Origin of the sequence: Mesorhizobium calcicola (assembly GCF_042682105.1) — a bacterium.
Lineage (GTDB): Bacteria > Pseudomonadota > Alphaproteobacteria > Rhizobiales > Rhizobiaceae > Mesorhizobium > Mesorhizobium calcicola.
In genome coordinates this window covers 1-226,975 of the sequence record NZ_JBHUGY010000020.1, presented here as the reverse complement: position 1 = coordinate 226,975, position 226,975 = coordinate 1, and the positions used below count along the sequence as shown (strand labels likewise).

Below are 226,975 nucleotides of genomic sequence, written 5' to 3'. Positions count from 1 at the left end.
AGCACGATCGCGACCAGCGGCGTGGCATAGCGCGCCGCCAGCTCCGCCGGATCGCGGGCGGCCAGCAGGAACAGCGACTGCGCCTCGTCGATATGATCGAGCCACAGTGTCTTCAGGCGCGGATCGAGCCCCGCATAGGGCGAGGCCAGGCATTGCGGAAACAGCACAAGGAGGACCGTGCCGAGCACCAGCGCCAGCACGCCAAGCGACAGCAGACGCCGCCGGCGTGTGCGCCCGGCTGCTTCGATCGAGGCGATCGCCGCAAGGCCGGCTCCGGCAAGGGCCGCCACGACGAACTGCGCCGTCGAGAAGGCATCGCATTGCGCCTGGCCCCAGGCCGATAGCGGGATGGTGGCGACGAAGACGAGTGCCGAGACGCCGGCAAAGCCAAGGCCGAAATCCCTGGCGATCCGCCTTTCGCCTGATACGTCGAAGGCGAACAGCGTCGCCACGCAGACGCCGATCGTGGCGACGTAGGGAGCGGTTTCCATGCCGACGGCGAGCGTCAGCGCGGCGCTCAGGCCGGCAAGGAACGCCGCCAGCCTGAGCACGGGCGCTTCGAGCAGAAAACTCAGGCTGGCGACGGCCAGCATCAGCTGGACATTGTGATGATCGAGCGCGCCCGGCGCGAAGATGCCGATGAAATACAGCGCCGCCGCGCCGACGATGACGGCGGGCAGCACCGCGCCATCGCCGGCAAAGCTGCGCGCGGGGCGGATGATGAAGACCATGGTCAGGCCGAAGAGCAGGGCCGGCCACGCCACTTGCGCCACGTTCTCGGCGAGGGTCATGTTGCCGGTCAGGCTCGATACGGCGAGCACAATGGCGGCGATCGGCGCATCGACCAGCCGCGACCAATGCATGACGAAGCCGCCTTCCAGGCCCATCCGGTATTGATGCAGGTCGAACCAGCCCTGGCCGGCCAACAGGTCGCGCACCTCGACCAGCCGCAGCAGATCGTCATTGTCGCCGCCGGCGTTAAGCAGCGCCGGGAAACCGGCGCAGGCGTCGACGGCAAGGACGCCGAGCGTGGCAAGCAGCGCCAAGATGAGGTCCGCTCGCCAGGAGGCGCGTGCCCTATCCTTGGAAAGCATCGCGGTATGGGCGGTGGTCATGGAGCGGGGCTTTCAGCCGGTTTTTGTCGGCGCAGGCTAGCGCCGGCCGCTTCACAAAGCGTAAAGCGGCGCGATTTCGCGCCGCTTTTCAGCGCCATGCATCAATCGCGCGCCGGAAACACCCACAGCGACGACAGAATGTAGCTCACGGTGCTCGCGGCGACCGTCATCAGTGCCGACATGGCAAGCGCCGACATGCCGAAACGGGTGACCGCCAGATGCGACACCAGGCCCGAAAACAGCGCGCATCCGAGCTGCAGCGCAAGATAGCGCGGCATGGCGCTGGCATGATCGTGCTGGCCGCCGAATGTCCAGCCGCGCTGCGCGCTATAGGCAGCGACGAAGGTGATCGCATAGGCGACGACACTGCCGGTGAAGGGCGAAAGACCCAGCGACACCAGAAGCCACGACAGAGCAAACAACAGCAATGCGGCGCCGACGCCGACCGTCAGGAACCGGAACAGGCGCGTCTGGACAAAGGCCGGCAATGCTTCGCTCAAGCGTCGCGTGTCGGCAGTTCATTGGCCGGCAAGTTATTGGACTGCCCGGATTTCAGGCGCTTGACCGGTATTTCCAGGACACCGAGCAGAAAGGCCGAGAAGAAAGCCTGGAGTGAAATGACCATCAGGCTCAGGCCCAGCACGACGATGCGCGGGATTTCGGAATCGTTCAGCGGGCCGAAGCCAAGATGCGCCCAGCGCGCCACGGCATAGCCGAAGAACAGCACGCCGCCGGCAAAGCAGATGCCGGCATTGGCGGCGAGGCGGTCGGTGCTGATGGTTCTGGTCAGCCAGTCGGAACGGCGGCTTGGCGGCAGGATGCCGGTTATCTCGGCATAGTAGCGCGAAATGGCGCCGAAGGTGATGAGCTGGACGCCGGTGACGACCATGAAACAGGCGGCGACGAAGGTGTTGAGGTCGAGCGACAGATTGTCGATGACGCGCAGCGGCCCGAACACCAGCAGCGCCGCAAACACGATGCCAAGGCCGCCGATCACCGTGCCCGGGATGAAGAACATCCAGCGCGGATTGTAGACCAGCAGGAACTTCAGGTGCCGCCAGCCATCGCGCCAGGTCCTGAGATGCGGCGGCCGGCTGCGGCCGTCGGGCTTGAGCGTTGTCGGCACTTCCTCGATGCGCAGGCCGGCAAGGGCGCCGCGCACCACCATCTCGCTGGCGAATTCCATGCCGGTCGTCTGCAGGTCGAGTTTTCTGATGCTGTCGGCGTTGAAACCGCGCAGGCCACAGTGGAAATCGCCGGTCTTGATGCGGAAGAACAGGCGGCCGACAAAGCTGAGCACCGGGTTGCCGAGATAGCGGTGCAGCGGCGGCATGGCGCCCGCTTCGATGCCGCCCTGGAACCGATTGCCCATGACCAGGTCGGCGCCGTCGCGCAGCCGCGCGACGAAGGCTTCCAGCGCGCCGAAATCATAGCTGTCGTCGGCATCGCCCATGATGATGAAGCGGCCCTTGGCGGCGGCGATGCCACCCAAAAGGGCCGCGCCATAGCCCTTCTGCGCCACCGGCACGACACGGGCGCCGCCTTGCGCGGCAATCGCCTGCGATCCGTCGGTGCTGCCATTGTCTGCTATCAGCACCTCGCCCGAGATGCCCGCTTTGTCGAGAAAGGCTTTCGCCTTGCCGATGCAGACGGCCAGCGTCTCGGCCTCGTTGAGGCACGGCATCAGGATGGTCAGTTCGAGCTCTTTGGTTGCAGCGGCGCGGATGGCGGTGACGGCGTTCATGGTCGTTGTTCCATCGAGCGCCCGGCGCAGCTTTGGTCGGCAGGGCGCATTCGGGGCTTACCGTTGCACGGCAAGGCTTAAGAAAGCGATGACGCGCAGCCTCGCCTTGTCTCCAAATGACCGGCAGGGTCTGGCCGAGGTTCGCGACTTGCTGATGCCAATCTTCAAAACGTCGCGATTGGCAGACGCCCAGTGAGCCTGTACAGGCAAGACAGTCGCCCATCCGAGCCGCCGGAGACCGCCATGAAGCTGAAAATCGCCGTCCAGATGGACCATATCTCCACCGTGTCGATCGCCGGCGACACCTCTTTCGCGCTATCGCTGGAGGCGCAGCGGCGCGGCCATCAGCTGTTCCACTACACGCCCGACCGGCTGTCGCTGCGCGACGGCAAGGTGTTTGCCCGCATCGAGGAGATGCAGGTGCGCGACGAGAAGGGAGCGCATTATTCGCTGGGCGAGCAGGTGCGCACCGATCTGGCGGAAATGGATGTCGTCCTGCTGCGCCAGGATCCGCCCTTCGACATGAACTACATCACCGCCACGCACATCCTCGAGCGCATCCACCCGAAGACGCTGGTGGTCAACGATCCGGCCTGGGTACGCAACAGCCCGGAAAAGATCTTCGTCACCGAGTTTCCCGACCTGATGCCGGACACGCTGATCACCAAGGACCCGCTCGAAGTCGCCGCCTTCCGCAAGGAGTTCGGCGACATCATCATCAAGCCGCTTTACGGCAATGGCGGTGCCGGCATCTTCCACATGCAGGAGGCCGACCGCAACCTTGCCTCGCTCCTGGAAATGTTCGGGCAGATGTTCCGCGAGCCCTACATCGTGCAGCGCTACCTGAAGGATGTGCGCAAGGGCGACAAGCGCATCATCCTGATCGACGGCGAACCGGTCGGCGCCATCAACCGGGTACCGGCCGAGCACGATTCGCGCTCCAACATGCATGTCGGCGGCCGCGCCGAAAAGACCGAGCTGACGGAACGCGAGCGCGAGATCTGCGCCCGCATCGGGCCGGCGCTGAAGGCGCGCGGCTTCATCCTCGTCGGCATCGACGTCATCGGCGACTACATGACCGAGATCAACGTGACCTCGCCGACCGGCGTGCGCGAAGTGCGCCGCTTCGGCGGCGCCGACATCGCCAGCCTGTTCTGGGACGCGGTCGAGGACAAGCGGCGGACGTAGTCCGTTTTCATTTTGTGTTAACCATGTTCCGGTTTTTCAACCGGGCACAACCCGGCCGCGACCGGTGCGGCTGCATGTTCCTGTAATGTTCTTGATTTGACCGGGGAATTGTGATTGTCTTCCCGCGGGGCCATTCCTGGCCCTCGCACGGGCTGGGGCCAGCCCATATCCGGGGGCTGAGAAAAATGGTGGCGCGGGTTCGCACGGTCGCTTTCCAGGGCATCGAGGCCGTGCCGGTCGACGTGCAGGTGATGATCGCGCCCGGCAAGGTCAACATGCACATCGTCGGCCTGGCCGACAAGGCGGTGGCCGAAAGCCGCGAACGGGTGCAGGCGGCCCTGCATGCCTCCGGCCTGTCGATGCCTTCGAAGAAGGTCACGGTCAATCTGGCGCCCGCCGACCTGCCGAAAGAAGGCAGCCACTATGATCTGCCGATCGCGCTTGGCCTGATGGCGGCACTGGGCGCCATTCCGGGCGACATGCTGGCCGGCTATGTCGTGCTGGGCGAATTGTCGCTCGACGGCACGATTGCCGCGGTCGCCGGTGCCCTGCCGGCGGCGATCGGCGCCAATTCCGAAGGCAAGGGCCTGATCTGCCCGTTCGCCTGCGGGCCGGAAGCGGCCTGGGCCGGCAAGGATTTCGACATTCTGGCGCCGCGCAGCCTGATTGCGATCGCCAATCATTTTCGCGGCACGCAGGTGCTGTCGCGGCCGGAGGCCGGCATCCACGCCGCGGCGCGCGACCTGCCAGACCTTGCCGACATCAAGGGCCAGGAGACCGCCAAGCGGGCGCTGGAAGTGGCGGCCGCCGGCGGACACAACCTCTTGATGATCGGCCCGCCGGGATCGGGCAAGTCGATGCTGGCGCAGCGGCTGCCGTCGATCCTGCCGCCGCTGGCGCCGAAGGAGCTTCTCGAAGTCTCGATGATCGCCTCGGTGGCGGGGGAGCTCGGCGAAGGCAAGCTGACCGACCGGCGGCCGTTCCGCGCGCCGCACCATTCGGCCTCGATGGCGGCGATGGTCGGCGGCGGCATACGCGCCCGGCCGGGCGAAGTGTCGCTCGCCCATCACGGCGTGCTGTTCCTCGACGAGTTTCCCGAATTCACGCCGCAGACACTCGACGCCCTGCGCCAGCCGCTGGAGACCGGCGACTGCATGATCGCACGGGCCAACCATCGCGTCACCTATCCGGCGCGCATCCAGCTGGTCGCGGCGATGAACCCGTGCCGCTGCGGCATGGCCGGCGAGCCGGGCTATCGCTGCCTGCGCGGCGAACGCTGCCGCACCGACTACCAGGCACGCATCTCGGGCCCGCTGCTCGACCGCATCGACCTACGGATCGAAGTGCCGGCGGTCTCGGCCAGCGACATGATCCGGCCCGACCGGGCGGAGAAAAGTGCTTCCGTGGCGCTGCGCGTGGCGCGCGCCCGCGCCATCCAGCGCGAGCGTTTCGAGCGGCTCGGCGTCACTCAAGCCACCACCAACGCGCATTGCGCGCCGGCGGTCATCGAGGAGATCGCCATGCCCGACGCCGCCGGCCTGTCGCTGCTCAAGGACGCCAGCGAAAAGCTCGCCTTTTCGGCGCGGGCCTATCACCGCGTGCTGAAAGTGGCGCGAACACTGGCCGATCTCGACGCCAGCGAAACGGTCGGCCGCATCCATCTGGCGGAAGCGATTTCCTACCGCATGAGTTCGGAGCGCGTGGCGCAGGCGGCGTGAGCTTTCCCCCCTCAAGGGAGCGGGGGACGCGGCGTTCCAGACGATCCTTCAGGCCGAGGCGCGCGCCTTCAGCTCCAGCCGCCGCGCGTGCAGCACCGGCTCGGTGTAGCCGTTGGGCTGGATGCGGCCCTTGAACACCAGGTCGCAGGCAGCCTGGAAGGCGATGGAATTGTCGAAGTCGGGCGCCATCGGTCGATAGTGCGGATCGCCGACATTCTGCCGGTCGACGATGGCCGCCATGCGCTGCAGGGAATCCGTTACCTGGATACGCGAGCAGACATCGTGGCGCAGCCAGTTGGCGATGTGCTGCGAGGAGATGCGCAGCGTGGCGCGGTCCTCCATCAGGCCGACATCGTTGATGTCAGGCACTTTCGAACAGCCGACACCTTCCTCGATCCAGCGCACGACATAGCCGAGGATCCCTTGCGCGTTGTTGTCGAGTTCGCGCTGGATCTCGTCCGGGGTCCAGTTCGGACGCACCGCGACCGGCACCGACAATATGTCGTCGAGCCTAGCCTTCGGCCGGCTCTTCAGCGCTGCCTGCACGGCGTGGACATCGACCTTGTGATAGTGCGTCGCATGCAGCGTCGCTGCCGTCGGCGACGGCACCCAGGCGGTGTTGGCGCCGGCCTTGGGATGGGCGATCTTCTGTTCCAGCATCGCCGCCATCAGGTCGGGCATCGCCCACATGCCCTTGCCGATCTGGGCATGGCCGGCCAGCCCGCATTCGAGCCCGGTGTCGACGTTCCAGGCCTCGTAGGCGGAAATCCAGGCGGCCTGCTTCATGTCGCCCTTGCGGATCATCGGCCCGGCTTCCATCGAGGTGTGGATCTCGTCGCCGGTGCGGTCGAGGAAGCCGGTGTTGATGAACACCACGCGCTCTCGCGCCGCGCGGATTGCCTCCTTGAGGTTGACGGTGGTGCGCCGCTCCTCGTCCATGATGCCCATCTTGATGGTGTTTTTCGCCATGCCGAGCAAGGCTTCGACACGGTCGAAGATCTCGACCGCGAAGGCGACCTCCTCCGGCCCGTGCATCTTGGGCTTCACGAAATACATCGAGCCGGCGCGGGAGTTGGCGCGGCGGCCGTTCTGCCCGACATCGTGCAGCGCGATCAGCGCCGTCATCGCCGCGTCCATGATGCCTTCCGGAACCTCGCTGCCGTCGCGGTCAAGGATCGCCGGATTGGTCATCAGGTGGCCGACGTTGCGCACCAGCATCAGCGAGCGACCGGGCACGGTCAGCGTGCCGCCGGCGGGTGCGCTGTAGGCGCGGTCGGGGTTGAGCTTGCGGACAAAGCTCTTGCCGCCCTTGGTGATCTCTTCCGCCAGGTCGCCCTTCATCAGGCCGAGCCAGTTGCGGTAGACCACGACCTTGTCCTGCGCATCCACCGCCGCGACCGAATCCTCGCAGTCCTGGATGGTGGTCAATGCCGATTCCAGGATGACATCGGCGATGCCTGCCGGATCGGTGCGGCCGATCTGGTTGTCGCGGTCGATCGATATCTCGATGTGCAGCCCATTCCTGACCAGCAGCACGGCATCGGGATTGGCGGCATCGCCGCGGTAGCCGACGAACTGCCTGGGGTCGGCCAGCGTGGTCGAGCCGGCGCCGGCACTCAGCCGCAAGGCGCCGTTGGCCACCGACAGGCCGTTGACGCCGGCCCATTTGCCCAGGGTGAGCGGGGCAGCCTCGTCGAGAAAGGTCTTCGTCCAGGCAACGACCCTGGCGCCGCGCGCCGGGTTGAATCTCGTGCCCTTCTCGGCGCCGTCCGTCTCGGGGATGGCGTCGGTGCCGTAGAGCGCATCATAGAGCGAACCCCAGCGCGCATTGGCGGCGTTGAGCGCGTAGCGGGCATTCATCACCGGCACGACCAGCTGCGGGCCGGCAACGACCGCGATCTCGGGATCGACATTTTCGGTCGACACGCTGAAGGCCGGCCCCTCGGCAACGAGATAGCCGATCTCCTTGAGGAAGGCCTTGTAGGCCTCCATGTCGACGGGCGCGCCATGGTCGCGATACCAGCCGTCGAGCTTCTGCTGCAGGGCGTCGCGTTTTGCCAGCAGCGCCCGGTTCCTGGTGCCGAGGTCATGGACGATGGCCGAGAAGCCGTTCCAGAAGTCCGCCGCTTCGATGCCGGTGCCAGGCAGTGCTTCCTTGGCCACGAACTCATGAAGCTCGCGGGCAATCCGCAATCCGGCGATCTCGATGCGATCGGTCATCAGGCTTCTCCAGATGAAAGGCTTTGCGGGCTTTGGCATGTCGGGGTGCAAGGGTCAATTCAGCTTACGGTGAAGGTGGGGGCATTTCGCGGCCCAATGAAGCTGCCGATCTCCCCTCTCGTGGCGGAGATCGGCTTTCACCCCCGCCGCGGTCAGACTGCGATGCGCGGCCTTCCCGAGGCCACCGCCACCACATGCGCCTCGATGAACATGCGCTGGGCTTCGACGGTGGAGACGCGGAATTCGGTCGCGACCTCGATCTCGGCGCTGTCGGTGCCGGCATCCCTGGCGCGCTCGGCGACGATGGCGCGCACATCGGCCTCGGCGGCCGCGATCGCCGCCGCCTCGTCGAGGAAATCGCGCACGGTTTCACCCGAAGCAAGCCGAAACAGCCCTTCCTGCGGCTGGCTGACCCGCGCTTCGGCCGACACCCTGACCTGGCCGACAACGGCGCCGAGCGCGTTGGCGACATCGGTGTCCTCCGGCACCACGCAGTCATTGCCGATCAACGGCGGCAGGCCGGCATAGTGCAGTGGCGCCGAGGCGCCGAGGCCGATGACCGGGCGGTCGAGCGCAACGCTGAGCCGGGCAATGCCGGGATGCGAATCGACGGCGCGCTGCACCAGCGCATGCGCCACCGTCGACGCGCCGTCGAGCCCGTCCTCGGCAAAGGCGGTTTCGAGAATATATTCAGCCGACCAGCGCGTCAGCGTCACCAGCACCCGTTCCGAGATCGCTTCAGGCGACGTTGATATGGGCTGGCCACGGCCGTCACGCCTGCGGGCGAAGAGTTCGGCGCCGAGGCGTGCGGCGACCGGATCCCAGTTCGCCTGCTTGCCCAGCACATGGGCGGCGTCCGACGGCGTGAAGCCGGCGACATGCACCAGCCCGCGCGACACCAGCCGGTTGAGCGTCGCGTTCTGCGCATTCGAGGTCAAAAGCCTGTCGACGGCGAGCGGCACGGCGCCAATCGCCTCGTATAGCCGGGCTTCGGCGCCGGTCAGCCCGGCGGCGAGCCGGTCCGGCACGCCGGTGCGTACCGCGAAGCGGCCGTCCATGCGGCCGGGATTGGGCGCGCGCAACTGCCGTTCGAGCTCCGCTGTAACCGCTCCGCCATGCGCCATGCCGGCCAGCGCCAGCGGCACCAGACGGCGCGGTCCGAGCAGGATCTTCGGGTTGAGCGCGCCATCCTCCAGCGCCACTTCGGAATCGCCGCCGAGACCGAAGGTGCGCATGGCCACCGCCTCGACCATGGTGCGGAAACCGCCAACGGTGGCGCCTTCTGGATCGAGGCGCGGCCGGCCCTGGTCGAGCACGGCGACGTCGGTGGTGGTGCCGCCGATGTCGGACACCATGGCGTTGTCGAGCCCGGTCATGTGGCGGGCGCCGACCAGGCTGGCGGCCGGGCCGGACAGGATGGTCTCGATCGGCCGCTGGCGGGCAAACGCCGCCGAGACCAGCGCACCGTCGCCGCGCACCACCATCAGGGGTGCGGCGATGCCGCGCTGTTCGAGAAAGCCTTCGGTCGCCGCCACCAGCCGGTCGATCATCGAGATCAGCCTGGCGTTGAGCAGCGTGGTCAGCGCCCGGCGCGGGCCGCCGAGCTTGGCCGACAGCTCGTGGCTCGATGTGACCGGCAGACTGGTCTTTTCGCGGATCAGCTCGCGGGCGGCGACCTCGTGTGCCGGGTTGCGGGTGGCGAAATAGGCGCAGACGGCAAAGCCGGAGACCGAAGCGCCGAGTTCCGGCAGCGCTGCCTCCAGCCCCGACAGATCGAGCCTGGCGGCATTGCCATGCACGTCGTGGCCGCCGGGGCAGAACACCACCGGGTCGGTGCCGAGCGCGGCTTTCAGCCCGTCGCGGTGGAGGTCGGCTTCGGAGAAGCCGATCATGGCCAGCGCCACGCGGCCGCCCTGGCCTTCGACCAGCGCGTTGGTGGCAAGCGTCGTCGACATCGAGACCAGCTTGATGGCGGCCGGATCGGTGCCGGCCTTCTGCAGCACCGCGTCGACCGCGCCGGAAATGCCGACGGCCAGGTCATGCCGCGTGGTCAGCGCCTTGGCCTTGGCCAGCACCTTGCCCTTGTTCGGCCCCTGCTGGGGACCTTCGGTTTCAGACCACAGCACGGCATCGGTATAGGTGCCGCCGGTGTCGATCCCGAGGAACAGCGGCTTTGGCTTGGTCTTGGCGGTCATGTCTGATGGTGGTCCGGCTGGCGAATTTGTCTGACCCTGCCCTTAGCCGATAGCGGCCTGCCGATAAAGCCGCGAGCGCTGGGCCACGGGGAGAGACGATCTCCCCCTCGTCGGGGAGATGGCCGGCAGGCCAGAGGGGGGCGCTGTCCCGCCGACCTTGCCGCTCCTACAGCTCCCCCGGCGGATTCCTCGAAGACGCGCCTCCAAGCCCGACCGCAATCACAATATGCTGGCAGACATTGTCGATGTCGCCGATGATGTCATCGGTCCAGGAGCGCAGGACGGTCCAGCCGTCTTGCTCCAGGCGCAACGTCCTTGCTTCGTCGCGGGCGACCGCGTCGGCTTGCACATGCTGTGAGCCGTCGACTTCGACGGCAAGTTTCTTCTCCGGGCAAGCGAAGTCGACAATGTAACCGGCGACCGGAAATTGTCGGCGGAAGCCAAGCCCCATCAGCCGATGCGCGCGAAGCTCGTTCCAGAGCTTCAACTCGGCTGATGTCATGACCTTGCGCATCGATCTGGCGTTTGCGCGATGTCTTGGAGGCAATGGCGTGTGAGGCATTGAGGATGCTCGGTGGTTATTGAGGTTGGCGCTCTACGGGGCCCCCCTCTGCCCTGCCGGGCATCTCCCCCGCGAGGGGGAGATTGGCAGCTTCAGCCCACAAACCCCACCTTCTTATGCGTGCCATCGCAAAACGGCTTGTTGGCCGAATGACCGCAGCGGCAGAGGAAGGTGCGTTGCGTGCGGTCGATCGTGTGGCCGGTGCCGGTGACGATCTCGACATTGCCCTCGAGCTTGAGTGGGCCGTTGGTGGTCGGCGTCACTTTCAGCGGGCCATTCCTCGCCTCCAGCGCCGGCGTGTCCTTCAGCGGCGGCTCGCCGGTGGCGGTGAAACCTGATTTGTTGTGGCTGCCGTCGCAGAACGGCTTGTTTTCCGACGCGCCGCAGCGGCAGAGAGTGGCGCGATAAAAGGTCTCGCCGTCGAGCACGATCTCGGCATGCACGGCCAGCGGGCCGTTTTCGCGCAGGCGCACGGTGTTGACGACCGGCGGCTGTTCCTGCGGCCCGCCGTCCTTCCTGACGTAGGTGATGGCGCCCGAGGGGCAGCTTTCGGCGATGGCGACGATCTTCTCGACGCTGGCGGCCTCGGGATGGATCCATTGGCCCGGCGCGTTGGGCACGAAGACATGCGGATCGCCCAGCACGCAGTTGCGCGAATGGATGCAGCGCTTGCCGGAGAACCCGACGTCGATCTTGTCGCTTTCGACCATGCCGGCCATGGCTGTGCTCCTGTTGCCTGAAGCACGCCGCGTACAACGTGGCGCACTTTTGGGTGTTTTGCGCAGGCTATATTTTAGCGCTTTTCCCGGGAAAACCGTTTCACACTTTTCCTGGAATTGCTCTATGGCGCCAGCAGGAAAACCGTCAAGCTGGCAAACCGGTCAGGGGACGAGATTGATCTCCTCGGTCTCGCCGCCGCTGCAGGTATAGCAGCAATCCTCGCATTTTTCCTTGTTGCCGGGACCGACACCCCAATAGGTGCCCTCGTCGCCATCGACCCAGGCGCCGTAACAGATCGATTCGCCTTCGTCGCAGGATATCGGCAACGACTTGGTCTCGCCGTCATCGAGATAGAAATCCTGGCCATTGCCCGGCCAGACATAGTCGCGGTCCTGGCTGTAGAGCTCGAGGCGCATGGCGTTGGGATGGCTGTTCTTGATGGCAAAGGTAACGTCGCCGGCATGCGCCGACGGCGCGACCAGCATGACGAGAGACAGCGCGGCCAGCGTGCGGCGCGCATAGGCGTAAAACATGGTAACCCCCTGAATAAGCGGCCCACTTGGCCGCGGGGCGACCATCGCACGCTGGCGGCTGCCGCTAAAGGGATGATTGCAACAATTCCCGGACTGATTTTGGGGATATCGAAACGCCTCTTCTGCCTTCTCCCCCGTGGGAGAAGGGATAACGCGTCCCGCTACGGTACCAGATCGATCGTCTCGGTCGTGTGTTCCATGCAGATGAAGCAGCAGGTGTCGCAGGGCTGCTCATTGTCCGGCCCGACGCCGGCGGAGACGCTGTCGTCGCCATCGACCCAGGCGCCATAGCAGATATGTTCGCCCTGATTGCAGGAGAGCGGCACCGATTTCTGCGAGCCGGGATCGATCAGGAACACCTTGTCGTTGCCCGGCCAGACCGTCTCGCGGTCGCGGCTGAACAGCTCGACCGCAATCGCTTGCTTGCGCAGGTTCTTGACGAAGAAAGCCATCTCGGCGGCCTCGGCCGAACTGGTGAAGACCAGGGCGGCAAGTGCAGCCATGCGGAGCAGCGTCACGGTCTCGATCTCCCGAATCATGGCGGCAGAATCGCATGCCGGCCGGGAACTAGGAAGACGCGGGTCACTGGGAAGATGCGGGTCACCAGGAAGATGCTGGGCGCTGCGCCGCGATCTGCCGTCCCAGCCGCACGGTTTCACGCACCAGAAGGTCGAGATCCTCGCGCCGGGTGCGGTGGTTGGTGATCGCCACCCGCAGCCAATGCTGGCCATGTACCGTGGTGTCGGAGAGTGCTGCGATGCCCTGTTCCTGCAGCCGCAGCATGATTTCGGTGTTGAGCGCCTTCAGCGCCTCACCGGCCAGACCCGGCTGATAGCGGAAACAGACGATGTTGATGGTCGGAGGCGCGGCCAGCTCCAGTTCCGGCGCGGCCTCGATCAGCCCGGCGAGGGTGCCCGCCTGGGCGATGTTCTGGTCGATCAGCCGGCCGAATTTCTCGCTGCCATGCTCCTTCAGCGCCATCCACACCTTCAGTGCGCGAAAGCCGCGCGTCGTCTGCAGGCCGTAGTCGTTCAGCCACTCGCCGGAGGCGAGACCGCGCGGTGTCGATTCCAGATATTCCGGTGTCACGGCGAAGGTCCTGCGATGCGCGGCGGCATCCCTGACCAGGGCACAGCCGACCTCGAATGGCGCGTGCAGCCATTTGTGCGGATCGAGCGCGACCGAATCGGCCCATTCGATGCCGGCGACACGATGCGCATTGTCGGGCGCGATGGCGATCAGCGCGCCGATGCAGCCGTCGACATGGAACCAGAGGTCTTCCTCATGCGCCAGCCTGGCAAGCGCCCGCAGGTCGTCGATCGCCCCGGTGTTGACCGTGCCGGCCGTGCCGATGACGCAGGCCGGCTTGAATCCGGCCGCGCGATCCTCGACGATCGCGGCGCGCAAGGCAGCGATGTCGATGCGCAGTCCGGCGTCGGTCGGGACGCGGCGCAGCGCCCGGTTGCCGAGGCCAAGCGCTTCCATCGCCTTGCGGTGGCAGGAATGGATCTGGTCCGAGCCATAGAAGCGCAGCGGCTTGTCGATGGCGGCAACGCCGTGCTCGCGCACGTCGATGCCGGCCTTGACGTTGCGCGCCACGGTCAGCCCGATGATGTTGGCCATCGAGCCGCCGCTAACCAGCGTGCCGCCAGCGGACGCGGGAAAACCCAGCATCTGCTTGCACCAATTGACCACCTGGCTGTCCATCAGCCCGGCGGCGTGATTGCCGCCGCCGAGATTGGAGCCCTGGATTGCCGCCAGGAAGTCGCCGAGCGCGCCGGTGAAGTTGCTCGATCCCATGTACCAGGACCAGAAGCGTGGATGGATGTTGCCCATGGGATAGGACATCACGGTCCGCGAGACCTCGCCATAGACGGTGGCAAGTGGCGATGGCGATGGCGGCAGGGGTGCGGCGAAGACATCCCGCACATCCGCCGGCATCTCCCGCCAGACCGGGCGGTCGCGCACGTCACGCAGATAATCGACGGCATCATCGATGACCCGATGCGACAGGGCCTGCACATCGGCCCAGTCCTGAGGGTCAAGCGTTTCCTCGGCCACCATGCCGGGGGTTTCTTGCACCGCGTCCATGTCGGGTCTCCGTCAAGCCGCCGGGAACTGGCAGCCGGGCGTCGAGCGCGACAGGGCGATCTCGTCGGCATCCATCTCGGTCTCGATGCCGTCGAACAGCGGCGTCGACATGTAGCGCTCGCCGGTGTCGGGCAGCATGCACAGGATCACCGCGCCGGCCGGCGCCCGTTCGGCGACCTGCCGCGCCACGGCGAAGGTGGCGCCGCCGGAAATGCCGGTGAAGACGCCTTCCTGCCGCGCCAGCGCCTTGGCCCATTTGATGCCTTCGGGTCCGGCAACCGGCATCACCTCGTCATACAGGCTGGTGTCGATCGCCTCCTGCAGCACGTTGGGGATGAAGTCCGGCGTCCAGCCCTGGATCGGGTGCGGCTCGAAGGCCGGATGGCTGGCGGTCGGAGCGCCATCGGCACCGCGCTGCTGTGCCTTGCCGCTGCCGATGAGCTGCGCGTTGGCCGGCTCCGAGAGCACGATGCGGACGTCCGGCCGTTCGCGGCGCAGCACGCGCGCCACGCCGACGACCGTGCCGCCGGTGCCATAGCCGGTGACGAAGCAATCGAGCCGCGAGCCGGCGAAGTCATTGATGATCTCGCGCGCCGTCGTCGCCTCGTGGATGGCGGCATTGGCCGCCGTCTCGAACTGGCGCGCAAGGAACCAGCCATTGGCCTCAGCCAGTTCGACCGCCTTCTTGTACATGCCAAAACCCTTTTCGGCGCGTGGCGTCAGCACCACCTTGGCGCCCAGCATGCGCATCAGCTTGCGGCGCTCGACGGAAAAGCTGTCGGCCATGGTGACGACCAGCGGATAGCCCTTCTGCGCGCAGACCATGGCCAGCCCGATGCCGGTGTTGCCGCTGGTCGCTTCGACCACCGTCTGGCCCGGCTTCAGCGCGCCGCCGCGCTCGCCCGCCTCGATGATGTTGAGCGCCAGCCGGTCCTTCACCGAAGCGCCGGGATTGAAGAACTCGGCCTTGACGTAGATCGTCGCGTGGGCCGGTCCCAGATTGTTGACACGCACCACCGGTGTGTCGCCGACGGTGTCGAGAATGCTGTCGAACAGGCGGCCGCGCCCCGCGGTGGTCCTTATTTTCCGTTGCTGCAACATTTTTGATCTCCTCGATCGTTTACCATCACAGGCCGGTTACAAACCGGCGGGTTGGGCGGCGAGGTTTCGAGACCTTGCCGCGCTAGGACTGACATGCCGGCATTGCGGCAATGGCGGCATCCGGCGCGGAAATTCGCCGCCGGATGCGCTTTGTCGGTTTCGATGATACAGCAGAGGCCGACAGGCCAGCGTGGGAGCAGGCGTGGAAACGCACGTGGAATCCGCCCGATCGAGGCTGGACGACGAAGCGTCCGGCCTGTCCGTGCGCCTGCTTGGATCGCTGACGATCTACCGCAACGGCATTCCGGTGGCGCTGCCGGCGTCGCGCAAGCTGCGTGCGCTGCTTGCCTATCTGGCGCTGGCGCCGCACGCCGTCGGCCGCGGTCGCCTGTGCGAGCTGTTGTGGGACGTGCCCAACGATCCCCGTGGCGAGCTGCGCTGGTGTCTCAGCAAATTGCGCGGCGCGCTCGACGCGCCGGACCGGCGCCGGGTCTCCACGCAAGGCGACACGGTCGCACTGGATCTGAGCGATTGCCTTGTCGACGCGCTGGAGGTCAGCCGCGCCGCCGCGCAAGGGATCGGCACGCTCGACGTGGAGCGGCTACGAGCGCTGGCCAAATTGTTCGCCGGCGATTTCCTCGACGGGCTGGAACTCGAGCGCAGCCCGCATTTCAACAGCTGGCTGGTCGCACAGCGCCGCCGTTTCCACTCATGCCACACCGCCGTGCTGGAGCATCTTGTCGCAAACCAACCGGCTGACACACCGGATGTGTCCGCGCATCTCGACAAATGGGTCGAGCTGGCGCCGTTCGACACGCGCGCGCATCTGGCCCTGCTGTCCAATCTGGTGGAGCGCGGCGCCATCGGCGCCGCCGAGGAGCATTTGGCATCGGCGGCGCGGCTGTTCCAGTCGGAGGCGCTTGATTTCGAATCGGTCGACGCCGCCTGGCGGGCGATGCGTGACCGACGGCCAGATGCCTCGCTCCGGGCGCAGCCGGCCTGCCTGTCCGCGGTATCACGCTTGGTCGCCGCACCCGACGATGCCGGCCCGGTCGAGCCGAGCCACGCTTCGCTGGCGGTGATGCCGTTTGTCGAGGAAAGCGGCGGCGCGCGTGGCGGGCTCGCCGACGGTTTTACCCACGACATCATCACCCGTCTGGCGAAACTCAGGGATTTCTTCGTCATCGCGCGCGGATCGGTGTTTGCGCTGGCCGAGAAGAACATCGCGCCCGAGGATGCCGGCCGCCGGCTGAATGTCGACTATGTCGCCAACGGCACGGTGCGCAGCCCGGCCGGCCGCCTCATTGTCGGCGTCGAACTCATCGAGGTGCGCACCGCCAGGATCGTCTGGGCCGAAACCTTCGAGCGCCGGCCCGACGACATTTTCGCCGTGCTCGACGATATCTGCAACAGCATCGTGTCGTCGATCTCGGCCGAGATCGAAACCGTCGAGCGCAACCGCGCCATGCTGAAGGCGCCCAATTCGCTCAACGCCTGGGAGGCCTATCATCGCGGCCTCTGGCACATGTACCGCTTCACCCAGGCCGAGAACGAGCAGGCGCGGCATTTCTTCGACATGGCCTTGCGGCTCGATCCAACCTTTGCCCGTGCCTATGCCGGCCTCTCCTTCACCCATTGGCAGAACGCCTTCCAGCGCTGGGGCGACCGCGACCGGGAAAGCGCGCTGGCCTTCGAGAGCGCCGGCCACGGCCTGCTGGTCGACGATCACAATCCGGCCGCGCACTGGGCAATGGGCCGGGCGCTGTGGCTGCGCGGCGAGCAGGACGGCTCGCTGCTCGAACTGGAACGGGCGGTGGATCTCAGCCCCAACTTCGCGCTTGGCCATTACGCGCTGTCTTTCGTGCATTCGCAGTCGGGCGACCCGCATGCGGCGATCGGCTCTTCCGACCATTCGCGCCATCTCAGCCCGTTCGACCCGCTGCTGTTCGGCATGCTGGGGGCAAGGGCGATGGCGCATGTCCGGCTCGGCCAGTTCGAGGAAGCGGCCGAATGGGCACTGAAAGCGGCGGCGCGGCCCAACGCCCACGCCATCATCCTGGCGATCGCCGCACACTGCCTGGCGCTGGCGGGACGCGTCGACGAGGCGCGCGGCTTTGCCGCCGCCATCCGCAAGACATTGCCGAACTACGGCGTCGACGATTTCATCGGCACCTTCCGCTTCGAGCCGGACGCGGTGGCGCTGTTCCGGCAAGGCGCCAGGCGGATCGGGCTGGGCTGAGGGGATCGCCACCCTCGCCTCAATTCCGCCGGGTTAACAAAGTCGGAAGGGGTTGCTTAACCGTTCCCGGCTATCTCACGCCCGGGGGGTCTGACAGAGTGAGCATGATGAGCAACAGCCCCGAAAAGCGCAACGAATGGCGCGCCATCTTTTACGTGCAAGCCCGCGTTGCCATCCTGTTCGTGCCGGTTGTCGCCAGCCTGCTGCTCATCGCCGCACTTGCCGGCAACGAACGCAAATCCGTCCCCAGCACGGTTGACCCGACCGTCACCGGCTCCGTGCGATAACGGGGCGTATGCGCGCCCACCATTGGTGATTGCCGGGCTTCTTATTTGGGGCTCTGGATCATCCGCGCTGGGTGCGACCTCAATAAAATTTTGGGATCGGCCCGTTCTGCGGCGTAACGCGGTCGCCGAGGTCGAGAAAGACCTCGTCGATGTAGCACCATCCCCAGCCTTCCGGTGGATCGTAGCCCTCGATGATCGGATGGCGGGTGGCGTGAAAATGCTTGGTGGCATGGCGGTTGGGCGAGTCGTCGCAGCAGCCGACATGGCCGCAGGTACGGCACAGCCGCAGATGCACCCATTGCGAGCCGCTCTTCAGACACTCCTCGCAGCCGAGCGCACTCGGTGTCACGTCCTTGATCCCAGCCGCATGCCTGCATTCATCCGCCATCACACTCTCCCGATCAATTGAGGCGCGACGGCTTGGTTGCCGTCCTGCGCGAGATAGGCATGCAACGCCGCCACCACCTGGGCGCCTTCGCCGACAGCGGCCGCGACGCGTTTGACCGAGCCGGCGCGGACGTCGCCGATGGCAAACACGCCACTGCGGCTGGTCTCCATCACGCCATGCCCCGATCCCAGGTCGGATCCGGTGCGCACGAAACCCTTGGCGTCCAGCGCCACGTTGCAGTTCGTCAACCAGTCCGTATTCGGGTCGGCGCCGATGAACAGGAAGAGATGGCGGATCGGGCGTGTCGTTTGCACGCCGCTGGCGCGGTTGCGCCAGCGCATGGTCGCAAGGTTGCCCCCGTCGCCTTCCAGCGCCTCGACCTCGGCCCCGGTCAGCACCTCGATGTTCGGCTGCGCCCTGATGCGTTCGACGAGGTAGCGCGACATGCTGGCGTCCAGACTGCCGCCGCGCGCCAGCAGCGCCACCTTGCGCACATGGCTGGCCAGGTAGACGGCCGCCTGTCCGGCCGAATTGCCGGCGCCGACCAGTGCCACTTCCTGGCCCGCGCAAAGCTGTGCTTCGATCGGCGAGGCCCAATAGTGCACGCATGTTCCCTCGAACTGGGCCAGATTGGCGACATCGAGGCGGCGATAGCGCGCGCCGCTGGCGATCACCACGGTGCGCGTCCGCACGGTCTCGCCGTCGCCGACATCAAGCGCGTAACGGGCGCCGTCGGTCGCGGCGCTCAGCAGCTTCGCCTCGTCCGGGATCACCATTTCGACGCCGAATTTCTGCGCCTGGTTGTAGGCGCGCGCCATCAGCGCCATGCCCGAAATGCCGGTCGGGAAGCCGAGATAGTTCTCGATGCGCGAGGAGGCGCCGGCCTGTCCGCCGAAGGCCCGGCAATCGAGCACGATGGTCGACAGCCCTTCGGAGGCCGCATAGACCGCGGCCGCCAGCCCCGCCGGTCCGGCGCCGACTATGGCGACGTCGTATAATTTGTCGGCATCGATCGGCCGCAGCAGGCCGATGCAGCGGGCGAGGTCCTTCTCGCCGGGATTGAGCAGCAGCCGGCCGTTCGGACACAGCACGATCGGCAGATGATGAGGGTCGACGTGGAAGCGCTCGACCAGGGTTTTGGCGCAAGGATCGCTGTCGGAATCAAGCACGCGGTGCGGCTGACCGCTGCGGGCGAGGAACCCCTGCAGCCGCAAGACGTCGCGGTTGTCGACGGGGCCGATGATGATCGGCCCGCTGGCGGCGCTTTCCAGCAGCCCGACACGGCGCAGGATCAGCGCCCGCATGATGCGCTCGCCGAGATTGGCCTCCTGCACCATCAGGTCGCGCAGCCGCTGCGAGGCGATGACGAACGCCTCCACCGGCTCGGCGGCTTGCGCATTCACCAGCGAAGGCCGGGCAGAAAGCTGGGCCAGTTCACCGACGAAGCTGCCCGGACCATGCGTGACGATCGTTTCGCGCCGACCGAGCCCGCCATCCTGGATGATGTCGACCTTGCCCGACAGGACGACGATCAGGCCGGGCGCCACATCGCCGGCCGTGATGATGTGCTCGCCGGCGGCATAGACGCTGGCCTCGCCGAACCGGCGCATGCGATCGATGTCGGCCTGAGCCAGCGTCGGGAACGCCTGATCGCGACGGGTGCTGAAGATCGGATTGGTGGTGGTTTGAGACATGGTTTCGACCGTACCGAAGCGGCCGCGCAGTTTGAAGCGGTTTGTTCGGCGCCTAGCCGGGAGGAGAGGTTGGCGGGCAAAGTAAAAGCCCGGACGAACCGGGCTTTTACTTTGGGTTTCTGAACCGTCGAATGGCTCGAAACGGGAATTTGGTGCCCAGAAGAGGACTCGAACCTCCACTCCTTGCGGAACACGGACCTGAACCGTGCGCGTCTACCAATTCCGCCATCTGGGCTGGTGCGGGCTCATGTAAGCGGGCAAGCGATGTGTGTCAACGCGCTTTTTTCAAAGCGTTTGCCGCTTGCCGGCTCAGCTCTCCAGGACTTCCTTGGAAGCCACCGTCGAATCGGCGTTGAGCGTGTAGATGACCGGCACGCCGGTGCCGAGTTCCAGCTTGACGATCTCCTCGCCCGACTTGCCGTCCAGCGCCATGATCAGCGCGCGCAGCGAGTTGCCGTGGGCGGCGACCAGCACGGTACCGCCGCGCAGCACATGCGGCTGCAGGTCGTGCAGGTAGTAGGGCCAGACGCGGGCGCCGGTGTCCTTCAGGCTTTCGCCGCCGGGCGGCGACACGTCGTAGGAGCGGCGCCAGACATGCACCTGCTCCTCGCCCCATTTCTTGCGGGCGTCGTCCTTGTTGAGGCCGGAGAGATCGCCATAGTCGCGCTCGTTCAGCGCCTGGTCGCGGATGGTTTTGAGATCGCTCTGGCCGACCGCGTCGAGAATGTGCTGGCAGGTTTTTTGCGCCCGGACCAGCGCCGAGGTGAAGGCGATGTCGAATTTCAGGCCGCGCGCCTTGAGCTTCTGGCCGGCGGACTTGCCCTCGGCGTGGCCCTGCTCGGTCAGGTCGACGTCGCGCCAGCCGGTGAACAGGTTCTTCAGGTTCCATTCGCTCTGGCCGTGGCGCACGAGCACGAGGGTTCTCGACATGTTTGCTCCCTTCAAGAGCAATTCCGGGAACAGCGTGAAGCGGTTTTCCGTCCGGAATTGCGTTAAAACAGTGGATGTCCGCTCAGCTGAGGCCGAGCACGTCCCGCATCGAATACAGTCCCGGCTTGCGGCGGCGTGCCCACAGGGCCGCCTTGACGGCGCCGCGGGCGAAGATGGCGCGGTCCTCGGCATGGTGGGACAGCGTGATGCGCTCGCCGGTGCCGGCCAGCATCACGCTGTGGTCGCCGACCACCGAGCCGCCGCGCAGCGTGGCAAAGCCGATCGAGCCGGGCTTGCGGACGCCGGTGTGGCCGTCGCGGACGCGCACATCGTTGCCGGCGAGCGCGATGCCGCGCCCGGTGGCGGCGGCCTCGCCGAGCAGCAGCGCTGTGCCCGACGGCGCGTCGACCTTGTGCTTGTGGTGCATTTCGAGGATCTCGATGTCGAAATCGTCGGCGTCGAGCGCGCGCGCCGCCTGTTCGACCAGCACCGCCAGAAGATTGACGCCGAGGCTCATATTGCCCGACTTGACGATCATGGCGTGGCGCGCCGCCGCCGCGATTGCCGCATTGTCGTCGGCCGAGCATCCCGTGGTGCCGATGACATGGACGATGCGCGCCTGCGCCGCGTAACCGGCGAATTCGACGCTCGAGGCCGGCGTGGTGAAGTCGAGCACGCCGTCTGCCCTGGCGAAGACCGGCAGCGGATCGTCGCCGATCGGCACGTCGATGCGGCCGACGCCGGCAAGTTCGCCGGCATCCCTGCCCAGATAGGGCGAACCCGCACGCTCGACGGCGCCGATGACCCGGACGCCTGGAATGGTGCGGATGGCGCGGATCAGCGTCTGGCCCATGCGGCCGGCCGCGCCGACCACCACCAGGCCCATATCCGTTGCGGGCGTATCGCTCATGTCGTGCTCCCGGCGATGCTCTGCGTCTCAATGCCCTGGATTGGGCCCTGAACCGGACCCTGAACTGGACCGCGTGCCGAAGTCTGGATCGGCGCGCTGTCGTCGACAAGTCCCAGGCCCTTGACGCCCTGGATGCGGTGGAAGCGCGCATAGACGCTGTGCGGATCGGCCATCAGCGAGGCATGCGTGCCCTCTTCGACCAGCCGGCCCTGTTCCATGACGATGATGTGATCGGCGTTGACCACCGTCGACAGCCGGTGAGCGATGACGATGGTGGTGCGCCCTTCCATGACCTGGGTGAGCGCCTGCTGGACACGGGCCTCCGCCTCGTTGTCGAGCGCCGATGTTGCCTCGTCGAGCAAAAGGATCGGCGCCTGCCGCACGATGGCACGGGCAATCGATACGCGCTGGCGCTGGCCGCCCGACAGCGTGACGCCGTTCTCGCCGACTTGCGTGTCATAGCCCTGCGGCTGCTGGCGGATGAAATCGTCGGCCGCAGCCTGTTGCGCGGCGCGCTCGATCTCGGCATCGGTGGCGCTCAGCCGGCCGTAGCGGATGTTGTCGCGGATGGTGCCTTCGAACAGATAGGGCTGCTGGGAGACATAGGCGATGGAGCCGCGCAGCGACTGTTTGGTGATCTTTGAAATGTCCTGGCCGTCGATCTCGATCGTGCCCGCCTCGACGTCATAAAAGCGCTGCAGCAGCGCCACCAGTGTCGTCTTGCCGGCGCCCGAGGCGCCGACGATGGCGGTCACCTTGCCGGCGGCGGCGACGAAGCTCAGATCCTGCAGGACCGGCGCTTCCTCGACATAGCGGAAGGACACGTTGTTGAAGCGCACTTCGCCGGAGGTGAATTTCGCTTCGGCGGCTCCCGACACGTCACTCTGCTGCGGCTCGATGTCGAGAAGTTCGTAGATCATGCGCGCGTTGACCAGCGCGCGTTCCATGCCGACCTGCATGCGCGCCAGCCGGCGGGCCGGATCATAGGCCAGCGTCAGCGCCGTGATGAAGGAAAAGACCGCGCCGGGCGGCTGGCCCAAAACGGTGGCCCGGTAGCCGGAATAGGCGATGACGCTGGCGAACGCGATCCCGGCCAGCAGTTCGGAAATCGGCGTCAGCCGCTCCGAGACGCGGGCGATCTTGTTCGACCGCTGTTCCGCATCGTCGGCGAGCTTGTTGATCCGGCGCGACAGCTCGTCCTCCATGGTGAAGGCCTTGACGATGGCGATGCCTTGGGTGGCCTCCTGCATGGCGCCGATCAGCCGCGAGTTGATCTGCACCGATTCACGCGTGATGCGCCGCACCCGGCGCATCAAATAGGTGACGGTCCAGATCAGCGGCGGCCCGATCAGCAGCGAACTCAAGGAGAGCAGCGGATCCTGATAGATCATGACACCGACCAGGCCGACCAGCGAGACGGCGTCGCGCGCGATCGAGGTCACCGTCATCGACAGCAGGTCGCGAATGCCATTGACGTTCTCGTTGACCTGCGCCGCCAGCCGCCCGGAGCGGGTGTCGTTGAAGAAGCTGACGCCGAGCTTCATCAGGTGGTTGAAGATGCGCTGCTGGTAGCGCGCCACCAGATTGTTGCCGATCCTGGCCATCGTCACCGCCTGGCCGTAGCCGGCAAGCCCGCGCAGAATGAAAGCCCCCAGCAGCGCCGCGCAGATCCAGGGAATCAGATCGCCGCGCCGCTCATAGAAGATCTGGTTGACGACCGGGCTCATGATCCAGGCGGCAAGCGCCGTCGTCGCCGACACGGTCAGCAGGCAGAGGATCGTGAAAACATACGCGCCGCGATAGTCGCGGCCGTTTTCCCTGAGGATGCGGCGGATTACCGCCACGATCTCGCCGGCACGGGGTCTCGACAGATTGGGAGGTTGAAGTGTCAAATCGGAGCGCTTCACAGGTTTCCGCTTCCCGCGGCCGGGCAATTTGGCACCCCTCTTAGCGCCAAGGAGCCAGCTTGCCTATGCCTAGAGCCGGATGATTTCAGGTCGAATCGACCTGAAATCTGAATCCGCCTCTAAATTAAAGACATAGAGCATGATGTCTTCCGAAAACCGCTTCACACTTTTCGGCATCATGCTCTAGGGATGACTAACTTCGTCGCGCCAGCGGCGGCCCGCGGTCTGGACCCCGAACAGCGAGGGGTTCCGGGCATATGCTGCAAGGCCCAAAAGCGCTGCCAGCGGGTGGGTGATCACATAGACCGGCATGGTGCGCATGAGCGCGCTGTGCGGCGCCTTGTCCTCGAAGGCGGAACGGAAATTGCCGGCCTTCAGCGCCGGGACTATCTTCTGCGCGATGCCGCCGGTGAGGAACACGCCGCCGCGGCTCATGAACACCAAGGCAAGATCGCCGGCGGTGCGGCCGAGGCAGGTGACGAAGGTCTCCAGCGCTTCCTCCGCAACCGGATCGGTCTTGGCCAGCGCCGCGGCGGTGACCTCCGCCGGCGTGGTGAAGGGGGCTGGCTTGCCATCCGCCTTGGCCACCGCCCGGTAGACGTTGACGAGGCCGCGTCCGCACAGGATCTGCTCGCCCGAAATGCGGCCCTCGAGCTTCTCGATATGCGGGAAAACCTCGAAATCGCGCGGCGTGCGTGGACCGATGTCCATATGGCCGCCTTCGCCCGGCACCGGTATCCAGTGGGAAAGCGCATAGACCAGTCCGGCAACGCCGAGCCCGGTGCCGGGACCGAGCACAACGCGCCCGGCATTGGGCTCCGGCGTGCCGCCGCCGATCTTTTCCATGTGCTCCTCGCCGAGCGCGACGACGGCCAGCGCCTGCGCCTCGAAATCGTTGAGCACGACGATGTCGCTCAAGCCGAGGTTGGCGAACATCTGCCTGGGCTTGACGATCCAGGGACAGTTGGTGAGTTCGATCTCGTCGCCGTCGACCGGGCCGGCCACCGCCAGCACCGCCGAATTGGGGCGGACCGACGAGCGGTCGAGCACGGCCGCCTGGATCGCCTCGTCGATGGTGTTGTAATTGGCGGTCTGCACGATGATCGGATCGCCGGCCTCGGAATTGGCGTCGAGCACGATCGAGAAGCGCGCATTGGTGCCGCCAATGTCGCCGATCAGGATCGGAAACCGCAACAAAGTATCGTCATCGCCCATGCTTGGCATGCTCTCGTCCGTCCCCGGCGCCCCCGACGGCGTATCGCCGTTCTCCTGTTGACTAGCGCATGAGTTTGAAAAGGGAAACGGTTTTCGAGACCAGCGGCGCGCAGAGACAGGTTCTGCGGCCAAACGGCCACTATTCGCAAAACCGACACGCTAAACCGGTTCAATCCTGGATAAATTCCACGGCGCTCAGTTTCCCGGCCGTGGCCGCGGCAGCGGGATGCCGATCTCGGGGGTCGCGGTGAAAGCGTTGACCGAGGTTGGCAGACCGGCCGCGCCACTGGCCGTGGTGGCGGGCAGCGAAGGCGCTTCGGGTTCAGGCGCCGCGGCCGCAACCGGCACGCTGCCACCATGATAGGTCGCGGCCTCGGCGGACGCCGGCCCCGGCGCGTCGAGCACGGCGCGGCATTCCTTGGGCAGGTTCGCCATCGTCATCAGGTCGCGCGCCTTCGGCGCATCCGGGTTCTTGTTGGGCCGCCAGGGCTCCTGGGTGAACCACCACGCCAGCGGCTTGCCGCAACCGTCATCGGCCGGCGTCGCTTCCTGTGCCTTGCAGTTGGGGGAGCCAGGCTGGCAGCCGATGCGCATGTGGAAATGATAGTCATGGCCCCAGAACGGCCTGATCTTGCGAAGCCAGTCGCGGTCGCCCTTGACGGTGTCGCAGAGCTTTTTCTTGATGCCCGGATTGACCAGGATGCGCTCGACCTCGGGATAGCCCGCCGCCCGCTGCAAAAGCCGCGTATGCGCCGGCGTCCACAGCGCGTCCTTCACCAGATGGGTCTTCTCGTCGACCATCAAGGTGGCGCTCATGCCCTCGCGCTGCGCCATCGACAACGGGCGGCTGGGCATCGGCGTCAGCCAGATGTCGGCGTCAAGGCCGATCTGGTGCGAGGCATGGCCTGTCATCATCGGGCCGCCGCGCGGCTGCGAAATGTCGCCGATCAGCAGGCCCGGCCAACCATCGGCGGCGGCGTCGCGCGACAGTTTCTCGATCACCGCGATCATCGCCGGATGGCCCCAGCGGCGGTTGCGCGACGGCCGCATCACCTCCCAGGTCGGACCGTCCATGGGAATGGCGACACCACCGGCAAAACAGCCCTTAGAATAGAAGCCGATCGATTGCGATGCGATCGCCGCCGGCAGTTTCTTGGCGCCGAACAGATCTTTTGCTCGTTCCTCGGCCGCTGCCGGCTGCGCGGCGAAGGCAAGCAGACCGAGCATGACGGCAAGCAGTGATTTCCTGCCGAGAGATGACCGCATCACTGTCTTCATGAAACCGGTTCCCCCACCTCAATCTCGAGACCGAATCATAGCACGCAAAGCGCAACGCTTCGATCGCTAGAGCGGTTCACCGCTCTATCTCTTTGTTTTGACGCAATTCCGGACGGAAAACCGTGTCACACTTTTCCTGGAATTGCTTTAGCGCTTCATCGGGCTGCGCGCTTCGCCGGCGCGCCAGTCGCCGCTTGCCCACATATGGTCGAAGGCGGCGCGGTAATCCGGAAAGCGCAGGCAATAGCCCGCCGCCTTGATCGCCGCGTTGGCGACGCGCTTGTTCTCGCCATAGAAGGATCGCGCCATGGGCGAAAGTTGGGCGGCGTCGAAGGGAATTTCGGGCGGCGGCTCGACCCCCATCAGCTCGGCGGCATAAGCGACGACATCCTGCGGCGGCGCCGGCAGGTCGTCGGTGACGTTGAAGATGCCGCCTGTATTGCCTTCGATAAGCTGCCAGAGCGCACCAGCAATATCGTCGCAATGAATGCGGTTGAACACCTGGTCCGGCTTGACCAGCCGCCTTGCGGTGCCGTTTTCAAGATTGACCAAGGCGTTGCGGCCGGGCCCGTAAATGCCCGACAGGCGCAGGATCGCCACCGGCCGGCCGATCTCCCGGCCCAATTCCAGCCAGTCCTGTTCGGCCGCCACCCGCATCACCGAGCGCTTCGACACCGGCCGGCACTCGGCCGTTTCATCGACCCAGGCGCCGTCATAGTTGCCGTAGACGCCGACGGTCGAGAGATAGCCGATCCATTCAAGCGCCGGCATCCGGGCCATGATCGCCGCGCGGGCGGCATTCAGAACGGGATCGCCGGCCTCCTCCGGGCCGACCGAAATCACCAGATGCGTCGTTTTTCTCAGCGCATCGCCGATTTCGCCGGTCAGTGCGCCGTCAAACAGCAGCGGCGCCATGCCGGCCTGCCGCAGCGCCTCGAATTTCTCCGGCGAACGCGTCGTGCCAAGGATCGTGGCGGCACCCTTGTTCGCGCGGGCAAAAGCCTTGCCGGAATAACCGGCGCCGAAGATGAAGATCTGCTTTTCACTCATGCATGCGCCCTGGTTGGTCGTGCCAGACGCCATTCGTCGCGCACGGCTTCGTCACTCTCGGCTTTCAGGCCGGTCGTGGCCCGTTCGGAGTATTCTGCATCGGGCACGAGCCGCGCCAGCGCCCATATTGCCGCGCCCCGCACCAGCGGCGAGGCATCGTCCAGCAGCACGCGCACGGCGCCGGCAAGTGCTGCATCGCCGGAATTGCCGGCGGCGATCAGCACGTTGCGGACAAAACGGTCGCGGCCGATGCGTTTTATCGGCGAACCGGAGAAGAAGGCGCGGAAAGCTGCATCGTCGAGCCTGAGCAACTGGCCAAGCGGCGGCTCGCGCAATTCGTCGCGCGCGGCGAGTTTGGCCTCGGAAGCCGCCCGGGCGAACTTGTTCCACGGGCAGGCGGCGAGGCAGTCGTCGCAGCCATAGATCCGGTTGCCGATCTTCTCGCGGAATTCACGCGGGATCGGCCCCTTGTTCTCAATGGTGAGATAGGAGATGCAGCGCCGCGCATCGAGCCGGTAGGGCGCCGGGAAAGCACCGGTCGGGCAGGCGTCGAGGCAGGCGCGGCAGGAACCGCAATGGTCGATCTCGGCCCGGTCGGGCACCAGTTCGGCCGTGGTGAAGATGGTGCCGAGGAACAGCCAGGAGCCGTGCTCGCGGCTGACCAGATTGGTGTGCTTGCCTTGCCAACCAAGCCCGGCGGCCTCGGCCAACGGCTTCTCCATCACTGGTGCCGTGTCGACAAACACCTTCACGTCGCCGCCGGCGCGCGCCACGAGCTTGCCGGCGATCTCCTTCAGCCGGCCTTTCATCACCTCGTGATAGTCGCGGTTCTGCGCATAGACGGAGATCGCGCCACGGTCGCGCTTGGCCAGTACCCCGCGCGGATCATGGTCGGGGCCGTAATTCATCGCCAGCACGATGATCGAGCGCACCTGCGGCCAAAGCGCGGTTGGTTCGCCGCGGCGCTCAAGCGTCTCGGCGATCCAGTCCATCGAACCGTGAAAGCCGTCGGCAACGAATTCGGCCAGGCGGGCCGGCGCCAGCGGGATCGCATCGGGGGTGGTGACGGCGACGGCATCAAAGCCGGCGCGACGCGCCTCCGCGTCGATCAGCGCGCGCAGTTTTGCGGCGTCAGAAGTCGAGGTCCGCATAATGCGACACCGGCGACAGGCCGCGCACCCGGTCGGTCAAAAGCGGCCGGAAGGAGGGCCGAGACTTCACCCGCGTGTACCATTCGCGCGCAGCGGCGTGTTCGCGCCAGTCGATCTCGCCGAGATAGTCGAGCACCGACAGCGTCGCCGCCGCCGCGAGGTCGGCATAGGTGACCCTGCTGCCGGCCAGCCAGTGGCGGGTGCCGGCAAGCCAGTTGGTGTATTTCATGTGCTGGCGGATGTTGGCGCGCGCCGCACGGATCGCGCCCGAATCGGGCGAGCCGCCGCCCGCCGTTTCCGGCATCACCGGCTTCAGCACGCGCTCGCGCACCAGATGGCGGGTGACCTCGCTTTCGGCCTTGTTGAGATACCAGTCGATCAGCCGGCGGATTTCGGCGCGCTGCATCGGGTCTTCGGCGAACAGCCGCTTGTCGCGCTTCAGGACGCCGCGCGTCTCATCGAGATATTCCGAGATCACCGTTGCACCGACGATCGGCACGTCGCCTTCAGCCAAAAGGATCGGCAGTGTCCCGGCCGGGTTCAGCGCCAGGAACTCCTTGCGCCGGGTCCATGGCTTTTCCTCGATCAGGGCCAGTTCCTCGCCATACTCGCCGAAAGCGAGGCGGACGAACCGGCAGGTAGCGAACATGGGATGATGGAAAAGCGTCAGCATGGTTCCGCGATGATAAAGCGCACTGGCGAATCGCCGGTCGCACCGGTAAGTCTTGGCCGCCCGGTATGCGGGCCGTCAGGGTGTTGCGACCTATAGGGGCACTTCAACGCCATGACAAGCAAGCCGTTCTGTTAGCCGTCACGCCAATGCCGAGGTAGCCATGGAAAGCCAGACCATCGTCGAAGCCCTGCTGCTCGGCCTGCTGGAGGGGCTGACCGAGTTCATCCCGGTCTCGTCGACCGGCCATATCCTGCTCGCCGGCCATTTCCTCGGCTTCCATTCGACCGGCAAGGCCTTCGAGATCCTGATCCAGCTCGGCGCCATCCTGGCGATTCTGAGCGTCTATTTCCGCCGCCTGTGGCAAATGCTGCTCGATCTGCCGCATGACCGGCTGACCCGGCATTTCGTCATCGGCATTCTCATCGCCTTCCTGCCGGCGGCCGTCATCGGCGCGCTGGCGCATGACTTCATCAAGACGGTGCTGTTCGAATCGCCAAGGCTGATCTGCATTATGCTGATCATCGGCGGCGTCGTGCTGCTGGCGGTGGACCGCATGAACCTCAAGCCGGTCTACCGCGACGTCGAGCGGTTCCCGACCCGGCTTTACCTGCAGATCGGGCTTTTCCAGTGCCTGTCGCTGATTCCCGGCACGTCGCGCTCGGGATCGACCATCGTCGGCGCGCTGCTTCTGGGCGTCGACAAGCGGGCGGCGGCGGAATTCTCGTTCTTCCTCGCCATCCCGACCATGGTCGGCGCCTTCGCCTTCGACCTGTTCAAGAACCGCAATGTGCTCAGCAGCGCCGACCTGCCGATCATCGCCATAGGCTTCGTCGCAGCCTTCGTCGCGGCGCTCATCGTCGTACGCTTCCTGCTCGATTACGTCTCGCGCAACGGCTACTCGCTGTTCGGCTGGTGGCGGCTGGTGGTTGGTGGCGTCGGGCTGGTGGCGTTGATGATCTGGGGGTGAGGAGTGGTCCGCAGCCTGTGCGACTTCGTCATCCACGGGCGGAGCAAGGAGCGTAGCGACGCAGCGCAGACCCAAGGATCCATGCCGTGAGCCAGATCGAAGAGCGCTGCGGTCGAGAATAGCCATTGCCAGGCGCGCCGTCTCTCGCGGGAAGTCTTCCACGTTCTGCACTGCAGCAGCGCTTAAAGGTCGCGGCATGGATCCTCGGGTCTCCGCGACGTCGCTTCGCTCCTGCTCCGCCCGTGGATGACGAAGGATGTTTTCGTCCCCCCTGTTAATTCCGTCCATAAAACGCATTTTCGACATGCACCGGCCAGCGCCACGGCAGCACCGCGATCATGTCGAAGCGCATCGATAGTTTGCCGTAGTCCGACTGGCGCGACAGCCAGATGTCGGCCGCCGCCTCGATGCGGCGCTCCGATTCATGGCCGATCGCCTCCATGGCTTCGATCAGCGTGCGGCGTGCCTTGACCTCGACGAACAGGACGAGATCGCCGCGCCGCGCGATCAGGTCGATCTCGCCGAAGCGGGTGCGATGGCGGCGCGCCAGGATGCGGTAGCCCTTGAGCATCAGCGCTGCCGCAGCCAGCCATTCGCCGCGATGGCCGCGCCGGTAGGCCTTCTGGCGGCTGGCGCTGGGGCGCTCAGCCACCGCCGCTTTCCGCGATGGAGTCCTCGGCGGCATCCCTGAGCTCCAGCAATCGCCGATAGAGCGCCTGTTTCTGGCCGCCGGTCATTTTCGCGGCTTCCGCCGCCGCCTTGGAGGCCGGCATTTCGGCGGCGAGCGACAACAGCAGGCGATCGATGTCTTCAGGCTCGTCGGCCTTGGCCTCGGCCGGACCGACGCAGACGACGATCTCGCCTTTCGGCGTATCGGCCGCCGCATAGTGGTCGGCGAGAACCCGCAGCGTGCCGGTGCGCATCTCCTCGAAGGTCTTGGTCAGCTCGCGGCCGATCGCGGCTTTTCGCTCGCCGCCGAGGGCCTCGACCATGGCGCCGAGGGATTCGGCCAGCCGGCGCGGCGATTCGAAGAAGATCAGCGTCGCCGGCACGGCTTTCAGGGTTTCGAGCCGCGTCAGCCGCTGCCCGGTCTTCACCGGCAAAAATCCGGCAAACAGGAAGGCGTCGGAGGGCAGGCCGGATGCCGTCAGCGCGGCAAGCGGCGCCGATGGGCCGGGGATCGGCACGACGCGAATGCCATGGTCGAGCGCCTCGCCGACCAGCCGGTAGCCGGGATCGGACACCAGCGGCGTACCGGCATCGGAAATCAGCGCCACGCTCTGTCCGGCCTGGAGGGCCGCGATCAGCTTCGGTCCGGCCTCGCCGGCATTGTGCTCGTGATAGGCCGTGGTGCGGCGGCGAATGCCGTAACGGTCGAGCAGCACGCGCGACACCCGCGTGTCCTCGCAGGCGACGATGTCGGCGGCGGCCAGCGTCTCCAGCGCGCGCAGCGTGATGTCGGCGAGATTGCCGATCGGCGTCGCCACCAGATAGAGCGCCGGCTCAAGCGGCCGGGCGGCGATTTCGGTCTGCCCGATCACATAGCTGCGCTTGCCCGTCTCGCCGGTCACCGATGCATCTCCATTCAAACCCTGTTTGGCACGGCTGACGCGGGCTTGCAAAAGCTGACGTCGATGTAAAGTCCCTGCCATTCCTTTGCCACAGTAGGGAACGAAACCAGCGTTGGCGGATTTAGCCCCTGATTCCCGAGGAGGACAGGATGGACAACCTGGAAATACAGGACGCTTTCGAGCCCTACTATGCCGGCCGCAAGCGGGTAGCCGCACCCAGGGACAAGCGCCTGCCTGCCAAGACCGAGAACAGCCCGGTCAAAGAGTTTGCCGCACGCACTTTGCCCGCGGACATGAAACTTTCCGAAACCGACAGCACGACGGAGCACTGACCGGACGATGCCCAATCGCTTCGATATCTTCATCACCCGTCTTGAAACAAAAAACGCCCGCAACGACGTGCCGCTAGCCCCGATAGGCGACCAGGACCGCGCCCGCCGCGATAAGGGCGACGCCAAGCCAGTTCGCTCCGCTCAGTCGCTCGCCGAGAAAGATCGCGCCAAACACCGCCACAAGCACGACGCTTAGCTTGTCGATCGGCGCCACCTGTGCGGCATTGCCGATCTTCAGGGCGCGGAAGTAGCACAGCCACGAGGCTCCGGTGGCGAGGCCGGAAAGGCCGAGGAACAGCCAGGTCTTTCCCGAGATCGTAGCCGGCGATTGCAACTGCCCGCTGGCCAGCAGGATGGCGCCGAGCACGACCAGGATGATGATCGTGCGGATGAAGGTGGCGAAATCCGAATTGATGTTTTCGATGCCGACCTTGGCGAAGATCGCCGTCAGTGCCGCGAAAGCCGCCGACAGCAGCGCCCAGAATTGCCAGGAGGAAACGGTCAGGTTCATGCGGGTGGCCTTGGCGGATGGCGTCTCAACCGAGATACCGTGAAACGCGTGTTTCCAGAAGGCCAATCAACTCCGGATCCATGAATTCGAAATCGTCCGGTATGTCCAGGCAGATGACCCTGGCCTTCTTCAGGCTGGCCTTGAATTTCTTCTGCAGTTTCATGCGATGGGTCTTTTCCATGACGAAGATGATGTCCGCCCAGGCGACGAGGTCGTGCGTCAACGGAGTGTCGGCGTCGTGATTGGTGCCGGCCGAGGCGACTTCGATATCCCTGCGGGCTGAAAACACCTGCTCGGCGGTCGGGCTGCGCAAGCGGTTTTGGCTGCAGATGAAGAGGACGTTCTTCAAGATCGGTCAGCACCGATTCGAGCGCGGCAATTACTCATCCCAGATATCTCGGATCGTCTTGGTCAGCGGTATATACTGGTCGAGGGTGAGCCCGTTGAGGTCGAATTCAACGAGGTTGTCTTTTGCGGCTGCCCTAAGATTTATTCCGATATACGTCATAAATCCACGCACCACGTCGAACTCGGTGAGCCCCGGAACTTTGTGTCTTCTTTCTTGCTTATTTCTACGGAACACGGCCTCTGCCTCGTATAAATCGTCATGTTCCCGAGATTTGGAAATCTCGCCCAATCCAAATTCGAAAACGTCATCCGTATTCAACGTTCGAAGTGTCTCATGGATCAGGAACTTCATGGCGGGTCCTATATCCCAACGGCAATTCTTACCTGGCCAGATCCGCCACGACGGCGTCGAGCACGATCATGCCGGCCGGCGTGGCGCGCAGGCGTGCGTTGCCGATCGGCGCCACCAGCCCCTCGCCCTGCAGCACCGCCAACCGCGCGCTCGACAGGCCGCGCCCGGAGAACGCCTCGTAACGGGAAAGGTCGATGCCTTCGGCCAGCCGCAGGCCCATCAGCAGGAATTCGTCGGCCTCTTCCGAGCGGGTCAGGATCTCGCCGCCGGTGACGCCATGGCCCTTGGCCTCGACCAGATTGGCCCAGGTTTCCGGCATCCGCTCGGCAATTGTCACCACGCGGTGGCCATTCTCGACGAAGCGGCCATGGGCGCCGGGCCCGACACCGACATATTCGCCATAGCGCCAGTAGGTCAGATTGTGCCGGCTCTCGGCGCCCGGCCTGGCGTGGTTGGAAATCTCATAGGCCGGCAGGCCGTGCGCCGATGTGATCTCCTGCGTCAACGCGTAGAGATCGGCGGCGTGGTCATTGTCGGGAATGACGAACTTTTTTGCCGCATGCAGCGCGTGGAAGGGCGTGCCTTCCTCGATGGTCAGCTGGTAGAGCGACAGATGATCGGCGGCATGGCCGATTGCCTGTTCGAGCTCGGCCTGCCAGGCCTCCGGCGTCTGGCCGGGCCGCGCATAAATGAGATCGAACGACAGGCGGGGGAATATTTCCCGCGCGAGCCCGATGGCGTGCAGTGCTTCCCCGACATTGTGCAGCCGGCCGAGGAAACGCAAATCCTTGTCGTTCAGCGCCTGCACGCCGAGCGAGACGCGGTTGACGCCCGCCGCGCGGTAGCCGCGAAACCGTTCGGCCTCGACCGAGGACGGATTGGCCTCCAGCGTCACCTCGATGCCGCCGGGCACCGTCCAGTTCTTCGCCACGGCGTCCAAGACCCTGGCCACGGTTTCCGGCTTCATCAGCGACGGCGTGCCGCCGCCGAGAAAAATGCTGGTCACCTCGCGCGGCCCGGTGCGCTGGCGCATCGTTGCGAGCTCGGCCTCGAAGGCGCTGGCAAAACGCTCCTGGTCGACCGGCTGGTGGCGGACATGGCTGTTGAAGTCGCAATAGGGGCATTTGGCCGCGCAGAACGGCCAATGCACATAGACGCCGAAGCCGGGCGCCCGGTCGAGCAGCATGCTCATGCCGAGCCCGATCTCGCCAGATTCAATCGTGCTTCGGCGAACTTCTGGAAGGCGCGAGCGCGGTGCGACAGCGCCGTCGGCTGGCCGGGCTTCCAGCCATGCTTTTCCTCGGCGCTCATCTCGCCAAAGGTTCTTTCGAAACCGTTCGGCAGGAACACGGGATCGTAGCCGAAGCCGAGGTCGCCGCGCGGCGGCCAGACCAGCGTGCCTTCGGCCTCGCCGCGATAATATTCGGCCGCACCATCGGGGAAGGCGAGACAAATGACGGCGACGAAGCGCCCCTTGCGTTGCTCGGCCAAGGCAGCGCCGACTTCCTGCAGCGCCACTTCGGTGCGCTGCATGGCCATGCCGAAATCGCGCGTGCCGTCCGGGGTTTCGGCCCAGTTGGCGGTGTAGACGCCGGGCGCGCCGTCAAGCGCGTCGACGCACAGGCCGGAATCATCCGACAGCGCCGGCAGGCCGGTCGCCTGGGCTGCGGCCAGCGCCTTGATGTAGGCATTCTGCTCGAAAGTGGTGCCGGTCTCGTCCGGCTCCGGCAGGCCATAGTCCTTGGCCGACTTCGCTTCGAAGCCGAACGGCCCCATCAGATCGGCGAATTCGCGCAGCTTGCCGGCATTGTGGCTGGCGACGACAATTTTCTTCCCATCAAGCGAATGAACGGTTGGCGAATGCATCATATGCCCCAGATTCGTGGCTCGGCGAATTCGATCGAATTGCCCGAGGGGTCGCGTATATAGATCGAACGGCCGCCTTGAGGCCATTCGAATTCGCTTTCGATGGCGATCTTCTTCGCCTCAAGATGGGCTTTCCAATCCGCGATTTCCACGGCGGTCGCCGCAAAGCAGAGATGACCCTCGCCGACCGCGCCATGCGGCGGCACTTTCAGTCGCGCATCGGGTGCGGGCGGCACTTTCGTCGCGTCGGCGTTGAAGATGAGCAGCACGCCGGACCCGCAGCGGAAGAACAGGTGCCTGCCGTCGACCTTGCCGAGCAGGTCGAGGCCGAGGACGCCGGTGTAGAAGCTCTCGGCGGCGGCCAGATCTGTGACGTAGAGAGCTGATTCCAGAATTGCTGAGGGAGTCACGAAGCACCCCCCTCTGCCCTGCCGGGCATCTCCCCCGCAAGGGCGGAGATCGGAAGCGTCAATGCCGGCTTCCAGTTTGAAAAGTCAGCGATTGGCGAAAACGATCGATACAGCCGATCTCCCCCCTTGCGGGGGAGATGGCCGGCAGGCCAGAGGGGGGTGGGAAGGATCGCCAACCTCGTCAACTCAAACCAAAAATCAAGCCACCGCCATCTGCTGCAGGCTGACCAGGCGCTGGATGCCTTTCTTGGCCAGTCCCATCAGGGCGGCGAATTGTTCTTCGGAAAAGGGCTCGCCCTCGGCGGTGCCCTGGATCTCGACGATGCCGCCCTTGCCGGTCATGACGAAATTGGCGTCGGTGCCGGCCGAGGAATCCTCGAGATAATCGAGGTCGATGACCGGCTGGCCGTCATGGATGCCGCAGGAAATCGCCGCGACATGGTCCTTCAGCACCTTGGCGACGCTGGCCATCTGGCGGGCTTCCATCCAGCGCAGGCAGTCATACAGCGCCACCCAGCCGCCGGTGATCGAGGCGGTGCGGGTGCCGCCATCGGCCTGGATGACGTCGCAATCGACGGTGATCTGCTGCTCGCCCAGCGCCTGCAGGTCGACCACGGCGCGCAGCGAGCGGCCGATCAGCCGCTGGATCTCCAGCGTGCGGCCGCCCTGCTTGCCTGCGGAAGCCTCGCGGCGCATGCGCTCGCCGGTCGAGCGCGGAAGCATGCCGTATTCCGCCGTCACCCAGCCCTTGCCGGAATTGCGCATCCAGCCCGGCACCTTCTCCTCGAGGCTGGCGGTGCACAGGACATGCGTGTCGCCGAACTTCACCAGGCACGAGCCTTCGGCATGCTTGGAGACGCCGCGCTCGAAGGAGATGGCGCGCATTTCGTCGAATTGGCGTTTGGAGGGGCGCATTCAGGCTTCTTTCCCGTCATTTTTCGGATTCTTGGCCGGCTTGTAACCACATGGGGCGCGTGGCGCAAAGGAAAATGGCCGGCGATCCGATACAGCGACCGGATGATCTGAGACAGACACCGGGTGATCTGAGACAGACACTGGGGTGATCTGGCTCAGACACCGGGTTGCGCGGGCCATGGTGGAGTCTATATCCTTGGGCCGGAGGTTTTTGGCGCAATGACCAAGACAGTTGCCGAACCCAGTCTGCTGTCGCCCGCGCTGCAGTCGCTCGACATGCGTTCGCGCGACATCTTCCGGCGCATCGTCGATTCCTACCTGAAGGACGGCGAGCCGGTCGGTTCGCGCAGCCTGTCGCGCATCCTGCCGTCCTCGCTGTCGCCGGCGACCATCCGCAACGTGATGAGCGACCTCGAACATCTCGGCCTGATCTACGCGCCGCACATCTCGGCCGGCCGGTTGCCGACGCAGGCTGGCTTGCGCTTCTTCGTCGACGCCTTCATGGAACTCGGCGACCTCTCGGACGAGGAGCGCCGCACCATCGAGGCGCAGGTGCGGGCGTCCGGCTCGGGTGCCACGCTGGAACATATGCTGACCGAGGCCAGCCAGATGCTGTCGGGCATGTCGCGCGGCGCCGGCCTGGTGCTGGCCGCCAAGAACGAAGTGGCGCTGAAGCATATCGAATTCATCCAGCTCGAGCCGACCAAGGCGCTGGCGGTGCTGGTGTCGCAAAATGGCGACGTCGAGAACCGCGTCGTCGAGCTGCCCGCCGGCATCACCGTCTCGCAGCTGCACGAGGCCTCGAACTTCCTCAACGCCCATATCCGCGGCCGCACGCTGGCCGAGGCGCGGGTCGAGATCGCCCGCATCAAGGAAGAGACCAGGGCGGCGCTCGACACGCTGTCGCAGGATCTCGTCGAGAAGGGCCTGGCTGTGTGGGCGGGCGCCGAAAGCGGCCTGCCGGCGCGGCTCATCGTGCGCGGCCGCGCCAACCTGCTCGAAAACGTCACCGCCCAGGCCGACATCGAACTGTTGCGGCATCTGTTCGAGGACATGGAGACGCAGGACGGGCTGATCCAGCTGCTTGACCTCGCCGAACAGGGATCGGGCGTGCGCATCTTCATCGGTTCGGAAAACAAGCTGTTTTCGCTGTCGGGCTCGTCACTGGTGGTCGCGCCCTATCGCGACAAGGATGCCCGCGTCGTCGGCGCGCTCGGCGTCATCGGCCCGACCCGACTCAACTATGCCCGTATCGTGCCGATGGTCGACTATACGGCGCAGCTGATTTCCCGCATGCTGCGCTGAGGTGTCGATATTCAGGTGATGCCGGCCCTGACCCTGGGTCCCAATCGACGATCCTACGGCTGAGGAGAAAAACAATGGCGCTCGAAGAATTCAAGGCCCGGATCAGCCTGTTGCTGGAAGAGATGATCAACCAGCCGGAAGACCAGCACGAAATCCAGGAGCAGTTGCGCGAAAAACTGCGGGAAATGCGCGCCATGGGCCTGCCGCTGCCGGCCGATCTCGTCGAACTGGAAAAGCGCCTCGACGACGATTTCTACGCCGCCGGCAGCTGAGACTGGAAACCGTTTCACCTCAACTCCTCGTGTGAGGCGGAACCGAGGAACAAACAGGCCGTTGATTTCCTTCGCGACCAGGTGGAGGACAAAATGATCCGATTGGCCGGGCCGGCGATTGCCGCAGCACTGTTTCTCACGACCGCGGCATTCGCACAGCAGGCGGAGCCGCCGGTGCTGAGAGGTGCGGCTGCCTTCGGCGACTGGCGTGCCGACAGGCCAGGGGTGCGCCGCCTGATCAAGCCGCAAGACCTGCCGAGGCCCTATGTCACCAAATCCGCATCGAACAGCGCCGGCCTCGCCGACAGGCCGGCAGACGCCAAGCCGAAACTGCCGCCGGGTTTTTCGGCCGAGCTGATCGCGTCGGGCATCGACAATCCGCGCGTCGTGCGCGCCGCGCCGAACGGCGACCTGTTCGTCGCCGACAGCGAAGCCAACCAGATCCGCGTCTATCGCCTCGCCCAGGGCAGCGCGAAACCGGCCGAGGACGGCATCTTTGCCGGCGATCTCAACCAGCCCTATGGCATCGCCTTCTATCCGCCGGGCAATGACCCGCAATGGGTCTATGTCGCCAACAGCGACAGCATCGTGCGCTTTGCCTACCGCAATGGCGACCTGAAAGCCGCCAGCGATCCGGAGACTGTCGTCGACAACATCCCTTCCAATCATCACTGGACCCGCGACATCGTGTTCTCGCCGGACGGCAAGACGCTCTATCTGTCGGTCGGCTCGGGCTCGAATGTCGCGCAGGACATGACAAAGGAGCCGGATGGCGGCCTCGACGCCTGGGCGAAGTCGAAGCCGCTGGGTGCTGCCTGGGGGTCCGAGGATGGCCGCGCCGACGTGCTGGCCTTCGACCCTGACGGCAAGAATGGCCGCATCGTCGCCACCGGCCTGCGCAACTGTTCGGGCATGACGGTCCAGCCGGCGACCGGCGCGCTGTGGTGCGTCGTCAACGAGCGCGATGCGCTTGGCGACAATGTGCCGTCCGAATATGCGACCGTGGTCAAGGACGGCGCCTTCTATGGCTGGCCCTGGTACTATATCGGCAACAACGAGGATCCGCGCCACAAGGGCGAACGCCCCGACCTTGCCGGCAAGGCGACCATTCCCGATGTGCTGTTCCAGGCACATTCGGCGCCGCTCAACATCGCCTTCTACGACGGAAAAGACTTGGCCCTCGGTTCCGGTTTTCCAGCCGAATACAAGGGCGATGCTTTTGTGGCCCTGCATGGTTCATGGAATCGCGGCAACCGAACCGGATACAAGGTAGTCCGATTGCTGTTCAAGGATGGCAAGCCGACCGGCGAGTACGAGGATTTCATCACCGGCTTCGTCGTCTCCAATGGCGAGGTGTGGGGACGACCGGTCGGCATCGCGGTGGCCCAGGACGGCGCGCTGATCGTGACCGAGGACGGCAACGGCACCATCTGGCGGGTCACCTATAGTGGCGGCCGCTCCTGACCGCAAATCCGCAGGCGGCGTGGTGCAATCGAATTCGGCTTCAGGCAATTCACGCCCGGCTGACCTTGTGTCATAAGGCGCCATCGCAACAGCGTCGGGCGCAAGGCCGTAACCATGACCCTCACCGGCTTCCTCGCCTACAGTGCCGCTCTCGGCATCGCCGCCGCCATTCCCGGTCCTGGCGTCACCGCACTCGTTGCCCGGGCGCTGGGTTCCGGCTTCCGCTCGTCGCTGGCCATGTCCTTCGGCCTGATGCTCGGCGACCTCACCTATCTGACCGCCGTGGTGCTCGGCCTCGCCTTCGTCGCGCAGACCTTCGGCATGGTTTTTCTCGCCATCAAATGGCTTGGCGTCGCCTACCTTGCCTTCCTCGGCTGGCGCTTCTGGACCGGCGGCATCACGCCCGAAACGGTCGAGGCCAAGAAGGGCAAGGGCGGGCTGCTGTCGAGCTTCATCGCCGGCCTGACCGTCACGCTCGGCAATCCGAAGACGATGATCTTCTATCTGGCCATCACGCCGACCATCGTCGACCTGAAGACGATCACGCTGGCCGATTACGGCATTCTCGTCGCGCTCACGATCGTCGTGCTCCTGGTGGTGCTGGTGCCCTATCTGGCGCTGGCGGCCAAGGCGCGCTGGTTCCTGAAGTCGCCGCGCGCGCTCAAGGCGCTGAACCGCACCGCCGCCGGCTTCATGGTCGGGGCAGCGGCGGCGATTGCCGCCCGTCAGTAGGCCCCTTTCGGCCAAAAGATTCCAGGGACAGGCTTTCCCGGGAAATGCTTTTCCGGGAGCCCGGTGTTTTAGACACGGGTCCCACTCGATATTTTCGGCCGACAGTCTATCTTGCGCGACCGAAGGCACTATCTTGCCGGCTGCAATGCCACTTGCCTGAAGTCCTCCACTTGCCTGAAATTCTCACTTGCCTGAAGTTCTGGGAGCAAAACCAATGAACAAGCCCGTCACCCCTGCCCGCGTGCCCGGTCGCGGCCGCGTCTACGATTCCATCACCGATACGATCGGCGACACGCCGCTGGTGCGGCTCGACAAGTTCGCCAGGGAAAAGGGCATCGTCGCCAACCTCATCGCCAAGCTCGAATTCTTCAATCCGATCGCCTCGGTCAAGGACCGCATCGGCGTGGCGATGATCGAGGCGCTTGAGGCATCCGGCAAGATTTCTCCCGGCAAGACCACGCTGATCGAACCGACGTCCGGCAACACCGGCATCGCGCTTGCCTTCGCCGCTGCCGCCAAGGGTTACAAGCTGATCCTGACCATGCCGGAAACGATGTCGATCGAGCGCAGGAAGATGCTGGCGCTGCTCGGCGCCGAGCTGGTGCTGACCGAAGGTCCGAAAGGCATGAAAGGCGCGATCGCCAAGGCCGACGAACTGGCGGCGACGATCCCCAATGCGATCATCCCGCAGCAGTTCGAAAACCCGGCCAACCCGGAAATCCACCGCACGACGACGGCCGAGGAAATCTGGAACGATACGCATGGCGAGGTCGATATCTTCGTCGCCGGCATCGGCACCGGCGGCACCATCACCGGCGTCGGCCAGGTGCTGAAGAAGCGCAAGCCCTCGGTGCATGTCGTCGCCGTCGAGCCGGAATCCTCACCGGTGCTGTCGGGCGGCCAGCCCGGCCCGCACAAGATCCAGGGCATCGGCGCGGGCTTTGCGCCCAAAATCCTCGACACCACGATCTATGACGAGATCGTCAAGGTCTCGAACGAGGATTCGGTCGCCAATGCCCGCCTCGTCGCCCGCCTCGAAGGCGTGCCGGTCGGCATCTCGTCGGGCGCGGCGTTGCAGGCGGCAATCGTCGTCGGCTCGCGGCCGGAGAACAAGGGCAAGAACCTTGTCGTGGTCATCCCGTCCTTCGCCGAACGCTATCTGTCGACGATCCTGTTCGAGGGGTTGGGGGCGTAGGCCGCGCTGTCCCCGAGAATGGACCTGCCGCGATCCTTCGCGCGCCCCTCTGCCCTGCCGGGTAGAGGGGGCGCTGTCCCGCCGGCATGACAGACTATAGCGCGCTACCCGGCCGTGGGCGGCTGCACCGGCCCTGTCCCATTCCCTAAATACCGCTGCCGTCCGAATCCAGCTTTGATCGTATGGTGTTGATGGCGTCCACGATGGCATCGGCAGTCTGCCGGTCTAGCGCGATATCCAACAAGCCTTCAGTTGTCTGGATCGACAGAATGCCAAGAGGGCCTTTCTCGTCCTTGACAGTGCAGACATGAATTTCGGTCGGCACGAAAGGCCGCGCCTTTTTTCCCGTAGGCTTCATTGGTTACTCACGGCCTTGGACAGTTGCGACAATCGCGCAACCCCGCAACAAGTTCAAGCGAACCTGACGGCGCCACCCAGCCGTAGGGGAAATGGCCGGTGCGGCTGGGGGGCTCGTTGGGGCGTGGCCACACCGGCCACTGCGGGAAAGGTTTGACGTCCCCGCGCTGCTTAAACTATGGGTATATTAGCAGTTGCGCAATTAATCCTATCGGCTGTAGCAAGGGGTAGGGGAATGGCGAATGTCGATGGCTGGAGCCATCAACACATATCGCCGGACGCTGCAATCTGGCCCGCTCAAAAAATCGCCCGTGGCGCCCACCACCGGTGAGCAGAACCCCGCTTCCGGTGCATATCGCCCCCGGCCTGCGTCGCGCGGGTGTCGGAGGAATTTCATGTACAAGCTCTACACCCGTCCCGGTAGCGGCGGCTTCGTCGTCGAGGCAGCGCTGGCGCTGGCGAACGCGCCGTTCGAGCAGATCGACGTGCCGAAGGCGGATCGGCCCGATCCGGCTTTCCTCGACATCAGTCCGTTGAACCAGGTTCCGGTGCTGACGCTGCCGGACGGCCGCTCGATGACCGAATCGGCGGCGATCTGCATCCTGCTTGCCGAGCGCCATCCCGACGCCGGCCTGGCGCCGGCGGCCGACGCGCCGGCCCGCGTCGACTTCCTGCGCTGGATGGCCTTGATGTCGTCGGCGCTCTATCCGGCGGTGCTGCGTTTCTACTACGCGTACCGATACACCACCGATGCCGACGGCACGACGGCGGTCAAGCAGGCAGCCATCGCCGAGATGGACCGCGGCTTCGCCGTTCTCGATAGCGCGCTCGAGGGCCGTGACTGGCTGGTCGGCGACCTGATGTCGCTGGCCGACATCTATCTCGTCATGCTGGTGGCCTGGCATCCGGACGTCGACCGGGCGCGCGCCGCCTGGCCGAATGTTGAACGTTTGTGGGCCGCGCTGCGCGGACATCCGCTGATGAAGACGCTCAACATTTCGCATGAGATGTGGCCCGCATGAACAGGTCGCCTGCAGCGGAGTGCTGCCCGTTGGCTCAATTTCCGAGCGCTGCCCGTTTTCCTTGCAGGAAGCGGCGCACCGCCGGGTCGCGCTCGAGGCCGATCGCCCGGTCATAGGCCTCGACCGCTTTCCCGGTTATGCCCAGCCTGGCCAGCAGACCCGCACGGGCTGCCCAATAAGGTTGGTAGTCCGTAAGCCGCTTGTCGTCGCCCAGCACGTAAAGGGCCGCCAGTCCCGCCGCAGCGCCCTCGGCCTCGGCGATAGCCACCGCGCGGTTGATCGCCACCACTGGCGAGCCCGCGATCGAAAGCAGCGCGTCATAGAGCTCGCGGATCGCCGCCCAGTCGGTGCGGCCGGTCAGCCGTCGTGCCGCATGCGCGGACTGTACGGCCGCCTCAAGCTGGTAGCGGCCGATCACCGCCTTGGCGGCGGCGTGGGAAAGCAGCGCCTCCGCCTCATCGATGAGGGCGCGGTCCCATAGCCGGCAATCCTGTTCCGCCAGCGGCACGAAATCGCCTTCGGCGCTGCGCCGTGCGGCACGGCGCGCCTCGGCAAGCAACATCAGCGAAAGCAGGCCAAGCGCCTCCGGCTCCTCCGGCAACAGCGAGGACACCAGCCGGCCAAGCCAGATCCCTTCGGTCGCCAGATTGCGACGTCGCGTTTCGGTGCCGGCCGGGTCGGACCAGCCTTCGGCGAAAGTCGCGTAGATGGCCTCCAGCACGGCGTCCAGCCGCTCGCCGAGTTCAGCCCGCTCCGGCACGCGGAACGGAATGCCGGTTTCGCGGATGCGGGCCTTGGCGCGCACCAGCCGCTGTCCCATCGTTGCCGGCGAGACCAGGAAGGCGGAAGCGATCGTCGCCGCGTCGAAGCCAAGGACCGTCTGCAGGATCAACGGCGCCCGCACACTCGATTCGATCGCCGGATGCGCGCAGGCGAACATCAGCCGCAACCGTTCGTCGGGCAGGTCTTCATCGGTCATGCGCGCCTCCGCCTCCTCGGCAATCAGCTTGAGATGCTCGCGGCCGGCCTCGCTGGTCAGCCGCCGTCGCACCGCATCGACGCGCCGCCGCCGCGCCACCGCCAGCAGCCAGGCTTCCGGCTTTTCGGGCACGCCGGTTCGCGGCCAGCGTTCGAGCGCCGCGGCAAAGGCATCGGCCAGCGCATCCTCGGCGGCGGCCACGTCGCGTGTGCGCGCCGCGAGCCAGGCGACCAGCTTGCCATAGCTCTGCCGGGCGGCGGCCTCGGCGGCCGCCCGGGCGATCTCCGGGCGACTGTCCATCACAAGGTCATCTCTCAGACGGATACTCGGTCAGTTCCCAGATCGGCCGCACCTCGACCGTACCGCTGCTGGCGGCAGGACAGCGCGCGGCCCAGGCGATCGCGGCGTCGGCATCCGCGACCTCGATCATGTAGAAGCCGGCGAGCTGTTCCTTGGTGTCGGCATAGGGGCCATCGAGCACATTGGTCTTGCCATCGGCCATCCGCACCAGGGTCGCCGATTGGGTCGGCCGCAGCCGGTCGCCGGCCAGCCACGCGCCCGACTTCTTCAGCGCTTCGGTATAGGCGCCATAGGCGGCGCTGATCTGGTAGGTCGCCTCGTTCGAGGCGTTCGCCATCGCGGCTTCGTTGGCGTAGATCAAAAGCATGTATCGCATGGTCTTCTCCCGTGGTTTTGAAGGCCGCGTCATTGCGAGCCGGACGTATGTCGCGCGGCAGCGCCCGATTTAGACAGGCTGCGGAAAAAACTTTCGGCTTTGATCGGGCACTTCGCAAGCAGACTCGCCGACAGCTAACCGGCAAGTGCAGACACTGTCTCACTGGAACCATGCGAATCCACCGGTTCCAGCCAGCCGCGATAGCGCACGATCAGCCCGGTGAGCGGATGTGAAATCTCGACATGGAAGCGGAAGCGGCCGCCCTCGACGGTCTCAAACGATGTCGAGCGCGGGCAGAGCCACATCGGCAGCGGCAGCCCAAGAACGGCCCAGCGGCGCAGGACAAGCTTAAGCTGCCCGTCCTCGGTCACCAGCGCCATGGCAAAGGTCAGCGGGCCGAAGCGCTCGCACAGCAGGCGATGCGAGCGGCCTCGACCGGCAAACTGGCGGCTGGAAAAGCTGTGCGGGCCGAATGTCCGCGTCCAGGTCTCGCCGTCCTTGTCGATGTCGAAACGAACCTCGACCGCGATATCGGCGCTCGCCTTGGGAAACCCGATTAGCGATGCCATTAGCCGGCCAACAACGTTTCGACCCCGCTCCACACTGGCTCGGCCCTCGGCCATTCTCGCGTGGCCATGCATGGCGCGGATTTCCCGGGGGATGCCCGGCCAGGCATCGCCGAGCAAGTCGGCATAGAGCGGTCGATCCGGGCTGGCCGCTTCGGTGTCGTGGTGAAAGCCGGTGTGGATCGTCCTGGCGGCAAACAAGGCTTCGTAGTCTTCGAGTTCGAGATCGCGGACCGCCGCCCGTGCGCCGGCCGTGGGCGAATGACCATCCAGCGCCTTGCGCACCAATGCCTCGACCGCCATCGACGGGATCAACGGCCCGTCGTCGCCTTCGGCCAGCAGATGCCATGAGCGTTCGACCGGCGTGCCGGTCTGGCTGGCGCCGGTGACTTCGACGAACATGCCGCCGCGATGCTCGCCCCGGCGCAGCCGGTTGGTCGCCCAATGCATCAGCGGAGCCATTGGCGACAGCGAGCGAAGCAGCCGCAGACGCACCAGCCAGGCGAGGCCGATCAGGGCGCGATGAAGCACTTCCGGCACCGGTCCGGCGCCCATCCAGATGGTTTTGGCTTGCGGCCAGAGTTCCGCCAGCGCGCGCAGGTCCGGCACGTCGACGAGCGAAAACAGCGTGTCGTTGAGCGGCATGCGGCCGGGCGGTGCGATCGTGGTGCGCATCTGTTCGGTGAGCGGATGGCCCAGCACCTTGCCGCCGTCACGCACCAGCGCGACCGGCTGCCCGGCGTAACCTGCTATGGCGCGGATGACGTTCTCGCCGACACCGGCAAAGGGCGACGGCGCGATGCCGCCGCGAATGGCGTCGACCCGTGCCATATCGGATGCCAGCCGGCGCACCACCGCCGCCGTCAGCACCGGAAAGCTGGAGACACCCGACAGCACGAAAAGCCCGGCCTGCTTCGCCGCCGCGTCGAAATCCGGCACGCCGGCGACGAAATCCGACCCATCGGCGAGATCGAGATAGTTGACGCGCTTGGCGATGCAGGCCTCGACCAGGCGGTAGCGCCCCTCGCCATAGGCCTGGAACGGGCCGCTGGCATCGACCAGCGTGTCGGGGCGCAGCGACGCCAGTTGAGCGGCGAGGTCGCCATCCCTGTCGAACACCGCCGGCACCAGCCGCGCCGCGACAGCGCGACGGCCGCGGCACCAGGCCTCGGCCCTGGCCAGCGAGCGGCCGGTGACGATCAGGGTGAGGCGCGGCTCGTTTTCCAGCAACTGGACGATGCGGCCGCCAAAGGTGCCGTAGCCGCCGACAATGAGAAGTTTCATCCGCTGCTTCCCCCGGAGCCACGCTTTCTAACCAAGAAACCGCTCCCTCAGCCCGGGAGGCGGGATGTCGCAACTGTCCTTCCTGCCGAACAGGGCATAGCGATTCCTGGCGATGCGATCGTAAAGCCAGTCGCGCAGCGGGCGCGGCAGCAGCAACAGGATTTTTGCCATCCGCCACGGCCAGCCGAGCTCGGCCATGACGGCAACGAAGCTGTCGAGCTGCGTGAAGGCAGCACCGTCGACGAGGACGAGATTGGTTTCGTAGGAATCGGTGCGCAGGCCGTGCTGCCGGAAAAGCGCTTCGCCGAACGGCGATTGCGCGGTGGCGAAGCGGAAACGGTTCTGGCGGTCGAGCCTGACCACCATGCGCACGAAGCCGGAGCACAGCACGCAGACGCCGTCGAAGACGATCAGAGGATATTCAGAGGGACTGCTTGACTTGGGAAGGTCGGTCACGCGGGCCTCGGCTGCTTGTGCCCTAAGACACTAAGCCAGCCGGGCGCGGCATCAAAGCCGTGGCGATGTCGCACGCCGCCTGTCGGCAAGAGCCGGACGCTCGGCGCGATAGGTGGTGGCGCGGGTAGAGGCGGCCGGCCTGCAGATCCGGCTGTCGTGACGGCTCTCGAAGGTCATGGTCAGCGCTCGCTCACGCCGAGCGAGCTGCCACGACGGGCGCTGGCCGGGCCGGGGCCGCGCATGTAGTAGCGCTCCGGCCGATAGGTCGGCGCGACGAATTCGCGGATGGCGGCGGCATAGCCGATGAGATGCGCGAGGAAGTTCATTTTACCTGTCCCTGTCCCGATTTTCGGATGTCCCTTCCGAATTGCGGTCATCATAGCGTCGAGGCGTGAATAGTCGGTGAACACGATGTTAATATCTGGTCGAAAAGGCCTTGGTTCGTGGCTGGAATGCGGCTGATTCGGGGTCTTTCCATGTGGTTTGTCGGCATTCCGCCCAGTGTGACTTTTGCATCACATATGTTTCGTTTGAATGTCGCCTACGCGCTGTTCTGTTTCAATTTTTGCCGCGCCCGTGAAATTTCCGTGCTGACCGACGCAGCGCCTCAGGCGCGCCTTGCCGTCCAGATCGTCGTGCGTGGCGGAACTGGAGCGGGGTCTGTCCGTTCTCACCTTCATCTGGTCCTGGAAGGGAAGATATCATGGCGCCGCGTCCGGCCTGGAAGGGCTATCTGAAGCTGTCGCTGGTCACCTGTGCCGTCGAGCTGACCAATGTCGTCACCCACACCGAGAAGGTCTCGTTCCGGGTGCTGAACCGCAAGACCGGCAACACGGTGAAACGCATCTACGTCGATGCCGAAACCGGCAAGCCGCTCGGCGACGGCGACGAGATCAAGGGCTACGAAGTCAACGATGGCGATTTCGTCCATATCGAGGAAGACGAGATCGAGGCGGTGCAGATCGAGTCGTCGCACACGATGGCGCTCGATGGGTTCGTCGACAAAGCCTCGATCGAGCAGATCTATCTCGACACGCCCTACTATGTCGCGCCGGCCGACAAGGTGTCGGAGGAGGCGTTCGCCGTCATCCGCGATGCCATGGCGGGCAAGAAGATGGCAGGGCTGGCGCGCATCGTGCTCTATCAACGCGAGCGCCCGGTGGTGATCGAGCCGCTCGGCAAGGGCATGGTGCTGACCACGCTGCGTTACGACAACACGGTGCGCCAGCCGGACACCGTCTTCGGCGATATCGAATCGGTGAAGACCGACCAGGAAATGACCGATCTGGCCGAGCTGATCATCGACAAGAAGAAAGCGAAGTTCGATCCCTCGAAATTCGAGGACAAATACGAGAATGCGCTGCTGGAGCTGATCCGTGCCAAGAAGGCCGGCAAGAAGGCGCCGAAGGCCAAGGCCGCTCCCAAACCGTCCAACGTCGTCAACCTGTTCGAGGCGCTGAAGAAGAGCCTTTCGTCGGATGCCGGCTCATCGAAGGCTTCCTCGACGGCGAGGGCCAAATCGGAAGCCAAACGCACCAAGCCGAAAGCCGGCGCACCCAAGCGCAAATCGGCCTGAGGACACGAAGCCATGGCCAGCCTCGAACAATATCACGCCAAGCGCGATTTCAAGAAAACATCCGAACCGGCCGGCAAGGTCGCGCGCGGCAAGAACGCCAAGGCGGGCGGCATCTTCGTCATCCACAAGCACGCAGCGACCCGGCTGCATTACGACCTTCGCCTGGAGCATGACGGTGTGCTGTGGAGCTGGGCGGTGACGCGCGGCCCGAGCCTCGACCCGCATGAGAAACGGCTGGCCGTGCATGTCGAGGACCACCCGATAGACTATGCGCCGTTCGAGGGCACCATTCCCAAAGGTGAATATGGCGGCGGCTCGGTCATCGTCTGGGACGAGGGCACCTGGATCCCCGAGATCGACCCGGCCAAGGCGATGAAAAAGGGCCATATCAGCTTCGAGCTCAAAGGCCACAAATTGCACGGGCTCTGGCATCTGGTCAGGCTGAAGCCGCGCGCGGGCGAAAAGCGCGACAACTGGCTGCTGATCAAGTCGGACGATGCCGCCGCGCGCCCCGGCGAGGACATTCTCAAGGAGGCGCCTGAATCGGTGAAGTCGGGCCTGACGATCGAGGAGGTCGGCGAGGGCAAGGCAGCCAAGGGCGAGAGGCCGAAGGTCTGGCATTCGAACAAGCCGGCCGCCGGCAAGGCGAAAGCCGGCAGGCGCCTCGACTTTGTCGAGCCGCAGCTTGCCACGCTGGAGCGGGACGCCCCGCCGGGCAAGGACTGGCTGCACGAGGTGAAGTTCGACGGCTATCGCATGCAGGCGCAGATTGCCGGCACCGAGGTGCGGCTGCTGACCCGCACCGGCCTCGACTGGACGGAGAAGTTCGGCGGTGCGATCGCCGCCGAACTCGCCGGACTGAAATGCGCCGACGCCATCATCGACGGCGAGATCGTCGTGCTGGCCGACAGCGGCGTGTCGTCCTTCGCGCTGCTGCAGGCCGATCTGTCGGCGAAGCGGAGGGATCGTTTCATCTACTATGTCTTCGATTTGATGCGGCTCGACGGCGAGGATCTGCGCGGCGAGCCGCTGGTCGAGCGCAAGCAGGCCCTGCAGGACCTGCTTGGCAAGCAGCCGGAGAATTCGGCGGTCCGTTTCTCCGACCATTTCGCCGAACCCGGCAAGATCATGCTGGAGCATGCCTGCCGGATGGGGCTGGAAGGCGTCGTCTCCAAGCGCGCCGATGCGCCCTATCGCAGCGGGCGCGGCCCGTCCTGGGTGAAGTCGAAATGCACGGCGCGGCAGGAATTCGTCATCGGCGGCTATCTGCCGTCGGACAAGATCGGGCGCGGATTGCGTTCGCTGCTGGTCGGCTATCATGAAGGCGACGGGCTGCGTTATGCCGGCCGCGTCGGCACCGGTTTCTCCGCAAGGAGCGCCACCGGCCTGAAGGCGAAACTCGACGCGCTGAAGGCAAAGTCGTCGCCCTTCGACACGGCTGCGCCGAAGGGCAAGGGCCTGGTCTGGGTCAAGCCGGAGCTTGTCGGCGAAGTGGAGTTCCGCAGCTGGACATCCGACCATATAATACGCCATGCCTCGTTCCAGGGATTGCGTGAGGACAAGCCGGCGGAGGAAGTCGTGCAGGAAAAGCCCCAGCCTTCGACAGGGAAGTCTTCGACAGGGAAGCCAGCGACAGGCAAGAGCCCGGCCAAGGCGAGGCAGGCATCAAGCGGCGCTTCCAAACCTGCCGGCACAATGACGACCAGCGTAAAACTCTCCCACCCCGACAAGCTGCTGTGGCCCGAGGAGAAAATATCCAAGCAGGGCCTGCTCGACCACTATGCACAGGTCTGGCCGCGCATGGAGCAGTTCATCGTCAACCGGCCGCTCAGCCTGGTGCGCGCGCCGGACGGCGTCGGTGGCCCGCGCTTCTTCCAGAAACATGCCTCGGCCGGCATGAGCGACAAGATCGCCCGGATGAAGGACCCGATCGACGGCGAGGAGATCCTGTTCATCCGCGATTTCGACGGGATTGCCGCGCTGGTCCAATACGGCGTGGTCGAGATCCACATCTGGGGCTGCACCGTCGACGAGTTGGAAAAGCCGGACCAGATCATCTTCGATCTCGACCCCGATGAAGGCGTCGACGTCAAGGCGGTGCGCGAGGCGGCGCTCGATATCAGAGGCAAGCTCGACGAGCTGTCGCTGCCGAACTTCGTCAAGACGTCGGGCGGCAAGGGCTACCATGTCGTGGTGCCGCTGAAACCTTCGGCGGACTGGGAAGCGGTGAAAACCTTCACCCATGATTTCGCCAAGGCGCTGGAGCAGGCCGCTCCCGACCGCTACACGGCGACGCTGTCGAAAAAGGCGCGCACGGGAAAGATCTTCGTCGACTATCTGCGCAATGGCCGGGGCGCGACGACGGTCGCGCCCTATTCGTCGCGCGCCAAGAAGGGCGCCACCGTATCGATGCCGGTGACCTGGGCCGAGATCGAGGCCGGGCTGGCGCCGAACGCTTTCCCGATCGGCGACAAGACGACGCTGAAGCGGCTGGCCGAAGCCGATCCGTGGGTGGATTTTTTCAAGCAGGGGAAGGTGTTGAAGCGCGGCTGATCTAGGTCAAGCGGGAGCTTTGAATGTAACGTCAGCCTGATGGCAGACGTAGCGATCCTTCCCACCCCCTCTGTGCTGCCGGACATCTCCCCCGCAAGGGGGGAGATCGACAGTTTCACTCGCAGAGCTCGTCTTGCGACGTTGACGATTGGCGAAAGCCAAGATGACAGCCAATCTCCCTCCTTGCGGGGGAGATGGTCGGCAGGCCAGAGGGGGATGCTGTCCCGCCAACGATGCCGGGAACCAGCCCAACATCTCAGCCCAGAAACATCTTCTCGAACGCCTGCTTGCCCGGCGGCGAGAAAATGACCGCGCGGCTGTCCTTCTCCCGGCGCGCCCATTTCTCGGCGAGGATCTTGTCGAGGATGGCAGCGCCCAGCGTGCCGGCGAGGTGCGAACGGCGCACGCTCCAGTCGAGGCAGGCGCGGCAGACCGGCCGGCGCGGCCTGGCATCGACATCGATGCCGACGGCAGCGAAATGCGATGCCGCCGATGGCCCGAGCCTGATCTCCTGGTCGTCGCGCAGCAGTATCTCTCTCTCGACCAGACGATCGAGCATCGCCACCGCCTGCTCGCCGGCGAGGTGATCGTAGCAGACGCGCGCCACGCGCATGGCGCCGTCGCGCGGGCCTGGCCGCACGCGCTTCGGGCCAACGGCTTCCGCGACACCGGTGATGGCCTCGATCATGCCCGCCACCTGCGGCCCGGCGAGGCCGAAATAGCGATGCCGGCCCTGGCTGGCCAGCGTCAGCAGGCCGCCCTCCATCAGTTTCGACAAATGCGAGCTGGCCGTCGGCAGCGACACGCCGGCCTCGAGCGCCAGTTCGCTCGCCGTCAAAGCCGTGCCGCCCATCAGCGCGTTGAGCATGTTTGCCCGCGCCGGGTCGCCAACCAGGCTGGCGATGCGGGCGATGTCGGGTCCCTCACGCATAGTTCGTTCCTCATCGAAGCATTCTTGTCAGGTAAGCATTATTCTCCAACCAGATCAAGGAGACAGACGATGACAGCACGAACCGCTTCCAACCCTGCACCGTTCCATGCCCGCCGATCGTTCCCAGTCGTCACCTGGTTCCGTTCGCGGCTTTTGGCCCGCTGGTATGACCGCCATCTGCAGCGTCTCGACCTTGCCGAGATCGACGACCATTTGCTGCGCGATCTCGGCCTGACGCCGCAAGACGTGCGCCGCGAATGCGCGAAATCCTTCTGGCAGGCATGACCGCAGGGACAATTGCCTAGCAGATCGGGCGACACAACGTTTCGACGACGCTCGAACTATCGACGCGAAAACACACTCCAAAGGAGACGACCATGACCATCACCTGCTTCATCCGTTACGAGATCGACCCGTTCGGCAAGGCCGCCTTCGAGGAGTATGCCCGCAACTGGGGCCAGGCCATTCCGCGCTGCGGCGCCGACCTGATCGGCTATTTCGCGCCGCACGAGGGCTCGGCCACGACAGCCTATGCCGCCTACAACATCGACAGCCTGGCGGCCTACGAGGCGTATCGCGCGCGCCTTGCCGCCGATCCCGCCGGCAAGGCAAACTACGAATTCGCTCGCCGCGAAAAGTTCATCCATAGGGAGGACCGCATGTTTCTGAAACTGGCTTCCGGCCCGCACGCCAAACTGGTGCTGCCGTGATCGCCGTCATCTTCGAGGTCGAGCCGGCGGCAGGCAAACGAGATGCCTATCTCGGCATCGCCGCCGACCTTCGGCCGCTGCTCGACGGCATCGACGGATTTGTCTCGATCGAGCGCTTCCAGAGTCTGGCCGATCCAAACCGCATCCTGTCGCTGTCGTTCTGGCGCGACGAGGAAGCGGTCGAGGCCTGGCGCAACACCGAGGAGCACCGGCAGGCGCAGAAAGCCGGCCGTGGCGGTATCTTTGCCGGCTACCGCCTGCGCATTGCCCATGTCGTGCGCGATTACGGGCTGACGGAGAGGGCCGAGGCGCCTGCGGATAGCCGGGCGGTGAATGGGTGAAGGTTAGCGTTTGTTCCTTCTCCCCCTGGGGGAGAAGGTGGCCGCGAAGCGGCCGGATGAGGTGTGTTCCAGAGGACACCAACGCCTCATTCCGTCCAGCACCCCTCAACCGTCTCGGCGCTACGCGCCGATCCACCTTCCCCCACAAGGGGGGAAGGGAAGAAACTAAGCATTCCCGATCAGCACCCCCGCCGCGAAGACCAGCGCGCCGCCCAGCACCACCTGGAAGGCGGCGCGCAGGAAGGGCGTTTGCATGTAGCGGTTCTGGACGAAGGCGATCGCCCACAATTCGAAGAACACCACCACCGCCGCGACCGCCGTCGCCGTCCAGAATTGCGGGATGAGATAGGGCAGCGCGTGGCCCAGCCCACCGAGCGTTGTCATGATGCCGACGGTCAGGCCGCGCTTGACCGGTGAGCCGCGGCCCGACAGCTTGCCGTCGTCGGACGCGACTTCGGTGAAGCCCATCGAAATGCCGGCGCCGATCGAGGCGGCAAGCCCGACCAGGAGCGTTTGCCAGGTGTCATGCGTGGCAAAGGCGGCGGCAAAGATCGGCGCCAGCGTCGACACCGACCCGTCCATCAGTCCGGCCAGCCCCGGCTGCACATAGGTGAGGATGAACTGGCGCTGCTCGGCAACGGCCTCTTCGTCCCTCACTTCGCCCGGCACGTGCTGTTGCTCCAGACGCTGCGCCAGCGTTTCATGGCCCTGCTCGGCCAGCGCCAAATCGTCGAGCAGTTTTCTGGTCGAGGCATCGGTGGTGCGCTTTGCCGCCTCGACGTAGAACAGATAAGCGCGCCGCTCCATCTCCTCGGCCTGGCTGCGCACATGCTCGATGCCGAGCGGCCTCACCAGCCAGTCGGGCTTGCGCTCGAAGTAGCCTTTCACATGCTCGCGCCGGATCAGCGGAATGCGCTCGCCGAACCGCTTGCGGAAAAGCTCGATCAGCGCGTCGCGATGGCCGTCCTCTTCCTCGGCCATCTCCTCGAACACTTTCGCCGATTGCGGAAAGTTTTCGGTCAGCCCGTCGGCGTAGGCCCGGTAGATGCGCCCGTCGTCCTCCTCGGACGAAATGGCCAGCGCCAGGATCTCCTGTTCGGAGAGCGATTCGAAGGGTCGGCGGCCAAAGCCGAAAACACGGGAAAGCATGAGGAATTCACTCTAGTTTAGAATAATTCTAAACTAGAGTTTGAAGTGGCCCAGGTCAATGCGCGCCGGGGTCGCGGTCAAGAATAGTTGAAGCCCGCGCACGAAGCTGACCCTTCATTATCAGTGAATGTTCACCTATATGTGGGACCAACCTAAGAAAGGGATCCCGCAGATGACGGTAAAACAGCCTCCGCACCATTATGACCCCAAGCCCGTTCTCGATCTCATCGCCAGCATCGAGGCCGATCTGCAGCGCCTGAAAGGCCTGGTCGAACAGCAGGTCGAGAAATTCGATCCGGCCAACCCGCACAACAAGGCCCCGGACGGCAAGTTGACCGAAGAAGGCGTGGAGTGCTGCTACCGCATGTTCGACGAAGGCAAGTCGCGCTATTCGGTCGCCCAGCAGATGAAGATCTCCTTCGCCGCCGCCACCCATCGCTTCAACACCTGGCGCAAGCTTGGTGGAACAAAGCGGCAGCGGGCGCTGCTGGGATAGGGGACATGGCTTCGGCAATTTCCAAGGTTGCGGCTGAACGAGAGTAAGTGCCGTTCCCGCGATTGAATTTGTAACGGTCACATTTTTCGTTGGTGTCGCGCGGCCGTTTCCGTGCACCATGGCCGGACCACATCTTCGCAGGGCTCGTCATGACCATCCCTCCCGGCATAGAAGACATCCACCGCGCCGCGGCCCGGCTTTCCGGACTGATCGTCGAAACCCCGCTGATCGAATCGCAGGAGCTGAACAAGCGTTTCGGCGCCCGCATCCTGTTCAAGCCGGAGACACTGCAGCGCACCGGCTCGTTCAAGTTCCGCGGCGCCTACAACAAGCTGTCGTCGCTGAGCGAGGAAGAGCGCGGCCGTGGCGTCGTCGCCTTCTCGTCGGGCAATCATGCGCAGGGCGTCGCGGCGTCGGCGGCGATGTTCGGCGTCAAGGCGGTCATCGCCATGCCGGCCGATGCGCCGGCGATGAAGATCGGCAATGTCCGCAAGATGGGGGCGGAGGTGGTGCCCTTCGACCGCATGAGCGTGGTGCGCCCTTACATCGACAAAGGCATGGTGCTGGTGCCGCCCTTCGACGACCCGGCCATCATCGCCGGACAGGGCACGATCGGCCTCGAATTGATGGCCCAGGCGAAAGCGCTTGGCGTCAGCCTCGACGCGGTGGTGATCCCCTGCGGCGGCGGCGGCCTGTCGAGCGGCATTTCCGTTGCGGTCAAGGACGCCTCGCCGGACACCGCGGTCTGGGCGGTGGAGCCCGAGCATTTCGACGACACCCGCCGCTCGCTGGCCGCAGGCACCAGGGTTTCGAACGAGCCGGGCCACAGCTCGATCTGCGATGCGATCCTGACCGCCGAGCCCGGCGTGATCACCTTCGAGATCAACCGCAGGAACCTCGCCGGCGGCATTGCCGTCTCCGACAAGGCGACGGCCCAGGCGATGCGCGACGCCATGGCCTACCTGAAGCTGGTGGTCGAGCCCGGCGGCTGCGTGGCGCTGGCAGCCCTGTCATCGGGCGAGATCGAGCTGTCCGGCAAAAGCGTTGCCGTGGTGCTGTCCGGCGGCAATGTCGATTTCGGGACTTATGCGGAGATCATGGCGGCGGCGTAGGGTGGCGATCGAACAACGCAGCGGCGCACGAGTAGGGACCGCCCCGATCCCTCCCACCTGTCCCGCCGGCATACGGCCTGACCCTAGTCCAGCGTCCGCCGGAACCGGACCAGCGCGACGCCGGCAAATAGCGCCACGAAGACCACCAGCCAGCCGATCTCCGTCGCCACCGCCAGCAGTTCGGCGCCCTTCAGCATGACCGCGCGGATGATGCGCAGGAAATGCGTCAGCGGCAGGATCTCGCCGAACGTCTGCGCCCAGCCTGGCATGCCGCGATAGGGGAACATGAAGCCCGACAGCATGATCGACGGCAGGAAGAAGAAGAAGGTGAGCTGCAGCGCCTGCATCTGCGTGCGGGCTATGGTCGAGATCGTATAGCCGAGCAGCACCAGCGCCAGCACGAAGATCAGCACGGCGGTCAACAGAAGCGACGTCGATCCGGTGAATGGTATGGCGAACAGAAGCTTCGCCGCCGCCAGCACCACCACCACCTGCACGCCGCCGACCGCCAGATAGGGCAGCACCTTGCCCAGCATGATCTCGAGCGGGCTCGACGGCATCGCCAGAAGGTTTTCCATCGTGCCGCGCTCGGTCTCGCGCGTCAGCGCGATCGAGGTCATCATCACCATCGTCATCTGCAGGATGACGCCGAGCAGGCCGGGCACGATGTTGTATTGCGAGATGCCTTCGGGATTGTAGCGCCGGTGCACCACCACTTCGAGCTGGCCAAGGGCGGCCTCGGCGGCGGCCTCCTGCATGCCGCGCGCCCTAAGCAGCGCCTGGCTGGCGACGGTGCCGAGCGTCGAGATGGCGCCGCTGGCGACGGCCGGGTCGGTGGCGTCGGCCTCGATCAGGATCTGCGGGCTGTCGCCGCGCTCGACCCGCCGGGCGAAATCGGCGGGGATGGTGACGACGAAGGCGACATCGCCGCGCGACATCAGGAATTCCGCGTCGGCCGCGCTTTGCGAGACATGGTCGAAACGGTAGTAGCCGGTGGTCTGCAGGGCCGAGACCATGGCGCGCGTATAGGGGTCGCTGCTCGTCGCCACCAGTGCCGCCGGCAGGCTTTTCGGGTCGTTGTTGATGGCATAGCCGAACAGCACCAGCTGCATCAGCGGCACGCCCAGCATCATGGCGAAGGTGATGCGGTCGCGCCGCATCTGGATGAACTCCTTGATCAGCAGCGCGCCAAGCCGGGCGAAGGAAAAGACGTTGTTCATGCCATGTTGTCCTTCGAGCCGGACATGAACTGGATGAAGACGTCCTCGAGGCTGGTTTCGCCGGGCGATACCGTCACGCCCTTGTGCTTTTTCTCGACATCGGCGAGTGCGGCTTTGAGCTTCCTGCCATCGGAGCCGACGACATGCAGCGTCGCGCCGAACGGCGCCACCTGGTCGACACCAGGGCGGCCCTGAAGTGCTTCGGCCACCTGGTCGAGGCGCGGGCCCTGCAGGACAAAGGTGGTCAGTCCAGCATTCTTCACCACCTCGGCAACGGTGCCGGTGGCCAGCATCTTGCCGTAGGAAATGTAGCTGATGCGGTGGCAGCGCTCGGCCTCGTCCATGTAGTGGGTGGAGACCAGCACGGTCAGCCCGCTGCTGGCGAGGCGATGGATCTCGTCCCAGAACTCGCGCCGCGCCTTCGGATCGACGCCGGCCGTCGGCTCGTCGAGCAACAGCAGCTTCGGCTTGTGCATGATGCAGGCGGCCAGCGCCAACCGCTGCTTCCAGCCGCCCGACAAGGTGCCGGCCAGCTGGTTGCGGCGCGACGTCAGGCCGAGGTCCTCCAATGTGCGCGCCACATGCTCCTCGACCGGCTTCAGCCGGTAGAGCCGCGCCACGAATTCGAGATTCTCGCCGATCGTCAGATCCTCGTAGAACGAGAATTTCTGCGTCATGTAGCCGACTTCGCGCTTGATGCGCAGGCTGTCGGTGCGGATGTCGAAGCCGAGCACCGTGCCTTCGCCCTCGTCGGGCGTCAGCAGGCCGCACATGATGCGGATGGTGGTGGTCTTGCCCGAACCGTTGGGCCCGAGAAAGCCGACGATCTCGCCTTCGGCGACCGTCATCGTCACATGGTCGACGACGGTCCTATCGCCAAAGCGCTTGACCAGGCCATGGACGTCGATGGCGTTCATTTTGCGCCATCCGCGAGAACGACATCAACGATCTGGCCCGGCTGCAGCGGTCCGGCGTCGCCCTCCGGCCGTGCCTCGACTAGGTAGACCAGCTTTTGCCGGTTCTCGAGCGAATAGATCACCGGTGGCGTGAATTCAGGATCCGGCGAGACGTAGCTGACCCGCGCCTTCACCTCCGGGCCGCAACCGTCGCAGTGCACGCCGAGCAAGGTGCCGACCTTGACCGAGGAGAAGGCGGCTTCCGGGATGTAGACGCTGAGCTTAACGGCGCCATCGGGCAGGATCGAAATGACCGGCGCGGTCGGGCCGGCGGTGTCGCCCGGATTGCGGATGACATCGTTGACGCGGCCCGGCGAAGGCGAGGCCAGCACCCGCTTCGACAGCCGCCATTGCGCCTGCTCGAGAGTCGCCTGTGCCTGCTTGACCTGATTGTCGGCGGCCTTGATCGTCTCGGGGCGCGCCGGCAGGCCGCCGACGGCGAGATTGGCATTGGCCTGGCCGAGCTGGGCGTTGGCCGTCTCCAGTTTCGCGGACGCGGTGTCGAAATCGGCCTGCGTGCCGGCGCCGCGCTTGAACAGATCGGCGGCGCGGTCGTATTTGCGCTTGGCGTCGGCGGCCTGGGCGCTGGCCATGTCGACCTCGGCCTTGAGCACCGCGATCTCTTCCGCGCGCTTGCCGATTTGCAGGTCGGCCAATTGCGCCTGGGCCTGGGCAAGGCCGGCCTCTGCCTGCGCAACCGCGATCCTGGCATCGGCGCTTTCCAGCGTCACCACGGTCGTGCCGGGCACCACACGGTCGCCGCGCTTGACCGTGACCGTCTCGACCTGCGCCACCTCGATCGGCGCCAGCAGCACATAGTCGCCCTCGACATAGCCGACGGCCAGCGGGGCCGCCGGTGCGCAGGCACTGAAAAGCTGCGCGGCGAGCGGCAGCGAACACAGAAAACTCAAGGTCTTTGCCCCTTCATCCCAGGCGCCTTCCGGGCAGCCAATATGGCCTTGAGATTGCCCGATGTGGCCGCCACCACCTTGGCAGCCTCGGCGGCGCCGATGTCGGTCCAGCCCATGCGGCGCATCACCGCCTCGCGGCCGATGCGGAAATAGATGACCTGGCCGATCAGCGTGAACACGGTGAGCCTTGTGGCCTCGCTTTCGGCCGGCTCACCCGTCGCCTGTTCCCAGAGCTGGCACAGCCGGCGGTGCGTCGGCTCGAACACGCCATCATAGATGCGGTCGAGGGCTGCCGTCGGATGGGAAAGCTCGCGCAGCACGAACTGGACGATCTCGCCGGCCTGCGGACTTGCCACGACAAAGCCGACCATCCGCTCCAGCGCCGCGAAGAGCAGCGCTTGCGCCGCCTCCGGACTGGCCGGCGCAGGAGCCTGCACATTGCCGAGCGCCTCGCCGGCAACCGCCTGGATGGTCTCGACGATAAAGTCGGCGGCGGCGGCGCGAAGGCCTTCCTTGCCACCGAAATGATAGGCGATCGAGCCGATATTGGCTTGCGCCTCAGCGGCGATCTCGCGCGTCGAGGTGCCGTGAAAACCCTGCCGGCCGAACAGTTTCAGCGCCGCCTGGACGAGGGCAGCGCGCGTCGTCTCGGCGGGAGACGCTTCGCGGCGGCGGTTTTTGCTGTCTGGTGACTTGATCATTGGTGTACTTTAATCAATCGATTGATTAAAGTCAATCTGTGAGTCAAGCTGGGTGCGCGACTTATCTTGCCATCTTCGGCGGCAACCGCTTAAGTGCTCGGCCATGGGCAAGGAAGTCGAACGCAAATTCCTGGTCTCCGGCGCCGCATGGCGGAACCTGGTGGAGGCGGATATCCGCATTCGCCAGTTCTATCTCGCCGCGACACCGGGCCGGACGCTGCGCGTCCGCATCAGCGATGATGCTTCCGCCAAGTTGACGCTCAAATTCGGCAGCAGGGCGCGCGAGCGCGACGAATTCGAATATCCGATCCCGCTGGCGGACGCCGAAGAGATGCTGGCCTTCGCCGTTGGGCATGTCATAGAGAAGACACGCCACCATGTTAGGCATCGCGGCTATCTCTATGAGGTCGATGTCTTTGGTGGGCCGCTGGCGGGGCTGGTGGTCGCCGAACTCGAGACGCCGGAGGATGTGCCGGACGAAATGCTGCCTGACTGGCTCGGCCGCGAGGTCACCGGCGAGTCTCAATTCTACAACGCGTCGCTCGCCCTCGGGGGGATTCCGGAGATCGCCGCATGAGCTTTCGCATCGATCCGCGCCTGCCGCTGACCGGCGAGGTCAGGCGAATCCTTGCCGAGGACATCGGCAAGGCATTGGCCCATCTCGACGCCGCGCGCAGCCGCCCGGAACAGGGGCTGCACAAGTGCCGCAAGCGGCTGAAGAACGCTCGAGCCTTGCTGCGCCTTGTTCGTTCCGGTGACGAAACATTCTGCGAGATGGAGAACCAGTGCTACCGCAACGTGGCGGGCCTGCTTGCCGGGCCGCGCGAGGCGACGGCGCTGATCGAGACCATCGACCGGCTGGCGGCAAGCTTTCCCACGGAGAGCGCTGGCGACGGGCTGGGCGCGGTGCGCGACAGGCTGATCGCCCGCCAGCACGAATTGCACGAAGGCACCGGGCTGGAAGCGGCGATCGGCGCGGCGACCGCCGCCTGCGAGGAAGGCCTGAAGCGGATCGAAAGCCTTGCCTTGCCCGACCAGCCGGAGCAGGCCGCCGATGTGCTTGCCGAAGGCGCCCGCATCACCTTGCGCCGGGCCAGGAAGGCGCTCGAGAGGGCCGGATCGCGCGGCGAAGCCAATGATTTCCACGATCTGCGCAAGGCGGCCAAGACGCACGGCATGCATCTGTCGCTGCTCGGCAGGCTGTGGCCGACGCCGATCAAGGCCCGGCGCAAGGCGGTCGACGAACTGGGCGAAAGGCTGGGCGACCTGCACGATGTGTTCGTCATGCGCGACTTGCTCGAAGCCGATGACCAGCCGCTCGGGCCGCCCGAGGACACCAAGCTTCTGGGCAAGCTTCTGAAGCGGTCGGAGAAGCAGCTGAAGAAGGCCTGTCTGGCCGAGGCGGCCGAGCTGTTCGGTGACAGTCCCAAACGCTCGACGCGGAAACTGGCCCGCAAGGCGCGCGACGATCTCGCCGCCGCTCCGTCACCGGAAGATGCCGCAGCGACCGCCGGCTGACACGTGCGGCTGGCGCCCAGCCGCCTGCCCGTGCTAATCCCCATATGGCATGACCGCGCCTGGCGACACGCTTCTGGATCGACTTGGCCGCTGGCTCGCCGGCCGGCTGCAGGAAGAATCGTCCGGCTACGAGCCCTATACTCCGTCCGACGCCGAGACGCTGCGCCGCACGCTTGAGCCCGGCGACATCCTGCTGATCGAGGGCAACCAGAGGATCTCGGCGGCGATCAAGTACCTGACCCAGTCGACCTGGTCGCATGCCGCCTTCTATATCGGCGACGCCTTGCCCGCGCCGGAAGACGGAACGGAACGGCGGCGGCTGATCGAGGTCACGCTCGGCGAAGGCTGCATCGCCGTGCCGCTGTCGCGTTACCGCACCTACAACACCCGCATCTGCCGGGCGAGCGGGCTGACACCGGAAGACCGCGACAAGGTCGTTGCCTTCATGATCGGCAAGCTCGGCCTGAGATACGATCTCAAGAACATTTTCGACATGCTGCGCTATTTCCTGCCGACGCCGCCGGTGCCGGTGCGCTGGCGCCGCCGCATGCTGGCATTCGGCTCCGGCGACCCGACACGGGCCATCTGTTCCTCTCTGATCGCCGAGGCCTATGGCCAGATCCGCTATCCGATCCTGCCCGAGATCACCCGCGCGCCCGGCCGCGCTTCGGCGCAATCGAACTATTCGCGCAAGGAAATCATGCACATCCGCCACCACTCGCTGTACACGCCGCGCGACTTCGACCTGTCGCCCTTTTTCCGCATCGTCAAGCCGACGCTGGAATACGGTTTCGACTACCGGGCGATGACATGGGATGACAAGGCAAGCACAGACGCCGCAGCCGCAAAGGCTGGCGCAACCGCCACGGACACGTGATGGCTTTCGGCCTAGGTCAGGACATGCCCCTATGGCGCGGCCTACCGCTATCCCGCCGAGGTGCAGGCGTTTCACATGGCGGCCTATATCACGCCGGAATCGCAATAGCACCCTGGTTTTCGGCTCTGTGTTCGACCCAGACATGGACCGGTTCGTCCCGGCCGCGGATGCTCATCGGTCCATGATCGCGCGCATTCAACTGTGTCGTGGGCGATTCCGCCTTCGCGGCCTCAATCAGTCGTGACCCAAAGCATATATTCGCCTGAAGCTCACGGCAGAGCGACTGCAAACGGCTGGCGACGTTGACGGTGTCGCCCACCACCGCGAAGGACAGATTGCGCTCGCTGCCGACAGCGCCGATGACCACTGCGCCATATTGTGCACCGATCCGAACGTCCAGCGGCGGGTATCCCCTGGACACCCGCTGTACATTCCAGTCTTCGAGAGCGGCGACCATCGCTTCAGCGCATTGGATGGCCCGAGTCGCGTCGTCATGGCTGGCTTGCGGAACCCCGAATGTCGCCATGATGCAATCGCCGATATAGTTATCGACAGTGCCCTGGTGGTCGAAAACGACTTGTTCCATGCGACGGTGGAACTGACGCAGAAGTTCGAACACTGCTTCGGCCGGATGATCCTCGGAATAGTGTGTGAAGCCGACGATGTCGGCGAACAGCACCGCGATATCCTGCCGGCGGACCGGGCCGAAGGGCTCGTCATCGGTGGCGAGCTGGTCGACGACATTGGGCGAAAAATGCCGGGCGAGATTGGCGCGGGCGCGCTCTGCCTTGACATAGTCTTCCGACAGATGTCGGGAACGAAAGACGACCAGCGCCATGATCGCGCCGATAATCAGCACAACCAACACGTTGGTCGCCTGCGCAAATGTATCGACGAAATTGGGGTTGAGATAGAGGTTCAGTCGCTCTGTCATTGGCAGCGAATAGAGGTTCGTCGCCGGAATTACGGTTCCCGGATGAGAAATCACCCATCCCACCCCAACCGCCCATGTCAAGGCCGCGAGCGCGCCGAGATAGAGTGCCAATCGTGTCGAAAGCGTCAGAGCGCCAAGGCATACGAAAATCAGCAGGAATTTGAAGCTGCCCTCGCGCAGTTGCATCGCGGCCGGCGCGACCTCCAGGGAAAACGGGTTGGGCGTTACCAGCAGAACGGTCAACAGAATGATGTCCAGCGTACCAGCGAGGTAACCGATCCACCATCGCGCCGTGCGACGGCGAGCAAAGAGAAACTGGATCAGGCCGACGAGCTGGAACAGCACGAGGCCCGCCAGCACGAAGAGCAGCGAAGCATCCCAGCGGCTGGTCAATGAAAAGAAGCAGGAGATCACGGCGAGCGATGCCGTACGCGCCCAGAACTGCAATGCAGCACCCTGGCGTTCTGCGCGCGCCCGCAAATTTTTCAGGCGCGAATAGCGGCGAAGTTCAAGTGTTGGCGCGGTCGACATAGGATCACTTCGATTTCACGGGGACGTGTCACGCATTCGGCAGACCCGCCCTCTACAATCTGACAAATCAGTGCGCGAACTCTATCATGAATGTGATTTCATTTTTGAAACGCGGCTGCAAAGAGCAAAAATGTCCGGACAAAAGATCATGGTGAAAACCGAAGCAGGACAGGCGGAGGCTTCTCTCTTCAGGTCACCAAAAAACCGCAGCGCCCGGCGTCATTCTCCACATGGATGCGTTCGGCCCGGCCGGCGCTGGGCGGCATGGCGGAAGCTTGGCTGCAGAGGGCTGTACCGTGTTGGTGCCGGATCTGTTCTATCCCAACGCGCCCTATCCTGCTCGGGATGATTGGCCGTGTCAGGCCGGTAACGGGCGGCGTCCCTTTGCAGGAGCGGCGGGCCGATCGAACGCGCCGGCATCGCGCGGGTGCGGCCCGATCGGCATGATCGCCGGAAACGGCGTTGCGCCAAACGCGAACGTCCATTTGTAGCCGGTCAGCCCCTCCTCCGGTGTGGTGTGCTGGTCGTGGTGGGCAAGCAATTTGGCGCGGTTCGCCAGCTCCTCCGCCTCGCGCCGCACCATCTCCGCCGTTTCCGGCCGCATCCGCCTGGAGAAGCTGACGAAGGTCGCTTCCCTCTCGATATGGGTGATGGCCCAGCCGATGAAGTTCTTGTTGGTCATCTCGAACAGAGGCCTGAGCGGCCCTTCGAAATTCCACTGGATCGGCGTCTCGACCAGCACTTTCGCCGACAGGCCCCGGCCGAGCGCGACCAGGCCGAGCTGCTCCAGATCGCGCAGATAGAGGAACATCGAGGCCTCGCTCAGGCCTTGCGAACGCATGATGCCTTCGGGGGTGAATTTCTCGGACAGCATGACGAAGATGAACAGCAGAGCCGGCCGCCCGGCGAGTTTGCGCTCGATCTCCGGCGCGATGTGGTTTACCGGACCCGGCCCCCGGTTCATCGAGCCGAGCACGTTCTCCAACTCGACGCCGGCAGCCGTGCAGATCTCCATCAGCCGGTCGAGCTTGCAGTTGCGCTCGTGGAAGATGCGCTTCACCGTCGGTTCCGAAACGCCCATGCGTTCGGCAAGTTCACGATAGGTGACGCCCTTCGCCTTCAGCGTCCGCTTCAGCGCCTCAAAGATCAGCCCGTTCATCGGATGCACCTCTTGCCGGCAGTTTTCGTATCGACTTTCGATACTAGCGGTAATCGGTCTTTCCGGAAAGTATCGGAAATCATAGCACTTCGCCGTCATCACAGGAGACCAGCCATGAACACCCTCATCACCTCGGCGTTGCTCGCCGTCATCGGCCTTGCAACAGCGCCGGCTGCCCAGGCCGGCGAGCTCTGGCGCGCCACCGGCCTCGAACAGCCGGAATCGGCACTGTTCGACGCCGCCAACAACCGCATCATCGTCTCCAACATATCAGGCAATCCCGGCGCCGCCGACGGCAACGGCTATCTGTCGGTGCTGTCGATCGACGGCAAGACGGTCACCCGGCACTGGACCGACGGCTTGGACGCGCCCAAGGGCATGGCGATTTCAGGCGGCAAGCTCTACGTCGCCGACATCACAAAAATCCGCGTCGTCGATCTCGCCAGCGGCAAGCTGGTGTCGAGCATCGCGGTGCCGAATGCCGTCTTCCTCAACGACATGACGTCGGACCAGGCCGGCAAGGTCTATGTCACCGACATGCTGGCCGACGCCATCTACCGCATCGACGACGACCGGCCGGAGCTGTTCGTCAAGGACGCGGCGCTGGCTTCGCCCAACGGCGTCTTCGCCGACGGCGACCGGCTGATCGTGGCCTCCTGGGGCAAGGGCATCAAGCCCGACTTCAGCACCGCGGAGCCGGGCGGCCTGCTGTCGGTCGATCTCGCCAGCAAGGCGGTTTCGCCACTGCCGGGGGCGCAAAAATTCGCCGACCTCGACGGCGTCATCGCCATCGGCGACAGCATCTACGCCACCGCCTACCTGACTGGCACGCTCTACCGCTATCATACCGGCGGCGCGCCGGAAGCGGTGGCGCATTTCAAGCCGGGCAGCGCCGACATCGGCACCGACGGCAAGTCGATCCTCTATGTGCCGCTGATGAATGAGGGCGACGTCGCCGCGCTGAAGCTCGATTGAGAGCCCTTGTCCAATTGTTAGCCGGCTTCGCAAATGTCGCGATTCACCCATCTCGGCCACACACCCTTCTTGCCCGCCTCGGGCCGGCGTATGGTACGCTGGCCTGGCATCGCGGGCGAAGGAGCGTCGATATGGATGACCGGGAGACAAGGGCGGCTCTGGATCGCCACTGGGCCGCCTCCGATGCGAACGATCTCGAGGCGGAACATCAGATTTATCGGGAGGACGCGGTGCTCGACTATCCGCAATCGGGCGAGCGCATTCGCGGACGGCGAAGCATTCAGTCGTCCCGCGCCGCGCAGCCGAACAAGAAACGCTTCACGGTGCGGCGCATAATCGGCACGGGCGACCTCTGGGTCACGGAATTTGTCCTGACCTATGATGGGCGGCCGTCCTACACAGTGAGCATCATGGAGTTCCTCGATGGCAAGGTGGCCCGCGAGACCCAGTATTTCGGCGATCCGTTCGAGCCGGGGCCATCGCGTGCGCAATGGGTCGAACCGATGCCCTGAAACCGGCCGCCATAAGATGGTCACTTACCGCCCCCTTGCGCGATCGGAGTTGCCGATCGACACGGCCGCTCTCGCCCGCAATCTCATCGGCAAACTGGTGGTGCGGGCGTTGCCCGAAGGCGTCGCCAGCGGCCGCATTGTCGAGACCGAAGCCTATGTCGTCGGCGATGCCGCCGGGCACGGTTACCGGGGGATGACTCCGCGCAACCGTTCGCTGTTCCTCGAGCGCGGGCACGCCTATGTTTATCTCGCCTATGGCACCTCAATGATGCTGAATGTCTCGAGCGAGGCGCCGGGAATCGGAACCGGCGTGCTGATCCGGGCGCTCGAGCCGCTCGACGGCATTGCGATCATGCGGCGCAATCGCGGCATAGAGCGCTTGCGCGACCTTACGCGAGGACCGGGGAGGCTCGCCCAGGCGTTGCGGATCGACCGTTCGCTCGACGGGATCGATCTTTGCCGGGAAGGCTCTTTGTGGCTTGCCCATGACGGCCACGGGCCTGCACGCGGTGCCTACGAACCGCGCGAGATCGGGCAGGGCGTCAGGATCGGCATTTCGAAGGACGCCGATCGGCCGCTGCGGTTTTATCTCAGGGGCAGCCCGTTCGTCAGCGGTCCGGGATCGCTCAACGAATAAGAGATGGCCACCGCCGCAGCGGCGGACACAAAGCCAATCGGGATTGGACCTCCAGATCGCCAAGGCTGCCATCTGGTCCTGCCGTTGGCCCTGGGATATCCGGCTGCACATGAGTGAAGCCGTGAAGACATCCAGCCTGACCGGCGCCGTTTCCCCGATGATCCCGGTGCTCGTATGCGCGCTCGCGATCTTTCTGCTGTCGGGGATGGATGCGGCGATGAAGACCCTGGTCGTTGCCGTGGGCGTCTACAACACGGTGCTGTGGCGCAGCATGGTCGCGACCGTCGTTGCCGGCGCCGCCTGGTCGGCAGGGCCGCGCTCAAAACCAACCCTTGCGGTGCTGCGGCTGCATGCGCTGCGCGCCGCGATTGTCGGCATCGTTCTGATATGCTTCTTTTGGGGTCTCGCCAGGCTGCCGCTGGCGGAGGCGATCGGGCTCAGCTTCGTCGCACCCTTGTTCGCTCTCTTCCTTGCGGCACTTTTGCTGGGCGAGCGCATCCGGCGGCAGGCAATCTGGGCATCGCTGGCCGGCATTGCCGGCGTCGCGATCATATTGGCCGGCCAGTTCGGGCGGGCAAGCTATTCGCAGGATGCCCTGCTTGGCACGGCAGCGGTGCTCGTCTCGACTGTGTTCTACGGCTACAATCTCATCCTCGCGCGGCAGCAGGCGCAGTTGGCCAAGCCGGTCGAGATCATGCTGTTCCAGAACCTTTGCGTCGCCATCATCCTCGGCCTCGCCGCGCCGTGGCTTGCCCTCGCCCTGCCGGGCAATCTTTGGCTTCCCCTGGCCGGGGTGACGGTGCTGTCGCTTGCCGGGCAATTCCTTATGAGCTGGTCCTACGCCCGCGCCGAAGCGCAATACCTGATCCCGACGGAATACTCGGCCTTTATCTGGGCGATCACACTTGGCTGGTTCTTCTTCGACGAGGAGGTCGCCTGGACCACGCTGGCGGGCGCATGCCTGATCGTCACCGGCTGCCTGATCGCCGCGCGCGCAAACCCGAAGCTTGCCGAGCCGATCGAGGCGACAGTTTGAGACTGCCTGCCGCACGCGATTGGGGTGCAGTTCTACGGATATTTCGTCCGATTTGCACTCGCGTCCTGGGCGCTTGAATCGCCCTGCAGCTCCCCTGGCAGCGGGAGACTTGAGCACCGCAAGTGCACCTCGCGGGAAAACAATTTTCGCTGCTTCTGCTCATGCTCCTTGATGGTTGCCACGAGCCCCAATGAATACGGGCCAAGCAGGACACCGAAGCCCCACCCCGGGTGTTCTTTTTCGCGGGTCTCGTAGTCCGAAGCCGCCATGCGAGCTTGCTGGCATTCCGGCGACACCCATTTCGGGTCTTGCTGCGAAAGCGACGCTTCGTAGGCGACCGGAGAGGTCACGCATCCGGCCAATGTCGCGGCCAACGCGACCAACACTGCAATTCTCATCCGAAGCCTTTCCCATAGCATTGCGGAGAGTACACAGAACTCTCCCTCCCACAAGGACATAGCTGCGCAGCGCCCGCTGGCGTTGCCCTTGGCCGCCGCTGCCGTGCCCGTTGCAGATCAATCGCGACGACGTTATACAGTCCCGTGTCGGAAAAGGCAGACTTGGTTTGGTAAGCCCAAGTCCTTTCGGTAACGAAAGCTCTGGTCTTCGGCTTCGTGCACGAGATCCCCACGACGAACATCGGACGCTTCTCAGGCGTCCAGTGGTTCGTCCGTGTGGTGTTCAAGATCGAGGAACGCTCCGGTCGAACATCGACCAAGGAGCAGTCCATGCACGACCGATATTCCCCCGTTTATGACGTCGTAATCTCCGGTGCCGGTCCGGTCGGCCTGTTTCTCGCCTGTGAGCTGCGCCTCGCCCAGCTGTCGGTGCTGGTGCTGGAGCAGGCAGCCGACGCCAGCTCACCCTTGAAGCGGCTTCCGTTCGGCATGCGCGGCCTTTCGATGCCCACCATCGAGGCCTTCTGGCGTCGCGGCTTGCTGGACGACATCGCGGCGCCGCAACGCGCGAAAGATGATTCGGCCAGCAGCAGCGCTTCGGCTGCCGCGCATTGGATGCAGCAGCCGCGCCGCCCGGGCGGCCATTTCGCCGGCATCCAGTTCCACCACGACGCCATCGACACCTCGAAGTGGCCGTATCGCCTGCCAAGCCCGGCCGGCACCAGCATGGCGGTCGAGATGGAGGCTCTCGAATCCGCCCTGGCCGCTCATGCAACAGCGAAGGGGGTCGAGATCAGGCGCGCCCTCGGCGTCGAAGACTTCGACCAGTCGGACGAGGACGTGACCCTTCGCGCTGGTGGCGAGACCTTCCGCGGACGCTGGCTCGTCGGATGCGATGGCGGCCGCAGCACGGTTCGCAAGGCTGGCGGCTTTAAGTTCGTCGGCACCGATGCCGAGTTCACCGGTTATTCCATCGAAGTCGAGATGGCCGATCTGGACAAGCTCCGCCCGGGTCGCCACTACACGCCGACGGGCATGTACACTTACTCGCGCCCCGGGACGATCGCGATGATCGAGTTCGACGGGGGCGCTTTCCACCGGACCCAGCCGATCACGCTTGACCATGTGCAGGACGTATTGCGCCGCGTCTCCGGTGCCGACATCACCTTGACGGCCCTCCAGTTGGCCACGACCTGGACGGATCGCGCCTACCAGGCGACGGCCTACCGCAAAGGTCGGGTGCTGCTCGCCGGCGACGCCGCGCACATCCATTCTCCCTTGGGCGGCCAGGGGCTCAACCTCGGGCTTGGCGACGCCATGAACCTCGGCTGGAAGCTGGCGTCGACGATCCGTGGCGATGCGCCGGCCGGCGTGCTCGACAGCTATGCGAATGAGCGGCATCCGGTGGGCGCGCAAGTCCTTGACTGGTCGCGCGCCCAGGTCGCGCTGATGCGGCCGAGCCGGAGTTCGCGCGCGCTCGAGGCCATCATCCGCGATCTCATCGACACGCGCGACGGCGCGACCTACTTCGCCGAGCGCGTATGGGGCGTTTCTCTCCGCTACGATCTTGGCGGCAATCACCCGCTGGTGGGCCGCAGCGCGCCCGACTTCGGGCTGGCCGACGGAACGAGGCTCGGCGAACTCCTCAGGAAAGGGCGCGGCCTGCTGCTGGACTTCGACGCTGGTACGCCGCTTCAAGCGCTTGCAGGCCACTGTAGCGGCCGGATCAATTATGTCGCAAGTGACGCCAAGGATCGGCTGGCCTAAGCGCTGTGCTCGTTCGCCCCGATGGCTTCGTCGCCTGGGCCGCTGACGCTGCCCCCGACTATGAGGAAGCTTCGCAGGCCGCGTCGCGATGGTTTGGCGAAGCCGAATGGGCGCGCGACACCGCGTGAGGCGTTGACCGTCAGCCGCGCCGCGCCGCCTCGATCGCGGCGACGTCGATCTTCTTCATATCCATCATCGCATCAAACGCGCGTTTCGCTTCGTCGCCGCCGGCAGCCATCGCCTCGGTCAGCACGCGCGGCGTGATTTGCCAGGAGACGCCCCATTTGTCCTTGCACCAGCCACATGCACTTTCCTGGCCGCCATTGCCGACAATGGCGTTCCAGTAGCGGTCGGTCTCTTGCTGATCGTCTGTGGCGATCTGGAACGAGAAGGCTTCGTTGTGTTTGAACACCGGCCCGCCATTGAGGCCGAGGCAGGGAATGCCGGCAACGGTAAACTCGACCGTCAACACATCGCCCGCCTTGCCGGACGGGTAGTCGCTGGGAGCACGGTGGACGGCGCTCACCGCGCTGTCGGGAAAAGTCTCGGCGTAGAAGCGGGCCGCGGCCTCGGCGTCCTTGTCGTACCACACGCAGATCGTGTTCTTGGCAATTGCCATTGCTTGTCCCTTTCGCTTTTGAAGGCCTTCCGGCCCGGTTTCCCACGCACCCGGCGGGCGATTCAGTGCCCCACGAACACAGAATGCGCTGATGCCATCGGATGTTCCGCCCACGAAACGATGTCCCTGTGAGTCGGGTTTTCCGCATTCGAGTTGACCATGGCTGGAGTTAGCCCAGAATATTGCGCACCGCGCGCATGAACACCTTTGACCCGATCGGGATCAGGTCGTCCGGAAAGTCATAGTCCGGATTGTGCAGCGCCGGCTGCCGTTCGCCCGCGCCGAGGAAGAACATCGCGGATGCCGCCGTGTGACCGAACACGCCGAAATCTTCCGAGGCGCGCATCGGCAGGGCTTCTTCTCCGTGCAAGACGCCCTCTTCATCGAGAGCCCGCCGCAGATGCTCCACGGCCTCCGGTGCGTTGACGCTGGCAACGAATATCTCGTGATAATCCCACCGTGCGGAAAGGCCATGCTGGCCCGCGATTTGTGTAACCAGCGCCTCGGCGGCGGCACACAGGTTGGCCATGCGGTCGTCGCGCCGGGTGCGCAGCGTCGCCCAGACCTCGGCCTGGCCGGGCGCGATGCCGAACACGGCTTCGCCCATCGTGGCATGGGTGACGGTGACCATGCTGAATTCGTCGTCGGCAAAGGTCCCGCGCCCGAGCGCAGGCAGCGCCGGCATCAATTGGCTGATCGCCATCATCGGCGAGATGCCGGTCTCCGGCATGGACGAATGCGCGGTCTTGCCCTCCAGCACGATGCGCATGCCGCGTGACGCACAGTTCACCACGCCTGTTTTGAGCCGCACCTCGCCGAGCGGCACACCGGGCAGATTGTGCAATGAGAACGCGAAATCCGGCGCGATCCTGCCGAAGCGCGGATCGGCGACGACGCCGGCCGCTCCATTGCCGGTTTCTTCCGCCGGCTGGAACATCAGCACGACCCGGCCTCGAGCCGGCCTGTCGCGCCCAAGCTGGCGGCCAAGCGATGCCAGGATCGCCGTGTGTCCGTCATGGCCACACATATGCGACTTGCCCGGCACCAGCGATGAATGCGGCGCGCCCGAAAGTTCGTGGATCGGCAGCGCATCGAGTTCCGAGCGGAACATGACAGTTGGTCCAGCCTTGCCGCTTTCGTAGATGGCCGCCACACCGTGCCCACCCAATCCCGTCAGCACCTCGTCCGGCCCTGTATCGGCAAGGAAGGCGACGACCTCCCGGGCGGTCCTCTCCTCCTCATTCGAGATTTCCGGATGCTGGTGCAGCTTGCGCCGCCACGCCGTAAGCTCGACGATGTCTCGATTGGTCAGGGTCACGCTTTCCGTCTCCGCTTGCGCTCTGCATAACACACGCAGCGAAACTTCCGCCAAGCGCCAGAAGCGGTCAATCCGGCGCGGTTGTGGATGGCGGCAGTGGGGCCGGAAGCGGAACATCGGCTTTCGGGATGACGGGGCTAGAAAGCCGACCTTAGCATCCTGGGTAGCGCCGACCGCTTTGCGCCAGCAGCGGGGCGCTCGCCACGGTGACAACGACCCATACAGGCGATCGACGCGACGGGCGCCAAGGGCCATACCTGACTCTATGTTCCCTTCACGATTCTCGGTTTAGCCGGTCGGCGGGATTGCGTCTCGCTCTCGAGGGCCAAGGCCAACCGCTTCTCGTCTTCGATGGCGCGATCGACTGCCTCAATTTCCTCTTGGAGCGCCTTCAATTCGGCTCCATAGCTGGCGCCATCGCTGTCCCCGATCTGAAAGCCACTTGCCCGCATTGCGTCGCGAGTATGGTGCACGTTGCGGACTCCTTCGCGTCGAGTCGCGACCAGGATTTCCCTGAACTCTCCAAGACGTTCAACGTGATTACGAGTCATTGCGTTCTCCTATTTCGTCGTCATCGTCGCCGACGGCGATTCAAAACGGCTAAACTTACGGCGCAGACGGTTTAAGTGATTACAGGGGTACCCTCGACAAAGCATGAGTGCCGAAGCTCAAATTTGAACGTTTTGCAATAACGTGGAGCGCGGCAGGCGGACATTGGCTTGGGAGGCCGGACCGATCACCGACCAGGTGCTAGACTCTTCGGACGAGCGCGTCCGCTGCTCGCCGCGCTTGCTGGTCCATCCAGCAAACGATTCTGGATCGCGAGGGTCCGTTTCTGAGCGCACAGCGACGTTGGTCTCAATGCTCGATAAGAGGCGCATTGCCGTCCGGCAGCTTTGGGGCCGAAAACGGAAGATCCGCTTTTTGTGCGGGAAAGAATGATAGCGGACGTTCAACCTCAAGGGTCCAATGTCGTGAGCTGACCCCTGTGCCGCCGTTGCCGACCGTTCTCCAAAGACAGGACTGGGTGGGAAGTTCACGTTGCCGCCATCGATCCGAACGGCCAAGGAGCATCCAAGGACAAGGTAGCCTTCGGCGCTGTCCTAACCTAGTGTTGAACCGTCAATCAAACGGACACGCCCGAGTGGTAGAGGAACTGACGTACAAGGATGAAGCGGCGGCCGGTTACGACCGTGCCTTCGCCCACGTTACAACGCACTTCGTTCCCTACTTACTTCGCGCGGCTCACATCGCGCCGGGTATGCGTGTCCTCGACATCGCCACGGGCACAGGTCTCGCAGCCGAAGCTGCCCTGAACATCGTTGGCCTGACTGGCCACGTCACTGCCGCCGACTTGTCGCCCGCAATGGTCGCAAAGTCGCGCGAACGCCTCCGCCACTCGAAAAACGCGTCGGTTGCGGTCGAGGACGGCCAGGCACTTTCATTTTCCGACGAAAGCTTCGATGCGGTCGTGTGCAGTCTCGGACTGATGTTCTTCCCCGATGCCCTAAGCGGACTTGCAGAGTTTCGTCGCGTACTTCGTCCCGGCGGGCGCGCCGCAGTCTCGGTCAACACCGTGCCAGAACGGTCCTACAACAATCGCATCAACCTCGCCGTTGCACGGCATGTGCCGTCGTTAGCAGTGGCGGCCGCCAGCGTGTTTTCGGTTGGCGACGAAATGAAATTGAGGTCACTGTTCGAGGCCGCGAATTTCCAGGACGTGGAGATCACCACCGAGACGCATCGGTTCGTGCTGCCTTCCTTTGACGCATACTTCGAGCCTTTTGAGAAAGGTGCGGGCTCGCCTGGGCAAGCTCTTGTCTCGCTCTCTGTGGAGGCTCGCAAAGCAGTGCGCGAGGAAGTACAGCGTGACTTCGGGGACACTGGCGGGGCCCATCGAGGTAGAAGTCGAGTACAGGTTAGCTGGCGGGCGACGATAACGGTCGCGCGCATGACCGTTTGGGTGCTTTTGTGCCGAACCCAATGACCGGAACGGGTTCGGCTCGCGACCCTGCCATGCGTCCAGCTAAACGTCAGGAGTTGGCGGATATTGGTGAAAAAGTCCGCGCCTAAGCCGAAGAGGACGTTTGCGTAGAATATCGTTCTCGCCAGGAGTCCGATCCCGAATCCTGATTCCGGATAAAGCCTTGCCATGAAATGAGATTCTGTCGCCAACGCTTGCTCTATCGTGCGTCGGACTTTTTCAACAATATAGGCGCAATCCCGACTTCCAACCTCGTCGCCGGCGATGTCTTCTGCTTTCAGGAAGCGACTGAACTGATCTCTACGGCCGATATTAGGGCGCAAAGGGGTCATGGTCCGTTTGCGCGGGCACTGCTGCGAACAAGCAGCGGGATGGGTCGGACGCGCGTCAGTGGCGCTGCGGCAGGAGAGCTGGGGCGTCGCGCGAGCCATAGTCTCAATAGGCGTGATCTGTGGTATCATAGGCCGGTAAGGCCGGAGGCGCCGGTCCTGCCTCTGACCTGCGGCTAGCGAGTCGTGAATCTTTACTGAGGCTCAACATGGAGCGGAAGCTCGCTGCAATCCTTGCCATCGATGTTGTCGGGTACTCGGCGCTCATGGAGGCGGATGAAGCGGGCACCTTCGACCGGCTGAAACGTGGCCGCAAAGAGCTGTTCGAGCCGGAAATCGCGACTCGACACGGGCGAATCTTCAAGCTGATGGGAGACGGCCTGCTGGCGGATTTCGGCAGCGTGGTGGATGCGGTCGAATGCGCGGTCACGCTTCAGCGCGGCATGGCGGAGCGTAACGCGAGCGTCGCCGAAGACCAGCGCTTCGAAGTCCGGATCGGAATCAACCTTGGAGAAGTGATCGTCGAAGGGGACGATCGCTATGGCGAGGGCGTGAACGTGGCGTCGCGTCTCCAACAACTCGCCGAGCCCGGTGGCATCTGCGTTTCGGAGAAGGTGTCCAAGGAGGTCAGGCAGAAGTTGGCGTTTGCGTTCGAGCCCATGGGCGAGCAGCGGGTGAAGAATATGGCCGAGCCGATATACTGCTATCGTGTCAACCTACAGCTTCCGAGAGCCGCTCCGGTCGGCCGACTCGCATCGCTGGAATTGCCCGACAAGCCCTCGATCGCGGTCTTGCCTTTTACCAACATGAGCAACGATCCGGAGCAGGAAACCTTTGTCGACGGCTTGACCGAAGACCTGATCACCGACCTGTCTCGCTCAGCCGGCCTCTTCGTCATCGCGCGCAACTCAACCTTTGCTTACAAGGGGCGGTCGGTCGATGTGCGTTTGACCGCGCGTGATCTTGGGGTGCGCTATGTGGTTGAAGGCAGCGCCCGGCGCGCTGCGGCGCGCGTGCGCATCAATGCGCAGCTGATCGACGCGATCGGCGGCGATCATATCTGGGCTGAGCGCTACGACAGCAGCCTCGATGATATCTTTGCAGTGCAGGACGAGGTCACGGCCAAGATCGTCGAAGCCCTTGTCGGCCGATTGGCCGGACAGCCGGCGCGCAAACGGCCGACGAGTCTCGAAGCCTATGACCTTTGTGTGCGAGCTCGCGGCGTCAGTTTTCAGACCGGGTTAGGCGCGCGGGAAGCGCGCATGCTCCTGGAAAAGGCGATCGGACTCGATCCTGACTATGCCGAGGCACATAGCTTGCTGGCCCTCAATCTTTGGCTCGGCTGGCTGTTCTGGAACGAGCCGAAGCAAACCAATCAGCCTCGCGCGCTGGCGGAAGCGCAGCGGGCTGTGGCGCTCGACCCTAACGATGCGGGGAACCGCTGGGGGCTGGGCATCATACTTGGTCACGAACGGCGTTACGCGGAGTCGGATGCCGAGTTCGAGGCAACCTTCAAGCTCGATCCTAATCATGCCGATGCCTGGGCGATACGCTCGGATCTCATCACCCTGAGGGGCGACGCGGTCAAGGGCGTCGAATTCGTGAAGCGGGCATTGCGGCTCAATCCGCACCCACCGGGATGGTACTATTGGATGGCAGGCCAAGCCTATTATGCGCTCGGCGACTATCAATCCGCGGTTGAGGCTTTGCGCAAACCGGAAACCTACCGCACCACGTCGCGGCGCTTGCTTGCGGCAGCCCTCGCGCAGCTCGGGCGCCTGGATGAAGCCCGTCAGGAGGCGGAATTCTTCATGATGAACGATCCCCATTTCAGCATCAGGCACTGGGCAACATCGCAGCCATTCGACAACGAGGAAGTGCTCCAGCGCTTCGTCGAAGGCTACCGCAAGGCTGGCCTTCCCGACTAAAGAGCGCATCGTTTTGGATCGCCGGCTTGCTCTGGTCAAGACATAGGCTCGTCTGGTATGACCGGTTTTCCGAACTGCCCGCCGGGTCATTGCCTACGGTGTCATTGTTTACGTATGCTGCTTCGGAGTGGCCACGCTTATTGTGACCACGTTCGGCCATCCGTCTTGATCAAGATTTCAAACTGACCCACTACCCGCAGCCGACGTCGATGGACTTCTAGTAATCGGGTGCCTACCATCAAACTCCTGGTTTGAGGCAATCGCCCCTAATGGCCGAACAACGCGCACAGCGTCGTCTCGCCGCGATCATGAGCGCGGATGTCGTGGGCTATTCCCGCATGATGCAGGCAGACGAGATCGGGACCCTTGATGCGTTGAAGAAACGGCGCACCGAGGTGCTATCGCCCCTCGTCACGAAATATCAAGGCAGGCTCGTCAAGGTGATGGGCGACGGTGTGCTTGTCGAGTTCACAAGCGCGGTCAACGCAGTTCAGTGCGCGCTCGATCTCCAAAGCGATACGGCCAAAGCGAACGAGCCGTTGCCATCAGCGAGGCACGTCGTGCTTCGTATAGGTGTCAATTTGGGCGACGTCATTGTTGAAGCCGGCGACATCTACGGTGACGGCGTCAATGTCGCCGCGCGGCTGGAGGCTCTTGCTGACGGCGGCGAGGTGTGCATTTCCGGAAGCGTCTACGACCAGGTCAAGCGGAGGCTCGACGCAGCCTTTGACGACCTCGGCGACAAGACTCTAAAAAACATTGCCGAACCAGTGCGTGTCTACCGTATCAGGCCACTTTCGGAAGGGTACACCCCCGGCATTGCTGACCCGGCACCTCCAATGCTGCCGGCCAAACCGTCAATCGCTGTACTCCCTTTCACCAACATGAGCGGCGAGCGCGAACAGGATGCTTTCGCCGATGGTCTGACTGAAGACCTCATCACCGAGCTCTCGAGGAACGTGGCACTATTCGTGATCGCACGCCATTCGACGTTTGCCTATAAAGGGAGATCTGTCGACGTTCGCCAAGTCGCGCGTGAACTCGGCGTTCGATACGTTTTGGAGGGCAGCGCGCGCCGGTTGGCCGGACGTGTTCGCATCAACGTCCAGTTGATCGACGCGATCGGTGGCGATCACATCTGGGCGGATCGCTTCGATCGCAGTCTGGAAGACGTATTCGCGGTGCAGGACGAAGTGACCAATCGGATCGTCGAAGCCTTGGTGGGCCGGCTCACTAAGCTGCCGCCCAGGAATCGGCCAACCAGCCTGGAAGCATACGAGCTGTGTGTGAGAGCGCGTCCGCTGCTCGCGAACTTCGGTGGCTCTGCAGAAGCGATCCGCGAGTCCCATATCCTGCTCACGCAAGCTGTCGCCAAAGACCCCAACTATGCGGAGGCTGTTCGCTGGCTCGCATTCACATTTTGGGCGCTCTGGAGCTTCAGCATTGAGTCGCCCGCATCGAAAAGAGCCGCGTCTCTGGAAATGGCGCGGCGAGCCGTAGCGCTGGACCCCAACGACGCAGGCAACCACTGGGTGCTCGGCTATCTATTGGCTTATGAACACAATTGGGCTGAATCAGACGCCGCTTTTGACGCCGCGATTAGGGTCGAACCAAACCATGCCGACACCTATGCTATGCGCTCCGAACTGGTCTTGTGGCGAGGTAAGACCGACGAGGCCATGGGTCTTATCGAGAAGGCGTTCCGGCTTAACCCACAGCCAGCCGGCTGGTACTTTTGGCTATTAGGGATGGCGCACTATGCCGCGCGGCGGTACGAAGCGGCAGCCGAGGTGTTGCGCGCTGAGCTGACCTATCGCACAGGCTCCCGCAAGATACTGGCGGCAAGCCTTGCGCAACTCGGCCAGATTGAGGAAGCACATCGTGAAGCCGAACTCTTTCTCGCTAACAACCCACGTTTCTCGGTCGTCGGCTGGGCGAACGCCCAACCCGCTCAAAATCGGGCCACGGTCGAGCATTTCGCGGACGGACTCCGGATGGCTGGCTTGCCGGACTAGTGTCGCTTCGCTACACACGCGTTGATTGTCAAGCGACCGGGCGAACTTGCCTGTTTGGCCTTCCTCACGAAGCGCCCTTTGCAGACGTTTCGCCGCCAAAATGGCGGCATTCCTTCGGAATCTATAGGTCTCGAATCGGTCAAAACCCGGACATCATTCCGCCTGAGCCGAATGTCTGCGTTCGGGAGACGACCAAGGAGACCTCAACGGCGGACATGAGGCGCTTTTCAGACAGGCAGCCCAGCGGCGGGAGCGGACAGGCAGCTTTCGGCGTCCGGAAAGCAAGAGCGGACGCGCGGCGCGACAGGTGCAATGTCTGGAGTTGACCCGTAGGCGACCTTCGTAGGTTGGGCCTGAAGGTCTGCAAAGGGACAATTCGGCTCGTCGTGAGAACCGGGAACAACCCGCTTAGCACCCGATTTTGTGGAGAGCTCAACAAGCGAACGCGTCAGCCAGTCATCGAGAATTTCGTTCCGCACAAGACTGTATCGCGAATCCTGATGCCTGGTCGCCCTCGCTGAAAAGAGCCGAGCGCGCAGCCGCACCAGCCGGGATATCCGCGCTCGCGGAAAGGACTGTCGGCGCCAACGGGATTGGCGTAAGCTACAATTTGGGGGTGCCTCGATGCACCGCATCATTGCCATTGCCGTTGCCATTGTCGCGCTTGCAGCCGCCTGTATTTGCCCGGCGCGGGCGGAGGTGCAGATCGGGGCGGCGGGCCCGGTCACGGGACCGCTCGCCTGGATCGGCGAGCAGATGCAGCGTGGCGCAGAGATGGCCGTGGCTGATATCAATGCGGCGGGCGGCGTACTCGGCCAGCAGGTGCGGCTTATCACTGTCGACGACTTCTGTGATCCCGAGCAAGCGGTGGCCGCCGCGCAAAAACTGGTGGCTGACGGTGTAGTGCTCGTCGTCGGGCACTACTGCTCTGGCGCCTCGATCCCCGCATCGAAAGTGTACGAGGCGGCGGGAATTCTGCAGATTTCACCAGGATCGACCAATCCTCTGTTGACCGAACAAGGCCGTACCAACGTGTTTCGTGTCATTGGCCGAGACGATGCGCAGGGCGTCGTGGCCGGCAACTATCTGGCCGATCATTGGGGCGACAAGAAAATCGCGATCCTTCACGACAACACGACCTATGGGAAGGGCCTCGCCGATGAGACAAGAAAGCAGTTGAACAAGCGGGGCATAACCGAAGCGATCTACGACGCGTACACCCCCGGCAAGAACGACTATTCGGCCGAGGTCGCTACGTTGCAGGCGGCTGGCATTGACGTGCTATATGTCGGCGGGTATCTCACCGAGGTTGCACTCATGGCTCGCGCTGCACGCGACCGCAGCTACTCAGTTCAGCTCGTCTCAGGCGATAGCTTGGCGACCGAGGAATTTGTCTTGATCGCCGGCCCCGCCGCCGAGGGTACCCTCTTCACGTTCACCACAGACGCACGGCGAATTGCCGAAGCGGCCCCAGTCGTTGAGCGGTTTCGTGCCGAGAATTTCGAGCCCACGGGTTACACGCTATTGAGCTACGGCGCCGTCCAAGCCTGGGCGCAAGCGGTCAATAAGGCAGGGTCGCTGGAGTTGCGGCAGGTGATTGCTTCATTGCACAGCCATCTATTTGACACCGTACTTGGTTCAATCGACTTCGACGACAAGGGCGATCTCACAGTACAAAGCTGGATATGGTATGTCTGGAGGGGTGACGAGTACGTGCCGCTGGAGTAACCGACCGCCTATCCGGCGGATCGCTTTGGGCCAATCTGTGCAGACCCTATTGGCCGCACCAGCCAAATCAGGCAGTTGCCGCGATGTTTGAGCGTCTCGGCATACGTGGCCGTCTGCTGCTCGCTTTCTTCAGTATCAGCACCTTCGCGGTGCTCGCGACCGCCGCGGCCGTATATGCCTTCCTGCAAGTGGGCGAGGTCGTCGAGCGAATCACGGAGCGCCGGGTTCCATCTGCGCTTGCATCGCTCGAGCTCTCCCGCCAAGCCGAGCGGGTCGCCGCCACCGCGCCCGCCGTGCTGGCCACGACCAACACGGCTCAACACAATGAGGTCTCGGCTGCGATCCGGGTCGAGATGGCGCGCCTCGAAGATTTGCTTTCCGCGCTCAAAGGCACTGCGGTCAGCGCGGCAGCGGTGGCCGAGATCGAAGCCGAGGTGATTGGTCTGCGGCGCAACCTCAACGCTCTCGACGACCTTGTCGCCGCTCGCCTCACCGTGGTTGCGCGCAAAGAGGAGTTGCTGCGCCGCTTGTCGATTACGACAAGTGCAAGCCAGCGTCTTGTGGCGCCCGGTATCCTCGTGATGAACTCCAAGGTCCCCGAGTGGCGTGCAGCCGCGGCCAATGCCGCCGCACCGCCCGACGCGCGCACCGCGGCGACGGCCGACCTGTTCGGGGCGATTGCCGCCTATATTCCCCAACAGAAGGCACAGCAGGAGATCTCGGCGGTCAACGACGCGCTGGTCAAGACGGCGGACGCGCCGACGCCAGGCGATCTGTCGCTGATCCTGTTTCCGCTGCGCCGGTCGCTCGCCGTTCTCGACACGGTTTCCACAGAGATCGACGAAAAGCTGCGGAGCCGCTTCCAGCAGCGGGTGGACGAGTTCAAGGCGCTGATCGACGGTGCGAGCAGCATCCCGAAGGCGCGCGAGAATGAACTCGCAGTACTCGCAGATGGCGCGAAGCTTCTGGCCGAGAACGATCAGCTGTCGCGCAAACTCACCGGTGCCGTAGACCGCCTCGTGGCTGCCGCCGACCGTGACATCACCGGGGCCGGCCGCGAAGCCGCGACCGTCCAGCGCTACGGTACCGGAGTTGTCCTTGGCTCCGCCTTTCTGAGCCTCCTAAGTTCAGTTCTGATCGTGTGGCTGTATGTCGACCGCAACCTTCTTGCCCGCCTGGCGGGGCTGAGCCAAAGCATGCTCGCCATCGCAGGCGGCAATCTTCGTGCGCCGCTGCCTGGCGCAGGCCGCGACGAAATCGGACGCATGGCCAAGGCGCTGCAGCTGTTCCGTGACACCGCGGTCGAAGTCGAGGAGAAGAACCTGCGCGAGGTCGCCGAAGCGCGCCAGCGGCTCATCGATGCCATCGAGAGCATCTCCGAGGGATTCGCCCTTTACGACGCGGACGACCAGCTCGTCCTCAGCAACAGCCGTTACCGCGAGCTGCTCTACAGCGACCTTGCGATCGAACTGATGCCCGGCACCACATTCGAGCACATCATTCGCAGATCCGCTGAGCGCGGCTACATCAGGGATGCCGAGGGGCGAGTCGAGGAATGGATCGCCGAACGGCTATCTCGGCACCGCAACCCGGGCGAACCGCAGGTGCAGCGGCGAGGCGACGGGCGATGGATCATGGTCAGCGAGCGGCGGATCACCGGCGGCGGCACGGTCGCCGTCTACTCCGACATCACGGAGCTGAAACAAAGGGAGGAAAACCTCGCCGAGAAATCCATGGCGCTCGAGGCTCTCTCCAGCAAGCTCGCCAAGTACTTGGCGCCCCAGGTGTACAATTCAATCTTCACCGGCCGTCAGGACGTCAGGATCGCCAGCCAGCGCAAGAAGCTAACGATATGCTTCTCCGATATCGCCGGCTTTACCGAGACCACCGACAAGATGGAATCCGAGGATCTCACCCAGCTCCTCAATCACTACCTGACCGAAATGTCGAAGATTGCTTTGGATCACGGCGCGACGATCGACAAATACGTCGGCGACGCAATCCTGATGTTTTTCGGGGATCCGGAGACCCGCGGTGTAAAGGAGGATGCGCTCGCCTGTGTGCAGATGGCCCTCACCATGCAGAAACGGATGAGCGAACTCGCCGAAATCTGGCACGATGTTGGAATCGAAACACCACTGCGCTGCCGCATCGGCATCCACACCGACTATTGCACAGTCGGCAACTTCGGCAGCGAGGATCGGATGGATTACACGATCATCGGCGGCGCCGTGAATCTCGCCTCGCGCCTTGAGCAGGAGGCTCCGCCGGGCGCAGTGCTCATTTCGTATGAGACGTTTTCGCAAGTGAAGGACACGATAGATTGCGTGGGGTTGGGGCACGTTCAGGTCAAGGGTATCGCCTATCCGGTCGCCACATATCGCGTCATCGATCTGAGGGCCAACCTGGCCGCCGCCAATGGCGCAGTTCGAACCCAGCTGCCGCACTTCAGGCTGGAAGCTGAACCCGAGCTGATGTCTGCCGACGAGCGTGACCAGGCCGCAATCGCGCTTCGCGAGGTGCTCGATCGACTTTGTCATAAGCCTGGGTAGCAGGCTTCGCGCCCGCACCCGGATCGTCGACTTCTACCGCCCTTGCCTCGTCGACCAGAGCAGGGATGTTCCTCCGCCAGCGCCTCGTTTGGCGTAGAGACTTGACCTTCCCGGCGTCGCTGGCAAGGTCCGGAAGTGGCGCAATCACGACCGCGAGCGTCATCGCCGCCATGTCCGCTCTTAGGAAATGGCAACGCAGGTGTTCGCGACCGATATGCGGCGCTTTTAAACAGGCAGCCCAGCGCACGATGGCGGCTTTCGGTCTTGGAGAGATCGACGCCGTCAATCGCAAGCGTCTGCTCGGGCGAGGAGAAAGGCCGCTTCCCGGACGTTGCGGGTGAGCCTGGCCGCGGCCTCGAATTCGGAACGGGCCTCGGCAAGTCGGCCGGCTCGAAACAGAAAGTCGCCCCTCGCCGCCGGCAATGGCGCATAGTTGCGCAAGGCGGCGGCGTCGGCGATCTCGTCCACCAGCCGCAGGCCCGCTTCGGGCCCGAAGGCCATGCTGTGGGCGACCGCCCGATTGAGATCGACCACCGGCGAGGGCATCACGGCGCGCAGCCCGTCGTAGAGCGCCGCGATGCGGGGCCAGTCGGTATCGGCCGGGCTGCGGGCGCGCGCATGGCAGGCCGCAAGCGCGGCTTGCAATGCATAGGCGCCATCGCCCCCGAGAGCTTCGGCGCGGGCCAGCGCGTCGAGGCCCCCGCGGATCAGCAGTTGGTCCCAGCGTGCGCGGTTCTGCTCGGTCAGCGGCACCAGGGCGCCGTCCGGCCCGATGCGTGCCGTCAGGCGCGATGCCTGGATTTCCATCAGGGCCAGCAGGCCGAACACTTCGGCAGCCTCGGGCATCAGCCCCGCCAGCATGCGGCCCAGCCGTTGCGCTTCCCGGCACAGGCTCGGCCGGACAAGGTCGTCGCCCACCGTGGCAGCATAGCCTTCATTGAAGATGAGGTAGATGACCTCCAGCACCGAGGAGAGCCGCGCCGTGCGTTCGGCGCCGTGCGGCACTTCGAAGCTCAGTCCGGCCTTTCCGATCGTCTTCTTGGCGCGGACGATGCGCTGGGCGATCGTTGCCTCGTTCGAGAGGAAAGCACGGGCGATCTCGTCCGTCGTCAGACCGCCGACGACACGCAGCGTGAGCGCCGCGCGGGCGTCGGCCGAAAGCACGGGGTGGCAGGCCGTGAAGATGAGGCCCAGCAGCTCGTCGCCAAGATCGTCATTCATGGCCGCTTCGATCATCTCGGACGTGTCGTCAAACGCGCCGTCCAGCTCCCGCGCGATCTCCTCATGCTTGCGCGCGCGCATCTTGTCGCGACGGATCGCGTCGATGGCGCGGCGTTTGGCGACCGTCATCAGCCAAGCGCCGGGATTGGCCGGAACGCCGCTCCTGGGCCATTCGGACAGGGCAATGACCAGGGCGTCCTGCGCCAGTTCCTCTGCAAGGTCGACATTGCGCACGACGCGGGCCAGACCCCCAATGAGCCTTGCCCGTTCGATGCGAAAAATCGCTTCGATCGCCTGGTGCGTTTCGCCTGCGGTCATGCCGCATTGTCGGCCAAAGCCATAAGGCAGGCAGGCAAGCAGGCCGCGGCCGACAGTCGCTGGTGCCGCTGGGCTTCTGGCGCGTCCGGTCATGGATTTCCATGACCTCCGGCGTCAGCTACTGCTGCCAATCGGCCATCTCGTACAGCGGCCGGATTTCGATCTCGCTCGGTCCCGGCATGGGATTGGGGCAGCGCTTCACCCAGGCAACCGCCTCGTCCATGTCCTTGACTTCCCACAGCCAGAAGCCGGCGACCAGCTCGCGGGTCTCGGCGAAAGGCCCGTCGATGACCCTGCGGCCGGGACCATCGAACGCAATACGCTTGCCTTCCGAGGAGGGCTTGAGGCCGTCGGCGGTGAGCAGGATGCCGGCATTGCGCAGCTCGTCATTGTACTTGCCCATTGCCTCCATCATCGCCATCGTCTCGGGCGTGGGGACAAAGCCCTTTTCGCTGTCTTCGGTCGCCTTCACGAACACCATCACACGCATCGTCTGCCTCCTGTTTTGAGCCGGCCTCATCGGCCTCGCATCGAAACGACGAACAGCGTTTACGGAAATCGACACCGTCCCGCAATTTCTTCGTCACCGGCCGGGATATCCCGGTTGCACCTGCGTCTCTCGTTTCCCGTTCAGCTGCGCCCGCGCATCGCGGATCAAGGCGCAGCCAGCCTCGGATCACGAAATCCCGTAGCTAAAAACGAGGCAGGGTGTCGGGAGTGACGCCGATCGTTCGTCCTCTGGAGGCTAAGCGCAACAACTGGGCAAACACGAGGAGCCTTCCGATGATCCCCACCATAACAGTCTTCGAACGCTCGCCCGACCGCGGCATGGGACAGGCGCGCGACATGCGCGTTCGCTGGGCACTCGAAGAAGTGGGCCAGGCCTACGACGTTCGCCTTGTTTCGTTCAGCGCGATGAAGCAGCCCGCGCATCTTGCGCTGCATCCTTTCGGCCAGATTCCGACCTATGAAGATGGCGACCTCGCTTTGTTCGAATCCGGCGCGATCGTGTTCCATATCGCGCAGCATCACGCGGGCCTGCTGCCGGACGACGCGAATGCCCGGGCGCGCGCAATCACTTGGATGTTTGCCGCGCTCAACACGGTTGAACCGCCGATTCTCGAACGCGTATCCCCCATGCTCCTCCAGTACGACAAGACCAATTACGAGCAGCGTCGGCCGATCGTCGAGAAGCGCATCCGTGACCGGGTGGGCCAGCTTTCCGATCGCCTGGGCGATGCGGACTGGCTCGACGGTGCGTTCAGCGCCGGCGACCTAGTGATGGTGGGTGTCCTGCGCCGGTTGAACGGATCGGGCCTGCTGGATCCGAACCTCGCCGCCTATGTCGCCCGCGGCGAAGCGCGGCCGGCCTTCAAGCGCGCATACGAGGCTCAACTGGCGGTTTTCACCGCCGCATCAGCGGGCTACCCTCACCTGCAATGAGCCTTCTGGTGACACACGCGGGCGAAACAAGCGTTTTGCGCCCGCGTGGTGGTCCATTCAGCTACTTAACTGGGATCATGAGATGTGCGTAAGGGGTGCCCGCCCACATCACATATGGCCTGGACGTGTCAGGCTTGGGATCCGTCGGATAGCCCTTCATCAAGTCCATCGCGTTGACGATCATCACGTGTGGGCCGGTCTCTATCCAATTGTTGCCTTCCTCGGGCTTCGTCGCATAAGGATCGGTGTTGCTGCCGTCGGTGCCGCCGGCCAGCATATACATGAAGCCGACCTTGCCCTTGGGCGGTTCCTTTTTTTCGACCCAAGCCATCGCCCATTCCATCGAGTTGGCGTCGCCGCACATCGGGTCTGGACCAGGCGTGGACGGGCTGTCCGGCATGCACCAGAAGCCGTTCTTACCCTCGCGCAGCGTGCGCATGGCACCCTTGTCATCCATGGCGTAGATCGCAGCGCCGCTTGCCACCGCGGCGGGCGCTGCGGATTCAGCGCTCTTGATCATCGCAGCATCATCGGCCGCTGCTTTATGCATTGCAAACAAACTGCTCGCCGCCAAAAGGACAGCGACCGTCAGAAGCCGTTTCATGGCCATTCTCCGGTTTTGAGTTGGTCTTGTGCATGATGTCGGGCGCGGCTATCCAGAGCCGTTTGCCGGTGGCAAACAGTAGCAGATCGCATGTTTCTGGACAGCGAAGCTTAGGTACGTCTAATGCATAGCGAGTGGTTCATGCTGATGGTGTATCGACATGAATGTCCGAGACGTAAGCGCCATCGCCTGCCTGTCCCATTTTTTCGGATACTTCCCAAGGAATGCGAGCTAGGGTGTTGCCATCCGGGGCAGGGGCGACGCCGTTGAATATTTTCAGGACCTTCATGACATCGGCATGCTTGCTGTCGGTGGTTTTCCTGCTATCGGGCTGCGGACACCTGATCAACAGGCTGATCTGACGGCGATTGGTCAGGCATCGTCGCTCTGTCCGCGCCATCGCTGCAGAGCCCATGCCGCCAGCCAGCACAGCATCGCCCAGGCGAAGCCGGCGCACCAGCCGGCCAGCACATCCGACGGCCAGTGGACACCGAGATAGACGCGGCTGACGCCGACCAGCACCGTCGTCAGCACGGCAAGCGACAACACATAGATCTTCGTCACCCGGCCTGGCAGGAAACGGGCCGCCAGCGAGCCGAGGGTCAGATAGGTCACGGCCGACAGCATGGCATGCCCGCTTGGGAACGAGAGCGACGTCTCGTTGACGAGATGCGAAACGAGCTCGGGCCGCGGCCGGTCGACGCCGACCTTCAGCAGGCTCGACAGCACCTGTCCGCCCGCCACCGCGACGAAGATGAGCAGCGCCGTTGCCGGCCGGCGGATCAACAGCAAATAGATGATCGTCGCTGCCGTGATCAGCACCAGCACGGCTGAGCTGCCGAGGCTGGTGAGGTCGCGCACCGCACCTTCCAGCCAAAGCGGGCCGATCGGCACCCCCGGCTGGCCCGGCTGGCGGAAGGCGAGCAGGATTTCAGTGTCGAAGGCGTGCGGCGTGGTGGCCCGCGCCACCTCCATCAGCTCCTCGAACCCCCACAGGCAGCCGGCGACGACCAGGCCGGCCAGCAGCACCGGGAATTCGACCCGGTTGAGCAGAGCCTTCGCGGCGTTCTTCATCGGCAACTCGCCCGTTACAACCGCCCTTGCACATAGGGCCCGAGCGTGATCAGCGCCACGGCGGCGATCGCCAGCACGATGCCGGTCGCCTGCAGCACGTTGACGCGCTCGCCGAAGAAGACCAGGGCGACGACATTCACCGAGACCAGCTGGATGACGGCCGAGAGGCTGAACGACACCGACATGCCGAACTCGCGGATCAGCCGCAGCATAACCAGATTGCCCAGCGAATAGAGCGCCAGCGTCAGCAGGATCTTGCCGAGGCTTGGCGCCAGACCCCATTGCTTGGCCGCCGTCGCCGCCAGCAGGAAGATCACCGTCGAAAGGCCAAGCTGCAGCAACCCCGAAAAGCTCACGTCCCATCCCCTCTCGAAGCGGCTCGCGCCGCGTGTGTCGCGGACCTTGTTTCCCAAGCGCGCCGGAACGTCAAGAAACCATCATCAAACGTAGGTCTTGGCAACGGCAAGCCGGAAGCTCAATGTGCAGATATCGCCCAGCCTTGTCGATTGAAGGGCGGTCAGGGGTCCATGATTCGTTTTTTTCAAGACTTGGCGCGGCGTTGGAGCGAGCTTTCCCTTGCCCTGCAGTTCGTCATTGCCGGCGGCTTTGGCCTGTTGGCCGTCATGCTGGTGGTGGGCTCCTGGGTGACGACGCAGATCCGGGAAGGCGTCATCCGCAATTCGGCTGCCACGACGGCCCTCTATGTCGACAGCGTGATTGCGCCGCTGCTGCCCGACTTGCGCAAGAGCCAGGAGCTCAGCGATTCCGTCAAGCAGGCGCTCGACGAAACGCTTGGCCAGGGCGCGCTCGGCAAGCGCATCGTATCGTTCAGGCTCTGGCGCCGCGACGGCACGGTTCTCTATGCGAAGGAGGCGGCCTTGATTGGCCGCCGCTTCGATCCGAGCAAAGGTCTGCGTTCCGCCTTCCAGGGCAATGTCGTCGCCCAATTCGATACGTTCGATGAGAACGAAGGCCAGGAAGAGGCGATCGGCGTGCCGTTGCTGGAGATCTACAATCCCGTACGCGAGCCCTGGTCCGGCGCGGTGGTGGCCGTCACCGAATTCTATGAGGTCGCCGACGAGTTCAAAGCCACCCTGGCTTCCGCCCTGCTGTCGAGCTGGCTGATCGTGGCCGGCGCCACCTTGGCGGCATTTCTGCTCCTGTCCGGCATCGTCCTGCGCGGCAGTCGCACCATCGACGACCAGCGCGGGGCGCTGCGCCGCCAGGTGTCGGAGCTGCAGGACCTGGTGACGCAAAACAGTGCCTTGCGGCTGCGCGTGCAGCGGGCCTCCCGCCGCGCCACCGCGCTCAATGAAAGATACCTGCGCCGCATCGGCGCCGATCTCCATGACGGTCCGGCCCAGCTCGTGGCCCTGGCGGCGCTGCGCATGGACAGTCCGGTATTTTCCGGCGATGGCCATTCGGGCGAAAGCCGCGCGACCGAGATCGCGATGATCCGCAAGACGCTGGAGGATGCGATGCGCGAAATACGCGGTATCTGCACCGGCCTCGTCCTGCCGCAGATAGAGACGGCTGCCGCAACGGAGATCCTGCGGCTGGCCGTCAACGAACACGAGCTGAGGACGGGAACGTCCGTGACGCTCACGCTGACCGGACAGTTGCCAGAACTTGGCGCCTCCGAGAAGATCAGCATCTATCGTTTCGTGCAGGAAGGGCTGAACAATGCCTATCGCCACGGGCGAGGCAAGGATCAAGCGGTGAGTGCCGGGATGAAGGGTGGCAGGCTTTTCGTTGAAGTGTCGGACGGCGGGCCAGGCTTCGATCCGGCACGAGTCGAGGGCCTCGGCCTCGCCGGCCTCAGGGAGCGGGTCGAAAGCATTGGCGGTCAGTTCGAGACCTTGACTGGGCCGCATGGCACGCGATTGGTGATCCGTTTATCGGTCGAGGAGCAAGCATGACTGGTGCCATCCGCATCGCCATTATCGACGATCATCCCCTGTTTCGCGAAGGCGTGACGCGCAGCCTGACGGAAATCGGAGGCTTCGAGGTGGTTGGCGAGGGCGCCACGGCGCAGGATGCCGAACGCATCGTCTCGACAGTAAGGCCCGACATATTGCTGCTCGATATCTCGATGCCTGGCGGCGGCCTGGCCGCGGTTGCAAGCATCCTCGCCGACCATCCCGCCCAGAAGATCGTCATGCTGACTGTTTCGGAGGCCAATGCCGATGTGACCAGGGCCCTGAATGCGGGGGTACATGGCTATGTCCTCAAGGGTGTCGGATCGCGCGGGCTGGCCGAGATCCTGCACACCGTGGCGGCTGGCGAAAGCTATCTTTCGCCGACGCTGTCGGCCCGCCTGCTTTCGGATCTCCAGTCCCTGCAGCCGACCGACGGCATAGCGGACCGGCTGCGGCAACTCACCGAGCGACAGACAGAAATTCTGCGGTTGGTGGCGGAAGGGCTAAGCAACAAGGAAGTTGCCCTGCGGCTGGAGCTGCAAGAGAAGACCGTGAAGCATCACATGACCGGCGTGCTGTCGAAACTCAATGTGCGAAACCGCACCGAAGCGGCCTTGATGATGCGTGAGTTGCGCGACCGGGACCGAAACCATCCGTAGAGGGTGCCACCAACCCTGGAGCGGTCACCGTTTCACGCCAAACCGCTCGATCCTTGTTTAATGCAATTCCGAACGGAAACGGGGTGACAAAAACAAGGTCACCTCCGCCGGGGGCGGCGGAGGTGACGTGTGAAGCCGGCCGCTGCCTGTTGGCCAGCTTCACAAGGCCTTGAGGCGGCTGACATCCGCCGGCGTGGCCTGGCGATCGATGATCGTACGCCCGAGCGCATCCTCCATGCTGAAACGGCCATTATCGATCTTTTCCTTTATCCCGTCGGGATGCAGGACCGTGATCTTCTTGCCTTGCACGTCAACCTGGTCACCGGTCTTGGCGTTGACATGATGGCCGTTGCCACTGCTGTTCTGCCCGTGAGACTTGCCGCCGCCGCTGTTTCCGTTGCCGTTGCCGTTGCCGTTGTTGCCGCCGCCGCTGTTGCCACCACCACCGCCATTGCCGCCGCCGCCACCACCGCCATTGCCGCCGCCGCCGCCATTGCCGCCAGCCTGTGCGCTAGCGTCGTGGAGCCCCGGAGCGGAGCCGTGGAAGGCAAACTGATAGGGAGCGATGGTCAGCACCAGCGCGGCCGCCGATCTAAGCGCCAGCCGGCAACAACGGGTCGTGATCGATCTGTGCATCCTGATCTCCGTCGAGCTGGCGCGCCCACCGTCGACGTTGCAATCGCACAAGCATCGCCGAAAGAAGTGATCCCTGAAAGCCGCATCCGACCGTTGCGCTTGTCACCCAGGACCTTTGCAAGCGCAAGATTGGACTAAAGTCCCAAGCATATGCTAATAAATACCTCTTATGGACGGCGGCGGGCCCGCCATCGCCGACGGGAGCCTGACTTTCCTGACGCCCGGCGGCGGCCGACGCCGAACATCAAGTCACCTCCGCCGGGGGCGGCGGAGGTGACTTGTAGGCCCTCCAAGACCTTCATAAGGCCTGAAGACGACTGATATCGTCCGCCGTCGCGGGACGTTCGACAATCGTGCGGTCGAGTGCAGTGCCGGCGTTCACAAATGGCCGCCCATCCCCGAGATGGCGGCCTTGCCACGACCGATGCGATGCCGCCAAAAACCTTGCCGGGTCTGACAAGGGACGCTTTTCCCACGCTACGTGCTGCCCGCAGAATGCTTAGCCGACGGCGCGGAATGCCTGTTGTGTCTGAAAGGTCGCTTGATGTCACGAAAATGTGATCGGCCGACTATAAGGGGGTCGAACAGGCAACACGCTCCAGCCACCCCTAAAGCCAGAGGCAAGCCAGATGACCGAACACCGCTCCCCCGACGCCAAATTCCGCACCAGCCTGCTCGAGGAAAATGACGGCCCGGCCACCAACCCCACCGACAACCGCACCATGGGCGAGATCATCGCCGCGCGGTTCTCGCGCCGTGGTTTCCTGAAAGGCTCGCTGGCCGTCTCGGCCATTGCCGCCACCGTCAGCCCGCTGGCGCTGGTCAGCGCCGACCAAGCCCGGGCCGCCGAAGGCTCCGCCTTCGCGTTCGATGAACTGGAGGCCGGCATCGACGACACGCACCATGTTGCGCCGGGCTACGATGCCGACGTGCTGCTGCGCTGGGGCGATCCGCTGTTTGCCGATTCGCCGGAGTTCGACCCGACGAAACAGTCGGCGCAGGCCCAGGCGAGACAGTTCGGCTACAACAACGACTATGTCGGCTACATCGCGATCGACGGTTCGGCCGAACATGGCCTGCTGGTCGTCAACCACGAATACACCAATCCGCATCTGATGTTCCCGGGCATCGTCAAGATCGTCGACAAGGACGGCAAGAAGTCGGCGGACGTCGCACCGCTCAGCAAGGAACAGATCGACGTCGAGATGGCGGCGCATGGCGGCACCATCGTCGAGATCCGCAAGGTGTCGGGCAAATGGCAGGTGGTGCGCGACGGCAAGCTCAACCGCCGCATCACCTCCAACACCGAAATGGCGCTGTCCGGCCCGGTCGCCGGCCATGACCGCGTCAAGACCAATGCCGACCCGTCCGGCACGAAGGTTTTCGGCACCTTCAACAACTGCGCCGGCGGCGTCACGCCCTGGGGCACCTATGTGATGGCCGAGGAAAACATCCACGGCTATTTTTCCGGCGAATTGCCCGAGGGCCATAAGGAAGCCGCCAACTACAAGCGCCTCGGCATTCCCGAAGGGGCCTATGAATGGGCCGCGCACTATGACCGTTTCGACCTGGCCAAGGAGCCGAACGAGGCCAACCGCTTTGGCTGGATCGTCGAAGTCGATGTCAACGATCCGACCTCGACGCCGCGGAAGCGCACCGCCATGGGCCGCTTCAAGCACGAGGGCGCCGAGTCGATCGTCGCCAAGGATGGTCGCGTCGTCTTCTATCTCGGCGACGACGAGCGCTTCGACTACGCCTACAAGTTCGTCACCAAGGGGATTTTCAACGCCAACGACCATGCCGCCAACAAGGACCTGCTCGACGACGGCACGCTGCATGTCGCCAGGTTCGCCGAGGATGGCTCGGTCGAATGGCTGCCGATCGTCTTCGGCCAGGGCCCGCTGACCCCTGAAAACGGCTTCGCCAGCCAGGCCGACGTGCTGATCGAAACGCGCCGTGCCGCCGACCTGCTCGGCGCCACCAAGATGGACCGCCCCGAGGACATCCAGCCCAATGCCGTCAACGGCAAGGTCTATGTCATGCTGACCAACAATTCGAAGCGCAAGCCAGACCAGGTCGACGCCGCCAACCCGCGCGCCGAAAACGCCTTCGGCCATATCATCGAGATATCGGAGGATGGTGGCGATTTCGCTGCCACCAAGGGCAAGTGGGAAGTGCTGTTGAAATGCGGCGATCCGGCGGTTGCCGATGTCGGCGCCACCTTCTCGACGGCAACGACGGCCAATGGCTGGTTCGGCATGCCAGACAATTGCGCGGTCGATTCGGCCGGGCGCCTGTGGGTCGCCACCGACGGCCAGGGCCCGAAAGCCACCGGCCGCACCGATGGCCTGTGGGCGGTCGACACCGAAGGGTCGGCGCGGGCGACCTCAAAGCTGTTCTTCCGCGTGCCGATCGGCGCCGAAATGTGCGGCCCGCTGTTTGCGCCCGACGATCAGACCGCCTTCGTCGCCGTCCAGCATCCGGGCGACGGCGGCGAGGACTGGAAGCCGTTCGGCCGCCCCTCCTACTATGAGGACCTGTCGACGCGCTGGCCCGACTTCAAGCCGGACATGCCGGTGCGGCCGGCGGTCGTCGCCATCACCAAACAGGGCGGTGGCAAGATCGCGGTCTGATATCGGGCGCTTGCTTGCAATCTCAAGGAGGGGCTTCGGGATCCGGGCCTCTCCTTTTCTGCGTGAAATCACTCAAGCCACGGGAAAGATTGGCAATTTAAACATGGCGCCCTAGGTCTTTACCAGGAGATCGCCATGCCCAAGTCCGTCTATGACCGTGGCCTGCTCAAGCCTGCCGAAGTCGCCACCTTGCAACGTGTGTTCGACGAAGCCTGCCGGCGCCGCGAAGCGCATCCCGAATCGACCGAAGCGCGCGAACTGGCTCTCACCCTGCTTGCCCTGCACAATGCCGGCATGGTCGAAGAAGACATGCTGATGGAAGTGGTCGGTTTCCGGCGGCTCGAACCGAAATCAGCCTGAGCCGCCGGATTGGCGGGAGACGCCAGCGGAGCCGGCAATCCGTTTGGCGATCGCCTTGGCCATGATGGCGGCATTGGCGAAGCAGCCGCGAATGCTTGGCCGCATGCCGGTGAACCACAGGCCGGGCAAATTCGGATCGGCCTCGCCGCCGTTGAAGAGCGGAACGCCCTTGCCATCGAGGACGCCGAGCTTGCCGACCATGGGCTCCAGCCCGGTGCGGTAGCCTGTGGCGGCAATGACGATGTCGGGATGGATCAGGTTGCCATTGGCCAGGATCACGCCGTCGCGGGTGAATTCGCGTATGGCCGGCATCACAACGATCTTGCCGGCCTTGATAGCGCGGACGGCGCCGTCATCGGCGGCGATCGCGGTATAGTCCGAGGTCAGGCGGCTGGCGCCGCCGGCTGGCGCGGGCGGCATGCCGAATTTGGTCAGGTCGCCGAAAACCAGGCGCTGCGTTGCCGCCATCACCACATCGGCGACCCGCAGGGGCAAGCGCGCCATGAACGGCGAAAGCCGGTGCACGGCGATCTTGCCGATCCGCTTGGGCAAGAGCGCGGGGCCGTTGCGGGCCGACAGCCAGATGGCGGCCGTGTTGATGGCCGCCAGATGATTGAGCGCGTCGAAGCCCGAATTGCCGGCACCGACGACCAGCACTTTCCTGCCGGCATAGTCCTGCGCGTCGCCGAAATCCGCCGCGTGGATGATGCGGCCAGCGAAACCCTCCATGCCTTTCCATTCGGGAATGAACGGCTGCCTGTCGCGCCCGGTGGCGATGATGACATGGCGGGCCAGGCGCGGCCCGGCGCTGGTCAGCACCGCCCAGTGATCGCCCTTGAAGGCGATCTCTTCGACAGCAACGCCAAACTGCACCGGCAGCCGGTTCTCCTCCCTGAAATCATTCATATGGCGGATGACGACCGTCCGGTGCGGAAAGGCAGGCGTGCCCGGCGGATAGGCAAGGCCAGGCAGCGAAGAAAGGTCGCGGTGGGTGTTGAGATGCAACTGCCGGTGTCGCCGGTGCCAGGGCTCGGCCAGCCGGCTTTCCTTTTCCAGGATCGCCGTCGGCACGCCGGCGTTCATCAAGGCATGCGCGACGGCCAGTCCGGCAGCACCGGCACCGACGACGATTGCCGGCTCGACTGTCACCGGCTGGTCCGCCACCCGCCCGATTGTCGTATCAGCCATTTACTCTCGAGTTCCCTGTTTGCCTGTCGCTACACTCCCGCAAAGCTTGCAGGGACGCTGTAACGGTTTGATCCCGCGCAGGATTCATACAACAAACCGCTGCCGATTTTCGAGCCATACGCCAGGCAGCGGTTGCGCACTATATGGCATATGCGCGATATCAGCGGTAATCAGGTCGCGGCAATGTGATCGATTCGAGGGTCCTGAGGGCTGACGGGTCTGTGTTATCCCCCACGCGCATGCCCGAAATCGAGTTTGATTTCCGAGGTCATGCGCAGAATCAAAGTGTTACAGCACCTTTGCGCGTCCAGGACGCGCGGCGCTGTAGGCGGCACGCGGAATCTCGACCATGCCCTCCTTGCGGATCTATTTCGACAAAGTCCTTGAGGGCGCCGCGCCCAAGGTGGCGCGGCAGGCGCTGACCCATGTCGAGCGCCTGGCGCTGGTGCGCCGCCATGGCGACTTCTCGCTTGCCTATTCGACCGCCGTGCAAGGCAAGCTTTCCTATTTCGGCGATGCCGACGGCTACATCGCCTTCGGCACCAAGATGAAGCATCATTTCGCGCTCGGCGATCCGGTGGCGGCCCCAATGCTGCGGCCCGACTATATCAGACGCTTCGTTGAAACCGCCGGCAGCCCGTGGTTCGTGCAGATCGGCGAAGAGACCGCGCGGGTGCTGGCCGGGCTCGGCTACAAGGTCAATCGTCTCGGCATCGACACCCGCCTCAACCTGCCCGGCCATGATTTTTCCGGCAAGCGCAACGAGACCGTGCGCTATTCCGAGCGCTGGCTCCTGAAGAAGGGCTTTTCGTTCGACGAGGACAGGCGGACCATCGACCTCGACGAGATTGCCCGGCTTTCCGAAAACTGGCGCGGCGACCGCATCGTCAAGCGCTGGGAGATGGGCTTTCTCAACCGCCCGTTCGCCGACCATCTCGGCACCGACATGCGCCGTTTCGTGCTGCATGGCCCCCATGGCGAACTGGTCGCGCTGCTCGACTTCGACCCGCTGTTTGCCGACGGCAAGGTCATCGGCTACACCACGGCCTTCAAGCGCAAGCATATCGATGCCTCGCCGCACGCCGAGATCGGCCTGACCAAATTCGCCGTCGACCGTTTCCGCGAGCAAGGCATCTCGGTGGTCACGCTTGGCCTGTCGCCGATGCTCGACGTAGGCCCGAGCGGATTTGCCGAAAGCGATTTCTGGCGCAGTGCGTTCCAGCGCGCCTACTCTTCGCCGTGGATCAACCGCCGCAGGTTCAACCTGCAAGGCCAGGCAGCGTTCAAGCGCCGCTTCCACGGTGTCGAGGAGCCGGTCTACATCGCCTTTCGCAAGGGCACCTATGTCGAGATGCTGGGGTTGTTGCGGCTGGTCAAGGCGATTTGACAGGACTTGGGTTCCTCGCCCCTGCGAAGCGGGGAAGAGGAACCCAAGTCCTAATCCGTCAGTTCCTCAACCGATAGCCGGTCCTGAAGATCCAGGCGACGATGGTTATGCAGACCAGCAGGAAGACGATGGTCATGCCGAGGCTGACGCCGACCGAGACGTCGGACTTGCCGTAAAAGCTCCAGCGGAAGCCGCTGATCAAATAGACGACCGGGTTGAACAGCGTCACCGTGCGCCAGATGCCGGGCAGCATGTTGATCGAATAGAAGCTGCCGCCAAGGAAGGTGAGCGGCGTGATGATCAAGAGCGGCACCAGCTGCAGCTGCTCGAAGCTCTTCGCCCAGATGCCGATGATGAAGCCGAACAGGCTGAAGGTCATCGCCGTCAGCACCAGGAAGGCGAGCATCCAGAACGGATGCTGGATGGTGAGCGGCACGAACAGCGAGGCGGTGGCCAGGATGATCAGGCCAAGCAGGATCGACTTGGTCGCCGCACCGCCGACATAGGCGATGACGATCTCCATATAGGAGACCGGCGCCGACAGCAATTCGTAGATCGAGCCGACGAATTTCGGAAAGTAGATGGCGAACGAGGCGTTGGAGATCGACTGCGTCAACAGCGACAGCATGATCAGTCCCGGCACGATGAAGGCGCCGTAGCTGATGCCGTCGATCTCGGTGATGCGCGAGCCGATGGCCGAGCCGAAGACGACGAAATACAGCGATGTCGAGATGACCGGCGAGACGATGCTCTGCAGCACGGTGCGGAACGCACGCGCCATTTCCATCCGGTAGATCGCCCATACCGCACGTAGATTCATGGTCGCGGGCCGGTTCATGGCTCTCTCCTCACCAGATTGACGAAGATCTCCTCGAGCGAGCTGTTTTGCGTGTCGATGTCGCGGAACTGGATGCCGCCGGCCTCGAGGTCGCGGATCAGCGAGGCGACGCCCGGCCGCTCGGCCTGGTTGTCATAGGTGTAGGTCAACTGGCCGCCATCCGGCGACAGTTCCAGCGCGTAGCGCGAGAAAGCGTCGGGAATCGCCGTCAGCGGGCTGCGCAGCTCCAGCAGCAGCCGCTTGCGGCCGAGCTTGTGCATCAGTTCGGCCTTGTCCTCGACCAGGATGATCTCGCCGCGGTTGATGACGCCGACACGGTCGGCCATCGCCTCGGCTTCCTCGATATAGTGCGTGGTGAGGATGATGGTGACGCCGTCCTCGCGCAGCCGGCGCACCATCTCCCACATGTCCTGGCGCAGCTCGACGTCGACGCCGGCCGTGGGTTCATCGAGGAACAGGATGCGCGGCTCATGCGACAGCGCCTTGGCGATCATCAGCCGGCGCTTCATGCCGCCCGACAGCGTAATCGCCTTGGCATCCTTCTTGTCCCATAGCGAGAGATCGCGCAGCACCTTCTCGACAAAGCCATGATTAGCCGGCTTACCGAACAGGCCACGGCTGTAGTTGACGGTCGCCCAGACGCTCTCGAAAGCGTCGATGGTCAGTTCCTGCGGCACCAGTCCGATCAGGCTGCGCGCGGCGCGGTAGTCTTTGCCGATGTCATGGCCGTCGACCGTGACGGTGCCCGTCGACCGGTTGACGATGCCGCAGACGATCGAGATCAGCGTCGTCTTGCCGGCGCCATTGGGGCCGAGCAGCGCAAAGATCTCGCCGCGCTGGATGTCGAGATTGACCTCCTTGAGCGCGGTGAAGCCGGTGGCGTAGGTCTTGGAGACCCCGGAAATGGACAGGATGGAGGGCATGGCTGAAAACGGCTGCTTGAAAGAGGTGACCTGATATAGGCCGAATGTCGTTGCATGCAACCGGAAGTCAATGCCGCTGCTGACAGTTCTCGACAATCGTTGCAGGCCGGCCATTCCGGCGGATGGCGAGACGCCGCCGCACGCATGCGGCATCTTGCCCGGACGCTGCGGCGTTCCGCCTCGCGGCTGGACGCCGCTTTGACCCTAGGGCGCGACAGGCCTATTCTTGCCTCATTAGAAGCAGCCGGAGCCCACCATGGACCCGCTCATCCTGTCGCGCATGCAATTCGGCGCGAATATTTCGTTCCACATCCTGTTTCCGACGATCACCATCGCGCTTGGCTGGGTGCTGCTGTTCTTCAAGCTCCGTTACAACGCGACCAACGATTCCGCCTGGATGCGCGCCTATTTCACCTGGGTGAAGGTGTTCGCGCTGTCCTTCGCCATGGGCGTGGTTTCGGGCGTCACCATGAGCTTCCAGTTCGGCACCAACTGGCCGGGCTACATGGGAAAGGTCGGCAACATTGCCGGGCCACTGCTGGCCTACGAGATCCTCACCGCCTTTTTCCTCGAAGCGGCCTTCCTCGGCATCATGCTGTTCGGCTTCCGCCGCGTCTCCAACCGCATCCACACGTTGGCGACGGTGCTGGTGGCCGGCGGCACGACCTTGTCGGCGTTCTGGATCATCGCGCTCAATTCCTGGATGCAGACGCCGGCCGGCTTCGAAATCCGCGACGGCGTCGCACACGCCGTCGACTGGTGGGCGATCGTCTTCAACCCGTCGATGCCCTACCGGCTGGTCCACATGCTGCTCGCCTCCGGGCTGACGGTATCGTTCCTGATCGCCGGCCTGTCGGCGCTGCGCTATCTCAATGGCGACCGTTCGGAATCGATGTGGAAGGCGCTGCGCACCGGCGTCTTCACCGCGGCGATCCTGATTCCGATCCAGATCCTTGCCGGCGACCAGCATGGGCTGAACACGCTGGAGCACCAGCCGCAGAAGATCGCCGCCATGGAGGCCAACTGGAACACCGGCCCCAACGTGCCGCTGGTCCTCTTCGCCCTGCCCCAGGAGGCGGCCAGGGAAAACAGGTTCGAGATCGCCATCCCCGACGGCGCCAGCCTCATCCTGCGGCACAGCACCAGCGGCGTGGTGCCGGGGCTGAACGACTTTCCCGGCAACCATCCGCCGGTCTTTCCAATCTTCTGGAGCTTCCGCATCATGGTCGGCACAGGACTGCTGATGCTTGCGGTGTCCTGGTCGGCGGCCTTCTTCCTCAAGCGCCGGCACAGCCTGCCGAAGCCGCTCGCCCTGCTGATGGTGCCGATGGCGCTGTCGGGCTGGCTGGCGACGCTGGCCGGCTGGTACACCACCGAGATCGGCCGCCAGCCCTGGCTGGTGACCGGGGTGCTGAAGACCGCCGACGCCGTGGGCCCGGTGGCCGGCAGCCATGTCGCGCTGACGCTGGCCATCTACCTCATTCTCTACGTGCTTTTGCTGATCGCCTATCTCGGCGTGCTGGTGCACTTGGCGCTGAAGGCGGCGAAGGACGGCGATTCATCGCCGCTGCCGGGCGTGCTCAACGCGCCGATGTCGCAGCCGGCCGCGGGCGAGTAGGAGAAGAAAATGAGCTTTGACTGGCCAACCCTGCTGCCTTTGATCTTCGCCGGCCTGATGGGCCTCGCCATCCTGATCTACGTCATTCTCGACGGATTCGACCTCGGCATCGGCATCCTGTTCGCCGCCGCCGAAGACGCCGAGCAAGACACGATGATCGCGGCGATCGGCCCGTTCTGGGACGCCAACGAGACCTGGCTGGTGCTGGCCGTCGGACTGCTGCTGGTCGCCTTCCCGCTGGCGCATGGCGTCATCCTGACGGCGCTCTACATTCCGGTGTTCGTGCTTTTGGTCGGGCTGATCCTGCGCGGCGTCGCCTTCGATTTCCGCGCCAAGGTGCCGAGCGGCAAGAAGCACCGCTGGAACCGTATCTTCTTCCTCGGCTCCGTCATCGCCTCGCTGGCGCAGGGCTATATGCTCGGCGTCTATGTGCTCGGCCTCGATGTCGGCTTCGGCGGCATGGCGTTCGGCGTGCTGGTGGCGTTATGCCTTGCCGCGGCCTATGCGGCGATGGGGGCGGCCTGGGTGATCTACAAGACCGAGGGCGACTTGCAGAAGAAGGCGGTGCGCTGGCTGCGCACCACCCTTGTGCTGACCGCGCTCGGCATGGCCGCGGTATCGCTGGCGACGCCCTTCGCCAGCCCGCGCATCTTCGACAAATGGTTCGTCTGGCCCGCGATGCTCTATCTGTCGCCGCTGCCGATCCTGTCGGCGCTGTTGTTCCTGTGGCTGTGGCGGCAGACCTTCCATCTGCCAAAGGCAGACGACCGCCATTCGCTGACGCCGTTCCTGACGCTGGCCACCATCTTCGCGCTCGGCTTTGCCGGTCTCGCCTGGTCGTTCTACCCGTTCGTGGTGCCCGATCGCCTGACCATCTGGCAGGCGGCTTCGGCGCCGGAAAGCCTGGCCATCATCCTGGCCGGCACCGTGGTGGTGCTGCCGGTCATCATCTTCTATTCGTTCTATGCCTACCGGGTGTTCGGCGGCAAGGCGACGGATTTGACCTACGACTGAGGTGTGAGTGGGTGGCGGAAGACGTGGCGTTATCTATCGCTTCGTCATCCTAGGGCGAAGCAAGGAGCGAAGCGACGCGGCGCAGACCCTAGGATGACGAAGGGATGGGCAGCGCTGCCCACCCGCGCCATCCGCACCCAGCCCTCAGTTGCTCGCCGACAGCACAAGCACCGGCTTCTCGCTGTACAGCGCCGGAAACAGCTGCTTCAGGTTCGCCACCTTGGGCAGGTCGTTGTAGACGATGTAGGGATAGGTCGGGTTCAGCGTCAAAAAGTCCTGGTGATAGTTCTCGGCCGGATAGAAGGTCTTGCCGGTTTCCAGCGTGGTGACGATCGGCTTGGGGAAGACCTTGGCCTGGTCGAGCTGGGCGATGTAGCTCTGCGCGATCTTCTTCTGCGCATCGTTTTCGGCAAAGATCGTCGAGCGGTACTGGGTGCCCGAATCCGGTCCCTGGAAATTCAGCTGGGTCGGGTTGTGGGCGACCGAGAAATAGACCTGCAGCAGCTGGCCATAGGTAACCTTCGACGGGTCGTAGGTGATCTCGACGGATTCGGCATGGCCGGTGCGGCCGCTGCCGACCGTCTCGTAGACGGCGTCATCCTTGCTGCCGCCGGTGTAGCCGGAGACCGCCTTGCTGACGCCCTTGACGTGCTGGAAGACGCCTTGCACGCCCCAGAAGCAGCCGCCGGCAAAGATCGCCTTTTCACTGCCGCTGGCCGCCTTCTCGTCGATCGCCGGCGGCGGGATCACCACCGCGTCCTCGGCGGAAACCGCCGGCGTCAGCCAGAAGGCGGCGCCAGCGACGGCCAGGGCGAGGGCCGCGAGCGCGGCTTTGGCAAAGCCAATCGGGCGGTGAGGGCCGATCCGACGGCTGGGTTTCCTGATGTTGGTCATGGTTGCACTCCTGTGGCTTCCATTGGGATCAGTCTATTGGATTAGGCGCGACGGCGCGATGTGTGAGTTGCGACGGCGCCTCACATTCGCGTGCGCCCTCAAGGACTGCCCCTGGCTGGACAGGGAGCCCGCCAGGGACAGCAGGCCACGGACCAATCTCAATTGGCCGGAGCCATGGCATCCGCCGCGGGCTTCATCGCATCGGCAGCCGGTTTCATCGCTTCCGCCGCCGGCTTCATCGCGTCGGTAGCGGGTTTCATGGCATCGGCGGCAGGCTTCATGGCGTTGGTGGCCATCGGATCGACCGGCTTCATCGCATCGGTCGCCGGTTTCATCGCGTCAGTCGCCGGCTTCATGGCGTTGGCGGCGGGCTTCATGGCGTTGGTCGCGTCGTCGGCACGGGCGATGCCGCCTGCAAACAGCGCCGTCGAGCACAGGGCGAGAGCGAGCGCCGGCAGCGTCAGGCGGGCCGACAGTGTCGGCCGGAAAAAAGTAGTCATGATGGTCTCCTTGGGTTGGTCGTTGGCGATGATGGCGCGGCTTTGCCGGCCGGGTTGTTGCGACGCCGCTCCTGCGGCGTGGCGCAGACCTGTTGGCGCATGATCCTTCTGGGAAAATGCCGGGGTGAACTTCAGTTGGTCGTGGCGGCGAGGATCGGTCCGCCGCCCGGCGACTGCACCAGCACGGCGGTGCTGAGCCCGCCGGGTGCGGCCGGCAGATCCAGCGCCGCGGCTGCGCCGGTCCAGCTGCCGAGCTTCGTCAGCGCGTGCACGACATTGGCATGCGGCAAGGTGCGGCCGGTGTTTTCGCCGCGCGCCACCGGCACCTCCACCACGCCCTTGGCATAGCGCACCAGCCAGACATCGGCCCGGCCGCCCGGCGCCGAGCCGGCGCCGATGCTGACCTTGCCGCCGTCGAGCGACAGCGCCGGGCCGCTGGTGCGGCCGGCGCTCGCGATCAGCTGCTGGATTTCGCCGGGCGCGGCGCCGACGACATCGGCATGGCCGTTGACCACCACTTGCGGGGTGAACGGGCCGTCATGGCCGAGCGGCGGTTCGTAGGTGACCTGGCGCTGGGTGAATTCCTGGCGGCCGAACGTGTCCTTCCAGCCGAGATAGTCCCAGTAGGTGACGTTGAAGGACAGCGCCAGCACGCCGGGCTGGTCCTTGACCTTGATCAGATTGGCGTTGGCCGGCGGGCAGGACGAGCAGCCCTGGCTGGTGAACAGCTCGACCACGGTGAGCGGCTGGGCTTGCGCCGCACCGAGCGACGCCACGAGCGCAAGCGCGCCCAGGCTGGACAAAGCGATAGACCTGCGGGATCGCGACATCGGCTAGCTCCGTGGGTGGCGGCGCCCGGATGCGCCGCTCATGTCCCCACTTCGCCGCCGGCCGAGGCTTCGTTACAGCGCTCACCGGTTTGTGATCGGTTCGCCGGCGTTCTCTGCTTCTCCCCTTGTGGGAGAAGGTGGATTGGCGCGTAGCGCCAAGACGGTTGAGGGGTGTTGGACGGATTGCCGCCAGTGCCAAGCTGGAACACCCCTCATCCGACCGAGCTTCGCTCGGCCACCTTCTCCCACAGGGGGAGAAGGGAAGTCGGCGCCCTACCGCCAGGGCTGCAAACTCGTATCCCGTACATAGGCGATGATCGTATTGCAGACAGCGTTCAAGTCTTTCAGAACATCGTCGTTCCAGAAGCGCAGGATGCGAAAGCCCCGCGCCTTCAATTCAGCCTTGCGGATCCGATCGGAATCCGACTCCGCGTGCTGGCTGCCATCGACCTCGATTATCCGGCAAGCTTCAAGGCAAACGAAATCGGCAATGTACCTTCCAAAGGGAACCTGGCGCCGAAACTTTATCCGGTCGAGCCTGCGGTCACGCAGTTCATGCCACAGCCTATTTTCGGCTTCCGTCATTTCGCGCCGGAGCGAACGGGCGAAGCTGCGCTTGGCTGGCGGGACGGGTTGGTGCGGCATGGCGCCAGATTAATTGGTCGGTGCGTTCCGTCCAGCCAACCGTCTCGGGCTGCGTGCCAATCCACCGCCCTGGGCGAGTCACGGGGCCTCGCACGCCCTTTGGACCCCACGAGGGCGAGATTGGCAACCCTACTGCGTCAGCAGCGTGTCGGACGGGCGCTTGTTGAAGGCACACTGGCCGGTGACGCTGTAGAAGAAGTCGGCATTGGAGACCGGCGCCGGCACCGTGTTGCCACCATCCTCCCAGGCCTGCGTACTGGGCTGGCCGCAGGGCACGGCGGTGAAGATGTCGACGATCTGGCCGGTCGGCACCTCGGTGCCGTCGATATAGAGCCGATTGGAGGTGGTCGCATCGTTCGACAGGAGGTTTTGCGGGTTGCCTTGTGGCACGTTCATCTGCAGAGAGAGGCCGGCCATCAGACTGACGTCGATTACAGCGCCGGCGCTGTTGGCTGGATACATCGTGTCGACACAGTAATATTTCGTGCCAAACTTATCGGTGTTGACCGTCACCCCGTTGGGCGCGTTTCTGCCGACCGTGCAGACCTGCTTCTGGACCACCGTGGAGACGCCCAAGCTGTTGACGGTGCTGACTGTGGTGGTGCCGTAACCTTTGGGATCTGTGCCGCCGCCGTAGACGTAATCGATCGTCATCAGCGGCTTGGCCACCGACGCGCCGAATTGCGTGCCGTAGAGCGTCATTTTCTTGTTCCAGTAACCTGACACTGCGGTGACCTTGAAGGTGCTCTGCACCAGCGCAGGCTTCTTGTTCACCGCCGATCCAACGGCGATCGGCACGTTGTCGATCCTGGCGATCTTCATGAATATGGTCGGCATGGAGAAACTCGCCGTGGCCTGCGCGGTGGCGGTGCCGTCGGAGGCGACCACGAAGCTATTCAGCGTTGCTGTGCCCTGGCCACCGTCGAAATTGGCGTCGAAGGCCGTCTGCAGCGCCGTCTGGCGCTGCGGCAGCGTCGAGGTCGTCGGCATCGTGGTGATCGACAGGATCGCGGCATCGAGTGCTGCCTGCATATTCGACCTGGTCTGGACCGCCGAGGTGTAGTCGACCGAGAAGCCGACCGCGGCAAGTATCGGCATCATGCCGAGGACGAGTATCGGCGCGAACGAGCCGCTCCTCGACCCGAGAAACCTGCTTGCTAGCGCCCGCATACCTTGATCCTTATCGACGAATTGTCTCCACCGGCTAACATGACAGTCGCAAACTTTGCTCTAACGGACTTGGTTAAAATTTATCGAGTTTCCGGGGAATCCCCCGATAAAGCCGACAAGTACCCGCGCTTGCCCCGGGCAGGGCCGCTTGCTCGGGCAAGCTGCCCCTGCTAAAGCGCGCGCCATGAGCACGCCCCTCGACCACATCCGAAATTTCTCCATCGTCGCCCATATCGACCATGGCAAATCCACGCTTGCCGACCGGCTGATCCAGCTGACCGGCGGGCTGGAGCTGCGCGACATGAAGGAACAGGTGCTGGACTCGATGGACATCGAGCGCGAGCGCGGCATCACCATCAAGGCGCAGACGGTGCGGCTGAAATACCGCGCCAACAATGGCGAGGACTATATCCTCAACCTGATCGACACGCCCGGCCATGTCGACTTCGCCTATGAAGTGTCGCGCTCGCTCGCCGCCTGCGAGGGCTCGTTGCTGGTGGTCGACGCCAGCCAGGGCGTCGAGGCGCAGACGCTGGCCAATGTCTACCAGGCGATCGACAACAACCACGAGATCGTCGTGGTGCTGAACAAGGTCGACCTGCCGGCCGCCGAGCCCGAGCGCATCCGCGAGCAGGTCGAGGAGGTGATCGGCATCGACGCTTCCAACGCCGTGCTGATCTCGGCCAAGACCGGGCTTGGCATTCCCGATGTGCTGGAAGCCATCGTCCACCAATTGCCGCCGCCGCGCGAGGGCGACGCCACGGCGCCGTTGAAGGCGATGCTGGTCGACAGCTGGTACGACGCCTATCTCGGCGTCATCGTGCTGGTGCGCATCATCGACGGCGTCTTGAAGAAGGGCCAGACCATCCGCATGATGGGCACCGGCGCCAAATACCTGGTCGAGCGCACCGGCGTGTTCACGCCGGCCCGCATCAATGTCGACGAGCTCGGCCCCGGCGAATTCGGCTTCTTCACCGGCTCGATCAAGGAAGTGGCCGACACACGCGTCGGCGACACCATCACCGAAGACAAGCGCCCCACCGCCAAGGCGCTGCCCGGCTTCAAGCCGGCGCAGCCGGTGGTGTTCTGCGGCCTGTTCCCGGTCGACGCCGCCGATTTCGAGGACCTGCGCGCCGCGGTCGGCAAGCTGCGCCTCAACGACGCGTCCTTCTCTTATGAAATGGAAACCAGCGCCGCACTCGGCTTCGGCTATCGTTGCGGCTTCCTTGGCCTCTTGCATCTGGAAATCATCCAGGAGCGGCTGGAGCGCGAGTTCAACCTCGACCTGATCGCCACCGCGCCGAGCGTCGTCTACCGGCTGCTGTTGACCGACGGCTCGATGAAGGAGCTGCACAACCCGGCCGATATGCCCGACGTGGTGAAGATCTCGGCGATCGAGGAGCCGTGGATCCGCGCCACCATCCTGACCCCCGACGACTATCTCGGCGGCATCCTGAAGCTCTGCCAGGACCGGCGCGGCGTTCAGGCCGACCTGTCCTATGTCGGCAAACGCGCCATGCTGACCTACGATCTGCCGCTCAACGAAGTCGTCTTCGACTTTTATGACCGGCTGAAGTCGATCTCCAAGGGCTATGCCTCGTTCGACTATCATCTGACCGACTACAAGGAGGGCGACCTGGTGAAGATGTCGATCCTGGTCAATGAGGAGCCGGTCGACGCGCTGTCGATGCTGGTGCACCGCACGGCGGCGGAAAAGCGCGGCCGGCAGATGTGCGAGAAGCTGAAGGAGCTGATCCCGCACCATCTGTTCAAGATCCCGATCCAGGCCGCCATCGGCGGCAAGGTCATCGCCCGCGAAACCATCTCGGCGCTGCGCAAGGATGTCACCGCCAAGTGCTACGGCGGCGACGTCTCGCGCAAACGCAAGCTGCTGGACAAGCAGAAAGAAGGCAAGAAGCGGATGCGCCAGTTCGGCAAGGTGGATATCCCGCAGGAGGCGTTTATCCAGGCCTTGAAGATGGGGGATTAAAAAGATTTTCCTCCGGGAACTTGCGTGAGTAAAATTAGTACATCAATCTAGAGCACGTCCGGTTTAATCTGGGTCATAACCTGCGGCCTTGAAGTAGTTCTGGCATTCGGCTGGGGTGAAGAGGTCGACGAGCGATCCGACGGCGGTCCACAGGGCTGTGATTGTCCTCTCGGCTTTGGCCCGCATAAGAGCCTTGAGTTTTGAGAAGGCGTTTTCGATCGGATTGAAGTCGGGGCTGTAGGGCGGCAGGAACATGAGCCTCGCGCCGGTCGTCTCGATTGCATCGCGAACGCCGGCGGCCTTGTGGGCGGGAAGGTTGTCCATCACGACGATGTCGCCCTCCGACAGGGTCGGGACCAGCACCTGCTCGACATAGGCCAGGAATACGTTGCCGTTCATGGCGCCGTCATAGACGAACGGGGCGGTCATGCCCGTCAGCCGCAGTGCGCCGGTGAAGGTGGTGGTTTTCCAATGGCCGTGCGGCACGCCCGCCCGGCAACGCTCACCGCATGGCGCACGGCCCCGCAGCCGGGCCATCTTGGTCGATAGTCCAGTTTCATCGATGAACACCAGCTTTGCCGGATCGAGGTCGAGTTGGCCGTCGAACCACGCACGACGGCGCTTCAGGATGTCGGGACGATCCTGCTCCAGTGCATGTGCGGACTTTTTTTGAACGTCCAGCCGTGCCGGCCAAGCCAGGCGCTTAAGGCGCTGCGACTGATCCGAGCCGATCGCTCGACCGCCAGCCGCTCTACCATCTCGTTCAGCGTGATGTCCTTGCGCTCATCGATCAACCCCACGATGAAGGCTTTATGCGCATCGAGGCTGGACGCGCGTCGACGGCCTTGCGGCCGCGGCGTCCGCTCGCCGATCTTCGCCCGTGCGATCCACCGGATTGCACTCGATATGCCGACGCCGAACCGCGCCGCCGCCTGCCGGGCAGACATGCCCGCGTCCGAAGCCTTCAAGACCCGCGATCGAAGATCGTCGCTCAGTGCTCTTCCCATCATCCACCTCATCAAAGTGGATGTTGAATCACCCGCGAAGCCCGACGTCACATCACAATCGATTCATTGATCGCGGGACGTGCTCTAGGTGCGCCCCTCAGTGCCACTTTGATTGATGGATGTATGAAGAACTTCTTCGAGGCAGCGATAGACAACATATATCGATTCGGTGACACGGACATATTTCCGTTCCCGATCGAAAATCGAATAATGCACGACAAGAAAACCGCCGTCGTCAAACTACTCCTACAGATCTACGGCGATTTCGATAAGTCCTTCGTACAAAACCCTTCCAACGATATTCGATCACTTGTGGCCGTCCACCATTCTGGGTTTAGATGGGCGTCGCAACTAGATCCACTTTGGAACGCATTTCTGCTGGGCAACGTTCTTTCGATCGCGGAAGCGATCGAGAAGGCCCGGCTTGGCCCGGATAGGATTTTCTCCTATCGGCTGAACAAGGACAGTTATCTATCTGGCGAACTCTTTCGACGCGATGTTTCTTGGAAGGACTTCATCGCAAGTTCGCTGGCCGAATGCCAAAGCGATCAGTATGTCGTCACATGCGATATCGCAGATTGCTATTCGCGCGTTAGCCATCACAAGCTTGATAACGCCCTCCGCATGATTGGGTCACAACCAGTCGTTCGGAAGATTATTCTTGAATACATGAAGTATCTTACAGGAACGAGATCGGCTGGCTTACCGATTGGCGGTCCGGCGGCACGAATTCTTGCAGAACTGGCTCTGGCCAATTCGGAAGATTACCTTTTTAGCTCAGGCATAAAATTCTTTCGATATGCGGATGATTACCATATTTTTTGCAACAGCAAAAAAGAAGCGCATGAGATTATTGTTAAGATATATAAGGCGCTAGACAACGAAGGGTTATCCCTTCAAAAATCGAAAACGAGAATACTGACATCGTCGGAATTCAGAAATGTTCTTTCCCAGATAAAAGGTGATGATAAAGAGCTTAGATCCCCTATTCAGAGGCTTATGTCGCTGACATTGAGATTTGACCCCTACGCCCCCAATTCCGCGGAGCAGTACGAAGAGTTGAAGGACGAACTAGAAGGGATCGATGTGGTGGCGCTTCTAAATGAGCAGCTATCACAGACACGCGTACACATACCATCGACACGCAAGATAGTGGAAGCGCTGAGACTAGTAAGCGTGAATGCAAAGTATGGGGCCATATTGCCGATGCTTGACAATATGGAGGCTCTTTATCCCATCGCGCCAACCGTCTTTCAGACGATATATCAGGTGATAGACGAGCTTGGTGAAAGGGAGAAGGAGGGGATTTGTGCTCGGCTGATAGAATTATATGATAGCGGCCATGAGGTAATGGCTCTTGACATGCATGTAGCATACTCAAATCGAATTGTAGGAAAGTGTAACACTATCAGCAATAGAGGGTATCTTCATCGATGCTTTGACCGCGAGCTGTCTGAGCTGGTTCGTAGGGATATCATCATGATATTTGCAAATTGGGGTAATTTTTCGTGGCTGTCCGTCTTTAAGGCTAGTTTTGGCGCGATCTCAGGTTGGCAGCGAAGAGCACTTATTTTGGCGTCGTATTCGATGGTTGACGAGGGCTCACACTGGCGCGACCATATGAAAAGCAGGTTTGATGCCTTCGAGATGATTGTCCGTGACTGGCGATCGGAAAAACCAAATGCGCCGCTAGCGATATGATAAGCGAGAGGTTGTTTGCATCGCAGTTTTCTAACTTCTGGCGCAGCGCGCTTCCGAACTTGGAGTCCGTTACGCGATCTATGAACCTTGGGTACGATCGAATAAGTCGGCCAGCCAGTCCCAGCACCAGCCCTTCAAGGCGGGACTTGATCAGCGAGGCAGGATATTTTCTTTTCTTTGAGTCTGCTCGACAGCCGGATGAACAAATTGCCGACTTGAGACCGGTGGCAGTCAAGAAGGCATTGGAATTCTTGAAACTCAACATCGCAGAACTCGCCGCCGAGCGTGATGAGTTGAGCGCGGCCGAGGCCGACGAAGTGGACAGGTTGGCTAGATGGCTTCGGCGTTACTTTTTGTCACAAGGTATTTCTTTAAACGATATCAAGGCCCCGACGTATCGCGGCCATGGTATTATTGGAAGCTGTAAAGGAGATTTTGAGTTTGCAAATACGCTTGTGGAGATGAAATACGCAGATAGGCAATTTCGGAGCCATGACTTACGGCAGGTAATCGTCTATGCCGCCCTGCGATATTTCGAAGGAAAAGAAACATACGAGGCGATCATATTAATGAACCCTCTCCGGGGAGTGGAATTTACCACTAATATTGACGAAATCGTATATAGCGCTTCGGGTTCTGATGCACCTGAGTTCTTCCAGAAGCTCTCGTATGCTATCTCAAGCGGAGAGATATCGCATTGACGTTGCCCCATCGGGCTTACCGCAGCGGGGCCGTGTTGCTAGCTCTTGGACCGCTCCCCTTCGAGGGTAAGGCCGCCCTTCAATAAAACCCCATCTCGGCGTATCCTCTTCCGGCTCGGGGAGATGTCGCATGCGCACCAACCCTCTCGACACCACCGCCGCGATCGGCCTCGCCATCGGCGGCATCTTCGGCCTTGCCGGCACCTTCGTGGCCAGCGCTCCGCTCCGCGAATCCCTCTGGGCGATCGACGGCGTGGCGCTCGTGGTGGCGACGGCGTTGCTCACCATGAAATACCAGCGGCTGGGCAATGATTGCGTCGCGGCCGGGTTCCTGACCTTCCTGGCCGGCGAAAGCCTGCTCTTGTCCGGCAATGCGGCGGGCCTCGAGGCCAGCGTGCCTTCCTATGTCGGCGGCATCTCGCTGTGGGCAGCGGCCCTCATCATGGTCAGTGTGCCCAGCACTTTTGCGCTGTGGATGCGGTTCACCGCATTCGTTGCCGCCGCGCTGTTCTTCGCCTCGGTGGGCATGGTGCTGTGGGGCACGCCCCTGCTGCCGACCTCGTCGCCGCTGCCCGCCGCCGGCTATCCGTTCCTGGTGCTGACCTTCGCCGGCTGGATCTGGACCTTGCTGAGGCCCGCCCGGTGAGACAATGTCCACCCCGCTCGAAATCCGCAACAGCCCCACCGGCAAGATCCTTCCGGCCATCGGGCCGGTGCTGATCGGCATCATGTTCGGCATCGGCGCGGTGCGCGGGCTTGCCTCGGGCGCGGATGGCGGGTGGGTGCTGGTCATCGCGTTGATAGCGCTTGCCTGCCTAGGGCTCGGCTATTTCATCGCGCGCGGCGCGTTCGACACTTCGGTCAAGGTCATTCTAGAGCACGTCCCGCGATCAATGAATCGATTGTGATGTGACGTCGGGCTTCGCGGGTGATTCAACATCCACTTTGATGAGGTGGATGATGGGAAGAGCACTGAGCGACGATCTTCGATCGCGGGTCTTGAAGGCTTCGGACGCGGGCATGTCTGCCCGGCAGGCGGCGGCGCGGTTCGGCGTCGGCATATCGAGTGCAATCCGGTGGATCGCACGGGCGAAGATCGGCGAGCGGACGCCGCGGCCGCAAGGCCGTCGACGCGCGTCCAGCCTCGATGCGCATAAAGCCTTCATCGTGGGGTTGATCGATGAGCGCAAGGACATCACGCTGAACGAGATGGTAGAGCGGCTGGCGGTCGAGCGATCGGCTCGGATCAGTCGCAGCGCCTTAAGCGCCTGGCTTGGCCGGCACGGCTGGACGTTCAAAAAAAGTCCGCACATGCACTGGAGCAGGATCGTCCCGACATCCTGAAGCGCCGTCGTGCGTGGTTCGACGGCCAACTCGATCTCGATCCGGCAAAGCTGGTGTTCATCGATGAAACTGGACTATCGACCAAGATGGCCCGGCTGCGGGGCCGTGCGCCATGCGGTGAGCGTTGCCGGGCGGGCGTGCCGCACGGCCATTGGAAAACCACCACCTTCACCGGCGCACTGCGGCTGACGGGCATGACCGCCCCGTTCGTCTATGACGGCGCCATGAACGGCAACGTATTCCTGGCCTATGTCGAGCAGGTGCTGGTCCCGACCCTGTCGGAGGGCGACATCGTCGTGATGGACAACCTTCCCGCCCACAAGGCCGCCGGCGTTCGCGATGCAATCGAGACGACCGGCGCGAGGCTCATGTTCCTGCCGCCCTACAGCCCCGACTTCAATCCGATCGAAAACGCCTTCTCAAAACTCAAGGCTCTTATGCGGGCCAAAGCCGAGAGGACAATCACAGCCCTGTGGACCGCCGTCGGATCGCTCGTCGACCTCTTCACCCCAGCCGAATGCCAGAACTACTTCAAGGCCGCAGGTTATGACCCAGATTAAACCGGACGTGCTCTAGACAGCCAAGGTTTCCGCGATTGCCGCGCCGGCGACGTGCTGGTGCCCTGGCGCGACGTGCGCAGCGTGCGCCTCGCCTCGGGCGGCAAGGGCGCGGCGATGCTCAATTTCGAGCTCACCGGGGAGCCGCCCGACGCGATCAAATTCGCGCCCGCCAATGCGCTGGGCCTGATGCTGCCCTTCGGCAGGAGCATGGTGCACATGGAAATCTCCTCGCTCGATGTTCGCGGCGAGGACATGATCGAGGCGATCCGGACATTCGCGCCGCATGTGACGGTGGCAAGGTAGGGGGCTTTACCTTCTCCCCTTGTGGGAGAAGGTGGATCGGCGCGCAGCGCCGAGACGGATGAGGGGTGCTGGACGGAGTGAGAGGTTGGTGTCTTCTGGAACACCCCTCATCCGTCGCCTTCGGCGACACCTTCTCCCACAAGGGGGAGAAGGGAAGGGCGCGCTTCGCCGCTCGACACCTCTCCCGCTTTCCGCTTCACTCCGCCTGGCAAGCAGGGGCGACAGCTCGGGCTTTCGGGGGATTTCAAATTGCGCAAATATGTCTTGGCGTTTTTCAGCCTCTGCATTGATTATGTCTGGATAAACGCGGCCGTGGTTCTGGCCGACCGGTTGTTTCCCGAAATTGTCGAGACCATTCTTGGCCAGCCGATGTCATGGGCAGCCCGCCAGGTTGTTTCGCTGGTCCTGCTTAGCCTTGCACGTTTCGCCAACGCCTCGTTGGGTGAGTGGCTGTTGTCCTACGCGCTTGCCGAGAAGCCCGCCGGCCAGCGTCAATGGGCCAACCTTCTGCTTGGCACGCTCGGCTTCGTGTCCGGACTCTGGACCTTGCTCCACTCAACCGAACCGGGCGATGGCGTGCCATTCCTGCTCATGGTCGAAGATAGCCCGCAGAAGATGGCGGCGATTGCGCTCTACAGCGTCCTTTCCAGTTGGGGCGGCGTGATGCTGCTGCGATTCACGCCCAGGGCAAAGCTGTACAACGCCGTGCTGTCCTTTTCGACCTTGCCGCTGGCCGCGATAAACCAGATGTTTTCCCATGACGCGCTGGTTGCCTCGATACTTCTGCGCTCAAACAGCACGGCTCACCCCTTCACGATGGAAAAAGCGGAACTCTATGCCCGCCTGTCGATCTACTACGCCATTCTGCTTGTCGCGGTGCAGCTGGCGATCCTGTATTTTTGCCGCGAGCGGCCGGCCGCTGCTGTCCAAGGGCAACCAGAAGGCTCGCCGGGCGGGCAGGCGTAGTGGAGATGTCGTCGCTGGATGGGACGCTTTTACCTTCTCCCCTTGTGGGAGAAGGTGGATCGGCGCGCAGCGCCGAGACGGATGAGGGGTGCTGGACGGAGTGAGGCGGTGATCGTTCTGCTCCGTTCAGCTCAGTTTTATGCACCGTGTCGCCAAGCTGGAACACCCCTCATCCGACCTCGCTTCGCGAGGCCACCTTCCCCCACAAGGGGGGAAGGAAGAGGCGCCGCGCTACGCCTTAACTTTCAATCCAAACCTTCTCAAAGTGCTGCTCCAGCGCTTGGTGCTGTTCGCAGCCTTCGATGCCTTTGCGATAGGTGCGGTAGACCGAGCGCCAGTAGGGTTGGATGATGATGCCGCTCTCGCGCAGATTCTTCTCGATCCCGGCCATGATCTCCTTGCGCTGGGCGGCGTCGGGCATGGCCAGCGCCTTGTCGAGCAGTTCGTCGAATTCCTTGCTGGCGTAGGCGCTCTCGTTCCAGGCGGCGCCCGATTTATACGCCAGCGCCAGCACCTGGACGCCGAGCGGGCGGCCGAGCCATTCGGTGCAGGAGAAGGGGTATTTGCTCCAGTCGTTCCAGAAGGTAGCGGCCGGCAGCACGGTGCGCTTGATCTTCAGGCCGGCCTCGCGCATCTGCGCGGCGATCGCATCGCCGGTGCTCTTTTGCCATTCGACATCGACGGAGATGAGGTCGAACTCGTGATCGGCCTTGCCGGCCTCGGCGAGCAGTTTCTTCGATCCGTCCACGTCGCGCCTGGCCGGGCCGATGTCGGCATATTCGGGGTGCATGGGGCCGACATGATGGTTGTCGGCGGGCTTGCCGCGGCCGCCGAGGCCGAGCGCCAGCACGGCCGAATTGTCGACGGCGAGCTGTGCGCCGCGTCGCACCTTGACGTCGTCATAGGGCGCGTTGCCGACATTGAAGCGGGCGACGATGGTGGAGCCGGTGGCGATCTCGGAATTCTTCAGCCCCATCTTGTCGGTCTGCGAGACGGCATCGGAGGCGGTTTCGTGGTCGGTGTCGATCTCGCCGGATTCGAAGGCCGACAGCATGGCGTTGGGGTCCGAGCCGTAGTCGACCCACTTGATGCCGTCCAGGTAGAACTCGCCCTTCCACCAGGGCTTGTCCTTGCGCTTCACCTCGGCGCCGGTCTCGGCATCCCAGCTGACCAGCTCGCACGGGCCGGTGGTGATGGCGAGCGCCTTCAGGGGGTCGCCGTCGCCTTCATAGGAGCGGTGCATGATCAGCGCCGGATAATCGGCCATGCCGGCGATCAGCGAGATGTCGGGCTTCGGCAAATTGAGTTTTACGGTGAAGTCGTCGACCCTCTCAATGCCACCGTCGACGACTTTCTTGGTGTCGGCATTGACCAGCGCGCCCATGCGCGCGGCGACCGAATTGCCGGCCACCGAGGCGTCGCACCAGCGGGTGAGGTTGTGGATGACATCGTCGGAGTTGAAGGCATCGCCGTTCGACCAGGTGATGCCTTTGCGCACATGCAGCGTCAGCGTTTTTGCGTCGTCGCTCGCCTCCCAGCTTTCGAGCAGCCAGGGCTCGAAGGAGAAGTCGGTGTTCCAGCGCACCAGATATTCGTTGCAGTGGCGGGCGACGTTGGACATCTCGACACCGTCGAAGGTGCGCGGGTCCTTGAACCCCTTGACGTTCATGGCGACGCGCAAGGTGCCGCCGCGCTTGGGTTCGGCGGCGCGGGCAACGGTCGGGGCAAGCCCGCCCAGTGCCAGCGCGCCGGCGGCGCTTACGCCGAGGCCGGCCATCAGGGCAAGATATTCACGGCGGCTGATGCCGCCTGTCCGGAAATCGTCGGCGACGGGTTTGGCCTTCGGGTGCAATTTTGCGTCGGTCAGCATGAATTTCATCGTCGTTCCCTCTTGTTGGGCGCCCCGGCGGACACATCCAACGCGGTGTGGGCGCGACCGCCGGGACGCCGTTGCCTGAGCAGGCGAATGATAGAGCGGGGTGACGCAGGGGAGTGTTCGGTTTTCCGCAGTGATTGTGCGGTGCTCCGCAGGAGGGACAGCCGATCTCCCCCTTGTGGGGGAGGGCAAACGCATATGGTGCTCCCCCACTCCGTCTCGGCTTCGCCGAGCCACCTCTCCCCCACATTCGTGGGGGAGAGGAAATGCCAACCGCCGAGGTCGCAGCCTTGAAAGGCTTGGGTTTCCTCTCCCCCATGGACATGGGGGAGAGGTGGCCGCGCAGCGGCCGGAGTGGGGGGCTGGCGGCGCCGTATGCGATTGCCCTGCCCTTGCGGGGGAGATGGCCGGCAGGACAGAGGGGGTGTGAAGGATCGCCACCCTTCGGTGCCCTGGTCAATCGAACTCAGTTTTGCAGGCGTATCGGCAATGGGCTGAAAGGTCGGCGGGACAGCGCCCCCTCTGCCCTACCGGGCGTTCGTTGCTCGGAAAGCCAAGCAATTGGCTTTCCGTCCGCTACGCGGACCGCTCCTCAACCCCCCACGAGGGGGAGATTGGCACTCCACCGTCGGCCCTAGTACGGCCACTCGCCCCGGCCCAGCGCAGCAATCGCCGCGACAATCCGGGCAAACGCTTCCCCCGCCGCCGGCACGGTCTTGCGGGCGCGCAGGAAGCTGTGCACCAGTTCCGGCTCCTCGTGCCACCATGCCTTGCTGCCGGCGGCCAGAATGCGGTCGCGGTAGGCCTCGCCGTCCGACGACAGCGGGTCCCATTCGGCGGTGACGATCACGGTCGGCGGCAGGCCGGAGAAATCGCGGCCGCGCAAGGGCGAGAAGGTCGGATCGTCTGGCGATTGCGCCTTGGTCGAGCGGACGTCGCGGTAGAAGGCGATGTCGTGCAGCGACAGCAGCGGCGCGTCGGCATGCTCGATATAGGAGCCGGCGCTCTCGTCGCCGCCGAGTTCGGGATAGATCAGCAGCTGGCCGATCGCGGCGCCGTGGCGTGTCGCCCGCGCCACCGCCGCCGCCAGATTACCGCCGGCGCTTTCGCCGCACAGAACGAGCGGCAGGCCGGTGGCCGCTGCCGCCCATTCGAAGGCGGTGACGGCATCGTCGAAGGCGGCGGGATGGACATGCTCGGGCGCCAAGCGGTAGTCGACCGACAGCACGTCGAAACCGGTGCCGGCGCAGAGTTCGGCGCAGATGTCGTCATGGCTGTCGAGGCCGCCGAGGATGAAGCCGCCGCCGTGATAATAGACCACCATGGCCACTGCCGCCTTGCCGGCAAGCTGGTAGCGCCGGACCGGGATGTCGCGGCCGGCGGCGGCGATCAGGCCGTCGCTGGCCTTGACCCCTGGCGGGCGACCCTGGTGGAAGGCGCGGCACATCCTGTCATAGACCGCACGCTGCTTGTCGATCGGTAGGCCGACGATCTCGGGCGGATACCAGGCATTGACCGCGTCGATATAGGCCCACAAAGCCGGATCGAGCCGGGTTTCGTATTTGCGGCGGCTGGTCATCTCCGTCTTGCCGATCTCTTCCTTACGTATGTCGTTATGCCAAAACCGCTGCACACTTTTGGGCGGCATGCATCAAAGCTCGCTGTAAAGATCGGCTGCGTTTTCAAAAGTGAAGCGCAGCGGCACCGACCCTTCGACCTGCCAGGCGGTGACGGTCTCGCCTGCCAGCAGCCGGCAGGCGCCCTCGGTGTCGGTGACGGCACCGCCATAGAGCCGGTTGGCGAGGTTGAGGATGCCGGTCTGGTGCATGGCGGCACTGCCGCTGCCGCAGGCATCCTTGACCAGCAGCACGCGAAAGCCTTTCGCCACGGCGTCCTTGACGGTGGCGTCGATGCAGGCCTCGGTCCACACGCCGGCAACGACCAGCCATTCGAAGCCCGCCGACTTGAGGTCGCGGGCCGCCGGCCCGGTGCGGAAGGCGCTGGCCTCGGCCTTGATCAGCAGGGCCTCGCCCCTGGCGGGCGCCACCTCATGGCAGATTTCGGTCAGCGGATCGCTCTTGTCGGAGAAGGCCGACTTGCCGTCGGCGCCTACCGGATGAAACGGTCGATCCTGCTTGTCGAGATCGACGATGTAGGCCCAGTGGTAGAGCGGCACATGGTTCTGCCGCGCCGCCGCTTGCAGGCGCCGGACGTTGGCGAGGATCTTGGCAAAACCCTCGACCAGATAGCGCTGGTCCTGCCGGTGCTCTTCCTGCAGGTCGATGAACACCGCGGCCACCGTGCCGCGCTTGAGGGCGATGGGGGTTTTCATGCGCTTTCGTCATCCCGAGGCGAAGCAGTCCGAGACGCTTCCCCTGCCGGGCATCTCCCCCGCAGGGGGGGGAGATCGGCCATCGCGAAAGCCTTCGCCAATCGCCAAAGTTGCAGGAAAAGACGCTGCAGGCGACGCTGCCAATCTCCCCCCTTGCGGGGGAGATGTCCGGCAGGACAGAGGGGGGTGGGAGGGAATGAGGCGCTCGTCATGAGCGTTGGTTACCCGCATCAAACCTGCCTCTCCAAAAACTCATCCTCATAAGGAAAACGCGACAGGAGTTCGGTGCCGGTGTCGGTGATCAGGATCTCGTCCTCCAGCTTGACGCCCTCGCGGCCGCCCTTCTCGCCGATATAGCTTTCGACGCTCACCACCATGCCTGGCACGATATGGCCGTCGCGGCCATAGGTCTCGTAATCCATGGCATGGGCGATGAAGGGTGTTTCGCCATGCATGCCGACGCCGTGCATGACCGAAGTGTAGCGCTGGTCGACGAAACGGTCGGGGATTTTCCAGGCTTTCTCGGCGATCTCGCGGAAGGCCATGCCGGGTTTGACGATGGAAATATTGTGCTGAACCTGGTCGTGCGCCATGCGGTAGAGCGATTTCTGGTAGGGCGTCGGCTTGCCCGGCCCGCAGCGGAAGGTGCGGGAGAAATCCGAATAATAGCCGTAGCAGCCGATGGTGTCGGTATCGAGCGCCAACAGTTCGCCGGGCCGGATCTTGCGGCCGCTGGCCTCGTTGAACCACGGGTTGGTACGCTGGCCAGAGGTCAACAGCCGCGTCTCGATGAACTCGCCGCCCTGGCGGATGACCTCGCCATACATGATGGCGAACAGGTCGTTTTCGGAGACGCCGGGCTTGATCGCCTCGCGCACCGCATAGACGGCGGCCTCGGCGCCGGCCATCGACACCTGCAGGCATTTGACTTCCTCGGGCGTTTTCACCGCGCGCACGGCGAGGATCTCGCCCTGGCAATCCTTGACCTCGCAGCCGCGCTTTTCCAGCGCCAACGCCTGCAGATGGCTGCAGCGGTCGAGGCCGAGCTTCATCGAGCCGCCGCCGTGCTTTCTCAACAGTTCGGCGATCTCGTCGGCGAACGGGCCTGATGTCTCGTCGTCGCGGCCGGAGACCGACGACCAGACCAGCTTGGACGGACGCGCCTCGTCGATCGTGTCGAGCACCATCGAGACGTGGTAGCTCTGCGGGTATTCGAACAGCACGATCGGCCCAACGGTCGGAATGAAGAAATAGCGGGTCGAGTTGCGCAGGAAATAGCCGAACATGTTGCGCGAGCCGGTGGCGTAGCGCTGGTTGTACGGATCGAACAGCACCACGCCGCCATAGCCGGCCTCGCGCATCCAGCCGCGCAGTTTTGCCAGCCTGCCCTTGCGCAAGGCGTCGGCATCGATGAAGGACGGCTCGGTGTCGGACAGCCACATGCCGCCGGCCGGATCGGCGGCGGCCGGGTGGCGCATGCGATCCTTGAAGTCGACGTCTTCGGTGCTGTCGGGGTCGAATACGACGATGCTCATGGGGGCTGGCCTTGGCTGGGGTTGCTGGGTCAGACCATGGCGCAGAAGGGGCGGGATGATTGTGCGGAAAACCGCAGGGGTTATGCGGGATGCCGCTGGCAATTGAGAGGCGTCGCGATCCTTCGCGCCCCCTCTGCCCTGCCGGGCATCTCCCCCACGAGTGGGGAGATTGCAGTGTCGGCAACCGCGCGCCTTCTTCAACGTAGCGATTGGCGAAAGCGGCGGTGACAGCCGATCTCCCCCGTGTGGGGGAGATGTCCGGCAGGACAGAGGGGGGCGCTGTCCCGCCAGCATCAGCAAGCTAATGCCTCCTCGCCAGCTTCGGCGGATGCCCATGCTCCTCGCGAAACGCCCGGGCAAAGCTCGACATCGAGGCGAAGCCGCAGGCCAGCGCCACGTCGCGCACGGCGAGCGTCGAGTGCGCCAAAAGGTCGGCGGCGCGCTTCAGCCGCAGCCGCCGGTAGTAGCCGTTGGGCGAGATGGCGAGTTCGGAGCGGAAGGAGCGCTCGAGCTTGTCGGAGGAGACGCCGAGCCTGGCCGTCAGCTCGGCCATGCCGAGCCGCTCCTCGACCGCGTCCTCCATGATGGCGATGGCCGACAGCACCAGCTCGTTCTGGACGCCGGTGCGCAGCCGCAGCGGCATCATCTTGCGGTCGATGCTGGAGCGCAGCTGGCTGTGCACGAACCATTCGGCGACGCCGGCGGCAAGCTCGGCGCCGTAGTCGCGGGTGATGATCTCCAGCATCATGTCGAGGCTGCCGACGCCGCCGGCCGAGGTGAAGCGCTTGCGGTCGATGACATAGAGGTCGCGCCTGAGCTCGATGTTGGGAAACGCCTCGGTGAAGGCGGCCTGGCTGGTCCAGTGCAAGGTGCAGGCATGGCCGTCGAGCAGGCCGGCGCGGGCCAGGAAGAACGCCGCGTCCGCCACCGCGCCGATATGGGCGCCGCCCCGCAGGCTTTTGCGGATCCAGCTGGCGGCGTCCTCGGCGACGAGGTGATCGGCATCGCCGCCCGAGCAGACGACGATGCGGTCGACCTTGGGCGCATCCCCGGCATAAAAGCCCGGCTGGATGACGACGCCGTTCGAGGCCTCGACCGGCCCTTGCGTCGCCCCGACGATGATCCAGCGATAGCACTGCCGCTTGGCCAGCACATTGGCGGCGCGCAGCGGCTCGATGACGGAACTGAACGCCATCATCGGAAAGCCGGGAAACACCAGCACGGCGAAGGTGAGGGGTGTTTCCGTGGGTTTTGGGGGTTCGCGCGTGGCCATGGGGCGCTACAATTCGGGCAGATGGGGGTCGGGGTCAACGGCAATTGGCGAACGATGCATGAACTGCGGTTTGACCGTCGTGACGCTGCGAGGTGGGCGGCGGTGTAGAAGTTTGTGTGATGTCGGCGGGACAGCACCCCCCTCTGGCCTGCCGGCCATCTCCCCCGCATGGGGGAGATTGGCAGCTCAAGCGCTGGCTCTCGTTTTCAACGTCGAAAATTGGCGAAAGCGTTGATGACATTCGATCTCCCCCCTTGCGGGGGAGATGTCCGGCAGGACAGAGGGGGTGGGAAGGATCGCTACGGAACGTGAACAGCCGAAAAGCACAACGTTGCAGAGGTTTGCTCAGCCCCCCAACGCCTGGTCCAGATCGGCGATCAGATCATCGCCATCCTCGATCCCCGCCGACAACCTTACCAGCGAATCCGATATGCCGATCTGCGCCCGCTTCTCGACCGGGATCGAGCCATGCGTCATCAGCGCGGGGTGCTCGATCAGGCTCTCCACCCCGCCGAGGCTTTCGGCCAGCGTGAACAGTTGCGTGCGTTCGAGGAAGCGTTTGGTGCCGGCGAGGTCGCGGTCGAGCACGGCTGATATCATGCCGCCGAAGGCATGCATCTGCCTTTTGGCGATATCGTGCTGCGGATGGCTGGGAAGGCCGGGATAGATGACGCGGCGCACGTCGCGGCGCCCCTCCAGCCACTGCGCGATCTTGAGGCCATTGGCGGAATGACGCTCCATCCTGAGCGCCAGCGTCTTCAGGCCGCGCAGCGCCAGAAAACTGTCGAACGGGCCCGATATGGCGCCGATGGCGTTCTGCAGGAATTTCAGCTGGGCGGCAAGGTCCTTGTTGTCGCCGACCACGGCGACGCCACCGACCATGTCGGAATGGCCGTTGAGATATTTGGTCGTCGAGTGCACGACGATGTCGATACCGAGTTCCAGCGGCCGCTGAATGTAGGGGCTGCAGAACGTGTTGTCGGCGACGGTAAGAACGCCCTTGCGTTTGGCGAGGGCGGCGACGCCTTCGAGGTCGACGATGTGCAGCAGCGGGTTGGTCGGCGTCTCGACCCAGAGCAGCTTCGTTTCGGGGCGGATCGCCGCCTCGACGGCGGCAAGGTCGGTGAAGTCGACGAAGCTGACCTTGAGATCGGCCGAGCGCTTGCGCACCCGCTCCATCAGCCGGAACGAGCCGCCATAGATATCGTCGGTGGCGACGATATGGGCACCGGCATCGAGCAGCTCGAGCACGGTGGCGATCGACGCCAGCCCCGAAGCGAAGGCGAACGCGTTGCTGCCGCTTTCGAGATCGGCCACGGCGCGCTCGAAGGCAAAGCGGGTCGGGTTCTGGCTGCGGGCGTATTCGAAACCCTTGTGCACGCCGGGCGACTGCTGGCCATAGGTCGAGGTGGCGTAGATCGGCACCATCACCGCGCCGGTCAGCGGGTCGTGGCTCTGGCCGCCATGGATGGTGCGGGTCGAAAAGGCCAGGCGATTTTTGCCCGATGGTGGTGGGGTGTGGCTGGTCATCGTGCGCGCCTCAGATGGTTGATCAGGTCGATGCGGGTTATCAGGCCGACGAACTCGTCGCCGTCGAAGATGATGGCGACCTCGTTGCGGTCGAACACCGGCAGCAGCGCGTCGAGCGTCTGGCTGGCCTGCAGCGTGTGCAAATTGGAGGTCATCGCCGTGCGCACCGGGCCGTTGAAGCGCTCCCAGCGGCCGTCATAGGGACCCTCGACATGGGCGAGGATGTCGCTCTCGTCGACGATGCCGATGAGCCTGCCATTATCGAGCACCGGCAGCTGCGAAACATCGGAGCGGCGCATGCGACCATAGGCGTTGAGCAGGCTTTCGTCCGGGCCGACATAGACGGTGTCGCCGGTGCGATGCGTGCGCATCACCAGGTCGCGCAAATCGCCATGCTGCTCGTGCTCGGCCAGGCCCTGTTCGGCCAGCCAGAAATCGTCGAACACCTTCGACAGATATTTGTTGCCGCTGTCGCAGACGAAGGTGACGACGCGCTTTGGCACCGTCTGCTCACGGCAATAGCGCAAGGCGGCCGACAGCAGCGTGCCCGACGACGAGCCGGCCAGGATGCCTTCCCTGGACAAGAGGTCGCGCACCGCCAGCATGCTCTGCTTGTCGGTGATCGAATAGGCCTTCTTCACCAGCGACAGGTCGGCATTGGGCGGCACGAAATCCTCGCCGATGCCTTCAACCGTCCAGCTGCCGGCCTCTTCCATCTTGCCGGTCTTGATCAGCGGCGCCAGCACCGAGCCGACCGGATCGGCCAGCACCATCTCGGTCTTCGGCGACACTTTGGCGAAGTAGCGGCCGAGCCCGGTCAGCGTGCCGCCGGAGCCGACGCCGACGACCACCGCATCGACGTCGCCGCCGAGCTGGGCGAAGATCTCCGGTCCGGTCGTCGTTTCATGCGCCAGCGGATTGGCCGGGTTGGCGAACTGGTTGGCATAGAAGGCGCCAGGCACTTCCGCCGCGAGCTTCTCGGCCATGTCCTGGTAATATTCGGGGTGGCCCTTGCCGACATCGGAGCGGGTCATGCGCACCTCGGCGCCGAGCGCGCGCAGATGCTGGATCTTTTCGCGCGACATCTTGTCGGGCACGACCAGCACGATGCGATAGCCCTTGGGGATGCCGACCTGGGCGAGGCCGAGGCCGGTATTGCCGGCGGTCGCCTCGACGATGGTGCCGCCGGGCCTGAGCTTGCCCTGTTTCTCGGCGGCGGCGATCATCGACAGCGCGATGCGGTCCTTGATCGAGCCGCCGGGGTTCTGGCTTTCGAGCTTGATGAACAGCCGGCACTTGCCGGTGTCGAACTTGGTCAGCTCGACCACCGGCGTCTGGCCGATCAGGTCGAGAACCGACGCATAGGGCGGACGCAGGCGGGACGTTGCGCGTTCCGACGCGGCGATCTTGTGCTCGCTCATATCGATGCTCCATGATCAAGCGACCGCCTCGGGGCAGAGCGGCAGCGTATCCTCTTTTCCAGCCCTTTACAGTCGGAAAGAAGATAGATCGTGCCAATCAACCGGCCAGATGGGGAATGAAATTCCGGGTTTGGGGTCAGGGTCCAGGGGCTTCCATTTGCCGCCGAGCGCATCGAGCGCGAATTCGACCGGGCAGCCGTACAGTCTACCGCGTTGGTCATGCGTGCATGGTAGGCAAGGCCCGGCAGCGACGGAAGCGGAATTTGCCAGGCCATCTGGCCAGCTAGGCAGCGCAGGGCCGCGCCCGTATCAGTCTGCAACACGCCTTCAAGGGGAGAGCGACGATGAGTGTGCGGGATGCCAATCCGGTCGACGCGAAGAACCCGAAGCGCGTGGCGATCGTCATCGCCAACCCGGCACTCTCGACCACGACCGGGTGGCCGGTAGGCTTCTGGTGGAGCGAACTCACCCACCCGTGGTTCGTCTTCACCGAACGCGGTTACGCGGTGGAGATATTCTCGCCCGATGGCGGCAAATGCGAGGCCGATGCGCTGAGCGACCCGCGCGATCCATCGGGCTATTCGGAGACAGACCTCATCTCGCTCGGCTTCATATCGACCCCGAACCTTGCGGCCCTGGTCGACAACACGCGGCCGGTGGTGGACATCGAGGTCGAACGTTTTGACGCGATCGTCGTCGCCGGCGGCCAGGCGCCGATGTTCACCTATGAGCACGCGACAGGCTTGCAACGGACGTTCGTCGCCTTCCATGAAGGCGGCAAGGTGGCCGCCGCTTTGTGCCATGGCACCGCGCTGCTGCGCTATGCCCGGCGCGCGGACGGATCGCTGCTCGTGGCCGGCAAGACGGTGACCGGCTTCGCCAACGTCGAGGAGGATTTTGCCGACAAGGCGACCTGGGAGATGGGCGCGCTCGAACCTGAAAAGCATCTGATGCCGTGGCGGATCGAGGATGAGCTGAAGGCCCTCGGCGCCAACTATATCCACGCCGGACTGTGGCGAGGCTTTGCCGTGCGCGACGGCAATCTGATCACCGGGCAGCAGAATTTCTCGGGTGCGGAGACCGCGCGCCTCGTTTGCGAGGCGCTGGGCGGCTAGGCTCCTAGCTCAGCAATCGCTTGCTCAGCCTGGCGCATTGAACGCGGATGTCGGGAATGGCGTCGATCTCGAAGAAAGTGCCGCGCGTCAGCGGGCCGACCGCCAGGATCTTGGCGGACACGCCGCCGTCGCTGGCGATGATCTCGCAATTGGCCGACACGTCGAGGCCGATGCGCAGCGGGTCCGGCCGCGCCAGGCCGCGATCGACCAGCGAGCGCACGACGCTGTTCGGCGAGGTCGAGATGTCCCGGACGATGCCGGCGCAATCATAGATGCGGGCGACCTCGAAGGTTTCGAGGCGCTGCGTGTGGCGCGACTGGACCTCAACCGTGAAGTCGCCGTTCCGGGCGATGTCGACGACGCGCCCGGCGACCAGGCGGATGCGGCCGGATTGCACGGCCTCGGTGACGCGGGCGTAAACTTCGGGCGCCATGCGATGGCGGTGGATGTCCCACCAGGCCTTGGTGTGTTCGACGAAGCGGCGCTTTGCGGATGCTGGCCAGTTCTGCCAGATCTTCTGGTTGAACGGCCGCAAGCCGTCGACGACGTCGCGCCAGTCGACGCCGGCCTTCTGGTTCTCCTTGATCAGGTCGCGGAACCAGCCGACGAAATAGGACAATTGGGTGCCGAGCGGGATGTCGGCGACGTCGAGCTTGATCGGATTGCCCTTGCGATGCGGCGAGGGCAGCAGGCCGCGCCGCGACACCGCGACGATGTCGCCGCGATGGCCGCGCTGCTCCAGCGAGAGGAAAGCATCGACCATGCTGAGACCGGTGCCGAGCACCATGACGCGGCTGTCGGCGGCAAGTGCCGTGTCGGCTTCCGAGCCCATCCTGATCGCATGCCCCTGGGCCGGCTCCTCGTCATGGCCAGTGGCCAGCACGCCGAGATGGGCGACGACGCTGGTGCCGTTGGCCAGCGCCACCTCGACGCCGGACGCGGTGGGCGTGATCGACAGGCTTTCCTCGCGGATCAGGCGCAACCGGCCGGTTTCGCGCTCGCGCGTTTCCAGCTCGTCGAGCAATTCCTTGAGGTAACGGGCATAGAGACTGCGCGGCGCGTAGACCGGCGCCTGGTCCGGGGTCGCCAGGCCGCGCTCCAGCAGCCAGCGCCAGAAATTGCCGGGATCGTCGGCATAGGCGCTCATGCCGGCGGCACTGACATTGAGCACATGCGCCGACAGCAGCGTCGAATAGGCGATCCCCTGGCCGAACTGCGGGCGCTTTTCGATCAGCGTGACGCGCAGATCGGGATTGGGCGATTTCAGGAGATGCGCGGCCATCACCACGCCGCTGGCGCCGCCGCCGACAATGATGATCGAGTTGGCGCGCCCGGTCATGCGCGGGACTGCCTTGTGCCAGGCGCCGGCGTCAGGCCTGGATTTTCAACGCCGTCGAGAGCTCGTCGCCAGCCATGTCGCGCATTTCGGCGAGGCTGCGCTGATCGAGCACCTCGGCGATCGCCTGCCGGACCTCGAGCATCAGATGTCGGACTTGGCATGTCGCCTCGTTGCAATCTTCACAGCGCTGGTACTGGGTGCGGCTGGCGCAAGGAATGGGCGCCAGCGGCCCGTCGAGCACGCGCACGACGTGGCCGACCTTGATCTCGTCGGCAGGCCGCGCCAGGCGGTAGCCGCCATCCTTGCCCTTGCGGCTCTGAACGAAGCCGGCATTGCGCAGCTCGCCGAGGATGGCGTCGAGAAATTTCTTCGGGATGTTGTTGCCGGTGGCGATGTCGCCAACGAAAGCGAGCTGTCCGGCCGGCAGTTGCGCGAGGTGTACGAGCGCCTTGAGGCCGTACTTGCCCTTTTTCGTGAGCATGAAATCAAAATTTCTCTGTCAGGCGACGGCGCGAAACCATCGGTTGCGGAACGCCTGGCGTGCGACCCCGTCGCGTCCAAGCTGCCATGACACATAAATTCTAGTGACATGATGGACAAGCCCAGAGCTGTTGATTTTGCTTCGTTTTCAAGCCGCTATGGCCATTTTGTCAGGACTTTGTGCCCGCAGGGACACAAACGCGCAGAACTTTGACGGCCGAAGCGCGTTGCCGGCGATCATCGCGATAAGGTGGCCGCTCATCGTCGCCTCCAGTTCCCAATGTCGATAAGATTACTATACTTACCCTCGAACACGCGGAACAGGTTTTTAAATCCACGGCTGTTTGAGGCATGGATTTGCCCCATCACAGGCTAGACGGGGAATCTCGTTCGCAGCGCTCACCGCCCGGCCGTGGCGGCAGCCAGACAGGGTAGCGCACAAGCGAAAGCGGCTCTGTAGCGATCCTTCCCACCCCCTCTGTCCTGCCGGACATCTCCCCCGCAAGGGGGAGATTGAGCGCTCGACCGCCTTCGCCAATCTCCATCGTTGCCGGGGTGGGCGCGGCGTCGAAGCTGCCGATCTGCCCCTTGCGGGGGAGATGTCCGGCAGGACAGAGGGGGGTGGGCGGGAACTCGACAGAACGAGCTTTTCATTCTGCGTCTTCGGCTGACGTCAGGTCGTCCCAAGGTCTGCTATCCGCTTCCGCAACCCGCCACCGGTGGCTTTTTTCTAACAACTCCACCTTGGTTGGAAGGATTTAACTCTACAAGAACGATAGAATTAGCGGACTATCATTGGGCATTCCGGTTTTCTCGTTTTCAGGAGCCCTTCATGTCCACCATTTCGCGACGGCATCATTCTGCTCTCATCGGCGGCACTTGCGTGTGCTGCCTTCCTCGGCCCGGCCTTGGCCGACGATCTCAAGATCACCATCGGCTACCAGACGGTGGTCGAGCCCTCGAAAGTGCCGCAGGCCGACGGCACCTATGAAAAGGCGACGAAGGCCGCCATCGACTGGCGGAAATTCGATTCCGGCGCCGATGTCATCGCCGCGGTCGCTTCCGGCTCGGTCGACATCGGCTATGTCGGTTCGAGCCCGCTGGCGGCGGCGGCGAGCCGCGAGTTGCCGATCCAGACCATCTTCGTCGTCGGCCTGATCGGGCAATCCGAGGCGCTGGTCGCCCGCAACGGCGCCGGCATCGAGAAAATCGCCGACCTCGCCGGCAAGAAGGTGGCCGTGCCTTTCGTCTCGACAACGCATTACAGCCTGCTCGCCGCGCTGAAGCATGAGGGCGTCGATCCGAAGGCGGTCGAGATCCTCAATCTGCGGCCACCCGAAGTCGCGGCGGCCTTTGCGCGCGGCGACATCGATGCGGCCTATGTCTGGGATCCGGCGCTCGGCCAGATCAAGACGACCGGCAAGGTGGTGCTGGATTCCTCGCAGGTCGCCGCCTGGGGCGCGCCGACCTTCGACGCCTGGATCGTGCGCACCGACTTTGCCGAAAAGAACCCGGAAGCCGTGCGCGACTTCGTCAAGGTGACCGGCGCGGCCTATGCCGAGTACCTCACCAAGCCGGATGCGTGGTCGGTGTCGACGCCGCAAGCGGCGGAGATCGCCAAGCTCACCGGCGCCAAGCTGGAGGAAGTGCCGCAGCTGCTCAAGGGCTACGTCTTCCCGACGCTGGAAGAGCAGGCCTCGGACAAGTTCCTCGGCGGCGGCACGATCAAGGCGATCGAGGCGGCGTCCACCTTCCTCAAGGAGCAAGGCAAGATCGACGCGGTGCTGCCCGACTATTCCAAATACGTCTCGTCGAAATACGTCACCGAGGCGCTGGCCTCGAACTGAGCGCCCGGCTGCACCTGAACGCGCGCGGATCTTCTTCCCTGACGCCGCGTGCTGCCTGCCCCGGAACCGCTGACGAGGAGCGGTTCCGGGGCAGTCGGATTGTCCATTCGTTTGAGCCTGATCTCTGGACAAGCGGAAACCGTTTGTCCGAGAAAACCGGACGCCACTTTTCGGGATCATGCTCCAGAACCTCCTGCGAGGGCTCCATGTCGCATCTCGTGCTCGACAGAATCTCGATCCACTATGACGGCCAGCCGACACCTGCCGTCGAGCGTGTGTCGATCGACGTCGCCAAGGGTGACTTCGTCGTGCTTGTCGGCCGATCCGGCTGCGGCAAGACCTCGCTGCTCAATGTCGCCGCCGGCCTGGTCGCGCCGGCGCGTGGGCATGCCACGATCGGCGGCGAGCCGATCACCGCGCCGGGCTCGGACCGGGCCGTGGTGTTCCAGAACGATGCGCTGTTTCCGTGGCTGACGGCGCGCGAGAACGTTGCCTTCGCGCTGCGGCTGCGTGGTGCCAGGCCAGCCGAACGGACGCGCCGCGCCGACGAGCTGCTGGCGCTGGTGAAGCTCGCGGATGCCGGCGACAAGCGCATCTGGGAGCTTTCCGGCGGCATGCGCCAGCGTGTCGGCCTGGCCCGGGCGCTCGCCGCCGAACCTGAATTCCTGCTGCTCGACGAACCGCTCGGCGCGCTCGATGCGCTGACGCGCGAACGCATGCAGACGACGCTGCTCGACCTGTGGACGGCCAGCGATGTCGGCGTGCTGATGGTGACGCATGGCATCGAGGAGGCGCTGGTGCTCGCCACCCGCATCGTCGTGCTGGCTCCCGGACCGGGCCGCGTGGTGCAAACCTTCGAGCCCGGCTTCTCCAGGCGCTACGCAGCCGGTGAAGCTATCCGCGGCATCAAGGCCGATCCGGCCTTCGCGGCGGCGCGCGGCGAATTGACCGACGCGATCTTCGAAGGAGAAGTGGCATGACCATTTCATCCTATACGGAACGGCCGGGTCGCAGAAATGACGAGGCCGACGGCCTGTCGGTACCGTGGTCGCGGCCCAGCCCGAAGCGCAAAAGCATTTCGGCGCGCATGATCAGCGCGGTCACCATCCTGGTGGTGCTGGCGGTGTGGGCGCTGTCGGCCCGCCTGCAACTGGTGTCGCCGGTGTTCCTGCCCTCGCCTGTCGCCGTGTGGAACAAGTTCATCGTCGTCGCCCGTGACGGCTTCGTCGATGCGACGCTGTTGCAGCATGCCGTGGCCAGCCTGGTTCGCGTGTTTGCCGCGCTGGTCGCCGCCGTCATCATCGGCGTGCCGGTCGGGCTGGCGATCGGCATCAGCGCCATAGGACGCGGCATTTTCGATCCGCTGCTCGAATTCCTGCGGCCGATCCCGCCGCTCGCCTATCTGCCGCTGGTCATCATCTGGTTCGGCATCGGCGAGCCGTCGAAGATCCTGGTGATCACTATTGCCATGCTGACGCCGGTGGCGCTGTCGACCGCGTCAGGCGTTCGCGGCGTCTCGCAAGAGCGCATCAACGCGGCGCGTTCGCTTGGCGCGACGCGCGCGCAGGTGGTCCGCCATGTGACCCTGCCCAGCGCGCTGCCGTCGATCCTGACCGGCTTGCGCATCGCGCTCGGCGCCGGCTGGTCGACGCTGGTCGCCGCCGAACTGGTGGCGGCGACGCGCGGGCTCGGCTTCATGATCCAGTCAGCCGCCCAGTTCCTCGTCACCGACGTCGTGGTGATGGGCATACTGGTGATCGCGGCCATCGCCTTCGTGCTCGAATTCACCATCCGCAGGATCGAGCGCGTGCTCGTCCCGTGGGCAGGAAAGGAATGATCGGAAAAGGGAGAATGACGGTGACCCATTCCACCGCCGTGCTGTTCAGCCATTTCGGCGCCTGGCTGCTGGGCCTGGCGTCCGATGACAAACGGACAAAAGAAGATGGCCCGCGATCGCCGACGCCTGTCCAATTCCAGGCCGGACGCGACCGCCTGCCGCCGCGCGACGAGAGTTTTTACTGGGCCTGGCAGTATTGGTCGCAGTGAAGGGGCCTCCTGGACGGCACACAGCGGCCAATCACAAGCCTTCGAGACTGGCCGAGACATCCCTCTCTCGCCAGGGGTGCCCGTAGAAAATATTTCACGCTGCGCCATCAACTCGCAAAACCATTTCTCTACTAAGTTTATAGACCTACCTAGCCTGATCCATCTTCCACCCGGCGGGGACTTTCCCGACGCCGATCCGCATTGAAGGAGAGGATCATGTTCAATCTAACGAGACGTGTTTTCGGCATCGGCCTGCTGGCGGCGAGCGTTGCGATGTCGTTCGGCGCCGCGGCGCAGGAGTTGAAGCAGTTCAGCATCGGCTATCAGAAGACCGGGCTGCCGGTGATCGCCAGGCAGCAGCAGGTGATCGAAAAGGCGCTGAGCGACAAGGGTGTCACGGTCAAGTGGGTCGAGTTCACCGCCGGTCCGCCGCTGGTCGAGGCGCTCAATGTCGGCGCCATCGATGCCGGCTGGACCGGCGACGCACCGCCGATCTTCGGCCAGTCGGCCGGCGCCAACATCGTCTATGCGGCGGCACTGCCGTCCAACGGCGACGGCGAGGCGATCTTCGTCAAGCCGGCGTCGCCGATCCAGTCGGTCGCCGACCTCAAGGGCAAGCGCGTCGGCGTCGGCAAGGGCACCAGCGCGCATAATCTGCTCGTCGCCGCCCTGGAAAAGGCCGGCGTCCCCTTCGGCCAGATCACGCCGGTCTATCTCAGCCCGGCCGATGCGGCGGCCGCCTTCGCCAGCGACCAGATCGATGCCTGGACCGTCTGGGACCCGTTCTTCGCCATCGCCGAAACCCGCTACCAGCCGCGCGTGCTCGCCCGCTCCAGCGAGGTGCTGAAGGTCAACACCTATTTCCTCGCCAACAAGGATTTCGCCAAGGCGCATCCCGAAATCGTCACTACGACGATCGCCGCCCTTGGCGAGGCGGCGAAATGGGCGGACCAGAACCGCGACAAGGTGGCCGCGGCGCTGCACGAGGTGACCGGCGTGCCGCTCGATGCGCAGACCATCGCCGCCAACCGCACCAAATTCGGCATCTTTCCAATCACCGACGAGATCATCGCCAGCCAGCAGGCAACCGCCGACCGCTTCTACAAACTCGGGCTGATCCCGAACGCGGTGCGAATTTCCGACGCGGTGTGGACCGCACCCGGCAATTGATTTTGTCCAGGCGGCGCCGGGTGAGACCGCCCGGCGCCGCTTCCCGTTTTCGCCTGTCCAGGAGATCCATCCATGACCAGCTCCACACCGCTTGATTTCTTCTGGTTCATCCCGACGCATGGCGACGGCTCCTATCTCGGCTCCGAGCAACAGCAGCGGCCGCCCGAGTTCGGCTACTTCAAGGAGATCGCGCAGGCGGTCGACCGGCTCGGCTTTCCCGGCGTGCTGCTGCCGACCGGGCAGAATTGCGAGGATTCCTGGATCACCGCGACGGGCCTCGCGACACTGACCGAAAAACTCAAATTCCTCGTCGCGCTGCGGCCCGGCGTGACGCTGCCGACCTTCGCCGCGCGCCAGACGGCGGCGCTCGACCGGCTGAGCAACGGCAGGCTGCTGCTCAATGTCGTGGTCGGCGGCAACCCGACCGAGCTCGCCGGCGACGGCGTCTTCCTGCCGCATGACGAGCGCTATGCCCAGGCGCACGAGTTCCTGACCATCTGGCGCGGACTGGTGTCGGGCGAACGCGTCAATTTCGACGGCAGATACTACCGCGTCGAGAACGGCCGCCTCGACCTTCTGCCGCTGCAGGAGCGGCCGCCGCTCTATTTCGGCGGGTCGTCGGATGCGGGCCAAGACCTCGCCGCCGATCTCGTCGACATGTATCTGACCTGGGGCGAGCCGCCGGCGCAGGTGGCCGAGAAACTGGCCTCGGCACGCAGCAAGGCAGCGCTGCGCGGCCGCACGCTGCGCTTCGGCATCAGGCTGCACTTCATCGTTCGCGAAACCGAGGACGAAGCCTGGCGCGCCGCCTACCGGCTGATCAGCCATGTCACCGATGCCCAGATCGAAAATGCGCAGGCGCGCTTCCTCAACCAGATGGACTCGGTCGGCCAGCGCCGCATGGCCGAACTGCATGGCGGCCGCCGCGACCGGCTGGTCGTCTCGCCCAATTTGTGGGCCGGCGTCGGGCTGGTGCGCGGCGGCGCCGGCACGGCGCTGGTCGGCACGCCGGAGCAGATCGCCGAGCGTATCCGCGAATACCAGGCGATCGGCATCGATACCATCATCGGTTCGGGCTATCCGCACCTCGAGGAAGCCTATCGCGTCGCCGAGCTTTTGTTTCCGAAGCTCGGGCTCGGCAGCAGGCGGCTCAGGGCGCGCGAAGACATCGCCAACGAATTCTCGGTCGGCTTCCATGGCGCCGCCCGCCTGCAGGCCGCGTCATGAGCTTTTCTGCGCGCCTCCACAGGAACGGCATCGGCTGGCTGCTGCCGGTGCTGGTCATCGCCGGCTGGGAAATCGCCAGCCGCGCCGGCGTCATGCCGCCCAACGTGCTGCCGGCGCCAAGTGCCGTCGCCGAGGCCTTCTGGCGGCTGACGCTGTCGGGCGAGCTGATCCGCAACATCGGCGTCAGCACGGCGCGCGCGCTTGCCGGCTTCGCCGTTGGCGGCTCGATCGGCTTTGCGCTTGGCCTTGCCAACGGGCTGTCGACACTGAGCCGTGGCCTGACCGACACGACGCTGCAGATGATCCGCAACATTCCGCATTTGGCGCTGATCCCGCTGGTCATCCTGTGGTTCGGCATCGACGAAGAGGCAAAACTGTTCCTGGTGGCGCTCGGCGTGTTCTTTCCGATCTATGTCAATACGCTGCTCGGCATCCAGAGCGTCGACCCGCAGCTGGTCGAGATGGGCCGCGTCTACGGCATGGACCGCCCGGCCCTGTTCTTCCGGGTGATCCTGCCCGGCGCGCTGCCGGCGATCTTCGTCGGCCTGCGCTATGCCTTGGGCATCATGTGGCTGACGCTGATCGTCGCCGAAACCATCTCGGCGAGTTCCGGCCTCGGCTACATGGCGATGCAGGCGCGCGAATTCCTGCTGATCGATGTCGTCGTGCTGTCGATCCTGATCTACGCGCTGCTCGGCAAGCTGGCCGACAGCCTCGCCCGCCTGCTCGAGCGGCTGTCGCTCGGCTGGCATCCCGCCTTCCAGAACGCTTGAGGCTCCTCGATGCCCGCAGCCAACCTCGCCGCCGTCCGTTCGTTTGTCGCCACCCCGCTGCAGCCGGAGCAGATCGAGGAGAAACCGCGCGCCTTTGCCTTCAGGGGCGCAGGAAAACGTTTCGGCGACAAGACCGTGCTCGACGGCATCGACCTCGACGTGCCGGTCGGCCAGTTCGTCGCCGTCATCGGCAAGAGCGGCTGCGGCAAGAGCACGCTGCTGCGTCTGCTGGCCGGGCTCGACCGGCCGACAGCCGGATCGCTGACATTCGGCTCGGCAGAGGAAGGCCACAGCCGCACGCGCTTCATGTTCCAGGAGCCGCGGCTACTGCCGTGGGCCCGTGTGGTGAAAAATGTCGAGGTCGGGCTGACCGGCATCGCCTCCGCCGCGGACGCAAGGCAGCGGGCGCTCGCCATTCTGCGCGAGATCAGGCTCGCCGATCGCGCCGACGAATGGCCATCGGTATTGTCCGGCGGCCAGAAGCAGCGCGTGGCACTGGCCCGCGCGCTGGTCGGCCACCCGCAGATCCTGGCGCTCGACGAGCCGCTCGGCGCGCTCGACGCCCTGACCCGCATCGAGATGCAGCAGCTTCTGGAACGCATCTGGCTCGCCCAGAAGTTCACCGCTGTTCTGGTCACCCATGATGTCGCCGAGGCGGTCGCGCTCGCCGACAGGGTGGTGGTGATCAGCGCCGGCAAGATCGCGCTCGACCTCGATGTGCCGGTGGAACGGCCACGCCGGCGCGGTTCGGTCGAGCTTGCCCGCCTCGAAGGCAGGATTTTGGATCGGCTGTTCGGGTAGGTCTGTCGGGGGCGGCGCGATTGAGGAGCGGCTTCCCCCACTCCGTCGAGCTTCGCTCGACACCTCTCCCCCTCCGGAGGGAGAGGAAGGGCGCCAACCTCGCTTAAGCTCGCGCCTTTCCTCTCCCCGTCGATCGGGGGAGAGGTGTCGAGCGAAGCTCGACGGAGTGGTGGTCGACCCTTTCATCGAAGCTCTACCGGTTCGCCCATACCAGTCCCACCAGGCCGACCAGCATGGTGACGAGGCCGACATAGAGCCATTGCGACTGGCCGGTCATGAAGCTGCCGCCGATCACGCCGGCGCCCTGCAGCGACCACAGCGCGCCGATGGCGACCACGATCAGCGCCAGCAGATTTTTGGTCAGTCTCATTGACGGATCTCCCTTTCGAAGTCGATCGGTTGCGGCGTTGTGGGCGCGATGAAAGAACCGAAGGAAGGGACCCGACCGCGCTCACTTCTACTTGGATATCAACGTTCGATCTTGTCAAACAAGTCGCTGATCTTGGCACGAAGATCATCGGAAATTGATCATCCGCCTGCCGAAAATCCCTAACAGACTGTTACCCGGCGACTCCAAACGTGTACCTTTGCCATGGAACCGCCAGATGCTTGCCGCATTTGCCGCCTTATTTGGTACCTAACGGCTGGGGTCTGTCAAAAACGGAGCCATCCCCCAAATATGAAGAACGCAAAACAGACCGCGCTTGTCGCGGTAACGGTCGTTGCTGGCCTCATGGTCGGCGCTTCCACCACCTCGGCAAACGCCGCCGGCCAGTGCGGCCGCGCCTCCTGGTACGCGCTGCACTCCAGGACCGCATCGGGCGAGCGCATGAACCCGTCGGCGCTGACCGCCGCCCACCGCACCTTGCCTTTCGGCACCAAGCTTCGGGTGACCAACCAGAACAACGGCCGCAGCGTCGTCGTGCGCATCAACGATCGCGGCCCGTTCATCAGGGGCCGCGTGCTCGACCTGTCGAAGGGTGCGGCGGGCCAGCTCGGATTTATCGGTTCCGGCCACACCGCCGTCTGCATGGCGCGCGTTTGAACTGGCTATGACTCGGACCATGACCTTTCCGAAAACCGCAATCCACTTTTCGGGATCATGATCGGGTGTCCGGCGCCAAGGCCGGACACATTTCGTACACACTTCGCAAAGCACAGTGAGCCGGCTGCGCCGTTCAGGCCGAATTTTCAGGGCATTGGACGAAAGATGCATTTGTCACGCCACATGACGTATTGCATCGCAGCAATTAGTTGTTAACCTCGCCGCGAGACATTTGAGGCTCGGCGCTGCTCGTCGTCCCTTCGGTCGCAGCAGCAGCGGGGTCCTTAATGTTCTACCAGCTCTATGAAATGAACCACGCCGCCGTGCAGCCCGCGCGCGTCTACGCCGACGCGGTGCGCCTGTTCTACACCAATCCGCTCAATCCGTTTTCGCATACGGCCTGGGGCCGTTCGGTCGCGGCGACGGCCGAACTGTTCGAACGCACCACGCGCCGCTACGGCAAGCCGACATTCGACCTCGACAAGACCGTGGTCGACTGGAAGAGCGTCGAGGTCACCGAAAAGACCGTGTGGTCGCGGCCGTTCTGCGATCTCGTGCGTTTCGAACGCGACGCGCCTGCAGGGCGCCGGCCGGATCCGAAGCTGTTGATCGTGGCGCCGATGTCGGGCCACTACGCGACGCTGCTGCGCGGCACGGTCGAAGCGATGCTGCCCCATGCCGACGTGCACATCACCGACTGGGTCGATGCCCGCATGGTGCCGCTCGCCGAAGGCAGCTTCGATCTCGATGACTACATCGATTACATCATCGACATGCTGCACACGCTGGGGCCAGACACGCATGTGATGGCGGTGTGCCAGCCTTCGGTGCCGGTGCTGGCCGCCGTGGCGCTGATGGAATCGCGCGGCGACCCCTTCGTGCCCTCGACGATGACCTTGATGGGCGGGCCGATCGACACCCGCCGCAACCCGACCGCGGTCAATCTCCTGGCCGAGGAAAAGGGCATCGACTGGTTCCGCGAGAATGTCGTGATGCGGGCGCCCTGGCCGGTGCCGGGCTTCGGCCGCGAGGTCTATCCCGGCTTCCTGCAGCTGTCCGGCTTCATGAGCATGAATCTCGACCGCCACATCATCGCCCACAAGGACTTCTTCATGCACCTTGTGAAGAATGACGGCGACAATGCCGAGAAGCACCGCGATTTCTACGACGAATATATGGCTGTCATGGATCTGACGGCGGAGTTCTACCTGCAGACCGTCGACACCGTCTTCGTGCGCCATGCCTTGCCCAAGGGCGAGATGACGCATCGCGGCACCAGGATCGACACGTCCGATATCCGCAACGTCGCCCTGTTCACCGTCGAAGGCGAGAACGACGACATTTCCGGCCTTGACCAGACCAAGGCGGCGCATGATCTGTGCGTCAACATCCCCGCCGACAAGAAGGCTCACTACATGCAGCCGGCGGTCGGCCACTACGGCGTGTTCAACGGCTCGCGCTTCCGCTCCGAAATCGTGCCGCGCATCGTCGACTTCATCACCAGCTATGGCCGCCAGGACCGTGTCGCGGTGAAGCCGAAACTGGTCCGCGTCGCCAAGAGATAGTCGCTACGGCGACATCAAGAGATAGGCCGGCAGCGAGATAATGGCCAATTGGCCAGCGAAATCCGGCCGGCCGGCCGATTCTGTTGCACAAGTGCCGCTGTCCTGCCGCTCGGGTAACCATGCCACAAATCTGACCGTCATCGTAATTGACACGGACTGTAAATCCCCCTTAACCTTTCGTTAATAACAAAGGGGCGAGCGGGGACAATGACTTCCTCACCACTAGGGCGAAAGCTGCGCTTGTGCGTGGCAGCCGGGCTGGCAGTAACGGGAGGCTGGGTGGCACCGGCCTTGGCGGCCGGAGCGATGGCGACCGGGGGCCTCACCTCGCAGCCGATCGGCCACTATGATTTCTGCAAGCTTCATGCGGGCGAATGCTCGATCCGCCCGAGCAATCTGGCGCCCGCAGCGATGACCGACGGGCTGATGCGCAAGCTGATCAACGTCACCGCCAGGGTCAACGCCGCCGTCAAGCCGATGAGCGACATGGATATCTACGGCAAGGACGAGGTCTGGGCCTATCCCGACAAGGGCGTTGGCGACTGCGAGGACTATGTGCTGGAAAAGCGGCGCCAGCTGTCCCGCATGGGCATATCGCTTGCCGACCTGCTGATGACCGTCGTGCGCAAGCCGGACGGCGAGGGCCATGCGGTGCTGACGGTGCGCACCGACAAGGGCGACTACGTGCTCGACAACCTGAACGACAAGGTCAGGCCGTGGGACCAGACCGGCTACCGCTTCCTCAAGCGGCAGGCAATCGACAACACCGGCCGCTGGGTCTCGATCCGCGGTGGCCAGCAGGTGCTGGTCGGCGCGGTGCAGTAGCGCGCGTGTTCAGCTACTTTCGGTAGATACCGGAACTCGGCGCCGCCCCTCATTGTCCTGCCGGACATTTCTCCCCGTATAGAGACGGGGAGAAAGACGCTCTCATCACTGACTCACCCAATTGTCGTCGTCGCGATATGGCGCCAACGTCGCGGCCAGTCCCTTCTCCCGTCACTATACGGGGAGAAGGTGCCGGCAGGCGGATGTGGGGCAGCGCGACGCTGCAAGCTCTGCGCTTCGTGCACGCCTCCAACAATCCGCATTTCTCCATGAACCATTTCCTCCCAGCCGCCGACACATGGCTGTGGACGCAAACCAACCATGGAGACTTCGGATGACTGCACTTTTGCGAAACGCACTTCTCGCCGCCGTCGCGCTATCGGCCCTGGCCGGATCCGCTTTGGCCGATCAGACCATCACAGGCTGCGGCAAGACGCCGACCAACGATCTGTGGAGCGGACGCTGTTGCGGGGTCGGCGACTCGAACTGCCTGGGCGGTGGCAATGACGGCCACGACCATGGAAACAAGGGCGGCCGGGGAGACAAGGGCGGCACGGCCGGCAAAAAATGATCTCACCGCAGCTGCCGGCCGGCGGGCAGCTCTTCACATGAGGCGAACGCCGGGGCGCGAGCAGAGGGAACGCGCGCCCCTGGCGCACCGCCGCCAGAGCGGTTCATCGTTTCACGGAAACGTCGAACCGCTCTATCTCTTTGTCCAGCGCCGGTTACCCCCGGCGGCCCAGCGCGGCGCGGATCGACGCGGTGATGCGGCGCAGCTCCGCCTCGTCGAGTTTCTCGATGTTCTCGGCCAAGAGATTTGCGAGTTCGGTGGCGGCGGGGCTGAGGCCCGACGTGTCGAGTTTGACACGCGGGTGCGAAGCTTCGGCCAGCCGCGCCAGTTCCTCGGCGTCGTCCCAGATGATGTTGAAATAGCCGATGATCTTCTGGATCAGCGTCCAGGTCGGCGCACCGCGCCGGCCATGCTCCAGCGCCGACAGATAGGCGGCGCTGACGCCGATCGCCGCCGCCATGTCCTTCTGGCTGACACCGCGTTCGCCTCTGAGCGCGCGCAGCTTCTCGCCGAACGGGGTCATTCGGGCGTCCTCATGCACGCTGCCGCCGCAGGCGGATGTAGAGCGCGCCGGAACCGCCATGATTGCGGGCGGCATGGTCGTGGCTGGAGACGAGCGGCCGGAAGGCGGGCGTCGACAGCCAGGCGGGCACGGCGCGCCGCAAGACACCGTCGCCGCCCGAGGACGAGCCCTTGCCGGTGATGACCAGCACGTAGCGGATGCCGCCGGCATGCGCCCGATGCAGGAACGAGAACAGCAGCGAATAGGCCTCGTCCTGGGTCAGTCCGTGCAGATCGACGCGGCCCTCGATCGGCAGCCGGCCTTTCGACAGTTTGTCCAGCGTCGGTTCGTCGAGCGCATGCGCGACATGCTGCGTCTTCGGCTTTGCCGCGCCGGCCTGATTGGCAATCGGCTGGGCCGGTTGCGCCGGCGTCGGCCTGGCCTCGGCCGCGATGTCGGGAATATCGACGGCAATCCTGCCCTTGAGCGGCTTGGCGGTGCGCGCCACCAGGTTCCACAGCACCCGGTCGTCCTCGCTGAGCTTGTCCGAGCGCCGAGTCATCGATTCGTACCCGAAATGAGGCCACGCGGCACAAGCGCATGAAAATCGGCCGCATTGCGCACGACGCCCGCGATCTCGCCGGCCGCATCGCCTGAACCGGCGAAGAGATCTCCCCGCGCGGGCCCGGTGATGGCCGAACCGGTGTCCTGCGCGATCATCAGGCGCCGGAACGGTTTTGCGTCGAACGCGGTCAATGATGGCGCGTCGATATAAAACGGCGTGCCGAATGTGTGCAGCAGGCGGTCGACGGCGATAGAGCGGCCCTGCGTCAGCGGCACCTTGGCGGCGGCGATCGGACCAAGGGCGGCGTCCTCGACATCAGCCTCGCGGAAAAAGATGTAGGAGCGGTTTTGCCAAAGGATCTCGTCGACACGGTCCGGATGCGCCTTGAACCAGGCGCGGATCGACTGCATCGTCACCTCTGCCAGCGGGATCTCTCCCAATTCGCTCAAGACCTTGCCGGGTCCGGTGAAATGCTGGCCGGATTTGGCGGCATAGGTGACGCGGCGAAGCCGGCCGTCGGTCATGTTCAGTCTGGCCGCGCCCTGCACATGGATGAAGAAGGCATCGACCTTGTCGGCCAGCCAGGCGATTTCCAGGCCCATGCCGTCGAGCGCGCCGCGCTCGATGGCGCCACGATCGGGATACTCGACCGGTCCTTCAGGCGTCTGGCGGGCAAAGGCGAGGTAAGGGTCCATGCCCGGCGGCCGGTTGGCGTCGTCGACATCGACGAGATCGGCTGGACGCGACAGCAGCGGCACCGGAAACCGGTCCGTCCGCACCGGCGACGCCTCGACTTGCGGTTCGTAGAAGCCGGTGACGAGGCCGACAGTCTCGGCGCGGATATTCATCGGGACAAAGTGACGCTCGAAGAAGGCGCGTGCCTGCGACCGATTCGCCGGCGAAACAAAGCGGGCCTCGGCGTAGGCCTCGGCAAAGGCATCGAAGTCGACGCCGAGCGCGCCGCTGCGATAGGGCTTGGTCAGGACGTGAAAGGCGGAACGGCGAAAGGCGGCGAAGGCCGCCAGATGGTCGTCGTCATCCCAGCCGGGGAGATCAGCAAAAGACCTGGCGACAAAGAGAGGCGATAGCGACACCGCGGAGCCTCGCCGCTTATCCCGGGTTCAGTCTTCTTCCTCGGTGGCGACGAGCTTCCAGTTCGGATCGCGCGAGCGTGTGTCGCGGGCGAAGGTCCAGACATCCTTGACCTCGGCCACCGTTTCGGGATCGCCGTCGATGACGGCGCCGGCCTTGTCGCGGGTCGCCGAAATCAGCTCGCTGATGATGCGCAGCGTGACATGCGCCTCGCCGCCCTTCATCTCGGCCGAGACGATATCGGCCTTGTCGATGCCGACGAAAGACGACTGGATCTTTTCCGCCTTGGCCTCGCGTTCGCCGATCGCGGCGACAAAGCCGTCAAAAACCTCGCGCGACAACAGGTTCTTCAGCGTTTTGCGGTCGCCGTCGGCATAGGCCATGACGATCATCTCATAGGCCATCTTGGCGCCGTCGACAAAACCCTTCGGGTCGAAGGACGGATCATTGTCCTTGATCGTGCGCAGACCCTTGTTGAGGTCGGTGTCGGGCTTGGCGAAGGCGTCGATGGCCGCATAGGTGTCGGCCGCCGGCTCGCCCGGCAACCGCTTGCGCGGCAGCGAAACGACGTTTTCGGGTTTCTGGGCGGCATCCTTGTCGCCGGTGCGGGCGGCCGTATAGGGATCGAAGGGCGGCCGTTCGCTGCCTGTGCGACGGCCCAGCACATTGCGCAGCTGGAAAAAGATGACCACCGCCGCAATCAGGAAGAAAATCGTGCCGAAGTCGAAGAATCCCATATCTTCCGCCAATCAATCCCTGCCCTGTGGCCGGACCGTCTGGCCAAGGGGCCACGGTCGCATAGCGTTCAACATTCAAAGCATATAGAACGCAAGGCGCAATCATTCAAATCAAAGGCAGGCATACCTATCTAACACGCTCAGTGCCAGCGGCGATTGCTCGCCGGCGACCAAAACCAGGAATTGGCCATACCGATCGAAAGGCCAAAACAATCTAGAGGGTCGGCAAAGACTTTGCGCATTTCGTTCCTTCCCCTTTTTGTCCTCGCGCTGCCGCTGCTGGAAATCGCCGGCTTCGTGGTTGTCGGGCGCCAGGTCGGCGCGCTGGCGACGGTCGGCCTGGTGCTGGCGTCGAGCATCGCCGGCGCCTTGCTGCTCCGGCACCAGGGTTTCAGCGTCATGACGCGGATCCGGGCCGAGATGGACGCCGGCCGCGATCCGAGCCGGCAGCTCGCGCATGGCGCCATGATCGTGCTGGCGGCGATCCTTTTGATCATCCCCGGATTCATCACCGACATCATCGGCCTGCTGCTGTTCCTGCCGCCGGTCCGCGACCTCGCCTGGCGGACGTTGAAGAGCCGTGTCGTGCTCGCCACCAGTTTCAGCACCGGCGGCTTCCGCGGCCGGCAACGCGACAAGACCATCGACCTCGACGATGGCGATTATTCGCGCAGCGATGACTATGCGCGCGGCCCGGACCACAACTCTCCCTGGCGCCGCCTCAAGGACGAGTAGGGGCTCCCTCATATCCGGACGGAGAAGCAAGGCGGCAAACCTTGTCTTGTCATGCCGACCATGGTAGCGAACGCCCGATTTCAATTCGGTCAGCGATGCTGCCCAGGCAAAGAGGACAAAGGCTTATGGCAAGCAAAGATGACGCGCCCGTCGGCGCAGCCAATGGAAACGGCAATGCGGCGCAGCCGTCGCTCAACGTTCTGGCGCAATATGTGAAGGATCTGTCCTTCGAAAGCCCCGGCGCGCCGAATTCGCTGCGCGGCCGCGACAAGGCGCCCGGCATCGCCATCAATGTCAACGTCAACGCCAACCCGCTCTCCGACAAGCAGTTCGACGTCAACCTGACGCTGAACGCCAAGGCCTCCTTCGACCAGGAAGTGCTGTTCAATGTCGAGTTGGTCTATGGCGGCGTGTTCGCGATCAGCGGCTTCCCGCAGGAACACATGCTGCCGATCCTGTTCATCGAATGCCCGCGCCTGCTGTTCCCGTTCGCCAGGCAGATCATCGCCGAGGCGACGCGCAATGGCGGCTTCCCGCCGCTGATGCTCGACCCGATCGATTTCGCGCAGATGTTCCAGCAGAAGCTGGCCGAGGACCAGGCGGCGTCCAAGGTCAAGGTGAGCTGAGGCCAGGTGTCGCGTTAGCGTTTGAAAAGCCCGGCCTTGTGCCGGGCTTTTGTTTGAGCGTCAGTCTCCAACATCTGCGATTGGCCCGAGACTCCCATACCTTCGTCATCCTAGGGCGGAGCAGGAGCGAAGCGACGTCGCGGAGACCCTAGGATCCATGCCGTGACGTCTGCGACGGACCAAAGCGGTCCAGGATCGACCGCGCTACCATCCCGTACCGCGAAACAGCTCGAACCACTGCGGATTGGCCTTTTCGATCAGTTCGATCTTCCATTGACGCGGCCAACGCTTCAGCGATTTCTCGCGCTGGATGGCATCGGTGATATCGAAATATTCTTCGTACCAGACCAGCCGCTGAACGCCGTAGCGACTTGTAAAACGCGAACCCTCACCAGATTTGTGCTCTGGCATGCGGCGGCCGAGATCGTTGGTGACGCCGATATAGATGGTGCCACCCTTCTGGCTCGCGGTCATGTAGACATAGCCGGTCATGAGCCAAGGCTACCGGGCAATTCGCCAGAAGAACATTCTGATGCGCAGCATTCTTCGGCGCACGTCACGGCATGGATCCTAGGGTCTCCGCGACGTCGCTTCGCTCCTGCTTCGCCCTAGGATGACGAACGTGAGGAGCGCTTCGGCCAACCTCCGAGGTTTGGGCTACCAACCTCGCTGCCGCCCAGCCTCCAAGTCGCCGCTAGTTGCCCATAACCTTCAGCCACAGCGCCTTCTCGCCCAACGTGGCGACCATGCCGGCGTGGGCGTTGCGCTCGGCCTCGGTCAGGCGCGGCGGCAGGGGCGCCGGGCGCTGGCTGACGATGATTTCGATCTGGCGGACATTCTCGCCGCCCTGCGCCGGCGCCGTCGCACTGTCGAGGACGAGGGCGGCCTGCTTGCCGCCGATCAGCTCGATATAGACCTCGGCCAGCAACTCGGAATCGAGCAGGGCGCCGTGCTTGGTGCGCCTTGTGTTGTCGATGCCGTAGCGCCGGCAGAGCGCGTCGAGCGAATTGGGGCCCATCGGGTGCTTGCGGCGCGCCAGCGCCAGCGTGTCGACGACACGGCCATTGTCGATGACCGGGTGGCCGAGGCGACCGAATTCGACATTGAGGAAGCCGACATCGAACGTCGCGTTGTGGGCGACCAGCTTGGCGCCGTCGATGAAGTTGAGCCATTCCTCGGCAATCTCGGCAAAGGTCGGCTTGCCCGCGAGGTCGGCCATGCTGATGCCGTGAACCGCCTGCGCTTCGGCGTGGATCGCGCGCCCCTGAGGATTGATATAGTGGTGGAAGGTCTTTCCGGTCGGAAAGCGGTTGACCAGCTCGATGCCGCCAAGCTCGATCACGCGGTCGTCGCGCGAATCAAGGCCGGTGGTTTCGGTATCGAAGATGATCTCACGCATCGAATCAGTCGCTCCAGGCGAGCAGAATCGTGAGACCGGAACAAAATGGCAATGGGGAACTGCGATGGCTGAGGCAATCACAACAGGTTTGCGCCGCCCCTCACCTGCCTGCCGGCATCCTCTCCCCGTATAGAGACGGGGAGAGGGGCGCTTTCATCACTGCCTTCGCCAACTTTCAGCGCTGAAGAAAAAAGCGCCGGCGTTGCGGCCAGGGCGATGAGGGGCAGCGCTGTCATCGCGCACTGTTTTTCTGAACAGATATCCCTGGCGAAGGGGTCAGTGCCCGCCGACCCCGGACAGTTCCGCAACAATCGCGGCGACCGCCGCGCGGGCGGCGTCCATCCCTTCCCCGGTGTCGACGATGAAATCGGCCTGACGGCGTTTTTCAGCATCCGGCACCTGCTTGGCCAGGATCGACGCCAGTTTGTCCTCGGTCATGCCCCGCCGCGCCAGCACGCGCTGACGCTGCACTTCCGCCGGTGCGGTGACGACGACGACCTTGTCGACGCGGTTGCGGCCACCGGTCTCGAACAGCAGCGGGATATCGAGGACCGCAATCGGCGCGCCGGCGGCGCGGTTGCGGGCAAGGAAAGCATCGGCATCGGCGCGCACCAGCGGATGGATGATGGCCTCCAGCCGCTTCAGCGCGGCACTGTCGCCGAGCACGCGCTCGCCAAGCTTCGCGCGATCGACCACGCCGGCAATCGTCGTGCCGGGAAAGGCCGCCTCGACCAGGGGCGCCGCCTTGCCGGCATAGAGGCGATGCACCGCCTCGTCGGAATCGTGAACCGGCACGCCGGCCTCGGCAAACATCTTCGCCGTCGTCGACTTGCCCATGCCGATCGAGCCGGTGAGGCCGAGCACGATCATGGTTTCGGCGCCAGATCGGCGACGATGAGCGCGCGCAGTTCGGCCGTCACCCGCGGCCTGACGCCGAACCAGCGCTCGAAGCCGGGAACAGCCTGGTTGAGCAGCATGCCGAGACCGTCGACGGTCTTCAGCTTTCTCGCCCGCGCCGCGGCAAGCAGCGGCGTTTCCAGCGGCACATAGACGATGTCGCTGACGATGGCGTGGTCCGGCAGCAGGGCCGGATCGGCGGCGAGGGCCTCATTGCCATGCATGCCGAGCGCCGTGGTGTTGACCAGCAGGCCGGCATCGGCAAGCAGTTCGCCGGTCGCCGCCATGCCATGCGCCGAGACTCCGGCGCCGAAACGATCGCGCAATTCCTGCGCCCGGGCCAGCGTGCGGTTGACGATGCGGATGTCGGCGACGCCGCGTTCCTTCAGCGCATGGATGACGGCGCGTGACGCGCCGCCGGCGCCGAGCACGACCGCCGGGCCGTTGCTCGCCCAGCCCGGCGCGTGATCGTCGAGATTGGCGGCAAAGCCGTGAGCGTCGGTGTTGCCGCCCCACAAAATGCCATCCTCGAACCACAGCGTGTTGACGGCGCCGATCTCCTGCGCGGCCTGATCGCGGCGGCCGACCAGCGCGAAGGCGGCCTCCTTGTGCGGGATGGTGACATTGCCGCCACGATAGAAATTCGCCTGCAGCGTCCGCAGGAACTCGGCGAAATCCTCCGGCGCCACGTCGATGGCCTGATAGCTGCCGTCGATGCCATGCTTGGCCAGCCAGTGGCCATGGATCTTCGGCGAGCGCGAATGTTTTATCGGATGGCCAGTGACGAAGGCCTTTTTCGACGCCTCAGCCATCGATCGCCCCGAGATCACGAAGTTCGGCCAAAAGTGGCAGCAGCGGCAGGCCGACAATGGTGAAATGGTCGCCCTCGATTTTCTCGAACAGCTGGATGCCTTCGGCCTCGACCTGGTAGGCGCCGACGCTGGCCAGCGCCCTAGCGCCGACGCGGGCCAGATGGCGGCCGATGAAGGCCGGGTCGAGCTTGCGCATGGTCATGCTGGCAATCCCGACATACCGCCACAGCACCGCGCCATCGCGGACCAGCACGGCGGCGCTGTTGAGCTGATGGGTCTTGCCCGACAGCGCCAGCAGATGACGGCGCGCACCTTCCATGTCGACCGGCTTGTGGAAGACCTCGTCGCCGAGCGACAGCGTCTGGTCGCAACCCAGCACCAGCGCGCCACGCCGGCGCTCGCTGACCTCGGAGGCCTTGGCCTCGGCCAGCACCAGGGCGACATCCTCGGGTGAAACACCGCTGTCCTGCAAGGGCGCCTCGAGCGCGCGCTCGTCGACATCGGCCGCCACCGCCTCGACATCGACGCCGGCATCGACGAGCATCGCCTTGCGGAACGGACTGCCAGAGGCAAGGATGATTTTTTCGGTCATGGTTTGCACTCGGGCGCTGACACAGGCGCGGTTAGAGTATCAACAACTCTAGTCTGCAAAGTTCGCGCTGCCCCTCATTGTCCTGCCGGACATTTCTCCCCGTATAGAGACGGGGAGAAAGGGGCAGCTCCAGAGCAGGCGTTGTTTCCGGCTACGCTGGCGATTGGCGAAACCATCGATGGCAGCGCCCCTCTCCCCGTCACTATGCGGGGAGAGGATGCCGGCAGGCAGGTGAGGGGCAGCATCGACTTTCGGCTAGAGAAGGCTCGGAAAACTCACTTTTCGCTCATTTATCTCGACTTCCCCCTCAGGGCAACGATGGCCGCCGCCGTTTCCTCGATCGAGCGGCGGCTGACATCGATCATCGGCCAGCCATGGCGTGTGCAGATCTGGCGGGCGTAGGCGAGTTCCTCGGTGATGGCGGCGCGGTCGACATAGTCGCTCGCCTCGTAAGAGCTGCTGTTGCCGAGGATGCGGTTTTGCCGGACATGCGAGATGCGCTCGGCGGTGGCGATCAGTCCGACGATCAGCGGCGTCTTGGCGTTGACCAGGCTTTCCGGCACCGGCACGCCGAGCACGATGGGAATGTTGGCGGTCTTGATGCCGCGGTTGGCGAGATAGATGCTGGTCGGCGTCTTCGACGTGCGCGAGATGCCGACCAGCACGATGTCGGCATCGTCCATATTGGCCGGCAGCTGGCCGTCATCATGCTCCATGGTGAAATTGAGCGCATCGATGCGGCGGAAATATTCGGCGTCGAGGACATGCTGGGCGCCGACGCGGCGGCCGGCCGGCGTGCCGAGATAGGACTGGAACACGGTCAGCACCGGCTCCAGCACCGACACACAGGGCAGGCCCATGGTGGCGCAGCGCTCGTCGATGCCGCGCGCCAGCTTCTGGTCGACGACGGTATAGAGGATGATGCCCGGCTCCTCCTCGATGTCCTCGAACACTTTCGCCACCTGCTTTTCGGTGCGGATGAGCGGGTAGATATGCTCGATGGCACGCGCATCCTTGTATTGCGCCGAAGCCGCCCGGCCGGCGGCGAGCAGCGTTTCGCCGGTGGCGTCGGAAATCAGGTGCAGGTGGAAGAAGCTCTGGGGTTTGTTCACAAGGGGTCACCTGGGGCTGTGGGCGGCTGTGGATAAAGCGGGATGGAAAAACGGCCCGGTCACAGGCGACTGTATCAGATGGCGGTTTGTCCACAATTCGTTGCGCTGTCAGCTTCGTCGGGCGGCTGGGGACAAGTCTGGGGACGGCTTCTTTTGTCTCTCGTCCGTCCACAGGGCAGGCTTTTCCCGGTGTCTCGTAACGCCTTGACTCCAGTGATGGATTCCCGACTGTCCCCAGAACCCTACAGTTTGGAAAGGCAAGCGCGCGACAATATGCTGGCTGGTGTTTTCCGCAGCAAAGCGGGACAGGTGACAACCACCACAACCAACAGACTCTTAGAATCAGAAGAATCTTAGATATAAGAATCTTTGATTATAGGGAGGCTGGACAAGCGAGCGCTCGATGCCCCAGAACCGGATCATGCTGGACGTCCTGAAGGGCAAGACGGTGTTCCCGCCTCCGCTCTGGATGATGCGTCAGGCCGGGCGTTACCTGCCGGAGTATCGGGAGACACGCAGACGCGCCGGTTCGTTCCTCGACCTTTGCTACGATCCCGACCTTGCCGTCGAAGTGACGCTGCAGCCGATCGAGCGCTTCGGCTTCGATGCCTCGATCCTGTTCTCGGACATCCTTGTCGTTCCGCATGCGCTTGGCCGCGACGTGCGCTTCGAGGAGGGGCGTGGCCCGCTGCTGACGCCGATCACCGCGGCCGAGATTGCGGCTCTGGAAAGCAAAACGTTTCACGTGAATCTCGAACCGGTCTACGAGACGGTCCGCCGGCTGCGGGCGAAACTGCCCGACGAGACGACGCTGATCGGCTTCTGCGGCGCGCCGTGGACGGTGGCGACCTATATGATTGCCGGCCATGGCACGCCCGACCAGGCGCCGGCGCGGCTGTTCGCGTATCGCGAGCCGGCGGCCTTCCGGCAGCTGCTCAAGGTGCTTGCCGATCATTCGGCCGCCTATCTGATCCGTCAGATCGAAGCCGGTGCGGATGTGGTGCAGATTTTCGATTCCTGGTCCGGCGTGCTCGATGACGCTTCCTTCGAACAGTTCTGCGTGCAGCCGGTGGCGGAGATCGTGCGGCAGGTTCGGGCCGTCCATCCCGATGTTCCGATCGTCGGTTTTCCCAAGGGGGCCGGCGCGCGCTACCAGACCTATCGCCAGGAGACCAAGGTGACGGGTCTGGGGATCGACTGGACGGTGCCCCTGGAGGCGGCGAAGGATTTGCAGCGCTCGGGTGCGGTCCAGGGCAATCTCGATCCCTTGCGGCTCGTGGCTGGCGGCAAAGCGCTGTCCGATGGTGTCGAGGCCATCCTGGCGGCGCTCGGAGATGGACCGCTGATCTTCAATCTCGGTCACGGCATCACGCCGGAGACGCCGATAGCCCATGTCGAGGCAATGGTGAAAATGGTGCGGAGCGCGACACGCCGATGACCCAGTCGAACGACACGAACAGCACCGGCCAGGCAATGATGCGCATGATATCAGGCATCGGTGCCCTGATCGTTCTCACGGCACTTTTGTATTTCGTCGCGCCCGACAGTTTTTATCCCTGGGCGAAGGCGATCCATGTCCTGGCCGTCATCTCATGGATGGCCGGCATGCTCTATTTGCCGCGGCTGCTGGTCTACCATGCCGATGCCGAGAAGGGCTCGGTGCAGTCCGAGACTTTCAAGGTGATGGAGCGGCGCCTGCTGCGCGGCATCGTCAATCCGGCGATGATCGTCACCTGGGTGTTCGGCCTGTGGCTCGCCTGGAAGGGCTTTGGTTTCGAGGGCGGCTGGCTGCATGCCAAGATCGGTGCCGTGCTCTTGCTGTCCGCCGTTCATGGCTATCTGGCGGGCGCGGTGCGCAAATTTGCCGAGGATCGCAATGAAAAGCCCGCGAAGCACTGGCGGATGGTCAACGAGATCCCCACATTGCTGATGATTGCAATTGTGGTCCTGGTTGTCGTCAAGCCGTTCTAGGCCATCGTGGCCCTCAAAACGTAGCTTGCTCTTTCACCCAACCGACGATAAAAGACGGGTCTTCCTTCCCGTCATGCGCCGCCTGTCATTGCTTTCGGCCGCGCCCGGCATTTGTCGCATCCCGCCGATATTTTCCCAAAGCTTACCCAGACTCCATCTATTCAAGGTCCGTCTATGCAAGAAATGAAACTCGCCGAGTTCAAGAACAAGAAACCGCCAGAGCTGATCGCTTATGCCGAATCGCTCGAGGTCGAAAACGCCAGCGTCATGCGCAAGCAGGAGCTGATGTTTGCGATCCTGAAGAAACTGGCCGCCCAGGAGATCGAGATCATCGGCGACGGGGTGGTCGAAGTGCTGCAGGACGGGTTTGGCTTCCTGCGCTCGGCCAATGCCAATTACCTGCCAGGTCCCGACGACATCTATATTTCGCCGTCGCAGATCCGGCGCTTTTCGTTGAAGACCGGCGATACGGTCGAAGGGCCGATCCGCAGCCCGAAAGAGGGCGAGCGCTATTTCGCGCTGCTCAAGGTCAACACCATCAATTTCGACGATCCCGAAAAGATCCGCCACAAGATACACTTCGACAATCTGACGCCACTTTATCCGACCAAGCGGCTGAAGATGGAGATCGACAATCCGACCAGCAAGGACATCTCGCCGCGCGTGATCGACCTGGTGGCGCCGATCGGCAAGGGACAGCGCGCGTTGATCAATGCGCAGCCGCGAACCGGCAAGACGGTTCTGATGCAGAACATCGCGCATTCGATCACTGCCAACCATCCGGAATGCTATCTGATCGTGCTTCTGATCGACGAGCGGCCGGAAGAAGTGACCGACATGCAGCGCTCCGTGAAGGGCGAGGTGATCTCCTCGACCTTCGACGAGCCGGCGGTGCGCCACGTGCAGGTCGCCGAAATGGTGATCGAAAAGGCCAAGCGCCTGGTCGAACACGGCCGCGATGTCGTCATTCTGCTCGATTCGATCACCCGCCTCGGCCGTGCCTACAACACCGTGGTGCCGTCATCCGGCAAGGTGCTGACCGGCGGTGTCGACGCCAACGCGCTGCAGCGCCCGAAGCGCTTCTTCGGCGCCGCGCGCAACATCGAGGAAGGCGGCTCGCTGACCATCATTGCCACCGCACTCATCGATACCGGCAGCCGCATGGACGAAGTCATCTTTGAAGAGTTCAAGGGCACCGGCAACTGCGAAATCCAGCTCGACCGCAAGGTTGCCGACAAGCGCATCTATCCGGCCATGGACATCCTGAAGTCTGGTACCCGCAAGGAGGACCTTCTGGTCTCCAAGCAGGATCTGCAGAAGATCTTCGTGCTGCGCCGCATCCTGGCGCCGATGGGAACCACCGACGCGATCGAGTTCCTGATCGACAAGCTGAAGCAAACCAAGACCAATGCGGACTTCTTCGATTCGATGAACACGTAAGGGGCGCGAAGGTTGGCGCTGCCCCTCATTGCCCTGCCGGGCATTTCTCCCCGTATAGTGACGGGGAGAAAGAGGCTGGCCGCAACGCTGGCGCCTTTCTTGCAACGCTGATATTTGGCGAAGCCGCCTGTGACAGCGCCCCTCTCCCCGTCACTATACAGGGAGAGGATGCCGGCAGGCAGGTGAGGGGCAGCGCCAGCGCTTTGAAGCAAGGCGAAGCGGTCAGATGCAGCCTGATTACCGCCGCCGCAACAACCGGTCGAACTCTTCAGCATCCGTCATCACCGGCAGGCAAACCTGCCCCGTGCAAAGCCACGCACCCGGCCTGTCCGTCGGCGGCAGGATTCCCCCGGGCAGCATGGGTCGATTCGTTTCCGAACCAATTGTCACGACAATGTCGACCCGACGCGGATCCGGATTTCGATTCGCAACCGGAACAAGTCCGGGACTGGTCAAATCATCGATCAGCACCAGCTTAAGCGGCTCGATCGCCAGCGCGCAGGCGTTGACGATGCCGGCCTGGCCGTAGGCCTGCTGCGCGGCCCGGCCGGCGGCATGCTCGGCGACCTTCCAGGCTTTCTCCTGCAAATCGAGATCGCCGGTGACGGAAGCGAGCCGCACGAGGGCTTCGATGATCTGGCCGGTGGCGGAAGGAATGGCTTCATCGACGTCGCCCCGGATGCGGATCGGCACGTCGGTGCTGTCGGAAGCGGTGAGATAGTAGCCGGTCCCTTCGGCATCGGCATGCCAATGGTCGAGCTGCTCGATGAACCGGCCGGCCTGCTCGACATAGCTCCAGTCGCCGGTGGCTTCGAACAGCGCGATCGCCGCATTGGTCATGGCGGCATAGTCGCTGGACAAGGCCGGGAACAATTTCCTGGCGCCGAGCATCGAATGCGGCAAGCGGCTGTCGCGGCAGGCGGCGCTGATATGGGCGAAGGCCTTTGCCGCCGCGTCGATCCAGTCGCGCCGCGCCAGCGACCGGCCGGCCTCGGCCAGCGCTGCGATCATCAGGCCGTTCCAGTCGGTGAGGGTCTTGGCGTCGAGGCCCGGCCTGACCCGCTCTTCCCGAACGGCGCGAAGCTTCGCCTTGAGCGGCACGAGCTTTTCACGCTCGGCCACACTCTGGGATTGCTGCGAGCGGGTTTGATGAAGAACCGGCTTGCCCTCCCAGCCATGCGGGCTGGATAGCACGAAGTGCTTGGAAAACAACGCGGAATCTTCGCCGAGCGCGGCTTCGATCTCTTGGCTGCTCCAGACGTAGAACAGCCCCTCCTCGCCGTCGCTGTCGGCGTCGAGGCTGGCGGCGAAGGCACCGCCGTCAACGCGCATCTCGCGCAGCAGCCAGTCTACCGTCTCTTCGATTCGGATCCGGAACAGATCATTGCCGCTCGCCGCGTAGGCCCAGTTGCAAAAGCGGACGAGCTGGGCGTTGTCGTAAAGCATCTTCTCGAAATGCGGCACCAGCCATTCGGCATCGGTCGAGTAGCGGCTGAGCCCACCGCCAATATGGTCGTAGATGCCGCCGCAAAGCATCCGGTCGAGGCTGAGCAGGACGTCGTCGCGATGCGTGGCGTTGCCGTCGCGCAGCCAGGACAGCCAGAGTGTGAGCATGAACGGGGCATTCGGGAATTTCGGCGCGCCGCGCAAACCACCGAGATCGCGGTCGATCATGCCGTCGATGCCTTTGGCTAGGTTTTCCAGCGTGTCTCGGTCGAGCGCTGTTGCCGCATGCGAACCGGCGAGCCGCGCCTCGACATGCGTGGTCAGGCCTTCGGCGCTCTCGTTCAGGCTCGCCCGCTTCTCCCGCCAGGCCTTGTCCACCGCCTGCATCACCTGGATGAAACCCGGGCGGCCGTAGCGCGGCTCGCGCGGAAAATAGGTGCCGCCCCAGAACGGCTTGCCGTCCGGCGTCAGGAACATCGTCAGCGGCCAGCCGCCATGCTCGCCCATCGAGGACAAAGCCGCCATGTAGATCTGGTCGATGTCCGGGCGCTCCTCGCGGTCGACCTTGATATTGACGAACAGACGGTTCATGACGGCGGCGACGTCGTCGTTCTCGAAGCTTTCGTGCGCCATGACATGACACCAGTGGCAGGCGGCATAGCCGACCGAGAGCAGGATCGGCCTGTCCAGGGCTCTCGCCTCTTCCAGCGACGCCGGCGACCACGCCCGCCAATGGACGGGGTTGCCACTGTGCTGTTGCAGATAGGGGCTGGCTTCTTCGGCAAGCAGGTTTTGCGCGGGCAAGGTCACGGGCAACTCGATTCACGGTGTCGATAGCGAAAGGCTAGGGCGGTTCATCAGAGCGGGCAAATGATTTCAAGTGATTCGATTGTCGCGCTGTCGAGCGGCCGGCTTCCCGCCGGCGTCGCCGTCATCCGCATTTCCGGCCCTCGGACTCGATTCGTAGTCGAAACGATTGCCGGCGGCATGGTTAAGGAGCGGGCGGCGGCGTTGCGCAAGCTCAGGGCGCCGGATGGAAGCGTGCTCGACAACGGCCTGGTTGTCTTTTTCCCCGCGCCCGCAAGCTTTACCGGCGAGGATGTCGCCGAATTCCATGTCCATGGCGGACGCGCCGTGGTGGCAAAAATGCTGGAGACGATCACCGGTTTTGGCTGTGTCAGGCACGCGGAGCCGGGCGAATTCACGCGCCGCGCCTTTCTCAACGGCAAGGTCGACCTGGTCGAAACCGAGGCGCTGGCCGATCTCGTCAACGCCGAGACCGAGGCGCAGCGGCGCTTCGCGGTCCAGAACGCGGAAGGCGTGCAGAGTGAACTCTATCTCGGCTGGCGTCGCCGGCTGATCCACGCGCGCGCCATGATCGAGGCCGAGATCGACTTTGCCGATGAGGACGATGTGCCGGGTTCCGTTTCGGATACGGTCTGGTCTGACGTGCGGACGATGATCGCCGAGATCGACCGGCACATGGCCGGATTTCGCACCGCCGAGATCATCCGCGACGGGTTCGAGGTCGTCATCCTCGGGGCCCCCAACGCCGGCAAGTCGAGCCTGTTCAACGCCTTGGCGCGGCGCGATGCCGCTATTGTAACGGATGAGCCTGGCACGACTCGCGATCTGCTCGAAGTGGTGCTGGATCTCGAAGGGTTGCGCGTCAGACTGACCGACACTGCCGGCTTGCGCGATGCTGCGGGGAAGGTCGAGGCGATCGGCATCGAGAGGGCGAGGGCCAAAGCTGACCGCGCCGATCTCCTGCTGCTGCTGCAGGACGTTGCGGACCGGAAGGAGGTCGATTCCCCGCCGGGGGCGATACCGGCCTTGCGCGTCGGCACCAAGCTCGACCTGTTGGATGGCCACGCGGCTCGTGACGCGAGCAAGCGCTACGATCACGCCATCTCGGTTATGGATGGGACGGGTGTCGAGGCATTGCTGGCTGAAATCGGCCGCCGCGCGGCGAGTGCTGCGGGCAGCGCCGGCGATATCCTGCCGTCACGCCTGCGCCACGTTGAACTGCTCGGCGAGGCCAACCGGCACCTGCGCCGTGCGACGGACGGCCAGTCCATCGGCCAGGAATTGCGCGCCGAGGAACTGCGGCTCGCCGCCGACTACCTGGGCCGAATCGTCGGCGCCATCGATGTCGAGGACATGCTGGACGTGATTTTCGCGCAGTTCTGCATTGGCAAGTGATTCACGTGAAACAATCACTTGGTTGAATTGCGTAGGATCGTCGACGGTGACGCATACTCACGCTTGTCCTCTTTTGACTGACGGGAAACACCAACCGCATCGTCATCCTATGGCGGAGCAAGGAGCGAAGCGACGCGGCGCAGACCATAATCCATGCCGTGAGCTTGAAGCGTTGCCACGGTTCAAAATTCTGCGCCGCTGCCTCCTACGGCCAAAGGTCGCGGAATGGATCCTCGGGTCTCCGCGACGGAGCTTCGCTCCTGCTCCGCCCGTGGATGACGAAGTTGGGGACTCTTCGGCAATCCCTTGCCGTGACTCACGTGAAACATCGCCGGACGGGCCGTTCACCCTGTTTCACGTGAAACTTCCCGCGGAGTTTTCTTGACAGCACCACGTTGCGGGGACATGTGTCGCTCAATCTTTTTCGAGTCCAGGACGTTTGGAAATGACCGATCACTATGATGTGGTTGTGGTGGGCGGCGGCCATGCGGGTTGCGAGGCGGCCAGTGCGGCCGCGCGTGCCGGCGCCAGAACCGCGCTGGTGACACTGCGCTTCGACACGATCGGCGTGATGTCCTGCAATCCGGCGATCGGCGGGCTCGGCAAGGGCCATCTGGTTCGCGAGATCGATGCCATGGATGGGTTGATGGGCCGGGTGGCGGACGCCGCCGGCATTCAGTTCCGGTTGCTCAACCGCCGCAAGGGGCCGGCGGTGCGCGGTCCTCGCACGCAGGCCGACCGAAAGCTCTATCGCCTTGCCATGCAAGAAGCGATTCGGCTCCAGAACGATCTCGACGTGGTTGAGGGCGAGGTACTCGACTTCGAGATCGTCGATGGGCGGATCGCGGCCGTTCTGCTGGCCGACGGCAGGCGGCTTGCCTGCGGCGCCGTGGTTCTGACCACCGGGACTTTTCTGCGCGGGCTTATCCATATCGGCGAGAAAAAGATCGTTGCCGGCCGCATGAACGAGCAGGCCAGCATCGGCCTGTCGGCGACGATGAGCCGCGCCGGCTTCAAGCTCGGCCGGCTGAAGACGGGCACGCCGCCACGGCTGGACGGGAAAACCATCGACTGGGCCTCGCTGGAGAGCCAGGCGGCGGATGAGGATCCGGTGCCGTTCTCGCTGATGACCGACCGCATCACCACACCGCAGATCGAGTGCGGCATCACGCGCACGACCGCGGCCACGCATGATCTTATCCGCGCCAATCTCGGCCGGTCGGCGATGTATTCCGGCTCGATCGAAGGCGTGGGACCGCGTTATTGTCCGTCGATCGAGGACAAGATCGTCAAGTTCGGCGACAGGGACGGGCACCAGATCTTCCTGGAGCCGGAAGGGCTCGACGACGACACCGTCTATCCCAATGGCATTTCGACGTCGCTGCCGCAGGACGTGCAGCTCGATATCCTGAAAACCATTCCCGGGCTTGAGCGCGCCGTCATGCTGCAGCCCGGCTATGCGATTGAATATGACCATGTCGATCCGCGCGAGCTGAACGCAAGCCTGGAGACGAGGCGCGTTGGCGGTCTCTTTCTCGCCGGACAGATCAACGGCACCACCGGCTATGAAGAAGCGGCGGGACAGGGCCTGCTCGCCGGCCTCAATGCGGCGCGGCGGGCGGCCGGCAGCGAACAGATCGTGCTCAGTCGCACCGAGGCCTATATCGGCGTCATGGTCGACGATCTGACCAGCCGCGGCATCAGCGAACCCTACCGCATGTTCACCTCGCGGGCCGAATTCCGGCTGTCGTTGCGCGCCGACAACGCCGATGAGCGGCTGACTCCCCTGGCGGCGAAGCTGGGCATCGCCTCGGCGCAGCGGATGCAGCGCTACGGCGACGTCATGCAGCGTCTCGACGAAGCACGGCGCTTGGCGGTGTCGCTCACCATGACCCCGAACGAAGCGGCGCGTCATGGTCGGGAGATCAACAGGGATGGCGTGCGCCGCTCCGGCTATGAACTGCTAGCCTATCCCGGTGTCGACGTCGCCTGGCTGGCTCGCGTCGAGCCCAAATTTGCCGGTATCGACGGCAGGACGGCGGAGCGCCTCGAAACGGAGGCGAAATATTCGGTCTATCTCGATCGCCAGAAGACGGATGTGGCGCAGATCCGGCATGAAGAGAGCCGGCTGATCCCGGAGGCGGTCGATTTCGCCGGCGTGCCAGGGCTGTCCAACGAGTTGAAGCAGAAGATGCAGGCTCGGCGGCCTCGCTCTATCGCCGATGCCCAGCGCATGGAAGGCATGACGCCGGCGGCGCTGGCGATCATTGTCGCGCATGTCCGCCATGCGGAGAGTGCGCAGGCGCCCGAGAGGGACGTTGCGTGAGCTCTTTCTCATGGGAGAGCCTGCAAGACGCCGCGGGTCCGGTTTCACGTGAAACATTCGAGCGCCTGGTGGCGTTCGAGCAGATGTTCCAGAAATGGAACCGCAGCATCAACCTCGTCGCGCAGTCGACCTCGGGCGATGTCTGGCAGCGCCACATCCTCGACAGCGCGCAGCTCGGGCGCATCGAGCCCAAGGCCATTCACTGGGTCGACATAGGCTCGGGCGGCGGATTTCCCGGCCTGGTCATGGCCTTCCTGCTTGCCGAGCGTGACGGCGCCAGCATCGATCTGGTTGAAAGCAACCGCAAAAAGGCGTCGTTCCTGCAGACGGTCATTGGCCAGTTCGGCCTGCCGGCGCGGGTCGTGGCGCGCCGCATCGAAGACAGCCATGCGCTGGTTCCAGCCCCGCAAATCGTCACGGCGCGGGCTTTGGCGTCGCTTTCGACATTGCTGGATCTGTCGGCGCCATGGCTGACGTCAGGCGCGCGCGGGCTGTTCCACAAAGGCCGGGACTACCGCGCCGAAGTGCAAGAAAGCGTTCACCGATGGGCCTTCGATCTGGTAGAACATCCAAGCGCGACCGACGCCAGCGGCGTCATCCTTGAACTGTCGAATCTGCGACCTGTCTGATTTGCATTTGGCGACCCCGATATGAATGCCTGGCATAGACCCATGATGAAGAATGGCCCCCGAATCATCACCGTAGCCAACCAGAAGGGCGGCGTCGGCAAGACGACCACCGCCATCAATCTGGCCACCGCGCTCGCGGCAATCGGCGAAAAGGTGCTGATCGTCGACCTCGATCCGCAGGGCAATGCCAGCACCGGCCTCGGCATCGACCGCAAGGATCGGACGGTGTCGTCCTACGACGTGCTGACCGGCGAACTGGATCTGGAAGCCGCGGCGATCCCGACGGCCGTGCCCGGCCTGTCGATCGTGCCGTCGACGCTCGACCTGCTCGGCATCGAGATGGAAATCGCCTCGGCGCCGGACCGCGTGCTGCGGCTGCGCAACGCCTTGCGCGCCTCGGCCGAGCGTTCGGCCGGCTTCGGCTATGTGCTGATCGACTGCCCGCCGTCGCTCAATCTTTTGACATTGAATTCGATGGCCGCGGCCGATTCGGTGTTGGTGCCGCTGCAATGCGAGTTTTTCGCGCTGGAAGGTCTCAGCCAGTTGCTCGAAACCGTCGAGCAGGTGCGCCGTTCGATCAATCCGGATCTCACCATCCAGGGCATCGTGCTGACCATGTATGACGGCCGCAACAATCTCGCCAACCAGGTGGTGCAGGATGTGCGCGCGCATATGGGCGACAAGGTCTACGAGACCATCATTCCACGCAACGTGCGGGTGTCCGAGGCGCCGTCCTACGGCAAGCCGGCGATCCTCTACGATCTCAAATGCTCGGGCAGCCAGGCCTATCTGCAGCTGGCGTCGGAAGTGATCCGCCGCGAGCGTAAATTGCGTGCCGCTTGATTAGCTGGACTGCATAATTAACAGCCGATTCGATACCGAAACGATCTGGAATAGTAACTGGAAGTGTTATGAGCGAAGACCTTTCGAGAAAAAGACTGGGCCGTGGACTGGCAGCGCTGATCGGCGAGATCGATCGTCCGCCGGCACCCGAAAAGCCCGGCATGAGCGCCGACGGCAAGGTGCCGATCGAGTTCCTGACCCCCAACCCGAAAAATCCGCGACGGCATTTCGGCGACGCCGAATTGACCGATCTCGCGCAGTCGATCCGCGAACATGGCGTGGTGCAGCCTGTGGTGGCGCGGCCGTCGCCGTCGCAGGCCGGCCGCTACGAAATCATCGCCGGCGAGCGGCGCTGGCGTGCGGCGCAGCGCGCCGGGCTGAACGAGATCCCGGTCATCATCCGCGAGGTCAACGACCGCACCGCGCTCGAGCTGGCGATCATCGAGAACGTCCAGCGCGCCGACCTCAATGCGGTCGAGGAGGCGCTCGGCTACCAGCAGCTGATCGACGATCACGGCTACACCCAGGCCGATCTCGGCCAGGTGATCGGCAAGAGCCGCAGCCATGTCGCCAACACGCTCAGGCTGTTGAAGCTGCCGGACGTGATCCGCGACATGCTGATCGACGGCGCGCTGTCGGCGGGCCATGCCCGCACGCTGGTGACGGCGGAGGATCCGGCCGGCCTTGCCAAGCGCATCGTCGAAGAAGGGCTTTCGGTGCGCCAGGCCGAAACGCTGGCGCAGATGCCGGCGGGCCCTGCTCCAGCCAAGCCGAAGCAAGCGCAAGGCGCGCCGGAGAAGGATACCGACACGCTGGCGCTGGAGAAGCTGATGACCGACACGCTCGGCATGATCGTGTCGGTGGATCACAGGGGCAAGGGCGGCGAGCTTCGTGTGGCGTATCGCTCGCTGGAGCAGCTCGACGAGCTGTGTCGCAGGCTGAAGCAGGAGCGGTAGTTAGCCGGCGAAGTTCCTGACAGGCGGCCGACCTCTGGGACTGGAGCAAATTGAATCCGCTTGTTATTCCAAGTGCCTGGTACGTACGCGCCGCGCCTCACCTGCCTGCCGGCATCCTCTCCCCGCAAACGGGGCGAGGGGCGCTGTCATCAGCGGTTTCGCCATTTGTCCACGTTCCAGGGACGGCGCCGAGACCAAAGCTGCCAATCTCCCCCACGAGGGGGAGATGCCCGGTAGCGCAGAGGGGGGCGCGAAAGATCGCCAACGCTGGCAAACCTACGGACAGCCGGAAACCGGCCCGACGGCGCATTACGACTGAACGAGACGCCGGCGGGACAGCGCCCCCTCTGGCCTGCCGGCCATCTCCCCCACGAGGGGGGAGATTACGCTCTCCTACCGCTGCGCCAGCCGACTACTCTCCACAACGATGCCGAGCAGCGCCTGCCTGGCCAGCGCGACCGAAAGGTCCGGCCGCCGCCGCGTCTGCAGCACGGCGGTCTGCAAACGGGTCAGCGCGCGGCCGAGCGCTTCGCTGCTCCAGCGCTCGAGCGCCTTCTCCACCAGCTTGCGCCGCGAGAAAAACACCGGCGGTCGTGCGGCGGCAACCACCGAGGCGGCGTTGCGGTTGCCCGACTCCATCTGGGCGCGCATGGCCTGGATCGCCTGCAACTGCCGCATCGCCGAGGACAGCACCAGGAAGGGCTGGCCGCCGGACTGGCAATGGCGGGTGAAGGCGGTGTCGAAATCGCCGACCTTGCCTTCGAGGAGCGCGTCGACGGCGTCGTCGAAAGAGGCGCCGGACACGTCGCCCGACATCGCCCTGACGTCCTCCAGGCCGATCTCCTGCTGGCCGTGGGCGTAGAGAACCAGCTTTTCGATTTCGCCGCGCGAGGCCAGCCGGTCGCCGCCAAGATTGCGGCGCAGCGCCTGTCTGGCTTCCAGCGTCATCGACATGCCGGCCTTGCGCAATTCGTCGTCGATGACCGCATCGATGTCGCGGGCCTCGTCGGCATAGCATGGCAGCGCCATGGCGTTGTCGGCCGCCTCGACGATGGCGCGCAGGCCGACGCCCTTCTTGAGATCGCCGGCCTCGATCAGGATGATGGCGTCGCGCGCGGGGTCCGCGGTCAACGCCTTGACGTCGTCGGCCAGCGCCTTCTGGCCACTGGCATTGCGCACCCACAGCAGGCGCCGGTCGGCAAACATCGGCACGGTGCGGGCTTCGTCGAGCAGCCGGCCCTCGTCGCGGTCGACCTCCGAGCCGTCCAGCCTGACCACCGAGAACGGATCGTCGAGCGGCAGGCCGGTCTTTTCGGCAAAGGCTTTGGCGCGCTCGGTGACCAGCCCGCGATCGGGGCCATAAAGCAGGACGATCGAGATCCGCTGGTCCGGCCGGGCCAGCCAGGAATCGACCTCGAAAGCTTTCTTCTGTGCCATGGCGGGTGGTTAGCATGATGTGGGGGCTGCTTCCAGCTTGGCCTAGCCAACCTTGGCGTCCCTTCCTCTCCCCCGATCGACGGGGGAGAGGAAAGGCGCGAGTTCGCCAACCCTTGGCGCCCTTCCTCTCCCTCCGGAGGGGACAGAGGTGGCGCTGCGAAGCAGCGACGGAGTGGGGGAAGCCATTCGCCAAACGCGCCGCCGCAAGACAGTGGGCACAACCCGGCGAGCAAGAAAACTCACGCCAGCGGCGATCAAGTCGGAAGCTTTGCTTCAATGAAAGGTCGCCCCCACTCCCGGCGAAGCAAGAGATCGACCCCCACTCCGTCGAGCTTCGCTCGCCACCTCTTCCCCCGATCGAAGGGGAGAGGCAAGGCGCGAGTTCGCCACCCTTGGCGCCCTTCCTCTCCCTCCGGAGGGGGGAGAGGTGGCGCTGCGAAGCAGCGACGGAGTGGGGGAAGCCATTCGCCAAACGCGCCATCGCCCCCAAGTCTTGCCCCAACAACCTTATCTGGCTGCAACCCCAGCCCAATCTTGCCCCTAATTGCGCGCCGCTGCCCAACATCGACAAGAAATTTCGCCGAAATATCTTCATCTTGTGAGCGGGAGGCGGCGCCGCCGGACCGGTGCCTGAGGGCTTGCCCGACGAATTCGCACTGGCCTGTCGGCGCAGATATGCAAATATCCCAGGCCAAGCAGGGGCCAGGCACTATTGGGGCCAGGCAACATTGGAGGACAAAGGTCATGGCCGATGCTGGGATGCTGCGTTTTCACGTTCCGGAACCGGAAGTGCGGCCGGGCGGAACGCCTGATTTCTCCAACGTGACCATTGCCGCGGCCGGATCGGTGCCGCGCCCCGATATCGATGTCGATCCGCGCACGATCCGCGACATGGCCTTCTCGATCATCCGCGTGCTGAACCGCAACGGCGAAGCCGTCGGCCCCTGGGCCGGGCTGCTCTCCAGCGACGAGCTCTTGGCCGGGCTGCGCCACATGATGACGCTGCGAACCTTCGACGCGCGCATGCAGATGGCGCAGCGCCAGGGCAAGACCTCCTTCTACATGCAGCATCTGGGCGAAGAGGCGGTGGCCTGCGCCTTCCGCAAGGCGCTGACGCCCGGCGACATGAACTTCCCGACCTATCGCCAGGCAGGGCTGCTCATCGCCGACGGCTATCCGATGGTCACGATGATGAACCAGATCTATTCCAACGAGGCCGACCCGCTGAAGGGCCGGCAATTGCCGATCATGTATTCTTCGAAGGAGCACGGCTTCTTCTCGATATCCGGCAATCTGGCGACGCAGTACATCCAGGCCGTCGGCTGGGCGATGGCCTCGGCGATCTCGAACGATTCGAAGATCGCAGCCGCCTGGATCGGCGACGGCTCGACGGCGGAGTCCGACTTCCATTCGGCGCTGGTGTTCGCGTCCACCTACAAGGCGCCCGTGGTGCTCAATGTCGTCAACAACCAGTGGGCGATCTCGACCTTCCAGGGCATTGCGCGTGGCGGCTCCGGCACGTTCGCCGCGCGCGGCCTTGGCTTCGGCATCCCGTCGCTGCGCGTCGACGGCAACGACTATCTCGCCGTCCATGCGGTGGCCAAATGGGCGGCCGAGCGTGCGCGCAGCAATCTCGGGCCGACGGTGGTCGAATATGTCACCTACCGCGCCGGCGCGCATTCGAGCTCGGACGATCCTTCGGCCTACCGGCCAAAGACCGAATCCGACGCCTGGCCACTCGGTGACCCGATCGTGCGGCTGAAGAACCATCTCATCCAGCTCGGTGTCTGGTCGAATGAGCGGCACGCGCAGGCCGAGGCGGAAATCCTCGACACGGTGATCGCGGCGCAGAAGGAAGCCGAAAGTCACGGCACGCTGCATGCCGGCGGCAAGCCGTCGACGCGCGACATGTTCGAAGGGCTCTACGCCGAGATGCCGCCGCATCTGCGGCGCCAGCGCCAGCAGGCGGGGGTCTGACCATGCCAAGACGGACGATGATCGAGGCTATTCGCGACGCCATGGACGTGTCGATGGAGCGCGACGAGCGCGTCGTCGTGTACGGCGAGGATGTCGGCTTCTTCGGCGGCGTCTTCCGCTGCACGCAAGGTCTGCAGGCCAAATACGGCAAGAGCCGCTGCTTCGACGCGCCGATCAGTGAATCCGGCATTGTCGGCTCGGCCATCGGCATGGCCGCCTATGGGCTGAAGCCGTGCGTGGAAATTCAGTTTGCCGACTACATGTATCCGGCCTACGACCAGCTGACCCAGGAAGCGGCGCGGCTGCGCTACCGTTCGAACGGCGATTTCACCTGCCCGATCGTGGTGCGGATGCCGACTGGCGGCGGCATCTTCGGCGGCCAGACGCACAGCCAGAGCCCGGAAGCCCTGTTCACCCATGTGTCGGGGCTGAAGACCGTGGTGCCGTCCAACCCGCATGACGCCAAGGGGCTGTTGATCGCGGCGATCGAGGATCCCGATCCGGTGATCTTCCTCGAGCCCAAGCGGCTCTACAATGGTCCGTTCGACGGCCATCACGACCGGCCGGTGACGCCATGGTCGAAGCACGAGCTGGGCGAGGTCGCCGACGGCCATTACACCGTGCCGCTCGGCAAGGCGGCGATCCGCAGGGCGGGCTCGGCGCTCACGGTGCTCGCCTACGGCACCATGGTCTATGTGGCGCAGGCCGCCGTCGCGGAGACCGGCATCGATGCCGAGATCATCGACCTCAGGACGCTTTTGCCGCTCGACCTCGACGCCATCGTCGACTCGGTCAAGAAGACCGGGCGCTGCGTCATCGTGCACGAGGCGACGCTGACCTCGGGCTTCGGCGCCGAGCTGTCGGCGCTGGTGCAGGAAAACTGCTTCTACCATCTGGAGGCGCCGGTGGCGCGGGTCGCCGGCTGGGACACGCCCTATCCGCATGCGCAGGAATGGGACTATTTCCCCGGTCCCGCCCGCGTTGGCCGGGCCCTGCTTGAAACCATGGGAGCCTGAGATGGGCGAACACATCATCAAGCTGCCCGATGTCGGCGAAGGCGTCGCCGAGGCCGAGCTGGTCGAATGGCACGTCAAGATCGGCGACATCGTGCGCGAGGACACCGTGCTCGCCGCCGTGATGACCGACAAGGCGACCGTCGAAATCCCGTCGCCCGTCGACGGCGAAATCCTGTGGCTGGGCGCCGAGATCGGCGACACGGTGGCGATCGGCTCGCCCATCGTTCGGCTGAAAGTCGCGGGCGAGGGCAATGTGAAGCCGCAAGGCGGCGACGTGGAGGTGGTGGCCACCGAACCTCCGGCGAAGCTGCCGACCCCGAGACCCGAGACGGCCGCGCCAGCCACGAAGACGCCGCCAAAGACGGGCGGGACAGATGCGAGACCCGCTCCGGCCGTCTCGAAAAGCCCGCAGCCTTCCGTCTCCGGCGCGCCGCGCCCCGAGGGCGAGAAACCGCTGGCCTCGCCGGCGGTCCGCCTGCGGGCAAAAGAAGCCGGCATTGATCTCAGGCAAGTTGCGGGATCTGGCCCGGCCGGCCGCATCGGCCATGAGGACATCGACGCCTTCCTGGCGCGCGGTCCGCAGGTCGCCAGGGCATCCGGCCTCGCCCGCAACGATGCCATCGAGGACATCAAGGTGGTCGGCTTGAGGCGCAAGATCGCCGAGAAGATGACGCTGTCCAAGTCGCGCATCCCGCACATCACCTATGTCGAGGAGATCGACGTCACCGCGCTGGAGGAATTGCGCGCCGCGCTCAACAAGGAAAAGCGCGCGGGCAAGGGTGAGCGGCCGAAGCTGACGCTGCTGCCGTTCCTGATGCGGGCGATGGTCAAGGCGATCTCGGACCAGCCCAATCTCAACTCGCTGTTCGACGACGAGGCCGGCATCATCCACCAGCATGGCGGCATCCATATCGGCATTGCCGCGCAGACGCCGTCGGGGCTGGTGGTGCCGGTGGTCAAGCATGCCGAGGCGCGCGACATCTGGGAGTGCGGCGCCGAGGTGATCAGGCTTGCCGAGGCGGCCAAGTCCGGCACCGCGACACGCGACGAGCTGTCCGGCTCGACCATCACCATCACCTCGCTCGGCGCCATGGGCGGCGTGGCGACGACCCCGGTCATCAACCATCCGGAAGTGGCGATCATCGGCGTCAACAAGATGATGGTGCGGCCGGTGTGGGACGGCACCCAGTTCATCCCGCGCAAGATGATGAACCTGTCCTCCAGCTTCGACCACCGCGTCATCGACGGCTGGGACGCCGCCGTCTTCATCCAGCGCATCAAGACGCTGCTGGAAACGCCGGCGCTGATCTTTGTGGATTGAGGGGCGGGACAATTGAGATGCCGGCGGGACAGCGCCCCCCTCTGCCTTGCCAGGCATCTCCCCCACAAGGGGGGAGATCGGACGTCACGCCGGCTTTCGCCCATTTTTTTCCGCTTGAGAAGCGAGCGGAGCGCCGATGCAGCCAATCTCCCCCCTCGTGGGGGAGATGTCCGGCAGGACAGAGGGGGGCGCGAAGGATCTCGACAGACTGTTCTTTCCGATCCAGCGCGACAACCAGTTAGGATGCGATGATGAAAGAAATCTCCTGCAAGCTGCTCGTCATCGGCGCCGGCCCTGGTGGTTACGTCTGCGCCATCCGTGCCGGCCAGCTCGGCGTCGATACGGTGATCGTCGAGGCCGGCAAGCCCGGCGGCACCTGCCTCAATGTCGGCTGCATCCCGTCCAAGGCGCTGATCCATGCGGCCGAGGAGTTCGAGAAGGTGTCGCACATGGCCGGCGGCAACAGCCCGCTCGGCATCTCGGTCACCGCACCCGTGCTCGACCTTGCCAGGACCGTCGCCTGGAAGGACGGCATCGTCAGCCGGCTCAACAGCGGCGTCGCCGGCCTGCTCAAGAAGGCTGGGGTGAAGACAGTGCATGGCTGGGCAACGTTCCGCGACGGCAAGACCGTCGAGGTCGAGACCGAGACCGGCGTGCAGGTGATCCGGGCCGAAACGATCGTCATCGCCACCGGCTCGGCGCCGGTCGAGCTGCCGTTCCTGCCGTTCGGCGGCCCGGTGATCTCATCCACCGAGGCCTTGGCGCTGAGCGAAGTGCCGAAGAAGCTCGCGGTCGTCGGTGGCGGCTATATCGGCCTCGAACTCGGCATCGCCTTCGCCAAGATGGGCGCGGAGGTGACCGTGGTCGAGGCTTTGCCGCGCGTGCTGGCGCAGTATGACGCGGAGCTCACCCGGCCGGTGGTCAAGCGGCTCGCCGCGCTCGGCATCGAGGTGATGACGGGCGCCAAGGCCAAGAGGACCAAGGGCGACGTGCTGCTGGTCGAGACTTCGGACGGCAAGAGCGCCAAGGTCGCCGCCGACAGGATCCTGATCACGGTCGGCCGCAAGCCGGTCACCGAAGGCTGGGGGCTCGAGCAGATCGATCTCGATATGGCGGGAAAATTCATCCGCATCGACGACCAGTGCCGCACTTCGATGCGCGGCGTCTTCGCCATCGGCGACGTCACCGGCGAGCCAATGCTGGCGCACCGGGCGATGGCGCAAGGCGAAATGGTCGCCGAGTTCGTCGCCGGCCACAAACGCAGCTGGGACAAGCGCTCGATTCCCGCCGTCTGCTTCACCGATCCCGAACTGGTGACGGCTGGCCTGTCGCCGGAGGAGGCGAAGGCTCATGGCGGCGAGATCAAGGTAGGCATGTTCCCGTTCGCCGCCAACGGCCGCGCCATGACGAAGCTCGGCGAAGACGGGTTCGTCCGCGTCGTGGCGCGGGCCGACAACCATCTGATGCTCGGCATCCAGGCGGTCGGGCAGGGTGTGTCGGAACTGGCGGCGGCCTTCGGCCTGGCGCTGGAAATGGGTGCGCGGCTGGAGGATATCGCCGGCACCATCCATGCGCATCCGACGCAAGGCGAAGGCTTCCAGGAAGCGGCGCTGAAGGCGCTGGGCCACGCGCTGCATATTTGAGGGGCGGTTCTTCCTTGTTCCTCTCCCTCCGGAGGGGGGAGAGGTGGCGCTGCGAAGCAGCGACGGAGTGGGGGAAGCCGGTCCTCAAATGCGCTGCCGCTGGTACCCCACCACGCAGCCTCGATCAGGGCGAGGCGCTTGAAATAACAACGACCGAGCCAGGTCGACCCCCACTCCGTCGAGCTTCGCTCGACACCTCTCCCCCGGTCGACGGGGGAGAGGAATGGCGCGAACCTTGCTCCTCTAGGCTCCTTTCCTTTCCCCCGATCGACGGGGAGAGGAAGAGGGGCGCCGCCTCACCCCGCGAGCCGGCTCACCATCTCATGTTGAGCATAGGCGCGACCAAAACGATTGGCGAGGAAGGCGTCGAGGGCGATGTCTTCCTGCTTGATGAAACCGGTCGCCGGCAAAGTCCCGTCGGCCAGCATGTCGAGCACGGCGCAGATGCCGGACGCGGTGGTGATCTGGATGGCGCTGCGCATCACCTCGCCGACCCGCTTCGAATAGATCTTGTTGGCGTAGGTTTCCTGCAGCAGGCGGCCGTTCTTGCGGCCCGAGACGGTGACGAAGACGATGACCACGTCCTGCAGCGTCGCCGGCAGGGCGCTCTCGAAAATGTCCTTCAGCACGTCGCGGCGGTGGCGCAGGCCAAGGTCGTTGAGCAGCGCCTTCATGATCGCGGCGTGGCCGGGGTAGCGGATGGTGCGGTAGTTGAGCGTGCGCACCTTGCCCTTCAGCGTCTCGGCCAGCGTGCCCAGCCCGCCCGAGGTGTTGAACGCCTCGTAGGTGACGCCGTCGAGCGAGAATTCCTCGCGCTCCTCCAGCGGCGGCACTTCGATCAGCTCGCCCTCGACGATCGCCTCGCAGGGTTCGCAATATTCGTTGATGACGCCGTCGGTGCTCCAGGTCAGGTTGTAGTTCAAGGCATTGGACGGGTATTGCGGCAGCGCGCCGACGCGCATGCGCACGCTCTCCAGCGAATCGAAACGGCTGGCCAGATCATTGGCGACGATCGAAATGAAACCCGGCGCCAGGCCGCATTGCGGGATGAAGGCGCTCTTGGCCGCACGCGCCAGTTGCTTCACCCGCCTGGTGCTGACGACGTCCTCGGTCAGGTCGAGATAGTGCACGCCGGCACTTGCCGCCGCCTCGGCGATGCGCGTGGTCAGGTGGAAAGGGGCGGCGCTGAGCACCGCGAACTTGCTGGCCAAGGCCGCTTCGAGCGCGCCCGGTGCTTCGATGTCGAGTTCCAGCGTGGCGACCGTTGCCGGCAGTTCGGCGGCAATGAGCTGCGCTGTCGAGCGGTCGACGAGGGTGACCTGATAGTCTCCCGTGGCGGCGAGCATCTCGGCAATGGTCGAGCCGATCTTGCCGGCGCCGACAACAACAATTTTCTTCATGAAACGTCCCTCACCCAAAAGCAGAACTTTGATGGACAGAATCGCAGCTTGCCCGTCGAAAGGAAGCGTGGAATTGTTCGAAACGAAACTCTGATTGTGCAATCTGCCGATAGGATTCGTTGAAATGCTCAGTGACGCCGAACAAGCCCTGCTTTCCCTGCTGCGCGACAATGCGCGCGCCTCGACCGCCGAACTCGCGCGGAAACTGGGCGTGTCACGGACGACCGTGCAGAGCCGGATCGAACGGCTGGAACAGCGCGGCATCATCACGGGCTATGGTGTCCGGCTGGCGCCGGACTACGAGCAGGGGCTGGTGCGAGCGCATGTGCTGCTCACCGTGACGCCCAAGCTCGCCGACAAGGTGGTGCGCGGCCTGCAGGCGCTGGCGCCGGTCCGGACGCTGCATTCGGTGAGCGGCAATTTCGACATGATCGTCATCGTCGACGCGCCGTCGATCCGCGACCTCGACATGCTGCTCGACCGGATCGGCGCCATGGACGGGGTCGAGCGGACCTTGTCGTCGATCATCCTGTCGACGCGCATCGATCGCTGACTGCGCCGATGGCGCTGTCTTCTGCGATTTGGCTAAGGCGTGCGACATCCGATCTCCCCCCCTTGGGGGGGAGATGGCCGGCAGGCCAGAGGGGGGTGGGAAGGATCGCCGGCCATAGCCAAGCCATGAACCCGCCTATGTGGCCGCGATGGATTGATAGGTCGGCGGGACAGCAGCCCCCTCTGCCTTGCCACGCATCTCCCCCGCAAGGGGGAGATCGGCCGTGAGTTCGGTCTTCGCCCATTTTCGAAGAAGCTTTGCCGACTAATCAACAGAGACAGGAAAGGTCACCACCACCGCGAGACCTGGCCGACAATCCACGAGCGCGACGGTCGCGCCATGCAGATCGGCGATGGCCCTGACAAGGCTGAGGCCGAGGCCGCTGCCCGGGCTCGATCGGCTGTGGTCCAGCCGGTAAAGCCGCTGGAACACTTTTTCGCGCTCGTCGGCGGGAATGCCCGGGCCATTGTCGGCGACGCTGGCGACTACGCGTTCGCCCCGGCGCGTCACCGACAGCTTGATGGTCGTGCCGGGCGGGCAATGGCGCAGCGCATTCTCGACCAGATTGGCGAACATCTGGGTCAGCAGCTCGCGATCGCCGTGGATCCGGTCCGCCGTTTCCTGCAGCTGCGCTGGCGCCAGCACTTTGCCGTCGTCCTCGGCCACTTCGGTGTAGATTTCGGCGATGGTCCGCAGCACCTCGCCGAGATCGACCTCGGTGAACCGCGCCCTGCGCGCTCCGGCCTCGATCTGGGCAATGCGCAACAGCGCATCGAAGGTCTCGTTGATCTGCAGGCTCTCGGCATGGGCGTCGGCCAGTTCACTGGCGACCTGTTGGCCCGAGATGTTCTTTTCAGTCGCGGTGTCGAGGATCATCTGCAGCCGGTTGAGCGGCGTCTTCAGGTCGTGGGCGATGTTGGCGCTGACCTGTTTCATGCCTTCGACCAGCGCCGACAGGCGGTCGAGCGCCGCGTTGACCTGGCTGGAGACGATGTCGATGTCGTCGCCCTTGCCGGTCAGCGGAATGCGGGTATCCAGCCGGCCATGCGAGACGTCGACCATGGTGGCGGCGATGCCGTCGAGCCGGCGCTGGACGCGCGAGGCGAGCAGGGCGCCGCCGGCGACCGCCAGGCCGGTGATGATCAGGGTTGCCCAGCCGAAGCTCATCAGCATGATCGTTTCCAGTTCCTCCGTCTCGGACAGGCTGAAGGCGACCGTCAGATTGTTGCCGCCGACCGAGCCGGAATAGGCGCGGTATTCGGCGCCCGGCGGCACGCCAGGCATTTCGGCGCTGAACATCGAGAAGCCGTCGGGAAGCCCTGCCGCGGTGAAATTGCCGGCCAGGCGATTCCCGGCCGCGTCGGTCAGCGAAAACAGCTGTTCCTTCTTCGGACTGCGCAGGGCGTGGCTTTCGATGGTCTCCACAAGCTCCTTGAGATCAGTGTCGGCATAGGTCGCGGCGACGACCGCGTAGGTTTCCTTGATGGTGTCGTCGAGCTGTTCGGCAAGATCGGCGCTCATCATCTGGTAGACGATGGCGCCCGACAGCACGAAGGCCAGCATGAACAGGAAGGCGAAGGTCAGGGCGAGCCGGAACGGCGTGCTGCGCAGCAGGCGGGACCATGTCTGCGTCATGGCGGTGCGTGCAGGCTGTAGCCGGTGTTGCGGACCGTGTGGATGAGCTGGGTTTCGAACGGCTTGTCGATCTTGGTCCGCAGCCGGCTGATATGGGTTTCGACGACGCTGGTCCTGGGATCGAAATGAAAATCCCAGACGCGCTCGAGCAGCATGGTGCGGGTGATGACGCGGCCCTCGCCGCGCATCAGCACCTCCAGCAGGCTGAACTCCCGCGGCTGCAGGTCGATCGGCTGGCCCCGCCGCGTGACGCGCCGCTGGATCAGGTCCATCTCGAGATCGGCGACCCGCAGGACGGTCTTCTGCTCCTGCGCGGCCGGCCGCCGGCCAAGCGCGTTGATGCGGGCGATCAGTTCGGAAAAGGCGAAGGGCTTGACCAGATAGTCGTCGCCGCCGGCTTCGAGCCCCTCGACGCGGTCGTCGACGCCGCCGACGGAGGTGAGGAAGATCGCCGGCGTCCGCACGCCCGCGGCGCGGATCGCCTTGACCATCGACAGGCCGTCGAGGCCCGGGATCATGCGATCGGCGACGATCACGTCATAGCTGCCGCTGGTCGCAGCGAACAGCGCGTCGTGACCGTTGCGCAGCAAGTCGCAGACATGGCCGGCCTCGGTCAATCCCCTGACGATGTAGTCGGCCGTCCTGTGGTCGTCCTCGACAAGAAGAAGTCGCATGGCGGTTCCGGTTGGTTGCCGAGATCGGCGAGAGGCTAGCACCGGCACGGGTCCGTTCCTAGGATGGCGTGAGGCCGCGGCAGGCCCGTGGCACTTTCATCATGAACGTTCGAGGTTGGCCGAAAACCTCCCAACTTCGTCATCCCTGGGCGGAGCAGGAGCGAAGCTCCGTCGCGGAGACCCTGGGATCCATGCCGCGACGCCAAAGTGATGCTGCGGTGCAGAATTCGGCTCCGCGGCACTCTACGGCCAAGGTCGCGGCATGGATCCTCGGGTCTGCGCTGCGTCGCTGCGCTCCTTGCTCCGCCCGTGGATGACGAAGCGAAGGGCGTTCCGGCTAATCGCCCACGCATGCATTCGACAAAACTTCGCCTAGTCCGATTCCGCCAAGAGCTCGTCTGCCTCGTCGGCTGTCCTCTTCAGAATTCACGCCGCCTGTCCGGCGGCTTACAAATTCGTAAGAATGGGCGCGGGCGGCGCGAAAGGCCTTTACGAATGCCTCGCGGTGCGCTGATAGAAGCTTGGCGCGCCTTGCATCCGCCATCAATGTGGTGATCCAGTGCCCCCGGGCGGGGCTTGCCAAACGCCCCGCTTGCCAGTGGCCCAGGAAAACACGATGACCTATGCTTCCCTGAAACCGATTTCACGGGCCTTCGACCAGCGCAAGCGGCTGATCTTCGTGCGGGTTGCGGCGGTGCTTGCGGTGCTGCTTCTGTTTCTCACAAAACCGGCGCTCAGCGAGGGCTCGAACGGGCACGAGGCGCTCGAATTCCTCGGCCTCTGCCTGGTGCTGGTCTGCGTCGGCGGACGGCTGTGGAGCATCCTCTATGTCGGCGGCAAGAAGAACGAGGAACTGGTCTCGACGGGACCGTTCTCGATGACCCAGAACCCGCTCTATTTTTTCTCGACGGTCGGCGCGGCCGGCGTTGGGTTGCTCTACGGCTCGCTGCTGGCGGCGGTGGCGCTGGGCCTTGCCAGCTTTTTCATCTTTCGCGTCACGGCGCGCAAGGAAGCCGGATTTCTGCTCGGCAAGTTCGGCCCGACCTACCTTGCCTATGTCAAGAGCACGCCCCGGTTCTGGCCAAATCCGCTTCTGTACCACGACAATGACGAGCTGCGGTTCTCGACGCGGGCGCTCAAGCGCACGTTCTATGACGGGCTCTACTTCCTGGCCATCTTCCCGGCCATCGAACTGGTCGAGCATTTTCGCGCGACCGGCCTGCTGTTCCCGGCCCTCGTCACCCTCTACTGATACCTTTGCGCTTTAGCCGCCAAGCGGATACGGCATGTAGCCGACGAAGCCGGCGATCTTCCAGCTGCCGCCGACCCTGGTGCAGAAATACAGCGTCTGCCATTTCAGCCTGTCGACGCTGCTGTCCGCCTTGGCGACGGAACCGTCGAATTTCTTGTGTAGCACGGCGCGGTCGCCGTCGACATCGATATCGCGCATGTTGGTGACGCGAAACAGCGCCTCGCGCAGCGGCTCGGCGAATTTGGTCGCCGCGGTCTCCCTGGCCTGGCGCAGCCACTCGTCGCGATAGACGTCCAGCCGGGGAAACTGCAGCCGCCAGGCGTCGGCATTGCCGAGGAAATGCGCGTGCATGCCGAAGAAGCTTTCGGCGACGAAGTCATTCTCGACCATCGACCAGTCCTGGCCGATGAAGGCGTCGATGTCGCGCCGCACCAGCATGTCCCAGAGCGCATGGCGATCGGCATCGCCGGCCGGAAACGGGTTCTTGTCGTAGGTCATTTTTTACTCTCTCCGGTCGGGAAAATGCGTCTATGCGTTGCTGCGCCGAGGCCGCCTGACGGCGCGCTCGATGCAAGCGCACCTGTAATAAAGCAACATGAATTCCCAGAAATGTTGCTTTATTACAAGGCCTCTATGACGATTGGGGGCGATCGGGTTAAATGGCGGCCGAAGCGGCGCCGTCATAGCGTCCCGTCACCCACCAGAGGAGGTCATCCCGTGCCGAAACAATGTTTTGGAACATCGCATGTGCCGCTGTCGCCGGCCGTGCGCGCCGGCGATTTCGTCTATATCTCGGGCCAGGTTCCCATCGGCGGCGACGGCATCGTGGTCAAGGGCGGCATAGCGGAACAGACCGAACAGGTGTTCGCCAATGTGAAGGCGGCACTGGCGCTCGCCGGCTGCACCCTGGACGATGTCGTCAAGACCACGGTCTGGCTGGAGGATGCGCGCGATTTCGGCGCCTTCAACGTCGTCTATGCCAGGCACTTTCCGAAGAACCCGCCGGCCCGCACCACGGTCGAGTCGCGGCTGATGATCGACATCAAGATCGAAGTTGAAGCCGTCGCCTACCGGCCGGTCTGAGCGGACAGGCAACGGAGGTTACCCTTATGCAATTCGACCTCCTGCTGAAGGGCGGCCGGCTGATCGATCCGGCCTCCGGGCTCGATGCGCCGCGCGATGTCGCTATCGCCAAGGGCCGCATCGCCGCGGTCGATGCCGATATTCCGGCCGACCGCGCCACGCAAATCGTCGACGCGACCGGCTGCATCGTCACGCCGGGCCTGGTCGACCTGCACAGCCACGTCTATTGGGGCGGCACCTCGCTCGGCGTCGATGCCGACCGGCTGGCCGCCAAGAGCGGCACCACCACCTTCATCGATGCGGGCAGTGCCGGAGCCGGCAATTTCCTCGGCTTCCGCCGCCATGTCATCGATCGCTCGAAGGTCCGCATCCTCGCCTATGTCAACATTTCCTTTGCCGGCATCTTCGGCTTTTCGCGGACGGTGTCGGTCGGCGAGTGCGGCGACCTGAGGCTCTGCGAGCCGCGCGAGGCGGTCGCCGCGGCACGCGAGCATCGCGATGTCGTGGTCGGCGTGAAAGTCCGCTCCGGCCGCCATGCCGGCGGCACCAGCGGCATCGCCCCGGTCGACCTGGCGCTGGAGGCCGCCGACCAGGCCGGCCTGCCGCTGATGGCGCATATCGACGAGCCGCCGCCCGGCCGCTCGGAAGTGCTGCCGCGGCTGCGCAAGGGCGATATCCTCACCCATTGCTTCCGCCCGTTCCCCAACGCGCCGGTCTTCGCCTCCGGCGCGGTGCGGCCCGATATGCGGCTGGCGCGCGAGCGCGGCGTCATCTTCGACCTCGGCCATGGCATGGGCTCGTTCGATTTCGCGGTCGCCCGCGCCATGCTCGAGGAAGGGCTGGCGCCCGACGTGATCAGCAGCGACGTCCATCTCTACTGCGTCGACGGGCCGGCCTTCGATATCCTGGTCTGCATGTCGAAGCTTTTGGCGCTCGGCATGCCGCTGGTCGAGGTCCTGCGCGCCGCGACGCAAGCGCCGGCTCGGGCGATCGCGAGGCCTGACCTCGGCACGCTGGCGGTCGGCACCGTCGGCGATGTCGCGGTGCTCCGGCAGCGCGCGGGCCGCTTCACCTTCGTCGACGCGGTCGGCGCCGCGCTGGTCGCCGACCAGCGGCTGGTGTCGGAAGGCATCGTCATCGGCGGCACCTGGTGGCCGAACGAGGGGGAGGTCGACGAAACCGAGCGCTTCGAGGCGCATACCGCGCATACGCATGTCGAGGTGGCCGCGCGCCATTTCGGGCATCGGCATGATTAGCGGATCTCACCCCAGAGGGGGAGATTGCCGACAGGCTTGTGCTTGTCTTGCAGCGGCTGCGCGTTGGCGATGGCTTCCCCCACTCCGTCGCTGCTTCGCAGCGCCACCTCTCCCCCACCGGAGGGAGAGGAAGGGAGCCAGCCTGGTTAAGCTCGCGCCTTTCCTCTCCCCCGTCCACCGGGGGAGAGGTGTCGAGCGAAGCTCGACGGAGTGGGGGTCGACCTCTCACCGAAGCATGCTTCCGCCTCACCGCCCAGCGTTGCTCACCGCCCCGTAAACCGGCGTCGCAATCCCTTCCATGCGTGCCTTGATCTGCAGCGCCACGTATTTGGAGTAAAACCGCGACAGCGCCAGGTTGCCGCCGTGGAACCACAGCGCGTCCTGCGCCGTCGGCTTCCACATGTTGCGCAGCTCGCCTTGCCATGGTCCGGGGTCGCCCTTGACGCCCGAGCCGAGCCCCCAGCACGGGCCGACCTTGTCGGCGACCTCGCGCGAGACGATCATGGCCACGGTCTCGTTCATCGACTGGTAGCCGGTGCAAGCGACGATCGCGTCGGCGGCGAGTTCGCTGCCGTCCTCGAAAAGGATGCCGGTCGGCGTCAGCGATCTGATGGCGACGCCGCTGCGGACGCCGATCTCGCCGCCGATGATCAGCTCGGAGGCGCCGACATCGATGTAGAAGCCGGAGCCGGTGCGGTAGGCCTTCATCAGCAGGCCGGTCTCGTCGTCGCCGAAATCTATGGCGAAGCCGGCGGCGCGCAGGCGGTCGTAGAAGGCCGCGTCGCGTGCCTTGATCACCTCGTAGAGCGCCTGCTGGCCCTTGGGCACCAGCGCGAACGGCGCCGAGGCGACGATCATGTCGGCCTTCTCGGTGGTGATGCCGCGCGCCAGCGCGTTCTCCGAAAAGATCTCGAAGCCGACTTCCATCAGCGTGTCCGATTTGACCACGGTGGTCGGCGAGCGCTGGACCATGGTCACCTCGGCGCCGCTTTCCCAAAGATCGACGCTGAGGTCATGCCCGGAGCTTGCCGCGCCGATGACGGCGACCTTTTTGCCACGGAATTTCTCGCCGCTGGAATACTGGCTGGAATGCAGCAGCTCGCCCTTGAACGCGTCGGCGCCCGGCGGATCGATCCGCCGTGGCGGACCATAGGCGCCGGTGGCAAAGACGATGTGCTTCGGCTTCAGCGTGATGTGGCGGCCGACGCGATCGACGACGACGGTCCAGACCTTTTCGGCCTCGTCATAGGACGCGCTGAGGCATTTGGTGGCGACCCAGTAGTTGAGCTCCATGACGCGCGTGTACATTTCCAGCCAGTCGCCCATCTTGTCCTTGGGCGTGAACACCGGCCAGTTTTCTGGGAACGGAATGTAGGGCAGATGGTCGTACCAGACCGGGTCGTGCAGCACGAGCGAGCGGTAGCGGTTGCGCCAGGAATCGCCGGGCCGGGAGTTCTTCTCGATGACAATGGTCGGCACGCCCAATTGCCGCAGCCGTGCGCCGAGCATGATACCGCCCTGGCCGCCGCCGATGACCAGGCAGTAGGGCTGTTCGCCGGCGCCGAGGTCGCGTGTCTCGCGCGCCCGCGCCTCCGACCAGGTCTCGCGGTTCGGGTCGGCCTTGTGGCGCACGCCGAGCGGCCGCGCCGGTCCCTTGCGCTCCTCGAACCCTTTCAGGTCGGTCATCGCGGTGAACAGCGTCCGGCAGCGGCCATCGCGCAGGCGCATGATGCCCTGGCCCGAAGCGACTGCCGTTTCGAAGCGGAACCAGGCCTCGATGGTGCCCTCGTCGGAAGTCGCCTCGCCGGTCAGCTGCCACGCCGTCGGCCTCGTCGTCGCCAGCGTCGCCGCAAGCATGTCGACGATCGCCTCGCGGCCTTCCATGGTCGTGATGTTCCAGGTGAAGGTCAGGAGGTCGCGCCAGTAACAGTCGTCGACGAACAGGTTGCCCGCCGCCACCCCGTCGCCCGCATCGAGCGCCTTGGCAAAGGACCCGAGCCATGCGGCCGCCTGCTTCGATGGTGCCATGTCGAGCATTTTCTTTCCTCTTCCTGCAACATTCCTATGATGCGCCTGCTTGGTACCCTAACCAATGACCTCCAGCCGCCTCGGCAGGCGGTTCATGGCGACAGGCCCGTCCGGCGTGATCAGGAACTGGTCCTCGAGGTTGAAGCTGGCAAGGCCGTCGATGTAGAGCGGGATCTCGAAGGCCAGCACCATGCCGGCCTCGATCAAGACATCGCTGTCGGCCGCAATGAACGGCCATTGCTCGGAAAACACCGACTGGCCGACGCCATGGCCGAAATGGCCGCGGCGGTAGGAGCGCAGCCCTTGCCGCGCCAGGCTGTCGCTGGCGACGCGATGCACGTGGGCGAGTTTGTTGCCGGGGACGAGTTCGGCGAGTCCGTCTTCGAAGGCCCGCTCGGCGATGGCATGCAACTCGGCCTGCTCGGCGGATGGCGGCCCGAAAATGAAGTTGCGCGACATGTCGGAGGCGTAGCCGCCGACGGTGCAGACCATGTCGCACTTCAGCGGGTCGCCAGGCATGGCTTTCGCATCGGCGGCTTTGGCCCGGGCCCCCAGCGTCACATATTCGGCTGAGGTGACCGGATGCGACAGACCCGCGGCAGCCGTGGCAACGCCGTCCCGGTAGAGCGCAATGAGATCGGCCTGGCGCATGCCGGCCATTGCGTCCACCTGCAGCCGGTCCAGTCCGGCTTCCGACAGGATGATGCCTTGCTGGAGCAGGTCGATCTCGCGCGGCGACTTCACCGCCCGCAACCGATCGAGCACCGCCGAACCGTCGACCATCGAACAGCCCGACAGCATCGCCTGCATGGCTGAAAAATCGGTGGCGGCAATGAAATCGAGATCGACGCCGATCGTCGCGCGGTCGAGCCCGAACCCGGTCAGTATCTGCTTCAGCTCGCGGACGGAATTGGCCAGTTCGAATGTCGCCGGCCGTGAAAAACCGGGCGGCCGGCCTGACGATGCGAGACCGGCCTCGATGCGTTGCGCCAGCCCGTGCCCGTAGGTCGAGGCGTCGAGCGTCGCGGATTCGATCCAGATCGGGTGGCTGCGGACCACAGCGTCGGGGAGGGCCGCTTGCAACTGTGCCGCGTTGAAATCCGCCACCACGACGCCGACCGGCAGGTCCTGCCGGGCCGGGATGACGACGAAGCCGGCGCCGGCTCGCCGGAACAGTCCCGCCGGGCCGACCCAGGCACCGGTCGCATAATGGAACGCCTCGGGCGCGCAGAGCACCAGCGCCCCGATGCCGGCGCGGTCCATCAGTTGCGTCGCGCGCAGGCGGTCGACAAAGCCCGTCATGGATGTTCTCCGGATGTCCGAAGCGGCAACGGAGCATTGCGGGCGTCGACAATCAAGACGCAAGATGCCGGCAAGCGGCGCTGCGGGACGAGGATCCGGATGTTGGCGCTGCCCCTCACCTGCCTGCCGGCGTTCGTCGTTCAAAAAGCCAAGCAATTGGCTTTTCGTCCGCTGCACGGACCACTTCTCACCTCCCCGTAAAGTGACGGGGAGTGGGGCGCTCTCATCGATGGTTTCGCCAATTGTCAGCGCTGCAGAAAAGGCGCCGTCGTTGCGGCCAGCCTCCTTCTCCCCGTCACTATACGAGGAGAAGTGCCCGGCAGGGCGATGAGGGGCGGCGCTGACTTCGACAATTGATGGCTTCCGCCACAACCCGGAAACTGTCTTGGTAGTCTGAAGCGGATTGCTCTGGCTGCAAAACAGCAGACGGACCCGCTACTTGATGGATTCCAGCTTGGCGACCGCGGCCGTGAAGCCGGCCAGCGACACCGGGATGGTGACCGGCTTGCGGGTGACCGATTCCATGCCGATGTTCAGATTGGTTCCCGACTTCATGGTTTTGATGAGGTCCGCCGACAGCGGCGTGGCGGCATAGGCGCCATTCTGGTCGCTGGTCTGGATGGCGAGGACTGTTTTCTGGCCCTGGTCGATCTGGAAGGACGCGCCGGACGGCAGGAACAGCCCATGCGGCAAGGCAAGCAGCATGGCGAGGCCGCCATTGCCGCTGTCGCGGCGCACGGTCACGGTCAGCACGCGCTGTCCGGACTTGGCTTCGGTCAGGTTCTGCGACACCTGGCACTGAAGCTCGGCGGTTGCCGAGCCGCTGGAGCAGTTCACCGCCCACGGATTGGCATCGGCCGGTTTTGCACTGGAATCAGCCGGTTTCGGCTGGGCCGGCTTGGCGTCCTCGGCAAGGGCCGGTCCAGCGGCGGCCAAGATCAGCCACAGGGCGGCCGAACCCGCGATTGTTAGCTTAGTGCGAGCTAAAATAGATGCCATGTTCTTTATGCCCCGCATTCTTTCTTGCCCCGCCAGTCATTCTCTTGCGTGGGGCTTGATACAACACTGGGGACTGTTCCGGAAGCCGCGCACCGGCTAAGCAAGCCGGGAAAATTACTGTGACCTTTCGGACACACGAAAGAAAATTGGAGGAAACCCGTAGAAATCGAAGGATTCGAGACTCGCTCTACAATACAATTCGATTAAGAATCCACGGGCGGGACGTGCGGTCCCAGAAGGACTCGCCAGGGATGGGAACTACCGAGAATTCTCGGCAAGTTGGTGAGATGGTGGCGCGTGGAGGGGACTTCCACGTGCGCGCCGGTTATCGCCGTTCACTAATCGCCAGACAGCTGTGGAAGACGACGGCGCTTACGACGCTGGCGCTCGGTCTCTCGGGCATGGCCGCCTATGCCGATCCGAACGGGCTGTGGCAGCCGCAGATCCGCGCCATCATTGGCGCCGACAACAATGGCGGCAACGCCGCGCTCGAAGGTTTCATCCCGCTCAAGCAGACGGCCGAATCAGTGCTGTTCCTGGATGTCCGGGCCAAGCATGATTTCAAGGACGGTTTCGGCCAGGATGTCGGCCTCGGCGTCCGCCGTATCGTCAACCCCGACCTGATGGTCGGCGGCTACGCCTATATCAACGTCGAGAACTTCAACAGCAACCAGTTCACCGCCGCCACGCTCGGCGCCGAGGCGATCACGCCGCATTTCGACGCGCATCTGAACGTCTATCTGCCGATCAAGGGCGACTACAGCGATCACTCGACCAGTTCGACCCTGTCGATGGTCGGAAACCAGCTGCTCGAGCAGATCACGGCGCTCGATCATCGCCAATACGCGGCGTGGGGTATCGAGGGTGAGGTCGGCGCACAGGTGCCGATCAACCTGCCCGACAAGCATTCGCTGCGCCTGGATATCGGCGGTTATCACTTCGAGGATCCGCACGGCGACGACCACAGCGTCACCGGCGCCAAGGCCGGGTTCGAATATACGATCGGCGATGTCTTCGGCAGCAACACCTCGCTGGTCTTCGCCGGCGAAGTCCGCAACGACAATCGCGACGACACCCAGTTTGCCGGCAGCGTCCGGCTGAATATCCCGTTCAATCCGGGCCACGGCTCGGGCGATGCCGACGACGGGGCCGACAGCGGGCCGCAGTCGGTCTATCCGGTCAGCGAAGGCCTGCGCAAGCGCGTCAACGAGCGCGTGCGCGGTGGTATCGGCGTCAGGATCCACTCGCAGGACGTGACCGGCGGCACGACGACGCGCGTCGCCATCAACGCCGCCACCAACGCCGCCTTCGGCAAATTCTATTTCGCCGACGGCGGCCTGGCCGGCGCCGGCACGCTGGCCGACCCGACGACGCTGGACGATGCCGTGACCAAGGCCGGCGCGAACGGTTTCGTCGTGGCGCTCGGCGGCAATGGCAACCTGACAACCGCCGGGGTGACGCTTGCCAATGGCCAGACCGTCATCGGCGGTGGCGGCAGCGTTACCGCAAAACTCTTCAACGGCAGCACCAGCACCTTCAACCTGGGCGGCAGCAACGGCACGATCCAGGGCACCAACGTCGCCAACAACGTTATTACGCTGGGCAATGGCAACACGCTGAGCGGCATCACCATCACCGGTGGCGCCGACGGCATCTTCGGCAACAACATCACCGGCGCCACGCTGACCAATGTCACGGTGACCGGTGCCGGCGGCAATGGCGCCGACTTCACGGGCACCTCGACCGGCATCAAGGGCTCGGATTTCACGGCGACGAACAACGGCCTCGACGGCCTGCACATCGAAGGCGACGGCACCTACAATTTCGCCGGCACGACGCTGCTGCAGGGCAATGGCGACGACGGCCTCGATGCCACCGGTCATGGCACCTATACGTTCGCGACGCTCAACGCCAAGGACAATGCCGACCGCGGCATCACCGTTCAGGGCACCTCGACATCGGGCAGCTTCACCACCACCGGCGGCGCCGTGTCGGGCAATGGCGGCACCGCCGTCTTCATCGATCCGATCACCGCGCATGTGGTGCTCGATTCGATCACCCAGGACGGCGGCACGTCGGGCGTCGTGCTCGACCAGGTCTCAGGCAGCTTCACCGTCAACGGCGCGACGACGATCTCGAACACGACCGGACCGGCGATCGCCATTTCGAATTCGCCGGCGGCGATCCGCTTCGGCGACGTCGCCATCTCGGCCCCCGGCGGCGACGGCATTTCGTTTGCCGGCGTCAATGCGGCGGTGGTCGCCGGCAACATCGTCATCTCCGGCCTCGGTGTCGGCACCGGCCTCGACTTCTCCGGCAGCCACACGAACTTCACCGCGCAGTCGCTCAACATCACCGGCACCGGTGCCGCCGGCTCGATCGGCATCGATCTCTCGTCGCCGACCGCGGGCGGGGCAACGATCGTCATCACCAATGGCGGCGCCATCGCCGGTGTCGACACCGGCGTGCGCTTCGGCGTTGCCGGCTCACTGGCCAATTCGGCCAATGCCGAGTTCAGCTTCGGCGGCGGGTCCATTGCCGGCATCACCGCTTCGCTCGACGCGCGCGGCCTCAACCAGACGCTCGGCCACTATGCGTTCGGCTCGACCACGTTCAGCGGCCCGATGCTGTTCGACACGCAGAACGTGATCTTCGTCGGCGCGTCGGCGACCGGCTCGGGCAGCGGCTCTTCGCTTCTGGACCTGGCCTCGATCGCGACAGCCGATGCCAACACCGACGCCGATGCGATCTTCGTGCTGGTCAATCGCGGCACGGCCATCGACGATACCGACGGCTTCTCGCTGAGCGCCGGGCAGACGCTGGCCTCGTTCGGCAATGGGCGGACCTTCTCGCTCGGCGGCATCCCGGTCAACGTGACCGGCGACAATATTTCGCATACCGGCGTCGTCTCGGACAGCCAGGGTGCGGCAACGCTGACCGATAGCGGTTCCGGCGATGTCGTAACGCTGGGCGAAAGCTCCTCGCTGCTCGACTTCAACATCGCCGGCGGCAACGCGAACGGCGTGCATGGCAGCAATGTGACCGGCGTGACGATAAGCGGCCTCAATGTCAGCGGCGCGTTCCTCGACGGGTTGCTGTTTGAAGGCGCTAGCAATGTCGCGGGCAACGATGTGACCTCGAACGGCAATGTCGGCGCTGGCCTGCATATCGAGGGCGGCGGCACCTATGCCTTCAATGGCACGACAGGGCTTTCGGGCAATTCCGGCGACGGCCTGTCCATCAACGGAGACGGGACATACGCGTTTCAGACGCTGAACGTAGCCGACAACTTCGGCTTCGGCGTGAACGTTCTCTCCACTGCCGGCACACTCAGCACCACTGGCGGTGCGATCTCCGGCAATGGTGATGTCGGTGTCTCCGTGCACGGCGCTAATCTCGACATGACGCTGACCAGCCTGACGCATAGCGGCGGCCTGGACGGTCTCTTGCTTGCTGGAATTTCGGGGAATTTCGCCGTTTCCGGGGCAACGACGGTCAGCAACGTAGCGACTATCGGCGTGGTGGTCGTCGACAGCACGGCCAATGTCAATTTCGGCGCTGTCAACGTCTCGAACGTCGGCTTGGGCGGCGACGGCATCAACATCCAGAATTCCGCGGGCGCCGTCACATTCGGTGGGCCGGTCGCCATGACTGATATCCATGGAAATGGAATCCTCGTCCAGAATTCCGCGGGCGCTGTCACGTTCGGCGGGTCGGTCGCCATGACCCATATCGATGGTGATGGTATTCTCGCTAGCGGCAATTCCGGCACTGTGACGTTCGGCGATGTGAGCATCGGCCAGCCGGGCCAGAACGGCATCGACGTCCAGGGCGTCAACGGCACGATCGGCTTCGGCAACATCGACATCACCGGCCTGCCGACCGGCAAGACCGGGCTCGACCTGTCGGGCAGCCAGTCGACCTTCACCGCCACATCGCTCGACATCGCTGGCGCCGGCAGTTCGACCGGCATCGATCTTTCCGGCACCACCGGCGGCTCGGTAACGATCGGCACCGGCACCATTTCGGCCGGCACCGGCGTGCAGATGGGCACGCATGGGGCCGCCGGAACCAGCGCCAACACGGCCTTCTCGTTTGGCACGGCCGGCGGTGCGTCGATCACCGGGACGACGGCTTCGCTCGACATGCGCGGCCTGAACCCGGGCAGCGGCACTTATGCCTTCAACGACACCCATCTCGTCGGACCGCAGCTTTACGACGTCGCCAATGTCATCTATGTCGGCGCCACCAGCACCGGCCTTGGCGACGGCTCCAGCGCCAGCAATTTGATCAATGCGGCGGCGGCCGACGACCTGACCACCGTTGGCAGCACGATCTTCGTGCTGGTCAAGACAGCGGCTGTCCAGACCACCGACACCGATGCCGACGGGTTCACGCTGGCCAATGGCCAGTCGATCGTTTCGTTCGCCAATGGCGGCACAGTTCTCCTCGGCGCGCCGCCAGCCAATGTCACCGGCACCGAGGTCGTTACCGGCACGACGCAGGCCGATCCGTTCGGCTTCGGCGGGGCAACGCTCAACAACACCACCAACAGCACCATCGACCTCGCCAACGGCAACCTGGTCAAGAACCTCAGCGTCAGCAACGGCATAGGCGTGGCCATCGATGGAACCGCGTCCAGCGGCCTGAACGTCGGTGGCGTAACGATCGCGGGTGCCGCCACCGGTCTCGTCCTCGACGGCGCGTCGGGCACCGTCACAATCGACAATCTGCACATCCAGGCCCCAGGCCAGACCGGCATCGTGCTCGTCGATTCGGCCGCGACCGTCAACTTCACCGGCAACACGACGATTGCCGGCAGCAGCGTCAACGCCGTGCTGGCCAACAATTTCGACGGCACCGCGACCTTCAACGATCTCGACATCACCGGCGGCAGCGGCTCGGGTGTCGCGGTCCTCAATGGTTCGAGCGGAACCTTTACCTTCGGCGCGGCGAGCTCGATCAGCACCACCTCAGGCATCGCGGTCAACATCGATGCGTCGACGCCCAACCTGACCTACAACGGCACCATCAACCAGACCGGCGCGGCGAGCGCGGTGAAGATCAACGCCATGACCGGCGGCAGCGCCAGCTTCACCGGCAAGATCACCGCCAGCACCGGCGCCGCCAATGCAATCGACCTGACCGGCAACACCCTCGGGGCGATCAACTTCACCGGTGGCCTCGACCTTAACACTGATGGTGGCTACGGCCTCAGCGCCATCAATGGCGGCACGCTGACGGTGACCGGCTCCGGCAACACCGTGGCGACGGGCGCCGGGCTGGATGAGAAGGGAATTCTCATCGGCGGCACTGGAATGACGATCGGCGCGGCCGGCGTGAACTTCGCAAGCGTCGCCGTGGATGGCTCGGGCGGCATCGTTTCCAGCGGCATCGTCATCCAGAACACCAGCGGCGGCAATGTCACCTTTGGCGCCGTCGATATCAACCGCGTCAATGGCGATGCCATCCGCCTCACCAATGTCGCCAGCGGCGTCTACAGCTTCAACGGCGCGACAAAGATCGGCACTGTTGTCGGCGGCGGGCCGGGCTTCGTGGTGGACGGCAGCGCCGCCACCGTCAATGTCGGCAACCTGGTGACGACGCTGGTTTCGGGCACCGATGTCAGCCTGACCGGCAACACCGGCACGATCGGCATCGGCGGCACCATCACCAATTCAGGCACCGGCGACGGCGTCGTCATCTCCGGCGGCAGCGCGGCAATCACGGTCTCGGCGAACATATCCAGCTCGGCAAGTGATCCGGGCACAGCAGTCAAGGTCGACGGCATCACTGGCGGCTCGGCGACCTTCAGCGGCAGCGTCACCTCCACTTCGAACGGCAACCTGTTCGACATTGGAACTCCAACCACGCCGACTGGCGGCACGATCACATTCTCGGGTAGCCTGACCGCGACGGGCGGCGGCAGCGCTGTAGTCAACGGACTGGGCACGGCTGCAACCCTCAACGTCAACGGGCCGCTTTCCGTCACAAACGGCCTATTTGGCGGCCTGCTGCTGTCCAACATCGCCGGCCATGCCACCTTCGGCGGTGACGTGACCATCACCGGCAACAACCCGACAATCGTGCAACTGGCGGATACATCCGGTACGCTCGCGTTCAACGGCTCGACATTGGTGAACGCCCATGGTGGCTCGGCGGTCTTTTTCTCGGGCACTACGACCGGCACGGTCAGTTTCGCCGATCTCGACATAGCGCTCTTGGGTGGCGGCACCGGCATGAATTTTGCCGGTAAGGTGATCAACGGCACCGTTACCGCCACCGATTTCGATCTGACCAGCGACACCTCAGTCGGCACGACGGCGGTCAACCTCACCGACACCACCGGCGCCGGCACCATCCAGCTCGGCGACCCGGGCGCACCCGGCAACACCACGGCTTCCACCATCGGTGGCGCCGGCACTGGTCCCGGCATCGGCTTCCAGTTCAGCAACACCACCGCCATCAACTTCATCTATGGCGACGGCGAGGGTGCCGCCGACAAGCTGTCGACGGTCAAGGCGGTCGACATCCTGAATTCGACCGGCGGCTTCCCGGCCGGCGGCACCTACAATTTCAAGGATGTCAACGGCGCCACCGGCGGCTTCATCGGCGACATCTCCGAAGCGCAGGGTTCGACCATCTATTATGTCGACCCGAATGGTACCGGCGACGGTACGGCCGACAATCCGGGCTCGATCGCCGGCGCCGAAGCGTCGGGCGCCAAGATCATTGCGCTGATCGACAGGTCGCAGAACGGCGTCAGCAACCTCATCAACATGATGGTGCAGACGAGCGGTAACAACACGCTCAATCTCGCCGCCGACCAGATCCTGATCGGCCTCAAGGCCGGCGATTCCATCGACACCGCGCCCTATGGCGGCGCCAGCAGCATACTCGGCAGCAACTTCAAGTTCAGCAACATCAACACGTCGAGCATCATCGATGCGCCTGATGGCGTCGACAGCGTGCTGCCGACACTGACGACGGCGGTCGGCAACACCGTCGACTTCACCGGCCACGCCAGCATCGACAACGTCATCATCGACAACACCGGTAGCGGCATCGGCGTGCACGGCACCGGCCTCACCGAATTCGTGCTCAACCGGGCGACGGTCGCCGGTGGCAGCGGCGGCGCGCTGTCGCTCAGCGACGGTGCGGCAAACAGCGAAATCGCGCTGTCGAACCTCACGCTTTCGGCAACGGGCGGCGTGATCGCCTCGGTCGACGGCACTGGCGGCGCCGGCACCATGAAGGTCAGCACCTTCTCCGACATCACGCTTGTCGGCAGCAAGGGCGAAACCAGCGGCTTTTTGTTGCGCGGCCTCACCTTCGACGCCAATGCGGCGACCCCGGGTATCGACCAGGTCGATGGCGGTGACTTCCTAGCCGGCACCACGGCAAACCGTGTCGGCGGCTATGGCCTGGCGCTGACCGGCGTGGCCGGCGACATCAAGTTCGATTCGACCAATGTTGCGGTCAAGACCGCAACCAGTGGAGGATTCGCCGGTCCGAACGCCATCGGTATCTATGCGGCCAGCACGCCGGCTGCCGGCACCAGCATCGACCTCGGCACGGCCACTCTAAATGTCGACGGCACCGGCGCCAACGTTGGCCTCAACAATGCCTTTTGGGCGGCGATCGACACGGGCAACCGCGTCGGCTTCTCGGGGGTGGTCACTGTCAACACCGTCAAGGCGGCCGGCCTGGTGTCCGTCCTGGGCGGTACGGTGTTCTTCGGCCAGGCCGGCAACACAGTAACGACCACCGGCCAGCCGGCGATCTCCTTCGCCGGTGGCACCCTGATCGAAAACGGCTCCGGCGGGTCGGCTCAGTTCGGCGCCATCAATTCAAGCGGCGGCGGCGCCAACGGCATCCTCGTGTCTGGCATCGCCGCCTCGCCGACGCTGCTGTTCAACGGCCCGGTGACGATCGATGGCACGGCGGTCAACGCCATTCAAATCGAAAACAGCCCCGGGACATCGATGACGTTCGCCGGCGCGGTCTCGATCACCAACGCCACCGGCGGCGGCGTCAAATGGGGGGGGCACGGGCACCGACACGCTGACCTTCTCGGGCGGCCTTTCGATCCAGAACAGCGGCGGCGTTGGCTTCTTTGCCAATGGCGGCACGGTGGCGCTGTCCGGCACCAACACGGTCAACACTACCAACGGCACCGGCGTCAGCATCGGCAACGCCACCGTCAGCGGCGCCTTCACCTCGGTGACCGCCAGCTTCTCGGCCGGCAACGGCATCAACCTGCAGAACCTGACCGGCTCGCTCAGCCTCGGCACCGGTACGCTGACCAACACCGGTGCGGGCGCGGCCTTCAATGTCGGCTCGGGCACCGACCTGAGCGGCGGCAACGCGGTCATCTCCTATGGCGGCACCATCGCCAGCAACGGCACGGGTGCGGCGGTCTCGATCCAGGAACTGACCGGCGGCTCGGTGACGCTGTCGGGCAACCTGACCGACGGCAATGCTGCGGCCGGCGGCAATATCGTCGTGGCCAACATCGACAATGGCACGGCGGCAACCGTCACCTTCTCCGGCGCCAGCAAGCAGATCAACTCGGGCACGGATCGCGGCGTCTTCCTGGACACCAACACCAACGGCACGGTCAATTTCAGCAATGGCGGCCTGGTGATCAACACCACCAGCGGTGATGGCATCCTGGGCCTCAACGCCGGCTCGATTACTGTGACCGGGACCGGCAACACGATCACCACGACGACCGGAACCGCGCTGAATCTCAGCGGCGCGACGGTCGGCGCGGGCAGCGTCAACTTCAGCTCCATCTCGGTCAATGGCGCCGCCACCGGCGTCTCGCTCAACAATGTCGGCGGCGGCGGCATCATCCTCGGCACGGTCAACCTGCAAGGCATCACCTCGAGTGGCTTCGATGTCGCGGGCACGCTCGGCTCGGCGCTGAGCATCACCAGCCTCAACATCGGGCTCGGTGGCGCGAACGCCATCGGCCTCGATCTCAACGGCGCGGTCATCAGCACCGGCATCAACGCCGCCGATTTCGACGTCGACGGCGGCAGCTTTGCCGGCACGCTCGGCATCGACATGGCCGGCACCACGGGCGCCGCAGCCATCCAGCTCGGCGACACGGTCAATCCCGGCGGCGCCCAAACCTCGACCATCACCAATGTCGCGCAGGGCGTCCAGTTCTCCAGCACGACCAATGCAACGCTGGTGTTTGGCGACGGTGCGGGGCCTGCAGAATCGCTGATCTCGACCACCGGCGGCCAGGTCATCCACGCCACCGACAGCTTGCCGCTCAGCGGCAACTACGATTTCGACGACGTGACGTTCGTCGGCGACACGTCGAACCTGCAGTCGATCAGCGTCTACTACATCGACGCCGCCGGCGAGATTTCGGGCACCGGTGACGGCAGCTTCCTCAATCCGGGCAGCGTCGCCCAGGCGGAGGCTTCCACCGCCAATGTCTTCGTGCTGATCGACAAGACAGCCGACACGAGCCAGGCGACGATCGACATCGGCGCCAGCTCGCTCGACCTCAAGGACGGGCAAGCGGTGATCTCGTTCATGTCCGGCGATGCGGACATCGACGTGGCGCCACTCGGCGTCGGCGGCGGCCTTGGCGCGCCGGCCTCCTTCCACTTCACCACCATCCAGGCTTCGACGGTCGTCACGAACCCCGGCGGTCTCGACAATTCACGGCCGATCCTGGCCAACAGCGGCGCGGCCGCGACGATCAACCTGCCGACAACCGGCACCGGCGTCATCACCGCCGGCGTCCAGAACGTCACCGCCCTCAACAGCGGCAGCGGCGCCGGCATTTTCGTCAATGCCACGCTTTCCTCCAATTTCGTGATCCGGGACAACATCATCACCGCCGGCGGCAACGCACTCGACTTCTCGACGAGCGGTGCGCCTGCCAACACGCTTCTCGCCTCGATCGACGGCAACACGCTGAGGTCGACCGCGTCCGGGCTGGCGGCGTCCTTCGTCGGCCAGAACATCAGTGCGACGGACAATTCGATCGCGATCAGGTCGTTTGCCGGCAACAAAGTGATCGGCGTCGGCGGCAGCGGCGGCATCGTGTTCAACAATGTCCGCTTCGATTCCAACGGCGTCGGCGGCACCGTCAGTGCCGGCACGCTCGACATCGGCACTCCCGGCGCGCGGGTCCAAGGCAACGGCCTCAGCTTCACCAACACCAGCGGCACTTTCAATGCGGGCACGCTCAGCCTCGCCAACAATGGCGGGACCGGTGTCATCGCCAACACCAAGACCACCACCTTCACGCTGGACACCAGCGGCGGCGTGGTCACCACCACGAACGGCGCGGCGTTCGATCTCGATCCGCTCACCGTCCACATGACCTTTGCCAGCGTCTTCGCCAGCGGCGGCACCAGCGGCATCATCTTCGATGGCGTCGCCGGCACCTTCACCGTCACCGGCGCGACAAACATTTCCAACACGACGGGCTTCGGCATCAATGCCATCAACACCAACACCGGTAGTTTCAATTTCAACACGGTGTCGGTAAACAACGTTGCCGCGACCGGCGGCGGCATCGGCTGGGCCAGCGGCACGCTCACCGTCAGCGGCCTCGCCAACATCGACACGGCGGGCGGCACGGGTCTTTCGCAGGGCGGCGGCACGACCAACTTCAACAACGGCCTGACCATCGACACCACGACCGGTACTGCCATTGCCGGCACCGGCGGCACGATGAACATCCTCGCCACTGCGGCCAGCCAGACGGTGAATTCGACCGGCGGCCAGGCGATCAGCCTCGCCAATGTCGCGGCCAACATTACGCTCGATTCGACCTCGTCGGCCGGCGGCACCAACAATGTCAGCCTGATCAGTGTCGGCGGCACCATCGGCCTCGGCTCCGGCGCGCTGAGCGGCGCCTCGGGCGCTTCGTTCAACGTCGTCGGCGGCACAGCGGCTGTCACCTATGACGGCAACATCACCCAGGCGAACAACGCCGCCCTGGTCAGCGTTTCGGCCGGACACACCGGCACGCTGACCTTCAACACCGGCACGCTGTCGGCCACTGGCGGCACCGGCCTGCAGTTCGACAATGCCGACGGCACCTATCAGTTCAACGGCACGACGACGCTGAATGGCGGCGACGCCGGCGTCGACATCGTCAACGGATCGGCCGGCGCGTTCGGCTTCGGCAGCGGCACCTCGATCACCAGCCCGACCGGAACCGCGTTCAACGTCGTCGGCGGCACCGCCGCCGTCACCTACGGCGGCAACATCACCCAGGCGAACAACGCCGCCTTGGTCAGCGTTTCAGGCGGCCACGCCACCGGCACGCTCACCTTTGCCGCCGGCACGCTGTCGGCCACTGGCGGCACCGGCCTGCAGTTCGACAATGCCGATGGCACCTACCATTTCAACGGCACGACGACGCTGAATGGCGGCGACGCCGGCATCGACATCCTCAACGGCTCGGCCGGCGGCTTCATCTTCAGTACCGGCATCTCGATCACCAGTCCGAGCGGCGCTGCGTTCAATATCACCGGCAGCACCGCCAGTGTCGCCTACGCCGGCAACATAACCCAGGCCAACAACGCGGCCATGGTCAATGTCTCCGGTCATTCGACAGGCACCCTCACCTTCGCCACCGGCACGCTGTCGGCCACTGGCGGCACCGGCCTGCAGTTCGACAACGCCGATGGCACCTACAATTTCACCGGCATCACAACGCTGAACGGCGGCGATGCCGGCATCGACATCCTCAACGGCTCGGGCGGCACGTTCAGCTTCGGCGCAGGTGCCTCGATCACCAGCCCGAGCGGCACCGCGTTCAATGTCGCTGGCGGCAGCGCCGCCGTCACCTATTCCGGCACGATCACGCAGGCCACTGCCGCTCAGCGCATGATCGCGATCGCCGACACCACCGGTGGCGCCATCGATTTCACCACCGTGACGGCGAATGGCCTCAACGCTACCGCCGGCACCGGCATCCTGATTGACGGCGCCGCCGGCAACGTCACCATCAACAATGCCAGCCTGACCGGGGCGGTCGGCATCACCATACTGGGCGATGCGGCCAACAACGCGACCGGCACCTACACCTTCAACAATGTCGCTATCGATACCGCGACAGGTGCGACGAACCATGCCTTCATTGTCGACGGCGACCAGGGCACGCCGGCCAACAACGACGTCAGCGCGACGATCGCCCTGAACAATGTCGACATCACCAACCCAGGCGGCAATGTCGTCAACATCCAGGGCATGGCCGGCGGTTCGGTCACGTTCAATGCCGCCAGCACGATCACCCGCAACGACGGCGGCCTCGGCATCGTCGCCACCAGCAATGCCGGCGGCACGATCGCTTTCGGCGGCGCGACGACGCTGACCACCGGCGTCAACAATGCCGTCGACCTGACCAGCAACACCAGCGCGACATTCAACTTCACCGGCGGCCTGGCGATCAACACCACCTCCGGCATCGGCTTCAACGCCACCGGCGGCGGCACCGTCAACCTGACGGGCAGCAACACCGTGCAGACGGCGACCGGCCAGATCCTGAACTGGAACGGGATGATCATCGGCGGCAGCGGCGCCACCTTCGCCTCGCTGCAATCGACGGGTTCGATCACGGGCCTCGACGCGATCAACCTGACCGGGGTCAGCGGCGGCACCTTCAACGGCGGCGCGGTGAGCGTTGCCGGCACCACGACCAGCGGCGATGGCATCGAGATCAACGGCTCGAGCGCGGCCTTCAACTTTACCTCGGCGACGATCGCGGCGACCGCCGACAACGGCATTTTCCTCAGTGGCGCGAACGGCGCGGTGACCTTCTCGACTGTGACGATCAACAACACAGGCCAGGCCGGCATCAGGATCGACAACAACACCAATGCGGTCGCTGTGAATGGCGGCTCGATCGGCGCGACCAACGATCCGACCGGTGCCAGTGTCGACATCAATGGCGGTTCGGGCAACATCACCATCGCCGCGTCGGTGACCAAGACCACCGCCGGCAACATCGTCCAGGTCAGCAGCTATACCGCCGGAACCGTTGCGTTCAGCGGCAGCCTGAGCGCCACGGGCGGCGCCGCCAACGGCATCGACGTCAGCGGCAATGTCGGCTCGGCGGTGATCAACTTCTCGAATGCTACAAAGACGCTGACCACTGGCGGCAACACGGCGGTCAACCTGACCGGCAACACCGGCGCGACGATCAACTTCACCGGCAACACCCTGGTCATCAACACCACCAGCGGCACCGGCTTCAACGCCACCGGCGGCGGCACGGTGACGGTGCAGGGCACCGGCAATACGATCGTGTCGACCACCGGTACGGCGCTCAACGTCGCCAACACGACGATTGGCGGCTTGGGCCTGACGTTCCAGAGCATTTCGGCGAATGGCGGCACCAACGGCATCGTGCTCAACAATACCGGCCTCGCCGCCGGCAATGGTGGGCTGACGATCACCGGCGTGAGCACGACGACGGGTTCCGGCGGAACGATCCAGAACACCGCGCAAGGCGCGCTGTTCACGTCGACGAAGAACCTGTCGCTTTCGAACATGAACTTCACCAATGCCAACACCGGCAACGGTACGCTGAACAACATCGACGATCCGACATTCAACAGCGCTGCCCAGGCGGCGATCAACATGAGCGGCGTGGCGACGGCAACGTTCACCAATCTGAACCTGAACGGCGGCGTCCAGGTCGGCATCAACGGCCAGAACGTCTCGAACCTGACCATCGCCAACAGCACGGTGACCGGCTTCGGCGACGCCGTGCTCGAAGGCGACATGCGGTTCTACAATCTCACCGGCACGTCCTCGATCACCAATTCCAGCTTCAGCTTCGCGGGCGGCGATTTGACCGCCGGTGATAATCTGGTCGATATCAGGAACGATTCCGGGACAACTCTGACGCTGAATATCACCGGCAGCACGTTCGACAACACCAAGGATTCGAACAACGGTGCGCAGGGTCTCAACTTCGAAGCCTTCGGCACGGCGAACGCGACGGTGAATGTCTTGAACAGCAGTTTCCTCAGTCTCAAGACCTCCGGCGTCGAAGCTTTTGCACGCGACACCTCGACGCTGAACGTCAACATCGGCGACGGCACGGCCGGCAACGGCAACACGTTCGACCCGCAAGGCGGCCTCGGCCGCGCCATCGGCCTCAACGCCGAGGATACCGCGCACCTGAACTTCAAGATCCTCAACAACAAGAAGATCTATGGCAATGGCGGGCCGGTCATCAACGTGTTCGGCATCAACAATGCCGTCATCATGGGCCGCATCAATAACAATGCCGACATCCAGGGCGGCGGCGTCGGCTCGACAGGCTCGCCGATCTTCATCCATCCCGAAGATGCCTCGACCGGGATCGTCGAGATCATCGGCAACATAATCACCAAGTCCGGCAACGATCCGGCGATCTTTGCCACGCCGCATGGCGATGGCGCCGGTCCGAGCGCCGACAACGGTTCTCTGGACCTGACGATCAAGAACAACACGATCACCACATCCGGCAGTGGCACGGCGGGCAGTGGTGTTGCTGCTATCGACGTTCGTGCGGGTGCCAACGCCGGAGACCTCACGATCACCTATCTCAATATCAGCGGCAACATTGTAACCCTTGGCCAACCCGCCGATGATATTGCCTTCCTGGCGCGCGAAGGCAGCAGCACCTCGCATCTGTATTTCCAGAATTTCGTGGGTGGCGCCAACAACGCTGCGAGCGCGGTCGCCACCTGGAACGCCGGCGGCAACACGCCGACAGGCTCGGCGACCGCGGTCGACGCCGGCGGCGCACAGACTTATGCCGCCGTGCCGGGCGGGCACAATGGCGGGCTTGTCCTTGTGCCGACTAACTAATACAGGGTCGCCGCGCCTGACGGCGCGGCTTCGTTAACCATCCGAAGTAATACGCCGAGCGTTTTCTACGAGATTAGTGTCGACTTGCTAATGTAAATGACCTAGTGTCAGTCTAGGTTGTTTCGGAGGGGGCATATGGCTGAGCCGTTTTTGTCGGAAATCAGAATCATGTCGTTCGGGTTCGCCCCAAAAGGGTGGGCACTGTGTGACGGCCAGCTTCTGCCCATCAATCAGAACCAGGGACTGTTTTCACTGCTAGGAACCACCTTTGGCGGCGATGGCCGGGTGAATTTCGGGCTTCCCGATTATAGGGGACGCACGCCGATTCATGTCGGCAGTGCCCACACGCTTGGTGAGCGCGGCGGAGAGCAGTCACACACGCTGTCGATCTCGGAAATACCCACGCATACGCACGTCGCCAATGCGTCGAGCGTCACGGGCGCCACCAATCTTCCGGCCAATGACCTGCTTGGCAACAGCACGCCGAACCTGCTCTATGGTCCGGTGCAGAACCTCGGTGCCATGATTGCAGGCACAATCAACAATGTCGGCGGCAGCCAGGCGCATCTGAACATGCAGCCGTTTCTGACGCTGAGCTTCTGCATCGCCCTGCAGGGCATCTTCCCCTCGCCGAATTGACGGAGACGCAGCGTGGCACAGCCTTATGTTGGTGAGGTCCGCATGTTTGGCGGCAATTTCGCCCCGGCGGGATGGATGTTCTGCGAAGGGCAGCTCCTGCCGATTTCCGAATACGAGACGCTGTTCAACCTGATCGGCACCACCTATGGCGGCGATGGGCAATCAACCTTCGCGCTGCCGGATTTGCGAGGCCGTCTTCCCGTTCACCAAGGCAACGGATTCATCCTGGCCGAGACCGGCGGGGCGGAAGAGATCACGCTGACGACACAGCAGATCCCGGCGCACAGTCACCTTTTGCTCGCGTCCAACGACATCGCCAATCAGCCCAATCCGGCCCAGAGCGTCATAGCCAGGTCAGGCCAGGTCAACGCGTTCCTCAACGCCGGTCCATCGGTGGCGATGGCACCGCAGTTTCTCGGTCCGGTCGGCGGCAGCCAGCCGCATACCAATTTCCAGCCGTATCTGTGCGTCGATTTCATCATCTCGCTGTTCGGAATCTTTCCGTCGCCGACTTAAAGAGGACCGTCATGGCCGATCCGTTCGTTGCCGAAATCCGCATCTTTCCATTCAATTTCGCGCCCAAGGGCTGGGCCTGGTGCGATGGGCAGTTGCTGCCGCTGTCGCAGAACACCGCGTTGTTCTCGCTGCTCGGCACCACCTATGGCGGCAACGGCAAGTCCAATTTCGCGCTGCCGGACCTCCAGGGCAGGGCACCGATGCATCCTGGCCAGGGCCCAGGTCTTTCGTTGCACGATCTCGGCGAGACCGGTGGTTCGGATGTCGTGTCGCTGCTGGAGTCCGAGACGCCAAGTCACACCCACCTGGTCAATGCCGCTCCTTCGATCGTCGCGGGGGACAGCAACATCGCGCCCGGCAACGCGTTCGCGAAGTCGAGCCAGGGAAATGCGTATATCGCGCCCGGCAGCCTGGTGTCGATGTCGGACCAGACGATAACGCCTGTCGGCGGCGACCTGCCGCACAACAATCTGCAACCCTATCTCACCTGCTATTTCTGCATCGCGCTGCAAGGCGTGTACCCGCCGCGCACCTGATTTTTCGATGGGGCACTTTCGTGCGGCGGCTTGGGCCGGCTGGTCGCGGTCGGCCCGCGCCGGACTGACGTTTCGTCCGATGACGGATGCCGATCTGCCGTTCCTGGCATGGGTCTATGCCTCGACCCGTGTCGAGGAACTGGCCGTCACCTCTTGGACCGAGGCGCAGAAGACCGCGTTCCTCGACATGCAGTTCCGGGCGCAGCACGCGCATTACATCAAGCATTATCCCAATGCGGACTGGCTGGTGGTGATGTCAGGCGCCGCAGACATCGGCCGCCTCTATATCGAGCGCTGGCCGACCCAGCATCGCGTCATCGACATCGCCTTCCTGCCGGCGCATCGCCGCAAGGGGTTTGGTGCGGCCCTGCTCAGCGACCTGATCGACGAGGCAGCTGCCACCGGCAAGGCGGTGTCGATCCATGTCGAGAAGAACAATCCGGCCAGACGGCTCTATACGCGGCTGGGATTCGTCGTCACCGAGGACAAGGGTGTCTACGACCTGATGGTGTGTCCGCCGCGCTAAAGCGCGTCGCTTGAAAACCTTCTGCAAACGCGTTGATTCAGGATCGTTGGTCCGCGCCGCCCCTCATTGTCCTGCCGGACATTTCTCCCCGTATAGGGACGGGGAGAAAGAGGCTGGCCGCAACGCGGCGCCTTTCTTGCAACGCCGATAATTGGCGAAACCATCGATGACAGCACCCCTCTCCCCGTCACCATAAGGGGAGAGGATGCCGGCAGGCAGGTTAGGGCGGCGCAAACGCTTGAAGCGTGTCCTGAATTCGGTTCAACGCGACATCACGCGCCGCGATACCGGGATACGACAGTGAACCGTTCGTTGCGGGTGATCGGGGTGACTTCGTGCGTCGTTTCCGAACGAAACGCGACGAGTGAGCCTGGCAATGCCGGCATGGCGACGCGCAGGTCCGGCCCGCTGTAGGGACCATGCAGGACCAGCGAGCCGCCCGCATAGCTTTCGGGCGGAGGCTCGTCCGACTGGCGGTTGAGGAAGATCACCGCCGAGATCCTTCGGAACCGCGATTCATCGTGGATGAGCGGCGTGTTGCCATCCTGGTGCGGGACGAAGAAATCGCCTTCGCGATAGTGAAGAAACTGGGGTTTTTCCCAAGCGCCGAGCGCGAGGCCGAAATGCCGTTCCAGAGCCGCCTTCTGCCGCGCCAACAGGACATCCAGCGCCTCGGTGGCCGGCGAGACCTCGGCACGCGTGGTCCTGCGAACCTCAGACCATGCCGGCTTCTGGTCGTCACGCCCCATCAGGCCGGCCGGCCGCTGGCCGCCGGATTTCCGCGCACAGCGCGCCGCACGCGGCTTCGTCAAGCACGCCCGCGATCTCGATATGGTCGATCATAGGTCGAGCCGTCCCTGTTTCGGCGTGGCCTCGCCCTGACCGGCCGCAAAATCAAAAGTCAGTTGAAGACGCCTTCGTAGACATAGCCGGTCGTGTCGACCGAAACCGGCACGATGAAGATGTCGTCGGCGATGGCATCGCCGGTGAGGTGGTAGATGGCCTGCGGCAGCCCTATGTCGCGCGGCCCCTTGAACAAAAGCGTGAAGCCGCCGCCGGGGCGCGGGCTGGCGGCGATTGGGTGGACCGCGGTCAGTTCGAGGGAAACCGCCCTGCCGCCAATCGAAACACTGAAAACCGACCCGACCGCCTGTTCGAAATCCGATGCCGACGCCATGCCATTCGCCTCAATCTGCCTGCTGCCGGCGGCACTGTCGCCGCTTCGCGGCAAGCTGTCCAGAGGGCCTGGCCGCCCCGCCGGCGGTGGGCCAAGTCAATTCGCCGGCGCAAACCCCAAAATACAGCACCGCCTGTCCTTTTATGCGCGCAAGAGACGCTGTAGTACTTTGTTCCTGCGCGGGATTGTTTCCAGACCAAGCTCAGCGCAACAACAACAGATCCCGGCTTTCGGGGTCCGGCAGTAGCGGCCCGAGCGGCTTGCGGGAGAAGGGACGAACGATGGCAGAGAGTGGTGCAAGGACGGAAGCCGTGCCGGCGAGCGATGCGATGCCGCTGTTCTATTCGACGCCGGAGGCGCTCAACCCGGTGCGGCACGGCTCGCTTGGCCTGGCCGCGCGCAGCAACTTCGGCTTTGCCCGCTCGGCGCACGCCATTCCGGTGGCGGCATCGGAAATGCCGGCGGCGATGCGCTCCTACCCGATCGTCTTCATCGGCCCGGTCAAGGCGCCGGTGATCATCACCGGCGTGCGCAAGGACGAGAACCTGTTCGTCGACGCCGACGGCAAATGGGTCGGGCCGCACTACATCCCGGCCTATGTCCGCCGCTATCCCTTCATCCTGGCCGAAGACCCGAAGGCGCCCGGCCGGCTGACGCTGTGCGTCGACCGGGCAAGCGACCGCGTCGTCGACCAGCTGCTGGCGCCGTTCCGGGACGAAAAGATCCTGCCGTTCTTCAACGGCACCGAACCGACCGAAGCGACCAGGCAGGCGCTCGCTTTCTGCAACCAGTTCCAGATCGATTTCAACGCCACCCGCGCGATGATCGAAAGGATCGACGCGCACGGCCTGTTCGCGCCGCGCCAGAGCAAGGTGACGCTCGAGGGTGGCGAGGTGCTCAACCTCACCGACTTCCAGGTGATCGACGAGCCGGCCTTCAACAAACTCAGCGACGAGGCGTTTCTCGACCTGCGCAAATCAGGCGCGCTCGGCCTGATCTACTGCCATCTTGCCTCGACCAACAGCTGGACCTCGCTGGTGCACCAGGCATCGCTGCGGAAGGCGGGGCTGCCGGCGGGCTGATTTCTCGCTAGAGCGGTTCACCGTTTCACGGAAACGTCGAACCGCTCTATCTGTTTGTTTTGACGCAATTCCCTGAGGGAAAGCGCTACGCGCTTTTCCCGGGAAAACCGTTACACACTTTTCCTGGAATTGCTCTAGAGCACGTCCCGCGATCAATGAATCGATTGTGATGTGACGTCGGGCTTCGCGGGTGATTCAACATCCACTTTGATGAGGTGGATGATGGGAAGAGCACTGAGCGACGATCTTCGATCGCGGGTCTTGAAGGCTTCGGACGCGGGCATGTCTGCCCGGCAGGCGGCGGCGCGGTTCGGCGTCGGCATATCGAGTGCAATCCGGTGGATCGCACGGGCGAAGATCGGCGAGCGGACGCCGCGGCCGCAAGGCCGTCGACGCGCGTCCAGCCTCGATGCGCATAAAGCCTTCATCGTGGGGTTGATCGATGAGCGCAAGGACATCACGCTGAACGAGATGGTAGAGCGGCTGGCGGTCGAGCGATCGGCTCGGATCAGTCGCAGCGCCTTAAGCGCCTGGCTTGGCCGGCACGGCTGGACGTTCAAAAAAAGTCCGCACATGCACTGGAGCAGGATCGTCCCGACATCCTGAAGCGCCGTCGTGCGTGGTTCGACGGCCAACTCGATCTCGATCCGGCAAAGCTGGTGTTCATCGATGAAACTGGACTATCGACCAAGATGGCCCGGCTGCGGGGCCGTGCGCCATGCGGTGAGCGTTGCCGGGCGGGCGTGCCGCACGGCCATTGGAAAACCACCACCTTCACCGGCGCACTGCGGCTGACGGGCATGACCGCCCCGTTCGTCTATGACGGCGCCATGAACGGCAACGTATTCCTGGCCTATGTCGAGCAGGTGCTGGTCCCGACCCTGTCGGAGGGCGACATCGTCGTGATGGACAACCTTCCCGCCCACAAGGCCGCCGGCGTTCGCGATGCAATCGAGACGACCGGCGCGAGGCTCATGTTCCTGCCGCCCTACAGCCCCGACTTCAATCCGATCGAAAACGCCTTCTCAAAACTCAAGGCTCTTATGCGGGCCAAAGCCGAGAGGACAATCACAGCCCTGTGGACCGCCGTCGGATCGCTCGTCGACCTCTTCACCCCAGCCGAATGCCAGAACTACTTCAAGGCCGCAGGTTATGACCCAGATTAAACCGGACGTGCTCTAGCCTCATGAGGCTGGCCATGACCAAGCGCAAGTATATGCGCCCGCAGGAAGGGCGGAGTGCGCTCATGTCGCGCATAAGGAGATCCGACACGAAGCCCGAGCTTGTGGTTTCACAGTTAGTCCCAGCGTATTTTTTAAGTGACTAGCTTCAGGACACAGTGATAGTTCCAGCCGCAGAGCCGCTTACGATGATTTCCTTGAAGTATTTATTCTTGATTTGAACAAAATATTCTCCAGTCCAAGCATCAACTTCCGCTTGAACCTTGAAGTTGATTGTTGTCGTATCCTCGATGGTCACATCGTCTCTGTATACCACTAGATATGTTGAGATGTCTAAAGTGTCAGCATAAATAAAATGAATTACCAGGTACGCTGTGTCGTTAAACCAACCACGGTCTGGGGCCACTGTCACACTGACCGTAACCGGATCTCCACCTCTTACAACGTTCCCCTCGGGTGTATCGACACGCACTATATCTACTTTTGCCATGGTCCTTCTCCCTTCGGCATTCTCAATTAACGATCGGTCGAATCGACCTGAAATCTGAAGCCGCCTCTAAGTCAAAGAGATAGAGCATGATGTCGTCCGAAAACCGCTTCGCGCTTTTCGGCATCATGCTCTAGTCCAAATCGCCGCGGCCGCTGCGGTTCATGGCGCCACCGGACCGTCCCATGGCACCGCCAGACCTGCCCATGGCGCCGCCTGATCGCCCCATCGCACCGCCGGACCTGCCCATTGCTCCACCCGATCGACCAAACGAACGCGGGTCCAACTCTGCACTCAACAGGACATCCTCGAGCGTTCCGGTGTCGAGTTCCAGCCGCATTGTCAGGTCACTCTTGTCGTAGACCCAGACCTGCATTCCGCGCGCGAACGAGCCTATCTGCGATGCGAGTCCGGTATAGGCAGGGTCGCTTGGACCGCGGCTCATGACCTTGAGATCGGTGTCCGCCGGGGCTGGATAATCAACGACGGTACCAGGCCCATGGACAAGAAGTATGGTCGGTCGGGCAAGCTCATAGAACTGCGCTTCGAAGGTGAACGCATAAATCCTGGCCAGCAGGCTACCGGAGGCGTCAATCTGGCTCTGCAGGAATCTATTGTTGCCAAGCCTTGGAGGCCGTCCCCCATCGGCCCTCTTCTTAAGCTTCAAATCTTCAAGAACTCTACCGAACAAATGTATGGCCGAGGTATTTAGAATGGTTTCAGTTATCATGGATCACCCCATCTCCTGCATGTCGATCAAAGATCAGCGCCACTTCTGGACATCCAATATTTCTCGAAATAGCTCATATCCGGCAGTCGTGCCTGGTCCCGTGGGCGAGCTATTCGGCCCTCATGAACATGGCTCTTTCGGTTTGGCTTCGTCAGGCGAGGCCCGGCACGGTAGCGAAAAATCCCTCTCCGGTCGAAATCCCGGAAGATGATCCTCGATAATTCTCCTCCCGTCACATTGTCGTCGACCGCGAGCATCGTTCTCGCCACGTCACCGTAGTCCAGGAAATCCGGGTCGAGAGACCACAGCGTCTCGGCGAGATAGGTACCCACGGTATCTCGCGCGTCGAGCAGCGCGTCGACGAACCCTTCTGGATTGCGAGCGAAATCGCGGTCAAAGACTTCCTGGACCGGCAGCTCGGCAGCTGGGTCGATCTCGGCGAGGTCGGCAAGATTTTCGGCCTCCGGCGAGATCAGGCCTCGAGCCACCAAGCTCTCGTGAAAGACATCGACCAGAATGTCGAAGACGGCGCCCGTGAGAGGTTGTGACAGTGCATGCTCGTCGGTCCAGCCGTCCGCAAAATCGGCCATCGTCAGTTTGTTGTTGGCCTGGCGTATCTGGCGGTGCGGCGAGAATTCCGAGAAGCGAGAGAGTTGGTTGGCGATGTAGAGATTCCCGCGCGTCACCGTCAGAACATTTTCGATCACGGAGGGAAAATGCATGGCCGCGATCAATGAAACGCAGTCGGAAAAGGCCTCCTGAAAGCCCAGATATTCGGGGAACTCAGCTCCCGGGTTCGGTATGCCGAGGACGCTATAGACGAACGCGTGGCCAACCTCGTGCGCGATGATATCGAAGTCGAGGCTGAAGGGGAGCGCGCGTCCGTCTTTCACGAATTGGCTGCCGAGCTCGAGGAAGCCGTAGCCGTATTGGGCGTTATCCCAACCCGGCAGGATCGAGATTTCCAGACGATCGTAGTGATCGCGGAAATGCCAGGTGAGCGGTTGGCCGATGTAACGCTCCCAAACGTCGAGCGTGAAGCGCACGCAACCGAACGCGTGCGCTGCTTCGAAGCCGGGCGTCGAGGGCTGATAGTGATCGAAATTGCCCTCCTCGTCGGGAACGGCCGGATCGAGGGTCGCTCGCGTCCAGGGCGGCAGGGAGATGAAGGGCGTGCCCAACGGGCCATGGTTGACGCCATAGGGCCGCGTCTTGTCGACCGGCTCGACGACATACATACGATCGTCGGACGGGCCAGGTCCGACGCTGCCCGGCGGGGAAGAAACCGTGATGATCTCAGGGCTTGACGTAGGGTCTTCGAACGGAGGCTGAACGAATAGCCTGAACCGGGTACCCATTCCCCACCTCTCGGTTGTATTAGCAACATAACATAATATCCGTGGGGTGGCGAGCGCGTCGGGTTTGGCAGGTTAAATCTTCCTGAAGGCCGGTTCTTGATTATCGGCAATAAAACTGCCTCAAGAACGATGCGTATCGCTACCGCAGGAGCTGGAGCAACTTCTGGTAGCGAGGATGACTGCGAACAGAGGCGAAATCGGAATCGTTCTCGAACCAGCGTCTCATCTCGGCGCCAGCCTGCGGCAGCCACCCTTCCAAAAGGTCGATCGAGCGTTCGAACTCCCCCAGCAACGCATAGGTGCAAGCGGCGTTGTATTGGGTGTTCATATCGCTAGGATCGATCGCCAGAGCCCGGTCAAGCCACTTCGCTGCTCTATCGCCTTCACCAAGGAAGGCCAGCACGATCGCCCCCAGGCAGGCACAATTGGCGTTCTCCGGATGCAGACGGAGTTCCTCTTCAGCTCTTTCCATTGCGATCCGCGCATAAAGCTCCGCGTCGTCCTGTTGGCCGAGAGTGCGAAAGACGTTCACCAGCATGACCGGTGCGCCATAGTCGGTCGGTTTGATCTCCATCGCGCGCATGAAGTACGTCGCGGCGAGCTCGAACTGGCCGCCGGTTACGCAGAACTCGGCATAGTAGCGGTTGGCCTCGTGGCAATTGGAGTCGAGCGCGAGAGCCTGTTCGAACGCCGCCGCGGCCTCGGAACGGCGGTCGGCGAGGGACAGGGCAAAGCCCCTGGCTGAATGCGCCTCGGCCAAATTCGCGTCCAGAGCCAGTGCCTTATCGGCGGTCGCGAGAACGTCGTCCACCTGGATCGGTGAGCCGTACATCGACTGAAGGCGTACGTCGCAGACCGCCAAGCCTGCATAGGCGCGAGCATATCCCGGATCGAGCTCGATGGCCCTGATATAACTTTGTCTGGCCATCAGGTGGTTCGCCCTGGTCGCGATGTGGCTGTAATCGCGCCCTCGAAGATAATGCGCATAGGCTTCCACATTGTCCGTCGGCGCCTGCTCGATAGCCTTCTTCTCCTCGGGCAGGAGCCTGACCCTGAGCTGCGCCACGACCGCCTTGGCGATTTCGTCCTGCACGGCGAAGATGTCGGTGAGGTCGCGGTCGTAGCGAGCAGCCCAGACGTGTCCGTCCGTGGCGCCCTCGATCAGCTCGGCATTGATCCTGACCCGGTTTCCCGCCTTGCGGACGCTGCCTTCGACAATGTAGCCGACGCCAAGCTCCCTGGCGATGCGTTCCATCTTGTCGGTCCTGCCCTTGAAGGCGAAGACCGTATTGCGGCTGAGCACGAACAGGCCGGAGACGTTCGAGAGGTCGGTTATGATATCTTCAGTGATGCCGTCGCTGAAATACTGCTGGTCGGGATCATTGCTCAGATTGGCGAAGGGTAGGATCGCCACCGACGGCTTGTCGGACCGCACCAGCGTCTGGACGCTCCTGGCCGCACTATGCGTCTCGACATGCGGGACGCCCTGGTCCCAGTTGGCGAAATAGACGTGCACCGGCTGAGCAATGTTCTTGACGGTCCTGGCGCCCTGATCGGCGAAGTCGAAGCCGAGCTTGTTGCCGACCGCATGGCGCACCGCTTCCGAGCAGGCGATGCCGCCGGGTATCGCGAGACCCTGCAGCCGCACTGCAAGGTTGACGCCGTCGCCATGGAAATCATCGCCGTCGACGATGATGTCGCCAAGGTTGATACCCATGCGAAACTTGAAATGCCTGTCCTCGGGAATGCCGGCATTCCGCTCGGACATGCCACGTTGGATCTCGACCGCGCAGCGCGCCGCATTGATTACGCTGCCGAACTCCACCAGGAAGCCGTCACCCATCACCTTAAAGATGCGCCCACCGTGCTTGGTGACGGTCGGATCGAAGAACTCCCGTCGATGCTGCCGAAGGAGATTGAGCGTGTGCTCTTCGTCGACCTCCATAAGACGGCTATAGCCGACCACATCCGCGGCCAGGATCGCCGCCAACCGCCGCTCAACATGCTCGTCAGACATGTCGTCTCCTGAAATCGCAGACAATGGTTCTGCCTGATTTAGTTCTATCTGATTTACCTCCTCGGCGCCAACGCCGCTGGAATGGTCGCTCGCGCCGCGACACTAGTCGCACACCCAAGCGATCCGGCTCCGCCCTTCCCTGATTCCTCGGGTTAGCTTGTCGCAAGCAGTTGTTATGCAGCCCTTATCCTTGACACGTGCAACCAAGGGTCAAGTTGTTGACAATTCATGCATCGTGGCGCGCATAGTGTTGATAAGCAGCAGCACTAGAAGTGAGCCGTTCCTTTGCACAATACCGAGGCAATAAATTTGCAGCTTGTCATTCACAATGACGACCAGACGCCGTGGGAATTCGTCGTCGACCTCGTTCGCTCGGTCTTCGACCGATCGGAGGCGGAGGCCGAGGCCTTCGCAGCAACAGTGACGCAGCAGGGAAAGGCCGTGTGCGGCAGCTATCCTTTCGCGGTCGCGAAGGCGATGCTGGATACGGCGCAGCAGCGCATCAAGGCGGCCGGTCACCCGCTTCGCATCAGCGCCGGTCCCGGCGGAACCGATGGCGCCAGCGACCATCCGGCGAAGGTTTCGCGCAACAGAAAGTTCAAATATGCCCATGAAGCAATCGCCTGGCATTTTGCGGGACTGGCGCATGAGGAGATCATCGCAACGTCCCGCCAGTTTCCCGGCCATATGCGCGCCGACGTGCAGGTGGCGCTCGACAAACTGTTCTCAACCTCGCCTGTTCGCTTCTTCGGTCTCTACGAGCAACATCGCTACGAGACGCTGACCTATGCCGCGTTGACGCAAGAAGGACAATACGCCGTCACCATCTCGGCCGCGCAATACCAAGATGTCGACATCGGCGAAAGCGAGGCAATAAAGTGTCTCAGCAACGGTTTGTGGCTCAATCGGGACGGCGATCTGCACTACGCTGTCGTGCTGTCCTTTCACCGCGAGTACGGCCGCGAGGCCGGAATCTGCGTCGAGATCGCCGTGCCGGCCGGCGAGGATGGCGTGGCACTGGTGGATCGCTGCTTCTCGCAGTTGGAGGCCGCCATCAATGCCGCGCGATCCTACCGCGGCAAGGTTCTCTCGCTGGAAACGGAAGGGGACTATCAGGGCCGCTCCAAAGGCGTAATGGTCCATCGCCTGCCGCAAGTGCAGCGCGACGCGATCATCCTGCCGGAACAGACCCTGAAGCTTCTCGATCGCAACGTGATCCGGTTCATCGAGAGCCGGGAAGCGCTGAGACGGCTTGGGCAATCGACGCGCAAGGGCATCTTGCTCTACGGCCCGCCGGGCACTGGCAAGACGCACACCATTCGCTACCTCGCCGCGAATCTCCCTGGCCACACGACACTCATCATAACGGCCGGCCAGATGGGTCTTCTGCCGCAATATATGACCCTTGCGCGCCTGCTGCAGCCGGCTACGGTGGTGATTGAGGACGTGGACCTCATTGCCCGCGACCGCGAGAATATGGGGGGTCCGTGCGAAGAATCTCTCCTCAACACCTTGCTCAATGAGATGGACGGATTGAAGGACAATGCCGACATCCTGTTTGTCCTTACCACCAACCGGCCCGAACAACTTGAAGGTGCGCTCACGGGGCGGCCAGGGCGTATCGACCAGGCTATCGAGGTGCCGCTGCCGGACGACGATTGCCGGGAGAAGCTGGTGCGCCTTTATGGCGGCGGGTTAAGACTTTCCGACATGATCGTGGATGAGGCAGTGGCGCGCACGAAGGGCGTCAGCGCGGCCTTCATCAAGGAGCTTATGCGCCGAACCGCCCAAACGAGCATCATGCGGGGTGAGGGAGAGATCGTGACCTCCAAGGATCTCGCGGAAGCCCTGGACGACATGCTGTTCACGGGCGGCCGGCTCAACGTCAGGCTGCTTGGCGGAGCAAACGACGGGCCGTAAAGCTGCTGAGCCGGCGTTGAATTGCGGGCAGGTGCACAAGCCGAAGGCATTGGGGACCCCCAAAAACGAATCGGCCGCGGAATGGAAGCGAAAGCTGCTAGCCGCTTATCCAAGGCATCTCGATCGCCCCGAACTCTACGACGATCCCGAGGGCCATAAGCGCAATGCCCAAAGCACCTTCGAAGCGTCGGCCACGCTGCATCAGCTTCTCGACGAAGACGATCAGTGTCAAAAGCAGCATCCAGGCGAGGCTCATGACGCCCGCTGCGACCAGCACTGCGAACAGAGCCCAGCAGCAACCGAAGCAATACAGCCCGTGGCGCAGCCCCATCTCGAGCGCGCCAACCCGCCCGTCGCGCCAGTGCTGCGCCACGAAAGCGAGCGGCGAACGGCAATGGCTGAGGCAAATGTGCTTGAGGGTCGTGAATTGGTAGAGTCCGGCGACGCCAAGCGTGACACCGAGCGCGAGCGGCGCCCATTTCGAACGCTGAGGTGGATCGAGGCTCGTTGCAAACTCGCTGCCGAGCTGGACCAGAACATACACGAGAAGGCCCGCCGCCACCCAGACCAGCATGTAGCCGGCGACGAAGATCCACGTCGGGACGGCCACCTGCCGTCCGCGCCTAGCCTGCGCCGCCGCGAACATAAAGATCATGGGTGCCGCGGCCGGCAGCATCATAGCCGCCATCATCACAGTCCATACAGCGAGAAAGGCGGCGATGCCGGCGAGTGACCAGCCGTCGGCCGTAATTCCGGCCATCGCCATGCCGGCCATGCCTTCCATACCCTCCATCCCGCCGCGCACCGCAATGCCCATGGGCATATCCATGCTGAAGGTCTGGTAGAGGGTGAGCGCCCACGCCGCCACTGTGAGCACGACGAGCGATGCGAGAAGGCTGAGCGGCATGCCACGCAAATTCCGGAGCCGCCACGATTTCCTGGGGAACGCGTCGGGCATCGGCGCGCTCTAGTTGGGGCCGGTCCAGTCGAATGGAATGTGCTTGCTCGAGCGGGCCGTGCCCGTCCAGTCTAGCCCGAAGCCCTTGGTGCTCACCTCGACAGAACGCCCCCAGGTGGCAACCTGGCCCGGGCCGACCTCCGAGCCGGGCGGGTTGATCGTCTGCACCCGCTTGCCGGGCGGTGTTGTGGGACCGGAAAGCGCTTCCGCGCGGCCGACGACGAGGCCAGGAATTTCGACCCGCCAGGTGGCCAGGTCGCCCGCCACCTCGAAAGTGATTGGCACGAACTCCATGCCACGCATCTCGCCGACATTGGCGGCAAAGCCCGCCGGCCAGCCGCCGGCGTGGCCGCCGAAGATCGCCTGCAGGGCTTCGCGCTGCGACTCATTCGCCTTCTCGTCGAGGTACATGCCCATCACGGCCTTTGCCTCGCCGGCCCATAGATTGCCTTCGAACTCGCCGAGCGCCACCAGCGTCAGGCCGTCGAGCTTCACGTCGCCATACTGACCCTCGCGCACATGCCAGGCGAGCACGCCCTGGCAGTGATTGCCGGTTGGCCGCTGGGCGAACTCGCACGGGCAAGGGATGTCGCAACTGCAGATGTCGAACCAGTCGCCCGCGAGGCGCCATTGAGGCACTGCGTCCATGGCTCTTTCCTCCCGAAATTCAGGGCCATTTATACGTCGAAGGCCGGGCGCACTCCAGTAGTTCGCGCGTCGCTCGGTGACCAGTCGACGGCAATTCGGCACGTGGCGGCTTCGATTGGCGAGCCTCCTAGGTCGGCTGGGGCGCGGCGTTTCTCGACCTGCGCAAATCAGGCGCGCTCGGCTTGATCTACTGCCACCTTGCCTCGACCAACAGCTGGACCTCGCTGGTGCATCAGGCATCGCTGCGGAAGGCGGACGGGCAAGGGCGACCGGCGGTCTGATGTCTCGCCGGCCCTGATCCGGCTTCCCAAACACGAAAAGCCGCGGCGGATCGCGGCGTTTCGTTCGATGCGATCCCGGATGTCGTGCGTGGCGCGGCCTGCCGGCGATCGTTCGCGGGTCAGATCATGGCGTTGGTATGGAGCTTGCTCTCCACCACGGGTTGGCGAACTTCCCAGTGCTCGACGAGCTTGCCTTCCGCCAGCCTGAAGACATCGACGATGGCCAGCCCGGCTTCCTCGGGCTCGCGCCTGGCATGCATGTGCACGATGACGAAATCGCCGTCGGCAAAAATCCGTTTGACCTCGCCGCGTATCAGCGGAAAGGCCTGCCGGAGCTGTTGGAGATACTCACGGAAACCCCGGGCGCCATCTTCGATGTTCGGATTGTGTTGGGTGTAGCTCTCGCCGAAATGAACCGAGGCGCCATCGATATCCCCCTGGTTCACCGACTTTTCAATAAAGTCGAGCACGGCGGCCTTGTTCCTCTCGTGCTTGGTGTTGGCGGTTTCCGCCGCCGGCTGAAGCTGATCGTGCATCATGTCTGTCCTGTTGCTGGATGTCTGGTCGCTGCAAACTGGCCCGGGTTACGCCGCGGCCATTGCCGGCACTTTCGGCGATAAAGATGAGATAACCGATAGGCTGGGCTTGCACTTTCTTATCCAGGCGTCTCAACTGAACGTGCCGGATTGTGCAGGGATGGTGTGCGTGGACGTATTGTCGGATGTTCTGGCTTCCGTGCGGCTGGGAAGTGCGGTGATCGGCAAGGCCAGGCTGAGGCGGCCATGGGGTATCTCGGTCGATCCGATGCGCAACACCGCCATTCATCTGGTGCAGGGCGGCGAATGCTGGCTGCGCCTGGGCGGCGGCGGGGAGCCCATTCACTTGTCCGAGGGCGACGTGATCCTCGTCGGCAGCGGGGTGGGGCACACGCTCAGCGACCCGCCCGATGCGCCGGCATCGCCAATAGGCGCCATGCTTTCGGCAAGGCCGAGCGATGAAGACCGGCCGGGTGCGGACGACGAAACGACGCTTCTTTGCGCAAAATATTCGATGGACGGCCCGCATCCGATGATCTCGCGGTTGCCGCCGCTGATCCATCTGACCCGTGCGCAGATCGCCGCGAATGAACCGCTGCGATTGGCAACGGAGCTCTTGCGGGTCGAGGCAGGCGGCGACTTGACCGGCCATGACCTCGTCGCGCCTCGCCTTCTCGACAGTGTGCTGGTCTTCCTGCTGCGCGCCTGGATCAAAAGCCAGCCGCTCGGGACGGCCGGCTGGTTCGGCGCCCTGCGCGACAGGGGCGTGGCGCAAGCGCTGCGTCTCGTCCACGAGCGTCCGGCCGCACCCTGGACCGTGGCATCGCTGGCCGCCGGCGCCTCGCAATCACGAGCCACCTTCGCGCGGCGGTTCACGCGGCTGGTCGGAGAGCCGCCGCTGGCCTATGTCGCGCGCTGGCGGATCAATCTCGCGGCCAAGGCCCTGCGGGAAACCAACCGGACCATCGACGAGATCGGCCGCGCGGTCGGCTATGAATCGGCGCCTTCGTTCTCGCAGGCTTTCACCCGGCTCACCGGCCAGGCGCCCGGCCGCTACCGCAGACAGCCGTCCGATGTTGAAACCAGCGATCCACGGGTTTGATCCAGAAACGAAAAGCCGCGGCGAACCGCGGCTTTTCGATGCTTGCTTGCGCAACGCCCGATATGGCGGCAATAATTTAGCTGCCGGAGGGGGCGACGTCGCCGACGATGGGGGCAAGCGTCATGGAAATGCTGATGCCGCTGCTTGTGGTCGGGGCAATGCTCCTGATCGTTGGCAGCCTGGTCTATCGCGGCGGAAAGGGCATAGCCGGGCTGTTTTCCGGTTCGGCTTCAAAAGGCAAGCCGCAGCACAGTTCCGCCTTGCCGGTCGGCAAGGCTCGCCAACGCACGCCGGCATCGTCTGAAGCGGCCCGCGCCGCATCGTCCCGGCCCAACTCCGCGGCAGAAAAGCTGATCGCCGATTTGCAGCAGCAAGCCAAGGCCAGCGACGACCAGCGCAAGGCGGTGTTCAAGGCGCATGTCGAACGCAAGATCCCGCCGATTTCCGACGATAGCCGAGAAGCGATCGAACGGGGGCAAGCCATGCGCATTGCGATCAAGCATGTCTTTCCCCCGCGTCTTCCCCAACGCAGCATGAGCTATTTTGGCGGACTGCCGATCGTCCCCGATGAATTTGACTGGCCGACGGTTCACAATCGTGAGGGATTGCTCGAGCGCCTCAATTTCATGGCGCAAATCGATTGTTCGGATCTGCCACCGGGACCTGGACGCGATCTGCTGCCCGAAAAGGGCTACCTCTATTTCTTCGCGCCGATGTCCGACACGTTTGGGCCGGACGCGCTGCACTTCGTGACCCGGTATGAACCGCGGCGGGTGACGCAGAAGTGGCAGCCGCTCGACATGCCCTTCACCGCCAAGATTCCGGGATCGGATCCGATGGACGAGATCTTGCGCGGCAAGCGAACCCATTATGATCGGGTCGAGGTCGAGTTTGCCTGGATCGAGGAGCCGACCGACGCCGAAGTCGCGGCGCGTGCGGACGAAGGTCATGCTTTCGAGGTCGCGGACAAAATTCGCGCCGAAAAGGTCGAGGCCTTCCACGGTCCACCGATCGCTCCTAATCCGCTGCTTTCCGCTCATCATGCGCCGAAGGACACGCTTTGGATGCCATATCCGGGATTTCCGGCCAATTGGCATTCCGCGCGGATCGTTCGCAAGCTTGTGGAGGCGTATCACCGCGAAGAGGCGGCTGAGGTCACGGCACAGCTGAAGGCGCTTGGCGAGGTTGCCGACGACGACCCCGAGGCCAAGCGGCTGCGGGCGGTGCAGCGCGAACTTTCGGCATTCGGTTCGAAGATGTTCAACGCATTCTTTGCCACGGTCAATGCCGGACTGAAGGACTATGACGCACCTCCTGCGCAGGTGAAGCAGCAAATCCTTGCCTTCCTGGAAGACTTGCGCATCAACGGCATGCCGTCATCTTCGGCGCGACGGCCGCATCATCGTCAACTTCCGCGGGTGATGAACGACTGGCTTTCAATCGCGGCGATCCAGGGCGCCGAGGGGGGACTGACGGACCCGGACGGTGCGGCGTTGATAGGCCCGGACGTCGTAGCCGCCCTGTCTCACCGCCACTCGCCTCGTAGCCATCAGATGCTTGGCAAGGGTGAAGTCATTCAGGTCGCCGCCGACGAGATGAAGGACCGCTACCTGCTGTTGCTCCAGCTTGGGCCGGATATGGCGCTCGACTGGACCGTCGGCGAGATGGGGCCGCTGCAATATTGGATCACACCCGAGGACCTTGCGGCCAAGCGATTCCAGAACACAATTCTGACAATCGAAGCCTACTGACGGGTGTTTGGTCGGTGATCCCCTGGCCGCACCCTCTCGGGACGTTCCCGCCGGCTATCGGCAACGGCGGGATCCGATCACGGCCTGCCGGGCCGGGGGGGAAACCCGGCCTATAGCTTTCTGAAGAAGCCGGACAGAATATTCGGACCCACTTCGCCGGGCCGCAGTCTGATCCCGTCCTCGAAGCAGTTCAGCGTCACGCAATGGAAGCCGCTGTGCGCGAGGAGTGCCACCAGCGAGTCAGGGTCGAAGTGGTGCAGGTGCTCGTTGGGCAGGCGCATACGCCACGTCCGGAACCAGGCGTCGCCGTCGGCGCCGAGTTCGCGCCAGCGGCAATAGGGGACGGCGATGGCCAGGTGGCGGGCCTTAAGGCGGGCAAGGAAACCCAGATCCGGGATGTGCTCAAGCACGTCGAACATGGCGACGAGATCCCACGAATTGGCGAGCGCCTCATCCCAATCAACAAAGCTGACGCCCTTGGGCAGCGGAAACTCGGCGATGTCGCAGCCGGCGCAGTCGGCGACCCCGGCTATTTTCGCGGCTTCGACGAATGTGCCCGTGCCATATCCAATCTCCAGCACGGACCGGGGAATCTCGCCGGTGAGTCCCAGCACCCAGCCAAGTCGCTGATATCCGAGCTTGATGGTCCGGTCACTCAGGTCCTCGTAATAGGAAATGTACTGCTTGTCGTATTTGATCGGGGTGAAGTCGATCTGGTGGATCACGCCAAACCGGTCCACCTCGTAGTTGTCCAGCATTGGTGCGCGGCCTCCGGCTTCCGAATTCCTTACAGGGCAGAGCTAAACGCACCGTAACCGTGCGGCCCAGCCTGATGGAGTATGGTCCACCCTTGCGAATCCGCGAAATCCAATGGCGGCGACATAAGCGCCATAGCAAAACGGCCGCCTTTCGTCGGCCGATTTAAGCGCTTGATTCCCTGAAGGAAACTGGAGCGGGTGAAGCGATTCGAACGCTCGACCCCAACCTTGGCAAGCGACACGAGGGTGAACTGCAGCGAAATCCCGTAACGGTGACCGCGCGGTAACCTCTCATAATCGCATCTGCCTCAACGGCGTTGGAGTATGCCTGGGCCAGGCCGGTCCCCGAGCGCCGCGCGCGGACGCCATACCTCTGCGACGCGCGCTTTTCCGGTCCTTGGCCGCGCATATGGTCTTGCCATAGGGCTTTCGCTATAGTCATGCGCGGTGGAACCGGTTCAACATCTCGAACGGAAGCTAGTCGCTATCCTCGCCGCCGACGTTGTGGGGTACAGTCGGCTGATGGGGCTGGACGAGACGGGCACGCTTACCCGGCTCAAGTCGCTCCGCCGAGAATTCATCGAACCGTCGATCGAGGGGTACCATGGTCGCATCGTCAAGCTCATGGGCGATGGGGCTTTGGTCGAGTTCGCCAGCGTCGTCGATGCGGTGGCTTGCGCCGTCGAAATCCAGCGGGTCACCACGCAGCAGAACCTCAGTCTTCCCGAAGATACTCGGATCGTGTTCCGCATCGGGATCAACCTTGGTGACGTGATCATCGACAAGGACGACGTCTACGGCGACGGCGTCAACATCGCGGCCCGGCTGGAGGGGCTGAGCGATCCTGGCGGCATCGTCATCTCGGGAACGGCCTACGATCAGGCCCATAACAAGCTCGGCCTGATCTTCAAGTCACTCGGCGAACAGCGCCTCAAGAACATTCCAGAACGGGTCCGCGCCTATCGCGTTCTGCTGGAACAGACCGGAGGAGCCAGGAAGTCGCGCTCTCGGCGGTGGCCTGTGATCGGCGTGGCGGCGCTCCTTCTGGCTCTGGCAGCGGGGATTGCCCTGATGCTTTGGCCGCAGGTAATTGGCCTCCTGCCTGGTCACGGTTCCCATCCGGCCGCTTCAACGCCCGGCAAGCCTTCCATCGCCGTGTTGCCGTTTACCGATCTCGGCCGGAAAGCGGGGCAGGATTACTTTGCTGAGGGGCTCGCAGACGATCTCATCACCGATCTGTCCAAGATCTCCGGGCTCCTCGTCATCGCCCGCAATTCCGCGTTCTCCTTCAAGGATCGATCCCTCGACGTCGACGAGATCGCGGCGCAGTTGAACGTCCGCTACGTGGTCGAGGGCAGTGTCCGCCGGGAGGGCGATGCAGTCCGGATCAATGTTCAGCTCATCGATGCCAAAACGGGGAGCAACATCTGGGCCGAGCGCTACGACCGCGACTACTCCCGGCTATTTGCGCTTCAGGACGAGGTGATCGGGCGCATCGTCGAGGCACTCTCGGTACGCCTGACGGAAGGCGAAAGGGCACAGATTGCTCGTCTCCCTACGCGAAGCCTGGAGGCATACGATTTCTACACCCGAGCCGAGCAGAAGGTTTATGTGGTCGACAACAGGTCTCTCGGCGAGACCCTGTCCCTGTATCAAAAAGCGATCAAGCTTGATCCTGCGTTTGCGGATGCTTACTCGGGCTATGCTCGCGCCACGGTGGACGTGCTCGGCTTCGACTATCAGTTGCTCATGCTCAGCGCCGTCGCTCGCCAGCGCGCCTATGAAGCGGCAGGGCGGGCGCTGGAGCTCAATCCCCGTCATCGAGAGCATATGCTGTGCTCGGCATCCTGCAGATGCTGGATGGCGAATGGGACCAGGCGATCGCATCTGTCCAGAAAGCCGTCGAACTGGACCCGAACGGCGCGGAGGCAGAGCTCAACCTGGCCATCGTGCTCACCTACGCAGGACAGGGCCCGGAGGCTCTGGCTGCGATGGAGCGCGTGTTGCAACTCGATCCCAAGCCGCGAGCGCAGGTCTTCGACTACTACGGCTTCGTGCTCTACATGAACCGCCAATACGAGAAGGCCTTGCGGGCGCTAAGCCAGGTCCAGCCGGAAGAGCGCAGCGACCTCGGCCTCGAAACCCTCGCAATGGCAAATGCGCGGCTGGGCCGAATGGCCGAGGCGCACGACGCGGTTGCAGCAATCCTGAAAAAGATCCCCGAGCAGAACCTCGCCGCTTATCGTGCCGTCTATGCCCACCACCGGCGGCAACAGGACCTCGATCACCGGCTGGACGCCCTTCGCGCCGCGGGAATTCCCGAGCGGAGCTTCGATTTTCGCGGGCGGGAAGAAGACCGCCTGGACGGCTCCCTCTTACGCGCCCTGACAGGCGATCGGACATGGGTCGGACGTCAACACAATGGTGCTCCGTTCGTCATGGAGCTGAGTGCAAATGGAGATTTCGCCCTGAGTTCGCAAAGCAGCATCATCACCGGCGCGTCCAGCCTGGATGGCAACCTCTTCTGCACGCAATCCACCGCGACCTTGCTCGGCCGCAAGTTCTGCGCCCCGGTCTTTCGCAACCCCCAGGGGAGCAGCGAAACGCAGGACGAGTATGTTTGGCCGGACTCCGTCACCGTCTGGTATTTCTCAGTGTCTCAGTGACGGGCACCATTCAACTTGCGGCTCGCGACATGCGCCTCGGCTAGTTGGCGGCCGCTCTAGCCTCGAATTCCTTCGCCTCCACTGCGGCCCATTCGGCTTCCGCCTTCGCAATGACAGGCACTGGGTTGGCATCGAAGTCTTCCTCCAGGCCCCCCTTTCCGGAGAAAAGGAAGAGCTTGCCATCGACGATGCGGAACGCTTCCGGGTCAAGGTTCGCAGATGCCTCCTTCGCTGACATTCCCCCGGTGCAGAAGCCGCCGAATTGAGGAGCATAGCGCACAGGCTCGGAAATAAAGGCATCGCGGTGCTGGACGCTGGCGAAGTACCACGTCGCCCCAAGCCATTTCTTCGAGATCTTGGGCGAACCCATCGTCGCGCGACCGTCCGTGAAGTACGCCACCGGATCGTAGCCCAGTATGGCGACGTTGCCGAAATATCCGGTGTTCACTCCGTCGCCGGCGTAGGATGCGCTAGTGCCGAAGAGTAGGATGGAGACGGCGGCTACTCCCGCGCAAAGCAAACTGTCAAACGTGGAACGGTTCTCTGTCATGTTCTTCTCCCGTAACCCTACTCGATGTCAGTTGCCGAGGGCGATGCACACCTTGTACGACGACCCCATCGTTTCCTTGGGTTGGCATTTTGCGCCGTGCTTCTTGAGCAAGACCATTACATCGGCGCTCTGAAAGAACGTCGCGCGGCTGAGAGGCGTGTAGCCGTATTCCTGGATTGCCTCGACCTGTGCTCCGTGCGCGATCAACAGCTCCGCAATGGCCGTCTGGTTCTCTTCTGCTGCCACATGCAGCGGCGTAATCTTGTGCGTGCTCAACGCATCGACCTCGGCCCCGTGGTCGAGCAGCAATTTAGCTATGTCCAGGCTTCCTGAGTAGGCTGCCGCATGAAGGGCAGTGAAGCCGCGGTCGTTGCGGGCTTCGATGTCGGCCTTGGTCTCGATCAACACAATGGCGACCTCGGTCTTGCCGGCAAGTGCTGCATCGATCAGCGGGGTCTGTCGGCTTTTGTCGCGATCGTTCACATCGGCGCCTTGTGCCAGGAGTTCGGCGACCTTGCCGGCGTCGCCCTCTCCGGCAGCATCATGAAGGGGCCCCGCGATCGCCGGCCCGGCAGCAAACCAGGAAATGAAGGTAACGACGAGAGCCCGACAGACAATACGAACCCAGCCGGTTCCGAAACGCCTGACCCGCATCGGGAAGGCCTTCGGCAGCAACAATCGCCGGGAGACCATCATCGCCTAACCCTCCGGGCGCCGCTCGCCTACAGATGGACGTGTATAAGGCCACTCTAATACATTCTGCGCAGCGCAGCCATAGGGTTCCAGGTCGTGCGCGAGTCGAAGTCGCAGCGAGGCGCCATGTGCTCAACTGGCCGTCGGCGATATTGTCGGAGGGATCATCCTCGGCGGATCAATCGATCCTGTTCATAATCCGATCGATGTCGTGGAGCTTGCGCTCGAAAAGGGCGCGACCACGGTCATGATGCCTGTGTCCTGTCGCCGGACCCTCATCGACCTGTCGGATGATGTTGCGACGAAAATCCAGGTGCTTTTCTATGCCGATGCGCCGGACGCGCTGCGAAAGGCCCTGCACGACTGAATCAGATGACCCTGCGAAAACAGAAATCCCCACTCCGCTCCCCGGCGCCAGACAGCAAAAAGGCCCGGTTACCCGGGCCCTTTATGCTTTTCAAATCTAAAGAAGATTTGGAGCGGGTGAAGCGATTCGAACGCTCGACCCCAACCTTGGCAAGGTTGTGCTCTACCCCTGAGCTACACCCGCTCACACGGCGTCTTGGCCGCAAGCCGGGCCTATATGGCTGAAGAGCGCGGCGATTGCAACAGGGAAATGTCAGGCTTTTTGCAATGCGGCAGGCGATGCCGGCAAGGCGCCGATACCGTGCGGCGGGCGTGGTCACCGCGATGTCGCATGACGGTCTTGTGTCGGCTGCCCCATTAGCCGTAAACGGCTGGATCGGTTCGCCGTTTCATTGGAAACGCCGAACCGCTCTATCTCTTTGCTGACGCAATTCCCCGAGGGAAAGCGTTACGCGCTTTTCCCGGGAAAAGCGTTTCACACTTTTCCTGGAATTGCTTTAGGCAGGAAATGGGACGAAGACAAAACCGATGCCGAAGACCGAAGCCGAACTGATGGAATTTCTTGCCGAACTCGGCATCGCCGCCTCGACGCGGCGCCATCCGCCGCTGTTCACGGTCGCCGATTCGCAGGCGCTGCGCGGCGAAATCGCCGGCGGGCACACGAAAAACCTGTTTCTGAAGGACAAGAAGGACAATTTCTTCCTGGTCACCGTCGGCGAGGAGGCGGTCGTCGACCTGAAGCAGATCCACCAGCTGATCGGCGCCGCCAGCCGCGTTTCCTTCGGCAGGCCGGAGATACTGATGGAATTGCTCGGCGTGACGCCGGGCGCGGTCACGGTCTTCGGCCTGATCAACGACACGGCGGGCCGGGTCAAGGTCGTCCTCGACGCCGAGCTGATGCAGCACGCGGTGATCAACGCGCATCCGCTGACCAATGAGGCGACGACGTCGATCGCGGCGGGCGACCTGATCAGATTCGTCGAGGCAACCGGGCACGATGCTGCTATCTTGAAAGTCTCCGCGTGATCGCCACATGGATGGCTTGAAACCGATTGTCTGAGAGGATGTGGCGCCTGGCCTGCGGCCGGCCACGCCACGGAAGGGTAAAGAGATGAGCGACAACAATCAGTTCGGCGGTCCCTTTGGCGGCAATGGCGGCCAATATTCCACCACCGTCCAGTATGGTGGAGCCGAGGCTCCGCGCGCGAAAGCCGCGCCTGGCGTTGCCCCTGCCCCCGCCACGGATGTCATCAAGGACACGACGACCGCCGCCTTTGCCGCCGACGTCATCCAGGAATCGCGCCGCCAGCCGGTGCTGGTCGACTTCTGGGCGCCGTGGTGCGGGCCCTGCAAGCAGCTGACGCCGCAGCTGGAGAAGGCCGTCAAGGCCGCCGGCGGCAGGGTCAAGCTGGTCAAGATGAACATCGACGACCATCCCTCGATCGCCGGCCAGCTCGGCATCCAGTCCATTCCCGCGGTCATCGCCTTCAAGGACGGCCAGCCGGTCGACGGCTTCATGGGCGCCATTCCCGAGAGCCAGATCGCCGAATTCATCACCAAGGTCGGCGGCAAGGGCAATGGCGCGCCGCAGGTGGCCGAGGCCCTGGCGGCGGCGGCGGAAGCGCGCGAGGCCGGCGACATGCAGACGGCGGCCGACATCTACGACGCCATCCTGGCGCAGGCGCCGGAGACGATCGAGGCGATTGGCGGGCTGGGCGAGCTGTTGTTCGAGGCCGGCGACACCGAGGGTGCCGAGGCGTTGCTGGCAACCGCGCCGGAGGCGAAGAAGGATGCGCCGCCGCTGGCCGCGCTGCGCGCCAAGATGGCGCTTGCGGCGCAAGCGGCAGCGCTTGGCAACCCGGCTGAGTTCGAGCGCCGCCTGGCCGAGAACCCCGGCGATCATCAGGCGCGTTTCGATCTTGCCATGATCCAGAACGCCAATGGCGATCGCACGGCGGCGGCCGACAATCTGCTGGCCATCATCAAGGCCGATCGCAGCTGGAACGAGGACGGCGCCAAGACGCAATTGCTGCAGCTGTTCGAGGCCTGGGGCATGACCGACGAGGCGACGCTCGCGGCGCGCCGCAAACTGTCGTCGCTGCTGTTTTCCTGAGCCGGTTATCGATTGTTGGCCATACGGGCTTGCGGCCGGCGGCCATCGCGCCAGATTACCAGACTCAAGAGAAGTTCACCGTTTCACGGAAACGCCGAACATCTCTATCTGTTTGTTTTGACGCAATTCCGGACGGAAAACCGTTTCACACTTTTCCTGGAATTGCTCTAGCTTCCATGTGGAAGCGATCGGAGGGATGAGGTGCAAGCGGGAAACGCGCATTACCGGCTGGCCAAGGATCTGCCGTCGACGATCCCGATCTTTCCCCTCGAGGGTGCGCTTTTGCTGCCGGGCGGCCGCATGCCGCTCAATATCTTCGAACCGCGCTATCTGCAGATGGTGGACGAGGCCATCGCCGGCTCGCGGCTGATCGGCATCATCCAGCCCAGCCTCGACGGCGCCTTGCGCGACGACGGCGAGCCGGAACTCTGCAATGTCGGCTGCGCCGGGCGCATCATCGCCTTTTCCGAGACCGGCGACGGCCGCTACCTGATTTCGCTGCAGGGCGTGTGCCGGTTCCGCGTCGCCCACGAACTGACGGCCAAGACCCCGTTTCGCCAGTGCAAGCAGGCCCCCTTCCTTGCCGATCTCGACGAGGACCAGGCGGCGAACGAGATCGACCGGCCATCGCTGCTCAAGGCATTTCGCGCCTATCTGCAGGCCAATGACCTGGAAGCCGACTGGGAAAGCGTCAGCCGCGCCGAAAACGCCATGCTGGTCAACGCGCTGTCGATGATGGCGCCCTATGGGCCGGCCGAGAAACAGGCGCTGCTCGAAGCGGCGGATTTGAAGACCCGGGCCGAAACGCTGATCGCCATCACTGAAATGGCGCTGGCGCGCGAGAACGAGGATTTTGGTTCGAGCTTGCAGTAAGATGTGCTGAAGGGCGCGGAGCAGCTGCTTCAGACAAATTGCCGATCGTGGTGCTGCCCCTCATCTGCCTGCCGGCATCTTCTCCCCGGGAAGGACGGGGAGAAGGGCTGGCAGCAACGCTGGCGATCCCCCTCTCCCCGTTCTCCACGGGGAGAGGGTAAGGGTGAGGGGCAGCGCAAGCGCCTCGGGTAAGGGCGAACCGGACCTGAAAGTGATTGCCCGATAGAAGGACAGACCGAATGGCCGATGGGCGTGACGGGAAGAAGGTCAATGTCGACCCCAAGCTGCTGGAGCTGCTGGCCTGCCCGCTGACCAAGGGGCCGCTGACCTGGGATCCGGAGCGCGGCGAACTGATTTCCAGGGTCGCCAAGCTCGCCTATCCGGTGCGCGACGGCATCCCGATCATGCTGCCCTCGGAGGCGCGGACGCTCTCCGTGGAGGATGTGTTGTCGCCGCCGCGGCTGAGCGGGCCTTCGTGAGTGGTCTTTGCCACCGACGTACGGATACTGCCACGCAGCAGCGCGTCTATGTCGCGGCATGGATCCTCGGGTCTCCGCCCGCGCGAAGGTGCGGAGCCGCCTACTGAAAATTGCGCCCCTTGGGCATGACCTTTTCCGCTTCTTCCGACAGCGTTGCGAGATCCTGTCCGATCGGCGCGTTGCGGATCGCGGGTCGGCTGTCGCGATCCGGATCCCTGGCGTCCGGCGAACCGGCGGCCGGCAGGCTGGCCTGGCTGACCTTCTCCAGGAGCACGGTCAGCCAGGGTGTCAGATCCTCGATCTTCTCGGCGACGATGTGGATGACATCCGACTCCGACTGCAATTTGCCGGTGACGCGGACGAACCTGGCGCCCATGATGACGGGCCGGTAGCGGTTGAAGGTTCTCTCCCAGACGATGATATTGGCGACGGCCTTGTCGTCCTCCAGCGTCAGGAAGATCGCGTTGCCCTTGCCGGGGCGCTGCCGTACCAGCACGAGGCCGGCGACGGAAACACGCCTGCCATCGCGCACGGACGGCAACCGGGCATTGGGCGTGACGCCGGCCCGGTCGAGCCGCTCGCGCAGGAAGGCGACCGGATGCGCCTTCAGCGACAGGCCGAGCGAGCGGTAGTCGTGGATGACATGCTCGCCGAGCGGCATTTTGGGCAGCTTCGTCTCAGGCTCCAGCTCGCGCAGGCGGATCGCCGGCTGGTCGAACAGCGGCAGCTTTTCGGCGGCGCTCTTGCCGTCGAGCGCGCGCACCGCCCACAAGGCTTCACGACGATCGAGGCCAAGCGAACGGAAGGCGTCGGCCTGCGCCAGCCTCTCGATCTCGTCGACATCGAGACCGGAGCGCAGCCAGACGTCCCTGACCGAGTCGTAGCCTGAACCGCGCCGCGCGACGAAGGCGTTCATGCGCTCCTCCGACAGGCCCTTGATCTGGCGGAAGCCGAGCCGCAGCGCATGATGTGTCTGGATGACACCACGCATCGTGGCGTGGCGCTCGAGGATGCGCCCTGGGTCGAAGGGTGCTTTTTCCAAAGTGCAGTCCCAGACGGAGAAATTGACGTCGACGTCGCGGATGTCGACGCCATGGTCGCGCGCGTCGCGGACGAGCTGGGCCGGCTGGTAAAACCCCATCGGCTGGGAATTCAGGATCGCGGCGCAGAAGACGTCGGGGTAGAAGGTCTTGAACCAGCAGGAGGCATAGACGAGCAGGGCGAAGGACGCGGCGTGGCTTTCGGGAAAGCCGTATTCGCCAAAGCCCTCGATCTGCTTGAAGCAGCGCTCGGCGAAGTCCTTCTCGTAACCCCTGCCGACCATGCCGTCGATCATGCGCTGGCGGTAATTGCCGATGGTGCCGGTGCGCTTGAAGGTGGCCATGGCGCGGCGCAGTTCATCGGCCTCGCCCGGCCTGAAGCCGCCGGCGACGATGGCGATCTTCATCGCCTGCTCCTGGAACAGCGGGACACCCAGCGTCTTGCCGAGAATTTCCTTCAACTCGGGCTTGGGGTATTCGGCCTGCTCCTTGCCTTGCCGGCGGCGCAGATAGGGATGGACCATGTCGCCCTGGATCGGGCCCGGCCGCACGATCGCCACCTCGATGACGAGGTCATAAAAAGTACGCGGCTTCAGGCGCGGCAGCATCGACATCTGGGCGCGGGATTCGATCTGGAAAACGCCGAGCGTGTCGGCGCGGCAGATCATGTCGTAGACCTGCTTATCCTCCGGCGGCAGCGTGGCCAGCACATAGGGCTGCCCATACGCATCCCGCGCCTTTGGATAGTGATCCGTAAGCAGGGTGAAGGCGCGCTTCAGGCAGGTCAGCATGCCGAGCGCCAGCACGTCCACTTTGAGGATCTTCACCGCGTCGAGATCGTCCTTGTCCCATTCGACCATCTTGCGCTCGTCCATCGCCGTCTTGACGATGGGCACGATCTCGTCGAGCCGGTCCCTGGTGATGACGAAGCCGCCGACATGCTGCGACAGATGGCGGGGAAAGCCCATGATCTCGTTGGCGCGTTCGATCACGTGCCGCGACACCGGGTCGGTGCGGTCGAGGCCGCCGGCGCGGGCTTCCTTCTCGCCGAGCTCCGAGGTCGACCAGCCCCAGATCGAGCCGGACAGCGATCCCCTGACGTCTTCCGACAGGCCCATGGCCTTCGACACTTCGCGCAGCGCCGAGCGGCCGCGATAGCTGATGACGGCGGCGGCCAATGCGGTGCGCTTGGCGCTGTATTTCTCGTAGATGTACTGGATGACGGTTTCGCGGTTTTCATGCTCGAAGTCGACATCGATGTCGGGCGGTTCGTTCCTCTCCTCGGAAATGAAGCGCTCGAACAGCGTGTCGATCCTGTCCGGCCCGACTTCGGTGATGCCGATGCAGAAACAGACGATCGAGTTGGCGGCCGAACCACGCCCCTGGCAGAGGATGTCCTGGCTGCGGGCGAATTTGACGATGTCGTGGACCGTCAGGAAATAGCGGGCGTAGTTGAGGCGTTCGATCAGAGCGAGCTCCTCTTCGATGCGCCTGGTCACGGACGCAGGCACACCCGCCGGATAGCGGTTGGCAGCCCCCTCCCGCGCCAGCCGTTCCAGCTCGGCCTGCGGCCCGAGGCCGGACTCCGTCGGCTCGTCGGGGTAGTTGTACTGGAGGTCGCTGAGCGAAAAGGTCAGCTCCTGGGCAAAGCGCAAGGTTTCGGCCAGCGCCTGCGGATGCCTGCGGAACAGGCGCGCCATCTCCATCGGCGGCTTGAGGTGGCGTTCGGCATTGGCGGCCAGCTGCAACCCGACCTCGGCGACGGGCGTGTTGAGGCGGATCGCGGTCAGCACGTCCTGCAGCGGGCGCCGCTCGGCCGTGTGGTAGAGAACGTCGTTGGTCGCCATCAGCGGGATGGCGGCATTTTCGGCCATCGCCGCTGCCTGCTCGATCCGGAAACGGTCATTGCCCGCATAGTCCGGCGAAACGCCAAGCCGCAGGTTCCTGCCGAAGCGATCCCTGAGTTCGCGAAGCAGGTTCAGCGCATCTTGCAAGCCCGCCGTCAGATCGGGCAGGACCGCCAGCGACATCAGGTCCCCCCATTCAAGCAGGTCGCCGCGCTGGAGAAGAGTGGCGCCCTTTTCGTTCTCGTCGCGCAGATTGGCTTGCGTCAGCATGCGGCACAGATGCCCCCAGCCCTTGCGGTCCTGCGGATAGGCGAGGATGTCCGGCGTGCCGTCGCCAAAAACCAGCCGGCAGCCGGGATGATAGGAGAGCGTCTCGACCCTGGCCTGCTGCCAGGCGCGCACCACGCCGGCCACCGTGTTGCGGTCGGCAAGCCCGATCGCGGAAAAGCCCATGAGCTTGGCCGCGACCACCAGCTCCTCAGGCTTGGAAGCGCCGCGCAGGAAGGAGAAATTCGACTGGATGCCGAACTCGGCATAGGGAATGACGGTCAGCGCGTTCATGCGAAGACCCCGTGCATGAACCAGCGCGGCGGAACTTGAGAGCCGCCGTAAAGACCTTGCCGGTAGAGCCAGTAGCGGCGGCCATCGGCATCCTCGATGCGGAAATAGTCGCGCGTCGATGCCGCCTCGTCGCTCGCGGCCTCGCGCCACCATTCGGCGGCGATGCGTTCCGGCCCCTCGGCACGGGTGATCCGGTAGAGCGCGCGCCGCCAGCGGAAGTTGAGCGGCGGTCCCTCCGGCATTTCGGTGGCCGGCACCTCGATGGGTTCGGGTGAGCGGAACAGTCGGATCGGCCGCTCCGGCGGGAAGATGGTTATCGGCGCCTGCGTCCGGTCCGGCTTCTTCGGCGGCGTGGTCCGGCGCGGGGCTTCGGTGAAGGGAATGGTGGCCACGGCACGCTCCGGCAGATGGCTTTCGACAGTGACCGGTTGCAGGACCGCGCCCTCGCCGAGCCGGGCGCGGATGCGGTCGGCGAACAGCGCGATATCGGCGCCGTCGTCGATCACCTCGCCGGCAAGGTCGGCCTGCTGCATGTCGAAAGCGGCGGCCGACAGCACCGAGAGCCGCACCAGATCGAAGCCATAACCGGCATCGATATCCTGCTCGAGCGCGGCCAGTCGTTCGTGGAACAAGCGCTGGATCAGCATGGGTTCGCGCATCGGCCGCGAGGTGCCGAGGGCGATGCGGCTGACGGCGCCGTCGACGCGAAACAAAAGCAGCGCCAGCGTCCTGGCGCCCTCGCCGCGGCGCTCGAGATCGGTCTTCAATGCCGTCGCCAGCATGCCGACCAGCCGTTCGATGTCCTCGATCAGGGTGACGGGCTCGGCGAGATGGCGTTCGACCGAAAGCGGCGCGACGGGAAGGCGCGGCGAGACCGCCTCGTCGAGACGGCCAAGCGCCTGGTCGAGGCGCAGCAGCAAGGTGGCGCCGAAGCGGCGGGCGAGCGGCGCGCGCGGCGCCGCCATGACGGCGCCCGCCGTGCGCAGGCCGACGCTTTCCAGGCTGGCGCGGGTCGCCGGTTCGATGCGAAGTGCTGCCAGCGGCAGGGGCGCCAGCAGCGCCTCTTCCTCGCCGCCAGCGACGATGCGGTCGCCGGCAAAGCGTGCCGCCGCCCAGGCCGCGCCCGGCGTCGCGGCAAGCCCGGCGCGGACATCGAAACCCTGATGGAAGAAGCGCGACAGGATATCATCCAGCATGGCGCGCTCGCCGCCGAAAAGATGGGTGCAGCCGGTGACGTCGAGAAACAGGCCGTCCGTTGCGTCCAGCGCCACCAGCGGCGTGTAGCGGTCGCACCAGTCGGCAAGGCCTTCGAGCAGGCGGCGGTCGGCCTCTGGATCGGCCTCGACGATGTCGATCGACGGATGCATGGCGCGCGCATCGGCGATGCCCATGTCGCGCTTCAGGTGCAGCGCCTCAGCCCGCTCGTCGAGGGCCGAGATGCGCTGCGCGTTCCCTTTGCGATGGCTGATCACCAGCGGCAGGTGATCCGACGGCCGGGAACGCCAGGACCGCCCCAGACGCTGCCGCAGGATCCTTTCCACTGCCAGATAGGGAAACCACAGCGACAGGATCCTTTGCTCTTTCCTCGCCCCATCTTTCGTCGAATGCGCGTTCATCGGGGTTCCACTCCAGTGTGAATTGTCCGGGCAGGGCCGTGCGGCTCTTGCCGATGGTGATGGTGAAGGCCGGGCGGCCGATCGAGCCGGCGAGCGGTCCGGCGATGGTGTCGCGGGACACCGCCGGCGCCGGCGCGACAATGAGACGAACCGGCGCCGCCGTCGGTTCGGGCCCGGCGGCCTGCCGCAGCAGGAACAGAGGCCGGCCGGCACTCTGTGCGCGGGCATGCAGCCGGCGCGTCGCGGTCAGGTCGAGCCGCTGCGGGTTGCCACGGATCTCGAGGATGACGGCCGCGAGGGCCGTCATCCGGGCGGCCTCCTCGGCGACCCACAGCGCGTCGACAAGCCTTGGCGCCTCGGAAAACAGCAATTGCCCGGGTTCGATGCCGAACGAGGCATGAAGCCCCCTGGCATAGGGAAAGCCGGCCTCGCGGAAAATCTCCGATGTGCCGATCCACAGCACCGGCAGCCCTTGCGCCTGCTTGAGGATCAGGCTTGTCAGCGACAGGGCGAAGCCGGCGACGGCCCCGGCATCGCGGGTCTCAATGCCATGGATTTCGCTCAAGGCGGCCTTCGGCAGGCCGCCGCTCAGGGCGGCATCGAGGCGTTCGACACCCGTGGGCAGGAACGCATCCGGCAATGCCGCGGCAACGCCGCGCCGGACAATTGTCACATCGGTATTGGCGGTGAGATCGGTGCTGACGCCGGCATCAGGGGTCGCGGCGACCGGCGCCTGCAGGCGCTCGGGCAGCGTTCCCTCGATCTTCGCGATCTGGCGGCGCAGGGCAAAAACAGTCTCCTGCGCCACGGCGGTCATCGCCATGACGGTCAGCTTCCACTCACAATTGTTCCTGTTATGTTCCTATAGATTCCAGAGGGGGGCCGAAGAGTCAAGCGGAGTCATGGGGAATTTATTCGCAATTATATACGTGACAACGGAATGTCGGCCCAAAGTAAATTTGGCGGCTCTCTTTACGTGATCGGCCGAGGTTCGTATCGTCTCTCCACTTATGGGGGGACAGAAAAATGCCAGACGTTTCATTGCGGATCGAGCATCTTGTGCTCGATACCGATAATCCTCGAATTACACATGCAGCCGGGCAGCAAGAAGCGCTGCAAAAGGTAGTTAGAGACCAAAAAACAAAATTGGTCCGATTGGCCGAAAGCATTGTCGAGCATGGCCTTAGTCCCATCGAAAAGATGATGGTCCTTGAGGTGACCGAAAAGCCGAAGCGCTATATTGCGTTAGAAGGAAATCGCAGGGTCGCAGCGCTCAAGCTCCTAGCGAACCCCGCCGCAATGACTGGGCTGGTCATTCCTGCGGCTATGCAGAAGGCAATAGAGCGCCTTGCTTCTGTCTTTGATAAAAGCAAGGTTGAGCCGTTCATTGCCCACGAAACAGCTTCACGGGAAGAAGGCCGCTACTGGATTCAACTTCGCCACAACGGCGAAGATGAAGGGCGCGGCGTGGTGGCATGGAAGCCTATCGTTGCGGCCAGATACCGCGACAAAGAGCCAGCCATACAGGCGCTTGACATGGTTCTAGAGCACGGCGGCTTCACTGAAGATGAGACCGAAGCAATCCGCTCCAAATTCAACCTCACGACCCTGAGGCGCGTGGTCGAGGACAAGACCGCCTTAGGGCATCTCGGTTTAAGCGTCAAAGATGGCGAGCTTCGCACGACCCTCGCGGCGTCTGAGTTGATCAAGCCGCTGAGAAAGGTAGTTCGGGACATAGCAGCTAAGGCTGTCAATTCGCGCACCTTCAACAAGAGCGCGGATATCGTCAAATACGTGCAAGGCTTTGATAAGTCTGACCGCGCCGACACCTCCAAGAAAGTCTCGGAGCGTTCGGTTGAAGGGCTTCAGAAGTCCGAATTTGCGGTGAAGACGGCGAAGCCAGCCGCGCGCCGATCGAAGCTGCCAACGGAACGCCCCAACGTCGTGCCAAAAAGCTGTTCGTTGAACGTGACCGATAATCGCGTCAGCGAGATTTACGAGGAACTTCGAACGCTCAAACTAGCAGATGCGCGGAACGCCATTGCTGTGCTTATGCGTGTGTTCCTTGAACTGTCAGTCGATCATTTCATCGAAACGAACGGCGGCTCTCTCCAACACACAGACGCCAAGAGTGGGAAAAAACATTGGAAGAGCCTCGACAAAAAGCTGGCCGAGGTAGTGGCCTCTCTGGTAAAGATTGGTGTGCCCGTAGCGCATTTTGCAGAGGTCACCCGAGCAGTGAACGTCAAGACCAGCCCCCTTCATATGGACCTATTGCACCGCTATGTGCATGACCGGTTCGCAACACCGTCACCGCAAGACCTTACGGCGGCGTGGAACAACGTCCAGCCACTTTTTGAGAAGATCTGGCCGTGACCCAATCGGAAAGCGCCCCGCGTCGGCTGACGCACTTCACCCCTCTGCGGTACCCCGGCGGAAAGGGAAAACTCGCTGCCTACGTCAAAGAGATCATACGAGCCAACAGGCTTTTCGATGGCGAGTATGTCGAACCCTATGCCGGCGGCGCCGCCATCGCCCTTGAACTGCTCTTTCAAGAGTACGTTGCGCGCATCCATATCAACGACCTGAGCCGTCCGGTCTATTCGTTCTGGAAAAGCGTTCTGAACGATACCGAAGAACTATGTCGGCTGATCAAGGACACTCGGGTTTCGGTCGCGTCGTGGGACCGGCAAAAGCGCATCTTCTCCAACCCCGACGATCACAGCTACGTTCAACTTGGATTCGCAATGTTCTTCCTGAACCGGACCAACAGGTCCGGCATTTTGAATGCTGGAATCATCGGCGGCCGAGACCAGACCGGACCTTGGAAAATCGACGCCCGCTTCAATGCGGATGAACTCATTTTCAGGGTAGAGTCCATCGCAAAAATGCGGAAGCGGATCAAACTTACGCAAAGCGATGCGCTGGCGCTGTTGCGCCACGGTTTGCCGAAATGGGACGCGAAAACGCTAGTTTACCTAGACCCTCCCTATTTCGAACAGGGACGCCAACTCTACTACGACTATTACAAGCCGGATGACCACGCAGCGCTAGCATCCTTCATCGATGCGAACATGAAGGATCGTGCCTGGATAGTGAGCTATGACAACGTAGCCCCTATCAAAAGCCTCTACTCAGGCTTCCGCAGCATCGTTTACAATATCGGCTATTCGGCGCGCGAGGTGCGCATAGGCAAAGAGGTCATGTTCTTCGCGCCGGGCATGACCATCCCTGAGGTGGCCGGCCCCATCCAGCAGGTCGGAGTGATCGAGGAAGCGGCTTAATGGCTAGAGCGAAAAAGCCCGCCGGGGTTCGCACGAACTCCGGAAAAAAGCTGAACGAACAATGGCACATTGGGGCAGCTCACGCGCTCTATCATCGCGACGGAACGTGGTTCAATGTCCTTGAGAAATTTCCCGGCGCGCTATGCGATCCGAATGGATACGTCCTCTTCTCAAGCAAGTCCGAGTATGAAAACGCGCCG

204 protein-coding genes, 2 tRNA genes and 5 pseudogenes (1 of these 211 cut by a window edge) are annotated in these 226,975 nt (G+C 64.1%); 101 read left to right on the top strand and 110 right to left on the bottom strand.

Features of this window, described 5'->3' with window-relative positions:
• The 3 genes from ACFSQT_RS13140 to ACFSQT_RS13130 all read right to left on the bottom strand — a co-directional run.
• Positions 1-1,115: the 5' portion of a GtrA family protein gene (locus ACFSQT_RS13140; RefSeq protein ID WP_379019159.1), read on the bottom strand. 706 nt of this gene lie to the left of the window's left edge; 1,115 of the gene's 1,821 nt are visible here — the first part of the coding sequence; it begins with the start codon at positions 1,113-1,115; its stop codon lies beyond the left edge, outside the window.
• 101 nt (positions 1,116-1,216) lie between these two features.
• On the bottom strand, positions 1,217-1,615 hold the full coding sequence (locus ACFSQT_RS13135) for a GtrA family protein (protein ID WP_379019157.1): 399 nt from the start codon (positions 1,613-1,615) through the stop codon (positions 1,217-1,219).
• Positions 1,612-2,859, bottom strand: coding sequence for a glycosyltransferase family 2 protein (locus tag ACFSQT_RS13130; RefSeq protein WP_379019155.1), 1,248 nt, complete (start codon positions 2,857-2,859; stop codon positions 1,612-1,614). The genes ACFSQT_RS13135 and ACFSQT_RS13130 overlap by 4 nt, the downstream gene beginning before the upstream one ends.
• Positions 2,860-3,102: 243 nt before the next feature.
• Here ACFSQT_RS13130 and gshB point away from each other — a divergent pair, with 243 nt between their 5' ends.
• Both gshB and ACFSQT_RS13120 read left to right on the top strand, forming a co-directional pair.
• A complete protein-coding gene (gene gshB, locus ACFSQT_RS13125) occupies positions 3,103-4,047 on the top strand; it encodes a glutathione synthase (RefSeq protein ID WP_379019153.1) in 945 nt (314 codons plus the stop codon).
• 185 nt (positions 4,048-4,232) lie between these two features.
• Complete coding sequence (locus ACFSQT_RS13120) at positions 4,233-5,765, top strand: YifB family Mg chelatase-like AAA ATPase (RefSeq protein ID WP_379019151.1); 1,533 nt, start codon at positions 4,233-4,235, stop codon at positions 5,763-5,765.
• Between the two features lie 48 nt (positions 5,766-5,813).
• Here the strand turns inward: ACFSQT_RS13120 and ACFSQT_RS13115 are convergent, their stop codons facing one another.
• From ACFSQT_RS13115 to ACFSQT_RS13080, 8 genes are all read right to left on the bottom strand, one after another.
• Positions 5,814-7,985 carry a malate synthase G gene (locus ACFSQT_RS13115; protein ID WP_379019149.1) on the bottom strand — a complete coding sequence of 724 codons (2,172 nt, stop codon included), beginning with the start codon at positions 7,983-7,985 and terminating at the stop codon, positions 5,814-5,816.
• Positions 7,986-8,137: 152 nt separating this feature from the next.
• Entirely contained in the window at positions 8,138-10,180 is a 2,043-nt protein-coding gene (locus ACFSQT_RS13110) for a hydantoinase/oxoprolinase N-terminal domain-containing protein (RefSeq protein WP_379019147.1), read from the bottom strand.
• 166 nt (positions 10,181-10,346) lie between these two features.
• Complete coding sequence (locus ACFSQT_RS13105; protein ID WP_379019145.1) at positions 10,347-10,742, bottom strand: endonuclease domain-containing protein; 396 nt, start codon at positions 10,740-10,742, stop codon at positions 10,347-10,349.
• Between the two features lie 92 nt (positions 10,743-10,834).
• The gene (locus ACFSQT_RS13100) at positions 10,835-11,461 is read right to left on the bottom strand and encodes a CDGSH iron-sulfur domain-containing protein (protein ID WP_379019143.1); all 627 of its coding nucleotides are present in this window, start codon (positions 11,459-11,461) and stop codon (positions 10,835-10,837) included.
• Positions 11,462-11,623: 162 nt separating this feature from the next.
• A complete protein-coding gene (locus tag ACFSQT_RS13095; RefSeq protein WP_379019141.1) occupies positions 11,624-11,995 on the bottom strand; it encodes a hypothetical protein in 372 nt (123 codons plus the stop codon).
• Positions 11,996-12,156: 161 nt separating this feature from the next.
• Positions 12,157-12,534, bottom strand: a complete 378-nt coding sequence (locus ACFSQT_RS13090) for a hypothetical protein (RefSeq protein ID WP_379019139.1) — start codon at positions 12,532-12,534, stop codon at positions 12,157-12,159.
• Positions 12,535-12,595: 61 nt separating this feature from the next.
• Positions 12,596-14,086, bottom strand: a complete 1,491-nt coding sequence (locus ACFSQT_RS13085; protein WP_379019137.1) for a pyridoxal phosphate-dependent decarboxylase family protein — start codon at positions 14,084-14,086, stop codon at positions 12,596-12,598.
• A 12-nt stretch (positions 14,087-14,098) separates the two neighbouring features.
• Positions 14,099-15,187, bottom strand: coding sequence for a PLP-dependent cysteine synthase family protein (locus tag ACFSQT_RS13080; RefSeq protein WP_379019135.1), 1,089 nt, complete (start codon positions 15,185-15,187; stop codon positions 14,099-14,101).
• A gap of 214 nt (positions 15,188-15,401) precedes the next feature.
• On the opposite strand from ACFSQT_RS13080, the gene ACFSQT_RS13075 reads away from it, so the two are divergent.
• Together ACFSQT_RS13075 and ACFSQT_RS13070 are read left to right on the top strand one after the other, a co-directional pair.
• Positions 15,402-17,426, top strand: a complete 2,025-nt coding sequence (locus tag ACFSQT_RS13075) for a transcriptional regulator (protein WP_379019133.1) — start codon at positions 15,402-15,404, stop codon at positions 17,424-17,426.
• Positions 17,427-17,533: 107 nt separating this feature from the next.
• The gene (locus ACFSQT_RS13070) at positions 17,534-17,713 is read left to right on the top strand and encodes a hypothetical protein (protein WP_379019131.1); all 180 of its coding nucleotides are present in this window, start codon (positions 17,534-17,536) and stop codon (positions 17,711-17,713) included.
• Between the two features lie 79 nt (positions 17,714-17,792).
• Here the strand turns inward: ACFSQT_RS13070 and ACFSQT_RS13065 are convergent, their stop codons facing one another.
• From ACFSQT_RS13065 to ACFSQT_RS13015, 11 genes are all read right to left on the bottom strand, one after another.
• On the bottom strand, positions 17,793-18,101 hold the full coding sequence (locus tag ACFSQT_RS13065; RefSeq protein WP_379019129.1) for a UBP-type zinc finger domain-containing protein: 309 nt from the start codon (positions 18,099-18,101) through the stop codon (positions 17,793-17,795).
• Entirely contained in the window at positions 18,101-19,795 is a 1,695-nt protein-coding gene (locus tag ACFSQT_RS13060; RefSeq protein ID WP_379019127.1) for an FAD-dependent oxidoreductase, read from the bottom strand. The genes ACFSQT_RS13065 and ACFSQT_RS13060 overlap by 1 nt, the downstream gene beginning before the upstream one ends.
• 150 nt (positions 19,796-19,945) lie before the next feature.
• A tRNA-Leu gene (locus ACFSQT_RS13055) sits at positions 19,946-20,030 on the bottom strand.
• A gap of 74 nt (positions 20,031-20,104) precedes the next feature.
• On the bottom strand, positions 20,105-20,725 hold the full coding sequence (locus tag ACFSQT_RS13050) for a 2,3-bisphosphoglycerate-dependent phosphoglycerate mutase (RefSeq protein ID WP_379019125.1): 621 nt from the start codon (positions 20,723-20,725) through the stop codon (positions 20,105-20,107).
• 82 nt (positions 20,726-20,807) lie between these two features.
• Positions 20,808-21,635 (bottom strand): 4-hydroxy-tetrahydrodipicolinate reductase, encoded by an 828-nt coding sequence (gene dapB / locus ACFSQT_RS13045; RefSeq protein WP_379019123.1) that lies wholly within the window; start codon positions 21,633-21,635, stop codon positions 20,808-20,810.
• Positions 21,632-23,527, bottom strand: a complete 1,896-nt coding sequence (locus tag ACFSQT_RS13040) for an ABC transporter ATP-binding protein (RefSeq protein WP_379019428.1) — start codon at positions 23,525-23,527, stop codon at positions 21,632-21,634. The genes dapB and ACFSQT_RS13040 overlap by 4 nt, the downstream gene beginning before the upstream one ends.
• A 198-nt stretch (positions 23,528-23,725) precedes the next feature.
• The gene (locus ACFSQT_RS13035; RefSeq protein WP_379019121.1) at positions 23,726-24,766 is read right to left on the bottom strand and encodes a glucokinase; all 1,041 of its coding nucleotides are present in this window, start codon (positions 24,764-24,766) and stop codon (positions 23,726-23,728) included.
• A 186-nt stretch (positions 24,767-24,952) separates the two neighbouring features.
• A complete protein-coding gene (mepA, locus tag ACFSQT_RS13030) occupies positions 24,953-26,035 on the bottom strand; it encodes a penicillin-insensitive murein endopeptidase (protein WP_379019119.1) in 1,083 nt (360 codons plus the stop codon).
• 147 nt (positions 26,036-26,182) lie between these two features.
• Positions 26,183-27,085 carry an SDR family oxidoreductase gene (locus ACFSQT_RS13025; RefSeq protein ID WP_379019117.1) on the bottom strand — a complete coding sequence of 301 codons (903 nt, stop codon included), beginning with the start codon at positions 27,083-27,085 and terminating at the stop codon, positions 26,183-26,185.
• Positions 27,082-28,236 (bottom strand): tRNA epoxyqueuosine(34) reductase QueG, encoded by a 1,155-nt coding sequence (queG, locus tag ACFSQT_RS13020; protein ID WP_379019115.1) that lies wholly within the window; start codon positions 28,234-28,236, stop codon positions 27,082-27,084. Before queG ends, ACFSQT_RS13025 begins: the two co-directional genes overlap by 4 nt.
• Complete coding sequence (locus tag ACFSQT_RS13015) at positions 28,217-28,909, bottom strand: glutathione S-transferase family protein (protein WP_109667600.1); 693 nt, start codon at positions 28,907-28,909, stop codon at positions 28,217-28,219. The genes queG and ACFSQT_RS13015 overlap by 20 nt, the downstream gene beginning before the upstream one ends.
• Before the next feature lie 160 nt (positions 28,910-29,069).
• Between ACFSQT_RS13015 and ACFSQT_RS13010 the strand changes: the two genes are divergently transcribed.
• Positions 29,070-29,876 (top strand): undecaprenyl-diphosphate phosphatase, encoded by an 807-nt coding sequence (locus tag ACFSQT_RS13010; protein WP_379019113.1) that lies wholly within the window; start codon positions 29,070-29,072, stop codon positions 29,874-29,876.
• Positions 29,877-30,150: 274 nt separating this feature from the next.
• Here ACFSQT_RS13010 and ACFSQT_RS13005 read toward each other — a convergent pair whose 3' ends face one another.
• Together ACFSQT_RS13005 and rsmI are read right to left on the bottom strand one after the other, a co-directional pair.
• The gene (locus tag ACFSQT_RS13005; protein ID WP_379019111.1) at positions 30,151-30,528 is read right to left on the bottom strand and encodes a YraN family protein; all 378 of its coding nucleotides are present in this window, start codon (positions 30,526-30,528) and stop codon (positions 30,151-30,153) included.
• On the bottom strand, positions 30,521-31,447 hold the full coding sequence (gene rsmI / locus ACFSQT_RS13000; RefSeq protein WP_379019109.1) for a 16S rRNA (cytidine(1402)-2'-O)-methyltransferase: 927 nt from the start codon (positions 31,445-31,447) through the stop codon (positions 30,521-30,523). The genes ACFSQT_RS13005 and rsmI overlap by 8 nt, the downstream gene beginning before the upstream one ends.
• Positions 31,448-31,596: 149 nt before the next feature.
• Here rsmI and ACFSQT_RS12995 point away from each other — a divergent pair, with 149 nt between their 5' ends.
• Positions 31,597-31,779 carry a hypothetical protein gene (locus tag ACFSQT_RS12995; RefSeq protein ID WP_379019107.1) on the top strand — a complete coding sequence of 61 codons (183 nt, stop codon included), beginning with the start codon at positions 31,597-31,599 and terminating at the stop codon, positions 31,777-31,779.
• Positions 31,780-31,852: 73 nt separating this feature from the next.
• Here the strand turns inward: ACFSQT_RS12995 and ACFSQT_RS12990 are convergent, their stop codons facing one another.
• The 7 genes from ACFSQT_RS12990 to rph form a co-directional block, all read right to left on the bottom strand.
• On the bottom strand, positions 31,853-32,290 hold the full coding sequence (locus tag ACFSQT_RS12990; RefSeq protein WP_379019105.1) for an EamA family transporter: 438 nt from the start codon (positions 32,288-32,290) through the stop codon (positions 31,853-31,855).
• A 25-nt stretch (positions 32,291-32,315) separates the two neighbouring features.
• Entirely contained in the window at positions 32,316-32,639 is a 324-nt protein-coding gene (locus ACFSQT_RS12985) for a low molecular weight protein tyrosine phosphatase family protein (protein ID WP_379019103.1), read from the bottom strand.
• 30 nt (positions 32,640-32,669) lie between these two features.
• Positions 32,670-32,990 carry a hypothetical protein gene (locus ACFSQT_RS12980; RefSeq protein WP_379019101.1) on the bottom strand — a complete coding sequence of 107 codons (321 nt, stop codon included), beginning with the start codon at positions 32,988-32,990 and terminating at the stop codon, positions 32,670-32,672.
• Between the two features lie 28 nt (positions 32,991-33,018).
• Positions 33,019-34,182 carry a radical SAM family heme chaperone HemW gene (gene hemW / locus ACFSQT_RS12975; protein WP_379019099.1) on the bottom strand — a complete coding sequence of 388 codons (1,164 nt, stop codon included), beginning with the start codon at positions 34,180-34,182 and terminating at the stop codon, positions 33,019-33,021.
• On the bottom strand, positions 34,179-34,856 hold the full coding sequence (gene rdgB / locus ACFSQT_RS12970) for an RdgB/HAM1 family non-canonical purine NTP pyrophosphatase (RefSeq protein ID WP_379019097.1): 678 nt from the start codon (positions 34,854-34,856) through the stop codon (positions 34,179-34,181). Before rdgB ends, hemW begins: the two co-directional genes overlap by 4 nt.
• Positions 34,856-35,266: a VOC family protein gene (locus tag ACFSQT_RS12965; protein ID WP_379019095.1), complete on the bottom strand. Its 411-nt coding sequence runs from the start codon at positions 35,264-35,266 to the stop codon at positions 34,856-34,858. Before ACFSQT_RS12965 ends, rdgB begins: the two co-directional genes overlap by 1 nt.
• Before the next feature lie 198 nt (positions 35,267-35,464).
• Positions 35,465-36,181 carry a ribonuclease PH gene (gene rph, locus ACFSQT_RS12960; protein WP_379019093.1) on the bottom strand — a complete coding sequence of 239 codons (717 nt, stop codon included), beginning with the start codon at positions 36,179-36,181 and terminating at the stop codon, positions 35,465-35,467.
• 219 nt (positions 36,182-36,400) lie between these two features.
• Between rph and hrcA the strand changes: the two genes are divergently transcribed.
• The 5 genes from hrcA (at position 36,401) to cysK (ending at position 41,149) form a co-directional block, all read left to right on the top strand.
• Positions 36,401-37,486 carry a heat-inducible transcriptional repressor HrcA gene (hrcA, locus tag ACFSQT_RS12955; RefSeq protein WP_379019091.1) on the top strand — a complete coding sequence of 362 codons (1,086 nt, stop codon included), beginning with the start codon at positions 36,401-36,403 and terminating at the stop codon, positions 37,484-37,486.
• Between the two features lie 74 nt (positions 37,487-37,560).
• A complete protein-coding gene (locus ACFSQT_RS12950; protein WP_379019089.1) occupies positions 37,561-37,758 on the top strand; it encodes a hypothetical protein in 198 nt (65 codons plus the stop codon).
• A gap of 93 nt (positions 37,759-37,851) precedes the next feature.
• On the top strand, positions 37,852-39,222 hold the full coding sequence (locus ACFSQT_RS12945; RefSeq protein WP_379019087.1) for a PQQ-dependent sugar dehydrogenase: 1,371 nt from the start codon (positions 37,852-37,854) through the stop codon (positions 39,220-39,222).
• A gap of 114 nt (positions 39,223-39,336) precedes the next feature.
• Positions 39,337-39,954: a LysE family translocator gene (locus ACFSQT_RS12940; protein WP_379019085.1), complete on the top strand. Its 618-nt coding sequence runs from the start codon at positions 39,337-39,339 to the stop codon at positions 39,952-39,954.
• Between the two features lie 214 nt (positions 39,955-40,168).
• The gene (gene cysK / locus ACFSQT_RS12935) at positions 40,169-41,149 is read left to right on the top strand and encodes a cysteine synthase A (RefSeq protein ID WP_379019083.1); all 981 of its coding nucleotides are present in this window, start codon (positions 40,169-40,171) and stop codon (positions 41,147-41,149) included.
• Between the two features lie 145 nt (positions 41,150-41,294).
• Here cysK and ACFSQT_RS12930 read toward each other — a convergent pair whose 3' ends face one another.
• Positions 41,295-41,507: a hypothetical protein gene (locus ACFSQT_RS12930; protein WP_379019081.1), complete on the bottom strand. Its 213-nt coding sequence runs from the start codon at positions 41,505-41,507 to the stop codon at positions 41,295-41,297.
• Positions 41,508-41,901: 394 nt separating this feature from the next.
• On the opposite strand from ACFSQT_RS12930, the gene ACFSQT_RS12925 reads away from it, so the two are divergent.
• The gene (locus ACFSQT_RS12925; protein WP_379019079.1) at positions 41,902-42,528 is read left to right on the top strand and encodes a glutathione S-transferase family protein; all 627 of its coding nucleotides are present in this window, start codon (positions 41,902-41,904) and stop codon (positions 42,526-42,528) included.
• Between the two features lie 34 nt (positions 42,529-42,562).
• On the opposite strand, the gene ACFSQT_RS12920 is transcribed toward ACFSQT_RS12925, so the two are convergent.
• From ACFSQT_RS12920 to ACFSQT_RS12900, 5 genes are all read right to left on the bottom strand, one after another.
• Positions 42,563-43,807: an RNA polymerase sigma factor gene (locus ACFSQT_RS12920; protein ID WP_379019077.1), complete on the bottom strand. Its 1,245-nt coding sequence runs from the start codon at positions 43,805-43,807 to the stop codon at positions 42,563-42,565.
• A gap of 7 nt (positions 43,808-43,814) precedes the next feature.
• Positions 43,815-44,183 carry a YciI family protein gene (locus ACFSQT_RS12915; protein ID WP_379019075.1) on the bottom strand — a complete coding sequence of 123 codons (369 nt, stop codon included), beginning with the start codon at positions 44,181-44,183 and terminating at the stop codon, positions 43,815-43,817.
• A gap of 134 nt (positions 44,184-44,317) precedes the next feature.
• Positions 44,318-46,033 carry an SDR family oxidoreductase gene (locus tag ACFSQT_RS12910; protein WP_379019073.1) on the bottom strand — a complete coding sequence of 572 codons (1,716 nt, stop codon included), beginning with the start codon at positions 46,031-46,033 and terminating at the stop codon, positions 44,318-44,320.
• Between the two features lie 27 nt (positions 46,034-46,060).
• A complete protein-coding gene (locus ACFSQT_RS12905) occupies positions 46,061-46,489 on the bottom strand; it encodes a thiol-disulfide oxidoreductase DCC family protein (protein WP_379019071.1) in 429 nt (142 codons plus the stop codon).
• Between the two features lie 179 nt (positions 46,490-46,668).
• Positions 46,669-46,815, bottom strand: coding sequence for a hypothetical protein (locus ACFSQT_RS12900; RefSeq protein ID WP_379019069.1), 147 nt, complete (start codon positions 46,813-46,815; stop codon positions 46,669-46,671).
• 377 nt (positions 46,816-47,192) lie between these two features.
• On the opposite strand from ACFSQT_RS12900, the gene ku reads away from it, so the two are divergent.
• Together ku and ligD are read left to right on the top strand one after the other, a co-directional pair.
• Positions 47,193-48,065: a non-homologous end joining protein Ku gene (gene ku, locus ACFSQT_RS12895; RefSeq protein ID WP_379019067.1), complete on the top strand. Its 873-nt coding sequence runs from the start codon at positions 47,193-47,195 to the stop codon at positions 48,063-48,065.
• A gap of 12 nt (positions 48,066-48,077) precedes the next feature.
• Positions 48,078-50,618 carry a DNA ligase D gene (gene ligD / locus ACFSQT_RS12890; protein WP_379019065.1) on the top strand — a complete coding sequence of 847 codons (2,541 nt, stop codon included), beginning with the start codon at positions 48,078-48,080 and terminating at the stop codon, positions 50,616-50,618.
• Positions 50,619-50,874: 256 nt separating this feature from the next.
• Here the strand turns inward: ligD and ACFSQT_RS12885 are convergent, their stop codons facing one another.
• Entirely contained in the window at positions 50,875-51,549 is a 675-nt protein-coding gene (locus ACFSQT_RS12885) for an ArsR/SmtB family transcription factor (RefSeq protein ID WP_379019063.1), read from the bottom strand.
• Positions 51,550-51,618: 69 nt separating this feature from the next.
• Here ACFSQT_RS12885 and ACFSQT_RS12880 point away from each other — a divergent pair, with 69 nt between their 5' ends.
• From ACFSQT_RS12880 to ACFSQT_RS12870, 3 genes are all read left to right on the top strand, one after another.
• On the top strand, positions 51,619-51,834 hold the full coding sequence (locus ACFSQT_RS12880; RefSeq protein ID WP_379019061.1) for a DUF1127 domain-containing protein: 216 nt from the start codon (positions 51,619-51,621) through the stop codon (positions 51,832-51,834).
• 92 nt (positions 51,835-51,926) lie between these two features.
• Positions 51,927-52,259, top strand: a complete 333-nt coding sequence (locus tag ACFSQT_RS12875) for an NIPSNAP family protein (protein WP_379019059.1) — start codon at positions 51,927-51,929, stop codon at positions 52,257-52,259.
• Entirely contained in the window at positions 52,256-52,600 is a 345-nt protein-coding gene (locus tag ACFSQT_RS12870; protein WP_379019057.1) for an antibiotic biosynthesis monooxygenase family protein, read from the top strand. Before ACFSQT_RS12875 ends, ACFSQT_RS12870 begins: the two co-directional genes overlap by 4 nt.
• Before the next feature lie 165 nt (positions 52,601-52,765).
• Here ACFSQT_RS12870 and mbfA read toward each other — a convergent pair whose 3' ends face one another.
• Positions 52,766-53,749, bottom strand: a complete 984-nt coding sequence (gene mbfA, locus ACFSQT_RS12865) for an iron exporter MbfA (protein ID WP_379019055.1) — start codon at positions 53,747-53,749, stop codon at positions 52,766-52,768.
• Between the two features lie 172 nt (positions 53,750-53,921).
• Between mbfA and ACFSQT_RS12860 the strand changes: the two genes are divergently transcribed.
• Both ACFSQT_RS12860 and ACFSQT_RS12855 read left to right on the top strand, forming a co-directional pair.
• A complete protein-coding gene (locus tag ACFSQT_RS12860; RefSeq protein WP_379019053.1) occupies positions 53,922-54,245 on the top strand; it encodes a hypothetical protein in 324 nt (107 codons plus the stop codon).
• A gap of 149 nt (positions 54,246-54,394) precedes the next feature.
• Positions 54,395-55,357, top strand: a complete 963-nt coding sequence (locus ACFSQT_RS12855) for a threonine/serine dehydratase (RefSeq protein WP_379019051.1) — start codon at positions 54,395-54,397, stop codon at positions 55,355-55,357.
• An 83-nt stretch (positions 55,358-55,440) separates the two neighbouring features.
• On the opposite strand, the gene ACFSQT_RS12850 is transcribed toward ACFSQT_RS12855, so the two are convergent.
• From ACFSQT_RS12850 to ACFSQT_RS12835, 4 genes are read right to left on the bottom strand one after another with little or no spacing between them, the layout of a single operon-like run.
• The gene (locus ACFSQT_RS12850) at positions 55,441-56,577 is read right to left on the bottom strand and encodes an ABC transporter permease (RefSeq protein WP_379019049.1); all 1,137 of its coding nucleotides are present in this window, start codon (positions 56,575-56,577) and stop codon (positions 55,441-55,443) included.
• Positions 56,574-57,494: an ABC transporter ATP-binding protein gene (locus ACFSQT_RS12845; RefSeq protein ID WP_379019047.1), complete on the bottom strand. Its 921-nt coding sequence runs from the start codon at positions 57,492-57,494 to the stop codon at positions 56,574-56,576. The genes ACFSQT_RS12850 and ACFSQT_RS12845 overlap by 4 nt, the downstream gene beginning before the upstream one ends.
• On the bottom strand, positions 57,491-58,444 hold the full coding sequence (locus tag ACFSQT_RS12840) for an HlyD family secretion protein (protein WP_379019045.1): 954 nt from the start codon (positions 58,442-58,444) through the stop codon (positions 57,491-57,493). Before ACFSQT_RS12840 ends, ACFSQT_RS12845 begins: the two co-directional genes overlap by 4 nt.
• A complete protein-coding gene (locus tag ACFSQT_RS12835; protein WP_379019043.1) occupies positions 58,441-59,145 on the bottom strand; it encodes a CerR family C-terminal domain-containing protein in 705 nt (234 codons plus the stop codon). Before ACFSQT_RS12835 ends, ACFSQT_RS12840 begins: the two co-directional genes overlap by 4 nt.
• 103 nt (positions 59,146-59,248) lie before the next feature.
• Between ACFSQT_RS12835 and ACFSQT_RS12830 the strand changes: the two genes are divergently transcribed.
• The 3 genes from ACFSQT_RS12830 to ACFSQT_RS12820 are packed head-to-tail and all read left to right on the top strand — an operon-like array spanning position 59,249 to position 61,540.
• Positions 59,249-59,722: a CYTH domain-containing protein gene (locus ACFSQT_RS12830; RefSeq protein WP_379019041.1), complete on the top strand. Its 474-nt coding sequence runs from the start codon at positions 59,249-59,251 to the stop codon at positions 59,720-59,722.
• A complete protein-coding gene (locus ACFSQT_RS12825) occupies positions 59,719-60,663 on the top strand; it encodes a CHAD domain-containing protein (RefSeq protein WP_379019039.1) in 945 nt (314 codons plus the stop codon). The genes ACFSQT_RS12830 and ACFSQT_RS12825 overlap by 4 nt, the downstream gene beginning before the upstream one ends.
• A 49-nt stretch (positions 60,664-60,712) precedes the next feature.
• A complete protein-coding gene (locus ACFSQT_RS12820; RefSeq protein WP_379019037.1) occupies positions 60,713-61,540 on the top strand; it encodes a YiiX/YebB-like N1pC/P60 family cysteine hydrolase in 828 nt (275 codons plus the stop codon).
• A gap of 88 nt (positions 61,541-61,628) precedes the next feature.
• Here ACFSQT_RS12820 and ACFSQT_RS12815 read toward each other — a convergent pair whose 3' ends face one another.
• Together ACFSQT_RS12815 and ACFSQT_RS12810 are read right to left on the bottom strand one after the other, a co-directional pair.
• Positions 61,629-63,005: an adenylate/guanylate cyclase domain-containing protein gene (locus ACFSQT_RS12815; RefSeq protein ID WP_379019035.1), complete on the bottom strand. Its 1,377-nt coding sequence runs from the start codon at positions 63,003-63,005 to the stop codon at positions 61,629-61,631.
• 358 nt (positions 63,006-63,363) lie between these two features.
• Complete coding sequence (locus ACFSQT_RS12810; protein ID WP_379019033.1) at positions 63,364-64,164, bottom strand: helix-turn-helix domain-containing protein; 801 nt, start codon at positions 64,162-64,164, stop codon at positions 63,364-63,366.
• A gap of 114 nt (positions 64,165-64,278) precedes the next feature.
• On the opposite strand from ACFSQT_RS12810, the gene ACFSQT_RS12805 reads away from it, so the two are divergent.
• The 4 genes from ACFSQT_RS12805 to ACFSQT_RS12790 all read left to right on the top strand — a co-directional run bounded on the left by ACFSQT_RS12805 (position 64,279) and on the right by ACFSQT_RS12790 (position 67,324).
• On the top strand, positions 64,279-65,139 hold the full coding sequence (locus ACFSQT_RS12805; RefSeq protein ID WP_379019031.1) for an SMP-30/gluconolactonase/LRE family protein: 861 nt from the start codon (positions 64,279-64,281) through the stop codon (positions 65,137-65,139).
• A gap of 131 nt (positions 65,140-65,270) precedes the next feature.
• Positions 65,271-65,651 carry a nuclear transport factor 2 family protein gene (locus ACFSQT_RS12800; RefSeq protein WP_379019029.1) on the top strand — a complete coding sequence of 127 codons (381 nt, stop codon included), beginning with the start codon at positions 65,271-65,273 and terminating at the stop codon, positions 65,649-65,651.
• Between the two features lie 16 nt (positions 65,652-65,667).
• A complete protein-coding gene (locus tag ACFSQT_RS12795) occupies positions 65,668-66,288 on the top strand; it encodes a DNA-3-methyladenine glycosylase (protein WP_379019027.1) in 621 nt (206 codons plus the stop codon).
• A gap of 109 nt (positions 66,289-66,397) precedes the next feature.
• The gene (locus ACFSQT_RS12790) at positions 66,398-67,324 is read left to right on the top strand and encodes a DMT family transporter (RefSeq protein ID WP_379019025.1); all 927 of its coding nucleotides are present in this window, start codon (positions 66,398-66,400) and stop codon (positions 67,322-67,324) included.
• A gap of 32 nt (positions 67,325-67,356) precedes the next feature.
• On the opposite strand, the gene ACFSQT_RS12785 is transcribed toward ACFSQT_RS12790, so the two are convergent.
• A complete protein-coding gene (locus tag ACFSQT_RS12785) occupies positions 67,357-67,722 on the bottom strand; it encodes a hypothetical protein (RefSeq protein ID WP_379019023.1) in 366 nt (121 codons plus the stop codon).
• Between the two features lie 330 nt (positions 67,723-68,052).
• On the opposite strand from ACFSQT_RS12785, the pseudogene ACFSQT_RS12780 reads away from it, so the two are divergent.
• Positions 68,053-69,617, top strand: a pseudogene (locus ACFSQT_RS12780) (FAD-dependent monooxygenase).
• Between the two features lie 11 nt (positions 69,618-69,628).
• Here ACFSQT_RS12780 and ACFSQT_RS12775 read toward each other — a convergent pair.
• The 3 genes from ACFSQT_RS12775 to ACFSQT_RS12765 all read right to left on the bottom strand — a co-directional run bounded on the left by ACFSQT_RS12775 (position 69,629) and on the right by ACFSQT_RS12765 (position 71,977).
• Positions 69,629-70,102: a VOC family protein gene (locus tag ACFSQT_RS12775; protein WP_379019426.1), complete on the bottom strand. Its 474-nt coding sequence runs from the start codon at positions 70,100-70,102 to the stop codon at positions 69,629-69,631.
• Between the two features lie 175 nt (positions 70,103-70,277).
• Positions 70,278-71,426, bottom strand: a complete 1,149-nt coding sequence (locus tag ACFSQT_RS12770; RefSeq protein ID WP_379019021.1) for an amidohydrolase — start codon at positions 71,424-71,426, stop codon at positions 70,278-70,280.
• A 263-nt stretch (positions 71,427-71,689) separates the two neighbouring features.
• Positions 71,690-71,977 (bottom strand): hypothetical protein, encoded by a 288-nt coding sequence (locus tag ACFSQT_RS12765; protein ID WP_023785323.1) that lies wholly within the window; start codon positions 71,975-71,977, stop codon positions 71,690-71,692.
• Between the two features lie 593 nt (positions 71,978-72,570).
• On the opposite strand from ACFSQT_RS12765, the gene ACFSQT_RS12760 reads away from it, so the two are divergent.
• The 5 genes from ACFSQT_RS12760 to ACFSQT_RS12740 all read left to right on the top strand — a co-directional run bounded on the left by ACFSQT_RS12760 (position 72,571) and on the right by ACFSQT_RS12740 (position 81,962).
• On the top strand, positions 72,571-73,413 hold the full coding sequence (locus tag ACFSQT_RS12760) for a class I SAM-dependent methyltransferase (RefSeq protein WP_379019019.1): 843 nt from the start codon (positions 72,571-72,573) through the stop codon (positions 73,411-73,413).
• Between the two features lie 535 nt (positions 73,414-73,948).
• Entirely contained in the window at positions 73,949-75,667 is a 1,719-nt protein-coding gene (locus tag ACFSQT_RS12755; protein ID WP_379019017.1) for an adenylate/guanylate cyclase domain-containing protein, read from the top strand.
• 269 nt (positions 75,668-75,936) lie between these two features.
• Positions 75,937-77,682 (top strand): adenylate/guanylate cyclase domain-containing protein, encoded by a 1,746-nt coding sequence (locus ACFSQT_RS12750; protein WP_379019015.1) that lies wholly within the window; start codon positions 75,937-75,939, stop codon positions 77,680-77,682.
• 624 nt (positions 77,683-78,306) lie between these two features.
• The gene (locus ACFSQT_RS12745) at positions 78,307-79,410 is read left to right on the top strand and encodes a branched-chain amino acid ABC transporter substrate-binding protein (protein ID WP_379019013.1); all 1,104 of its coding nucleotides are present in this window, start codon (positions 78,307-78,309) and stop codon (positions 79,408-79,410) included.
• A gap of 83 nt (positions 79,411-79,493) precedes the next feature.
• Entirely contained in the window at positions 79,494-81,962 is a 2,469-nt protein-coding gene (locus ACFSQT_RS12740) for a PAS-domain containing protein (protein WP_379019011.1), read from the top strand.
• 282 nt (positions 81,963-82,244) lie between these two features.
• On the opposite strand, the gene ACFSQT_RS12735 is transcribed toward ACFSQT_RS12740, so the two are convergent.
• Positions 82,245-83,501 carry an RNA polymerase sigma factor gene (locus tag ACFSQT_RS12735; protein ID WP_379019009.1) on the bottom strand — a complete coding sequence of 419 codons (1,257 nt, stop codon included), beginning with the start codon at positions 83,499-83,501 and terminating at the stop codon, positions 82,245-82,247.
• Positions 83,502-83,619: 118 nt separating this feature from the next.
• On the bottom strand, positions 83,620-83,991 hold the full coding sequence (locus tag ACFSQT_RS12730; RefSeq protein ID WP_379019007.1) for a YciI family protein: 372 nt from the start codon (positions 83,989-83,991) through the stop codon (positions 83,620-83,622).
• A gap of 293 nt (positions 83,992-84,284) precedes the next feature.
• Here ACFSQT_RS12730 and ACFSQT_RS12725 point away from each other — a divergent pair, with 293 nt between their 5' ends.
• Positions 84,285-84,944, top strand: a complete 660-nt coding sequence (locus ACFSQT_RS12725) for a glutathione S-transferase family protein (protein ID WP_379019005.1) — start codon at positions 84,285-84,287, stop codon at positions 84,942-84,944.
• Positions 84,945-85,005: 61 nt separating this feature from the next.
• On the opposite strand, the gene ACFSQT_RS12720 is transcribed toward ACFSQT_RS12725, so the two are convergent.
• The 4 genes from ACFSQT_RS12720 to ACFSQT_RS12705 all read right to left on the bottom strand — a co-directional run bounded on the left by ACFSQT_RS12720 (position 85,006) and on the right by ACFSQT_RS12705 (position 86,978).
• Entirely contained in the window at positions 85,006-85,554 is a 549-nt protein-coding gene (locus ACFSQT_RS12720; protein WP_379019003.1) for a hypothetical protein, read from the bottom strand.
• A gap of 133 nt (positions 85,555-85,687) precedes the next feature.
• Positions 85,688-85,837 carry a hypothetical protein gene (locus ACFSQT_RS12715; protein WP_379019001.1) on the bottom strand — a complete coding sequence of 50 codons (150 nt, stop codon included), beginning with the start codon at positions 85,835-85,837 and terminating at the stop codon, positions 85,688-85,690.
• Between the two features lie 83 nt (positions 85,838-85,920).
• Positions 85,921-86,622 (bottom strand): phosphatase PAP2 family protein, encoded by a 702-nt coding sequence (locus ACFSQT_RS12710; RefSeq protein WP_379018999.1) that lies wholly within the window; start codon positions 86,620-86,622, stop codon positions 85,921-85,923.
• A 14-nt stretch (positions 86,623-86,636) separates the two neighbouring features.
• Complete coding sequence (locus ACFSQT_RS12705) at positions 86,637-86,978, bottom strand: hypothetical protein (protein ID WP_379018997.1); 342 nt, start codon at positions 86,976-86,978, stop codon at positions 86,637-86,639.
• Between the two features lie 171 nt (positions 86,979-87,149).
• Between ACFSQT_RS12705 and ACFSQT_RS12700 the strand changes: the two genes are divergently transcribed.
• Complete coding sequence (locus tag ACFSQT_RS12700; protein ID WP_379018995.1) at positions 87,150-88,541, top strand: sensor histidine kinase; 1,392 nt, start codon at positions 87,150-87,152, stop codon at positions 88,539-88,541.
• Complete coding sequence (locus tag ACFSQT_RS12695; RefSeq protein WP_379018993.1) at positions 88,538-89,200, top strand: response regulator; 663 nt, start codon at positions 88,538-88,540, stop codon at positions 89,198-89,200. The genes ACFSQT_RS12700 and ACFSQT_RS12695 overlap by 4 nt, the downstream gene beginning before the upstream one ends.
• Before the next feature lie 159 nt (positions 89,201-89,359).
• Here the strand turns inward: ACFSQT_RS12695 and ACFSQT_RS12690 are convergent, their stop codons facing one another.
• Entirely contained in the window at positions 89,360-89,836 is a 477-nt protein-coding gene (locus ACFSQT_RS12690) for a hypothetical protein (RefSeq protein ID WP_379018991.1), read from the bottom strand.
• A 629-nt stretch (positions 89,837-90,465) separates the two neighbouring features.
• Between ACFSQT_RS12690 and ACFSQT_RS12685 the strand changes: the two genes are divergently transcribed.
• Complete coding sequence (locus tag ACFSQT_RS12685) at positions 90,466-92,469, top strand: PhoX family protein (protein WP_379018989.1); 2,004 nt, start codon at positions 90,466-90,468, stop codon at positions 92,467-92,469.
• A gap of 135 nt (positions 92,470-92,604) precedes the next feature.
• The gene (locus ACFSQT_RS12680; RefSeq protein ID WP_379018987.1) at positions 92,605-92,829 is read left to right on the top strand and encodes a hypothetical protein; all 225 of its coding nucleotides are present in this window, start codon (positions 92,605-92,607) and stop codon (positions 92,827-92,829) included.
• Here the strand turns inward: ACFSQT_RS12680 and ACFSQT_RS12675 are convergent.
• On the bottom strand, positions 92,821-94,017 hold the full coding sequence (locus ACFSQT_RS12675; RefSeq protein ID WP_379018985.1) for a flavin-containing monooxygenase: 1,197 nt from the start codon (positions 94,015-94,017) through the stop codon (positions 92,821-92,823). The two genes, ACFSQT_RS12680 and ACFSQT_RS12675, sit on opposite strands and share 9 nt — an antisense overlap.
• A 349-nt stretch (positions 94,018-94,366) precedes the next feature.
• On the opposite strand from ACFSQT_RS12675, the gene ACFSQT_RS12670 reads away from it, so the two are divergent.
• Entirely contained in the window at positions 94,367-95,404 is a 1,038-nt protein-coding gene (locus ACFSQT_RS12670) for a phosphatidylglycerol lysyltransferase domain-containing protein (RefSeq protein ID WP_379018983.1), read from the top strand.
• 58 nt (positions 95,405-95,462) lie between these two features.
• On the opposite strand, the gene ACFSQT_RS12665 is transcribed toward ACFSQT_RS12670, so the two are convergent.
• Entirely contained in the window at positions 95,463-96,224 is a 762-nt protein-coding gene (locus ACFSQT_RS12665; protein ID WP_379019424.1) for an ABC transporter permease, read from the bottom strand.
• Between the two features lie 14 nt (positions 96,225-96,238).
• Entirely contained in the window at positions 96,239-97,165 is a 927-nt protein-coding gene (locus ACFSQT_RS12660; protein WP_379018981.1) for an ABC transporter ATP-binding protein, read from the bottom strand.
• A 256-nt stretch (positions 97,166-97,421) separates the two neighbouring features.
• On the opposite strand from ACFSQT_RS12660, the gene ACFSQT_RS12655 reads away from it, so the two are divergent.
• A complete protein-coding gene (locus tag ACFSQT_RS12655; RefSeq protein WP_379018979.1) occupies positions 97,422-98,783 on the top strand; it encodes a cytochrome ubiquinol oxidase subunit I in 1,362 nt (453 codons plus the stop codon).
• A 9-nt stretch (positions 98,784-98,792) separates the two neighbouring features.
• Positions 98,793-99,797 (top strand): cytochrome d ubiquinol oxidase subunit II, encoded by a 1,005-nt coding sequence (locus ACFSQT_RS12650; RefSeq protein WP_379018977.1) that lies wholly within the window; start codon positions 98,793-98,795, stop codon positions 99,795-99,797.
• Between the two features lie 144 nt (positions 99,798-99,941).
• Here ACFSQT_RS12650 and msrA read toward each other — a convergent pair whose 3' ends face one another.
• The 5 genes from msrA to ACFSQT_RS12625 form a co-directional block, all read right to left on the bottom strand.
• Positions 99,942-100,691 (bottom strand): peptide-methionine (S)-S-oxide reductase MsrA, encoded by a 750-nt coding sequence (gene msrA, locus ACFSQT_RS12645; RefSeq protein ID WP_379018975.1) that lies wholly within the window; start codon positions 100,689-100,691, stop codon positions 99,942-99,944.
• Positions 100,692-100,849: 158 nt separating this feature from the next.
• A complete protein-coding gene (locus ACFSQT_RS12640) occupies positions 100,850-101,191 on the bottom strand; it encodes a hypothetical protein (RefSeq protein WP_379018973.1) in 342 nt (113 codons plus the stop codon).
• 131 nt (positions 101,192-101,322) lie between these two features.
• Entirely contained in the window at positions 101,323-102,021 is a 699-nt protein-coding gene (locus tag ACFSQT_RS12635) for a DUF1223 domain-containing protein (RefSeq protein ID WP_379018971.1), read from the bottom strand.
• 273 nt (positions 102,022-102,294) lie between these two features.
• Complete coding sequence (locus tag ACFSQT_RS12630; RefSeq protein ID WP_379018969.1) at positions 102,295-102,666, bottom strand: endonuclease domain-containing protein; 372 nt, start codon at positions 102,664-102,666, stop codon at positions 102,295-102,297.
• A gap of 129 nt (positions 102,667-102,795) precedes the next feature.
• Positions 102,796-103,836 (bottom strand): TadE/TadG family type IV pilus assembly protein, encoded by a 1,041-nt coding sequence (locus ACFSQT_RS12625; RefSeq protein WP_379018967.1) that lies wholly within the window; start codon positions 103,834-103,836, stop codon positions 102,796-102,798.
• A gap of 184 nt (positions 103,837-104,020) precedes the next feature.
• Here ACFSQT_RS12625 and lepA point away from each other — a divergent pair, with 184 nt between their 5' ends.
• The gene (lepA, locus tag ACFSQT_RS12620) at positions 104,021-105,826 is read left to right on the top strand and encodes a translation elongation factor 4 (protein WP_379018965.1); all 1,806 of its coding nucleotides are present in this window, start codon (positions 104,021-104,023) and stop codon (positions 105,824-105,826) included.
• Positions 105,827-105,889: 63 nt separating this feature from the next.
• Here the strand turns inward: lepA and ACFSQT_RS12615 are convergent.
• Positions 105,890-106,833 (bottom strand): IS630 family transposase gene (locus tag ACFSQT_RS12615; protein ID WP_379018015.1). Its coding sequence is split into 2 segments (ribosomal slippage): positions 105,890-106,497 and positions 106,497-106,833, totalling 945 coding nucleotides; the frame shifts between segments, so codons are not numbered across the junction.
• 210 nt (positions 106,834-107,043) lie between these two features.
• On the opposite strand from ACFSQT_RS12615, the gene ACFSQT_RS12610 reads away from it, so the two are divergent.
• From ACFSQT_RS12610 to ACFSQT_RS12580, 7 genes are all read left to right on the top strand, one after another.
• Entirely contained in the window at positions 107,044-108,534 is a 1,491-nt protein-coding gene (locus ACFSQT_RS12610; protein WP_379018963.1) for an RNA-directed DNA polymerase, read from the top strand.
• A 146-nt stretch (positions 108,535-108,680) separates the two neighbouring features.
• Positions 108,681-109,235 (top strand): hypothetical protein, encoded by a 555-nt coding sequence (locus ACFSQT_RS12605; RefSeq protein WP_379018961.1) that lies wholly within the window; start codon positions 108,681-108,683, stop codon positions 109,233-109,235.
• A gap of 130 nt (positions 109,236-109,365) precedes the next feature.
• The gene (locus ACFSQT_RS12600) at positions 109,366-109,881 is read left to right on the top strand and encodes a hypothetical protein (RefSeq protein ID WP_379018959.1); all 516 of its coding nucleotides are present in this window, start codon (positions 109,366-109,368) and stop codon (positions 109,879-109,881) included.
• A gap of 4 nt (positions 109,882-109,885) precedes the next feature.
• The gene (locus ACFSQT_RS12595) at positions 109,886-110,143 is read left to right on the top strand and encodes a hypothetical protein (RefSeq protein WP_379018957.1); all 258 of its coding nucleotides are present in this window, start codon (positions 109,886-109,888) and stop codon (positions 110,141-110,143) included.
• Positions 110,144-110,195: 52 nt separating this feature from the next.
• A protein-coding gene (locus ACFSQT_RS12590; RefSeq protein WP_379018015.1) for an IS630 family transposase occupies positions 110,196-111,139 on the top strand; the annotation gives its coding sequence in 2 pieces (ribosomal slippage) (positions 110,196-110,532 and positions 110,532-111,139; 945 coding nt in all).
• Positions 111,140-111,196: 57 nt separating this feature from the next.
• A complete protein-coding gene (locus ACFSQT_RS12585) occupies positions 111,197-111,442 on the top strand; it encodes a hypothetical protein (protein WP_379018955.1) in 246 nt (81 codons plus the stop codon).
• Between the two features lie 249 nt (positions 111,443-111,691).
• The gene (locus ACFSQT_RS12580; protein WP_379018953.1) at positions 111,692-112,408 is read left to right on the top strand and encodes a hypothetical protein; all 717 of its coding nucleotides are present in this window, start codon (positions 111,692-111,694) and stop codon (positions 112,406-112,408) included.
• Positions 112,409-112,646: 238 nt separating this feature from the next.
• On the opposite strand, the gene ACFSQT_RS12575 is transcribed toward ACFSQT_RS12580, so the two are convergent.
• The 7 genes from ACFSQT_RS12575 to ACFSQT_RS12545 form a co-directional block, all read right to left on the bottom strand.
• Positions 112,647-114,287 carry an ABC transporter substrate-binding protein gene (locus ACFSQT_RS12575; protein ID WP_379018951.1) on the bottom strand — a complete coding sequence of 547 codons (1,641 nt, stop codon included), beginning with the start codon at positions 114,285-114,287 and terminating at the stop codon, positions 112,647-112,649.
• Positions 114,288-114,918: 631 nt separating this feature from the next.
• Positions 114,919-115,863: an alpha/beta hydrolase gene (locus ACFSQT_RS12570; RefSeq protein ID WP_379019422.1), complete on the bottom strand. Its 945-nt coding sequence runs from the start codon at positions 115,861-115,863 to the stop codon at positions 114,919-114,921.
• A gap of 72 nt (positions 115,864-115,935) precedes the next feature.
• Entirely contained in the window at positions 115,936-116,616 is a 681-nt protein-coding gene (locus tag ACFSQT_RS12565) for an isochorismatase family protein (protein ID WP_379018949.1), read from the bottom strand.
• Between the two features lie 230 nt (positions 116,617-116,846).
• A complete protein-coding gene (locus ACFSQT_RS12560) occupies positions 116,847-118,151 on the bottom strand; it encodes a M24 family metallopeptidase (protein ID WP_379018947.1) in 1,305 nt (434 codons plus the stop codon).
• A 301-nt stretch (positions 118,152-118,452) separates the two neighbouring features.
• A complete protein-coding gene (locus ACFSQT_RS12555) occupies positions 118,453-119,424 on the bottom strand; it encodes a GlxA family transcriptional regulator (RefSeq protein WP_379018945.1) in 972 nt (323 codons plus the stop codon).
• 345 nt (positions 119,425-119,769) lie between these two features.
• A complete protein-coding gene (locus ACFSQT_RS12550; protein WP_379018944.1) occupies positions 119,770-120,954 on the bottom strand; it encodes a trans-sulfuration enzyme family protein in 1,185 nt (394 codons plus the stop codon).
• Entirely contained in the window at positions 120,951-122,375 is a 1,425-nt protein-coding gene (locus ACFSQT_RS12545) for a pyridoxal-phosphate dependent enzyme (RefSeq protein WP_379018942.1), read from the bottom strand. Before ACFSQT_RS12545 ends, ACFSQT_RS12550 begins: the two co-directional genes overlap by 4 nt.
• Before the next feature lie 344 nt (positions 122,376-122,719).
• Here ACFSQT_RS12545 and ACFSQT_RS12540 point away from each other — a divergent pair, with 344 nt between their 5' ends.
• Positions 122,720-123,490 carry a type 1 glutamine amidotransferase domain-containing protein gene (locus ACFSQT_RS12540; RefSeq protein WP_379018940.1) on the top strand — a complete coding sequence of 257 codons (771 nt, stop codon included), beginning with the start codon at positions 122,720-122,722 and terminating at the stop codon, positions 123,488-123,490.
• Positions 123,491-123,494: 4 nt separating this feature from the next.
• Here the strand turns inward: ACFSQT_RS12540 and ACFSQT_RS12535 are convergent, their stop codons facing one another.
• Together ACFSQT_RS12535 and ACFSQT_RS12530 are read right to left on the bottom strand one after the other, a co-directional pair.
• The gene (locus ACFSQT_RS12535; protein WP_379018938.1) at positions 123,495-124,829 is read right to left on the bottom strand and encodes an FAD/NAD(P)-binding protein; all 1,335 of its coding nucleotides are present in this window, start codon (positions 124,827-124,829) and stop codon (positions 123,495-123,497) included.
• Positions 124,830-124,860: 31 nt separating this feature from the next.
• Complete coding sequence (locus tag ACFSQT_RS12530; RefSeq protein ID WP_379018936.1) at positions 124,861-125,310, bottom strand: RrF2 family transcriptional regulator; 450 nt, start codon at positions 125,308-125,310, stop codon at positions 124,861-124,863.
• Positions 125,311-126,141: 831 nt separating this feature from the next.
• Between ACFSQT_RS12530 and tauA the strand changes: the two are divergent.
• The 8 genes and pseudogenes from tauA to ACFSQT_RS12490 all read left to right on the top strand — a co-directional run bounded on the left by tauA (position 126,142) and on the right by ACFSQT_RS12490 (position 133,173).
• Positions 126,142-127,156 (top strand): annotated as a pseudogene (gene tauA, locus ACFSQT_RS12525) (taurine ABC transporter substrate-binding protein).
• Positions 127,157-127,362: 206 nt separating this feature from the next.
• Positions 127,363-128,136: a taurine ABC transporter ATP-binding protein gene (locus ACFSQT_RS12520; protein WP_379018934.1), complete on the top strand. Its 774-nt coding sequence runs from the start codon at positions 127,363-127,365 to the stop codon at positions 128,134-128,136.
• Positions 128,133-128,993, top strand: a complete 861-nt coding sequence (locus tag ACFSQT_RS12515) for an ABC transporter permease subunit (protein ID WP_379018932.1) — start codon at positions 128,133-128,135, stop codon at positions 128,991-128,993. The genes ACFSQT_RS12520 and ACFSQT_RS12515 overlap by 4 nt, the downstream gene beginning before the upstream one ends.
• Before the next feature lie 14 nt (positions 128,994-129,007).
• On the top strand, positions 129,008-129,202 hold the full coding sequence (locus ACFSQT_RS12510) for a hypothetical protein (protein WP_379018930.1): 195 nt from the start codon (positions 129,008-129,010) through the stop codon (positions 129,200-129,202).
• Positions 129,203-129,475: 273 nt separating this feature from the next.
• Positions 129,476-130,372, top strand: a complete 897-nt coding sequence (locus tag ACFSQT_RS12505; protein ID WP_379019420.1) for a sulfonate ABC transporter substrate-binding protein — start codon at positions 129,476-129,478, stop codon at positions 130,370-130,372.
• Between the two features lie 72 nt (positions 130,373-130,444).
• Positions 130,445-131,599 carry an FMNH2-dependent alkanesulfonate monooxygenase gene (gene ssuD, locus ACFSQT_RS12500; protein WP_379018928.1) on the top strand — a complete coding sequence of 385 codons (1,155 nt, stop codon included), beginning with the start codon at positions 130,445-130,447 and terminating at the stop codon, positions 131,597-131,599.
• Positions 131,596-132,372 (top strand): ABC transporter permease subunit, encoded by a 777-nt coding sequence (locus ACFSQT_RS12495; protein ID WP_379018926.1) that lies wholly within the window; start codon positions 131,596-131,598, stop codon positions 132,370-132,372. The genes ssuD and ACFSQT_RS12495 overlap by 4 nt, the downstream gene beginning before the upstream one ends.
• Before the next feature lie 9 nt (positions 132,373-132,381).
• Positions 132,382-133,173, top strand: a complete 792-nt coding sequence (locus tag ACFSQT_RS12490) for an ATP-binding cassette domain-containing protein (protein WP_379018924.1) — start codon at positions 132,382-132,384, stop codon at positions 133,171-133,173.
• Positions 133,174-133,366: 193 nt separating this feature from the next.
• Here ACFSQT_RS12490 and ACFSQT_RS12485 read toward each other — a convergent pair whose 3' ends face one another.
• A complete protein-coding gene (locus ACFSQT_RS12485; RefSeq protein WP_379018922.1) occupies positions 133,367-133,543 on the bottom strand; it encodes a hypothetical protein in 177 nt (58 codons plus the stop codon).
• A gap of 309 nt (positions 133,544-133,852) precedes the next feature.
• Between ACFSQT_RS12485 and ACFSQT_RS12480 the strand changes: the two genes are divergently transcribed.
• The 4 genes from ACFSQT_RS12480 (at position 133,853) to ACFSQT_RS12465 (ending at position 137,179) form a co-directional block, all read left to right on the top strand.
• On the top strand, positions 133,853-134,218 hold the full coding sequence (locus tag ACFSQT_RS12480; protein WP_379018920.1) for a septal ring lytic transglycosylase RlpA family protein: 366 nt from the start codon (positions 133,853-133,855) through the stop codon (positions 134,216-134,218).
• 287 nt (positions 134,219-134,505) lie between these two features.
• On the top strand, positions 134,506-135,783 hold the full coding sequence (locus tag ACFSQT_RS12475) for a polyhydroxyalkanoate depolymerase (protein ID WP_379018918.1): 1,278 nt from the start codon (positions 134,506-134,508) through the stop codon (positions 135,781-135,783).
• Positions 135,784-135,990: 207 nt separating this feature from the next.
• On the top strand, positions 135,991-136,608 hold the full coding sequence (locus ACFSQT_RS12470) for a transglutaminase-like cysteine peptidase (RefSeq protein ID WP_379018916.1): 618 nt from the start codon (positions 135,991-135,993) through the stop codon (positions 136,606-136,608).
• A 334-nt stretch (positions 136,609-136,942) separates the two neighbouring features.
• Positions 136,943-137,179: a hypothetical protein gene (locus ACFSQT_RS12465; protein ID WP_379018914.1), complete on the top strand. Its 237-nt coding sequence runs from the start codon at positions 136,943-136,945 to the stop codon at positions 137,177-137,179.
• Positions 137,180-137,333: 154 nt separating this feature from the next.
• Here ACFSQT_RS12465 and ACFSQT_RS12460 read toward each other — a convergent pair whose 3' ends face one another.
• From ACFSQT_RS12460 to ACFSQT_RS12445, 4 genes are read right to left on the bottom strand one after another with little or no spacing between them, the layout of a single operon-like run.
• Positions 137,334-137,702 (bottom strand): helix-turn-helix domain-containing protein, encoded by a 369-nt coding sequence (locus ACFSQT_RS12460; RefSeq protein ID WP_379018912.1) that lies wholly within the window; start codon positions 137,700-137,702, stop codon positions 137,334-137,336.
• 10 nt (positions 137,703-137,712) lie between these two features.
• Positions 137,713-138,243 carry a Smr/MutS family protein gene (locus ACFSQT_RS12455; RefSeq protein WP_379018910.1) on the bottom strand — a complete coding sequence of 177 codons (531 nt, stop codon included), beginning with the start codon at positions 138,241-138,243 and terminating at the stop codon, positions 137,713-137,715.
• Positions 138,240-139,340, bottom strand: coding sequence for a murein transglycosylase A (mltA, locus tag ACFSQT_RS12450; RefSeq protein ID WP_379018908.1), 1,101 nt, complete (start codon positions 139,338-139,340; stop codon positions 138,240-138,242). The genes ACFSQT_RS12455 and mltA overlap by 4 nt, the downstream gene beginning before the upstream one ends.
• Positions 139,341-139,367: 27 nt before the next feature.
• Complete coding sequence (locus ACFSQT_RS12445; RefSeq protein ID WP_379018906.1) at positions 139,368-140,075, bottom strand: Tim44/TimA family putative adaptor protein; 708 nt, start codon at positions 140,073-140,075, stop codon at positions 139,368-139,370.
• 234 nt (positions 140,076-140,309) lie between these two features.
• Here ACFSQT_RS12445 and ACFSQT_RS12440 point away from each other — a divergent pair, with 234 nt between their 5' ends.
• Both ACFSQT_RS12440 and secB read left to right on the top strand, forming a co-directional pair.
• A complete protein-coding gene (locus ACFSQT_RS12440) occupies positions 140,310-140,810 on the top strand; it encodes an FxsA family protein (RefSeq protein ID WP_379018904.1) in 501 nt (166 codons plus the stop codon).
• Between the two features lie 125 nt (positions 140,811-140,935).
• On the top strand, positions 140,936-141,436 hold the full coding sequence (gene secB, locus ACFSQT_RS12435) for a protein-export chaperone SecB (RefSeq protein ID WP_056585530.1): 501 nt from the start codon (positions 140,936-140,938) through the stop codon (positions 141,434-141,436).
• Positions 141,437-141,640: 204 nt separating this feature from the next.
• On the opposite strand, the gene ACFSQT_RS12430 is transcribed toward secB, so the two are convergent.
• From ACFSQT_RS12430 to ACFSQT_RS12405, 6 genes are all read right to left on the bottom strand, one after another.
• Complete coding sequence (locus ACFSQT_RS12430; RefSeq protein ID WP_379018901.1) at positions 141,641-141,928, bottom strand: GIY-YIG nuclease family protein; 288 nt, start codon at positions 141,926-141,928, stop codon at positions 141,641-141,643.
• Positions 141,929-142,130: 202 nt separating this feature from the next.
• A complete protein-coding gene (gene dnaQ / locus ACFSQT_RS12425; RefSeq protein WP_379018899.1) occupies positions 142,131-142,835 on the bottom strand; it encodes a DNA polymerase III subunit epsilon in 705 nt (234 codons plus the stop codon).
• A 276-nt stretch (positions 142,836-143,111) separates the two neighbouring features.
• Positions 143,112-143,705, bottom strand: a complete 594-nt coding sequence (gene coaE / locus ACFSQT_RS12420; protein WP_379018897.1) for a dephospho-CoA kinase — start codon at positions 143,703-143,705, stop codon at positions 143,112-143,114.
• A complete protein-coding gene (locus ACFSQT_RS12415; protein WP_379018895.1) occupies positions 143,702-144,544 on the bottom strand; it encodes a shikimate dehydrogenase in 843 nt (280 codons plus the stop codon). The genes coaE and ACFSQT_RS12415 overlap by 4 nt, the downstream gene beginning before the upstream one ends.
• Positions 144,537-145,136, bottom strand: a complete 600-nt coding sequence (locus ACFSQT_RS12410) for a Maf-like protein (protein WP_379018893.1) — start codon at positions 145,134-145,136, stop codon at positions 144,537-144,539. Before ACFSQT_RS12410 ends, ACFSQT_RS12415 begins: the two co-directional genes overlap by 8 nt.
• A 290-nt stretch (positions 145,137-145,426) precedes the next feature.
• Positions 145,427-146,248, bottom strand: coding sequence for a pyruvate, water dikinase regulatory protein (locus tag ACFSQT_RS12405; protein ID WP_379018891.1), 822 nt, complete (start codon positions 146,246-146,248; stop codon positions 145,427-145,429).
• Between the two features lie 403 nt (positions 146,249-146,651).
• Between ACFSQT_RS12405 and hemE the strand changes: the two genes are divergently transcribed.
• The 3 genes from hemE to rho all read left to right on the top strand — a co-directional run bounded on the left by hemE (position 146,652) and on the right by rho (position 149,659).
• Positions 146,652-147,686 (top strand): uroporphyrinogen decarboxylase, encoded by a 1,035-nt coding sequence (gene hemE, locus ACFSQT_RS12400; protein WP_379018889.1) that lies wholly within the window; start codon positions 146,652-146,654, stop codon positions 147,684-147,686.
• On the top strand, positions 147,683-148,219 hold the full coding sequence (gene hemJ / locus ACFSQT_RS12395) for a protoporphyrinogen oxidase HemJ (protein WP_379018887.1): 537 nt from the start codon (positions 147,683-147,685) through the stop codon (positions 148,217-148,219). The genes hemE and hemJ overlap by 4 nt, the downstream gene beginning before the upstream one ends.
• Before the next feature lie 174 nt (positions 148,220-148,393).
• Entirely contained in the window at positions 148,394-149,659 is a 1,266-nt protein-coding gene (gene rho / locus ACFSQT_RS12390) for a transcription termination factor Rho (RefSeq protein ID WP_112560220.1), read from the top strand.
• A 237-nt stretch (positions 149,660-149,896) separates the two neighbouring features.
• Here the strand turns inward: rho and ACFSQT_RS12385 are convergent, their stop codons facing one another.
• Entirely contained in the window at positions 149,897-151,915 is a 2,019-nt protein-coding gene (locus ACFSQT_RS12385) for a thioredoxin domain-containing protein (RefSeq protein ID WP_379018884.1), read from the bottom strand.
• Positions 151,916-151,975: 60 nt separating this feature from the next.
• Here ACFSQT_RS12385 and mnmE point away from each other — a divergent pair, with 60 nt between their 5' ends.
• From mnmE to ACFSQT_RS12360, 5 genes are all read left to right on the top strand, one after another.
• Positions 151,976-153,307: a tRNA uridine-5-carboxymethylaminomethyl(34) synthesis GTPase MnmE gene (gene mnmE / locus ACFSQT_RS12380; RefSeq protein ID WP_379018882.1), complete on the top strand. Its 1,332-nt coding sequence runs from the start codon at positions 151,976-151,978 to the stop codon at positions 153,305-153,307.
• Positions 153,308-153,752: 445 nt separating this feature from the next.
• Complete coding sequence (gene mnmG, locus ACFSQT_RS12375) at positions 153,753-155,633, top strand: tRNA uridine-5-carboxymethylaminomethyl(34) synthesis enzyme MnmG (RefSeq protein ID WP_379018880.1); 1,881 nt, start codon at positions 153,753-153,755, stop codon at positions 155,631-155,633.
• Positions 155,630-156,262, top strand: coding sequence for a 16S rRNA (guanine(527)-N(7))-methyltransferase RsmG (rsmG, locus tag ACFSQT_RS12370; RefSeq protein WP_379018878.1), 633 nt, complete (start codon positions 155,630-155,632; stop codon positions 156,260-156,262). Before mnmG ends, rsmG begins: the two co-directional genes overlap by 4 nt.
• A 42-nt stretch (positions 156,263-156,304) precedes the next feature.
• Complete coding sequence (locus ACFSQT_RS12365; RefSeq protein WP_184873318.1) at positions 156,305-157,105, top strand: ParA family protein; 801 nt, start codon at positions 156,305-156,307, stop codon at positions 157,103-157,105.
• Positions 157,106-157,173: 68 nt separating this feature from the next.
• Positions 157,174-158,061 carry a ParB/RepB/Spo0J family partition protein gene (locus tag ACFSQT_RS12360; RefSeq protein WP_379018876.1) on the top strand — a complete coding sequence of 296 codons (888 nt, stop codon included), beginning with the start codon at positions 157,174-157,176 and terminating at the stop codon, positions 158,059-158,061.
• A 393-nt stretch (positions 158,062-158,454) separates the two neighbouring features.
• Here the strand turns inward: ACFSQT_RS12360 and holA are convergent, their stop codons facing one another.
• Positions 158,455-159,498: a DNA polymerase III subunit delta gene (holA, locus tag ACFSQT_RS12355; protein ID WP_379018874.1), complete on the bottom strand. Its 1,044-nt coding sequence runs from the start codon at positions 159,496-159,498 to the stop codon at positions 158,455-158,457.
• Positions 159,499-160,242: 744 nt separating this feature from the next.
• On the opposite strand from holA, the gene ACFSQT_RS12350 reads away from it, so the two are divergent.
• The 4 genes from ACFSQT_RS12350 to lpdA all read left to right on the top strand — a co-directional run bounded on the left by ACFSQT_RS12350 (position 160,243) and on the right by lpdA (position 165,455).
• Positions 160,243-161,475 carry a 3-methyl-2-oxobutanoate dehydrogenase (2-methylpropanoyl-transferring) subunit alpha gene (locus ACFSQT_RS12350; protein ID WP_379018872.1) on the top strand — a complete coding sequence of 411 codons (1,233 nt, stop codon included), beginning with the start codon at positions 160,243-160,245 and terminating at the stop codon, positions 161,473-161,475.
• A 2-nt stretch (positions 161,476-161,477) separates the two neighbouring features.
• Complete coding sequence (locus tag ACFSQT_RS12345; protein ID WP_379018870.1) at positions 161,478-162,491, top strand: alpha-ketoacid dehydrogenase subunit beta; 1,014 nt, start codon at positions 161,478-161,480, stop codon at positions 162,489-162,491.
• A 1-nt stretch (position 162,492) separates the two neighbouring features.
• Positions 162,493-163,812, top strand: coding sequence for a dihydrolipoamide acetyltransferase family protein (locus ACFSQT_RS12340; protein WP_379018868.1), 1,320 nt, complete (start codon positions 162,493-162,495; stop codon positions 163,810-163,812).
• A 251-nt stretch (positions 163,813-164,063) separates the two neighbouring features.
• Complete coding sequence (lpdA, locus tag ACFSQT_RS12335; RefSeq protein WP_379018866.1) at positions 164,064-165,455, top strand: dihydrolipoyl dehydrogenase; 1,392 nt, start codon at positions 164,064-164,066, stop codon at positions 165,453-165,455.
• Between the two features lie 296 nt (positions 165,456-165,751).
• On the opposite strand, the gene ACFSQT_RS12330 is transcribed toward lpdA, so the two are convergent.
• Positions 165,752-166,855: a saccharopine dehydrogenase family protein gene (locus tag ACFSQT_RS12330; protein WP_379018864.1), complete on the bottom strand. Its 1,104-nt coding sequence runs from the start codon at positions 166,853-166,855 to the stop codon at positions 165,752-165,754.
• A 124-nt stretch (positions 166,856-166,979) separates the two neighbouring features.
• Between ACFSQT_RS12330 and ACFSQT_RS12325 the strand changes: the two genes are divergently transcribed.
• Positions 166,980-167,408, top strand: coding sequence for an Lrp/AsnC family transcriptional regulator (locus ACFSQT_RS12325; RefSeq protein ID WP_379018862.1), 429 nt, complete (start codon positions 166,980-166,982; stop codon positions 167,406-167,408).
• Positions 167,409-167,672: 264 nt separating this feature from the next.
• Here the strand turns inward: ACFSQT_RS12325 and ACFSQT_RS12320 are convergent, their stop codons facing one another.
• Together ACFSQT_RS12320 and ACFSQT_RS12315 are read right to left on the bottom strand one after the other, a co-directional pair.
• On the bottom strand, positions 167,673-169,043 hold the full coding sequence (locus ACFSQT_RS12320) for a HAMP domain-containing sensor histidine kinase (RefSeq protein WP_379018860.1): 1,371 nt from the start codon (positions 169,041-169,043) through the stop codon (positions 167,673-167,675).
• Positions 169,040-169,717, bottom strand: coding sequence for a winged helix-turn-helix domain-containing protein (locus tag ACFSQT_RS12315; protein ID WP_379018858.1), 678 nt, complete (start codon positions 169,715-169,717; stop codon positions 169,040-169,042). The genes ACFSQT_RS12320 and ACFSQT_RS12315 overlap by 4 nt, the downstream gene beginning before the upstream one ends.
• A gap of 616 nt (positions 169,718-170,333) precedes the next feature.
• Between ACFSQT_RS12315 and ACFSQT_RS12310 the strand changes: the two genes are divergently transcribed.
• Positions 170,334-170,969, top strand: a complete 636-nt coding sequence (locus tag ACFSQT_RS12310; RefSeq protein WP_379018856.1) for a methyltransferase family protein — start codon at positions 170,334-170,336, stop codon at positions 170,967-170,969.
• Between the two features lie 12 nt (positions 170,970-170,981).
• Here ACFSQT_RS12310 and ACFSQT_RS12305 read toward each other — a convergent pair whose 3' ends face one another.
• Positions 170,982-171,467 (bottom strand): hypothetical protein, encoded by a 486-nt coding sequence (locus tag ACFSQT_RS12305; protein ID WP_379018854.1) that lies wholly within the window; start codon positions 171,465-171,467, stop codon positions 170,982-170,984.
• Between the two features lie 219 nt (positions 171,468-171,686).
• Between ACFSQT_RS12305 and ACFSQT_RS12300 the strand changes: the two genes are divergently transcribed.
• Positions 171,687-172,052, top strand: a complete 366-nt coding sequence (locus ACFSQT_RS12300) for a RidA family protein (RefSeq protein ID WP_379018852.1) — start codon at positions 171,687-171,689, stop codon at positions 172,050-172,052.
• Positions 172,053-172,078: 26 nt separating this feature from the next.
• Positions 172,079-173,308, top strand: a complete 1,230-nt coding sequence (locus ACFSQT_RS12295; protein WP_379018850.1) for an amidohydrolase/deacetylase family metallohydrolase — start codon at positions 172,079-172,081, stop codon at positions 173,306-173,308.
• A 246-nt stretch (positions 173,309-173,554) separates the two neighbouring features.
• On the opposite strand, the gene ACFSQT_RS12290 is transcribed toward ACFSQT_RS12295, so the two are convergent.
• The 3 genes from ACFSQT_RS12290 to ACFSQT_RS12280 form a co-directional block, all read right to left on the bottom strand.
• Positions 173,555-175,345, bottom strand: coding sequence for an NAD(P)-binding domain-containing protein (locus tag ACFSQT_RS12290; protein WP_379018848.1), 1,791 nt, complete (start codon positions 175,343-175,345; stop codon positions 173,555-173,557).
• 48 nt (positions 175,346-175,393) lie between these two features.
• Entirely contained in the window at positions 175,394-176,638 is a 1,245-nt protein-coding gene (locus ACFSQT_RS12285) for a M24 family metallopeptidase (protein ID WP_379018846.1), read from the bottom strand.
• 435 nt (positions 176,639-177,073) lie between these two features.
• The gene (locus tag ACFSQT_RS12280; RefSeq protein ID WP_379018844.1) at positions 177,074-177,574 is read right to left on the bottom strand and encodes an invasion associated locus B family protein; all 501 of its coding nucleotides are present in this window, start codon (positions 177,572-177,574) and stop codon (positions 177,074-177,076) included.
• A gap of 314 nt (positions 177,575-177,888) precedes the next feature.
• On the opposite strand from ACFSQT_RS12280, the gene ACFSQT_RS12275 reads away from it, so the two are divergent.
• The 5 genes from ACFSQT_RS12275 (at position 177,889) to ACFSQT_RS12255 (ending at position 194,701) form a co-directional block, all read left to right on the top strand.
• Positions 177,889-186,303, top strand: a complete 8,415-nt coding sequence (locus ACFSQT_RS12275; protein ID WP_379018842.1) for an inverse autotransporter beta domain-containing protein — start codon at positions 177,889-177,891, stop codon at positions 186,301-186,303.
• A 6,316-nt stretch (positions 186,304-192,619) separates the two neighbouring features.
• A complete protein-coding gene (locus ACFSQT_RS12270; RefSeq protein WP_379018840.1) occupies positions 192,620-193,123 on the top strand; it encodes a phage tail protein in 504 nt (167 codons plus the stop codon).
• Between the two features lie 12 nt (positions 193,124-193,135).
• Complete coding sequence (locus ACFSQT_RS12265) at positions 193,136-193,639, top strand: phage tail protein (protein ID WP_379018838.1); 504 nt, start codon at positions 193,136-193,138, stop codon at positions 193,637-193,639.
• A gap of 11 nt (positions 193,640-193,650) precedes the next feature.
• Positions 193,651-194,175 (top strand): phage tail protein, encoded by a 525-nt coding sequence (locus tag ACFSQT_RS12260; RefSeq protein WP_379018836.1) that lies wholly within the window; start codon positions 193,651-193,653, stop codon positions 194,173-194,175.
• 7 nt (positions 194,176-194,182) lie between these two features.
• Positions 194,183-194,701: a GNAT family N-acetyltransferase gene (locus ACFSQT_RS12255; RefSeq protein ID WP_379018834.1), complete on the top strand. Its 519-nt coding sequence runs from the start codon at positions 194,183-194,185 to the stop codon at positions 194,699-194,701.
• A gap of 272 nt (positions 194,702-194,973) precedes the next feature.
• Here ACFSQT_RS12255 and ACFSQT_RS12250 read toward each other — a convergent pair whose 3' ends face one another.
• Both ACFSQT_RS12250 and ACFSQT_RS12245 read right to left on the bottom strand, forming a co-directional pair.
• On the bottom strand, positions 194,974-195,513 hold the full coding sequence (locus ACFSQT_RS12250; RefSeq protein WP_379018832.1) for a 2OG-Fe(II) oxygenase: 540 nt from the start codon (positions 195,511-195,513) through the stop codon (positions 194,974-194,976).
• An 89-nt stretch (positions 195,514-195,602) separates the two neighbouring features.
• The gene (locus ACFSQT_RS12245) at positions 195,603-195,878 is read right to left on the bottom strand and encodes a DUF6916 family protein (RefSeq protein WP_379018830.1); all 276 of its coding nucleotides are present in this window, start codon (positions 195,876-195,878) and stop codon (positions 195,603-195,605) included.
• 281 nt (positions 195,879-196,159) lie between these two features.
• On the opposite strand from ACFSQT_RS12245, the gene ACFSQT_RS12240 reads away from it, so the two are divergent.
• Together ACFSQT_RS12240 and ACFSQT_RS12235 are read left to right on the top strand one after the other, a co-directional pair.
• On the top strand, positions 196,160-196,960 hold the full coding sequence (locus ACFSQT_RS12240) for a SapC family protein (RefSeq protein WP_379018828.1): 801 nt from the start codon (positions 196,160-196,162) through the stop codon (positions 196,958-196,960).
• Positions 196,961-197,182: 222 nt separating this feature from the next.
• Positions 197,183-198,126 (top strand): IS630 family transposase gene (locus tag ACFSQT_RS12235; protein ID WP_379018015.1). Its coding sequence is split into 2 segments (ribosomal slippage): positions 197,183-197,519 and positions 197,519-198,126, totalling 945 coding nucleotides; the frame shifts between segments, so codons are not numbered across the junction.
• A 163-nt stretch (positions 198,127-198,289) separates the two neighbouring features.
• On the opposite strand, the gene ACFSQT_RS12230 is transcribed toward ACFSQT_RS12235, so the two are convergent.
• From ACFSQT_RS12230 to ACFSQT_RS12215, 4 genes are all read right to left on the bottom strand, one after another.
• The gene (locus ACFSQT_RS12230) at positions 198,290-198,631 is read right to left on the bottom strand and encodes a hypothetical protein (protein WP_379018826.1); all 342 of its coding nucleotides are present in this window, start codon (positions 198,629-198,631) and stop codon (positions 198,290-198,292) included.
• 130 nt (positions 198,632-198,761) lie between these two features.
• Entirely contained in the window at positions 198,762-199,358 is a 597-nt protein-coding gene (locus tag ACFSQT_RS12225; RefSeq protein ID WP_379018824.1) for a hypothetical protein, read from the bottom strand.
• A 26-nt stretch (positions 199,359-199,384) separates the two neighbouring features.
• Positions 199,385-200,716, bottom strand: coding sequence for a gluzincin family metallopeptidase (locus tag ACFSQT_RS12220; protein WP_379018822.1), 1,332 nt, complete (start codon positions 200,714-200,716; stop codon positions 199,385-199,387).
• A gap of 139 nt (positions 200,717-200,855) precedes the next feature.
• On the bottom strand, positions 200,856-202,733 hold the full coding sequence (locus ACFSQT_RS12215; RefSeq protein ID WP_379018820.1) for an adenylate/guanylate cyclase domain-containing protein: 1,878 nt from the start codon (positions 202,731-202,733) through the stop codon (positions 200,856-200,858).
• A 285-nt stretch (positions 202,734-203,018) separates the two neighbouring features.
• Here ACFSQT_RS12215 and ACFSQT_RS12210 point away from each other — a divergent pair.
• Positions 203,019-203,204, top strand: a pseudogene (locus ACFSQT_RS12210) (ATP-dependent Clp protease adaptor ClpS); the annotation flags it as partial.
• Between the two features lie 216 nt (positions 203,205-203,420).
• Positions 203,421-204,653: an AAA family ATPase gene (locus ACFSQT_RS12205; protein WP_379019418.1), complete on the top strand. Its 1,233-nt coding sequence runs from the start codon at positions 203,421-203,423 to the stop codon at positions 204,651-204,653.
• A gap of 97 nt (positions 204,654-204,750) precedes the next feature.
• Here ACFSQT_RS12205 and ACFSQT_RS12200 read toward each other — a convergent pair whose 3' ends face one another.
• From ACFSQT_RS12200 to ACFSQT_RS12190, 3 genes are all read right to left on the bottom strand, one after another.
• Entirely contained in the window at positions 204,751-205,560 is an 810-nt protein-coding gene (locus ACFSQT_RS12200) for a DUF2182 domain-containing protein (RefSeq protein WP_379018818.1), read from the bottom strand.
• Positions 205,561-205,620: 60 nt separating this feature from the next.
• Entirely contained in the window at positions 205,621-206,259 is a 639-nt protein-coding gene (locus tag ACFSQT_RS12195; protein WP_379018816.1) for a DUF1326 domain-containing protein, read from the bottom strand.
• 400 nt (positions 206,260-206,659) lie between these two features.
• Positions 206,660-207,076 carry a nuclear transport factor 2 family protein gene (locus tag ACFSQT_RS12190; protein ID WP_379018814.1) on the bottom strand — a complete coding sequence of 139 codons (417 nt, stop codon included), beginning with the start codon at positions 207,074-207,076 and terminating at the stop codon, positions 206,660-206,662.
• 1 nt (position 207,077) lies between these two features.
• On the opposite strand from ACFSQT_RS12190, the gene ACFSQT_RS12185 reads away from it, so the two are divergent.
• Together ACFSQT_RS12185 and ACFSQT_RS12180 are read left to right on the top strand one after the other, a co-directional pair.
• Positions 207,078-208,178, top strand: a complete 1,101-nt coding sequence (locus tag ACFSQT_RS12185) for an AraC family transcriptional regulator (RefSeq protein ID WP_379018812.1) — start codon at positions 207,078-207,080, stop codon at positions 208,176-208,178.
• A gap of 134 nt (positions 208,179-208,312) precedes the next feature.
• Positions 208,313-209,929: a DUF1963 domain-containing protein gene (locus ACFSQT_RS12180; RefSeq protein ID WP_379018810.1), complete on the top strand. Its 1,617-nt coding sequence runs from the start codon at positions 208,313-208,315 to the stop codon at positions 209,927-209,929.
• Positions 209,930-210,039: 110 nt separating this feature from the next.
• Here ACFSQT_RS12180 and ACFSQT_RS12175 read toward each other — a convergent pair whose 3' ends face one another.
• Positions 210,040-210,687: a class I SAM-dependent methyltransferase gene (locus ACFSQT_RS12175; RefSeq protein ID WP_379018808.1), complete on the bottom strand. Its 648-nt coding sequence runs from the start codon at positions 210,685-210,687 to the stop codon at positions 210,040-210,042.
• Positions 210,688-211,209: 522 nt separating this feature from the next.
• Between ACFSQT_RS12175 and ACFSQT_RS12170 the strand changes: the two are divergent.
• From ACFSQT_RS12170 to ACFSQT_RS12160, 3 genes and pseudogenes are all read left to right on the top strand, one after another.
• Positions 211,210-211,566, top strand: a pseudogene (locus tag ACFSQT_RS12170) (adenylate/guanylate cyclase domain-containing protein); the annotation flags it as partial.
• Between the two features lie 974 nt (positions 211,567-212,540).
• Positions 212,541-212,660, top strand: a pseudogene (locus ACFSQT_RS12165) (tetratricopeptide repeat protein); the annotation flags it as partial.
• Between the two features lie 30 nt (positions 212,661-212,690).
• Positions 212,691-213,353, top strand: a complete 663-nt coding sequence (locus ACFSQT_RS12160; protein ID WP_379019449.1) for a hypothetical protein — start codon at positions 212,691-212,693, stop codon at positions 213,351-213,353.
• 40 nt (positions 213,354-213,393) lie between these two features.
• Here ACFSQT_RS12160 and ACFSQT_RS12155 read toward each other — a convergent pair whose 3' ends face one another.
• Together ACFSQT_RS12155 and ACFSQT_RS12150 are read right to left on the bottom strand one after the other, a co-directional pair.
• Positions 213,394-213,903: a YHS domain-containing (seleno)protein gene (locus tag ACFSQT_RS12155; protein WP_379018806.1), complete on the bottom strand. Its 510-nt coding sequence runs from the start codon at positions 213,901-213,903 to the stop codon at positions 213,394-213,396.
• A 27-nt stretch (positions 213,904-213,930) separates the two neighbouring features.
• Complete coding sequence (locus ACFSQT_RS12150) at positions 213,931-214,599, bottom strand: ankyrin repeat domain-containing protein (RefSeq protein ID WP_379018804.1); 669 nt, start codon at positions 214,597-214,599, stop codon at positions 213,931-213,933.
• Positions 214,600-214,807: 208 nt separating this feature from the next.
• On the opposite strand from ACFSQT_RS12150, the gene ACFSQT_RS12145 reads away from it, so the two are divergent.
• Positions 214,808-214,963: a hypothetical protein gene (locus ACFSQT_RS12145; RefSeq protein WP_379018802.1), complete on the top strand. Its 156-nt coding sequence runs from the start codon at positions 214,808-214,810 to the stop codon at positions 214,961-214,963.
• Between the two features lie 108 nt (positions 214,964-215,071).
• Here ACFSQT_RS12145 and ACFSQT_RS12140 read toward each other — a convergent pair.
• Positions 215,072-215,146 (bottom strand) — tRNA-Gly (locus tag ACFSQT_RS12140).
• A gap of 344 nt (positions 215,147-215,490) precedes the next feature.
• Between ACFSQT_RS12140 and ACFSQT_RS12135 the strand changes: the two genes are divergently transcribed.
• From ACFSQT_RS12135 to ACFSQT_RS12120, 4 genes are all read left to right on the top strand, one after another.
• Positions 215,491-215,988, top strand: a complete 498-nt coding sequence (locus tag ACFSQT_RS12135; protein ID WP_379018800.1) for a prolyl-tRNA synthetase associated domain-containing protein — start codon at positions 215,491-215,493, stop codon at positions 215,986-215,988.
• An 85-nt stretch (positions 215,989-216,073) separates the two neighbouring features.
• On the top strand, positions 216,074-217,075 hold the full coding sequence (gene trxA, locus ACFSQT_RS12130; protein ID WP_379018798.1) for a thioredoxin: 1,002 nt from the start codon (positions 216,074-216,076) through the stop codon (positions 217,073-217,075).
• Positions 217,076-217,276: 201 nt separating this feature from the next.
• Entirely contained in the window at positions 217,277-217,948 is a 672-nt protein-coding gene (locus tag ACFSQT_RS12125) for an LON peptidase substrate-binding domain-containing protein (RefSeq protein WP_379018796.1), read from the top strand.
• A 239-nt stretch (positions 217,949-218,187) separates the two neighbouring features.
• Positions 218,188-218,427, top strand: a complete 240-nt coding sequence (locus ACFSQT_RS12120) for a Trm112 family protein (protein WP_379018794.1) — start codon at positions 218,188-218,190, stop codon at positions 218,425-218,427.
• Positions 218,428-218,527: 100 nt separating this feature from the next.
• On the opposite strand, the gene ACFSQT_RS12115 is transcribed toward ACFSQT_RS12120, so the two are convergent.
• From ACFSQT_RS12115 to ACFSQT_RS12105, 3 genes are read right to left on the bottom strand one after another with little or no spacing between them, the layout of a single operon-like run.
• Positions 218,528-221,875: an error-prone DNA polymerase gene (locus ACFSQT_RS12115; protein ID WP_379018792.1), complete on the bottom strand. Its 3,348-nt coding sequence runs from the start codon at positions 221,873-221,875 to the stop codon at positions 218,528-218,530.
• On the bottom strand, positions 221,872-223,347 hold the full coding sequence (locus ACFSQT_RS12110; RefSeq protein ID WP_379018790.1) for a DUF6504 family protein: 1,476 nt from the start codon (positions 223,345-223,347) through the stop codon (positions 221,872-221,874). The genes ACFSQT_RS12115 and ACFSQT_RS12110 overlap by 4 nt, the downstream gene beginning before the upstream one ends.
• On the bottom strand, positions 223,289-224,314 hold the full coding sequence (locus ACFSQT_RS12105; protein ID WP_379018788.1) for an ImuA family protein: 1,026 nt from the start codon (positions 224,312-224,314) through the stop codon (positions 223,289-223,291). Before ACFSQT_RS12105 ends, ACFSQT_RS12110 begins: the two co-directional genes overlap by 59 nt.
• A 203-nt stretch (positions 224,315-224,517) precedes the next feature.
• Between ACFSQT_RS12105 and ACFSQT_RS12100 the strand changes: the two genes are divergently transcribed.
• The 3 genes from ACFSQT_RS12100 to ACFSQT_RS12090 all read left to right on the top strand — a co-directional run.
• Positions 224,518-225,867 (top strand): hypothetical protein, encoded by a 1,350-nt coding sequence (locus ACFSQT_RS12100; RefSeq protein WP_379018786.1) that lies wholly within the window; start codon positions 224,518-224,520, stop codon positions 225,865-225,867.
• On the top strand, positions 225,864-226,775 hold the full coding sequence (locus ACFSQT_RS12095) for a DNA adenine methylase (RefSeq protein ID WP_379018784.1): 912 nt from the start codon (positions 225,864-225,866) through the stop codon (positions 226,773-226,775). Before ACFSQT_RS12100 ends, ACFSQT_RS12095 begins: the two co-directional genes overlap by 4 nt.
• Positions 226,775-226,975: hypothetical protein (locus ACFSQT_RS12090; protein ID WP_379018782.1), on the top strand; the 201-nt coding region annotated here is incomplete at its 3' end. The genes ACFSQT_RS12095 and ACFSQT_RS12090, both read left to right, overlap by 1 nt.

What these genes read in the sequence shown, in the direction of transcription:
- ku (WP_379019067.1), top strand. Translation starts at nt 47,193, where the DNA reads ATGGCGCCGCGTCCGGCCTGGAAGGGCTATCTGAAGCTGTCGCTGGTC.
- ACFSQT_RS12470 (WP_379018916.1), top strand. Translation starts at nt 135,991, where the DNA reads ATGACTTCCTCACCACTAGGGCGAAAGCTGCGCTTGTGCGTGGCAGCC.
- ACFSQT_RS12730 (WP_379019007.1), bottom strand. Translation starts at nt 83,991, where the DNA reads ATGCGTGTGATGGTGTTCGTGAAGGCGACCGAAGACAGCGAAAAGGGC.
- ACFSQT_RS12680 (WP_379018987.1), top strand. Translation starts at nt 92,605, where the DNA reads ATGCCCAAGTCCGTCTATGACCGTGGCCTGCTCAAGCCTGCCGAAGTC.
- ACFSQT_RS12120 (WP_379018794.1), top strand. Translation starts at nt 218,188, where the DNA reads ATGGCCGATGGGCGTGACGGGAAGAAGGTCAATGTCGACCCCAAGCTG.
- ACFSQT_RS12995 (WP_379019107.1), top strand. Translation starts at nt 31,597, where the DNA reads ATGGACAACCTGGAAATACAGGACGCTTTCGAGCCCTACTATGCCGGC.
- ACFSQT_RS12945 (WP_379019087.1), top strand. Translation starts at nt 37,852, where the DNA reads ATGATCCGATTGGCCGGGCCGGCGATTGCCGCAGCACTGTTTCTCACG.
- ACFSQT_RS12325 (WP_379018862.1), top strand. Translation starts at nt 166,980, where the DNA reads ATGCTCAGTGACGCCGAACAAGCCCTGCTTTCCCTGCTGCGCGACAAT.
- mnmG (WP_379018880.1), top strand. Translation starts at nt 153,753, where the DNA reads ATGACCGATCACTATGATGTGGTTGTGGTGGGCGGCGGCCATGCGGGT.
- ACFSQT_RS12910 (WP_379019073.1), bottom strand. Translation starts at nt 46,033, where the DNA reads ATGAAACTTCTCATTGTCGGCGGCTACGGCACCTTTGGCGGCCGCATC.
- coaE (WP_379018897.1), bottom strand. Translation starts at nt 143,705, where the DNA reads ATGATCGTGCTCGGCCTCACCGGCTCGATCGGCATGGGCAAGTCGACG.
- ACFSQT_RS12225 (WP_379018824.1), bottom strand. Translation starts at nt 199,358, where the DNA reads ATGATAACTGAAACCATTCTAAATACCTCGGCCATACATTTGTTCGGT.
- ACFSQT_RS12430 (WP_379018901.1), bottom strand. Translation starts at nt 141,928, where the DNA reads ATGACCGGCTATGTCTACATGACCGCGAGCCAGAAGGGTGGCACCATC.
- ACFSQT_RS12685 (WP_379018989.1), top strand. Translation starts at nt 90,466, where the DNA reads ATGACCGAACACCGCTCCCCCGACGCCAAATTCCGCACCAGCCTGCTC.
- ACFSQT_RS12665 (WP_379019424.1), bottom strand. Translation starts at nt 96,224, where the DNA reads ATGAATCTACGTGCGGTATGGGCGATCTACCGGATGGAAATGGCGCGT.
- ACFSQT_RS12185 (WP_379018812.1), top strand. Translation starts at nt 207,078, where the DNA reads ATGTCTGTCCTGTTGCTGGATGTCTGGTCGCTGCAAACTGGCCCGGGT.
- ACFSQT_RS12850 (WP_379019049.1), bottom strand. Translation starts at nt 56,577, where the DNA reads ATGAACAACGTCTTTTCCTTCGCCCGGCTTGGCGCGCTGCTGATCAAG.
- ACFSQT_RS12980 (WP_379019101.1), bottom strand. Translation starts at nt 32,990, where the DNA reads ATGAAGTTCCTGATCCATGAGACACTTCGAACGTTGAATACGGATGAC.
- ACFSQT_RS12155 (WP_379018806.1), bottom strand. Translation starts at nt 213,903, where the DNA reads ATGACAGAGAACCGTTCCACGTTTGACAGTTTGCTTTGCGCGGGAGTA.
- mepA (WP_379019119.1), bottom strand. Translation starts at nt 26,035, where the DNA reads ATGAAGACAGTGATGCGGTCATCTCTCGGCAGGAAATCACTGCTTGCC.
- ACFSQT_RS12715 (WP_379019001.1), bottom strand. Translation starts at nt 85,837, where the DNA reads ATGAAGGTCCTGAAAATATTCAACGGCGTCGCCCCTGCCCCGGATGGC.
- ACFSQT_RS13025 (WP_379019117.1), bottom strand. Translation starts at nt 27,085, where the DNA reads ATGAGTGAAAAGCAGATCTTCATCTTCGGCGCCGGTTATTCCGGCAAG.
- ACFSQT_RS12175 (WP_379018808.1), bottom strand. Translation starts at nt 210,687, where the DNA reads ATGCTGGACAACTACGAGGTGGACCGGTTTGGCGTGATCCACCAGATC.
- ACFSQT_RS12875 (WP_379019059.1), top strand. Translation starts at nt 51,927, where the DNA reads ATGACCATCACCTGCTTCATCCGTTACGAGATCGACCCGTTCGGCAAG.
- ACFSQT_RS12115 (WP_379018792.1), bottom strand. Translation starts at nt 221,875, where the DNA reads ATGAACGCGCTGACCGTCATTCCCTATGCCGAGTTCGGCATCCAGTCG.
- ACFSQT_RS12540 (WP_379018940.1), top strand. Translation starts at nt 122,720, where the DNA reads ATGAGTGTGCGGGATGCCAATCCGGTCGACGCGAAGAACCCGAAGCGC.
- ACFSQT_RS12655 (WP_379018979.1), top strand. Translation starts at nt 97,422, where the DNA reads ATGGACCCGCTCATCCTGTCGCGCATGCAATTCGGCGCGAATATTTCG.
- lpdA (WP_379018866.1), top strand. Translation starts at nt 164,064, where the DNA reads ATGAAAGAAATCTCCTGCAAGCTGCTCGTCATCGGCGCCGGCCCTGGT.
- ACFSQT_RS12560 (WP_379018947.1), bottom strand. Translation starts at nt 118,151, where the DNA reads ATGAGCATCGTCGTATTCGACCCCGACAGCACCGAAGACGTCGACTTC.
- ACFSQT_RS12295 (WP_379018850.1), top strand. Translation starts at nt 172,079, where the DNA reads ATGCAATTCGACCTCCTGCTGAAGGGCGGCCGGCTGATCGATCCGGCC.
- cysK (WP_379019083.1), top strand. Translation starts at nt 40,169, where the DNA reads ATGAACAAGCCCGTCACCCCTGCCCGCGTGCCCGGTCGCGGCCGCGTC.
- ACFSQT_RS12800 (WP_379019029.1), top strand. Translation starts at nt 65,271, where the DNA reads ATGGATGACCGGGAGACAAGGGCGGCTCTGGATCGCCACTGGGCCGCC.
- ACFSQT_RS12950 (WP_379019089.1), top strand. Translation starts at nt 37,561, where the DNA reads ATGGCGCTCGAAGAATTCAAGGCCCGGATCAGCCTGTTGCTGGAAGAG.
- ACFSQT_RS12350 (WP_379018872.1), top strand. Translation starts at nt 160,243, where the DNA reads ATGGCCGATGCTGGGATGCTGCGTTTTCACGTTCCGGAACCGGAAGTG.
- ACFSQT_RS12520 (WP_379018934.1), top strand. Translation starts at nt 127,363, where the DNA reads ATGTCGCATCTCGTGCTCGACAGAATCTCGATCCACTATGACGGCCAG.
- ACFSQT_RS12150 (WP_379018804.1), bottom strand. Translation starts at nt 214,599, where the DNA reads ATGATGGTCTCCCGGCGATTGTTGCTGCCGAAGGCCTTCCCGATGCGG.
- ACFSQT_RS12670 (WP_379018983.1), top strand. Translation starts at nt 94,367, where the DNA reads ATGCCCTCCTTGCGGATCTATTTCGACAAAGTCCTTGAGGGCGCCGCG.
- trxA (WP_379018798.1), top strand. Translation starts at nt 216,074, where the DNA reads ATGAGCGACAACAATCAGTTCGGCGGTCCCTTTGGCGGCAATGGCGGC.
- ACFSQT_RS12360 (WP_379018876.1), top strand. Translation starts at nt 157,174, where the DNA reads ATGAGCGAAGACCTTTCGAGAAAAAGACTGGGCCGTGGACTGGCAGCG.
- ACFSQT_RS12755 (WP_379019017.1), top strand. Translation starts at nt 73,949, where the DNA reads ATGGAGCGGAAGCTCGCTGCAATCCTTGCCATCGATGTTGTCGGGTAC.
- lepA (WP_379018965.1), top strand. Translation starts at nt 104,021, where the DNA reads ATGAGCACGCCCCTCGACCACATCCGAAATTTCTCCATCGTCGCCCAT.
- ACFSQT_RS12725 (WP_379019005.1), top strand. Translation starts at nt 84,285, where the DNA reads ATGATCCCCACCATAACAGTCTTCGAACGCTCGCCCGACCGCGGCATG.
- ACFSQT_RS12940 (WP_379019085.1), top strand. Translation starts at nt 39,337, where the DNA reads ATGACCCTCACCGGCTTCCTCGCCTACAGTGCCGCTCTCGGCATCGCC.
- ACFSQT_RS12810 (WP_379019033.1), bottom strand. Translation starts at nt 64,164, where the DNA reads ATGAACGGGCTGATCTTTGAGGCGCTGAAGCGGACGCTGAAGGCGAAG.
- ssuD (WP_379018928.1), top strand. Translation starts at nt 130,445, where the DNA reads ATGACCAGCTCCACACCGCTTGATTTCTTCTGGTTCATCCCGACGCAT.
- ACFSQT_RS12290 (WP_379018848.1), bottom strand. Translation starts at nt 175,345, where the DNA reads ATGCTCGACATGGCACCATCGAAGCAGGCGGCCGCATGGCTCGGGTCC.
- ACFSQT_RS12230 (WP_379018826.1), bottom strand. Translation starts at nt 198,631, where the DNA reads ATGGCAAAAGTAGATATAGTGCGTGTCGATACACCCGAGGGGAACGTT.
- ACFSQT_RS13085 (WP_379019137.1), bottom strand. Translation starts at nt 14,086, where the DNA reads ATGGACGCGGTGCAAGAAACCCCCGGCATGGTGGCCGAGGAAACGCTT.
- ACFSQT_RS12245 (WP_379018830.1), bottom strand. Translation starts at nt 195,878, where the DNA reads ATGGCGTCGGCATCGGATTTCGAACAGGCGGTCGGGTCGGTTTTCAGT.
- ACFSQT_RS12610 (WP_379018963.1), top strand. Translation starts at nt 107,044, where the DNA reads ATGCACGACAAGAAAACCGCCGTCGTCAAACTACTCCTACAGATCTAC.
- mnmE (WP_379018882.1), top strand. Translation starts at nt 151,976, where the DNA reads ATGATTTCAAGTGATTCGATTGTCGCGCTGTCGAGCGGCCGGCTTCCC.
- ACFSQT_RS12675 (WP_379018985.1), bottom strand. Translation starts at nt 94,017, where the DNA reads ATGGCTGATACGACAATCGGGCGGGTGGCGGACCAGCCGGTGACAGTC.
- ACFSQT_RS12555 (WP_379018945.1), bottom strand. Translation starts at nt 119,424, where the DNA reads ATGGCCACGCGCGAACCCCCAAAACCCACGGAAACACCCCTCACCTTC.
- ACFSQT_RS13050 (WP_379019125.1), bottom strand. Translation starts at nt 20,725, where the DNA reads ATGTCGAGAACCCTCGTGCTCGTGCGCCACGGCCAGAGCGAATGGAAC.
- ACFSQT_RS12475 (WP_379018918.1), top strand. Translation starts at nt 134,506, where the DNA reads ATGTTCTACCAGCTCTATGAAATGAACCACGCCGCCGTGCAGCCCGCG.
- ACFSQT_RS12765 (WP_023785323.1), bottom strand. Translation starts at nt 71,977, where the DNA reads ATGACTCGTAATCACGTTGAACGTCTTGGAGAGTTCAGGGAAATCCTG.
- ACFSQT_RS12240 (WP_379018828.1), top strand. Translation starts at nt 196,160, where the DNA reads ATGGCAGAGAGTGGTGCAAGGACGGAAGCCGTGCCGGCGAGCGATGCG.
- ACFSQT_RS12535 (WP_379018938.1), bottom strand. Translation starts at nt 124,829, where the DNA reads ATGACCGGGCGCGCCAACTCGATCATCATTGTCGGCGGCGGCGCCAGC.
- ACFSQT_RS12750 (WP_379019015.1), top strand. Translation starts at nt 75,937, where the DNA reads ATGGCCGAACAACGCGCACAGCGTCGTCTCGCCGCGATCATGAGCGCG.
- ACFSQT_RS12600 (WP_379018959.1), top strand. Translation starts at nt 109,366, where the DNA reads ATGCGCACCAACCCTCTCGACACCACCGCCGCGATCGGCCTCGCCATC.
- ACFSQT_RS12885 (WP_379019063.1), bottom strand. Translation starts at nt 51,549, where the DNA reads ATGCGTGAGGGACCCGACATCGCCCGCATCGCCAGCCTGGTTGGCGAC.
- ACFSQT_RS12805 (WP_379019031.1), top strand. Translation starts at nt 64,279, where the DNA reads ATGAACACCCTCATCACCTCGGCGTTGCTCGCCGTCATCGGCCTTGCA.
- ACFSQT_RS12340 (WP_379018868.1), top strand. Translation starts at nt 162,493, where the DNA reads ATGGGCGAACACATCATCAAGCTGCCCGATGTCGGCGAAGGCGTCGCC.
- ACFSQT_RS12200 (WP_379018818.1), bottom strand. Translation starts at nt 205,560, where the DNA reads ATGCCGCTCAGCCTTCTCGCATCGCTCGTCGTGCTCACAGTGGCGGCG.
- ACFSQT_RS13105 (WP_379019145.1), bottom strand. Translation starts at nt 10,742, where the DNA reads ATGCCTCACACGCCATTGCCTCCAAGACATCGCGCAAACGCCAGATCG.
- ACFSQT_RS13100 (WP_379019143.1), bottom strand. Translation starts at nt 11,461, where the DNA reads ATGGCCGGCATGGTCGAAAGCGACAAGATCGACGTCGGGTTCTCCGGC.
- ACFSQT_RS13035 (WP_379019121.1), bottom strand. Translation starts at nt 24,766, where the DNA reads ATGCCAAGCATGGGCGATGACGATACTTTGTTGCGGTTTCCGATCCTG.
- ACFSQT_RS12330 (WP_379018864.1), bottom strand. Translation starts at nt 166,855, where the DNA reads ATGAAGAAAATTGTTGTTGTCGGCGCCGGCAAGATCGGCTCGACCATT.
- ACFSQT_RS12855 (WP_379019051.1), top strand. Translation starts at nt 54,395, where the DNA reads ATGACCATCCCTCCCGGCATAGAAGACATCCACCGCGCCGCGGCCCGG.
- hrcA (WP_379019091.1), top strand. Translation starts at nt 36,401, where the DNA reads ATGACCAAGACAGTTGCCGAACCCAGTCTGCTGTCGCCCGCGCTGCAG.
- ACFSQT_RS12720 (WP_379019003.1), bottom strand. Translation starts at nt 85,554, where the DNA reads ATGGCCATGAAACGGCTTCTGACGGTCGCTGTCCTTTTGGCGGCGAGC.
- ACFSQT_RS12920 (WP_379019077.1), bottom strand. Translation starts at nt 43,807, where the DNA reads ATGGACAGTCGCCCGGAGATCGCCCGGGCGGCCGCCGAGGCCGCCGCC.
- ACFSQT_RS12700 (WP_379018995.1), top strand. Translation starts at nt 87,150, where the DNA reads ATGATTCGTTTTTTTCAAGACTTGGCGCGGCGTTGGAGCGAGCTTTCC.
- secB (WP_056585530.1), top strand. Translation starts at nt 140,936, where the DNA reads ATGGCAAGCAAAGATGACGCGCCCGTCGGCGCAGCCAATGGAAACGGC.
- ACFSQT_RS12690 (WP_379018991.1), bottom strand. Translation starts at nt 89,836, where the DNA reads ATGCACAGATCGATCACGACCCGTTGTTGCCGGCTGGCGCTTAGATCG.
- ACFSQT_RS12190 (WP_379018814.1), bottom strand. Translation starts at nt 207,076, where the DNA reads ATGCACGATCAGCTTCAGCCGGCGGCGGAAACCGCCAACACCAAGCAC.
- hemJ (WP_379018887.1), top strand. Translation starts at nt 147,683, where the DNA reads ATGACCCAGTCGAACGACACGAACAGCACCGGCCAGGCAATGATGCGC.
- ACFSQT_RS12105 (WP_379018788.1), bottom strand. Translation starts at nt 224,314, where the DNA reads ATGGCGATGACCGCCGTGGCGCAGGAGACTGTTTTTGCCCTGCGCCGC.
- ACFSQT_RS12825 (WP_379019039.1), top strand. Translation starts at nt 59,719, where the DNA reads ATGAGCTTTCGCATCGATCCGCGCCTGCCGCTGACCGGCGAGGTCAGG.
- ACFSQT_RS12880 (WP_379019061.1), top strand. Translation starts at nt 51,619, where the DNA reads ATGACAGCACGAACCGCTTCCAACCCTGCACCGTTCCATGCCCGCCGA.
- ACFSQT_RS12215 (WP_379018820.1), bottom strand. Translation starts at nt 202,733, where the DNA reads ATGTCTGACGAGCATGTTGAGCGGCGGTTGGCGGCGATCCTGGCCGCG.
- ACFSQT_RS12835 (WP_379019043.1), bottom strand. Translation starts at nt 59,145, where the DNA reads ATGATCAAGTCACCAGACAGCAAAAACCGCCGCCGCGAAGCGTCTCCC.
- ACFSQT_RS13095 (WP_379019141.1), bottom strand. Translation starts at nt 11,995, where the DNA reads ATGTTTTACGCCTATGCGCGCCGCACGCTGGCCGCGCTGTCTCTCGTC.
- ACFSQT_RS13015 (WP_109667600.1), bottom strand. Translation starts at nt 28,909, where the DNA reads ATGCTGACGCTTTTCCATCATCCCATGTTCGCTACCTGCCGGTTCGTC.
- dapB (WP_379019123.1), bottom strand. Translation starts at nt 21,635, where the DNA reads ATGAGCGATACGCCCGCAACGGATATGGGCCTGGTGGTGGTCGGCGCG.
- ACFSQT_RS12530 (WP_379018936.1), bottom strand. Translation starts at nt 125,310, where the DNA reads ATGCTCACGAAAAAGGGCAAGTACGGCCTCAAGGCGCTCGTACACCTC.
- ACFSQT_RS12285 (WP_379018846.1), bottom strand. Translation starts at nt 176,638, where the DNA reads ATGACGGGCTTTGTCGACCGCCTGCGCGCGACGCAACTGATGGACCGC.
- ACFSQT_RS12195 (WP_379018816.1), bottom strand. Translation starts at nt 206,259, where the DNA reads ATGGACGCAGTGCCTCAATGGCGCCTCGCGGGCGACTGGTTCGACATC.
- ACFSQT_RS12410 (WP_379018893.1), bottom strand. Translation starts at nt 145,136, where the DNA reads ATGACCGAAAAAATCATCCTTGCCTCTGGCAGTCCGTTCCGCAAGGCG.
- ACFSQT_RS13060 (WP_379019127.1), bottom strand. Translation starts at nt 19,795, where the DNA reads ATGTCTCAAACCACCACCAATCCGATCTTCAGCACCCGTCGCGATCAG.
- ACFSQT_RS12640 (WP_379018973.1), bottom strand. Translation starts at nt 101,191, where the DNA reads ATGACTACTTTTTTCCGGCCGACACTGTCGGCCCGCCTGACGCTGCCG.
- rho (WP_112560220.1), top strand. Translation starts at nt 148,394, where the DNA reads ATGCAAGAAATGAAACTCGCCGAGTTCAAGAACAAGAAACCGCCAGAG.
- ACFSQT_RS12815 (WP_379019035.1), bottom strand. Translation starts at nt 63,005, where the DNA reads ATGTCGACCGCGCCAACACTTGAACTTCGCCGCTATTCGCGCCTGAAA.
- ACFSQT_RS12365 (WP_184873318.1), top strand. Translation starts at nt 156,305, where the DNA reads ATGATGAAGAATGGCCCCCGAATCATCACCGTAGCCAACCAGAAGGGC.
- ACFSQT_RS12785 (WP_379019023.1), bottom strand. Translation starts at nt 67,722, where the DNA reads ATGAGAATTGCAGTGTTGGTCGCGTTGGCCGCGACATTGGCCGGATGC.
- ACFSQT_RS12740 (WP_379019011.1), top strand. Translation starts at nt 79,494, where the DNA reads ATGTTTGAGCGTCTCGGCATACGTGGCCGTCTGCTGCTCGCTTTCTTC.
- ACFSQT_RS12990 (WP_379019105.1), bottom strand. Translation starts at nt 32,290, where the DNA reads ATGAACCTGACCGTTTCCTCCTGGCAATTCTGGGCGCTGCTGTCGGCG.
- ACFSQT_RS12455 (WP_379018910.1), bottom strand. Translation starts at nt 138,243, where the DNA reads ATGACTCGGCGCTCGGACAAGCTCAGCGAGGACGACCGGGTGCTGTGG.
- ACFSQT_RS12565 (WP_379018949.1), bottom strand. Translation starts at nt 116,616, where the DNA reads ATGAAAACCCCCATCGCCCTCAAGCGCGGCACGGTGGCCGCGGTGTTC.
- ACFSQT_RS12795 (WP_379019027.1), top strand. Translation starts at nt 65,668, where the DNA reads ATGGTCACTTACCGCCCCCTTGCGCGATCGGAGTTGCCGATCGACACG.
- ACFSQT_RS12275 (WP_379018842.1), top strand. Translation starts at nt 177,889, where the DNA reads ATGGGAACTACCGAGAATTCTCGGCAAGTTGGTGAGATGGTGGCGCGT.
- holA (WP_379018874.1), bottom strand. Translation starts at nt 159,498, where the DNA reads ATGGCACAGAAGAAAGCTTTCGAGGTCGATTCCTGGCTGGCCCGGCCG.
- ACFSQT_RS12255 (WP_379018834.1), top strand. Translation starts at nt 194,183, where the DNA reads ATGGGGCACTTTCGTGCGGCGGCTTGGGCCGGCTGGTCGCGGTCGGCC.
- ACFSQT_RS12915 (WP_379019075.1), bottom strand. Translation starts at nt 44,183, where the DNA reads ATGCGATACATGCTTTTGATCTACGCCAACGAAGCCGCGATGGCGAAC.
- dnaQ (WP_379018899.1), bottom strand. Translation starts at nt 142,835, where the DNA reads ATGCGTGAGATCATCTTCGATACCGAAACCACCGGCCTTGATTCGCGC.
- ACFSQT_RS12925 (WP_379019079.1), top strand. Translation starts at nt 41,902, where the DNA reads ATGTACAAGCTCTACACCCGTCCCGGTAGCGGCGGCTTCGTCGTCGAG.
- ACFSQT_RS12480 (WP_379018920.1), top strand. Translation starts at nt 133,853, where the DNA reads ATGAAGAACGCAAAACAGACCGCGCTTGTCGCGGTAACGGTCGTTGCT.
- ACFSQT_RS12570 (WP_379019422.1), bottom strand. Translation starts at nt 115,863, where the DNA reads ATGACCAGCCGCCGCAAATACGAAACCCGGCTCGATCCGGCTTTGTGG.
- ACFSQT_RS12745 (WP_379019013.1), top strand. Translation starts at nt 78,307, where the DNA reads ATGCACCGCATCATTGCCATTGCCGTTGCCATTGTCGCGCTTGCAGCC.
- ACFSQT_RS12635 (WP_379018971.1), bottom strand. Translation starts at nt 102,021, where the DNA reads ATGTCGCGATCCCGCAGGTCTATCGCTTTGTCCAGCCTGGGCGCGCTT.
- ACFSQT_RS12445 (WP_379018906.1), bottom strand. Translation starts at nt 140,075, where the DNA reads ATGGGATTCTTCGACTTCGGCACGATTTTCTTCCTGATTGCGGCGGTG.
- ACFSQT_RS12490 (WP_379018924.1), top strand. Translation starts at nt 132,382, where the DNA reads ATGCCCGCAGCCAACCTCGCCGCCGTCCGTTCGTTTGTCGCCACCCCG.
- ACFSQT_RS13110 (WP_379019147.1), bottom strand. Translation starts at nt 10,180, where the DNA reads ATGACCGCCAAGACCAAGCCAAAGCCGCTGTTCCTCGGGATCGACACC.
- ACFSQT_RS13010 (WP_379019113.1), top strand. Translation starts at nt 29,070, where the DNA reads ATGGAAAGCCAGACCATCGTCGAAGCCCTGCTGCTCGGCCTGCTGGAG.
- ACFSQT_RS12515 (WP_379018932.1), top strand. Translation starts at nt 128,133, where the DNA reads ATGACCATTTCATCCTATACGGAACGGCCGGGTCGCAGAAATGACGAG.
- ACFSQT_RS12625 (WP_379018967.1), bottom strand. Translation starts at nt 103,836, where the DNA reads ATGCGGGCGCTAGCAAGCAGGTTTCTCGGGTCGAGGAGCGGCTCGTTC.
- ACFSQT_RS12415 (WP_379018895.1), bottom strand. Translation starts at nt 144,544, where the DNA reads ATGGCTGAGGCGTCGAAAAAGGCCTTCGTCACTGGCCATCCGATAAAA.
- hemW (WP_379019099.1), bottom strand. Translation starts at nt 34,182, where the DNA reads ATGAGCATGCTGCTCGACCGGGCGCCCGGCTTCGGCGTCTATGTGCAT.
- ACFSQT_RS12220 (WP_379018822.1), bottom strand. Translation starts at nt 200,716, where the DNA reads ATGGGTACCCGGTTCAGGCTATTCGTTCAGCCTCCGTTCGAAGACCCT.
- ACFSQT_RS12630 (WP_379018969.1), bottom strand. Translation starts at nt 102,666, where the DNA reads ATGCCGCACCAACCCGTCCCGCCAGCCAAGCGCAGCTTCGCCCGTTCG.
- ACFSQT_RS13070 (WP_379019131.1), top strand. Translation starts at nt 17,534, where the DNA reads ATGAGCAACAGCCCCGAAAAGCGCAACGAATGGCGCGCCATCTTTTAC.
- ACFSQT_RS12710 (WP_379018999.1), bottom strand. Translation starts at nt 86,622, where the DNA reads ATGAAGAACGCCGCGAAGGCTCTGCTCAACCGGGTCGAATTCCCGGTG.
- rdgB (WP_379019097.1), bottom strand. Translation starts at nt 34,856, where the DNA reads ATGCATTCGCCAACCGTTCATTCGCTTGATGGGAAGAAAATTGTCGTC.
- msrA (WP_379018975.1), bottom strand. Translation starts at nt 100,691, where the DNA reads ATGACCAACATCAGGAAACCCAGCCGTCGGATCGGCCCTCACCGCCCG.
- ACFSQT_RS12830 (WP_379019041.1), top strand. Translation starts at nt 59,249, where the DNA reads ATGGGCAAGGAAGTCGAACGCAAATTCCTGGTCTCCGGCGCCGCATGG.
- ACFSQT_RS12545 (WP_379018942.1), bottom strand. Translation starts at nt 122,375, where the DNA reads ATGAGCGAGCACAAGATCGCCGCGTCGGAACGCGCAACGTCCCGCCTG.
- ACFSQT_RS12100 (WP_379018786.1), top strand. Translation starts at nt 224,518, where the DNA reads ATGCCAGACGTTTCATTGCGGATCGAGCATCTTGTGCTCGATACCGAT.
- ACFSQT_RS12315 (WP_379018858.1), bottom strand. Translation starts at nt 169,717, where the DNA reads ATGCGACTTCTTCTTGTCGAGGACGACCACAGGACGGCCGACTACATC.
- ACFSQT_RS12660 (WP_379018981.1), bottom strand. Translation starts at nt 97,165, where the DNA reads ATGCCCTCCATCCTGTCCATTTCCGGGGTCTCCAAGACCTACGCCACC.
- ACFSQT_RS12510 (WP_379018930.1), top strand. Translation starts at nt 129,008, where the DNA reads ATGACGGTGACCCATTCCACCGCCGTGCTGTTCAGCCATTTCGGCGCC.
- ACFSQT_RS12735 (WP_379019009.1), bottom strand. Translation starts at nt 83,501, where the DNA reads ATGACCGCAGGCGAAACGCACCAGGCGATCGAAGCGATTTTTCGCATC.
- ACFSQT_RS12305 (WP_379018854.1), bottom strand. Translation starts at nt 171,467, where the DNA reads ATGACCTACGACAAGAACCCGTTTCCGGCCGGCGATGCCGATCGCCAT.
- ACFSQT_RS12900 (WP_379019069.1), bottom strand. Translation starts at nt 46,815, where the DNA reads ATGAACTTCCTCGCGCATCTCATCGGCTATGCCGCCGCCATCCGCGAA.
- ACFSQT_RS12260 (WP_379018836.1), top strand. Translation starts at nt 193,651, where the DNA reads ATGGCCGATCCGTTCGTTGCCGAAATCCGCATCTTTCCATTCAATTTC.
- mbfA (WP_379019055.1), bottom strand. Translation starts at nt 53,749, where the DNA reads ATGCTTTCCCGTGTTTTCGGCTTTGGCCGCCGACCCTTCGAATCGCTC.
- ACFSQT_RS13115 (WP_379019149.1), bottom strand. Translation starts at nt 7,985, where the DNA reads ATGACCGATCGCATCGAGATCGCCGGATTGCGGATTGCCCGCGAGCTT.
- ACFSQT_RS12595 (WP_379018957.1), top strand. Translation starts at nt 109,886, where the DNA reads ATGTCCACCCCGCTCGAAATCCGCAACAGCCCCACCGGCAAGATCCTT.
- ligD (WP_379019065.1), top strand. Translation starts at nt 48,078, where the DNA reads ATGGCCAGCCTCGAACAATATCACGCCAAGCGCGATTTCAAGAAAACA.
- ACFSQT_RS12860 (WP_379019053.1), top strand. Translation starts at nt 53,922, where the DNA reads ATGACGGTAAAACAGCCTCCGCACCATTATGACCCCAAGCCCGTTCTC.
- gshB (WP_379019153.1), top strand. Translation starts at nt 3,103, where the DNA reads ATGAAGCTGAAAATCGCCGTCCAGATGGACCATATCTCCACCGTGTCG.
- ACFSQT_RS12505 (WP_379019420.1), top strand. Translation starts at nt 129,476, where the DNA reads ATGTCGTTCGGCGCCGCGGCGCAGGAGTTGAAGCAGTTCAGCATCGGC.
- ACFSQT_RS13065 (WP_379019129.1), bottom strand. Translation starts at nt 18,101, where the DNA reads ATGGCGGATGAATGCAGGCATGCGGCTGGGATCAAGGACGTGACACCG.
- ACFSQT_RS12575 (WP_379018951.1), bottom strand. Translation starts at nt 114,287, where the DNA reads ATGAAATTCATGCTGACCGACGCAAAATTGCACCCGAAGGCCAAACCC.
- ACFSQT_RS13090 (WP_379019139.1), bottom strand. Translation starts at nt 12,534, where the DNA reads ATGATTCGGGAGATCGAGACCGTGACGCTGCTCCGCATGGCTGCACTT.
- ACFSQT_RS13120 (WP_379019151.1), top strand. Translation starts at nt 4,233, where the DNA reads ATGGTGGCGCGGGTTCGCACGGTCGCTTTCCAGGGCATCGAGGCCGTG.
- ACFSQT_RS12845 (WP_379019047.1), bottom strand. Translation starts at nt 57,494, where the DNA reads ATGAACGCCATCGACGTCCATGGCCTGGTCAAGCGCTTTGGCGATAGG.
- ACFSQT_RS12650 (WP_379018977.1), top strand. Translation starts at nt 98,793, where the DNA reads ATGAGCTTTGACTGGCCAACCCTGCTGCCTTTGATCTTCGCCGGCCTG.
- ACFSQT_RS12790 (WP_379019025.1), top strand. Translation starts at nt 66,398, where the DNA reads ATGAGTGAAGCCGTGAAGACATCCAGCCTGACCGGCGCCGTTTCCCCG.
- ACFSQT_RS12485 (WP_379018922.1), bottom strand. Translation starts at nt 133,543, where the DNA reads ATGAGACTGACCAAAAATCTGCTGGCGCTGATCGTGGTCGCCATCGGC.
- ACFSQT_RS12135 (WP_379018800.1), top strand. Translation starts at nt 215,491, where the DNA reads ATGCCGAAGACCGAAGCCGAACTGATGGAATTTCTTGCCGAACTCGGC.
- ACFSQT_RS12820 (WP_379019037.1), top strand. Translation starts at nt 60,713, where the DNA reads ATGACCGCGCCTGGCGACACGCTTCTGGATCGACTTGGCCGCTGGCTC.
- ACFSQT_RS12345 (WP_379018870.1), top strand. Translation starts at nt 161,478, where the DNA reads ATGCCAAGACGGACGATGATCGAGGCTATTCGCGACGCCATGGACGTG.
- ACFSQT_RS12495 (WP_379018926.1), top strand. Translation starts at nt 131,596, where the DNA reads ATGAGCTTTTCTGCGCGCCTCCACAGGAACGGCATCGGCTGGCTGCTG.
- ACFSQT_RS12460 (WP_379018912.1), bottom strand. Translation starts at nt 137,702, where the DNA reads ATGACCCCGTTCGGCGAGAAGCTGCGCGCGCTCAGAGGCGAACGCGGT.
- ACFSQT_RS12180 (WP_379018810.1), top strand. Translation starts at nt 208,313, where the DNA reads ATGCCGCTGCTTGTGGTCGGGGCAATGCTCCTGATCGTTGGCAGCCTG.
- ACFSQT_RS12320 (WP_379018860.1), bottom strand. Translation starts at nt 169,043, where the DNA reads ATGACGCAGACATGGTCCCGCCTGCTGCGCAGCACGCCGTTCCGGCTC.
- ACFSQT_RS12930 (WP_379019081.1), bottom strand. Translation starts at nt 41,507, where the DNA reads ATGAAGCCTACGGGAAAAAAGGCGCGGCCTTTCGTGCCGACCGAAATT.
- ACFSQT_RS12310 (WP_379018856.1), top strand. Translation starts at nt 170,334, where the DNA reads ATGACCTATGCTTCCCTGAAACCGATTTCACGGGCCTTCGACCAGCGC.
- ACFSQT_RS13080 (WP_379019135.1), bottom strand. Translation starts at nt 15,187, where the DNA reads ATGTTGCAGCAACGGAAAATAAGGACCACCGCGGGGCGCGGCCGCCTG.
- ACFSQT_RS13130 (WP_379019155.1), bottom strand. Translation starts at nt 2,859, where the DNA reads ATGAACGCCGTCACCGCCATCCGCGCCGCTGCAACCAAAGAGCTCGAA.
- queG (WP_379019115.1), bottom strand. Translation starts at nt 28,236, where the DNA reads ATGCGGACCTCGACTTCTGACGCCGCAAAACTGCGCGCGCTGATCGAC.
- hemE (WP_379018889.1), top strand. Translation starts at nt 146,652, where the DNA reads ATGCCCCAGAACCGGATCATGCTGGACGTCCTGAAGGGCAAGACGGTG.
- ACFSQT_RS12550 (WP_379018944.1), bottom strand. Translation starts at nt 120,954, where the DNA reads ATGACCAGCCACACCCCACCACCATCGGGCAAAAATCGCCTGGCCTTT.
- ACFSQT_RS12205 (WP_379019418.1), top strand. Translation starts at nt 203,421, where the DNA reads ATGCGCGCCGACGTGCAGGTGGCGCTCGACAAACTGTTCTCAACCTCG.
- ACFSQT_RS12270 (WP_379018840.1), top strand. Translation starts at nt 192,620, where the DNA reads ATGGCTGAGCCGTTTTTGTCGGAAATCAGAATCATGTCGTTCGGGTTC.
- rph (WP_379019093.1), bottom strand. Translation starts at nt 36,181, where the DNA reads ATGCGCCCCTCCAAACGCCAATTCGACGAAATGCGCGCCATCTCCTTC.
- ACFSQT_RS12465 (WP_379018914.1), top strand. Translation starts at nt 136,943, where the DNA reads ATGACTGCACTTTTGCGAAACGCACTTCTCGCCGCCGTCGCGCTATCG.
- ACFSQT_RS12695 (WP_379018993.1), top strand. Translation starts at nt 88,538, where the DNA reads ATGACTGGTGCCATCCGCATCGCCATTATCGACGATCATCCCCTGTTT.